At 41.9% G+C, this 230,686-nt stretch carries 232 protein-coding genes, 1 tRNA gene, 1 other RNA gene, 2 riboswitches and 1 other annotated feature (2 of these 237 cut by a window edge); of the genes, 184 read left to right on the top strand and 50 right to left on the bottom strand.

The features are described 5' to 3' along the window. The 13 genes from QRN39_RS12965 to QRN39_RS12905 form a co-directional block, all read left to right on the top strand. Positions 1-293, top strand: partial view of a DUF6470 family protein gene (locus QRN39_RS12965; RefSeq protein WP_003213106.1) — the 3' portion only. Its footprint begins 286 nt before the window's first position; the window shows 293 of its 579 coding nt (coding positions 287-579); the start codon falls outside the window, past its left edge; the stop codon is at positions 291-293. A gap of 28 nt (positions 294-321) precedes the next feature. Next, positions 322-756 carry a flagellar assembly protein FliW gene (fliW, locus tag QRN39_RS12960; RefSeq protein ID WP_044139341.1) on the top strand — a complete coding sequence of 145 codons (435 nt, stop codon included), beginning with the start codon at positions 322-324 and terminating at the stop codon, positions 754-756. Further along, positions 750-974 carry a carbon storage regulator CsrA gene (gene csrA, locus QRN39_RS12955; RefSeq protein ID WP_003212955.1) on the top strand — a complete coding sequence of 75 codons (225 nt, stop codon included), beginning with the start codon at positions 750-752 and terminating at the stop codon, positions 972-974. The genes fliW and csrA overlap by 7 nt, the downstream gene beginning before the upstream one ends. Before the next feature lie 153 nt (positions 975-1,127). Further along, complete coding sequence (flaG, locus tag QRN39_RS12950) at positions 1,128-1,469, top strand: flagellar protein FlaG (protein WP_003213002.1); 342 nt, start codon at positions 1,128-1,130, stop codon at positions 1,467-1,469. 20 nt (positions 1,470-1,489) lie between these two features. After that, positions 1,490-3,019, top strand: a complete 1,530-nt coding sequence (locus tag QRN39_RS12945) for a flagellar hook-associated protein 2 (protein WP_212045587.1) — start codon at positions 1,490-1,492, stop codon at positions 3,017-3,019. 17 nt (positions 3,020-3,036) lie between these two features. Next, a complete protein-coding gene (gene fliS, locus QRN39_RS12940; RefSeq protein WP_003212886.1) occupies positions 3,037-3,441 on the top strand; it encodes a flagellar export chaperone FliS in 405 nt (134 codons plus the stop codon). Then, a complete protein-coding gene (gene fliT / locus QRN39_RS12935) occupies positions 3,438-3,779 on the top strand; it encodes a flagella biosynthesis regulatory protein FliT (protein ID WP_003212921.1) in 342 nt (113 codons plus the stop codon). Before fliS ends, fliT begins: the two co-directional genes overlap by 4 nt. Before the next feature lie 13 nt (positions 3,780-3,792). Continuing rightward, the gene (locus tag QRN39_RS12930; protein WP_003213093.1) at positions 3,793-4,173 is read left to right on the top strand and encodes a DUF8042 domain-containing protein; all 381 of its coding nucleotides are present in this window, start codon (positions 3,793-3,795) and stop codon (positions 4,171-4,173) included. Between the two features lie 32 nt (positions 4,174-4,205). Then, entirely contained in the window at positions 4,206-5,891 is a 1,686-nt protein-coding gene (locus tag QRN39_RS12925; RefSeq protein ID WP_284907378.1) for a methyl-accepting chemotaxis protein, read from the top strand. 189 nt (positions 5,892-6,080) lie between these two features. Then, positions 6,081-6,644 (top strand): ribosome hibernation-promoting factor, HPF/YfiA family, encoded by a 564-nt coding sequence (gene hpf, locus QRN39_RS12920; protein ID WP_003213481.1) that lies wholly within the window; start codon positions 6,081-6,083, stop codon positions 6,642-6,644. Positions 6,645-6,830: 186 nt separating this feature from the next. Continuing rightward, on the top strand, positions 6,831-9,356 hold the full coding sequence (secA, locus tag QRN39_RS12915; RefSeq protein WP_106030064.1) for a preprotein translocase subunit SecA: 2,526 nt from the start codon (positions 6,831-6,833) through the stop codon (positions 9,354-9,356). A 64-nt stretch (positions 9,357-9,420) separates the two neighbouring features. After that, positions 9,421-10,522, top strand: a protein-coding gene (gene prfB / locus QRN39_RS12910) for a peptide chain release factor 2 (RefSeq protein ID WP_106030063.1) whose coding sequence is annotated in 2 segments (ribosomal slippage) — positions 9,421-9,492 and positions 9,494-10,522 — 1,101 coding nt in all. Because the reading frame shifts where the segments join, the coding sequence is not laid out codon by codon here. Positions 10,523-10,646: 124 nt separating this feature from the next. Then, complete coding sequence (locus QRN39_RS12905; RefSeq protein ID WP_284907377.1) at positions 10,647-12,440, top strand: M3 family oligoendopeptidase; 1,794 nt, start codon at positions 10,647-10,649, stop codon at positions 12,438-12,440. Between the two features lie 58 nt (positions 12,441-12,498). On the opposite strand, the gene QRN39_RS12900 is transcribed toward QRN39_RS12905, so the two are convergent. Further along, positions 12,499-13,254 (bottom strand): alpha/beta family hydrolase, encoded by a 756-nt coding sequence (locus tag QRN39_RS12900; protein ID WP_050944330.1) that lies wholly within the window; start codon positions 13,252-13,254, stop codon positions 12,499-12,501. A gap of 189 nt (positions 13,255-13,443) precedes the next feature. Here QRN39_RS12900 and QRN39_RS12895 point away from each other — a divergent pair, with 189 nt between their 5' ends. The 5 genes from QRN39_RS12895 (at position 13,444) to QRN39_RS12875 (ending at position 18,003) form a co-directional block, all read left to right on the top strand. Next, positions 13,444-14,292: a YitT family protein gene (locus QRN39_RS12895; protein WP_003212797.1), complete on the top strand. Its 849-nt coding sequence runs from the start codon at positions 13,444-13,446 to the stop codon at positions 14,290-14,292. A gap of 48 nt (positions 14,293-14,340) precedes the next feature. Further along, positions 14,341-14,676: a cytochrome c551 gene (gene cccB, locus QRN39_RS12890; RefSeq protein ID WP_003212771.1), complete on the top strand. Its 336-nt coding sequence runs from the start codon at positions 14,341-14,343 to the stop codon at positions 14,674-14,676. A gap of 380 nt (positions 14,677-15,056) precedes the next feature. Continuing rightward, positions 15,057-15,743, top strand: coding sequence for a cell division ATP-binding protein FtsE (ftsE, locus tag QRN39_RS12885; RefSeq protein WP_003213646.1), 687 nt, complete (start codon positions 15,057-15,059; stop codon positions 15,741-15,743). Next, positions 15,736-16,626, top strand: coding sequence for a permease-like cell division protein FtsX (gene ftsX / locus QRN39_RS12880; RefSeq protein ID WP_034620145.1), 891 nt, complete (start codon positions 15,736-15,738; stop codon positions 16,624-16,626). Before ftsE ends, ftsX begins: the two co-directional genes overlap by 8 nt. Positions 16,627-16,737: 111 nt before the next feature. Next, the gene (locus QRN39_RS12875; RefSeq protein ID WP_284907376.1) at positions 16,738-18,003 is read left to right on the top strand and encodes a murein hydrolase activator EnvC family protein; all 1,266 of its coding nucleotides are present in this window, start codon (positions 16,738-16,740) and stop codon (positions 18,001-18,003) included. Positions 18,004-18,053: 50 nt separating this feature from the next. Here the strand turns inward: QRN39_RS12875 and QRN39_RS12870 are convergent, their stop codons facing one another. Further along, positions 18,054-18,794 (bottom strand): sulfite exporter TauE/SafE family protein, encoded by a 741-nt coding sequence (locus QRN39_RS12870; RefSeq protein ID WP_003213751.1) that lies wholly within the window; start codon positions 18,792-18,794, stop codon positions 18,054-18,056. A gap of 153 nt (positions 18,795-18,947) precedes the next feature. On the opposite strand from QRN39_RS12870, the gene ctpB reads away from it, so the two are divergent. The 3 genes from ctpB (at position 18,948) to QRN39_RS12855 (ending at position 22,350) form a co-directional block, all read left to right on the top strand. Beyond that, a complete protein-coding gene (gene ctpB, locus QRN39_RS12865; protein ID WP_284907375.1) occupies positions 18,948-20,396 on the top strand; it encodes a carboxy-terminal processing protease CtpB in 1,449 nt (482 codons plus the stop codon). Positions 20,397-20,740: 344 nt separating this feature from the next. Continuing rightward, positions 20,741-21,094, top strand: a complete 354-nt coding sequence (locus QRN39_RS12860; protein ID WP_007500014.1) for a swarming motility protein SwrAA — start codon at positions 20,741-20,743, stop codon at positions 21,092-21,094. Between the two features lie 68 nt (positions 21,095-21,162). Next, on the top strand, positions 21,163-22,350 hold the full coding sequence (locus QRN39_RS12855) for a PDZ domain-containing protein (protein WP_284907374.1): 1,188 nt from the start codon (positions 21,163-21,165) through the stop codon (positions 22,348-22,350). A gap of 10 nt (positions 22,351-22,360) precedes the next feature. Here the strand turns inward: QRN39_RS12855 and QRN39_RS12850 are convergent, their stop codons facing one another. Continuing rightward, positions 22,361-22,726: a winged helix-turn-helix transcriptional regulator gene (locus QRN39_RS12850; RefSeq protein WP_050944318.1), complete on the bottom strand. Its 366-nt coding sequence runs from the start codon at positions 22,724-22,726 to the stop codon at positions 22,361-22,363. Positions 22,727-22,955: 229 nt separating this feature from the next. Here QRN39_RS12850 and QRN39_RS12845 point away from each other — a divergent pair, with 229 nt between their 5' ends. Then, a complete protein-coding gene (locus QRN39_RS12845) occupies positions 22,956-23,630 on the top strand; it encodes an NAD(P)H-dependent oxidoreductase (protein ID WP_106032160.1) in 675 nt (224 codons plus the stop codon). Between the two features lie 90 nt (positions 23,631-23,720). Continuing rightward, positions 23,721-23,945: a binding site (T-box leader), on the top strand. 75 nt (positions 23,946-24,020) lie between these two features. Further along, the gene (locus tag QRN39_RS12840; protein WP_050944314.1) at positions 24,021-25,370 is read left to right on the top strand and encodes an amino acid permease; all 1,350 of its coding nucleotides are present in this window, start codon (positions 24,021-24,023) and stop codon (positions 25,368-25,370) included. A gap of 211 nt (positions 25,371-25,581) precedes the next feature. Here QRN39_RS12840 and QRN39_RS12835 read toward each other — a convergent pair whose 3' ends face one another. From QRN39_RS12835 to QRN39_RS12810, 6 genes are all read right to left on the bottom strand, one after another. Continuing rightward, the gene (locus QRN39_RS12835) at positions 25,582-26,997 is read right to left on the bottom strand and encodes a HAMP domain-containing sensor histidine kinase (protein WP_106032161.1); all 1,416 of its coding nucleotides are present in this window, start codon (positions 26,995-26,997) and stop codon (positions 25,582-25,584) included. Next, the gene (locus tag QRN39_RS12830; protein WP_050944310.1) at positions 26,994-27,680 is read right to left on the bottom strand and encodes a response regulator transcription factor; all 687 of its coding nucleotides are present in this window, start codon (positions 27,678-27,680) and stop codon (positions 26,994-26,996) included. Before QRN39_RS12830 ends, QRN39_RS12835 begins: the two co-directional genes overlap by 4 nt. Then, positions 27,677-28,660: a YncE family protein gene (locus QRN39_RS12825; protein ID WP_284907373.1), complete on the bottom strand. Its 984-nt coding sequence runs from the start codon at positions 28,658-28,660 to the stop codon at positions 27,677-27,679. Before QRN39_RS12825 ends, QRN39_RS12830 begins: the two co-directional genes overlap by 4 nt. Before the next feature lie 276 nt (positions 28,661-28,936). Then, positions 28,937-30,271 carry an MFS transporter gene (locus tag QRN39_RS12820; RefSeq protein WP_284907372.1) on the bottom strand — a complete coding sequence of 445 codons (1,335 nt, stop codon included), beginning with the start codon at positions 30,269-30,271 and terminating at the stop codon, positions 28,937-28,939. A gap of 40 nt (positions 30,272-30,311) precedes the next feature. Continuing rightward, positions 30,312-30,884, bottom strand: coding sequence for a TetR/AcrR family transcriptional regulator (locus tag QRN39_RS12815; RefSeq protein ID WP_050944304.1), 573 nt, complete (start codon positions 30,882-30,884; stop codon positions 30,312-30,314). A gap of 90 nt (positions 30,885-30,974) precedes the next feature. Continuing rightward, positions 30,975-33,506, bottom strand: a complete 2,532-nt coding sequence (locus QRN39_RS12810) for a PEP/pyruvate-binding domain-containing protein (RefSeq protein WP_284907371.1) — start codon at positions 33,504-33,506, stop codon at positions 30,975-30,977. Positions 33,507-33,790: 284 nt separating this feature from the next. Here QRN39_RS12810 and QRN39_RS12805 point away from each other — a divergent pair, with 284 nt between their 5' ends. The 3 genes from QRN39_RS12805 (at position 33,791) to uvrA (ending at position 39,200) form a co-directional block, all read left to right on the top strand. Continuing rightward, positions 33,791-34,036 carry a CsbA family protein gene (locus QRN39_RS12805; protein WP_003212837.1) on the top strand — a complete coding sequence of 82 codons (246 nt, stop codon included), beginning with the start codon at positions 33,791-33,793 and terminating at the stop codon, positions 34,034-34,036. Positions 34,037-34,330: 294 nt separating this feature from the next. After that, positions 34,331-36,316 (top strand): excinuclease ABC subunit UvrB, encoded by a 1,986-nt coding sequence (uvrB, locus tag QRN39_RS12800; protein WP_050944300.1) that lies wholly within the window; start codon positions 34,331-34,333, stop codon positions 36,314-36,316. A gap of 7 nt (positions 36,317-36,323) precedes the next feature. After that, entirely contained in the window at positions 36,324-39,200 is a 2,877-nt protein-coding gene (gene uvrA, locus QRN39_RS12795; RefSeq protein WP_050944298.1) for an excinuclease ABC subunit UvrA, read from the top strand. Positions 39,201-39,229: 29 nt separating this feature from the next. On the opposite strand, the gene QRN39_RS12790 is transcribed toward uvrA, so the two are convergent. Further along, entirely contained in the window at positions 39,230-39,460 is a 231-nt protein-coding gene (locus tag QRN39_RS12790; RefSeq protein WP_003213489.1) for a hypothetical protein, read from the bottom strand. 197 nt (positions 39,461-39,657) lie between these two features. Here QRN39_RS12790 and QRN39_RS12785 point away from each other — a divergent pair, with 197 nt between their 5' ends. The 5 genes from QRN39_RS12785 to QRN39_RS12765 all read left to right on the top strand — a co-directional run bounded on the left by QRN39_RS12785 (position 39,658) and on the right by QRN39_RS12765 (position 45,639). Next, on the top strand, positions 39,658-39,993 hold the full coding sequence (locus QRN39_RS12785; protein WP_012011387.1) for a hypothetical protein: 336 nt from the start codon (positions 39,658-39,660) through the stop codon (positions 39,991-39,993). 12 nt (positions 39,994-40,005) lie between these two features. After that, a complete protein-coding gene (locus QRN39_RS12780) occupies positions 40,006-41,097 on the top strand; it encodes a DUF4097 family beta strand repeat-containing protein (protein ID WP_284907370.1) in 1,092 nt (363 codons plus the stop codon). Positions 41,098-41,103: 6 nt separating this feature from the next. Next, a complete protein-coding gene (locus QRN39_RS12775) occupies positions 41,104-41,298 on the top strand; it encodes a PspC domain-containing protein (protein ID WP_003213763.1) in 195 nt (64 codons plus the stop codon). Further along, a complete protein-coding gene (locus QRN39_RS12770) occupies positions 41,299-41,685 on the top strand; it encodes a phage holin family protein (RefSeq protein WP_003213568.1) in 387 nt (128 codons plus the stop codon). It begins immediately after the preceding gene. Between the two features lie 96 nt (positions 41,686-41,781). Further along, on the top strand, positions 41,782-45,639 hold the full coding sequence (locus tag QRN39_RS12765; RefSeq protein ID WP_284907369.1) for a lamin tail domain-containing metallophosphoesterase family protein: 3,858 nt from the start codon (positions 41,782-41,784) through the stop codon (positions 45,637-45,639). A 29-nt stretch (positions 45,640-45,668) separates the two neighbouring features. On the opposite strand, the gene QRN39_RS12760 is transcribed toward QRN39_RS12765, so the two are convergent. Genes QRN39_RS12760 through nagA form a run of 3 tightly spaced genes read right to left on the bottom strand, consistent with a single transcriptional unit; the run spans position 45,669 to position 48,334 of the window. Continuing rightward, a complete protein-coding gene (locus QRN39_RS12760; RefSeq protein WP_050944292.1) occupies positions 45,669-46,394 on the bottom strand; it encodes a GntR family transcriptional regulator in 726 nt (241 codons plus the stop codon). A 24-nt stretch (positions 46,395-46,418) separates the two neighbouring features. Further along, positions 46,419-47,144, bottom strand: coding sequence for a glucosamine-6-phosphate deaminase (nagB, locus tag QRN39_RS12755; protein WP_003213114.1), 726 nt, complete (start codon positions 47,142-47,144; stop codon positions 46,419-46,421). Then, entirely contained in the window at positions 47,144-48,334 is a 1,191-nt protein-coding gene (nagA, locus tag QRN39_RS12750; RefSeq protein WP_050944289.1) for an N-acetylglucosamine-6-phosphate deacetylase, read from the bottom strand. The genes nagB and nagA overlap by 1 nt, the downstream gene beginning before the upstream one ends. A gap of 177 nt (positions 48,335-48,511) precedes the next feature. Here nagA and hprK point away from each other — a divergent pair, with 177 nt between their 5' ends. From hprK to QRN39_RS12715, 7 genes are all read left to right on the top strand, one after another. After that, the gene (hprK, locus tag QRN39_RS12745) at positions 48,512-49,444 is read left to right on the top strand and encodes an HPr(Ser) kinase/phosphatase (protein ID WP_003212943.1); all 933 of its coding nucleotides are present in this window, start codon (positions 48,512-48,514) and stop codon (positions 49,442-49,444) included. 11 nt (positions 49,445-49,455) lie between these two features. Continuing rightward, positions 49,456-50,280, top strand: coding sequence for a prolipoprotein diacylglyceryl transferase (lgt, locus tag QRN39_RS12740; protein ID WP_050944287.1), 825 nt, complete (start codon positions 49,456-49,458; stop codon positions 50,278-50,280). Between the two features lie 19 nt (positions 50,281-50,299). Beyond that, positions 50,300-51,244, top strand: a complete 945-nt coding sequence (locus tag QRN39_RS12735) for a nucleoside recognition domain-containing protein (protein WP_003213258.1) — start codon at positions 50,300-50,302, stop codon at positions 51,242-51,244. Next, entirely contained in the window at positions 51,241-51,891 is a 651-nt protein-coding gene (gene ppaX / locus QRN39_RS12730) for a pyrophosphatase PpaX (RefSeq protein WP_284907368.1), read from the top strand. Before QRN39_RS12735 ends, ppaX begins: the two co-directional genes overlap by 4 nt. A 1-nt stretch (position 51,892) precedes the next feature. Beyond that, a complete protein-coding gene (locus tag QRN39_RS12725; RefSeq protein ID WP_284907367.1) occupies positions 51,893-52,411 on the top strand; it encodes an acyltransferase in 519 nt (172 codons plus the stop codon). 69 nt (positions 52,412-52,480) lie between these two features. Continuing rightward, positions 52,481-52,909 (top strand): Rrf2 family transcriptional regulator, encoded by a 429-nt coding sequence (locus QRN39_RS12720; protein WP_003213266.1) that lies wholly within the window; start codon positions 52,481-52,483, stop codon positions 52,907-52,909. Positions 52,910-52,995: 86 nt separating this feature from the next. Further along, on the top strand, positions 52,996-53,637 hold the full coding sequence (locus tag QRN39_RS12715; protein ID WP_284907366.1) for an NAD(P)-dependent oxidoreductase: 642 nt from the start codon (positions 52,996-52,998) through the stop codon (positions 53,635-53,637). 215 nt (positions 53,638-53,852) lie between these two features. Here the strand turns inward: QRN39_RS12715 and QRN39_RS12710 are convergent, their stop codons facing one another. Beyond that, entirely contained in the window at positions 53,853-54,647 is a 795-nt protein-coding gene (locus QRN39_RS12710; protein ID WP_284907365.1) for a C39 family peptidase, read from the bottom strand. A gap of 233 nt (positions 54,648-54,880) precedes the next feature. Here QRN39_RS12710 and QRN39_RS12705 point away from each other — a divergent pair, with 233 nt between their 5' ends. The 17 genes from QRN39_RS12705 to QRN39_RS12625 all read left to right on the top strand — a co-directional run bounded on the left by QRN39_RS12705 (position 54,881) and on the right by QRN39_RS12625 (position 70,579). After that, complete coding sequence (locus QRN39_RS12705) at positions 54,881-56,056, top strand: ATP phosphoribosyltransferase regulatory subunit (protein WP_106029371.1); 1,176 nt, start codon at positions 54,881-54,883, stop codon at positions 56,054-56,056. Beyond that, a complete protein-coding gene (hisG, locus tag QRN39_RS12700) occupies positions 56,049-56,690 on the top strand; it encodes an ATP phosphoribosyltransferase (protein ID WP_003213329.1) in 642 nt (213 codons plus the stop codon). The genes QRN39_RS12705 and hisG overlap by 8 nt, the downstream gene beginning before the upstream one ends. After that, a complete protein-coding gene (gene hisD, locus QRN39_RS12695; protein WP_284907364.1) occupies positions 56,687-57,976 on the top strand; it encodes a histidinol dehydrogenase in 1,290 nt (429 codons plus the stop codon). Before hisG ends, hisD begins: the two co-directional genes overlap by 4 nt. Then, positions 57,973-58,557, top strand: coding sequence for an imidazoleglycerol-phosphate dehydratase HisB (gene hisB, locus QRN39_RS12690; protein ID WP_113387401.1), 585 nt, complete (start codon positions 57,973-57,975; stop codon positions 58,555-58,557). The genes hisD and hisB overlap by 4 nt, the downstream gene beginning before the upstream one ends. Beyond that, complete coding sequence (hisH, locus tag QRN39_RS12685; protein WP_268459219.1) at positions 58,557-59,195, top strand: imidazole glycerol phosphate synthase subunit HisH; 639 nt, start codon at positions 58,557-58,559, stop codon at positions 59,193-59,195. The genes hisB and hisH overlap by 1 nt, the downstream gene beginning before the upstream one ends. Beyond that, on the top strand, positions 59,192-59,929 hold the full coding sequence (gene hisA, locus QRN39_RS12680; RefSeq protein ID WP_050944269.1) for a 1-(5-phosphoribosyl)-5-[(5-phosphoribosylamino)methylideneamino]imidazole-4-carboxamide isomerase: 738 nt from the start codon (positions 59,192-59,194) through the stop codon (positions 59,927-59,929). The genes hisH and hisA overlap by 4 nt, the downstream gene beginning before the upstream one ends. Then, a complete protein-coding gene (hisF, locus tag QRN39_RS12675; RefSeq protein WP_284907363.1) occupies positions 59,926-60,684 on the top strand; it encodes an imidazole glycerol phosphate synthase subunit HisF in 759 nt (252 codons plus the stop codon). The genes hisA and hisF overlap by 4 nt, the downstream gene beginning before the upstream one ends. Then, a complete protein-coding gene (gene hisIE / locus QRN39_RS12670) occupies positions 60,681-61,310 on the top strand; it encodes a bifunctional phosphoribosyl-AMP cyclohydrolase/phosphoribosyl-ATP diphosphatase HisIE (protein WP_284907362.1) in 630 nt (209 codons plus the stop codon). The genes hisF and hisIE overlap by 4 nt, the downstream gene beginning before the upstream one ends. Before the next feature lie 131 nt (positions 61,311-61,441). After that, positions 61,442-62,899, top strand: a complete 1,458-nt coding sequence (locus QRN39_RS12665) for a tetratricopeptide repeat protein (RefSeq protein WP_050944263.1) — start codon at positions 61,442-61,444, stop codon at positions 62,897-62,899. 363 nt (positions 62,900-63,262) lie between these two features. Further along, on the top strand, positions 63,263-64,651 hold the full coding sequence (locus QRN39_RS12660) for a C40 family peptidase (protein WP_106029364.1): 1,389 nt from the start codon (positions 63,263-63,265) through the stop codon (positions 64,649-64,651). 233 nt (positions 64,652-64,884) lie between these two features. Beyond that, positions 64,885-65,835, top strand: a complete 951-nt coding sequence (gene trxB / locus QRN39_RS12655) for a thioredoxin-disulfide reductase (RefSeq protein WP_034620189.1) — start codon at positions 64,885-64,887, stop codon at positions 65,833-65,835. Positions 65,836-66,192: 357 nt separating this feature from the next. Next, positions 66,193-66,657 (top strand): 8-oxo-dGTP diphosphatase, encoded by a 465-nt coding sequence (locus tag QRN39_RS12650; RefSeq protein ID WP_284907361.1) that lies wholly within the window; start codon positions 66,193-66,195, stop codon positions 66,655-66,657. 39 nt (positions 66,658-66,696) lie between these two features. After that, positions 66,697-67,584: an RNase adapter RapZ gene (gene rapZ, locus QRN39_RS12645; RefSeq protein ID WP_253622929.1), complete on the top strand. Its 888-nt coding sequence runs from the start codon at positions 66,697-66,699 to the stop codon at positions 67,582-67,584. Further along, complete coding sequence (locus QRN39_RS12640; protein WP_044139390.1) at positions 67,585-68,544, top strand: gluconeogenesis factor YvcK family protein; 960 nt, start codon at positions 67,585-67,587, stop codon at positions 68,542-68,544. Positions 68,545-68,561: 17 nt separating this feature from the next. Next, positions 68,562-69,512 carry a DNA-binding protein WhiA gene (whiA, locus tag QRN39_RS12635; protein WP_003213321.1) on the top strand — a complete coding sequence of 317 codons (951 nt, stop codon included), beginning with the start codon at positions 68,562-68,564 and terminating at the stop codon, positions 69,510-69,512. A gap of 26 nt (positions 69,513-69,538) precedes the next feature. Further along, positions 69,539-69,796 carry an HPr family phosphocarrier protein gene (locus QRN39_RS12630; protein WP_003212821.1) on the top strand — a complete coding sequence of 86 codons (258 nt, stop codon included), beginning with the start codon at positions 69,539-69,541 and terminating at the stop codon, positions 69,794-69,796. A 39-nt stretch (positions 69,797-69,835) separates the two neighbouring features. Beyond that, a complete protein-coding gene (locus QRN39_RS12625; protein WP_284907360.1) occupies positions 69,836-70,579 on the top strand; it encodes an arylamine N-acetyltransferase family protein in 744 nt (247 codons plus the stop codon). 49 nt (positions 70,580-70,628) lie between these two features. On the opposite strand, the gene QRN39_RS12620 is transcribed toward QRN39_RS12625, so the two are convergent. Next, positions 70,629-71,069 carry a ribonuclease gene (locus QRN39_RS12620; protein ID WP_373466164.1) on the bottom strand — a complete coding sequence of 147 codons (441 nt, stop codon included), beginning with the start codon at positions 71,067-71,069 and terminating at the stop codon, positions 70,629-70,631. A 232-nt stretch (positions 71,070-71,301) separates the two neighbouring features. Then, entirely contained in the window at positions 71,302-72,279 is a 978-nt protein-coding gene (locus QRN39_RS12615) for a 2-hydroxyacid dehydrogenase (RefSeq protein ID WP_212045565.1), read from the bottom strand. 553 nt (positions 72,280-72,832) lie between these two features. Here QRN39_RS12615 and QRN39_RS12610 point away from each other — a divergent pair. Both QRN39_RS12610 and QRN39_RS12605 read left to right on the top strand, forming a co-directional pair. Next, complete coding sequence (locus tag QRN39_RS12610) at positions 72,833-73,414, top strand: beta-class carbonic anhydrase (RefSeq protein WP_003213318.1); 582 nt, start codon at positions 72,833-72,835, stop codon at positions 73,412-73,414. A 37-nt stretch (positions 73,415-73,451) separates the two neighbouring features. Then, positions 73,452-75,074, top strand: coding sequence for a SulP family inorganic anion transporter (locus QRN39_RS12605; protein WP_284907359.1), 1,623 nt, complete (start codon positions 73,452-73,454; stop codon positions 75,072-75,074). Positions 75,075-75,102: 28 nt separating this feature from the next. Here QRN39_RS12605 and QRN39_RS12600 read toward each other — a convergent pair whose 3' ends face one another. Continuing rightward, positions 75,103-75,432, bottom strand: a complete 330-nt coding sequence (locus tag QRN39_RS12600; protein WP_003213115.1) for a MazG nucleotide pyrophosphohydrolase domain-containing protein — start codon at positions 75,430-75,432, stop codon at positions 75,103-75,105. Positions 75,433-75,568: 136 nt separating this feature from the next. Here QRN39_RS12600 and QRN39_RS12595 point away from each other — a divergent pair, with 136 nt between their 5' ends. Beyond that, positions 75,569-76,147, top strand: a complete 579-nt coding sequence (locus tag QRN39_RS12595) for an LOG family protein (protein ID WP_034620142.1) — start codon at positions 75,569-75,571, stop codon at positions 76,145-76,147. Between the two features lie 64 nt (positions 76,148-76,211). Here the strand turns inward: QRN39_RS12595 and clpP are convergent, their stop codons facing one another. Further along, on the bottom strand, positions 76,212-76,808 hold the full coding sequence (gene clpP / locus QRN39_RS12590) for an ATP-dependent Clp endopeptidase proteolytic subunit ClpP (protein WP_024719872.1): 597 nt from the start codon (positions 76,806-76,808) through the stop codon (positions 76,212-76,214). A 228-nt stretch (positions 76,809-77,036) separates the two neighbouring features. Here clpP and QRN39_RS12585 point away from each other — a divergent pair, with 228 nt between their 5' ends. The 5 genes from QRN39_RS12585 to abc-f all read left to right on the top strand — a co-directional run bounded on the left by QRN39_RS12585 (position 77,037) and on the right by abc-f (position 81,801). Beyond that, complete coding sequence (locus tag QRN39_RS12585) at positions 77,037-77,342, top strand: TM2 domain-containing protein (RefSeq protein ID WP_050944247.1); 306 nt, start codon at positions 77,037-77,039, stop codon at positions 77,340-77,342. A 117-nt stretch (positions 77,343-77,459) separates the two neighbouring features. Continuing rightward, positions 77,460-77,535, top strand: a tRNA-Arg gene (locus QRN39_RS12580). Positions 77,536-77,851: 316 nt separating this feature from the next. After that, entirely contained in the window at positions 77,852-78,316 is a 465-nt protein-coding gene (locus QRN39_RS12575; RefSeq protein ID WP_050944245.1) for a DinB family protein, read from the top strand. Positions 78,317-78,580: 264 nt separating this feature from the next. Then, the gene (locus tag QRN39_RS12570; RefSeq protein WP_284907358.1) at positions 78,581-79,750 is read left to right on the top strand and encodes a macrolide family glycosyltransferase; all 1,170 of its coding nucleotides are present in this window, start codon (positions 78,581-78,583) and stop codon (positions 79,748-79,750) included. A 491-nt stretch (positions 79,751-80,241) separates the two neighbouring features. Next, positions 80,242-81,801 carry a ribosomal protection-like ABC-F family protein gene (gene abc-f / locus QRN39_RS12565; RefSeq protein WP_284907579.1) on the top strand — a complete coding sequence of 520 codons (1,560 nt, stop codon included), beginning with the start codon at positions 80,242-80,244 and terminating at the stop codon, positions 81,799-81,801. A gap of 15 nt (positions 81,802-81,816) precedes the next feature. Here abc-f and QRN39_RS12560 read toward each other — a convergent pair whose 3' ends face one another. Beyond that, complete coding sequence (locus tag QRN39_RS12560) at positions 81,817-83,226, bottom strand: polysaccharide deacetylase family protein (RefSeq protein ID WP_284907357.1); 1,410 nt, start codon at positions 83,224-83,226, stop codon at positions 81,817-81,819. Positions 83,227-83,547: 321 nt separating this feature from the next. Here QRN39_RS12560 and QRN39_RS12555 point away from each other — a divergent pair, with 321 nt between their 5' ends. The 4 genes from QRN39_RS12555 to QRN39_RS12540 all read left to right on the top strand — a co-directional run bounded on the left by QRN39_RS12555 (position 83,548) and on the right by QRN39_RS12540 (position 86,861). Further along, on the top strand, positions 83,548-84,576 hold the full coding sequence (locus QRN39_RS12555; RefSeq protein ID WP_199852786.1) for a FecCD family ABC transporter permease: 1,029 nt from the start codon (positions 83,548-83,550) through the stop codon (positions 84,574-84,576). Further along, positions 84,573-85,574: a FecCD family ABC transporter permease gene (locus tag QRN39_RS12550; protein ID WP_050944240.1), complete on the top strand. Its 1,002-nt coding sequence runs from the start codon at positions 84,573-84,575 to the stop codon at positions 85,572-85,574. Before QRN39_RS12555 ends, QRN39_RS12550 begins: the two co-directional genes overlap by 4 nt. A 17-nt stretch (positions 85,575-85,591) precedes the next feature. Further along, complete coding sequence (locus tag QRN39_RS12545) at positions 85,592-86,497, top strand: iron-hydroxamate ABC transporter substrate-binding protein (RefSeq protein WP_284907578.1); 906 nt, start codon at positions 85,592-85,594, stop codon at positions 86,495-86,497. 139 nt (positions 86,498-86,636) lie between these two features. After that, the gene (locus QRN39_RS12540; RefSeq protein WP_003212682.1) at positions 86,637-86,861 is read left to right on the top strand and encodes a phage holin; all 225 of its coding nucleotides are present in this window, start codon (positions 86,637-86,639) and stop codon (positions 86,859-86,861) included. A gap of 88 nt (positions 86,862-86,949) precedes the next feature. On the opposite strand, the gene slrR is transcribed toward QRN39_RS12540, so the two are convergent. Next, complete coding sequence (slrR, locus tag QRN39_RS12535; protein WP_050944236.1) at positions 86,950-87,420, bottom strand: HTH-type transcriptional regulator SlrR; 471 nt, start codon at positions 87,418-87,420, stop codon at positions 86,950-86,952. A 251-nt stretch (positions 87,421-87,671) separates the two neighbouring features. Between slrR and QRN39_RS12530 the strand changes: the two genes are divergently transcribed. From QRN39_RS12530 to QRN39_RS12440, 19 genes are all read left to right on the top strand, one after another. Next, the gene (locus tag QRN39_RS12530; protein ID WP_044138999.1) at positions 87,672-88,403 is read left to right on the top strand and encodes a YveK family protein; all 732 of its coding nucleotides are present in this window, start codon (positions 87,672-87,674) and stop codon (positions 88,401-88,403) included. Beyond that, entirely contained in the window at positions 88,393-89,076 is a 684-nt protein-coding gene (locus tag QRN39_RS12525; RefSeq protein ID WP_003212774.1) for a CpsD/CapB family tyrosine-protein kinase, read from the top strand. Before QRN39_RS12530 ends, QRN39_RS12525 begins: the two co-directional genes overlap by 11 nt. A 165-nt stretch (positions 89,077-89,241) precedes the next feature. Continuing rightward, positions 89,242-91,116 (top strand): polysaccharide biosynthesis protein, encoded by a 1,875-nt coding sequence (locus tag QRN39_RS12520; RefSeq protein ID WP_284907356.1) that lies wholly within the window; start codon positions 89,242-89,244, stop codon positions 91,114-91,116. Next, on the top strand, positions 91,082-92,221 hold the full coding sequence (locus QRN39_RS12515) for a glycosyltransferase family 4 protein (RefSeq protein ID WP_284907355.1): 1,140 nt from the start codon (positions 91,082-91,084) through the stop codon (positions 92,219-92,221). The genes QRN39_RS12520 and QRN39_RS12515 overlap by 35 nt, the downstream gene beginning before the upstream one ends. 2 nt (positions 92,222-92,223) lie before the next feature. Beyond that, positions 92,224-93,063: a glycosyltransferase EpsE gene (gene epsE / locus QRN39_RS12510; protein ID WP_284907354.1), complete on the top strand. Its 840-nt coding sequence runs from the start codon at positions 92,224-92,226 to the stop codon at positions 93,061-93,063. Continuing rightward, positions 93,056-94,186: a glycosyltransferase family 1 protein gene (locus tag QRN39_RS12505; protein WP_268459233.1), complete on the top strand. Its 1,131-nt coding sequence runs from the start codon at positions 93,056-93,058 to the stop codon at positions 94,184-94,186. The genes epsE and QRN39_RS12505 overlap by 8 nt, the downstream gene beginning before the upstream one ends. Before the next feature lie 14 nt (positions 94,187-94,200). Continuing rightward, positions 94,201-95,304 carry an EpsG family protein gene (locus QRN39_RS12500; protein WP_003213102.1) on the top strand — a complete coding sequence of 368 codons (1,104 nt, stop codon included), beginning with the start codon at positions 94,201-94,203 and terminating at the stop codon, positions 95,302-95,304. A gap of 27 nt (positions 95,305-95,331) precedes the next feature. Beyond that, complete coding sequence (locus QRN39_RS12495) at positions 95,332-96,354, top strand: glycosyltransferase family 2 protein (protein ID WP_106029347.1); 1,023 nt, start codon at positions 95,332-95,334, stop codon at positions 96,352-96,354. Between the two features lie 5 nt (positions 96,355-96,359). Next, positions 96,360-97,388 carry a polysaccharide pyruvyl transferase family protein gene (locus QRN39_RS12490; protein WP_284907353.1) on the top strand — a complete coding sequence of 343 codons (1,029 nt, stop codon included), beginning with the start codon at positions 96,360-96,362 and terminating at the stop codon, positions 97,386-97,388. A 28-nt stretch (positions 97,389-97,416) separates the two neighbouring features. Beyond that, positions 97,417-98,931, top strand: coding sequence for an MATE family efflux transporter (locus tag QRN39_RS12485; protein WP_284907352.1), 1,515 nt, complete (start codon positions 97,417-97,419; stop codon positions 98,929-98,931). Between the two features lie 20 nt (positions 98,932-98,951). Further along, complete coding sequence (locus QRN39_RS12480; RefSeq protein WP_284907351.1) at positions 98,952-99,545, top strand: sugar transferase; 594 nt, start codon at positions 98,952-98,954, stop codon at positions 99,543-99,545. Continuing rightward, positions 99,508-100,194 carry an acetyltransferase gene (locus tag QRN39_RS12475; RefSeq protein WP_050944219.1) on the top strand — a complete coding sequence of 229 codons (687 nt, stop codon included), beginning with the start codon at positions 99,508-99,510 and terminating at the stop codon, positions 100,192-100,194. The genes QRN39_RS12480 and QRN39_RS12475 overlap by 38 nt, the downstream gene beginning before the upstream one ends. After that, positions 100,194-101,372: an aminotransferase class I/II-fold pyridoxal phosphate-dependent enzyme gene (locus QRN39_RS12470; RefSeq protein ID WP_226805374.1), complete on the top strand. Its 1,179-nt coding sequence runs from the start codon at positions 100,194-100,196 to the stop codon at positions 101,370-101,372. The genes QRN39_RS12475 and QRN39_RS12470 overlap by 1 nt, the downstream gene beginning before the upstream one ends. Positions 101,373-101,521: 149 nt before the next feature. Continuing rightward, on the top strand, positions 101,522-103,144 hold the full coding sequence (nikA, locus tag QRN39_RS12465; RefSeq protein WP_050944217.1) for a nickel ABC transporter substrate-binding protein: 1,623 nt from the start codon (positions 101,522-101,524) through the stop codon (positions 103,142-103,144). Between the two features lie 18 nt (positions 103,145-103,162). Continuing rightward, positions 103,163-104,107 (top strand): nickel ABC transporter permease subunit NikB, encoded by a 945-nt coding sequence (gene nikB / locus QRN39_RS12460; protein WP_050944215.1) that lies wholly within the window; start codon positions 103,163-103,165, stop codon positions 104,105-104,107. Further along, entirely contained in the window at positions 104,104-104,937 is an 834-nt protein-coding gene (nikC, locus tag QRN39_RS12455) for a nickel ABC transporter permease subunit NikC (RefSeq protein WP_216888895.1), read from the top strand. Before nikB ends, nikC begins: the two co-directional genes overlap by 4 nt. A 4-nt stretch (positions 104,938-104,941) precedes the next feature. Then, on the top strand, positions 104,942-105,757 hold the full coding sequence (locus QRN39_RS12450; protein ID WP_199852785.1) for an ABC transporter ATP-binding protein: 816 nt from the start codon (positions 104,942-104,944) through the stop codon (positions 105,755-105,757). Positions 105,758-105,770: 13 nt separating this feature from the next. Further along, positions 105,771-106,586 (top strand): ABC transporter ATP-binding protein, encoded by an 816-nt coding sequence (locus tag QRN39_RS12445; RefSeq protein WP_284907350.1) that lies wholly within the window; start codon positions 105,771-105,773, stop codon positions 106,584-106,586. Between the two features lie 61 nt (positions 106,587-106,647). Beyond that, entirely contained in the window at positions 106,648-107,973 is a 1,326-nt protein-coding gene (locus QRN39_RS12440) for an MATE family efflux transporter (protein WP_284907349.1), read from the top strand. 20 nt (positions 107,974-107,993) lie between these two features. Here QRN39_RS12440 and yvfG read toward each other — a convergent pair whose 3' ends face one another. Further along, complete coding sequence (yvfG, locus tag QRN39_RS12435; RefSeq protein ID WP_003213121.1) at positions 107,994-108,209, bottom strand: protein YvfG; 216 nt, start codon at positions 108,207-108,209, stop codon at positions 107,994-107,996. A 70-nt stretch (positions 108,210-108,279) separates the two neighbouring features. On the opposite strand from yvfG, the gene rpoN reads away from it, so the two are divergent. Together rpoN and QRN39_RS12425 are read left to right on the top strand one after the other, a co-directional pair. Beyond that, complete coding sequence (gene rpoN / locus QRN39_RS12430) at positions 108,280-109,578, top strand: RNA polymerase factor sigma-54 (protein ID WP_113387377.1); 1,299 nt, start codon at positions 108,280-108,282, stop codon at positions 109,576-109,578. Between the two features lie 170 nt (positions 109,579-109,748). Further along, entirely contained in the window at positions 109,749-110,486 is a 738-nt protein-coding gene (locus QRN39_RS12425; RefSeq protein WP_003213412.1) for a FadR/GntR family transcriptional regulator, read from the top strand. Between the two features lie 27 nt (positions 110,487-110,513). On the opposite strand, the gene QRN39_RS12420 is transcribed toward QRN39_RS12425, so the two are convergent. After that, a complete protein-coding gene (locus QRN39_RS12420) occupies positions 110,514-111,956 on the bottom strand; it encodes a sigma-54 interaction domain-containing protein (protein WP_284907347.1) in 1,443 nt (480 codons plus the stop codon). Positions 111,957-112,161: 205 nt separating this feature from the next. On the opposite strand from QRN39_RS12420, the gene QRN39_RS12415 reads away from it, so the two are divergent. The 13 genes from QRN39_RS12415 to QRN39_RS12355 all read left to right on the top strand — a co-directional run bounded on the left by QRN39_RS12415 (position 112,162) and on the right by QRN39_RS12355 (position 125,678). Further along, a complete protein-coding gene (locus QRN39_RS12415; protein ID WP_373466125.1) occupies positions 112,162-113,361 on the top strand; it encodes an ornithine--oxo-acid transaminase in 1,200 nt (399 codons plus the stop codon). A gap of 106 nt (positions 113,362-113,467) precedes the next feature. Then, positions 113,468-114,883 carry an amino acid permease gene (locus tag QRN39_RS12410; protein ID WP_212045553.1) on the top strand — a complete coding sequence of 472 codons (1,416 nt, stop codon included), beginning with the start codon at positions 113,468-113,470 and terminating at the stop codon, positions 114,881-114,883. 314 nt (positions 114,884-115,197) lie between these two features. Continuing rightward, positions 115,198-116,235 (top strand): sugar-binding transcriptional regulator, encoded by a 1,038-nt coding sequence (locus QRN39_RS12405; RefSeq protein ID WP_284907346.1) that lies wholly within the window; start codon positions 115,198-115,200, stop codon positions 116,233-116,235. A gap of 31 nt (positions 116,236-116,266) precedes the next feature. Further along, a complete protein-coding gene (gene gap, locus QRN39_RS12400) occupies positions 116,267-117,274 on the top strand; it encodes a type I glyceraldehyde-3-phosphate dehydrogenase (RefSeq protein ID WP_003212811.1) in 1,008 nt (335 codons plus the stop codon). A gap of 213 nt (positions 117,275-117,487) precedes the next feature. Then, the gene (locus QRN39_RS12395) at positions 117,488-118,672 is read left to right on the top strand and encodes a phosphoglycerate kinase (protein WP_003213359.1); all 1,185 of its coding nucleotides are present in this window, start codon (positions 117,488-117,490) and stop codon (positions 118,670-118,672) included. Positions 118,673-118,702: 30 nt separating this feature from the next. Next, positions 118,703-119,464, top strand: coding sequence for a triose-phosphate isomerase (gene tpiA, locus QRN39_RS12390; protein ID WP_106029339.1), 762 nt, complete (start codon positions 118,703-118,705; stop codon positions 119,462-119,464). Beyond that, on the top strand, positions 119,457-120,992 hold the full coding sequence (gene gpmI, locus QRN39_RS12385; RefSeq protein WP_284907344.1) for a 2,3-bisphosphoglycerate-independent phosphoglycerate mutase: 1,536 nt from the start codon (positions 119,457-119,459) through the stop codon (positions 120,990-120,992). The genes tpiA and gpmI overlap by 8 nt, the downstream gene beginning before the upstream one ends. Before the next feature lie 29 nt (positions 120,993-121,021). Continuing rightward, complete coding sequence (gene eno / locus QRN39_RS12380; RefSeq protein ID WP_003212752.1) at positions 121,022-122,314, top strand: phosphopyruvate hydratase; 1,293 nt, start codon at positions 121,022-121,024, stop codon at positions 122,312-122,314. 256 nt (positions 122,315-122,570) lie between these two features. After that, positions 122,571-122,840, top strand: a complete 270-nt coding sequence (locus QRN39_RS12375; protein ID WP_034620133.1) for a hypothetical protein — start codon at positions 122,571-122,573, stop codon at positions 122,838-122,840. A 58-nt stretch (positions 122,841-122,898) separates the two neighbouring features. Then, positions 122,899-123,666 (top strand): ATP-binding cassette domain-containing protein, encoded by a 768-nt coding sequence (locus tag QRN39_RS12370; RefSeq protein WP_034620132.1) that lies wholly within the window; start codon positions 122,899-122,901, stop codon positions 123,664-123,666. Next, entirely contained in the window at positions 123,638-125,035 is a 1,398-nt protein-coding gene (locus QRN39_RS12365; protein WP_284907343.1) for a hypothetical protein, read from the top strand. Before QRN39_RS12370 ends, QRN39_RS12365 begins: the two co-directional genes overlap by 29 nt. Then, the gene (locus QRN39_RS12360; RefSeq protein ID WP_003213453.1) at positions 125,032-125,400 is read left to right on the top strand and encodes a zinc metalloprotease; all 369 of its coding nucleotides are present in this window, start codon (positions 125,032-125,034) and stop codon (positions 125,398-125,400) included. The genes QRN39_RS12365 and QRN39_RS12360 overlap by 4 nt, the downstream gene beginning before the upstream one ends. After that, entirely contained in the window at positions 125,397-125,678 is a 282-nt protein-coding gene (locus tag QRN39_RS12355; RefSeq protein ID WP_003213050.1) for a hypothetical protein, read from the top strand. The genes QRN39_RS12360 and QRN39_RS12355 overlap by 4 nt, the downstream gene beginning before the upstream one ends. Positions 125,679-125,700: 22 nt before the next feature. Here QRN39_RS12355 and QRN39_RS12350 read toward each other — a convergent pair whose 3' ends face one another. Beyond that, complete coding sequence (locus QRN39_RS12350; RefSeq protein WP_284907342.1) at positions 125,701-126,165, bottom strand: GNAT family N-acetyltransferase; 465 nt, start codon at positions 126,163-126,165, stop codon at positions 125,701-125,703. A gap of 242 nt (positions 126,166-126,407) precedes the next feature. On the opposite strand from QRN39_RS12350, the gene QRN39_RS12345 reads away from it, so the two are divergent. Further along, entirely contained in the window at positions 126,408-127,040 is a 633-nt protein-coding gene (locus tag QRN39_RS12345; protein ID WP_212045550.1) for a MarC family protein, read from the top strand. A 55-nt stretch (positions 127,041-127,095) separates the two neighbouring features. Here QRN39_RS12345 and QRN39_RS12340 read toward each other — a convergent pair whose 3' ends face one another. Continuing rightward, positions 127,096-127,632, bottom strand: coding sequence for a GbsR/MarR family transcriptional regulator (locus tag QRN39_RS12340; protein ID WP_012011291.1), 537 nt, complete (start codon positions 127,630-127,632; stop codon positions 127,096-127,098). 269 nt (positions 127,633-127,901) lie between these two features. Between QRN39_RS12340 and QRN39_RS12335 the strand changes: the two genes are divergently transcribed. From QRN39_RS12335 to QRN39_RS12320, 4 genes are read left to right on the top strand one after another with little or no spacing between them, the layout of a single operon-like run. Continuing rightward, positions 127,902-129,050, top strand: coding sequence for a betaine/proline/choline family ABC transporter ATP-binding protein (locus QRN39_RS12335; protein WP_003212926.1), 1,149 nt, complete (start codon positions 127,902-127,904; stop codon positions 129,048-129,050). A 13-nt stretch (positions 129,051-129,063) separates the two neighbouring features. Beyond that, positions 129,064-129,717 (top strand): ABC transporter permease, encoded by a 654-nt coding sequence (locus QRN39_RS12330; protein WP_284907341.1) that lies wholly within the window; start codon positions 129,064-129,066, stop codon positions 129,715-129,717. Positions 129,718-129,730: 13 nt separating this feature from the next. Next, on the top strand, positions 129,731-130,648 hold the full coding sequence (locus QRN39_RS12325) for an osmoprotectant ABC transporter substrate-binding protein (RefSeq protein WP_284907340.1): 918 nt from the start codon (positions 129,731-129,733) through the stop codon (positions 130,646-130,648). 21 nt (positions 130,649-130,669) lie between these two features. After that, positions 130,670-131,359, top strand: coding sequence for an ABC transporter permease (locus QRN39_RS12320; RefSeq protein WP_003213726.1), 690 nt, complete (start codon positions 130,670-130,672; stop codon positions 131,357-131,359). An 86-nt stretch (positions 131,360-131,445) separates the two neighbouring features. Here the strand turns inward: QRN39_RS12320 and QRN39_RS12315 are convergent, their stop codons facing one another. The 3 genes from QRN39_RS12315 to QRN39_RS12305 all read right to left on the bottom strand — a co-directional run bounded on the left by QRN39_RS12315 (position 131,446) and on the right by QRN39_RS12305 (position 132,779). Beyond that, positions 131,446-131,760, bottom strand: coding sequence for a winged helix-turn-helix transcriptional regulator (locus QRN39_RS12315; protein WP_284907339.1), 315 nt, complete (start codon positions 131,758-131,760; stop codon positions 131,446-131,448). 82 nt (positions 131,761-131,842) lie between these two features. Continuing rightward, complete coding sequence (locus QRN39_RS12310; RefSeq protein ID WP_003213015.1) at positions 131,843-132,244, bottom strand: helix-turn-helix domain-containing protein; 402 nt, start codon at positions 132,242-132,244, stop codon at positions 131,843-131,845. 130 nt (positions 132,245-132,374) lie between these two features. After that, positions 132,375-132,779 carry a helix-turn-helix domain-containing protein gene (locus QRN39_RS12305; RefSeq protein WP_003213200.1) on the bottom strand — a complete coding sequence of 135 codons (405 nt, stop codon included), beginning with the start codon at positions 132,777-132,779 and terminating at the stop codon, positions 132,375-132,377. Between the two features lie 153 nt (positions 132,780-132,932). Between QRN39_RS12305 and QRN39_RS12300 the strand changes: the two genes are divergently transcribed. The 8 genes from QRN39_RS12300 to QRN39_RS12265 all read left to right on the top strand — a co-directional run bounded on the left by QRN39_RS12300 (position 132,933) and on the right by QRN39_RS12265 (position 139,460). After that, a complete protein-coding gene (locus QRN39_RS12300) occupies positions 132,933-133,166 on the top strand; it encodes a helix-turn-helix domain-containing protein (protein WP_003213379.1) in 234 nt (77 codons plus the stop codon). 26 nt (positions 133,167-133,192) lie between these two features. Further along, positions 133,193-133,483, top strand: coding sequence for an AbrB/MazE/SpoVT family DNA-binding domain-containing protein (locus QRN39_RS12295; protein WP_003213714.1), 291 nt, complete (start codon positions 133,193-133,195; stop codon positions 133,481-133,483). A 186-nt stretch (positions 133,484-133,669) separates the two neighbouring features. Beyond that, positions 133,670-133,903 carry a preprotein translocase subunit SecG gene (secG, locus tag QRN39_RS12290; RefSeq protein ID WP_003212746.1) on the top strand — a complete coding sequence of 78 codons (234 nt, stop codon included), beginning with the start codon at positions 133,670-133,672 and terminating at the stop codon, positions 133,901-133,903. 124 nt (positions 133,904-134,027) lie between these two features. Next, positions 134,028-134,774: an alpha/beta hydrolase gene (locus QRN39_RS12285; RefSeq protein WP_284907338.1), complete on the top strand. Its 747-nt coding sequence runs from the start codon at positions 134,028-134,030 to the stop codon at positions 134,772-134,774. A gap of 19 nt (positions 134,775-134,793) precedes the next feature. Continuing rightward, positions 134,794-137,136 carry a ribonuclease R gene (rnr, locus tag QRN39_RS12280; protein ID WP_212045547.1) on the top strand — a complete coding sequence of 781 codons (2,343 nt, stop codon included), beginning with the start codon at positions 134,794-134,796 and terminating at the stop codon, positions 137,134-137,136. Between the two features lie 139 nt (positions 137,137-137,275). Next, positions 137,276-137,746 carry an SsrA-binding protein SmpB gene (smpB, locus tag QRN39_RS12275; protein WP_003213153.1) on the top strand — a complete coding sequence of 157 codons (471 nt, stop codon included), beginning with the start codon at positions 137,276-137,278 and terminating at the stop codon, positions 137,744-137,746. Positions 137,747-137,922: 176 nt separating this feature from the next. Then, positions 137,923-138,284, top strand: a transfer-messenger RNA (tmRNA) gene (gene ssrA, locus QRN39_RS12270). Between the two features lie 342 nt (positions 138,285-138,626). Beyond that, the gene (locus tag QRN39_RS12265; RefSeq protein ID WP_106032204.1) at positions 138,627-139,460 is read left to right on the top strand and encodes a hypothetical protein; all 834 of its coding nucleotides are present in this window, start codon (positions 138,627-138,629) and stop codon (positions 139,458-139,460) included. A gap of 312 nt (positions 139,461-139,772) precedes the next feature. Here the strand turns inward: QRN39_RS12265 and QRN39_RS12260 are convergent, their stop codons facing one another. Continuing rightward, complete coding sequence (locus QRN39_RS12260) at positions 139,773-140,012, bottom strand: hypothetical protein (protein WP_050944161.1); 240 nt, start codon at positions 140,010-140,012, stop codon at positions 139,773-139,775. A 239-nt stretch (positions 140,013-140,251) separates the two neighbouring features. Here QRN39_RS12260 and QRN39_RS12255 point away from each other — a divergent pair, with 239 nt between their 5' ends. From QRN39_RS12255 to QRN39_RS12215, 9 genes are all read left to right on the top strand, one after another. Beyond that, positions 140,252-141,841 (top strand): histidine kinase N-terminal 7TM domain-containing diguanylate cyclase, encoded by a 1,590-nt coding sequence (locus QRN39_RS12255; RefSeq protein WP_284907337.1) that lies wholly within the window; start codon positions 140,252-140,254, stop codon positions 141,839-141,841. A gap of 278 nt (positions 141,842-142,119) precedes the next feature. Beyond that, positions 142,120-142,575, top strand: coding sequence for a DUF6376 family protein (locus tag QRN39_RS12250; RefSeq protein ID WP_284907336.1), 456 nt, complete (start codon positions 142,120-142,122; stop codon positions 142,573-142,575). 101 nt (positions 142,576-142,676) lie between these two features. Next, positions 142,677-142,982, top strand: a complete 306-nt coding sequence (locus QRN39_RS12245; RefSeq protein ID WP_012011272.1) for a metal-sensing transcriptional repressor — start codon at positions 142,677-142,679, stop codon at positions 142,980-142,982. Between the two features lie 72 nt (positions 142,983-143,054). Beyond that, positions 143,055-143,261: a copper chaperone CopZ gene (copZ, locus tag QRN39_RS12240; protein WP_012011271.1), complete on the top strand. Its 207-nt coding sequence runs from the start codon at positions 143,055-143,057 to the stop codon at positions 143,259-143,261. Positions 143,262-143,341: 80 nt separating this feature from the next. Continuing rightward, positions 143,342-145,777 carry a heavy metal translocating P-type ATPase gene (locus QRN39_RS12235; RefSeq protein WP_284907335.1) on the top strand — a complete coding sequence of 812 codons (2,436 nt, stop codon included), beginning with the start codon at positions 143,342-143,344 and terminating at the stop codon, positions 145,775-145,777. Positions 145,778-146,084: 307 nt separating this feature from the next. Next, positions 146,085-147,362 (top strand): cation:dicarboxylate symporter family transporter, encoded by a 1,278-nt coding sequence (locus QRN39_RS12230; RefSeq protein ID WP_003213370.1) that lies wholly within the window; start codon positions 146,085-146,087, stop codon positions 147,360-147,362. Positions 147,363-147,378: 16 nt separating this feature from the next. Further along, on the top strand, positions 147,379-148,824 hold the full coding sequence (gene aspA, locus QRN39_RS12225; protein WP_050944151.1) for an aspartate ammonia-lyase: 1,446 nt from the start codon (positions 147,379-147,381) through the stop codon (positions 148,822-148,824). 116 nt (positions 148,825-148,940) lie between these two features. Beyond that, complete coding sequence (locus QRN39_RS12220; protein WP_003213283.1) at positions 148,941-150,257, top strand: sensor histidine kinase; 1,317 nt, start codon at positions 148,941-148,943, stop codon at positions 150,255-150,257. Beyond that, complete coding sequence (locus QRN39_RS12215) at positions 150,254-151,186, top strand: response regulator (RefSeq protein WP_003212842.1); 933 nt, start codon at positions 150,254-150,256, stop codon at positions 151,184-151,186. Before QRN39_RS12220 ends, QRN39_RS12215 begins: the two co-directional genes overlap by 4 nt. Before the next feature lie 16 nt (positions 151,187-151,202). On the opposite strand, the gene QRN39_RS12210 is transcribed toward QRN39_RS12215, so the two are convergent. After that, positions 151,203-151,811 (bottom strand): TetR/AcrR family transcriptional regulator, encoded by a 609-nt coding sequence (locus tag QRN39_RS12210; RefSeq protein ID WP_003212981.1) that lies wholly within the window; start codon positions 151,809-151,811, stop codon positions 151,203-151,205. Positions 151,812-151,900: 89 nt separating this feature from the next. On the opposite strand from QRN39_RS12210, the gene QRN39_RS12205 reads away from it, so the two are divergent. Continuing rightward, entirely contained in the window at positions 151,901-152,449 is a 549-nt protein-coding gene (locus QRN39_RS12205) for a hypothetical protein (protein WP_003213116.1), read from the top strand. Positions 152,450-152,486: 37 nt separating this feature from the next. On the opposite strand, the gene QRN39_RS12200 is transcribed toward QRN39_RS12205, so the two are convergent. From QRN39_RS12200 to QRN39_RS12190, 3 genes are read right to left on the bottom strand one after another with little or no spacing between them, the layout of a single operon-like run. Then, positions 152,487-153,425, bottom strand: a complete 939-nt coding sequence (locus QRN39_RS12200) for a metal ABC transporter substrate-binding protein (protein ID WP_137054401.1) — start codon at positions 153,423-153,425, stop codon at positions 152,487-152,489. A 13-nt stretch (positions 153,426-153,438) separates the two neighbouring features. Beyond that, complete coding sequence (locus tag QRN39_RS12195) at positions 153,439-154,311, bottom strand: metal ABC transporter permease (protein ID WP_003212785.1); 873 nt, start codon at positions 154,309-154,311, stop codon at positions 153,439-153,441. Continuing rightward, the gene (locus tag QRN39_RS12190; RefSeq protein WP_012011260.1) at positions 154,311-155,054 is read right to left on the bottom strand and encodes a metal ABC transporter ATP-binding protein; all 744 of its coding nucleotides are present in this window, start codon (positions 155,052-155,054) and stop codon (positions 154,311-154,313) included. The genes QRN39_RS12195 and QRN39_RS12190 overlap by 1 nt, the downstream gene beginning before the upstream one ends. Before the next feature lie 431 nt (positions 155,055-155,485). Here QRN39_RS12190 and QRN39_RS12185 point away from each other — a divergent pair, with 431 nt between their 5' ends. The 7 genes from QRN39_RS12185 (at position 155,486) to QRN39_RS12155 (ending at position 163,769) form a co-directional block, all read left to right on the top strand. Continuing rightward, the gene (locus tag QRN39_RS12185) at positions 155,486-157,585 is read left to right on the top strand and encodes a heavy metal translocating P-type ATPase (RefSeq protein WP_284907333.1); all 2,100 of its coding nucleotides are present in this window, start codon (positions 155,486-155,488) and stop codon (positions 157,583-157,585) included. A 144-nt stretch (positions 157,586-157,729) separates the two neighbouring features. Next, complete coding sequence (locus QRN39_RS12180) at positions 157,730-158,416, top strand: DsbA family protein (protein ID WP_050944130.1); 687 nt, start codon at positions 157,730-157,732, stop codon at positions 158,414-158,416. Continuing rightward, entirely contained in the window at positions 158,413-158,826 is a 414-nt protein-coding gene (locus QRN39_RS12175; protein ID WP_284907332.1) for a disulfide oxidoreductase, read from the top strand. The genes QRN39_RS12180 and QRN39_RS12175 overlap by 4 nt, the downstream gene beginning before the upstream one ends. Before the next feature lie 146 nt (positions 158,827-158,972). Then, entirely contained in the window at positions 158,973-159,584 is a 612-nt protein-coding gene (locus QRN39_RS12170) for a trimeric intracellular cation channel family protein (protein WP_003212961.1), read from the top strand. Positions 159,585-159,905: 321 nt separating this feature from the next. Continuing rightward, positions 159,906-161,921 (top strand): Na+/H+ antiporter, encoded by a 2,016-nt coding sequence (locus QRN39_RS12165; protein WP_284907331.1) that lies wholly within the window; start codon positions 159,906-159,908, stop codon positions 161,919-161,921. A 63-nt stretch (positions 161,922-161,984) separates the two neighbouring features. Further along, the gene (locus QRN39_RS12160) at positions 161,985-162,854 is read left to right on the top strand and encodes an ROK family protein (protein WP_284907330.1); all 870 of its coding nucleotides are present in this window, start codon (positions 161,985-161,987) and stop codon (positions 162,852-162,854) included. Positions 162,855-162,923: 69 nt separating this feature from the next. Beyond that, positions 162,924-163,769, top strand: a complete 846-nt coding sequence (locus QRN39_RS12155) for an aldo/keto reductase (protein WP_012011253.1) — start codon at positions 162,924-162,926, stop codon at positions 163,767-163,769. A gap of 40 nt (positions 163,770-163,809) precedes the next feature. Here QRN39_RS12155 and modB read toward each other — a convergent pair whose 3' ends face one another. The 4 genes from modB to QRN39_RS12135 all read right to left on the bottom strand — a co-directional run bounded on the left by modB (position 163,810) and on the right by QRN39_RS12135 (position 167,869). Then, entirely contained in the window at positions 163,810-164,475 is a 666-nt protein-coding gene (gene modB / locus QRN39_RS12150; protein WP_212045537.1) for a molybdate ABC transporter permease subunit, read from the bottom strand. Further along, positions 164,475-165,251, bottom strand: a complete 777-nt coding sequence (modA, locus tag QRN39_RS12145) for a molybdate ABC transporter substrate-binding protein (protein ID WP_034620123.1) — start codon at positions 165,249-165,251, stop codon at positions 164,475-164,477. The genes modB and modA overlap by 1 nt, the downstream gene beginning before the upstream one ends. Before the next feature lie 151 nt (positions 165,252-165,402). After that, on the bottom strand, positions 165,403-167,253 hold the full coding sequence (locus QRN39_RS12140) for an LTA synthase family protein (protein ID WP_284907329.1): 1,851 nt from the start codon (positions 167,251-167,253) through the stop codon (positions 165,403-165,405). A gap of 124 nt (positions 167,254-167,377) precedes the next feature. Next, a complete protein-coding gene (locus tag QRN39_RS12135; protein ID WP_050944121.1) occupies positions 167,378-167,869 on the bottom strand; it encodes a metal-dependent hydrolase in 492 nt (163 codons plus the stop codon). A 171-nt stretch (positions 167,870-168,040) separates the two neighbouring features. Here QRN39_RS12135 and QRN39_RS12130 point away from each other — a divergent pair, with 171 nt between their 5' ends. The 3 genes from QRN39_RS12130 to QRN39_RS12120 all read left to right on the top strand — a co-directional run bounded on the left by QRN39_RS12130 (position 168,041) and on the right by QRN39_RS12120 (position 170,595). Beyond that, positions 168,041-168,469, top strand: a complete 429-nt coding sequence (locus QRN39_RS12130) for a MarR family winged helix-turn-helix transcriptional regulator (protein ID WP_003213061.1) — start codon at positions 168,041-168,043, stop codon at positions 168,467-168,469. Positions 168,470-168,551: 82 nt separating this feature from the next. Continuing rightward, a complete protein-coding gene (sspJ, locus tag QRN39_RS12125; protein ID WP_003213383.1) occupies positions 168,552-168,695 on the top strand; it encodes a small acid-soluble spore protein SspJ in 144 nt (47 codons plus the stop codon). A 121-nt stretch (positions 168,696-168,816) separates the two neighbouring features. Continuing rightward, a riboswitch (Lysine riboswitch) is annotated at positions 168,817-168,995 on the top strand. Positions 168,996-169,188: 193 nt separating this feature from the next. Next, positions 169,189-170,595 (top strand): amino acid permease, encoded by a 1,407-nt coding sequence (locus QRN39_RS12120; RefSeq protein ID WP_050944120.1) that lies wholly within the window; start codon positions 169,189-169,191, stop codon positions 170,593-170,595. Between the two features lie 35 nt (positions 170,596-170,630). Here the strand turns inward: QRN39_RS12120 and QRN39_RS12115 are convergent, their stop codons facing one another. After that, on the bottom strand, positions 170,631-171,569 hold the full coding sequence (locus QRN39_RS12115) for an iron-hydroxamate ABC transporter substrate-binding protein (RefSeq protein WP_284907328.1): 939 nt from the start codon (positions 171,567-171,569) through the stop codon (positions 170,631-170,633). Between the two features lie 259 nt (positions 171,570-171,828). Here QRN39_RS12115 and QRN39_RS12110 point away from each other — a divergent pair, with 259 nt between their 5' ends. The 20 genes from QRN39_RS12110 (at position 171,829) to liaR (ending at position 193,294) form a co-directional block, all read left to right on the top strand. Then, a complete protein-coding gene (locus QRN39_RS12110) occupies positions 171,829-172,881 on the top strand; it encodes a FecCD family ABC transporter permease (protein WP_226804051.1) in 1,053 nt (350 codons plus the stop codon). Beyond that, positions 172,882-173,904 carry a FecCD family ABC transporter permease gene (locus QRN39_RS12105; RefSeq protein WP_065098030.1) on the top strand — a complete coding sequence of 341 codons (1,023 nt, stop codon included), beginning with the start codon at positions 172,882-172,884 and terminating at the stop codon, positions 173,902-173,904. Positions 173,905-173,925: 21 nt separating this feature from the next. After that, positions 173,926-174,741 (top strand): ABC transporter ATP-binding protein, encoded by an 816-nt coding sequence (locus QRN39_RS12100; protein WP_137054411.1) that lies wholly within the window; start codon positions 173,926-173,928, stop codon positions 174,739-174,741. A 176-nt stretch (positions 174,742-174,917) separates the two neighbouring features. Next, a complete protein-coding gene (locus QRN39_RS12095; RefSeq protein ID WP_050944115.1) occupies positions 174,918-175,640 on the top strand; it encodes a response regulator transcription factor in 723 nt (240 codons plus the stop codon). A gap of 3 nt (positions 175,641-175,643) precedes the next feature. Continuing rightward, complete coding sequence (locus QRN39_RS12090; RefSeq protein ID WP_050944114.1) at positions 175,644-177,398, top strand: HAMP domain-containing sensor histidine kinase; 1,755 nt, start codon at positions 175,644-175,646, stop codon at positions 177,396-177,398. 136 nt (positions 177,399-177,534) lie between these two features. Next, a complete protein-coding gene (gene uxaC / locus QRN39_RS12085; RefSeq protein ID WP_284907327.1) occupies positions 177,535-178,971 on the top strand; it encodes a glucuronate isomerase in 1,437 nt (478 codons plus the stop codon). A gap of 68 nt (positions 178,972-179,039) precedes the next feature. Beyond that, positions 179,040-180,050: a LacI family DNA-binding transcriptional regulator gene (locus QRN39_RS12080; RefSeq protein ID WP_003212963.1), complete on the top strand. Its 1,011-nt coding sequence runs from the start codon at positions 179,040-179,042 to the stop codon at positions 180,048-180,050. A 59-nt stretch (positions 180,051-180,109) separates the two neighbouring features. After that, positions 180,110-181,567 (top strand): tagaturonate reductase, encoded by a 1,458-nt coding sequence (locus QRN39_RS12075; protein ID WP_268459253.1) that lies wholly within the window; start codon positions 180,110-180,112, stop codon positions 181,565-181,567. Then, positions 181,564-183,057 carry a UxaA family hydrolase gene (locus QRN39_RS12070; protein WP_268459255.1) on the top strand — a complete coding sequence of 498 codons (1,494 nt, stop codon included), beginning with the start codon at positions 181,564-181,566 and terminating at the stop codon, positions 183,055-183,057. The genes QRN39_RS12075 and QRN39_RS12070 overlap by 4 nt, the downstream gene beginning before the upstream one ends. Positions 183,058-183,077: 20 nt before the next feature. Continuing rightward, complete coding sequence (locus QRN39_RS12065) at positions 183,078-184,469, top strand: glycoside hydrolase family 28 protein (protein ID WP_137054416.1); 1,392 nt, start codon at positions 183,078-183,080, stop codon at positions 184,467-184,469. A 172-nt stretch (positions 184,470-184,641) separates the two neighbouring features. Continuing rightward, positions 184,642-185,592: an ABC transporter substrate-binding protein gene (locus QRN39_RS12060; RefSeq protein WP_212045529.1), complete on the top strand. Its 951-nt coding sequence runs from the start codon at positions 184,642-184,644 to the stop codon at positions 185,590-185,592. After that, positions 185,558-186,616: a FecCD family ABC transporter permease gene (locus QRN39_RS12055; protein ID WP_003212738.1), complete on the top strand. Its 1,059-nt coding sequence runs from the start codon at positions 185,558-185,560 to the stop codon at positions 186,614-186,616. The genes QRN39_RS12060 and QRN39_RS12055 overlap by 35 nt, the downstream gene beginning before the upstream one ends. After that, positions 186,613-187,893: a heme ABC transporter ATP-binding protein gene (locus QRN39_RS12050; RefSeq protein ID WP_284907326.1), complete on the top strand. Its 1,281-nt coding sequence runs from the start codon at positions 186,613-186,615 to the stop codon at positions 187,891-187,893. Before QRN39_RS12055 ends, QRN39_RS12050 begins: the two co-directional genes overlap by 4 nt. A 122-nt stretch (positions 187,894-188,015) precedes the next feature. After that, positions 188,016-188,585, top strand: coding sequence for a cob(I)yrinic acid a,c-diamide adenosyltransferase (locus QRN39_RS12045; RefSeq protein ID WP_251190833.1), 570 nt, complete (start codon positions 188,016-188,018; stop codon positions 188,583-188,585). A 166-nt stretch (positions 188,586-188,751) separates the two neighbouring features. Next, entirely contained in the window at positions 188,752-189,144 is a 393-nt protein-coding gene (locus QRN39_RS12040; protein WP_050944105.1) for a hypothetical protein, read from the top strand. A gap of 15 nt (positions 189,145-189,159) precedes the next feature. Continuing rightward, entirely contained in the window at positions 189,160-189,825 is a 666-nt protein-coding gene (gene liaH / locus QRN39_RS12035; protein WP_003213665.1) for a stress responsive protein LiaH, read from the top strand. A 111-nt stretch (positions 189,826-189,936) separates the two neighbouring features. After that, the gene (gene liaG, locus QRN39_RS12030; RefSeq protein ID WP_284907325.1) at positions 189,937-190,806 is read left to right on the top strand and encodes a LiaG family protein; all 870 of its coding nucleotides are present in this window, start codon (positions 189,937-189,939) and stop codon (positions 190,804-190,806) included. A gap of 30 nt (positions 190,807-190,836) precedes the next feature. After that, positions 190,837-191,601, top strand: a complete 765-nt coding sequence (gene liaF, locus QRN39_RS12025) for a cell wall-active antibiotics response protein LiaF (protein WP_284907577.1) — start codon at positions 190,837-190,839, stop codon at positions 191,599-191,601. After that, complete coding sequence (gene liaS / locus QRN39_RS12020) at positions 191,598-192,662, top strand: two-component system sensor histidine kinase LiaS (RefSeq protein ID WP_003212649.1); 1,065 nt, start codon at positions 191,598-191,600, stop codon at positions 192,660-192,662. The genes liaF and liaS overlap by 4 nt, the downstream gene beginning before the upstream one ends. Beyond that, positions 192,659-193,294: a two-component system response regulator LiaR gene (gene liaR, locus QRN39_RS12015; RefSeq protein ID WP_003213157.1), complete on the top strand. Its 636-nt coding sequence runs from the start codon at positions 192,659-192,661 to the stop codon at positions 193,292-193,294. Before liaS ends, liaR begins: the two co-directional genes overlap by 4 nt. Before the next feature lie 47 nt (positions 193,295-193,341). Here liaR and QRN39_RS12010 read toward each other — a convergent pair whose 3' ends face one another. From QRN39_RS12010 to QRN39_RS11995, 4 genes are read right to left on the bottom strand one after another with little or no spacing between them, the layout of a single operon-like run. Beyond that, the gene (locus tag QRN39_RS12010) at positions 193,342-193,710 is read right to left on the bottom strand and encodes a hypothetical protein (protein ID WP_003212877.1); all 369 of its coding nucleotides are present in this window, start codon (positions 193,708-193,710) and stop codon (positions 193,342-193,344) included. Between the two features lie 37 nt (positions 193,711-193,747). Continuing rightward, complete coding sequence (locus QRN39_RS12005) at positions 193,748-194,869, bottom strand: Ger(x)C family spore germination protein (protein ID WP_050944103.1); 1,122 nt, start codon at positions 194,867-194,869, stop codon at positions 193,748-193,750. After that, positions 194,866-195,960 carry a GerAB/ArcD/ProY family transporter gene (locus QRN39_RS12000; RefSeq protein ID WP_050944102.1) on the bottom strand — a complete coding sequence of 365 codons (1,095 nt, stop codon included), beginning with the start codon at positions 195,958-195,960 and terminating at the stop codon, positions 194,866-194,868. The genes QRN39_RS12005 and QRN39_RS12000 overlap by 4 nt, the downstream gene beginning before the upstream one ends. Beyond that, positions 195,947-197,371 carry a spore germination protein gene (locus QRN39_RS11995; protein ID WP_226804022.1) on the bottom strand — a complete coding sequence of 475 codons (1,425 nt, stop codon included), beginning with the start codon at positions 197,369-197,371 and terminating at the stop codon, positions 195,947-195,949. Before QRN39_RS11995 ends, QRN39_RS12000 begins: the two co-directional genes overlap by 14 nt. Positions 197,372-197,485: 114 nt before the next feature. Between QRN39_RS11995 and QRN39_RS11990 the strand changes: the two genes are divergently transcribed. Both QRN39_RS11990 and fumC read left to right on the top strand, forming a co-directional pair. Then, positions 197,486-197,653: a YvzF family protein gene (locus QRN39_RS11990; RefSeq protein WP_003213147.1), complete on the top strand. Its 168-nt coding sequence runs from the start codon at positions 197,486-197,488 to the stop codon at positions 197,651-197,653. 88 nt (positions 197,654-197,741) lie between these two features. Then, positions 197,742-199,136, top strand: a complete 1,395-nt coding sequence (fumC, locus tag QRN39_RS11985) for a class II fumarate hydratase (protein ID WP_137054422.1) — start codon at positions 197,742-197,744, stop codon at positions 199,134-199,136. Positions 199,137-199,215: 79 nt separating this feature from the next. Here the strand turns inward: fumC and QRN39_RS11980 are convergent, their stop codons facing one another. Then, positions 199,216-200,094 (bottom strand): TetR/AcrR family transcriptional regulator, encoded by an 879-nt coding sequence (locus QRN39_RS11980; protein WP_251190838.1) that lies wholly within the window; start codon positions 200,092-200,094, stop codon positions 199,216-199,218. A gap of 192 nt (positions 200,095-200,286) precedes the next feature. Here QRN39_RS11980 and spxO point away from each other — a divergent pair, with 192 nt between their 5' ends. Further along, positions 200,287-200,451 carry an anti-adapter protein SpxO gene (gene spxO / locus QRN39_RS11975; RefSeq protein ID WP_003212782.1) on the top strand — a complete coding sequence of 55 codons (165 nt, stop codon included), beginning with the start codon at positions 200,287-200,289 and terminating at the stop codon, positions 200,449-200,451. A gap of 20 nt (positions 200,452-200,471) precedes the next feature. Here the strand turns inward: spxO and QRN39_RS11970 are convergent, their stop codons facing one another. Together QRN39_RS11970 and QRN39_RS11965 are read right to left on the bottom strand one after the other, a co-directional pair. Then, complete coding sequence (locus QRN39_RS11970; protein ID WP_106032222.1) at positions 200,472-201,803, bottom strand: sensor histidine kinase; 1,332 nt, start codon at positions 201,801-201,803, stop codon at positions 200,472-200,474. After that, positions 201,800-202,477, bottom strand: coding sequence for a response regulator transcription factor (locus tag QRN39_RS11965; protein ID WP_284907324.1), 678 nt, complete (start codon positions 202,475-202,477; stop codon positions 201,800-201,802). Before QRN39_RS11965 ends, QRN39_RS11970 begins: the two co-directional genes overlap by 4 nt. 336 nt (positions 202,478-202,813) lie before the next feature. Here QRN39_RS11965 and QRN39_RS11960 point away from each other — a divergent pair, with 336 nt between their 5' ends. Then, positions 202,814-204,184, top strand: coding sequence for a S1C family serine protease (locus tag QRN39_RS11960; RefSeq protein WP_226804020.1), 1,371 nt, complete (start codon positions 202,814-202,816; stop codon positions 204,182-204,184). A gap of 45 nt (positions 204,185-204,229) precedes the next feature. Here QRN39_RS11960 and QRN39_RS11955 read toward each other — a convergent pair whose 3' ends face one another. Continuing rightward, on the bottom strand, positions 204,230-205,075 hold the full coding sequence (locus tag QRN39_RS11955) for an oxidoreductase (protein ID WP_050944095.1): 846 nt from the start codon (positions 205,073-205,075) through the stop codon (positions 204,230-204,232). Positions 205,076-205,186: 111 nt separating this feature from the next. On the opposite strand from QRN39_RS11955, the gene QRN39_RS11950 reads away from it, so the two are divergent. The 3 genes from QRN39_RS11950 to QRN39_RS11940 all read left to right on the top strand — a co-directional run bounded on the left by QRN39_RS11950 (position 205,187) and on the right by QRN39_RS11940 (position 206,935). Then, positions 205,187-205,633: a YusW family protein gene (locus tag QRN39_RS11950; RefSeq protein ID WP_284907323.1), complete on the top strand. Its 447-nt coding sequence runs from the start codon at positions 205,187-205,189 to the stop codon at positions 205,631-205,633. A 148-nt stretch (positions 205,634-205,781) separates the two neighbouring features. Next, entirely contained in the window at positions 205,782-206,612 is an 831-nt protein-coding gene (locus QRN39_RS11945; RefSeq protein ID WP_003213584.1) for an ABC transporter ATP-binding protein, read from the top strand. Between the two features lie 71 nt (positions 206,613-206,683). Next, on the top strand, positions 206,684-206,935 hold the full coding sequence (locus QRN39_RS11940; RefSeq protein WP_003213733.1) for a YusU family protein: 252 nt from the start codon (positions 206,684-206,686) through the stop codon (positions 206,933-206,935). Positions 206,936-206,968: 33 nt separating this feature from the next. On the opposite strand, the gene QRN39_RS11935 is transcribed toward QRN39_RS11940, so the two are convergent. From QRN39_RS11935 to QRN39_RS11925, 3 genes are read right to left on the bottom strand one after another with little or no spacing between them, the layout of a single operon-like run. Then, entirely contained in the window at positions 206,969-207,316 is a 348-nt protein-coding gene (locus QRN39_RS11935) for a spore coat protein (RefSeq protein WP_058013724.1), read from the bottom strand. 11 nt (positions 207,317-207,327) lie between these two features. Then, positions 207,328-207,561, bottom strand: coding sequence for a hypothetical protein (locus QRN39_RS11930; RefSeq protein ID WP_223250686.1), 234 nt, complete (start codon positions 207,559-207,561; stop codon positions 207,328-207,330). Between the two features lie 44 nt (positions 207,562-207,605). Beyond that, on the bottom strand, positions 207,606-207,743 hold the full coding sequence (locus tag QRN39_RS11925; protein WP_003212904.1) for a YuzL family protein: 138 nt from the start codon (positions 207,741-207,743) through the stop codon (positions 207,606-207,608). A 199-nt stretch (positions 207,744-207,942) separates the two neighbouring features. On the opposite strand from QRN39_RS11925, the gene QRN39_RS11920 reads away from it, so the two are divergent. The 20 genes from QRN39_RS11920 to QRN39_RS11825 all read left to right on the top strand — a co-directional run bounded on the left by QRN39_RS11920 (position 207,943) and on the right by QRN39_RS11825 (position 225,644). After that, positions 207,943-210,330, top strand: a complete 2,388-nt coding sequence (locus QRN39_RS11920) for a 3-hydroxyacyl-CoA dehydrogenase/enoyl-CoA hydratase family protein (RefSeq protein ID WP_284907322.1) — start codon at positions 207,943-207,945, stop codon at positions 210,328-210,330. Positions 210,331-210,342: 12 nt separating this feature from the next. Then, entirely contained in the window at positions 210,343-211,518 is a 1,176-nt protein-coding gene (locus QRN39_RS11915) for an acetyl-CoA C-acetyltransferase (RefSeq protein ID WP_003213349.1), read from the top strand. 14 nt (positions 211,519-211,532) lie between these two features. Then, complete coding sequence (locus QRN39_RS11910) at positions 211,533-213,314, top strand: acyl-CoA dehydrogenase family protein (protein ID WP_003213312.1); 1,782 nt, start codon at positions 211,533-211,535, stop codon at positions 213,312-213,314. 110 nt (positions 213,315-213,424) lie between these two features. Beyond that, on the top strand, positions 213,425-213,781 hold the full coding sequence (locus QRN39_RS11905; RefSeq protein ID WP_003213086.1) for an arsenate reductase family protein: 357 nt from the start codon (positions 213,425-213,427) through the stop codon (positions 213,779-213,781). 66 nt (positions 213,782-213,847) lie between these two features. Beyond that, a complete protein-coding gene (gene gcvH, locus QRN39_RS11900) occupies positions 213,848-214,231 on the top strand; it encodes a glycine cleavage system protein GcvH (RefSeq protein ID WP_003213614.1) in 384 nt (127 codons plus the stop codon). A gap of 46 nt (positions 214,232-214,277) precedes the next feature. After that, positions 214,278-214,514: a YusG family protein gene (locus QRN39_RS11895; protein WP_003212882.1), complete on the top strand. Its 237-nt coding sequence runs from the start codon at positions 214,278-214,280 to the stop codon at positions 214,512-214,514. A 128-nt stretch (positions 214,515-214,642) separates the two neighbouring features. Further along, the gene (locus QRN39_RS11890) at positions 214,643-214,987 is read left to right on the top strand and encodes a toprim domain-containing protein (RefSeq protein ID WP_003213068.1); all 345 of its coding nucleotides are present in this window, start codon (positions 214,643-214,645) and stop codon (positions 214,985-214,987) included. A gap of 12 nt (positions 214,988-214,999) precedes the next feature. After that, a complete protein-coding gene (locus QRN39_RS11885) occupies positions 215,000-215,302 on the top strand; it encodes a thioredoxin family protein (RefSeq protein WP_003213095.1) in 303 nt (100 codons plus the stop codon). Positions 215,303-215,422: 120 nt separating this feature from the next. Further along, positions 215,423-215,764, top strand: coding sequence for an SCP2 sterol-binding domain-containing protein (locus QRN39_RS11880; protein WP_003212918.1), 342 nt, complete (start codon positions 215,423-215,425; stop codon positions 215,762-215,764). Between the two features lie 102 nt (positions 215,765-215,866). Further along, positions 215,867-215,975, top strand: a riboswitch (SAM riboswitch). 154 nt (positions 215,976-216,129) lie between these two features. Then, complete coding sequence (locus tag QRN39_RS11875) at positions 216,130-217,155, top strand: methionine ABC transporter ATP-binding protein (protein ID WP_226804007.1); 1,026 nt, start codon at positions 216,130-216,132, stop codon at positions 217,153-217,155. Then, positions 217,148-217,816, top strand: coding sequence for a methionine ABC transporter permease (locus QRN39_RS11870; RefSeq protein ID WP_024423401.1), 669 nt, complete (start codon positions 217,148-217,150; stop codon positions 217,814-217,816). The genes QRN39_RS11875 and QRN39_RS11870 overlap by 8 nt, the downstream gene beginning before the upstream one ends. Before the next feature lie 14 nt (positions 217,817-217,830). Then, positions 217,831-218,652, top strand: coding sequence for a methionine ABC transporter substrate-binding lipoprotein MetQ (gene metQ / locus QRN39_RS11865; RefSeq protein ID WP_003212678.1), 822 nt, complete (start codon positions 217,831-217,833; stop codon positions 218,650-218,652). A 104-nt stretch (positions 218,653-218,756) separates the two neighbouring features. After that, the gene (locus QRN39_RS11860; RefSeq protein ID WP_003212803.1) at positions 218,757-219,125 is read left to right on the top strand and encodes a carboxymuconolactone decarboxylase family protein; all 369 of its coding nucleotides are present in this window, start codon (positions 218,757-218,759) and stop codon (positions 219,123-219,125) included. 215 nt (positions 219,126-219,340) lie between these two features. Then, a complete protein-coding gene (locus tag QRN39_RS11855) occupies positions 219,341-219,478 on the top strand; it encodes a YuzK family famiily protein (RefSeq protein ID WP_162839378.1) in 138 nt (45 codons plus the stop codon). A 211-nt stretch (positions 219,479-219,689) separates the two neighbouring features. Continuing rightward, on the top strand, positions 219,690-220,475 hold the full coding sequence (gene sufC / locus QRN39_RS11850) for a Fe-S cluster assembly ATPase SufC (protein WP_003213654.1): 786 nt from the start codon (positions 219,690-219,692) through the stop codon (positions 220,473-220,475). An 18-nt stretch (positions 220,476-220,493) separates the two neighbouring features. Next, positions 220,494-221,807 carry a Fe-S cluster assembly protein SufD gene (sufD, locus tag QRN39_RS11845; protein WP_050944088.1) on the top strand — a complete coding sequence of 438 codons (1,314 nt, stop codon included), beginning with the start codon at positions 220,494-220,496 and terminating at the stop codon, positions 221,805-221,807. Next, the gene (locus QRN39_RS11840) at positions 221,807-223,027 is read left to right on the top strand and encodes a cysteine desulfurase (RefSeq protein ID WP_137054427.1); all 1,221 of its coding nucleotides are present in this window, start codon (positions 221,807-221,809) and stop codon (positions 223,025-223,027) included. The genes sufD and QRN39_RS11840 overlap by 1 nt, the downstream gene beginning before the upstream one ends. Then, a complete protein-coding gene (gene sufU, locus QRN39_RS11835) occupies positions 223,017-223,463 on the top strand; it encodes a Fe-S cluster assembly sulfur transfer protein SufU (RefSeq protein WP_003212941.1) in 447 nt (148 codons plus the stop codon). The genes QRN39_RS11840 and sufU overlap by 11 nt, the downstream gene beginning before the upstream one ends. 17 nt (positions 223,464-223,480) lie before the next feature. Next, entirely contained in the window at positions 223,481-224,878 is a 1,398-nt protein-coding gene (gene sufB, locus QRN39_RS11830) for a Fe-S cluster assembly protein SufB (protein WP_003213112.1), read from the top strand. Between the two features lie 163 nt (positions 224,879-225,041). Further along, on the top strand, positions 225,042-225,644 hold the full coding sequence (locus tag QRN39_RS11825) for a DUF3885 domain-containing protein (RefSeq protein WP_050944086.1): 603 nt from the start codon (positions 225,042-225,044) through the stop codon (positions 225,642-225,644). Between the two features lie 653 nt (positions 225,645-226,297). Here QRN39_RS11825 and QRN39_RS11820 read toward each other — a convergent pair. Further along, positions 226,298-226,948: an FMN-dependent NADH-azoreductase gene (locus QRN39_RS11820; RefSeq protein WP_284907320.1), complete on the bottom strand. Its 651-nt coding sequence runs from the start codon at positions 226,946-226,948 to the stop codon at positions 226,298-226,300. A gap of 83 nt (positions 226,949-227,031) precedes the next feature. On the opposite strand from QRN39_RS11820, the gene QRN39_RS11815 reads away from it, so the two are divergent. Beyond that, positions 227,032-227,964 carry a helix-turn-helix transcriptional regulator gene (locus QRN39_RS11815; RefSeq protein WP_284907319.1) on the top strand — a complete coding sequence of 311 codons (933 nt, stop codon included), beginning with the start codon at positions 227,032-227,034 and terminating at the stop codon, positions 227,962-227,964. Positions 227,965-228,040: 76 nt separating this feature from the next. Here the strand turns inward: QRN39_RS11815 and QRN39_RS11810 are convergent, their stop codons facing one another. Then, positions 228,041-229,240 (bottom strand): DUF418 domain-containing protein, encoded by a 1,200-nt coding sequence (locus QRN39_RS11810; protein WP_251191398.1) that lies wholly within the window; start codon positions 229,238-229,240, stop codon positions 228,041-228,043. A 252-nt stretch (positions 229,241-229,492) separates the two neighbouring features. Here QRN39_RS11810 and QRN39_RS11805 point away from each other — a divergent pair, with 252 nt between their 5' ends. Both QRN39_RS11805 and QRN39_RS11800 read left to right on the top strand, forming a co-directional pair. Then, the gene (locus QRN39_RS11805) at positions 229,493-230,188 is read left to right on the top strand and encodes a response regulator transcription factor (protein WP_284907318.1); all 696 of its coding nucleotides are present in this window, start codon (positions 229,493-229,495) and stop codon (positions 230,186-230,188) included. Beyond that, positions 230,175-230,686, top strand: partial view of a HAMP domain-containing sensor histidine kinase gene (locus QRN39_RS11800; RefSeq protein WP_284907317.1) — the beginning only. Its footprint extends 796 nt past the window's final position; 512 of the gene's 1,308 nt are visible here — the first part of the coding sequence; the start codon lies at positions 230,175-230,177; its stop codon lies beyond the right edge, outside the window. Before QRN39_RS11805 ends, QRN39_RS11800 begins: the two co-directional genes overlap by 14 nt.

Raw genomic sequence — 230,686 nt, 5'->3', positions numbered from 1 at the left:
TCATCAAGATCGAGAATGGTGGGAATGCAATTGCCGAGTTTGCCAAAATCAATGGCACTCCTCCAGCCAAACAATTCAATATTGGTGTGATCCCTTCATTCTTTAGTGTGAAAATTCACTATCAGCCATCTGAGCTTCAAATTGAAGTGGAGCCTCAAAAAGCTATTATAGAGGCAACGCCTCATAAACCAATCGTTAACTACCAGCCAGGTAAGGTCAATATTGATATGTTACAATACCCAGATTTAAAAATAGAAGTTGACGAAACGGGCCAAAATGGTGATAAGGTATAGTTAAGAAAAATGAAAAAGGTCGTGAATTATGATCATTCAAACAAAATACCATGGTGAAGTGACAATCAAAGAGGAGCAAATCATCAACTTCTCTAATGGAATACCAGGATTTCTGGATCAAAAACAGTTTGTCATTTTACCTTTATCAGAAGAGTCTCCATTTTTAGTTCTTCAATCATTGAAAAACGCAGAGTTAGGCTTTATTGTCAGCAGTCCGTTTTTATTCTTCAATCAATATGAATTCGATCTAGACGAAACGGTCGTAGATATTCTAGAAGTAGAAGATGCCAATGATGTGGAAGTTATGGTGATTTTAACAATGGAATCTTCTATTGAAAAAACGACAGCCAATTTAAGAGCGCCTATTATTGTGAACCGGAAAAACATGAAAGCCAAGCAGGTGATTTTGCATGATTCAGCCTATCATACAAAACATTTGTTAGAGGTGGCATCCTCATGTTAGTTCTCTCGCGTAAATTAAACCAGTCGATTCAAATTGGCGATGATATTGAAGTCAAGATTATTTCGATCGAAGGCGATCAAGTGAAAATCGGGATTGAAGCTCCTAAGCACATTGATATTCACAGGAAAGAAGTGTACCTGTCTATTCAAGAAGAGAACAGTCGTGCTGCGAGTTTATCCGTAGATCTCCTCTCTCAATTATCCTCACAAAAAAAGTGAGGATTTTTTTATCTGATTCAGCTATCCATCTCCACGTTTCTGTGTGGATGTTCACCATCTATATGAAACTTTAACAAATCGGTCCATCTATATTTAATTTGAAAATTCCAAGCCGATATAAAAGGTAGATTAAAGCACAGGAGCTGAATAACTATGTCTGTTGGTAAGTTGACATCGCTAGAGCCAATTATCGATGCATTTCAAACCCGTGTTTCTAATAACCAGAATGACAATGCAAACTCTGATTTACAAGCAAATGGCAAGGTCGTTTCAAAAGAAGAAATTGAAAAAACGCTTCAAGGAGCAAACAAGCTCATTGAACCCACTCAATTTCATCTGCAATTTGAATTACATGAAAAACTCAATGAATATTATGTCAAAGTCGTAGATAACCAAACAGAAGAAGTCATTAGAGAGATTCCTTCCAAGGAATGGCTTGATTTCTATGCGGCAATGACAGAAATTGTCGGTTTATTTGTAGATAAAAGAATGTAAGTGAAGGGAGAACATAAAAAATGGTCAATCGAATTACTGGATTTTCAAATGTGTTTGATATTGATGAAATCGTATCAAAACTCATGAAAACTGAGCAAGCACCACTTGATAAAATGACACGCCAGAAACAAACACTTGAATGGCAAAGAGACAGCTATCGCGAGGTCAATTCGAAGATTAAAGAATTAGATGATTTGATCAATAGTTTAAACTTAACGCGTCCGACTACATATGGCGCCAAAAAAGTGACAAGCTCAAATGAATCTGCTGTCACAGCAACTGGATCAACAAATGCTGCCTCTGGCTCAATCAATGTCACCCAACTAGCGACAGCTTCTGTCTTCAAATCGTCTGGTACTTCTGGTTTTACACCTGCAAATGGCACGTTTACATTCGAGGTGACGACACCAGATTCGACAAAACCGAAAACGGTGACGATCAATACTGCTGATACCGATACAATTGATGACATCGTGAAAAAGCTGAACAACTCGCAATTAGGTGTGACAGCTTACAAAGGACAGATCTTTGATGGAACGAACTACGTGGATACAATCGCTCTTACTTCTCGGACAACAGGTGAAGGTGTCAGCATTAAAGCAGCTGATGGTAATTCAGCTTCATTCTTCACTCAATTAGGCTTCCAAGTGGATGGAGATAACAAATTAGTTGCGACCACTCAAGGACAAAAAGCGCAATACGAGATTAATGGCCTAAAAATGGAAAATAACAACAATATATTTGAGCAGGCTGGTATTACGTACGAGCTTAAAGGGACAACCGATAAGCCTGTCAGCTTAAACGTTTCAACAGATGTGGATGCAATCTTTGATAAAATTAAACAATTTGTTGATAAATACAATGAGCTCGTTGAGCAAATTAATGGTAAAGTCAATGAAAAGAAAAACAGAGACTATCAACCATTAACGGCTGAAGAGAAAAAAGGGATGTCTGAAAAAGAAATAGAGCTATGGGAAACGACCGCGAAGTCTGGCTTGCTGAGAAGTGATTCCATTTTACGATCTGGTGCCTCTAAAATAAGAAGTGATTTATATGCTAATATTACGACAAGTGATGCGAATAAAATTCAGCTCACACAAATTGGTATTGAGACATCATCCAAGTATAAAGATGGTGGAAAGCTGGAATTTAGTAAGGATCTTAATGGAGTAGAGAAATTAAGAAAAGCCATTGAAGAAGACCCGGAGAAAGTCAGACAAATGTTCATCTCGGGTAGTTTAAATGTGGATTCAAAAGATAAAGACAAAGCACAGCAGCAATATCAAGAACAAGGAATCATTTATCGTGTCAAAAATTCCTTAACTGCCTTCACGAAGAGCATTCAAACAAAGGCGGGAAGCACAACGATGGAATTAAAGGAATACGGACTTGGTAAGGACCTTGATTCTTTAACAAAACGAATGGATACATTCCAAGATCGTTTAAAAATGGTGGAAACCCGCTACTACAAAAAGTTTAGCGCCATGGATAGCGCGATTCAAAAGCTAAACAACCAATCTGGCTATCTTTCTCAACTGCTTGGACAATAATTGGAGGTTTATAACATATGGCAATTCAGAACCCTTATGCCGCCTATCAAAAAAATTCTATTGAGACTGCAACACCTGCCGAGTTGACGCTTATGCTTTATGAAGGCTGCTTAAAGTTCATTAGACTCGCGAAGTATGCCATTCAAAAAGAGGATGCAGAAACGAGAAATGTGAACCTGAAAAAGGCTCAAAACATCATTCAAGAATTAAATGTCACCTTAAATCGTTCTTATGACGTATCAAATAGTATGGCAAGTATGTATGATTACATTTATCGCAGACTGATTGAAGCCAATCTTCAAAATGACGAAGAGATGTTGAATGAAGTAGAGCAATACGTAACTGATTTTCGTGATGCGTGGAAGGAAGTTATTCAAACCGATCGAAAAGGGCGTCACCACTCTATCGGGGGATCTCTATGAGTATTGTGGACCAGCTGCATGACCAAACATTAAAAATGGCAGCCGAAATAACGGCAAATCCGCAAAGTGACACCTTGGTTGAAGACTTTGATGCCTTTTTAATTGAGAGAGACGAATTAATGAGAGATATTCAGCATGAGCTGACGGATCAAGAAAAAGAAAAAATCAAAGAAATCATCCAAACAGATCAACAGATGGCGAAGCAATTAACTGTGATCCAAAATGGGATCAAAGCAGATATTCAAGCCATTCAAAAAAAGAAAACGAAACAGCTGAATTATCAAAATCCATACCAGCCTATGACGAGTGACGGCGTATATTACGATAAACGGAAATAATTAGGTGAGACCTGTGGCGTATCGTTCAGATGACTATATTTTATTAACCACATATTATGAACTTCTATTTACGATAGAAGAGAGTCTAAAATATTTAGATGAAATTGAGAAGGATTTTGCTAAAACAGAAGGGGATCGGATCTTTAATGATCTGATCCATGCCTTCTTTCATTTAGAGACAACACATCCCCTTCTGCTTTCAATTATAGAAAATGAGCACTTTGCCAAAACGATTCGTTCGTTTGATCAAATTTTTTTAAGTTTTGATATACTAGCTTTCTATACATTCCCTTCAATACACTTCCAATCATTCCTTAAAGCATATTTTATACCTGAATATAGAAAGTGGATGGATGAAATACATGCCTGTATGAGGCCGTATGTCATTCATTAATTTTTGTTCAATTCAGACTTTCGGAGGAAATTATGAGACTAAAAAATCAATTTTTGTTTGGGCTTATTGTCATATGTGTATTGTTTGTCAGTATTTTAGGATTCTCAAGCTTTATCTATTACAAAACAGATCAATCCTACAAGACGCTTCTTAGCAAAGAAGTAAAGCTTTATCAAACCTCACTGGAATTAGAGGCGCTTTTGCAAAAACAGGAAGCACAAATTAAAACATATGTTGTCATGCGAGACAGGGAAATATCGCAAAAAATTGAAGAAACCTATGTTGATATCAATAAAACAACAGGGGAAGCTTTAAAACTTAGTACAGTCAAAAAGGCTGAACAGTTATTAACAAAAATATCTCAAAAGAATGAACTCTACTATGAATCTACAAAAAGGTTATTTATCTCATTAAATACTAACAATCAAAAAGAATTCAACACACGCCTCAATCAAGAATTACAACCTATCGAACAAGAAATACATACCTTTACAAAAGAATTTGCTCAAACCCAGTTGAAGCAACGTGACCAAAAAATCAATCAGCTCAACCAAGACAGTAATCAATTACTATTCACTCTCATTCTAGTTAGTGCGGTCATTATTGTTGGCTTTTTGTTGATTGGGACAAGATTCGTTTATCGTATGACAAAGCCGATTGTGTCTGTCACAAATGCTGCGAGAAGGATGGCAGATGGAGACCTTACACTTGAAGAGATTGAAGTGACCTCTAAAAATGAGATTGGTCAACTCGGTACTGCTTTTAATCAAATGACAAAGCATTTGCGTCAGCTCATTTTACAGGTGCAACATGGATCAAGACAATTAGCTGATTCTGCTGCTCAGTTTGAGGAAACGATTCATCAAACCATATCGGCCAGTGAGCAGACATCTAGCTCGATTGAACAGGTCAGTGAAGCTTCACGTGAACAATCAAACGCGGTCGGAAAAGTAGCTTCTGCCATTCAAGAAGTCTCGACTGGTATGCAAAATGCAGCTGAACACACATCCGATGTTTCGGGTCACTCAATTTCAGTGACTGAAAAGGCTGAAGAGGGTGCAGCGCTTATTCAGCAATTCGTAAAACAAATGAGCTCTATCAAAGCGTCTGTGAATGAGCACCATTCCACAATGGCTCATGTACAAGCCCAGTTTACTGGCATTGAAGATTTGTTAGGTCATATCCATGCCATCGCTGATCAAACGAATTTGCTTGCTTTAAATGCTGCTATTGAAGCGGCAAGAGCAGGAGAGCATGGGAGAGGATTTGCGGTGGTAGCAGATGAAGTGAGGAAACTGGCGGAAGAATCTAGTCAGCTGACAGATCAAATTAGTCAATTGCTCGCGAACGTGAACAAAGATACTGAAAAATCATCACATACGATGAAAAAGGTTGAGCAGGATGTAGCAGAAGGTGTGAAAGTATCGCAATTGTCAGAACAGAGCTTTCATGAAATCCTGGAATCTATTCGTGATATTTCGATGAAAGCAGAGGAACTTTCAGCTACTGCAGAGGAGATTTCAGCTAGTACAGAGGAAATATCTCAGACGGTTGGAGTCATTGAAGAAGGAGCCAAACGCAATTCAGAAGAGACGGAGTACATGTCTGCGGCTGTTGAAGAATCATTGGCAGCAAATGAAGAAATGAAAGTAGCGGCGGAGGACTTAAAAACCTTATCTCAATCGCTGAAAACATCAATATCATCTTTCACCATTTAAATGTGCGCTGGTCTTTTTCAAGAATGAGCCGAATATATATTCATCACCTATCAAGTAACAATTGATGCACCGCAAAATTCGACAAATTTCAATAAAAATTCACATTTTTTTTACGTTTGAGCAGGAGAAAAGGAGGGAAAAGTAGAAATAGGTTTACATATCCTTAATTTTAAAGGAGGCGTTCTTTACATGAATTACAATGTCAGAGGAGAAAACATCGACGTAACACCTGCACTAAGAGATCATGTCGAGAAAAAAATTGGAAAGCTGGAGCGTTATTTTGAGACAGACGTAGATGCTTCAGTCAACGTGAACTTGAAGTTTTACAATGATCAAGAATCTAAAGTTGAGGTTACCATTCCAATGACTGATCTAGCACTTCGAGCTGAGGTGCATAATGAAGATATGTACAATGCAGTAGACCTAGCAGCCAGTAAATTAGAACGTCAAATTCGAAAACACAAAACAAAAGTAAACCGTAAATTCCGCGAACAAGGTGCCAAAAAGCACTTATTTGCTGGAGGAAATGGGACGGCTGACGTAGCTGTTCAAGATGACGAAGAAATTGATGAAACAGAAATCGTCAGACAAAAACGTTTCAATTTAAAACCGATGGATAGCGAAGAGGCCATCCTTCAAATGAACATGTTAGGTCATAGTTTCTTCGTCTTCACAAATGCTGAGACAAATTTGACCAATGTGGTCTATCGCCGAAATGATGGAAAATATGGACTGATTGAGCCGAACGCTTAATCTGATCTAAAAACAACCTAAAAAAAGTAAACCCGTTCCCTCCATGAGGGGCGGGTTTTTTGTGCGAAATCATTGCAAATTCTTTGGAAATGAAGGAAGGTATGGTATGATAAATGCAGGTAAATATGGACCTGTCAATCTTTTGGACATGCCGAAAAATTGCATGAAATAGAGGAGCGTTATTATATGCTTGGAATCTTAAACAAAGTGTTTGATCCTACGAAACGTACGATCAGCAAATATGAAAAAAAGGCAAATGAAATTGAAGCTCTTGCTCAAGATTTTGAGAAATTATCTGACGAGGCTTTACGAAATAAAACGAACGAATTTAAAGAAAAACTTGAAAAAGGACAATCCGTGGATGACCTGTTGGTTGAAGCATTTGCAACGGTTCGCGAGGCATCACGCCGCGTGACAGGAATGTTCCCATTTAAGGTGCAGCTCATGGGGGGGATCGCGCTTCATGAAGGCAACATCTCTGAGATGAAAACAGGTGAAGGTAAAACGTTGACTTCAACAATGCCTGTTTATTTAAATGCTCTTTCTGGAAAAGGCGTCCACATTGTGACAGTCAACGAATATTTGGCAAGCCGTGATGCAGAGGAAATGGGCAAAATTTTTGAGTTTCTTGGCTTAACGGTTGGCTTAAACTTAAACAGCTTAGACAAAGATGAAAAAAGAGAAGCATATGCTGCTGATATTACGTATTCTACAAACAATGAACTTGGCTTTGACTATTTACGAGATAACATGGTGCTTTACAAAGAGCAAATGGTTCAAAGACCGCTTCATTATGCCGTGATTGATGAGGTTGACTCCATCTTAGTTGATGAAGCGAGAACACCTCTTATTATTTCTGGACAAGCTGCGAAATCTACAAAGCTTTACGTACAAGCCAATGCATTTGTTCGTACATTAAAAATAGAAGATGATTTCACATACGATATTAAAACAAAAAGTGTACAGCTGACAGAAAGTGGAATGACGAAGGCGGAAAAAGCATTCGGCATCGAAAACTTATTTGATGTCAAACATGTCGCACTGAACCATCACATCGCCCAGGCGCTAAAGGCACATGTTGCGATGCAAAAAGATGTGGATTATGTCGTTGAAGAAGGTCAAGTCGTTATTGTTGACTCGTTCACAGGACGTCTAATGAAAGGACGCCGTTATAGTGAAGGTCTGCATCAAGCCATTGAGGCAAAAGAAGGTCTCGAAGTGCAGAACGAAAGTATGACCCTTGCAACGATTACATTCCAGAACTACTTCCGCATGTATGAAAAGCTTTCTGGTATGACGGGTACAGCGAAAACGGAAGAAGAAGAATTCCGTAACATTTACAACATGCAGGTTGTGACAATCCCGACCAATCAACCAGTGGTTCGTGATGACAGACCTGATTTAATTTACCGCACAATGGAAGGTAAATTTAAAGCAGTGGCTGAAGATGTTGCGCAGCGCTATATGACAGGGCAGCCAGTGCTTGTCGGAACAGTAGCGGTTGAGACGTCTGAGCTTATTTCTAAGCTGCTTAAAAATAAAGGGATTCCTCATCAAGTGTTAAATGCGAAAAACCATGAGCGTGAGGCACAAATTATTGAAGAGGCTGGTCAAAAGGGTGCCGTCACCATTGCGACCAACATGGCAGGACGTGGTACGGACATCAAGCTTGGCGAAGGCGTCAAAGAGCTTGGCGGTCTAGCTGTAATTGGGACAGAGCGTCATGAATCACGACGTATTGATAACCAGCTGCGTGGACGTTCTGGTCGTCAAGGAGACCCAGGGATTACCCAATTCTATCTCTCCATGGAAGATGAATTGATGCGCCGATTTGGTGCAGAGCGTACGATGGCCATGCTTGACCGCTTTGGCATGGATGACACTACGCCTATCCAAAGTAAAATGGTGTCTAAAGCCGTTGAATCATCTCAAAAACGCGTTGAGGGGAACAACTTTGATTCCCGTAAACAGCTTCTGCAATATGACGATGTGCTTCGTCAGCAGCGTGAAGTGATTTACAAGCAGCGCTTTGAAGTCATTGATTCTGATAACTTAAAATCGATTGTGATCAATATGATTCAGTCTTCAATTGAGCGCGCTGTTGGTTCTTATACGCCGAAAGAAGAGCTTCCAGAAGAGTGGAAACTAGATGGTCTTGTTGAATTAATCAACACGAACTATTTAGATGAAGGAGCCATTTCGGTCAAGGATATTTACGGTAAAGAAGCAGATGAAATCACCTCCTTCATTATGGATCGTATTAAAGAAAAATACGATGCAAAAGAAGAAACATATGGCGACGAACAAATGCGAGAATTTGAAAAAGTCATCGTTCTTCGTGCGGTGGATTCAAAGTGGATGGATCATATCGATGCAATGGATCAACTGCGTCAAGGGATTCATTTACGTGCGTATGCACAAACAAATCCGCTTCGTGAGTATCAAATGGAAGGATTTGCGATGTTTGAGCACATGGTCGCTTCAATCGAAGATGATGTGGCCAAATATGTTTTGAAATCAGAAATCCAAAACAACTTAGAACGTGAAGAAGTCGTTCAAGGTCAAACAACAGCTCATCAGCCTCAAGAGGGTGATGAGGAGAAGACAGTGAAAAAGAAGCCGGTACGTAAAGTCGTAGACATTGGTCGAAACTCACCATGTCACTGCGGAAGCGGCAAGAAATATAAAAATTGTCATGGGAAGACAGAATAAGTAATGGAAAGAGGTGAAAACCTCTTTCTATTCATGTCAGCCCTACATCTATGAGGTGAAGGATATGGAATTAGTAGAAATTAGACAAGAGCTTGAAAATATGGCTAGCAGGCTAGCTGATTTTAGGGGGTCTCTTTGACCTCGAAACAAAAGAAGCCAAAATTGCAGAACTCGAAGCGACCATGTCAGAGGCTGATTTTTGGAATGATCAGCAAAAGGCACAAGGCGTCATCAATGAAGCCAATGCACTAAAGGATAATGTGAATTCATACCATGAGCTCAGTGAATCTCATGAAGAGCTGCAAATGACACATGACCTGTTAAAGGAAGATTATGACGAGGAGCTTCATGTAGAGCTTGAGAAAGAGCTGAAGAACTTAACTAAGCAATTTAACGACTTTGAACTGCAGCTTCTCTTAAGTGAACCGTATGATAAAAACAATGCCATCCTTGAGCTTCACCCAGGCGCAGGCGGTACTGAATCACAGGACTGGGGTTCTATGCTTCTGAGAATGTATACTCGCTGGGCAGAGCGCAGAGGCTTTAAGGTTGAAACGCTTGATTACCTTCCTGGTGATGAAGCAGGAATTAAGTCTGTGACATTGCTCATCAAAGGGCATAACGCATATGGATACTTAAAGGCAGAAAAAGGGGTCCATCGTTTGGTTCGTATTTCTCCTTTTGATTCATCTGGCCGTAGACATACGTCGTTCGTTTCCTGTGATGTCATGCCTGAGTTCAATGAAGAAATCGATATTGATATTCGAACAGAAGATATCAAAGTGGATACGTATCGAGCAAGCGGTGCAGGTGGACAGCACGTCAATACGACTGACTCTGCCGTTCGTATCACACACATTCCAACCAATGTCGTGGTGACATGCCAAACAGAAAGATCACAAATCAAAAACAGAGAACGTGCGATGAAAATGCTGAAATCGAAACTTTATCAAAGACGGATCGAAGAACAGCAGGCTGAATTGGATGAAATTAGAGGAGAGCAGAAAGAAATTGGCTGGGGAAGCCAAATTCGCTCTTATGTATTCCATCCGTATTCTCTTGTGAAAGACCATCGAACCAATACGGAGATGGGAAATGTTCAAGCGGTCATGGATGGAGATTTAGATTCATTTATCGATGCTTACTTACGTTCGAAATTATCATAAAAACTCGGCTTCTTGCCGGGTTTTTTTTATTGTGAGAAAATATAATGAATATAAAGGAATACATACGCCATACTGACTCTATATCCTTTGTATGATGAAATTAGCAAATAAAGGGGGAAATATTTTGGGATTAACAACATTACAAGAGACGTGGGATTTAGATGCCTTTTTTAAAGGAGGCAGCGCTTCACTAGAATTTAAAACATACTTGCAACACATTCAGCAGCTATTAGATGAATTACGACAAAAGGTCGATGCCTTTTCAAAAGAAAATACACACATTGAGAATAGGTTAACGTCTGTCCTTGACACGTATGAAACCACATATAAAAAACTGTCTCAAGCAGGTTCATTTGTTTCCTGTCTTCAATCTCAAAATACAAAGGATATGAAGGCTAGCAGTCTTCGAGGTACGATTGCTAAGCTGGAAGCTGATTTAGGTACCATTCTTGCGCTGTTTGATCAGGCGCTTGCTGCCATCTCTCCTGGAAAATGGGAGGATCTCATGAATTCAGAGGCCTTTTCAGATGTTCGCTACATATTAAATGAACGCAGAGAACGCGTGAAGGATCAATTGCCTGTTGAACAAGAAACATTGATTCAAAAGCTAGCCGTAGATGGCTACCATGCATGGGATGAGCTTTATTCTAGCTTAGTGAATAAGATTACGATTCCATTTGAACAACATGGTGAAACGCAGATGATCTCTGTCGGCCAAGCGGAAAATGCGATGGATGATTCAGACCGTGAAGTCAGAAAGGCTGTTTATCATAACCTAGAGCATGCATGGACGCAGGACGAACATCTATTTGCAAGCACGCTCAATCATTTGGCAGGTTTTCGTTTGCAAGTATATGAAGCAAGAGGCTGGGATCATATCTTAAAAGAGCCGCTTGATATTTGCCGGATGAAACAAGAAACCCTTGATGCCATGTGGTCTGTGATTGATGAACATAAGCAGCCATTCATTGATTATTTACATCGAAAGGCTGACATGCTTGGAGTGAATAAGCTAAGCTGGTTTGATGTTGGGGCTCCTATTGGCAGTGAGACCAAGATCTATCCGTATCAGGAAGCAGCTGCTTTTATTGTGAAGCATTTCGCTGGATTTGGAGAAGAGCTTGCTGCTTTTACAGAAAAGGCCTTTAATGAGCGTTGGGTAGAAGCGGAGGATCGCCCGAACAAACGAGTAGGCGGTTTTTGTACAAATTTCCCTGACAGCGGAGAGTCCCGCATTTTTATGACCTTCTCAGGAAGTCCATCCAATGTGGCGACACTTGCGCATGAGCTTGGTCATTCGTTCCATCAAGAAGTGATGCAGGATGTTCGCATTCTTAATCGCAAATATGCGATGAATGTAGCTGAAACGGCGTCGACATTCGCAGAAATGATTGTGGCTGATGCTTCATTGAAAGAAGCGGCAAATGAAGAGGAGCGCCTCAGCTTGTTAGAGGATAAGCTGCAGCGGAGTGTAGCATTTTTCATGAACATTCAATCTCGTTTCTTATTTGAACAGCGTTTTTATGAAGAGCGTAAACAAGGAGAAGTGCCGGCGGATCGGTTGAATGAGCTGATGGTAGAAGCGCAGAAAGAAGCCTTTGGCGACTCACTAGATGAATACCATCCGCATTTCTGGGCGTCTAAGCTGCATTTCCATATCACAGGTGTACCGTTTTATAATTTCCCGTACACATTTGGCTACATGTTCTCACTAGGAATTTATGCAAAGGCCTTGCAGGCTGGTACTTCGTTTGAAGAAAAGTACATTGCATTATTAAAGGACACAGCTTCAATGACAGTAGAAGATTTGGCCTTTAAGCACTTAGGTGTCGATCTTACCCAAAAAGACTTTTGGGAGGAAGCCATTAGCCTCGCTGTAGAAGACGCTGAAGAGTTTTTAGAAGCGACGAAAAAGTGAAAATGAAAAACCCCCATTACGGAAGCTTTAGATTGTTGACAAAGGGTTAAAATGATCTTTATTTTAGCCCTTTGTCTTCTTTATGGAGCTTTTTTGCTGGTTTTAGCCATCCAAGCATCGTCTGAACGATATCCTTTTGCTGTGTGAGGGCTTGAATGTCCGCTGGCTGATCACCTTTTTGTTTACCATACATGCCAAACTGAGCATGGTTCCCGCCTTTTATTTCATGATAAACGGTTTGAGACGGCAAATTTGTTTTCGATTGCTTGATTTTCTCTTGTGTCGCAAGTCCATCCTTTTCACCTGATATAGAGAGGACGTTCAAGGAGGATGATTTCAGCTCATCTGATGCTGGATAAGACGCAAGGAAAAAAAGACCGTCGAGCTGGCGCTGGTTTTTTTCTGCAAACATAGCGGCGGCTGTTCCGCCTAGTGAATGACCGCCAATATACCAGTGTTTGATCGTTTGATGATCTTTTATGATATCTTGTGCTTTATTTGTATTAAAAATCGCAAACGAAAATGGCATGTCAGGGATAAAGACAGAATAGCCTTTTTTCATCAATTCATTCCCAATATAGGCGTACGAAAGTGGTTCTACCTTTGCTCCTGGATAGAGAATGATGCCCGTATCGCTTTTAGTTGATGCAAATGTATATACGTCGTTTTTATGTTCCACTTGCTCGATGTTCACTTGCTTTTTTAAAGCGGCAGATGGTCCGTATGTAAAGCGGCTCCATGTATAGAAAGCACCAAAAGCCAAAATGATCAGTGCAAGTAATGTAATGCCTGTGATCTTCAGTATTTTCTTCATCGCATGTCCCTTCTTTCTCATGTACATATTAAATATACCATCATTTGCTCCTATGCCAAACGGCAAGCACGCTGATCCGTTTGTGTGATAAAGTATTAATCCATTAGCACTGCATTTGGCTGTTATTTACATTCGTAATTGGAGGGCTTAAAATAGGTGTGCATTCAGAAGTAACGGAGGAAGACAGACATGAAGCAGGGACATTCACAATTATGGATTGAAGCGAAAAATTACTTGTTCATTTTAATTGGATCAGCCATTGTGGCGATTGGATTTAATACGTTATTATTACCGAATCAGATTGCCGCAGGTGGTGTGAGCGGGATTAGTACGATTATGCAGTCATTCGGCTTTGAGGCGGCATATGTGCAGTGGGGGCTCAACATTCCGCTGTTTATCGCGGGCTTTTATTTATTAGGCGGTACATTTGGCGTGAAAACGCTCGTTGGCTCTATTTTCTTACCTTTGATGGTGTTTGTCACAAGGCATATTGCACCTGTGACACATGAAGCACTCTTAGCAGCTATTTTTGGCGGAGTGGTGATTGGGATCGGCATAGGGCTCGTGTTCCTTGGAAATGGGTCAACAGGTGGAACGGCGCTCGCTGCCAAAATCATCAATAAATATACAGGCCTCACGCTTGGTACCTGTTTAGCAATGATGGATGGCCTAATCGTTCTGGCTGCGATGACTGTTTTTGGGATTGAAGAGGGACTGTACGCTGTCATTGGTGTGTTTATTTCAAGTAAAACGATTGATGTCGTACAGGCCGGCTTCAGTCATTCGAAAATGGCGATGATCATTACAGGGCATGAGGATGAAGTCAGACAGGCAGTTTTTGATCAAATTGACCGTGGTGTCACAAAAATCTCAGCAGTTGGAGGATATACCGATCATGACCGTCCAATTCTAATGTGTGTCGTTGGACAGTCACAATTCACAAAGTTGAAACAAGTGGTGAAAGCAATCGATGCATCAGCATTTGTCATCGTAATGGATGCAAAAGAGGTGCTTGGTGAGGGTTTTAAAAGGGCGTAAACAAGGATATAATAGCGTTGACCAAATGATTGTAAGGGAGGGAAATTGATGCAAAAGAGTGGATTAATGATGCTGTTTGCAGCGATGATTCTTGTTCTTGCGGCTTGTGGAGGAAATTCAAGCAGCAGTGACAGTGACAAAGAAGGCAGCAAAAGTGCTTCAACTGTGAGCAGTGGTGAGGAAATTTATCAGCAAAACTGTATTGGCTGTCATGGGAAAGACCTATCTGGCGGAGGCGGACCAAGCCTGAAAGAAGTAGGAAAGAAATATAATGAAAGCCAAATTGCAGATATTGCACAGAATGGTAAAGGCTCTATGCCAAGCGGAATGGTAGATGAGAAGCAAGCAAAAGAAGTAGCAAAATGGCTTGCAGAGAAAAAATAAAACCTTTGTCTAATCGACAAGGTTTTTTTGTTTTTATATGTAGAAAAAGACTTTTGGATAGTATGAAAACGTATTATATTAAGTTTTATTTAAAAAATAAGGGTAAAAAGACATGTTTCTCGGTTTTAAATGTTGTTTTTACCTTTTAACGATAAGTTTTGAAATATAAATGTAATACCATTGCGTCGATTCATGACGTATAATTGGAGTTGTTGAAATTTAGACGATTCAATTTTTTCATCTTTTTGGATGAAAAGGACATAAATTGCTTGTACGTATCGAAGGGTATGTGCGTGACCATACATAACGTTTTTTGACGATAAGTGTCAAAACATCATGATAAGCTGTTAGTCAGCAATAAGAAAAGATTAGGTGATTACATGATTGAAATGAAGGAAGTCTACAAGATCTATTCTAACGGTGTAAAGGCGATCAATGGAATCAATGTCTCTATCCACCCAGGAGAGTTTGTGTATGTTGTTGGTCCCAGTGGTGCTGGTAAATCCACTTTCATCAAAATGATGTATCGTGAAGAGAAGCCAACCAAAGGGAAAATCTTAATTAATAGCAAAGATTTAGGCTCGATTAAGGAAAAAGAAATCCCTTACTTAAGAAGAGAAATTGGCGTAGTATTCCAAGATTTCAAACTGCTCCCAACCCTCACAGTGTTTGAGAACGTGGCATTTGCTCTTGAAGTCATTGGGGAACAGCCTCATATCATTAAGAAAAAAGTGCTGGATGTACTTGATTTGGTACAGCTCAAGCACAAAGCACGACAATTTCCTGACCAGCTGTCTGGCGGTGAGCAGCAGCGTGTATCTATCGCTCGTTCGATCGTGAATAGTCCTGAGGTAGTCATTGCAGACGAGCCGACAGGAAACCTTGATCCAGACACATCTTGGGAAATCATGAAGACACTCGAAGAGATTAATAACCGAGGAACAACAGTCGTCATGGCGACACATAACAAAGAGATTGTAAACAGCATGAAGAAACGCGTCATCGCAATCGAAGATGGAATGATTGTGCGTGACGAAGCAAGAGGGGAGTACGGCATTTATGATTAAAACTCTCTCGCGGCATTTACGTGAGAGCTTCCGTTCACTTGGAAGAAACACGTGGATGACATTTGCATCAATTAGTGCGGTCACTGTCACATTGATTTTAGTTGGGGTTTTTCTTGTGATTATGCTCAACTTGAACAACATGGCATCGAACGCTGAAAAAGAAGTAGAAGTAAAAGTGTTAATCGAATTAACGGCGAATCAAAAGCAGCAGGATGAATTAAAAGCAGAAATTGATAAGATTCCTGAAATCAGTGATGTCAAGTACTCATCTAAAGATGACGAACTAAAAGCGCTGATTAAAAGCTTTGGTGAAAATGGACAATCCATGGGACTTGTTGATCAAGAAAACCCATTAAACGATGCGTTTATTGTGAAAACATCAGATCCACACGATACACCAAAAGTAGCGAAGAAATTAGAAAACCTAAAAGGTACGTATAAAGTAACCTACGGAAAAGAAGAAGTCAGCCGACTCTTTAATGTGGTTGGAGTGGCGCGGAATGTAGGGATTGCGCTCATTATTGGGCTTTTATTTACAGCCATGTTCTTGATCTCTAATACGATCAAAATTACGATTTTTGCTAGACGTAAAGAAATCGAGATTATGAAGCTCGTAGGTGCAACGAACTGGTTTATCCGCTGGCCATTCTTCATTGAAGGATTACTGCTTGGTGTATTTGGTTCCATTATACCGATTGCTCTACTGCTTGGCACATATCAATATGCAGTGGGCTGGGTGGCACCGAGAGTACAAGGCTCATTTATTTCCATGCTTCCATATAACCCGTTTGTCTATCAAGTTTCACTGGTCCTTCTTTTGATCGGTGCAATCATTGGTGTATGGGGAAGCTTGACGTCCATCCGTAAATTCTTAAAAGTATAAATCTATTTTTGATGGCAGCACTCGAGAGTTTGATAGAAGGTGTGACCGGTTGAACCGATTCATCCGGTCGACTCTTCATGCAGGCAGTTGTCATAGGAGGGGAATATCGTTTTGAAAAGAAAGCTGATGATGGCTGGAATGGCAGCGTTTATTGGAACAACGTGGCTATATATTCCAGGGAACGAGAATCGTGCATTCGCATACGAAGACCTAGATCAAAAACGTCAACAAATCGAAGAGAAAACATCAAAGACTGAATCAACTTTGAAGAAAAAGAAATCAGAGCTGGCTAAGCTTGAAAAGAAAGAATCCAAGCTCAAAAAAGAAATTGAAAAGATTGACCACAAGGTAAGTGCTGCAACTGAAAAAGTCGCAGAAAAAGAAAAAGAAGTCAAACAAACGAAGCAAGAGATCAAGAAACTAAAAAAAGACATTCAAGTCATCAATGATCGAATTGAAAAAAGAAAAGCTATTTTCAAAGATCGAATTCGTTCGATGCAAAAAAGCGGCGGTACGATCAACTATTTAGATGTGCTGCTGGGTGCTCGCAGCTTTAGTGATTTTGTCGGTCGTGTTGGAGCTGTTACAACCATTGTCGAAGCAGACAAAGACATGATTACAGAACATGAAAATGATTTAAAGCTGGTGGAGCAAAAAGAAGCAGAGCTAAATAATCAGCTAAGTGGACTTGAAACATCTCTGAAAGAGCTAGAAGAGTTGAAAAAGGATTTCTCTAAACAGCAAAAAGAAAAAGAAAAAATCTTAGGGAATGTAACAGATAAAAAGAACCATGCCCATGATGAATTAGGCAAACTTGAAAATGAACAAGAAATTTTAGCGAACCAAAAAGCGGCTGTGAAGTCTGAGGAAGCACGCCGCCAAAAGGAAGAAGCAAAGAAAGCAGAACAAGCAGCTGCTGAAAAAAGTGCACCTACACCTCAAAGTGGCGGTTCAGATCAAATATCTGATACACCAGCAAGCAGCTCAGGCTTTATTAAACCAGCTGCTGGCCGATTCTCATCTGGCTTTGGCGGACGTTCTGGCGGAAACCACTTCGGATTAGATATTGCAGCAAAAGGCACAGTATCTGTCGTCGCAGCTGCATCTGGAACAGTCACGAACTCAAGCTACTCATCGAGCTACGGGAATGTGATATTCATTACGCATAATATCAATGGACAGACCTATCAAACGGTATATGCCCACCTATCTACAAGAAGTGTGTCCACAGGGCAGAGAGTCGAGCAAGGACAATTCCTTGGATATATGGGTAATACAGGCCAGTCACATGGTCAGCATCTCCATTTTGAAATTCATAAAGGATTATGGAATGGCGCAAAATCAAATGCAGTCAATCCAGCGCAATATATTCGCTAATCAAAAAGCCGATAACATCATGTTATCGGCTTTTCTTATTCTAAATAAAATTAAAATAACAGCAGTAAACCGGCAATAATAGGTGTTAACAGTACAGCCGATTTCAATAAAAGCTTCGGTGCAAGGCGTGTAAATTTTGCGCCAATATATGCACCTAATACTGTTCCGATTAAAATTTGAATGAGCAAGATAAAATCAACATAGCCCTCTGTAATATATCCAATTCCACCACCGATGGAAATTGGAATAATGACAAGCATCGTCGTACCAACTGCCTGTCGAATGGAAAGTCTCAGTAAAATCAAAAGTCCTACTTGGATAAATGGTGCGGACCCGATACCAAACATACCTGATAGCAATCCGGATACAAGTCCTAAAATAATACCCCTTATGAGCAGCTGACGTGAAGAAAGCGGCTGCTGCTCAGCTTCTTCCTTCAGAACAAATAATTTGATCATCATAAACACAGCGGATAAAAAGAGCATGCCAGCTGTTAAATAGTGCAGATTTCCTTCTGGAATAAAAGGAGCAATCTTAGCTCCTGCAAAGGAAGCCACACAAGCCAAAGCTCCGACAATCAAACCAGATTTCAGCTGAATATTCCCTTCCCTGTAGTGGCTGTATGCACCTGATAACGTCGTAAATGCCATTGCGGCTAAAGATGTCCCAAGTGCGGTATGGATAGGGATATCAAAAATTAACGTAAGCAATGCGATGACAAAACCAGCACCGCCTGCTCCTACAAATCCTAATAAAATTCCTAATAATAGCATCGTCAATATAATATACATAGCGAAGACTCCTTCTCGATCATAACAAAATAAAAATTACACCTAATAAAATAATTAGTCAAGCCTTCGCAGCAGAATGTCTTTACATGAAATCCCTTCTTCTGGCATATAATAACTCAGGTCATCAGGAAGAGTTGAAGAAGGAGGCCAAATATGAAAAAACAAATCGCATCTATTATGGCGAGTGTCATTCTATTAATCAGTGCAGGGGTGATGACGCATAAAGAGGGAACTCATGCGGAGTCACCGCAAGCAGCTGCTGCAATGGCTGGACAAGCTCAATCAAGTGATAAGGCGAAAGAGAATGGGATGGAGAAAATTGAGAAAGCCTATGACCTTATTTCGAATGAATATGTAGAGGAAGTGGATCGCCAAAAGCTGCTTGAAGGCGCCATTCAAGGAATGCTTTCAAGTTTAAATGATCCGTATTCAGTATACATGGACAAGCAAACCGCCAAGCAATTTTCTGATTCGCTTGATTCTTCTTTTGAGGGAATTGGGGCAGAGGTGGGGATGGATGAAGGAAAAATCATTATCGTCTCTGCTTTTAAAAAATCCCCTGCAGCAAAAGCAGGTCTAAAGCCGAAAGATGAAATCATCAGCATTGATGGTGAGTCGATGAAAGAAAAAAGCTTAAACGATGCTGTACTGAAAATAAGAGGGAAAAAAGGAACATCCGTCGCTCTGAAAATCAGACGAAATGGGATTGAAAAAGAGTTAACATTCCATATCAAACGAGAAGAAATCCCACTTGAAACCGTGACTTCCTCTGTGAAAGAGGTAAATGGTCATAAAACAGGCTATATCGCGATCTCAAGCTTTTCAGAAGATACTGCGAAGGATTTCACATCAAGCCTGAAACAGCTCGAGAAAAAGGGCATAGAAGGTCTTGTGCTTGATGTGAGAGGAAACCCTGGCGGCTATCTGCAAAGTGTAGAAGACATTTTGAAGCATTTTATTACAAAAGATCAGCCTTATATTCAAATTGCAGAACGGAACGGCGACAGGAAACGCTATTTTTCAAAGCGGAAAGAACAGAAGCCTTACCCAGTTAATGTCTTAATTGATAAAGGCAGTGCATCCGCTTCTGAAATACTCGCTGGTGCTATGAAAGAAGCCGGAAAATATGAAGTCGTCGGTGATGTCTCCTTTGGGAAAGGCACTGTGCAGCAGGCGGTTCCAATGGGTGACGGCAGTAACATTAAATTAACGCTGTATAAATGGCTCACGCCAAAAGGAAATTGGATTCACAAAAAAGGTGTCGTACCGACGATTGCGATTCATCAGCCAGATTACTTTACTGTAGGACCGCTTCAGCTGAAAGAACCACTCCAGCTTGATATGAACAATGAAGAAGTGAGACAAGCACAGACGCTATTAAAGGGCTTGTCATTCGACCCCGGCAGAGTAGACGGCTACTTTGATGAAGAAACGAAAAAAGCGGTATTAGCCTTCCAAAGCACATACAATCTCAACAAATCAGGTGTAATTGATCTGAAGACAGCGAAAATGATGAACAAAATGGTGGATGAAGTGAAATCCTATGAAAAAAATGATCTTCAACTGCAGACTGCACTAAAAGCACTATATCTTAAAAAATAAAGAGGCGAATAAATGCCTCTTTTTTTTGGTTCATAAGTGTCACAAACATGTAATAGTTTATTCTTAAAAATAAATTATATCGAGAAATATATTCATTTATTTTACAAAAAACATAACATTCCTTCGATTTTACCCGATAACATATTTATATAAGAGACTTTCTGTTGATTTAAACATGTCATGAAAATGAAACTTTTGAAAGTTGTATGTTACATAAATAATTCTTACAATATAAAGTAGCACTCATTTTAAATATTTTATTTTTTGCGGATATTCAGCTTGAGCATTAAGCTGTACCGAGGTTTGCGCTTTTCTTAAAAGAACTAGTAAATGGGGGTACACAATTGAAAAGGGCAAGTATTGTGAGAGAGAAAAAATATTACGAGTTGGTAGAGGAGCTTAAGAGTCGTACGAAAGATGTGACGTTTTCCGCTACAAAGGCATTAAGTCTGCTCATGCTGTTAAGCAGGTACTTGGTCAATTACACAACGGTAGAATCAGTCGACGAAATCGATGAAGACTGTGCTGAGATATACTTCAATTATTTAATGGATAATCATAAGAGACTTGGTATAAACTTAACCGACATCAAGAGGTCGATGCAGCTGCTCGGCGGCATACTAGATGTAGATGTCAATCACTACTTAAAAGATTTTTCACTGTCGAATGTCACACTTTGGATGAATCAGGAGAAATAAACCTGGTGTCAAGCATCGATTTATTTGATAGAATAAGAGAAAATGCTTGACTTGGGCGGTGAACGATAATGAGCTCGGAGTGGATGGGAGCTGGATTAAAAGCGGTCGGTCTGTTTTTAATCCACCCTCTTTTTTATTTCATGATATTAATCAGCCTGTTACATGGCTACATCCGCGTAAAGCGGGAGAGAAAAGCGTTTCAAACAAGAATAGAAGATGTATACGATGAACTTAAATTTACATATTCAAAGGGATGGATTCTAGGGATTTGCCTATCCGTCATTTCAGTAGGCTTAGGGATTGCCCTCCCGCCTGAATTCATCGTGCTGATTGCAGCGATGACCATTGTTTGCTCTTTATTCTTTAAGGCGAGTGCGCTTTCGTCTGCATACACACTCGGTTTCAGCTTTATTGCGGCACTTGGACTGATGTATTTCCAAGTGAGCCATTCATGGCTGCCGCAGCTCTCAATGATGAATACATCAGCCGTTGTTATTCTGCTAGGTCTTTTATTAATGACCGAGGGGATTCTAGCCTATCGAACGGCGCATTTACGAACATCGCCTGCAATGGTGATGAGTGCGAGAGGACTTTTGATTGGACAGCAGCGGGCAAACCGTCTGTGGCTTTTACCGCTTGTTTTGCTGATGCCGGCAGGCGAATTTACTTCTTCTCTGCCATGGTGGCCGGTGCTTCAAGTACACGATCAAAGCTTTTCATTTATTTTGATTCCATACATCATCGGTTTCGGGCAGCGGATTCAAGGATCGCTGCCAATTGTCAGCATTCAAATTACGGCACGGCGTATTCTCATGCTTGGACTCGCTGTTGCTTTACTAGGTGCTGCAAGTATTTGGTTTGAGCCGATTGCATGGGGAGCTGTATTGATAGCGATTGCCGGAAGAGCATTCCTCTCATGGAAACAGAGAGTCAACGACAATGCAGCTCCATTCTACTTCTCTAAGCGTAATCAAGGGCTAATGGTGCTGGGAATCATTCCGAATACACCTGCAGCTGATTTAAAGCTTGAGATCGGAGAAGTCATTACAAAGGTGAATGGAATTGAAGTCAAAACCGTTTCGGAATTTTACGAAGCCCTTCAAACCAATCGTGCTCTGACAAAGCTTGAGATCATTGGCTTGAATGGTCAGACAAGGTTTGAGAAACGCGCTTCTTACGAAGGGGAGCATCATCAGCTTGGCATCCTGTTTGTGAAGGATGATCCTCAGCAAGAATCAACGGCGATTTCATCATAAAAAAAAGCTGCTAGAGATGGCAGCTTTTTTCTTTTGGACGCGCTTCTTTTCCATAGGATTCGCCCCATTCACGCATAGCGAAGATGATAGGCTTTAACGTATCTCCTAAAGAAGTGAGTGAATATTCGACACGAGGAGGGACCTCCTCATAGACTTCTCTGTGAACAACGCCGTCTTGTTCTAGCTCGCGCAATTGCAGCGTAAGAACACGCTGAGAAATCCTTGGCAGAAGCCGGCGTAATTCGTTGTATCGTTTTGGACCGCAAGTCAAATGATAAAGGATCACTCCTTTCCATTTTCCTCCTATTACACTCGTTGTGGTGGAAACGGGACAGCCATGATTGACAATACTGACTGGATTGGATGGTGCACTCATCTTTACACTCCTTTCTAAGGCGAAATGGGTGATAAACGAACATGATTGTACCTAACGAACAAAAATGTGCGTACTTGAATCAAAGGAAGTTTTTCTTTTACCATAGAGGTATCACATCACACATTCGGGTTGTTTGTTTTCTTATCATAACAATTTCTATATGGGAATGGAAAGAAATTGGATTGGTGAAACTTCACACCCTAATCGTTCACTAGAAAGGATGAATACCATGCGAGACAAAGAGCAATTAAAAAAAGAAATCATTGAGGCGTATGAATTCCGTCATGCGACAAAAGAGTTTGACCCGGCGAAAAAGATTCCAGAAGATGACTTTGCGTTCATTTTAGAGACAGGAAGACTTTCGCCAAGCTCTGTCGGATTTGAGCCTTGGAAGTTCCTCGTCGTTCAAAATGAAGCATTTAGAGAGAAATTAAAAGAATATACATGGGGTGCGCAAAAGCAGCTTCCAACTGCCAGCCATTTTGTGATCATTTTGGCAAGAACAGACGCCCGGTACGATTCAGCATATGCAGAATACATCAACAAGGAAATCAAAGGAATGACAGACGAAACGTTTGAGATGGTAAAAGAACGCTACAAACAATTCCAAGAGAATGATCTTCATTTGATGGAAACTAACCGCACGCTCTTCGATTGGGCTTCCAAACAAACGTATATTGCCCTTGGAAATATGATGACAGCCGCAGCACAAATCGGCATCGATTCATGCCCTGTTGAGGGATTCAGCTACGATGAAATTCATCGTATGCTTGAGGAAGAAGGATTACTTGAAGATGGTCAGTACGACATCTCTGTCATGGCTGCCTTTGGGTATCGAGTCATTGAGCCAAAGCGCGGCAAAACGCGTCGTCCAATGGATGAAGTAGCCATTTGGATTCGTTAAAAGAAAATGTCTGAAAAAGGCTGTTGACAATTGTGTGGTTAGTCAGTATATTTAAAAAATAAAATCTTTGATAAATAGACAAATTGACTATAAAACGCTTTGACTTGAGAATAGTAAATGAATATCCGTTTTCTAAGAGAGCTGCGGGTTGGTGCAACGCAGTAAAACGAATCATTGAACTCGCTCAAGGAGCGGCAAGACTGAATGAATAGTAAGTCTTTACGTGTGACCTCCGTTATCGGGTTTCAAGTTGGATTCAGCTATGTCTGAGTCAATAAGAGTGGTAACGCGGTTGCAAGGTCAGTCGTCTCTTCAAGGAGATGACTGGCCTTTTTATATGCTTTTATCTTATATTTGTCTGAAGATTCAAATTTAAAGGAGCTATAGAAAATGGAAAAGGAACATGTGCAATTAAAACGAACAATGACGTCAAGGCATATCATGATGCTCGCACTTGGCGGTGCCATCGGTGCTGGTCTGTTTAAAGGAAGCAGTTCTGCCATTGATATCGCGGGTCCTGCTGTCATTTTGGCATATATGATTGGTGGTCTTATTTTATTATTTATTATGCAAGGACTTGCCGAAATGACAGTTGCACGACCTGGCGCTAGAACATTCCGTGATTTAATTGAACCTGTGTTAGGCAAATACCCCGCCTATTTCTTAGACTGGATCTATTGGAAAATGTGGGTGTTGAACATTGCAGCAGAAGCGATCGTGTCTGCAATCTTTATTCAGTACTGGTTCCCACAAGTACCGATTTGGACACTTGTGTTAATCATTTCACTTGTTGTGACATTGATCAATGTTTGTTCAGTCAAAATGTTTGCTGAAACAGAGTACTGGTTAGCTTCTATTAAAATTGCTGTCATTCTTTTATTTATTATCATTGGGTTAACGATGCTGTTTGTCTCATTCGGACAGCATGCAGCACCGGGATTATCCAACTTAACCGAACACGGAGGATTTTTTCCGAATGGAACAGGCGGCTTAATTGCGGCAATGCTGGTGGTCGTGTATTCATATGGCGGAACTGAAATGATTGGGGTTACATTAGCAGAAACGAAAAACCCTGAAAAAGTCATCCCAAAAGCCATTCAAAGTACATTTGTACGAATCATCGGTTTTTATGTACTTCCGTTCTTCATCATCGTCAGCTTAATTCCTTGGAATCAAGTAAACAATGAACAAGTGAGCCCATTCGTCACGGTGTTTGCAACGATTGGTGTGCCATATGCAAGTGATATCATGAACGGGATTATTCTATTAGCAATCTTGTCTTCTATGAACTCTGGTCTGTATGCTTCTTCAAGGGTACTATTTACACAGGCAATGGATGGCCGTATATGGAAGGGCTTTTCGAAGCTGTCGAAACAGCAGGTGCCAGTCAGAGCGATTCTAGTATGTACATCTACTTTGTATGTAGCCGTATTAATCTCTCTTTTTGTAGGAAGTCAAACCTTTAATTATTTAATGGGATCTTTAAGCTACACGGTCTTATTCATCTGGTTTATTATTGCTGTCGGGCATCTAAAGTCTCGAAGCGTAGCAGCACCAGGAGGATATCGCGTCAAGCTGTATCCTTTCACAACATGGTTTTCTGTCATTGCGATCATTGCCATTTTTATCGGTGTTGTATCAACAACTCCGATTGTCCAAACCTTGGTCACAATGGGTATCTATCTCATCATTACGCTTTCTTTCTTCATCAATAGAAAGCGGTTTGAAACAGCTGTTTAATTTAAAAGCGTGCAGGACTCTTGAAGAAGGTCTCGCACGCTTTTTTAATGTAGTTTTATTGTTTGAACGAAAGCAATCGACTATCCTTTTGAAAGGAATTGATGCATAAAAGTAGATGATCAAAAAGATGCCGAAAATAGCTGTTCAAATTTAGGCGACTGATGCGTATATTTGGATTAAACGAATAACCTTACCTAAAAAATCTAATTGGTTATATCGTTGGCAGGTTTTCAACGACTGGAGTATTTGGCAGCTGGATGATGGCTGTCGTACCGCATCCTGGCTCAGATTGAATATCGAACGTGCCATGATGTTTTTTCATGATTTGATAGACAATAGCTAGTCCAAGACCTGAGCCGCCATCTTTTCTCGTACGTGCCTTATTTACTCGATAAAATCGCTCAGAAACATGTGGAAGGTCTTCTTTTGGAATGCCGTTGCCCTCATCTGTCACTCTCAATTCAGCTTTATGTTGGTGAACTAGTAATTCAATCGAGACCGATTTTCCAGAGGGAGTGTAATGAATGGCATTGTCCAGTAAATTACGAACCACTTGTTGCAGCCGATCGCTATCGCCATACACAATACAATCCTCATCAAGTGTCCGTTTCAGATAAATGCCCTTTTGATTAGCGATAAATGCCATTTGATCAAGAACGTCATGAATCAGCTGAGCAAAGACGATTGGCTCCATCGTTAGTGGATAAGAATCTCCTTCTAGCTGCGCAAGGTCTAAAAGATCATGCACAAGTCGGCTTAAACGTGCGGCCTCATCCTGGATGATGTGCATTCCTTTTTTTTGATCAATGATCCCTTCTTCAATACCTTCAGCATATCCTTTCATATAACTTAGCGGAGTCCGAAGTTCGTGGGAGACATTCGCAAGAAATTCCCTGCGGTGCTGCTCAACTTTTTCAAGGGTAGAAGACAGTTTGTTAAAAGAGCGGCTCAGCTGGTTTAATTCATCTCCGTTTTTGGTCACAGCCATCCGTTTTGAAAAATCGCCAGATTCCATTTCCATCGCAATTTCTTTCATTTGATTAATTGTCCGAACGACTTTATTGGAGCTCTTATATCCGATAAAGAAAATCAGGAGCAGAATTAACAAAATGGATATGCCAAGTGTCAATCTGATTTGGACAAAGGGTTCATATACATCCGATAAGGGCATGGATAGAAAAATTGTCCCTGATAGCTCATCTTTGCTTGAGAAAACAGGGATGGCGATGCCAAGAATATCTTGATGAAACTGTGAGTGTTCTCTAATCAACACGACGGTTTCCCCTTGAAGGAGTTTTTGGCGTTCCTTGAACGTGATGAGGTTATCATTTGTGTTCGTATCAAAAGGAAGACCACTTGAAAGCTCCATTGGGTCATCTGTAAAAATAATGTTCGCCTGACTCGAGTCGTTAGCCCATTTTACTCTATCGGTAAAATACGTATCTTTCCCGTGTTGATGATAAATTTGTGCCAGCTTTTTACCTTGTAAACTTAAGGAATCAATCTGCTTATCAACATACAAGTGCTGGTATAAGTAATAGGTGAGGGCAAGAGCTGAGGCAGCAACGATTCCGGTCACTACAAGGATTAAGAAGAGCACTTTCTTTTTAATCGATAAAGGCTTCATTCTTCCTCCTCAAACTTATAGCCGACACCCCAAACGGTTTTTATATGCCGTTCCGCTCCCTTTAATTTCAGTCTCAGCGTTTTGATATGTGTATCGACTGTTCGTAAAGAGCCGCTCGTAGAATGTGATTCCCACAATTTTTGATAGAGCTGTTCTCGTGAAAACACTTGGCCTTGATTGAGTAAAAGAAACATGAGCAAATCGAATTCTCTTCTAGTTAAATTGATGGGCTCCTGATGGATATAGACTTGTCTACCATCCTGATCAATCTCCATGTCACCAAACTGTATGCGGCTGCGCTTTAGCGAAAGACCTCTAATTCGTCTCAAAGTTGTTTCAATTCTTGCTGCAAGCTCACGTAGACTGAAAGGCTTCATGATGTAGTCATCCGCACCAATTTCTAGGCCTCTAATTCGATCCTCCTCATAACTTCTAGCTGTTAAGAATAAGATGGGGATTTGAGATGTTTGCCTGATACGCTGGCAGACTTCAAATCCATCCATATCAGGCATCATGATATCTAGTACTACAAGGTCAACGGGTTCCTTTTCAAGCTGACGTAAGGCATCCATTCCATTACTAGCTGTGATGATGTGAAAGCCTTGTCTTTTTAAGAAGGATCCGATTAACTCAAGCATATCGAACTCATCGTCTACAATTAAAATATGCATTTGTTCTTTCATTTCTTTTCCTCCAACACGATAGCATAAGGTCCTGATGGGACATTCAGTCGATTTTTCATCATGAATGTATGTTTATCGATAATTGATACTGAATTGTCATCTAAGTTACTCACATATATTGATGTGGTATCAGCGGTGATATAATTCGGATTTTGACCAGTTTCAACAGAAGCAAGCTGCTTATTCGTCTCTGTATCTACTTTGTATAGCGTATGATCTCCATGACAAAGTACATATAAAGTAGAAGAATTTTTCTCTGAAAAGAATGCAACAGGCATAACGCCTAGTTTTATTTCTCGCTGCTTTTTACCTGTTTGAGGGTCGTAAGCAAAAATGCTCTTATTTAAGGTGCCTGGTTTACCGTGACCACCGATCCAAATGGATTGTCCATCAAAATGAATACCAGATGGTCGTTCAAGTACAGAGAACGTACGTATATGTTTTTCCTTCTCAATATCTATAACAGAGACAGTATGACTTTCTGCATTTAAAACAAATAAAGTACCTGACGGAGAAAGTGTCATAGAAGAAGGTAACTTTCCGGTCTTCACAGTTGCTTTTATTTTTTTACGCTGCGTATCAATAAAATAAACGACGTTTTTCTGCGAATCTGCTGCAATTAAGGTGTGAGAAGCTGCATCATATGTAAGGGAAGTCAGCCCTTTATTCACATCCATATAATCTGTTGCTGTACCTTTTTTTAAATTAATTTCGATAAGCGATTCTCCTTCTTTACTAGTTGCGATGATGACGTCTTTGTTGATTTGGATAAGATCAGTGAGCGGATGTTTTAAATCAACGGAAGAGATCATTTTATTCTTTTGTAAATCAACTATTGAAAAGGAGGCTTTTTTTAATTGAGAGATGACCGCGATCGATTGAGAGCTGCCAGGTGGAGTAAATTGCTGGTCTTTTCCACAGCCTGACAGGAATAACAATAGAGCTGATAAATAGATCACAACATATTTTACACGTTCCATTCTTCCGCTCCTTTGCGTCCTCTATTTTCAAAAAGCATACCACAAAAATTGTGAAAAAAAATCGAAGTTATCAATGCTGAAAGAGATGAAAAACAGATTTTAGGTAGATGAATGAGGACAATTCGATTTAAAGTTCCTTTTTTGTCTAGTCATGTGGCATTTTTTCATCTTTAAAAAAGGATTTTCAATATTTGATTCCTGTGCCAGCTATAGCTTACAGTGATAAAAATAATGAAAACTCCCCCGCTCTAAATTGCCATAGAGCGCAGGGAGTGATTAGGCAGAATGTCCAGATGATGGAGAGGTAGATTTCGTTTTGACGCGTTGGGATAAAAGGAAGCCAAGGATTCCTGCGCCCATTAATACAATAAATAAAGATTGGAAACCACTCATGATACCAATCAATGTCGACGAAATGATACTGCCAAAATATCGAAAGGTTGAGAAAATACCAGATGCCGAACCAGATAAGCTTTGATCAACAGCTGTTAAAGAAGCCATCTGCATACTGGTCATACCAATCCCTGATGAAATTCCACCTGCGACTAGTGTCACGATAAGCAGTGGTAAGGTTGGGTACTGACTCAGTGTAATTAACATGATGCCTGATAAAGTAAGGCAGAGAAATGAAAAGCGAATCATTTTTTTCGCGCCTTTTTTTGGATGGAGTCTTGCGCCTAATAAACCGCTAAGAGACATACAAAGAGAAAATATCGATAGAATCATACCGCTTTTTGTATGAGAAAGCGCAAGTTGTTGTTCCATAAACAGCGGCATAATGAGAAGGATGGCATACATCACAAAATTACTTAGCATGATCGACAGATTCGCATTTGTAAATGAACTGTTTTTAAATAGGGATAAATCGATAATGGGATTCTTTACTTTGCGTACATGTTTAAAGAATAAAGGAATGACAATCAATGCTAGAATGCCATAAATTAAATATTCATTTAGTAGCTGGCTTTTTGAGCATAGAATGATTGTGGCAATTCCGATGGTTAAATACAATGAACCGATCATATCTACCCTTGCATGTATGCGTGTATGCTTTATGTTTGGAATGAGCAAGACGCCGGTGACTAGTGTAAGAAACAGAAATGGAATATTTACTAAGAATATGGAATGCCAATCAAAACTCTGAATGAGAATCGATCCAATAAATGGCCCAAGTGCGGCACCAATACCAGCACCAAATCCAAAGTAACCCATTGTTTTAGATAGCTTTTCGGGTGAGACTGTTGCACGAATCAAAGCAATGCTATTCGGTGTTAAAATAGCCCCGCCAGCTGCTTGAATGGAGCGAAAGATGATGAGAAATGCTAGATTAGGTGCTAAAGCACAGCCAATCGAGCCGATTAAAAAGAGTGTCACTCCGGTTAAATACATGCGGCGGTGTCCATATATATCTCCTAACTTACCAGCGATAGGCTGTGTGACCGCCATGACAATAAGATAAATCGTGACAACCCAAGTAATGTTTGAAATGGATTGATCATAATAAGTTGATATGGATGATAAAGCGACTGCGATCATCGTTGAGTTGACCGGAACTAGTATAGCTCCAAGTAACAAAGAATAGATGATCAAATTCTCTTTTTGCAATTTCAATGTGTATACCACCTTTTGTAAAAAAGAAGAATTCCACCCTTTAAGCGGGAGAAATTCCTCTCATGAAAATGTGTGTGTATGTCTCAATAAAATCATCTTTTTGTGTTAATACGAGCTGGAAGTCTTGCTCAAGCTGCTGAATAAAAAAACCGAAATACGTACTAATGAAAATGTCTGCATAAATGTCTTCTTTTCCTTTTAAGACATGATGCAAAGCACTCATCTTTTTGAAGTATTGTATCAGCATTTCCCTTAGTTCTTGAGGATAAATTTTTTCATGACTGGTCAGATCTTTAAACATAGCCGGTTCTCGCATGCTGATATAAATGAATTCTTTTTTTGAAGTTAAATGTTCAAGGATATAGGAACCGAGAAACTTTAAATCGGTGTATAAATCCCCTTTAAATTCTGCTTCTAAGGTTTTCGTCGGCGTTGATTTCATTTTCATAATGGCAGCAATAACGCCGCGTTTGTTTTTAAAGTTGCGGAAAATTGTTGCTTCACTGACATTCGCTTTTGTGGCTATTTCTTTTGTTGTGGTTTTTTGATAGCCCTTTTCAGTCAATAAATCCATTGTTGCACGAATGATTCGTTGATTTGTAGATTTTAACAAGCATACTCACCTCAGGTTATGAATGTGTTTGCAACAAAGTAAGTATACCGATAAAACCTATGACCGCCAATATGATCCAAAACGATAAAGTTAGACACGTGCATGCTGTTTTAATATCTGAATGCGTCCATTGCTTCCATCTACTGTCACAAGGTCACCTGATTGAAGTGTTTCAGTCGCTATTCGGGTTCCTAGGACAGCTGGCATCATATACTCTCTAGCGATAATAGCTGAATGAGACAAAATGCCTCCAGCATCGGTGATGACTGCTTTTGCATCTCTAAATAAGCTCGTCCATAAAGGTGTGGTTGTTTTGCAAACTAAAATATCATCCTTTTGAAATTGTGAGAATTCCTCAGCACATGTAATGACTTTTACTCTTCCAGAAACAATGCCGCTAGATGCGCCAATTCCATAGATCATATCGCTTGTATTGTTTTCATTTTCTCTTAATGAACCGAGCATTCTTTCTACTTGCTGCAATTCAGCTTCAGTTGGGGTACCCATATAAGCTGGTGGTTGGATGGCTTCATTATCTTTCATGTCAATTTTTCTTTGTGCGATGACCGTATCAAATGATGTAGAGGTTGTGAGCGCTGTGTGTACCTCCTCATCGTAGAGGTACCATAGATCTTCTGGATGAGGGATCGCTCCTTTTTGTACAAGAAGTTCACCAATCTTTAATAGATATACCCTGGCTTTAGCATCTAACATGGCATCAATATAGAAGTGGTGATCGTCACGGATATTAGCGGCCTGTAGGGCGAATTGGTAAAGAGTCTCAAATTTCGTTTTAAACGCTTCATCCTTCACTTGGCTCATAAAATGTTCATATGTCTCTTGTCTTTTGATGACGGCTTGTGCAAATTCTTCATCAAAATCACTTTGGTGTTGAATATTGTTTCTGATGATATCTAGTATAAACTCAGGGTTTTCCACCCATGTCTCTTCCGTAAGGTCATGACTTTTAACAGATCGCCAGCCATAGACTTGAAGAAATTCTTCTAATGTCGAAATGAAGTGTCTGCCTTTTTCCGATTGAGTGAGTACATCAAGCAGTGCTGGATTCTTTTCATGGTTCATAAATGCTTGATGAAGTTCAGTATCTTGATGGACACTCTTTGCAAAATCAGATAGCTTCTTGTCTGTTTCAAGAGATTTGTTCATCACGCCTATCATCATCTCATGCAGCAGGATCACTTGTGATTGATCACCAGTATACGTCACAAGCATGTCTTCAATCATAGCCGATAAAATGACTTGAGGTATGACAATATCAAAATGATCATCGTATGCTTGTATATAAAAAGTCTTTAATTCTTCGAAGCCGACGATGGCGTCTTCAATGGTCATCGGTTCCTTCATTTTATGATCGAGTTTTTCGTAAAAGGGAAAGAAATTTTTCTCTAAAATCTCATACATACGTTCACTTAAATGCGGAAATAACTCAAATATGCTCTCATCAAAAACTGGTGCAGCTTCTGCACTTGCTTCAGGCAGTGACGGTGATGAATACAGGTGACCTCTATAAAGCTTGATATCTTTAATATTCAGATCAGGCACTTGATATTTTTCACCATTTTTCTTCATACCGCTTTTTAATGCTGGGATGATCAGGCTTGAAAAGAGAGGACTTGTTGGGCCCGGCAGATGATCGTCCATTGAGATCCAGAAATCCTGCAGCTCGTCTGGCTGCATTTGAAAAGAAGCGCCCGCTGTCTCATCCGCTGCTTTTGAGAGGGCTGCGGTAATCGGCCTGGCTTGAAGTAAATAAAATGTGCCATTTGCTATTCCAAATTCGATATCGACGCTATGACCATAAAGTGCTTCTACTTGTTTGGTGATTTGCGTGATTTCTTCTAATTGGTCATCATATAGACAAAACTGACCAGCCATTTCTTCCGTTACTGCTTGTTCAATGACACCTTCTTGATAAGGGATAATTTGCAGCTCTTTCGTTCCAAGTGATTTTTCAATAAAAAGTGTCTCTTTGTCTATAACAAATGTGTCAGGCGTCACAAGCCCGGAGACGATTGCTTCTCCTAGTCCGTAGCTTGCTGTGAGCATCATTTCATTTGTTTTTCCTGTTACGGGATTCTCACTAAAGATGACACCGGAGACGTCAGAATGGATCAATCCTTGAACGACAACAGCCATGAGCGGCATCTCTTCCTCGTTTTCATCCATCTCTTCCTTATATTCTGTCACTCTTGCTCCAAAATAAGAAGACCAGCATTCTTTGACAGCCTGTAAGAATTCTTCATTTGTTTTGATATTTAAATAGGTCTCGTACTGTCCTGCAAATGAGGCGCCTTCGAGATCTTCAGCAACAGAAGAGGATCGAACTGCAACTGAGGGATAAGTCTTCCGCAATGATTGAAAGGACGAAAGGAGTTCTGCTTCCATTTGAGAAGGAAACGATGCTTTTTTGATTTTGTCAGCAAGGTTTTGTTCAGTTGGATGCAGGTTGTGATATGAAAGAAAGCTTGAAAAGCTGTTGGTTTTGATAATAAATCCATCTGGGACTGGCAGGCCGTGATTGTTTAATTTGATTAAATTCAGGCCTTTTGCCCCTGCGAGTGCTGCGGATTCTTCAGCCGCATGAAATAAAACTGAATACATGGGAATGCCCCCTTATCCAAATAGCCAATGGTTTGTCTGTCTCTCTATCGTTTCTAAAATGATAGTGCGCACTATCATTTTAATCATAGGATTTATTGGATGTTACTGTCAAAGACGGAAAGACCTATCTTTACAAAGGGGACATTCTCACTAATTTCCTTCTATATCTATAACAAAAGTCTCCGAACAGAAAGAAAAATAGGTGAAATTGAAAACTGTGAATTGTTCAATATGCCAATCTTTACTATAATCAAGGGAGTAGACCAAGAAGAGGGAGGGTTTTTGTGATTACAAAAGCCATATTTGCACTTGTTTTTCCTTTCCTGCTCGTTATTTTATTTTCAAAGGTTACTTATAATCATTATGTGGGCATTGCATTAACAGCAGCGCTTTTATTTGCCTCGTACATGAAGGGCTATACAGAAACCTACTTTATTGTGGGATTAGATATCATTTCTTTAGTAGCTGGGGCATTATATATGGCTAAAAAAGAAATTGAAAAGAGAGAAAAGGCTGAAAAAAATCATTGATATCATCATCAAGAGCGTGTTAGGCAGAAAGATGACGTTTTATAAGCTGTGCTTACGAATTCTAGTGAGTGCAGCTTTCTTTTGTTCTCTTTTTCTGCTCATCGAATATCTCTCACCAAAATGTTCCATACTGAAAGGAAGGTTTTCGCAAGAGGGTTATTTGGTATTGAAGAGAGGGTATGACTGTATTGGAAATAAAAATCAAGTAAGAGCCGAACTTTAGTTCGTATTTTTGTGTTCTTTTATGATAATATATTCATTAGATAAATTTCGTAACGAAACGGAGGCTTTGATGTGAGTGACCGCTTTGAATTAGTTTCTAACTATCAGCCCCAAGGAGATCAGCCGAAGGCAATTGAAAAGCTTGTTGAGGGGATCCATCAGGGGAAACAGCATCAAACGCTGTTAGGTGCTACAGGTACGGGAAAGACCTTTACTGTATCCAACCTGATCAAAGAAGTGAACAAACCGACACTTGTCATTGCGCATAACAAGACACTTGCCGGTCAGCTATACAGCGAGTTCAAGGAATTTTTTCCGAATAATGCTGTCGAATATTTTGTGAGTTACTATGATTATTACCAACCAGAGGCGTATGTGCCTCAGACTGATACATTTATTGAAAAGGATGCTAGCATCAATGATGAGATTGATAAGCTGAGACACTCCGCTACGTCCTCGTTATTTGAGCGGAGAGATGTCATCATCATTGCCAGTGTCTCCTGTATTTATGGCTTAGGTTCGCCAGAGGAATACCGAGAGCTTGTGCTGTCTTTACGTACTGAAATGGAGATTGAACGCAATCAGCTTCTTCGTAAGCTGGTGGACATTCAGTATTCTCGTAATGATATAGATTTTCAGCGCGGAACCTTCCGAGTACGAGGAGACGTCGTTGAAATTTTTCCTGCTTCACGTGATGAACATTGTATCAGAGTGGAGTTTTTCGGTGATGAAATTGAACGTATTCGTGAAGTGGATGCACTCACTGGAGAAATACTCGGTGATCGTGAGCATGTGGCTATTTTCCCAGCATCTCACTTCGTCACAAGAGAAGAAAAAATGGAAAAAGCGATTATTAATATTGAACAAGAGCTTGAAGAGCAGCTCGAAAAACTTCGAGATAATGGAAAATTGCTAGAAGCGCAGCGCCTTGAGCAGCGGACAAGATATGACCTTGAGATGATGAGAGAAATGGGCTTTTGTTCAGGAATCGAGAACTACTCAAGGCACCTGACCTTGCGTCCTCCTGGTTCAACACCTTACACATTGCTTGATTATTTCCCGGATGATTTTATGATTGTTGTTGATGAGTCACATGTGACGATCCCGCAAATCCGTGCGATGTACAACGGGGACCAAGCAAGAAAGCAAGTGTTGGTTGATCACGGATTCCGTCTGCCTTCAGCACTTGATAACAGACCGCTCACCTTTGATGAGTTTGAAAAGCATATCAACCATATTGTGCATGTATCTGCCACTCCTGGTCCTTATGAGCTTGAGAAAACCCCAGAGGTTGTGGAACAAATTATTCGTCCAACAGGTTTACTTGATCCAATCATTGAAGTGCGTCCGATTGAAGGGCAAATTGATGACTTAATTGGAGAAATTCATGCGCGGGTTGAGAAAAATGAACGTGTGCTTGTGACGACGCTGACGAAGAAAATGTCTGAGGATCTTACAGATTACTTAAAAGAGATCGGAATCAAGGTCAATTATCTGCATTCAGAAATTAAGACCCTTGAGCGGATTGAGATTATTCGCGATTTGCGTCTTGGAAAATATGATGTGCTTGTGGGAATCAACCTTCTTCGTGAAGGACTGGATATTCCAGAGGTCTCGCTCGTGACGATTTTAGATGCAGATAAAGAAGGCTTCTTACGCTCTGAAAGATCCCTCATCCAGACGATAGGCCGTGCCGCGAGAAATTCGGAAGGCCGGGTCATTATGTATGCAGATAAAATGACCAAATCAATGGATATTGCGATTCAAGAAACGAAGCGAAGACGAGAGCAGCAAGAGGCGTATAATGAGAAATATGGAATTACTCCGCAAACCATCCATAAGAAAATTAGAGATGCCATTAAAGCAACAAAGATACATGAAGAATCGGAAGAATATGAAACAAATGCAGCACCAAAGCTGTCAAAAATGAGCAAAAAAGAACGAGAAAAAGTGATCGAAAAGGTCGAGATGGAAATGAAAGATGCAGCAAAAGCGCTTGATTTTGAAAAAGCAGCAGAATTAAGAGATCTATTGCTAGAGTTAAAAGCGGAAGGATGATTGCCTGATGGCTATGGAACGAATAGAGGTGAAAGGTGCTAGAGCCCACAACCTTAAAAATATTGATGTGAATATCCCGCGTGATCAGTTAGTGGTCATCACGGGTTTATCTGGTTCAGGAAAATCGTCGCTTGCCTTTGATACCATTTATGCAGAGGGTCAGCGCAGGTACGTTGAATCTCTTTCAGCGTATGCGCGCCAATTTCTCGGTCAAATGGATAAACCGGATGTAGATGCCATTGAAGGTCTTTCTCCGGCAATTAGTATTGATCAGAAGACGACGAGCCGGAACCCTAGATCAACAGTTGGAACCGTTACTGAAATCTATGATTATTTACGACTCTTGTATGCTCGAGTTGGGAAACCTATTTGTCCGATACATGGGATTGAAATTACGTCCCAAACGATTGAGCAGATGACAGATCGTATTTTAGAATATCCAGAAAGAACGAAATTGCAAGTGCTTGCGCCGGTCGTATCTGGCCGCAAGGGAACACATGTTAAAGTACTTGATCAAATTCGAAAGCAAGGCTATGTGCGAGTAAGAGTCGATGGAGAGATGGAAGATCTATCAGAAGAGATCGAGCTTGAAAAGAACAAGAAGCATTCCATTGAAGTCGTGATTGACCGAATCGTGGTGAAGGAAGGCGTTGCGGCTCGGCTGTCTGACTCCCTTGAAACGGCGCTTCGACTAGGTGAAGGCCGTGTGATGATTGACGTGATTGGACAAGAAGAGCTGTTATTCAGTGAACATCATGCCTGTCCGCACTGCGGATTTTCTATTGGTGAGCTTGAGCCGAGAATGTTTTCATTTAATAGTCCTTTTGGTGCCTGTCCGAGCTGTGATGGGCTTGGCTCTAAACTAGAAGTTGACCCTGAGCTTGTCATTCCTAATAAGGATTTGACGTTACGACAGCATGCCATTGCCCCTTGGGAGCCGCAGAGCTCACAATACTATCCTCAGCTTCTTGAGGCAGTATGCACACATTACGGCATCGACATGGACATTCCAGTGAAAGATATACCGTCGCATTTATTCGATAAAATTTTATATGGCAGCGGCTCTGAACGGATTTATTTCAAATATGAAAATGATTTTGGTCAGGTACGTGAAAATGAAATTGAATTTGAAGGTGTTCTTCGTAATATTGAACGACGCTATAAAGAAACCAGCTCTGATTATATTCGTGAGCAAATGGAGAAATATATGGCGAACCAGCCATGTCCGACATGTAAAGGATATCGTCTGAAAAAAGAGACGCTTGCGGTTCTGATCAATGGCAAACATATTGGAGAAATCACTGATTTGTCTGTCTCTGATGCCCTTGATTTATATGGTGAAATCGAGTTGTCTGAGAAAGATTTACAGATTGCTCAGCTCATTTTACGTGAAATCAAAGAGCGCTTGTCCTTCTTAAATAATGTGGGATTAGATTACCTCACATTGAGCCGCTCGGCTGGCACACTATCCGGAGGAGAGGCGCAGCGGATTCGTCTGGCGACTCAAATCGGGTCAAGGCTGACAGGTGTTCTTTATATATTAGATGAACCATCTATTGGTCTGCATCAGCGTGATAATGACCGATTGATCGGGACATTGAAAAACATGCGCGATATCGGGAATACCCTCATTGTCGTAGAGCATGATGAAGATACGATGCTAGCCGCTGATTATTTGATTGATATTGGACCTGGAGCAGGAGTTCATGGAGGAGAAGTGATTTCAGCTGGAACGCCGGAAGAAGTCATGAAGGACAAGAAATCTTTAACAGGACAATATTTATCTGGAGAGAAATTTATCCCGCTGCCGATCGAAAGAAGAAAGCCTGACGGCCGCTATATTGAGATCAAAGGTGCAAAAGAAAACAACCTGAAAAACGTCAATGCGAAGTTCCCTCTAGGCGTCTTTACAGCTGTGACTGGGGTGTCTGGTTCAGGGAAAAGTACGCTTGTGAATGAAATTCTATTAAAATCACTTGCGCAAAAACTGCACAGAGCGAAGGCGAAGCCAGGACAGCACAAAGAAATCAAAGGAATGGATCATTTAGATAAGGTGATTGATATTGATCAATCTCCAATCGGCCGTACGCCAAGATCCAACCCTGCCACGTATACAGGTGTATTTGACGATGTGCGGGATGTGTTTGCACAAACCAATGAAGCAAAGGTACGAGGGTATAAAAAAGGGAGATTCAGCTTTAACGTCAAAGGTGGACGCTGTGAGGCATGTCGCGGAGATGGCATCATTAAAATCGAAATGCACTTTTTACCTGATGTGTATGTGCCTTGTGAGGTGTGCCACGGGAAACGGTATAACCGCGAGACACTTGAGGTCACATATAAAGGGAAGAACATTGCTGATGTGCTTGAAATGACCGTGGAGGACGCACTCCAATTTTTCGAGAACATCCCGAAAATTAAGCGGAAGCTTCAAACGATTTTTGATGTTGGACTAGGGTACATTACACTTGGACAGCCTGCGACGACATTGTCCGGGGGAGAGGCCCAGCGTGTGAAATTGGCATCTGAGCTTCACCGCCGTTCAAACGGAAGGTCTCTTTATATTTTAGACGAGCCGACAACAGGTCTGCATGTGGATGATATTGCCCGTTTATTAAAAGTGCTTCAGCGTTTGGTCGAAAACGGAGATACGGTGCTAGTGATTGAGCATAACCTTGATATTATCAAGGCTGCTGATTACCTCGTTGATCTCGGACCAGAGGGCGGTGCTGGCGGCGGAACGATCATTGCCTCTGGGACTCCTGAGCAAATTGCAAAAGAAAAAGCTTCTTACACTGGTCGATACTTAAAGCCTATTTTAGAGCGTGACCGTAAACGAATGAAACAGTTGGTCAAAGAAACAGAAAGTGTGACTTCATCATAAAAAAACCCCTCGTTAAGAGGGGTTTTCTTTTATTGCGCATCTTCCTTTGGCATTAAATGACTGAGCTGCGTTAAATCCTTTAAAATATGCGTGCTGCTGCTGTCGAGCAGTACTTTTAAATAACGGATATCACCATACTGTGGATGAGACGGATGAATGGTCTCAAGCTCCCTGATCATATCGCTGTTCATGCTTTTTTGTTTCTGTATAAGGTCTAAAAGCGTTTGAGCCGTGTGGTTAGTATTATGATGATCTGTCAAAATAATTACCCCCTATAATGATAATCACCATCTTTTCAACATATTTTAAAGGGTAATCCGTGAAGAATCTACACTTAGGTGCAAAAAGATGTAATTTATGTCTAAGGTCATATGTAAATCGAATGATTTTGAAACTTTTGATACGCAATAAACGTATGAGTTAGAAAGGAATTTTCATCATGAAGGAGCGAATATATATGAATAGAGATCAGTCGATCATTGCATCAATTTGTTATTTCAGTGTATTTTTTATGCCGTTTATTGTACCGATCGTGGCATATTTTGTAGTCGACCAAAAGGAACCGAAACGGCACGCGTTGCGAGCATTATGGTCACATGTTTTGCCAGTCGCAGCGTGCGTGTTGCTGGTTTTTGGGTCTATCCCATTTTTATTGTCGACACAGGCAAGTGACTCACTTATGCCAGTGATCACGATGCTCATCTTGTCCTTTTTAGTCGCTATTGGATTTTTGATCTCTGTCATTTGGAATATCATTCAAGGTATTAAAGTACTTCAATCCATCAAATCGTAGGAGGGGCTTTGTATGAATGAAAAAGAACGCATTTTAAAATTAGTAGAAGACGGGACATTATCTGCAAAAGAAGCGATTACGCTGCTTGAAAAATTGGAGGAAAATCCGTCTGTTTCATTAGAAAAATCAACGGTTGATCACACCTTTCATGAAGAAAAAGCAGGCACGGAGAGCAAAGGAACTGGTACAGAAAATCTTGGTGCAAAGCTGTTTGGCTGGTTAGATTCTGCGGTGAAAAAGGTGAAAGACGTAGATCTTGATTTGAACTTTGGACAGTCGGTCGACGTTGAGCACATTTTTCAGTTCAAAGACGCCTCGCTCTCTCATTTAGATATTCAATTGGCGAACGGCAGTCTCAATGTGATGCCTTGGGACGATGGTGATATTCGAGCAGAATGCTATGCGAAAATCTACCGTGCAGAAGACGGAGAGCAGGCAAGACAGCAATTTCTCAATCAATTGGACTGCGGCCTCGAAGGGGATAAATTTTTTATCCGGACCGAAAAGAAGACAATGAAAGTCAATGTCACTTTATATGTGCCACGTATCCAATACGATAAAATCAAGGTTAAGCTGTTTAATGGTCCGATCCGCGGGGAAAAGCTAAAGACAAAAGAACTTACTGCGAAAACCACCAATGGTGTTGTCTCTTTTGCCTCTTTACAGGCGGAAAAGGTTGGAATTGAAACAGCAAATGGACAAATTAAACTGGCGGATCACGAGTGTGGTATGATTGAAGTAGAAACCATTAATGGGCTTATTGACCTGCGCGGGAAAAGTGAGTCAATTGATGCCCAAAGCTTTAACGGAAACATTGCTGTTCAGCTGTCGGATGAGAAGTGCCGTTCCATTTATGCGAAAACGACAACAGGCAGTGTGGACGTCCAGATCCCGCGTGCTTGTGCAGTGACCGCTGAGCTGAAAAGCAATCTTGGGTCTATTTCTCACGATTTGCTTGATGCAGAGATGATTAAAGAGAAAAATGAGACATTACAAAAAGAGAAAATGATCAAAGCCAACCAACAGGCAGTGAACAGTATATCCATTTTTGCAGAAACAAAAACAGGTTCAATACAAGTAAAGCACCAATCAGACAAGGAGTGATTCTACATGAAGAAGCTTTATCGTTCAGCAACAGATAAAAAAATAGCGGGTGTTGTTGGTGGACTTGCCGAATACTTAAGGGTCGATGCATCTCTGCTTCGCATATTAACGGTCATCATCGGATTTATGACAGCATTTATGCCAATTTTCTTGGTCTACTTCATCTGGTATTTTGTTGTTCCGGAAGAAGGCACTAACTAAATGCTTAGATGGATCGTCAGTATTTTAGTCAATGCATTACTTTTAATCGTCATTGCTGGATATTTTGATTCAGGCATTCTGCCAGGGCTTGGGAGCGTATATATTGAAGGGTTTGGCGCAGCCATTGTGGCAAGTATCATTTTATCCTTGCTCAATATTTTAGTGAAGCCGTTTTTGATCATTTTAACGCTTCCAGTAACCGTTCTTACACTAGGATTGTTCTTATTTGTGATTAATGCCATCACACTTATGATGACATCAAGTTTTATGGGCGATAGTTTTAATATTGATGGGTTTGGAACGGCCATTTGGATGGCTGTCATCTTATCCATTTTCCATCTGTTGATACAAAAAGGAATTGTGGAGCCGTTAGCGAAAAAAAGCTAACGGTTTTTTTTTGACCCATTTTGTATCGTTTCTCCGTTTCATCTGACATAAAAACTTCCTTCAGGAGACACAATATCCGAAGGGAGGCGGTGCACGATGGTGAACGTGAGCAGACAAATCATGCTTTTATGTTTTTTTATCATTCTTTTTTGTTTCAATCAGCCTGCTTCAGCAGGGCCTTTTATTCAAACACAAGTCAATATACCGGACAAGCCTTTTTCTCCTTTTATCTTTGATCCCTTTCATGTGGATGTCCGTCCAGTTCTAGGGGAAAAAAGCCGTGATCTCCAGTTTCGTGCGTCGATTACGGATCCGGAACAAATTTTGTCTGCGAACTTGTATTATAAACAAAGTGATGAGCTAGGGTACCGTTTGATCCCAATGGAACGGCTGCCAGGTATGAAGCCAGAATTTACAGCGAAAATTCCGCCAGATCAATTATGGAATTCAACCGTTCGTTACTATACAGAGTTTCTTACGCAAAAGTCCGTGATCAAAACGGCAGAACAATCTGTCCACTTAAATGGATTTGAAGAGGATCTTTCGCGCATTCCGGACTTAGTCATCACAGAAATTGTTGTCAATTCAAAAAATCGCAAAGGCAAAGATGCATTTGAATTTATTGAGGTATATAACACAACACATGAGCCTATCTCTCTTAAACATTATCAGCTTCGCTACCGCAATCCTGCACAAGGAACCGAAATGGATGATGTGTATTCCTTTCACACAAATCCAGTCACTCTTTCACCTGGAAAACCGTATGTTTTCTGGCTGAGGAAAAAAGGACAGGAGCATTTAACTGTAGCGGACTTCAATGCCATGTACAAAAGTCAATTAAAAGAGGGAGAGCATGTATCTGTCATCGAAAGCAAAGGGCTGTCCAACTCTAAATCTCGTCTTGTTTCCATTACAACGAATATAGGGGAGGAGATTTCTTCAGCAGCATTTCGCTTAAAGCCATCATGGTTTAGTGAGCATAAATCTTTGCTGTTCAAATATCCAATGGACGGTACTTCGCAAATGAAGCTGATCTCGAAAATTGAAGAAGAGCCTACGCCTGGCAAAGTGCTAAAAGCACAAATTCCATCTGAGAAAAAAGAAATTTCTCAAGATATCCATAAACCTGTGATTGAAGATATGACAGTGAGGAAACCAGTGAAACCAACTGAAAGCATAGAGGTTAAAGCAGATGTACAGGATGATCAGGTCGTCAAAACCGTCAAGCTTCGCTATCGAACAAATCGGAAAGATGATTTTAAGGAAATACTGCTTCAAAAAGATCATAACGACCGATTATTTCATCATATTATTTACTCACCTGAGTTGATTGGTAAAGAACAATTGGAATATCAGCTTGAAGCGTCAGACGGTGAAAATACAGCAATGACGATGAAAAAAATGATTGATGTAGAGCAAGTTAGCAAAGCTCATGGCCTTCGATTCAATGTAGAAGAAGGAGATACGGTTTTAGGATTATTTCCATTAAAAGCAACGTCTGATCAGAAAAAAAGCATTGAATTATTGATAGATGGAAAGCGGAATCAGCAAGTGTTTTCTGCCCTTGAAGCAGATCCATATATTGCATTTGATGTCAAAGGGACAAATTTATATTTTAAAAATGGTGTGTCCATAGGTAAGCACTTACTTTCTATTTTTGATGATTCGACAAAAGTGTATCGTACCTATACAATGCCAATACCAGAAGCAGAGATGAAAAAAGCAGGTCTCCAATCGATCTCCTTCCATGCAGGAACAAAATCTTCTCCAGTTGATCGGTTGCCTGGTGAGAATCACGATGATTTTGAACTAAAAAACGTTCGGATGATTTTATCGAATGGAACTCAAATTCCTCCAATCAATGCAAAGCCGGAAAAAGAATGGAGAATGGGAGACAGCGGTAACGCCAAAAAGGTCAGAACATTTCAATTTGAAATACCAAAAGAAGCTTATGTTTCAACGTTTATGAAGTGGGATACAAGAAGGTTGAAAGAGGGGCCGCACCTGATTGAGGCCAAAACCTCAGACGAGCATGCATCTGTACATGTGATGGTCGATAATACGGGTCCAAAAATTAAAACCAACGTCCAAACAAAGGATGCATATAAAGGAGCCTTTACGTTAAAAGCAAAGGTAACGGATCGTTGGAGTGACATAGAAGAGATGAAAGCATATGTAGATGGCAAGCCAATTTCCTTGCCATACCAGACGTCCTCTAGCGAATTATACCCGGGGGAGCACACGTTAACAATTAAAGCAAAAGATGCCGCAGGAAACATGTCAACGTTGAAAAAGGAATTCAAGACGGTACATGAACACCCTGAGCCACCAGAACGTGTAGCAGATAAGACGAAAATGAAATCGTCAAAGCAAACTGTGCTCACCAAGGACCCAACGAATGATAAGCTGGATTATTCCTTTTACCGTGCGTATCAATATACATCGTTGCATCCATCAATGAACATTTTGAAATATGCAGCGGAGACAGAACCGCCAAAGAGCTTTAACGAAAAAGGAGAAATGATCTTTTCTCATGAAGAAAGGAATCGCATTGCATTTGCTGATGGTAAGTCAGTTGAAACGAAGGATTTACATCGTTTTCCCTATCATCGTTTTCAAATCAAGGTTCATCAAGATGTACGTGAAAAGGATGTCGTCGAAGCGATATGGAAAGGGAGTTCATTGACAGGGAGAAAGGTGACCATGTATGCATGGAATCATCAGCAAGAAAAGTGGGATAAAATTACTCATCATTTTGCTAAGGATCAAAAGGAATTTTACCTGAAAGGACTGCTGTCCGTCAGACAGTACATGAAGAATCATAAGTTTGATTTGCTTGTACAGGATGAAATCAGTAAAGCGCAAAAGCCATATAAGATGGTTTGGATGTCTGACACACAATATTATGCAAAGAGCTATCCTCATATCTTTAAACAAATGGTCGAGTGGATCAGAGACCAGAGAGAAAAGTTAAACATTCAATATGTGTTCCATACAGGTGACATTGTGGATGATTCAAAAGATAAACAATGGCAACGAGCCGATACGTTTATGCGCGTGTTAGATGAGCATCAGATTCCTTATGGTGTTTTAGCAGGAAATCATGATGTTCGACATAAGGACGGTTTTTATGCGGAATATGGGAAATATTTCGGTGAGAAACGCTTTGCAAATAAACCGTACTATGGTGAATCCTATCAAAACAATCGAGGTCATTATGATCTCATCTCTGCCGGTGGCAATGATTATATGATGGTATACATGGGCTGGGGGATTAAGCAAGATGAAATTGATTGGTTGAACCGTGTGATTTCTGAGCATCCAGACCGTATCGTCATTTTAAATTTCCATGAGTATTTGTTGGTCAGTGGCAACCGCAGTCCGATTGGCGACCTCATCTTCCACCAGGTAGTGAAACGCCATCCCAATATAGTGGCGGTATTTAGCGGTCACTATCACGGAGCGAGCAGGAAAGTAGATGAGCTTGACGATGACAAGGATGGTAAAGTAGACCGGAAAGTATATCAAATACTCGCCGATTATCAGTCAGGGCCTGAAGGTGGACAAGGGTTTATGCGATTGATAACAGCCGATCAAGAAAAAAACCAGCTTCATTTTACGACATACTCACCTTACATGAATCAAGAGCATTTCTACGATCCTAAAACGTATGGAGATCAGGATGATTTTTCAATCGATGTGGATTTGACGCCGAAAATGAAATCTGTCAAAACCAACTATTTTGAACTCAATGTGTACACAAATGTTTTGTTAGGAGAGGCGCGCGGCGTAAAAAGCGGCAAAAAAGCAAGCTTTGAGTGGAAAGGCTTAAAGCCAAACGAAGACTATTATTGGTACACCGTAGCAAAAGATCGTTTTCAAGGAAAAGCGATTTCACCGATATGGAAAATTCATACAAAAAATGATCGTGAAGAAACATTTCTTAGGAAATAAGAACAGTGCTCCTTTTATAAGGGCACTGTTTATCTTTCCATTGTATGAATGAGCTTGTAACGATCTCCTCTATAAACGGAAAGAACATATTCAAACGGAATATCATTCTGAAAATAAGTCGTTCTTGCGATTGAGAGCACGGGATCGCCTGTTGAAATAGACAGCACGTGTGCTTCTTCATTTGAAGCCACATTCGCTTCAAGCTCTTGTTTTGCATGAGCAATTGTAAGGCCTGTTTGAGTCTCTATATATTCATATATAGAGCCAGTTAAATGTTCCCTTGTTAAATCTCCTGCAAATGCTTCAGGGATATAGCTCGTTTCAATCGCCATCGGTTCATCATTTGCGAGGCGTATCCGTTTGAGTTCAAATATAGCATCGCCATTTGACAGTTGTAAGACAGGCAGCAAGTGATCTGGACAGACGGTTTTTGTGAAATCAATCAGCTGGCTTGAAGCTTTAAGACCACGCTGACGCATATCCTCTGTAAAGCTTGTTAAGCCTTGAAGCGGCTGTTCAAATTTTTTTCGGCTCACAAAGGTGCCTTTTCCTTTTTGTCGATACAAATATCCTTCATTCACAAGGTTCGATAAGGCTTGTCTGACAGTCATTCGACTTATACCAAAGCGTTCGGCATATTCTCTTTCAGAAGGAATGAGTGTATCAGGTGCTAATGTTCCATCCTCAATCTGTTTTTTCAAGTTCTCCATAATCTGATGGTACATCGGAATAGGTGACTGCTTATCAATAAACATGTGAAAATCCTCTCGTGTTTAGCTTTAGCGTAGTGACCCAGCTTCTCGATCAATCAAAATCGTCACATCTTCATGAAGTTTCAGAGCAGATGCTGGGAAGTCTGGGTGTATCTCAGTCTGTTCTAAATATTGTATCACTTTCGCTTTTGATTTTCCTGATGCAAGAAGGAGAATCTTTTTACTAGAAAGAATGCTTGCAATGCCCATGGTGATGGCATGTGTAGGCACTTCATCAATAGAAGAAAAGTATCTTGCATTGGCCTGCCGTGTGTTTTCATCTAGTTGCACGACATGAGTCTTTGAGTTAAATGGGGTACCGGGCTCGTTAAACCCAATATGTCCATTTTGACCGATTCCAAGAAGCTGAAGGTCGATGCCGCCTATATCCTGAATGAGCTGATCATATCTTAAGCATTCCTTTTCTAAATCAGGTGCAGCGCCATTTGGAAGAAAATACTGATCCTGTGGAAGATCAATATGATCAAATAAATGACGTTTCATATAGGTCATATAACTATTTTCATGATCTGGATCAAGGCCTGCATATTCATCTAAATTGACTGTTTTTGTTTGTTTGAAAGACAATTGTTGTGATTGATGAAGGTGAATTAACTCTTGATACGTATCAAGAGGTGTACCGCCCGTTGCCAGGCCGAGTACGGCATCTGGTTTAGAAGCGATTGTGCGCGCGATCAGGGCTGCTGCTTCTTTTCCTAATTGTTCTTTATCTTCAAATTCAATGATGTTCATTAGTGGTTGGCCTCCTTTTTCTCAAAGACGATTTGTCCATGGCAGATCGTCATCATTAGTTCACCAGACTCATCCCAGATCACAAGGTCTGCTTGTTTTCCAACTTCAATCGAACCAAGCTGCTGATCAAGTCCTAGCTGAATGGCTGCATTAGTTGAGGTCATCTTTGCGATCTCTGTCCATTCGCAATGTGTGATCTGTTTCATCCGTTTGACGCCATCTTTCATTCGCAGAATAGATCCTGCAAGTGTACCATCTGCCAGTAAAGCTTGTTCGCCGCTCACTGTGACTGTTTGACCCCCAAATTCATACGTGCCATTTCCAAGTCCTTTTGCGCGCATCGAGTCTGTGATCATCATTAAACGATCACTTCCTTTTGCCAAATACGCAAGCTTGATGGAAAGTGGGTGGGAGTGTATCCCATCCGTAATCAGCTCAGTATGGAGATCGTCGTTTGTAAGAGCAGCTCCTACAGCGTTTGGTTCACGATGCTGAAACGAACTCAGTGCATTATAAAGATGCGTGACATGGCGTGCACCATGCTTTGCTGCTAATTCAATCATGTCATGATGGGCATTCGTATGTCCAATAGAAGGAATAATGTTTTTTTCTTGCAACAAGGAAAGAAAAGCAAAATCAGGGTCTTCCTCAGGTGCGAACGTGACAATTCGAATAAGCCGTTCAGAAGCATCCAACCATTTTTCAAAAAGAGGGCGATCGGGCTGCTGTATCCATTGAACAGGCTGTGCCCCTGCTTTATCTTTAGAAATAAAAGGACCTTCAAGATGGATACCTAAACATTGTGCCTGAACGCCTGCTTGTTCTTCATTGTATTGTTTCCACTTGGCGACATTTTTAAGTGCTTGCTCTATCTCATGATGGTTTTGAGTGATGGTTGTGGCTAAAAAACTTGTCGTTCCTTCTGACGGTAAGTTGTCAGCGAGTGTATTCATGGCTTCTGATGTCGCATCCATCATATCTGCTCCATATCCGCCATGGATGTGAATATCAATCATTCCGGGAAGTAGATAAAAGTTTTCCCGGGAAATATATACTTTTTCATAATTTCCTGTCGGTGGTGTTGTTGAAATATAGTCAATCTTGCCGTCGCGTAAACCGACAAAACCGTTTGCAATCATTTCAGTCTTTGTCACAATATGAATATTGGAGAGCAATAAAGAGCTGCTCATGGTTGTGCCCCCTTATTCGTTGTCTTTGAATTTAGTTTACCCTTTTTAAGTATAGTTGTCTATACCAGCAAATGAACTGAAACAGGATCAGGATAAAATACTGTTTTGGGATCATCATTGAAAGTGATAAAATAGAGCTGTATTTCTGAATCGCCTGTGATAAAAGGAGGAAGAAGCGTGCCGAAAGTTCGTACGAAGGACATAATGGAACAATTTCATCTTGAACTGGTAAGTGGGGAAGAAGGGATTAATCGTCCCATTACAATCAGTGATCTTTCCAGACCAGGTATTGAAATGGCTGGTTATTTTACATATTACCCAAAAGAAAGAGTTCAACTTTTAGGGAAAACAGAGCTTTCTTTTTTTGAACAGCTCCCAGAACGCGAACGAAAGCAGAGAATGATGTCTCTTTGTACTGATATTACCCCTGCAATTATTTTGTCACGAGATCGTGAAGTGCCAAAGGAATTAATTGAAGCTTCAAATGAAAATGGCGTACCTGTGTTACGTTCAAGTCTAAAAACGACAAGACTTTCGAGTCGTTTGACCAACTTTTTAGAAAGCAAGCTTGCACCTACGACCGCGATTCATGGCGTACTTGTTGATGTATATGGTGTAGGTGTATTGTTAATTGGAAAAAGCGGAGTAGGAAAAAGTGAAACAGCCTTAGAATTAGTGAAGAGAGGACACAGGCTGGTCGCAGATGATTGCGTGGAAATCCGTCAAGAGGATCAGGATACGCTAGTCGGAAGCGCACCAGAGCTGATTGAACATCTTTTAGAAATCCGCGGGTTAGGCATCATTAATGTGATGACCTTATTTGGAGCTGGGGCTGTCAGAAGCTATAAGAGAATTACGATTGTCATGAACCTTGAGCTTTGGGAACAAGGCAAACAGTACGATCGTTTAGGACTTGAAGAAGAGAAGATGCGAATCATCGATACAGATGTACCGAAGCTGACCATTCCTGTCCGCCCTGGTCGAAACTTAGCGGTTATCATTGAGGTGGCTGCGATGAACTTCAGGTTAAAACGCATGGGACATAATGCGGCGGAACAATTTACAAGTAAACTAGCCGATGTCATTGAAGACAATGGCCAAGATGAATAGGAGTTGTCTATATGAACGAAGCGATTCAGCCAATTGATCCGATTGCTTTTCAGCTCGGACCTCTTTCGGTTCATTGGTATGGTGTGATCATTGGGGTCGGAGCCTTACTAGGACTCTGGCTCGCACTGAGAGAATGTGAGAAAAGAGGAATCAATAAAGATACGTTTATTGATTTAATCTTATTTGCCATTCCAATAGCGATTATTTGTGCACGAATTTATTATGTATCCTTCGAATGGGATTACTATCAGCAGCACCCAAATGAAATCATTAAGATTTGGCATGGCGGAATTGCCATTCATGGCGGGCTGATAGGTGCTGTGCTGACAGCGATCGTCTTCACAAAAGTGAAAAAGGTGTCCTTCTGGAAAATAGCCGATGTAGCAGCACCTAGTATTTTACTAGCGCAGGCCATTGGACGCTGGGGGAACTTTATTAATCAGGAAGCGCATGGTGAGGCTGTTTCAAGAGCCTTTTTAGAGAATTTGCATTTGCCTGAGTTTATCATTAATCAAATGTATATTGATGGGACGTATTATCACCCAACGTTCTTATACGAATCATTATGGAATCTTGCCGGTGTTGTGATCTTGATTTTATTACGTAGAACAGCGATGCGCAGAGGCGAAATCTTCTTGTCTTATTTAATTTGGTATTCAATCGGTCGTTTCTTCATAGAAGGTATGAGAACGGACAGTTTGATGCTGACAGAACATCTTCGAATCGCTCAAATGATTTCGATTGCCATTTTTGTAGTGGCTGTTCTGCTGCTGATCTTTAGAAGAATAAAAGGTCACGCATCGATCCCGTATAAAGAGAACAACTCATCGAATTAAAGCAGGGGGGATCAGAAAGATGCAGGAGACATGGAAAAACGGCTTAAAAGCAGGGCTATCGACAACTTGGACACTTGGAAAAGTCATCTTTCCGGTTACCATTCTCGTCAGTATCTTGCAGCATACGCCTGTTATGGATTGGATCATTCAATTCATACGGCCATTTATGGGATTGTTTGGTCTTTCAGGAGAAGCAGCCATTCCGCTTGTGTTAGGAAATGTGCTGAACTTGTATGCGGGCATAGCGGCCATTTTGACTCTAGATCTTCCTGTGAAGGAAGTGTTTATTTTGGCCGTGATGCTGTCCTTTTGTCACAACCTGATCATCGAATCGACTGTGGCAGCAAAGGTTGGACTGAGAGTGTCTGTCATTTTGCTGGTCAGAATCAGTCTTGCTGTTGTTTCGGCTATTGTCATTCATCTCGTTTGGCAGGGAGGCCAGGAGCCGGCACAATATGGACTGCTGACAGCAGCCCAAACGGCTGATGTGCCTTCCAGCTGGTACATGATCGTCCTTGTCGCTTTACAAAAAGCCGTACTCGGTGTGCTCCAGCTCGCCTGTATCGTCATCCCTCTCATGATCATCATTCAATTCATGAGAGATTTAGGATGGCTCCATACGCTGTCTAAGTGGCTGTCTCCATTTACGAGAATGCTTGGAATGAAAGAAAATACGTCGATGACGATGGTCGCTGGGTTAACCATTGGTCTAGCATACGGAGCTGGCGTGATGATGAAGGCAGTGGAAGAGGACGGCGTGAGTAAAAAGGATTTAACCCTTGCTTTCATTTTCCTTGTTGCCTGCCATGCAGTAGTCGAAGACACGCTGATATTTATTCCACTTGGGATTCCTGTGTGGCCGCTTCTTGTCATCCGTCTGATATCTGCTATTTTATTAACAGCTGCCATTAGCTATATTTGGCGAAAGCGCGAGCTCGCAGTTGTTAGAAAGGAAGCCATATGAACGAATCAACTGTTAACACCGTGCTATTTGATTTAGATGGCACATTAATCAATACGAATGAATTAATTATTGCTTCATTTCAACATACGCTTGATCATTATTACCCTGGTCAGTACAGCCGTGAAGAGATCCTCCATTTCATTGGTCCGTCATTATTTGATACATTCTCTGCGATGGACCCTAATCTAACGGATGACATGATTCAGATGTACCGTACGTTTAATCATGAACAGCATGATCTGCTCGTGACTGAATATGAGACTGTTATAGATACATTGAAAGTCTTGCAGGATCGAGGATTTAAGCTTGGAATTGTCACAACAAAGATACGTGACACAGTGTTAATGGGATTGAAGCTGACCGGTTTAGAGCCATTCTTTGAAGTGATTGTGACGCTCGATGATGTCCAAAATGAGAAGCCGCATCCGGAGCCAGTCCAGCTGGCATTATCCAAGCTTGGCAGTGATCCACATGAAGCGGTGATGGTCGGCGATAATTATCACGATATTTTGTCTGGTCAAGTGGCAGGGACAAAAACAGCAGGTGTTGCTTGGTCAATTAAGGGAGAAGAGGCCCTTTTAAAGCATCGCCCTGATTTTATGCTAAAGAAAATGAGTGATCTTCTGGCGATTGTTGGAGCTGATTGAGTTGAGAAAAACAGATCGATATCCTGTAAAAGGGGTCAATTCGTTACGACAAGTCTATCGGACGGTCCCCTTTTTCAAAGTGGTGAAAAACTTTATTTTCATTCAAATCGCACGGTACACGCCTTTTATGGGAATGAAAAATTGGATATACCGAACCTTTCTTCGTATGAAGGTTGGCGAAGATACAGCGTTTGCCTTAATGGTCATGGTGGATCTCATGTTTCCTGAGAAAATCACGGTCGGTCGAAATTCGGTGATTGGCTATAACACAACCATTTTGACCCATGAGTATTTGATTAAAGAATACAGACTTGGGGAAGTCTATATTGGGGATGAAGTCTTAATTGGAGCCAATTCCACCATTTTACCTGGTGTGACCATTGGGGATGGGGCGATCGTGTCGGCTGGTACACTTGTTCATAAGGATGTTCCAGCAGGCTCATTTGTTGGAGGAAATCCAATGCGCATGATTTATATGAAAGAAGAAATGAATGCACGTCAATCTACGTCTGCTGAGTAGCTCGGCAGACTTTTTTGTTGACAATATGTTATGGTGTAACTATAATGATTACAACAGAGGTGAGAAAACATGAAAATCAGCAGCAGATTTACTGTCGCTGTCCATATTCTGGCCTTGCTATCACTTGAAAAAGGATCATTACAGACATCGGAGGATATCGCGGGAAGTGTAAATACAAACCCAGTGGTCATCCGCCGTATTATGAGTAAATTAAAAAAAGCAGGCCTAATCTCAACGAGTCTTGGCAAAGGCGGTTCTCAGCTGAACCGCAGTGAAGACGATATCACGCTGCTTGATGTGTATAAAGCGGTTGAGGTGGTGGATGAGGGAGAATTGTTTCAAATCCATGAAAGCCCAAATCCTGACTGTCCGATCGGTGCAAATATCCAGGCTGTGCTTGAGTTAATCTTGTGCCGCGCTCAAAGTGCGATGGAGCAAGTGCTTGCTGAGATCAAATTAAGTGAACTAACGCAGGTGTTAATCAAAAAAATTGGATGATCTATTCAATTTTTTTTACCTCTGTTGTAACTAAGGTGGTTACACCTTTGTTTATTAAATAAAATCATTTTACAGGAGGAATTCATATGAAAATCGGCATTATTGGCGCTACAGGTAAAGCAGGACAGGAAATTGTAAAAGAGGCTCAATCAAGAGGACATGAGGTAACAGCCATCGTTCGAGATGCGAAAAAAGTGACAGATTCATCCGTAGCTGTTTATGAGAAGGATGTGTTTCATTTACAAGCAGAAGACATCAAAGGCTTTGATGTCATCGTCAATGCATTTGGCGCACCTGCTGGACAAGAGCACCTTCACGTAGAGGCAGGGAAAAAGCTGATTGATATTTTGAAAGAGGTACCCGGTACCCGTTTAATCGTTGTGGGCGGAGCGGGCAGCCTTTTTGTTGATGAAGCCAAAACAACAAGACTTGTTGATACACCGGAATTTCCAAAGGAGTATGTGCCTACTGCTTCACAGCAAGGTGAAAACCTAAAAGACCTTCAACAAACCGTAGGATTAAAATGGACTTTCCTCAGCCCTGCTGCATTCTTTGATCCAGCTGGCAAACGCACAGGTTCTTATGTGAAAGGGAAAGACCAACTGATTGTCAATTCTAAAGGTGACAGCTATGTGAGCTATGCCGACTACGCCATTGCGCTTGTCGATGAAATTGAGCAGGCTGCCCATGTTGGAGAACGTTTTACCGTTGTATCTGAAGCAGAATAAGCGATTCGTTGCCGCTAAAAACGATGAGTGGGGAGTTTAACGATCAAGAATTATCTCTCATTTTTATTAAAAAAGGTTGAATGCTTCAGTGTAGGCGGAGGAGTAATGACAGCTGAAAAGCTTGAGAACAGTCTGAAGGAAATACTATCATCATGAAAAACCCATCCTCTATTCGGATAGAGGATGGGTTTTCATGTTTTCAAAGAGAAATTGTTCTATGCTTTAATGATAATCGCCTGCCTGCCCATCTGTTCCCAAGAATCTTCAAACTGATCGCGATCGACTTTTTGATTCTTTTCTCCGTATGGGTTATTTAAGTAGACATGCTCCTTGTCATAGCCTGTGATGACCACGCTATGCATATTAAAGCTTACATCTATTTTGCCATTTGGTGTATTCCATGTTTCGATGTTATCTATTTTGTCAAAGGTGGATGTGGTAATCACCCAAACAGGATACCCTTTTTCAAGTGATTGATAGATGGCCTTTTTGACAGGTTTTCCGCTTAAGTCGACGACTTGAGCGCCCGCATATTTTTTCGCAAGCTGATAAATAGGTTCATGGTATACACCAAGACCTGGTCCATTCTCCATATCGCCTACAAACCCGTCATGTGGGTCTCCTTTTAAGCCATTTTCATAATTGAGTGGAACACGTTTAATTTCATTTGCCAATGTGTCTTTCGTCACTTGCTCGTAGCCGGTGTAATGAAGAAGCATCGCTAAGCTTGTGACTTCGCATCCATTATAAAGCTTTGGGGCATCCATTTGATTGTAAAGGATGACGTCCATGGCTTTTTTGCTTCCTTTTAAGGAAGAGTAGGTGGTGTCTGTTTTTTTCGTTGATCGTGTTTCTTCAGCTGCGAGTGCTGTATCGTTTTCTTTTTCTTTGGCTGCTTCGTGTGGTGAAGCTGTCTTTTTGACTTGGTCGATTTGTGTCACGTATATAAAGCCGAAATAAACAAGGCATGCGCACAACAAAGTTAAGATTAATGTCTGGATGAACTTCACTGTAATCTCCTGTGTTAATCAATATTTTTAAGTATTATAGCACGTTCTTTTATCAAACATGTAGAAAAGAGATAGGTGTCACTTGAATGTAATAATTCCACAAATTTTTCATGAAAATAGAGAGAAAATAAAAATGATTGATTTAATCACTTTATTTTGTTAGCATATTATCATATTAGCGAACTAAAGGATTCGGAATTTTTTGTTTTAATGTGTTGGAGGTGCAGAAGAACATGTTTATGTTTGAGAAACCATATGGTATGCGGGATTCATTACCAGGATTGTATGAGACGAAGAAAAAAGTGAGACATTCCTTAACAGAGGTTATGAATGGTTGGGGTTACCGGTTGATGGAGACACCAACGCTTGAATTTTACGATACAGTCGGTGTTCAATCGGCGATTACAGATACACAGCTCTTTAAGCTTTTAGATCAGAACGGGCAAACCCTTGTACTCAGACCTGATATGACGGGACCTATTGCGAGAGTGGCAGCATCAAAGCTTCATGAACAGGCGTATCCGCTTCGCGTTGGGTATGCGGCCAATGTGTTCCGGGCACAGGAAAGAGAAGGCGGAAGACCATCAGAATTTGAGCAGGTCGGAATTGAGTTAATTGGAGACGGTTCGATTAGTGCAGATGCTGAAGTGATCGCGCTTGTCGTATTCGCATTAAAAAATGCTGGGCTCAAATCCTTCAAAATCGCGATTGGGCATGTCGCTTTAGCAGAGACGTTATTTGTAGATGTACTGGGAAATACAGAGCGTGCAAACGTTCTTCGCCGATTCTTATATGAAAAGAATTATGTAGGGTACCGTCAGCATGTGAAGCAATTGCCACTTTCCTCCATCGATAAAACGAGGCTGTTACAGCTTTTAGAATTAAGAGGTGGCCAGGAAGTCACAGAGCGGGCAGAGGAAATCGTCGTTTCACAAGAAGGAAAAGAGGTGCTTACGCAGTTAAAGTCGCTTTGGGAGACACTTGAAGATTACGGCTGTACAGAATATATCCGTCTAGATTTAAGCATGGTGAGTCATATGAGCTACTACACGGGTATTTTGTTTGAAGTATTTGCAGATCATGTTGGGTCAGTCATCGGAAGTGGCGGCAGATATGACCAATTGCTTGCTCATTTTGATGCACCTGCACCAGCTACAGGATTCGGACTTCGATTAGACCGTCTGCTTGAAGCGCTTGATGCAAAAGAAATCAATGAGCCGCAGGAGGCAGTGATTTTTAGTAAAGAACAACGGCTGGAGGCTTTTGCTTTTGCAGAAAAGGAGCGGTCAAAAGGGAAAAAGATCGTCTTGCAAGACTTAGCAGGGATTGAAAATATTGACGCGATGACCAAGGCATTTGAGCAGGTGACTTATTTTATCGGCGCTAGAAAGGGAGAACAAAATGGGTAAAGTGTTGACGATGGCGATGCCAAAGGGCCGAATATTTGAAGAAGCCGCAGGGCTGTTAAGGCAGGCAGGATATCAACTGCCAGAGGAATTCGAGGATTCAAGAAAGTTAATCATCGATGTACCGGAAGAAAACCTCCGCTTTATTTTAGCGAAGCCAATGGATGTGACGACTTATGTAGAGCACGGTGTAGCAGATGTTGGCATTGCAGGAAAGGATGTCATGCTCGAAGAAGCTCGTGATGTGTACGAGGTGCTTGATTTAAACATCAGTAAATGCCATTTAGCGGTTGCCGGATTGCCGGGAGCTAGCTGGGGCGGTGTCGCACCGCGTGTGGCAACAAAGTACCCAAATGTTGCATCTTCCTATTTTAGAGAGCAAGGGGAGCAGGTGGAGATCATTAAGCTGAATGGTTCCATTGAATTAGCACCGCTCATCGGACTCGCCGATCGTATTGTAGACATTGTCTCTACAGGTCAAACACTCAAGGAAAACGGACTTGTTGAAACGGAGCATATTTGTGATATTACGTCACGGTTTATTGTCAATCCTGTGAGCTATCGGATGAAGGATGCGGTGATCGATGAAATGGCGCAGCGCCTTGCAAGAATCATTGAAGGGGAGGAAACATCATGAACATCACCTATATACAAGAAGGTGAGACAGAGACACTCTCGCTCAAACGGACTTTAGATACAGGCACGGAAGAACAGCGCCTGGCTGTTCAGCGGATTATACAAGAAGTGAGGCTAAATGGTGATCAAGCGGTACAGTCTTTTACAAAGCAATTTGATGGGGTGCTGCTTGAAGATCCGCTTGTGACAGATGAGGAAATGACAAAAGCCTCCGAACGTTTGGACCCAGCCATGATTCAGGTGATCCAAATGGCTATCCATCATATTCGCACATACCATGAGCGTCAGCTGACATCCTCTTGGTTTTATCACCAGCAGGATGGCTCGATGCTCGGACAAAAGGTGACACCACTTGAGGCAGTTGGTGTGTATGTCCCCGGCGGAACAGCTGCTTATCCATCATCTGTTTTAATGAATGTGATTCCGGCGCTTGTCGCTGGTGTTCAGCGAATTGTCCTTGTGACACCCCCAGGGAAAAGCGGCTACCTCTCTGACGCTGTACTCGTTGCTGCGAAGGAGCTCGGCATTACAGAGATGTATAAAATGGGCGGTGCACAGGCGATTGCGGCACTTGCCTATGGAACAGAAAGCATCCAGCCTGTTGATAAAATCACAGGTCCAGGCAACATCTATGTCGCACTGGCAAAGCGGGAAGTATTTGGTCAGGTAGACATTGATATGATTGCCGGTCCAAGTGAAATTGCGGTTCTAGCAGATGACACGGCCATAGCACATGAGGTGGCGGCCGATTTACTCTCTCAGGCAGAGCATGATGCGCTGGCATCTAGTATTTTGGTGACCCCGTCTAAGACACTTGCGGAAAATGTGCGAGCTGAGGTGCAAGCGCAGCTGGACACCTTGCCAAGAAAATCAATCGCTGCACAATCCATACAACATCATGGCCGTATATACGTGACAGATTCCATGGATCGTGCAGTAGACGTTGTCAATCAGTTAGCGCCAGAGCATTTAGAGGTGCTGACAGCATATCCAGAATCATTTCTTGGTCAAATCAAGCATGCAGGGGCGATTTTTTTAGGGCGTTATAGCCCTGAGCCGGTGGGAGATTATTTTGCAGGACCGAATCACGTGCTGCCAACCAACGGAACAGCCAGATTTTCTAGCCCGCTTGGTGTGACCGATTTTCAAAAGAAAACAAGCATTATTTCATATAGTCAAGAAGCCTTTGAGACACACAGGGATAGCATTGCGGCTTTTGCTAGGTTAGAGGGGCTCGAAGCACATGCAAGGTCGATTGAATCGAGAAAGCGGGGGGAATCGTCATGAGACAGGCGGAAACAGCGAGACAAACAAATGAAACGAATATTTCGTTATCGTTAGAGATTGATGGGGAAGGAAAAGCGGATATTCAAACAGATGTCCCTTTTATGACACACATGCTCGATCTATTTACGAAGCATGGACACTTTAATTTGACCGTCGATGCGAAAGGAGATACAGATGTTGATGATCACCACACAACAGAAGATATCGGCATCGTGCTTGGGCAAATGTTTAAGGAAGCGTTAGGTGATAAAAAGGGAATCAAGCGATATGGCTCCAGTTTTGTTCCAATGGATGAAACGCTTGCTCAGGTCGTGGTCGATTTAAGCAATCGTCCTCATTTAGAAATGAGAGCGGCCTTTCCAAGTCAAAAGGTCGGTACCTTTGATACAGAGCTCGTACATGAGTTTCTTTGGAAGTTTGCGTTAGAAGCTCGTATAAATCTTCATGTAATTGTTCACTATGGAACCAATACACACCATATAATTGAAGCTATTTTTAAAGCGATGGCACGTGCTTTAGATGAAGCAACAACCATTGATCCACGTGTGAAAGGGATTCCTTCAACAAAGGGGATGCTCTAATGATCGGAGTCATTGATTACGGAATGGGAAATTTGTTCAGCGTATCAAAAGCACTGGAACGAGCAGGTGCCCGTTATATCGTCTCCTCTGATGTGGAGGAGCTCAAAAAGGCAGATGCTTATATTTTGCCTGGGGTCGGTTCGTTTCGAGATGCGATGCAGCTGTTAAAACAGACAGGGCTCGAGGCGTTTATCCACCAAGTAGTGCAGGAAGGAAAACTGCTATTTGGCATTTGTCTTGGGATGCAGCTGTTATTTGAAGAAAGTGAAGAGGCAGGGCGTACGAAAGGTTTGGGGCTGCTAAAAGGTCGTGTCGTTCTTTTAAAGGATCGTGACCAGAATGGGCAAAGGCTTAAGGTGCCTCATATGGGGTGGAATGAGCTCACATTTCATCAGCCCTCCCCATTGTTTGACGGGGTACCGGAAGGATTTGCGTACTTTGTTCACTCTTATTATGTGAGGGATATGAATCCAGAAGAGCAATTAGCAAGCGCAGACTATGGCGTTCAAGTACCAGCAGTTGTTGGTAAGGGAAATGTGCTAGGCGCACAGTTTCACCCTGAAAAAAGCAGTACAACGGGCATGGCGCTGCTCAAACAATTTATTCAATTAGCAAACGAACAGAGGGTGAACAAATGAGTGAATTTACATTGTATCCAGCAATTGATATGAGAAATGGCAAATGTGTACGGCTCGTGCAAGGAGATTATGATCAAGAAACCATTTATGGAGATTCGCCGCTCGATATGGCGACGCGATTTGCAAATGAAGGAGCAAAGTGGATTCATCTCGTTGACCTAGATGGTGCGAAAGCGGGGAATCGCGTGAATCATGAGCATGTGCTGGCGATTGCTTCATCCTTAGATGTAAATGTACAAATTGGCGGCGGCATTCGGACAGAAGAAGACGTTGCCTTTTATATAAACAATGGTGTAGCTAGAGTCATTCTTGGCAGCTCGGCTGTTTCTAACCCTGCCTTTGTGAAAAAAATGCTTGCGCAATATGGGGAGAAAATAGCGATTGGCATCGATGCGCGAAATGGCTTTGTATCGACTGAGGGGTGGCTTGAAACGTCGAAAGTGAAGGCGGAGGATCTCGGCAAAGAATTGGCAAAGGAAGGCGCGGAGGTCTTTATTTTCACAGATATTCAAATGGACGGCATGCTGGCTGGTCCCAATGTGGAAAGTACAGTTCGCTTAGCAGAAGCTACTGGCAAACAAGTTATTGCCTCAGGCGGTATCAGTTCGGTAGCCGATCTCCAAAAGCTGTCATCACAAAAACAGTCAGGCGTTTCTGGTGCGATCATTGGAAAGGCACTTTATACGGAGCGGTTTACTTTAGCTGAAGCAATTGAAGGGCTTGACCGCGTATGATGACAAAACGAATCATCCCATGTCTCGATGTGAAGGAAGGTCGTGTGGTTAAAGGGGTGCAATTTCTCGGCTTAAAGGATGCTGGTGATCCGGTAGAATTAGCGCAGATATATGATGAGGAAGGGGCGGATGAACTCGTCTTTCTTGATATTTCTGCCTCTCATGAAGGCCGGAAAACGATGGTGGATGTGGTCAAGCAAGTGGCGTCCACTCTTGCCATCCCTTTTACGGTAGGCGGCGGAATTAATCACCTTGATGACATGAAGCGCATATTAAGAGCGGGTGCAGACAAAATATCTGTAAATACAGCGGCAGTTTTAAGACCAGAACTCATTTCAGAAGGTGCCGATTTTTTTGGTTCCCAGTGCATCGTCGTCGCAATAGATGCAAAGTACGATGAAGAGAAAAAAGCGTACATGGTTTATACACACGGAGGGCGTCGTCAAACGGATATAGAGGTTAGCGATTGGGCAAAAGAAGCCGTGCTGAGGGGGGCAGGAGAGATTTTGCTGACAAGTATGGATGCCGACGGTGAGAAAAAGGGCTTTGATCATCAATTAACAAAGCTTGTGTCAGAAGCTGTCACCGTACCTGTCATTGCTTCAGGAGGCGCTGGCAATGCTCAGCATATTTTGGAGGCATTTACAAAAGGAGAAGCGGATGCAGCTTTAGCAGCTTCCATTTTTCATTATAAAGAGACTTCAATTCAAGAGGTAAAGACATACTTGAGAGAACACGGGGTGAAGGTCAGATGAAACAGGCAAACGAATTATCCTTTAATGAGGCAGGCCTGATACCTGCGATTGTACAGGATGCTCAAAGTAAGGAAGTATTGACATTGGCGTATATGAATCAAGAATCCTATGAAAAAACACTAGAAACAGGAGAAACATGGTTTTACAGCCGGTCAAGAAACGAGCTTTGGCACAAAGGCGCCACATCTGGACATACTCAGCGAGTCACATCCATTCGATATGACTGTGACAAAGATGCTCTGCTTGTTCTTGTCACACCAAGTGGACCAGCTTGCCACACTGGCAGCTATAGCTGCTTTTCGGAAGAAGGCGTGAAGCGTCAAACGGAAGAGCAGGATCGTTTTGCCATTTTAAATGAACTTGAACAGGTGATTGCGAAACGTCAGGCAGAAATGCCAGAAGGCGCTTATACAACCTATCTATTTGAAAAAGGGGTCGATAAAATCCTGAAAAAGGTAGGGGAAGAAGCGTCAGAGGTCATCATTGCGGCGAAAAACCAGGATCAAGAAGAATTGAAATGGGAAACAGCTGATCTTCTGTATCACCTGCTTGTGTTATTACGTGAACAGCAATTGCCGCTTGATGATGTATTAAAAGTATTAAAAAAACGTCATCAAAGTGAGTGAAAAGCCGGGGGCACCTCCGGCTTTTTATTTCCCAAGTGAAAAACAAATCCTTCCTTTTCTTTTGTTCTATGTGACGACTCTTGAAGTATGTTATACTACACACGGTACACTGTTCGAAATGGAGGGTATCAGTGAGTAAATACACTTCTCAAAATAATCACACACAAGTCGTCCAGCTATTCCAAGATGGGCATTACTTTTTTCATAAAGGTCTAAAAGCTTATAGAGAAAGAAATCTATCTAAAGCGAGTAAGCTCATACAGCGGGCTATCGTACTTGAGCCTGAAAATGTAGAAATGCTGTCACAGCTTGCTATTATTTATACTGAAATGGGTCATTTCCAACAATCAAATGAACTGCTTGATTTCATCCTTGAACATATTGATGAAAATATGTCTGAGTGTCACTATTTTAAAGCCAATAATTATGCGAATCTAGGACTCTTTCAAGAGGCATATAAGTCAGCGACTGCCTATGCTTCATTAGAAGAGAACGGGGAATTTGCAGATGAAAATGATGACCTTCTCGACCTGCTCGATATGAGTGACGAAGAGGACGAAGATTTTCCTTACGATCAGGATGACCTGATTGTGAAGCAGGATCAAGCAAATCACTTACTGGAAAGCGGCAGGCTTGATGAAGCCATTGAGATGCTGGAACAGATGATTGTTGAGTATCCAGAATTTTGGTCAGCGTATAATAATCTCGCATTGGCCTATTTTTATTCTGGTCAAATCCATCAGGCAAAAGAGATGCTGAACCGGGTTCTACATGAAAATCCGGGTAATCTGCATGCCCTTTGCAACCAGCTAGTCTTCTATCATTATGAAAAAGAAGAAGAGAAGGTCAATACGTTAGCAAAGCAATTAACGCACGTGTATCCAATATTAAGTGAACAGCGTTATAAGCTTGGCGCAACATTTGCCCTAGTTGGAGAATTTGAATGGGCCTTTAAATGGCTTTATTCTTTGTACAAAACAGGCTTTCAAGGAGATAGTACATTTTTATACTGGCTCGCAAGCGCAGCTTATTATACAGGTCACAAAACGCTTGCACAGACGGTTTGGGATAAGATGGTCGAAGAAGATATCGATGCAGATGAAATCAAGCCGTGGCAGGATAAACCTGAGGAGACTGAGCCAATGGTCTCCATTGAGGAGCGGCTGACGGCGTACTATGTAAGCAAACAAAAAGGGGAACGTGACGTTCTTCAATCTGTCCTTGATGCACGCGCAGCGAAAACAGCTTTTGAACAGCAATTCATTGAACTGCTCTTATACGAGGATGAAATGGAAGAACGGTCTTTTTCAGAAGATGCGGTTTTCGCAAAACAGGCGGCATCCAGCTTGGAAGAAGCTGTTCAGCCTGACAGCCATATGCCTTATTTTTGGTTATTCCATATTATTCAGCAGGCACGTGCTTCTGGCGTGGATAAGAAAAATGCGCCTGCATGGGCAGCAGCATCCTATTATTTATGGATGCAGGAGCAAGAAGAATCTATGAGCAAAAAAGAGATTGCAGCCTCTTTTCAAATCAGTGTTCAAACACTGTCTAAATATGAACAAGTCATTTGTACATTAATTGATTAAATAGGTAAATAGATTTAGAAGATTGCAGCATGGCCGAAAAGGTCATGCTTTTTTCTTGGATAAAAAGGTGGGATTTGCAAGGATTTGGCGAAGTATGACAATCACGACATGTTTTTGAAACATAAATGTAATAAAAATATTAGCTCATTTTGTCGATGTCTCATGTATAATGAAAATCGTGGATTAAAACAAAGACATATATTTAGATATTTTACTATACATAATGAAACACCTAGTGATAGAAACAATCTGGTCAACATCTGACTGATCAATCAGGAAGAAAGACATAGATAGCACAGATTGGTCGCAGAGAATTTGCTGCTTTCTCATGTCGCTTGGAAATTGTCAAAGGAGGAACTATTCGTGAAAAAGTTTATTACTTTCGGTTTAGCTTCGGTCATCGGAGCGAGCAGTTTATTTATCCCATTTACTCATGAAGCAAACGCACAGAACTTTGAACAAAAGAAACAAGAGCTGGACAGTAAGCAATCTGAGGTCAACAAAAACCTTCAAAAGAAAAAAGATGAGCTTTCAAAGCTTGAAGCAAAACAAGAGGCACTTGCACTAAAGCTAAAAGAAATTGACGAGAAAGCTTTAAAAACAAGTGATCAAATCGAAGAAAAACAAAAAGAAAATGAACAAACGAAAAAAGAAATCAATGCACTGAAAAAAGACATTGCTGATACTGAAAAACGTATTGAAGATCGAAACAAATTCTTGAAAAAGCGTGTACGTGCGCTTCAAGAAAGCGGCGGTTCTACGAAATACATAGATGTATTACTAGGAGCGAAAAGCTTTAGCGATTTCATCAGCCGTGCAGGTGCAGTATCTACACTCATCAACGCAGACAGCGAAATCATTAAAGAGCAAGAAAAAGACAAAGCTGAGCTCCAAAAGTCTGAAAACGAATTAAACACAAAGCTTGAAGATGTTCAAAAGACACTTACAAAGCTTGAAACACTTCAAACAGACTTGAATAAACAGCTTGATGAAAAAGACAAGCTATTCAAGCAAGTGAAAAAGCAAAAAGGAAGTGCTTCTTCTCAAATTAGCGAGTTAAACAGTGAGGCTAACAGCATTGCATCTGAAAAAGACGCAACAATCACTGCTCAAAAACAAGCTGAAAAGGAAGCAAGAGAAGCAGCTCAAAAAGCAAAAGAAGAAAAAGTACAAAGACAACAGCAGCGTCAAGCTAGTGTTCAAGCAGAAGACAACAGCTCAACGAACGACAGCAGCTCGTCTTCAAATAACAGTAACAGTGGATCTTCAAACAACAACGATAATAACAACAGCAGTTCACCAAGCAAGAAGCCATCTACTGGCGGTGGATCACCTGTCAGCAGTAACGTAGGCGGAATCGAAGGTGCAATCAGCACAGGTTCTTCCATTGTTGGACAATCTCCATATAAATGGGCTGGTGGCAGATCACAAGCTGATATTGACGCACGTCGTTTTGACTGTTCTTCATTCGTTCGCTGGGCATTTGCATCAGCAGGCATCAACCTTGGACCAGTTGGCGGTACAACAACAGATACGCTTGTAGGTAAAGGAAGAGCTGTAAGTGCATCTGACATGAAACGCGGAGACCTTGTGTTCTTTGATACGTATAAAGTAAATGGACACGTTGGTATTTACTTAGGAAACGGTACATTCTTGAACGATAACAGCTCTCGCGGTGTTTCAGTTGACTCTATGAGCAATGTTTACTGGAAAAAAGCATTCAATGGCGTTGTAAGAAGAGTCGTTGAATAAATCATTACTTACTATATAACCGTAAACAGGCTTCCTTAAACAGCAGTTTAAGGAAGCTTTTTCTTTTTTTGAACATATGAGCAAATGATTCGCTTATTATCCGCAGATTTAATAGGATATGGGTAAGGAATAAAAATAAGAGTGGAATGGATGCTTTCTGTCATGAATGGAAGCATCACCCAAGGGCATTCTAATAAGAAATGCTAGCAGCAATTGAAGAGGGAGTGACAGTTGTGTCAGAAGAAAAAATCTACGATACGATCATCATTGGAGCGGGACCTGCCGGAATGACAGCCGCTGTTTATACATCTCGTGGAAATCTTTCAACATTGATGATTGAAAGAGGGATTCCAGGCGGTCAAATGGCTAATACGGAAGATGTCGAGAACTATCCTGGCTTTGAAAGCATTTTAGGGCCAGAACTTTCAAATAAAATGTTTGACCATGCGAAGAAATTCGGTGCTGAGTATGCATATGGCGATATCAAAGAAATCGTAGACGGTGAAGAGTACAAAATCGTCAAAGCCGGTTCAAAAGAATACAAAGGACGCTCTGTCATTATTGCAGCAGGTGCGGAATACAAAAAAATCGGTGCACCAGGTGAAAAAGAACTTGGCGGCCGAGGCGTCTCTTACTGTGCAGTATGTGACGGTGCTTTCTTTAAAAACAAAGAGCTCGTCGTCATTGGTGGAGGAGACTCTGCGGTAGAAGAGGGTGTGTACCTCACACGCTTTGCGTCAAAAGTAACGATCGTTCATAGACGCGACAAGCTTCGTGCCCAAAGCATTTTACAAGCACGTGCTTTTGATAATGAAAAAATCGACTTCATGTGGAACAAAACCGTTAAACAAATTAATGAAGAAAACGGTAAAGTCGGCAGTGTGACTTTGATTGATACGGTGACTGGTGAAGAAGAAGACTTTAAAACAGATGGCGCCTTTATCTATATCGGAATGCTGCCACTGTCTAAACCATTTGAAAATCTCGGCATTACAAATAAAGAAGGCTACATCGAAACAAACGAAAGAATGGAAACGAGAGTGGAAGGCATTTTCGCCGCTGGTGACATTCGTGAAAAAACACTCCGTCAAATTGTGACAGCAACAGGTGACGGAAGTATTGCCGCACAAAGCGCACAGCATTATGTAGAAGAGCTTGCTGAAAAACTCAAAGCAACGAAATAAAAGGCTGTCGTAAATCCTTAATATAGCGTCATGGGCTTTTAACTGGAATGTAACACGGGTGAAACAATTTTCCGTTATGATAAAACTAGTAATTGACCCCCTTTTATAAGGAATACATGTTTGGCACGGATGAGAATCCGTGTCCTTTTTTTTGCTTAAAATCAGAAATTCATGAGATGTTCACAAATGACGCATGGAGAACCATTGATTGCTGTAAAATAAAGAGTAGAGAAAATGCCCGCCACTTCTTTCAGACGAAATTCGGTCTGTTTTCGGTGAAGAAGGGGCATGTTCATTGTGGGAGTCAGGATGAACCTGTATAATAAGTTAAAGACATAAAAGAGTAGGTGACAGCTGATGCAACGAGTAACCAATTGTGTGCTGCATCACGAAGATCAAGTTCTCTTGCTGCAAAAGCCAAGACGAGGCTGGTGGGTAGCGCCGGGCGGAAAAATGGAAAGCGGAGAATCGGTCAAGGATTCAGTCGTTCGAGAGTATAGAGAAGAAACAGGAATTTATATTTTAAATCCACAGTTAAAAGGTGTTTTTACCTTTATCATAAAAGAAGGCGATCAAATCGTTCAAGAGTGGATGATGTTCACCTTTATGGCAGATTCATTTACTGGAAAAAACGTGGCAGAGTCAGAGGAAGGCATTTTAAAGTGGCATGAAGTAAAGGATGTGCCGCATTTACCGATGGCACCAGGGGATTCCCATATTCTTGATTTCATGCTAAAGGGAAAAGGACTTCTTCACGGTACTTTTACGTATACACCTGATTTTGAATTGATTGCTTATCGGTTAGATCCTCAAGGAGACTAATACATGAACCGTTTTTATAAAGAAGGAGAGGAAGCAGGCATGAATACGCACAAACAAGAAGATATTCAGCTTGTGATTATTACAGGAATGTCAGGTGCGGGGAAAACCGTTGCCATTCAAAGCTTTGAAGATTTAGGTTACTTCTGTGTAGATAACTTGCCGCCATCACTTTTACCAAAGTTTCTAGAACTCATGAAGGATTCGAATTCGAAGATGAGCAAGGTCGCCCTTGTGATGGATTTACGCGGACGAGAATTCTTTGACAGCTTAGTTGCAGCCTTAGATGAAATGAGTGATCTTGGCTGGATCACACCAAGAATATTATTTCTAGATGCAAACGATAAGGTGCTTGTCTCAAGATACAAAGAAACGAGACGTTCGCATCCTCTTGCGACTACAGGTTTGCCGCTCGAAGGAATCGCAATGGAACGCGATCTGTTAGAAGAGTTAAAAGGTCGGGCTCAAATGATTTTTGATACATCGGATTTAAAACCAAAACAGCTTCGAGAAAAAATTGTCGCGCACTTTGCCACGACCCAAGGGCAGGTGTTTACAGTGAATGTGATGTCTTTCGGTTTTAAATACGGTCTGCCGATTGATGCTGATCTTGTATTTGATGTGAGATTTCTGCCGAATCCTTACTATATTGAGAGCATGCGTCCACAGACTGGAAACGATGAAGAAGTGCGCTCCTATGTAATGAAATGGAGCGAGACACAAAAATTCACAGAGAAATTAATTGACCTTCTCAGCTTTATGCTTCCGTCCTATAAACGAGAAGGAAAAAGCCAGCTTGTGATCGCTATTGGCTGTACAGGCGGACAGCACCGATCAGTGACGCTAGCGAACTACTTATCGGAGTATTTTAAAAATGACTACTACACTCATGTCACTCACCGGGACATTGAAAAGAGAAGCAGAAAATAGATGACGACACTTCCAAAGGTGGTCATTCTTGGCGGGGGCACTGGCTTATCTGTTTTGCTCAGAGGGCTAAAAACAAAGCCAGTGGACATTACCGCTATTGTAACGGTTGCTGATGACGGAGGCAGCTCAGGCAGACTGCGGCATGATTTGAATATTCCGCCTCCAGGCGATATTCGAAATGTCCTTGCAGCTCTCTCTGATGTTGAACCGCTTGTAGAAGACTTATTTCAGCACCGTTTTAACAAAGGGAATGACTTAACAGGCCACTCTCTTGGCAACCTCATTCTTGCGGCCATGACAAATATAACCGGTGATTTTTTTCATGCCGTCACAGAAATGAGCAAGGTCTTAAATGTGAGAGGAAAAGTCTTGCCAGCAGCGAATTCAAGTGTTGTTCTACATGCTGAATTAGAAAATGGGCAAGTGGTAACAGGAGAATCAAAAATCCCAACCTATGGTGAGCGAATTAAACGAGTGTTCCTCACACCCAATACGATTGAGCCGCTCCCAGAATCGATTCAAGTCATTCGTGAAGCTGATTTGATCGTCATTGGACCTGGCAGCTTGTATACAAGTATCTTGCCAAACTTGCTTGTACCGCATATTGGCGAAGAAGTGATTCGTTCTAAGGCGAAAAAAGTGTATATTTGCAATGTCATGACGCAGCCAGGGGAAACGCTTTCCTACAGTGCAGCTGATCATGTGCAGGCATTAAACGATCATATGGTTCGTCCATTTATTGATACCATTTTTGTAAACAATAAAGAAATTCCAGAAGAGATCAAAGCAAAATATGCAGAAGAACAGGCACAGCCTGTACAGTTCGACACAGATGTACTCAAGGCAATGGGACTGGAAGTCATCCCTGGGGAAATCATTACATACGACCAGCATGTGATTCGTCACGACACGCTGAAAGTAGCCGCGCTGCTTGTCGACCTGCTGCATAAGAAAAAATAGGAATGGGGGTGGCAAGGATGTCATTTGCATCCGAAACAAAAAAAGAGCTGACTAATCTGGACGTGAAGGACTGCTGCACAAAAGCAGAGCTTTCTGCCCTCATCCGTATGAACGGTTCATTATCTTTCTCTAATCGAAAATTAATTCTAGATATACAAACAGAGAACGCAGCTATCGCAAGACGGATTTATACGCTGCTAAAAAAGAAATATGATGTCACAGTCGAGCTGCTCGTTCGTAAGAAAATGAGATTAAAAAAGAATAATGTGTATATTGTCAGACTGGTAGAACGAGCGAAAACCATTTTAGAGGATTTGAAAATATTAGGTGAGCAATTTGTATTTGAGCGTAATATTTCAGAAGAGCTTGTAAAGAAAAGATGCTGTAAGCGCTCCTATATGAGAGGTGCTTTTTTAGCAGGCGGTTCTGTAAATAATCCAGAAACGTCTTCCTATCACCTTGAGATTTTTTCACTATATAAAGAACACAATGATGCCCTTTGTGAGCTGATGAACCAATTTCATCTCAACAGTAAAACACTTGAGCGTAAAAAAGGCTACATCACATATATGAAAGAAGCCGAAAAAATCACCGAATTCTTAAGTGTTGTAGGTGCGCATAATTCACTTCTTCGCTTTGAAGACGTTCGGATCGTCCGTGATATGCGGAATTCCGTGAACCGGCTCGTCAATTGTGAAACAGCAAACTTGAATAAAACGATTGGTGCATCCCTGCGCCAGGTCGAGAACATTCAATTCATTGATGAAAAAATTGGACTTGATGCCCTGCCAGATAAGCTGCGAGAAATTGCAAAGCTGCGAGTCGACTATCAAGAGGTCACGCTAAAGGAATTGGGAGAAATGGTGGAAAGCGGCAAGATCAGCAAATCAGGCATTAATCACCGCTTAAGAAAGCTAGATCAAATTGCAGAACAATTACGAAACGGACAAGCTGTTACACTTAAATAGGAGAATGAAAAAGGGAGGCAGATCATATGGTGGAAAAAACGGTCACCATCCAGTTGAAAACAGGCTTGCAGGCACGTCCCGCTGCTTTGTTCGTACAGGAAGCGAATCGCTTTGGGGCTGAAATTTTTCTAGAGAAGGACGGAAAAAGAGTCAATGCGAAGAGCATTATGGGTCTCATGAGCCTTGCGATCAGCTCTGGGATCACTGTCAAACTGATAGCAGATGGTGCGGATGAACAAGAAGCCATTGATGCGTTAACGGATTTTATCAATCAAGAAAACTGAGTCTCTTCACAGACTCAGTTTTTTTAGAAGGGAATGAACATGATGCAATCAGCATTTTTACAAAAGATCGGATACGAAGGCCAGTCCATCACCTTTGATGACCTGCCTGCATTATTAAAAAAGATGGCCTACACCTTTCCATTTGAAAATAGATCTGTGCTGAACAAACAATCCTATGCCTTGAATCAAGAAGGATTGAAAGAGCATCTTCTTGAAGGAGGCAGAGGAGGTCTTTGTTACGATCTCAATCCTCTTTTATATTATGTGTTAAAAGAGGCAGGACTCGCTGTACAGCTCGTTCAAGGGACCGTGTATAACAAGGAAGCGGGCACATGGGCAATTGATGGTACGCACGTAGCCATGACGTTGAATCATCACAACGAACGGTATCTGATTGATGCGGGTTTTGGTGTGAATTTACCTCTACAGCCTGTACCCTTTACTGAAGAATGGGTGGAAGGAGCGTCTATTCGGTTTCGAGTCAAAGAAGAGAAAACCGAAAAAGGTACGCATCTTGTCCAATTAGATAGAGGAGAAGGCGCTGAAACAGGCTATGCATTTACATTGGAAGAGGTGAGAGAGTCTACATTGGTCCAAATGAGAGAGGAGATTTATGAAAATGAAGCCTCTCCTTTTAACAAAAGACCGCTTGCTTCAAAGCTCACACCAACAGGACGTGTAATCGTCACCGAGAATCATGTCACTATACATGAACATGAAGAAGTGTCGAAAAAACCGCTGTCTCTGCCTTTTGAGGAATACGTGAAAACCCTGCTGCCATAAGTGGCATCAAAAAACAGCCCTGCGTCAAATGGGGCTGTTTTTTGATTGATTATCGAATCCGTGTGAATGTCGCGTAATGGTCTGTTGTTTTGTAAATGAGCCAGTCACTTGAATACACGAGGCGGTCAGCATTGCGGAAGCCTGAGACGTAGTTGATATCTGCCTCACGCCATGTGCGGCCGCTTGCTGAAGGAAGACGTCCCTCCCGGTTAGAGAAAACATCTCCACCGATGCTTTTGCCTGGGGCAACCTCTGCTAGATTTCCCTTTGATGCCACCCATCCAAGAGCACTTGCTTGTGATTTTGTGATGTAGTTATCAGGCAGTCGTTTGTAGCGAATCAAATAATCGGCTACACCATCAAACGTATTAATGACGGCAAGGGTATGAACATCTGATGTCAGTTGAACAGAAGCTGTTTCATTTGTGGCGGTCGGTGTAAGTGGTGTTTCGGCATAGGCTTGCTGCGGAATAAAACCAGAAAACAGAATAGCAGCGATCAGAGCAAACATAGTAAAAACCGAACTGATTTTTTTCATCTTCATCCTCCTATTAAGGAAATCGGAAGCTGTCCTCTTGATGCTTGTCTACCTCATATTATAGCACCCGAATATGAAGGAAATGTAAAGAAACAGGATCTTTGCTAAAATGAGGCTTTTCTCCTGATATTCTTCTGATGAAATTAATAAAAAGACGCAGCTCTGAATCCTGCGTCTTTTCCGATTAAGATGAAGCAAGCTCCTTCACAATATCTACAGGGGCTTTGCCATCAATTCCATGAATCACATTATGAATGGCTCGTTTCAGCATAAGATCCCGTGTTGTTTCAGTAGCGGAACCGATGTGGGGAACAAGGGTGACATTGTTCATTTCTTTGAAAGGATGATTCTCCTGAAGCGGTTCCTGTTCAAACACATCAAGACCTGCGCCTTTGATCCATCCCTCTTGAAGCGCTTGAATGAGGCTTTTTTCGTCCACTGTTTTCCCGCGGGAGATGTTTACAAATAAAGCCGTTTGCTTCATTAACTTCAATTCTCGTTCGCCAATCATATGATACGTTTCATCGGTCAGCGGTGTAATCAACACAATGATATCAGCTTGCTTTAGCAGGTCATCAAGTGTGCAATATAAAGCGCCATATGCTGATTCAGCCTTTTCATTCCGGCTGCGGTTATGATACAGAACATTCATATCAAAACCATGTGCAGCTCGTTTGGCAACTTGCTCTCCGATTCGTCCCATGCCAATAATGCCAAGCGTTTGATGATGGACATCGATGCCAAAGATATCCTCTTCCTGTACAAATTTCGTCCATTTCCCCTCACGGATAAAACGATCAAGCTCGGCAATTCTTCGTGCAGAGGAAAGAATGAGTGAAAATGCAAGGTCAGCCACAGTGTGGTCGAGTGTATGAGGCGTGTGTGTACCAATTACGCCTCTTTGGCTCATCAATTCTATATCGAAATTGTCATAGCCGACAGAGTTATTGCTCACTACTTTGAGTTTTGGTGCGTGATCTAATAGCTCTTGATCGATTTTCGTCCCAGACGTTAAAAGACCATCAGCATGCTGCAGTTTTTGAAACAAAATATCTTTTGGAATGGGGTCCTTGGATTGCCACACCTCATATGTACAATGTTCCTTTAGTATTTCCTCAAATGAAGCAGGTAATGGTTTGGCGACAAAAATGTGTGGTTTCATTGTCAACTCGCTCCTTTCACATGATCATCTTGCTCCTTTTATTATAAAGCAACCATTTCGGCTGAACACGTTTGAAGGTTATCTGCTCAATATTTAATATACTAAAATAACGGAAAAGAGAGACATTTTCTTAGTGAAAAAGGGTATTCATATGCCATCTGATGCATTTTTTACTTAGATGAAAATCAGCTAATAGGAGTTGTGACATATGAAAAAGCCGGTTTTTCTGAGAGATTATCTGACAAACTGGAAAATAGATCGAGATTTTTTGATAGAAAAATGATTATATTTGAAACATATTAAACGGGAAGGTCGTTTTCTACTAAACCATTTCATCGTCTTTTGGCGAGTAGAGAACGATAGATTGAAAGGAAGACCGCGTCCCCCTTGCGATGAAGCGTAAATGAGAGAAAATGATCACATTTCTTCTCATCGTTTTCTCATTTTTTTCTTTTTTTTCTATCATTTTTCATCTTTATGCTTGAGAACACACGAAAGAAAAGGAGGACAGGCAGGAGCTTACGTGACTTATAAAAAGATGGGAGATGGCAGGATGGGATCAAAATTAGAACAGATTCTTCAGCACAATTCAAAGTTCGTACAAGAGAGACATTATGAGCCTTACAAAGCGGGGAAATTTCCTGAAAAGAAACTCGTCATATTAACTTGTATGGATACACGTCTTTTGGAATTATTGCCGCAATCCATGGGGCTACGTAACGGTGATGCGAAGATCATTAAAAATGCGGGCGCCATCGTAACACATCCTTTTGGCAGTGTGATGCGGAGTATTCTGCTAGCAATCTATGAGCTAAAGGCAGAAGAGGTATGCATTGTAGGACATCATGAATGCGGAATGGCAGGTCTTGCGGCAGATCCTTTACTTGAAAAGGCGAAAGCGCGTGGCATTGAAGAGAAATGTTTGAGCATTGTGAAAAACTCAGGAGTTGATTTAAAGGGATGGCTGACAGGCTTTGATTCGGTTGAAGAGAGCGTGTCCCAAAGTGTGAAATTGGTTAAAGAGCATCCATTGATGCCAAGTGATGTGGCTGTTCATGGACTTGTCATTCATCCAGCAACGGGAAAGCTGGATGTCGTTGTGAAAGATAATCAGATTGATGCGCAGTATACCTAAATCATCTACACATACTTGAAGGAGGCCAACACATACCATGCGTTTTTATGGAAGATTTGAAGGATATAATTCATCAAAATTTAGACGTGATTTAATCGCTGGGCTTGTCGTGGGCGTTGTGGCAATTCCTTTAGGCATGGCTTTTGCCATTGCATCTGGTGTCGGACCAGAATATGGATTATACACAGTCATCGTTGCCGGCATTTTGATTTCATTGTTTGGTGGTTCAAAGTATCAGATCGGCGGGCCGACTGGGGCGTTTGTTCCGATTTTATTTGGTATCGTCAGCCAATACGGTATCGAAAACTTACTCATTGCCGGTTTTATGGCAGGGTGTATGCTTGTATTATTCGGGATATTCAAACTAGGGAAGCTCATGAAATTTATTCCTCGTCCGGTTATCATCGGCTTTACTGCTGGCATTGCTGTCATTATTTTTTCAGGACAGATTGCCAATTTCCTCGGATTAAAGGGTGTTGAAAAGCATGAAAGCTTTTTCCTCAATATGAGAGAAATTGTGGTCCATCTCGGTACCGCAAACAGTCTTGCCATCATCACAGCTGTTATTGCGCTTATTGTGATTTTGGTGGCACAAAAATACATTCCCAAAATACCTGGTGCTCTATTAGGTCTATTGGCTTCAACGTTTCTAGCTGTTCTCTTTTTCCAAGGACAAGTTGAAACGATCGGCTCGGCATATGGGGAAATTCCTCGTCAGCTGCCAAGCTTTGCTTTTCCTGAATTAACGATTGAAAAAATGATCTACCTCCTCCCTCCAGCGATTGTCATTGCGCTTTTAGGCGGAGTAGAATCGATCTTGTCCGCAATGGTTGCTGATAATATGAAAGGCTCTAAGCATGATAGCAACAAGGAGCTTGTCGGACAAGGGATCGCCAATATGGCGGCACCGCTGTTCGGAGGAATTCCGGCGACTGGGGCGATTGCCCGTACGGCAACAAACATCAAAAATGGCGGAGCAAGCCCGATTTCAGGTGTTGTGCATGGCGTCGTCGTGCTGCTCATCTTAATGCTCTTTGCGCCATATGCGTCGATGATTCCACTTGCTGCGATGGCACCGATTTTAATGTTTGTGGCTTGGAATATGAGTGAGAAAAAAGAGTTTATCAATATTGTAAAAGTGAAAAATGCGGATTCCCTTGTACTTGTTGTGACCTTCCTGCTGACGGTCATCGGTGATTTGATTATTGGCGTCACCGCAGGTCTCATTTTAGCCTTTATCGCTTTCATCAAAAAAATGAGCCAGACGACCAGCATTCATCCAAACGTTGCGGTTCCCCAGATGGAAACAGCAGCTGCTTTAGAAAAACAGACAGACCAGCAAGGCATCAGTATGTACGCCATTGAAGGGCCGCTGTTTTTCGGAACAACAGATTCACTCGAAAATTCGATTCTTGACCATGTTCAGACAAAGCCGAAAACGCTCATTCTGCTCATGAATAAAGTCAACTATATGGACACATCAGCAGAAGCGGTGCTGATGAATATCTCCAATCGGTTAAAGCATCATAATGGCAAGCTGATGATTGTCGGACTTCAATCACAGCCGAAAGAGCTTTTGCACAGAACAGGTCTTTTCCATCATATTGGAAAACAGCATTTCTTTGAACGAACAGATGATATCTCACCACAGCAGCTATAAAGGTGGAAAAAAGCACGTGACGATGTGGTCACGTGCTTTTCAGTTCTGAAAAACGCTTTGTGAGTTTCTGTTGATGAGAGGAGAAAATCTCTTCTACTGTGACATCATAGAGATCGGCTAAAATAAGTAGATTCGCTAACACATCTCCCATTTCTTCAACGAGTTCTTTCTTCAACTCAGATGATTTTTGTTTTTGCTCGTCAGGCCGGTCACGTCCGATCTCGATGGCTCTAACAGCGCGAGCGAGTTCTCCTGTTTCTTCCATCAGGAACCCTAACCGGATAAACGGTCCGTATTCTGTCCAATTTCTCTTTTTGTAAAAATCCTTGATCCATTTCTCCATCTCATTTGTTTGCATTCTCTTTATACAGCTCCTTATATGGTGTGCACCTTTTGATTTTACACTATATATAGATGAAGCGGCTGTTTTTTTAAAAACAATTATAGTAGAATGAGTGGGTGAAGAAATCATAGAGAGAGATGGAGCTGTTTTGATGAAAACGATTTGTGTGTTTGCTGGTTCGAATCCAGGCGTGAAGGACGTGTACAAAGAAAAGGCTGTAGAGCTGGGGACTTATATGGCAGAGCATGACATCCGTCTTGTATACGGCGGTTCACGAATTGGATTGATGGGTGCCATTGCAGATGAGGTCTTAAGACATGGCGGGCAAGTCATTGGAGTTATGCCTAAGGGGCTTTTTAGAGGAGAAGTTGTACATCAAGAGCTGACAGAGTTAATTGAGGTAACGGGAATGCATGAACGAAAAGCGAAAATGAGTGAGCTGGCTGATGGATTTATTGCGATGCCAGGCGGCTTTGGTACATATGAAGAATTATTTGAGGTGCTATGCTGGGCACAAATCGGCATTCACCAAAAGCCAATCGGCTTGTATCAAGTGAATGACTATTTCAATCCGCTCATTGACATGGTGAAGTTTAGTGTACAGGAAGGTTTCTCGAATGAATCACACCTCCAATTGTTACATGCCTCCAGCGAACCGGAGGAATTAATCACGCAGATGGCTTCTTATCAAACACCATCTCTTCAGCAGAAATGGACGGAGCTGTCTTAAAGTAAAGCGTATTTCAACCACAAAAAACCGTCTGTTCAAGGAGCAGACGGTTTGTTTTGTTATATTATTTTTGTTCTTCTGAATTACGGGTCAAGACTTTGTCAATGAGTCCGTATTGAAGTGCTTCTTCTGCTGTTTTGAAGTTGTCACGATCTGTATCGCGCTCAATGACTTCGATTGGCTGACCAGTCCGTTCAGCAAGTACTTGGTTCAGTTTATCGCGTAAAGAAAGGATTCGTTTTGCCGCAATTTCAATTTCTGTTGCTTGACCTTGGGCACCACCTAGTGGTTGGTGAATCATGACTTCACTGTTTGGAAGAGCATAACGCTTACCTTTTTCACCAGCAGCAAGCAGGAACGCACCCATAGATGCAGCCATACCAATACAAATGGTTGATACCTTTGGTTTAATAAATTGCATCGTATCGTAAATGGCCATACCAGCTGTGATTGAACCGCCAGGGCTGTTAATGTAGATAGAAATATCTTTTTCTGGATCTTCAGCTTCTAAGAAAAGCAGCTGTGACACGATGGAGTTGGCAACATTGTCATCGATCGCAGAACCAAGCATGATAATACGGTCTTTTAAAAGACGAGAATAAATGTCGTAAGCTCTTTCCCCACGATTTGTTTGTTCAATGACTGTAGGTATTAAATTCATAATGTTCCTCCTTCACCTTTTAGGTAAGTATGTAATTCAATGATACATTTTTGGTCAATAAAGGTCAAACAAAACGCAATCAAAAAATTCGACAGCCACATGTTATTTTTCCCAAAATTTATTTTTCTTAAACCATGGAAAAGTTTTAAAAAAATATGGTAAAACTTTCTGTTATGAGGTAATATTACCTATGTTATTATTATATATAGTCAGAAAGAAGGAAGAATAGTGGATAATCTTTTGGAGAAAAGTAGTTTGACTGATCAACAGCGTATTGTTGTATCAACTGAACTTCAAGCCAAAAAAAAGTCGAAATTAGTTGTATTTATTTTGTGGTGGTTCCTTGGAGCTATTGCTGTTCATCGTTTTTATCTTGATGAAAAGAAAGGCTATGCAGTGACCATGCTTCTACTAGGATGGTTGACATTGTTCATTTGGCCATTTATTGATGGGATCATTTGTCTTGTCAAAACAGTGGATGAAGTAAATGAAAACATGGAACGAAAAATTATTGCATCTGTTAAAAGTGCATAAGTCGACATGTCTGCATCTTTTCGGTGCAGGCTTCTTCTTTGAAGTCATCAGAATATCATTGCTTTCTTGCAGCATTTCCCTTATAATTTGATATGCTGACGTTCAAAAACATATCGTGCGCTCGTAGCTCAGTTGGATAGAGCGGTGGTTTCCGGTACCACGTCTGCCGGGGGTTCGAATCCCTCCGAGCGCGTCTATAGTATCCGATAGGATTCGATTTATCATTTATGAAAAAGCTGAAAACCCTTTGAAATAAAGGGTTTTTTGTTTTTTTATGAGTGGTATTGTGTGAGTAAATTGAGAGGAACTTCACTATTTATCATCGTTTAAGTGAAGTAGTTCATTTTGTACCAAAAAGCACGGAGTAAAATTGTTAAAAAGACAAATTTTTTTTATGATAGTGATTAAGTAAAGTTAATCTATAATTGGAGTCTAAAATCATTGAATCAACAATATTCTCAAAGCTTGTTCAACTAAAAGGGCAGAATCCTTTAATAAGGAGGGCACTCATGAATTGTGAAAGTGTTTTACATCAAATTGAAGTAGCTGTTAAAACATTAATAGAAATAGTAAGTCAATTAGAAGAAGATGATTTACAAAAAAAACCAACACCTCATAAGCAGTCTATCGGAGAGTTGCTGGAACACATTGCGATCATTTGTGAAGCGGACTGGCGTATTGCTAATGAGGCTACCCAAGAAGAGATGGAAAAGTTTTATGCTAATGTATCATATAGAACTTTAAAGTCGATAGAAAATGGCTTAATGACTAACTTTCATTCATTAAAAAATAATTATATGAAATTATCGGACACAGAATTACTGTCTCGTACCACTTCATATTGGGGTGTGACATATACAAGGTATGAATGGTTGTTAGAAATATTAGCACATGTATATCATCATAGGGGACAATTACATGCTATGCTTGTTCACTGTTACAATAAAGACCTCAAAATTTTAATGTTTGAATAATGTTCTTCAACTTCAATCAATGAATTTATCTATGCAGATCCGATCTCAATTGAAAAACAGTCTGCTGCGTTTAAACAAATGCTGCTCAAAAAATAATAGAAAAGGGACAAAGCACTTAACTTGGGGCTTTGTCTTTTTTCTTCTAGTCATCTCTTAAAATACTAGCCATAAGACTCATTTCTTCCCTTTACAGGCGTATTTGTTGAGCCTGCTGGCTGTATATGATTAACATGGAAGAGAATTGACAATGAGGAGGGATTTCTTGTGGCGAAGATTTTATTGATTACATTTCCCGCTGAAGGGCATGTGAATCCTATGTTAGGGATCATCAAAGCTTGGGCGGATCGTGGAGATGAAGTGCATGCGGTCACAACTGTACATTATGAGGAACGAATCAAACGCTTAGGCGCTCACGTACATAAACATCCAGACTATATTCGGACATTACACGTGGATGAAGGAAATCTCGATTCCATGCAGCCATTCTTTCATGCCATGCTGCAAACATCATTTGATATTTTAGAGGTGGTGGAAATACTTTCTCAGCAGCATTCATTTGATTTTGTCTATTTTGATATGTTTGGGGCAGGGGAGCTTGTTCGAGATTATTTACAAATTCCAGGGATCGGTTCAAACCCATCCTTTGTGCTGCAAGAGGCGCATTTTGATACACCGCTATACAGAAAAGATGAGAAAGCCGATCATCTGTTAGAAAGCATACAAGAGCGTTTTGGCGTTCAGCCAACGCGTTTGATGCAATTCATGAAAAATCGCGGAGAACTGAATATCGTGTATACAAGTGAGTATTTTCAGCCGTCTGTCGATGCAGTGAACGATTCATTTGTTTTCATTGGACCGAGCTTTCTAAAAAGGGCAGATCAGCATGATTTCCCGCTGGAAGCACTTGAGCAAGATAAAGTCGTCTTTATTTCGATGGGCACCGTTCTTGGGGATACAGATGCATTTTTTAATATGTGTATTGATGCCTTTGCCGATTTTGATGGAAAAGTGGTGCTCGCAACAGGTGAAAAAGTGGATCGGTCTCTCTTGAAAGAAGCACCTTCTCATTTTCTGATTGAGCCTTATGTGCCGCAGCTTGAAGTGCTTGAGCTGACAGATGTGTTTGTGACGCATGGCGGAATGAACAGTGTCAATGAAGGCATTCATTATCACGTTCCGATGGTTGTCATTCCTGTCGACAAAGATCAGCCGATGGTCGCACAAAGACTGACCGAGCTATCTGCTGCCCGTGCACTTGATAAAGAACAGCTGACAGCAAAGCAGCTAAGAGAAACCGTGGAATCTGTTCTGGGAAGTAACACGTACCGTGCTGGAATCGAAAAAATTGAAGAAAGCTTCCAAACAGCAGGAGGAACAGATAAAGCATTGCGGGCGATTGATCAATGGATGCAGACGAAACAGACTCAATCATGAGTCTGTTAGCGTGTAGGTAAACCCACGCATTTGGTGTCTGACGTGCGTGAAAGTGGAATTCGCTCCGCTTCGGTACCAGTCCTTCCAAGACTTCAAAGGTTTTCTATTACGCTGAATTGAATGGACTCACCTGTGCCATTTCCGCTTGACAAAAAATAACCAATCTTTTATTGTAAACGTAACAAACGACGGAAGGGTGACCCAATGCAATGAAGTACTAATCCTATGACCTGTAAGCAAAATGAAAAAACGAAGGCAGTGAGCAAACGATTGGTTTGCCATGTTTGCTGCGTTTTCATTTTTTAGCTTCGGAATAGGATGGTACAGCTTGGGAATCAAAGAATGAGAAGATTGATACGGGGGATGTGTGTGTTCAGATAGGAACGGCACGTCATCTGGAATTGATCCGCTTATTTTTGTACACCATTTTGCCTCCTATTCTGAGAATGGGAGGCTTTTTCATGTCTCCTGATACGAAAGGAGAGGGTTGGATGTTAGTAAAAGCCAATCAGTTAAAGGTTTTTCGAAAAGATCGATTGTTATTTGATATCGAGGAGCTTGCCATCCATCAAAGTGACCGCATTGGACTTGTCGGGGCAAATGGAAGCGGGAAAACGACGTTATTGCATGTGCTCGCGGGGCAAGAGACACCAGACAGTGGCACGTTTGCCGCCACAACGACCTGCACACTGCTTCCTCAGCTAAAACAAGCGGATGGCACACGGAGTGGTGGTGAGATGACCCAGACGTATATTGAAAGCGCGTTAAACCGTCCTTCTGCCCTTTTATTAGCAGATGAACCAACGACTCATTTAGATACAGAGCACATTGAGTGGCTGGAAGAGAAGCTGAACAATTATCAAGGAGCCCTCATTGTCGTTTCACATGATCGTGCTTTTTTAGATGCGGTATGTACGGAGATTTGGGAGCTGGATCATGGACAGCTCAATCAATACAAAGGCAACTACACGCAATTTGCACAGCAAAAAGAGCTGGCGCATCGTCAGCAGGTGGAAGCGTACGAAGCTTATACTCAAAAGAAAAAACAGTTAGAGCATGCGCTAGAAAAGAAAAAGAAAAAAGCCGACAAAGCGACAAAGCCATCCCAAAAGCTGAAATCCTCAGGGCCAAAAATTGCAAAGCCCTACTATGCAAATAAGCAAAAAAAGCTGCAAAAAACAGCCAAATCGATTGAAACAAGGATGGAGAAATTAGAAAAGGTTGAGAAAGTAAAAGACATTCAGCCCATTCAAATGACGCAGCACACAATGAAGGAAGTAGCGAGCCGTACCATTTTGCGAGTGAAAAATGTAGATGGCAAGGCGGGCGATCAATTGCTTTGGAAGCAGGCGAATGTGGAAGTGAGAGGCGGGGACAAGGTCGCCATCATTGGCAAGAATGGGAGCGGGAAAACGACATTTCTCCGAATGCTGGTAAATGGACATCCCGGAGTTTCTCGCTCAGACGCTGTCAAGCTCGGCTATTTTCGTCAGGATCTTTCAGGCTTAAAGGTAGATGAATCGATTTTACAAAATGCGCTGAAAGAGGCAGTTCAAGATGAGACAGTGGTACGAACGGTTTTAGCGAGACTTGGGTTTCGAGGGGATGACGTGTATAAACCTGTCGGGGTGTTAAGCGGAGGAGAACGGGTGAAGACCATGCTGGCGTCCTTGCTTGTCAGCGATGCCAATGTTCTCATGCTGGATGAACCGACGAACTTTCTAGATCTGGCGGCAGTTGAAGCGCTTGAAGGTCTATTGAAGGATTACCCGGGTACGGTTGTGTTCGTTTCCCATGATCGCAGACTGATTGAGAATGTGGCGACTCGCATTTTCCATGTTCATGAAAAGCGTATTGAAGCTTTTTGTGGAACATATGAAGCGTATAAACAAAAAGGCGACAAACCAGCTGTGACCCAAAGAGAAGAGGAGCTTCTGTTAATTGATTTACAGCTGTCTGAAGTGCTCAGCCGGTTAAGTATTGAGCCGTCTCAGGAGCTGGAGGAGACATTTCAAGCATTATTGAAACAAAAGAAATCTTTGGAGTCATAAAGAAAACCCCTGTGTTTATTGCACAGGGGCTTGTTCATGTCGTTCTTTTTTTAATTGATCAAGCTCACTGACGGTGACGAGCTGATAGCCTTGTTTGGTGAGTTCATGAATGATCTTCACTGCTGCTTGAGCTGAGCTGTCATAAATATCGTGCATTAACACCGTTCTGCCATCTGCTGCATGTGAAAGAACGTGGTTTGTGATCTGCTGGCTGTTGCGAATTTTCCAATCCTCAGGATCAACATCCCATAAAGAGACCTTCATCCCAACCGCTTGATTGATGTCTTGATTTGTTCCACCATATGGCGGTCTAAAGTGCGTAGGTGTATACCCGCTCGCTTTCTCAATCAGCTTCTGAGTGTCCTTCACTTGTTTTACCGCCTCCTTTAAAGGCAGTCTTGTTAATAAAGGATGACTGTAAGAATGGTTTCCGATTTCATTCCCGCCTTTTAGAATATCGGCAAGCATACTAGGATAATACTGCACCCTGCTGCCTAATACGAAAAAGGTCGCATGTCCTTTATTTTCCTTCAGTGCTTCTAAAATCTTTGAGGTGGTCGCTGGGTTCGGACCATCATCAAATGTGAGGGCGATGGCTTTTTTATTTGGATCAAGCTTTGATTTTTGCGGCAGCTTGACGGCTTTTCTTTTCGGATTTGATTCTTTCATTTCATTTTGATTTTTGGTTTTATTCATATATTCTGGCTTCATTATATCTTTCAGCAGCGTCTTTTTAATCGCAAGTGTTTGGGGACCAAGATCCTCGCCGGCTACTTGAGATGCTGGGAAATAAAATTCTACATATTTCTCTTTCAAGGCAAATTGACTGAAGTTTTGGGCAGTAGGGGCTGTTCCTTTCTGAAGGAGCGTCTGATCCTTAGATAAGGTTTTGTCCTTTTGAAGCTCTGAATATGTAATGTAGGATAATTTCTTTAAAAAGTTGGTTTTAGGTAGAAATAAATCTTTTGTGTCAAGAAAGGTTTTTTTCTGAAAATCATAGTTGATTGTGAGATGATTGGTGGTCCCATTTTGCTGACCTGTATAGGTATAAGTCGTAAAGCGAATAGCAGCCGACTGCTTCGCATAATGCACCATATCATAATCAATATTCAGTTCAAAGCGTTTGTTTTCATCGACGTCCTTGGCTTCACTAAACGTCTTTTTGAAATGCTCTAAAGCTGAATTTGCGTAGCTTTGAATCTTGTCATCTAGCTCTTTTTGATGAAAAAGAGGATAGTTGACTGCATATCTCATAAATTTCCCGTCATTTACGAGAGTAACGATTTCGACGTTTTTATAGTTCGTATCCTGCTTTACATTTTTCTTCTCGGTCCCACTTGCTTGTTGATTCTGAAAGAAAGCAACGACTCCAATGACGATCGCAAGTGCAAATAGGCCGATACTCCATTTTCCCTTTAATGACACAACGTTCAAATCTCCTCTCAAGACGGGTCATTCTTTATCAGTTTGACATCTGTTTGTAATATTTTTATAACATTTGACTTACTTTTGTCATTTTAGAGGATATTCAGGCGGAATGTCAACTATTTTCCTATTAAACTATGAGAAAAAATGATAGGCCATTTCAAACGAGCAAAGACACTGTATGACACTGTCACCTGCATACCTTCATTAATTAAAAAATGAGGTGTACATTGATTTTTGAGAGGCAGGCAGATATAATTTTGATGATTATGATTCTCATTTTCAAACAGACTTTTAATGAAGAAAAGGATGACACCGATTTTGCAGGATAAGCGAACACCTCAACAAAAACGATCATCATATATTCTGTTCTTTTTGATATTTTTTCTCGCCGTCCTTAGTTTGGCTGTTGCTATGTTTTTGGCTGTGTCATATGGTGCCAAAACATTGTCTCTGCAAACGGTTTGGACAGCTGTATTTGACTATCAGTCAGATGTCACAGAGCAGCAGATCATCCATGAGTTAAGACTTCCTCGTGTTTTAGGAGCAGCTCTTGTTGGAGCGGCATTTGCCGTAGCGGGTGCGCTCATGCAGGGGATTACAAGAAACCCGCTGGCCGATGCGGGAATTTTGGGCATCAATGGCGGTGCGATGTTTGTGGTCGCTCTTTGTTTTGCTTTTTTCCCAGGCATCCCTTATTCGGCACTTATGTTGTCTTCCTTTTTTGGTGCAGTGCTCAGTACGCTGCTGATCTTTGCGATTGGTGCGGCAGGCGGCGTTTTGACACCGCTGCGCTTAACTGTAGCAGGAGCCGTTGTGGCTGCATTGCTTCATGCACTTAGCTCTGGAATCGCGATTTATTTTGACTTAAGTCAGGATCTTGCGTTTTGGTATGCAGGCGGCGTGGCTGGTGTGAAATGGCCGCAGCTGACAATTCTTGCTCCGGTCATTCTCATAGTGATCGTATGGGCGATGCTATTAGGACGGTCATTGTCGCTACTGTCGCTTGGTGAAGATGTAGCGGCAAATTTAGGGGTGAAAACGCGACAAGTGCGAATACTAGGAATGGTAGCTGCTGTATTATTAGCAGGGGTTTCTGTGTCAGCAGTCGGCTCCATTGGGTTTGTCGGTCTTGTCATCCCGCATATCGCACGAAAGCTGGTTGGTATAAACTATCGTTTCGTCATTCCGATGTCAGCGATATTAGGCGCGGTGCTGCTTGTCTTTGCTGACCTTGCCAGCCGCACCGTTAATCCGCCGCGAGAGCTTGCCATTGGCGTGATGGTGGCACTTGTCGGTGTTCCTTTCTTCTTGTATATTGCCAGAAAAGAAGGGAGGAACCTGTCATGAGAGAGAAACAGCGGGCTCTTGTTGTGACAGTCGTTTTGCTTTGTTTAAGTGTGGCTGTTGTGCTGTATAGCTTAAATACCGGTACGCTAAAACTAAATCCTCTTGTAGTCGTCAAAACGTTATTCGGCTTTGGAGATTTTCAAAGTGAAACGGTGCTGTTTGACTATCGTCTGCCTCGAATCGTGGTAACGATGCTAGCGGGAATTGGTCTTGGTATGGCGGGAGGCATTTTGCAAAGTTTATCTCGTAACCCGCTGGCCGATCCAGGGATTATTGGACTGAATGCAGGCGCCGCATTTGGCTTAATCGTGTTTGTGACGTATTTCCACGCACTAGAAGGCAATCCCTCTCTTCTTATTCCGCTCTTTACATTTGGCGGAGGGTTACTTGCGGCAGCGGTCATTGTGCTTTTGGCGTATGACCGGCAGGAAGGGCTCGTTCCCATCCGGCTGATCCTAGTAGGAATTGCAGTTGCAGCGGGATTCAGTGCTTTGACATTATTTTTGTCATTGAAGCTAGATGAAGATACTTACACATTTGCTTCAAGATGGCTTGTCGGAAATGTCTGGGGGAGAGATTGGATTCATGTGTTAGCGCTTCTGCCTTGGATTGTATGCCTTGTGCCGCTTACGCTGATGCAGTCAAGCACGCTCAATGCGTTGACATTAGGAGATGCTGTCGCCTCAAGTGTAGGTGTACGTGTTCAGCGTCAGCGTCTCCTTTTGCTGACCTTAGCTGTTGGTTTGGCGAGTGCAAGTGTTTCGATGACAGGCGGTATTGGTTTTATTGGACTTGTCGCCCCGCATTTGGCAAGGCGACTTGTCGGCTCGCTTCATCAATACTTTTTACCGGTTAGTGCGCTGCTTGGCTTGTTGATTTTGGTCAGTGCCGATACAATTGGACGTTCCATCTTTGCCCCAAATGCCATACCAGCGGGTGTCGTTGTGGCTTTTATCGGCGCTCCTTATTTTCTCTATTTATTAACAAAAACGAAATAAACAAGAAAGAGGAACTCATCATGAAAAAATTACTTGTGCTTGGTTTAACGCTCTGTTTTATTTTGCTTGCCGCTTGTGGTCAACAGGAAACAAAGAATAAAGCAACTCAAAATGATCATGGAACACCGAAAATTGCTTCCTTGTCTATTCATTTAACGAATGACTTATTAGCTCTCGGTATCAAGCCAGCAGGCTCTGTTGTAGGAGGGGATTTAAAAGATTTTCTTCCACATGCCAAAAAGCAGCTGAGTGGTACGAAGAAGCTGGGCATCGCAGCCGATCCTGATATGGAGTCGCTGCTTGCATTAAAACCAGATGTTATTTATGTCGATGAAGAACTAGCTGGACAAGACTTATCGAAATATAAAAAAATTGCCAAAACAGAAGTGTTTAATTTAAATAACGGCACTTGGCGCGATCATTTGAAAAAAATCGGCAAGCTCGTCAATAAAGAGAAAGAAGCCGATCAATATATTCAGGATTACAATCAAGAAGCAAAAGAAGTCAAATCGCTCATCAAACAAAAGATTGGAAACGGAAAAGTAATGGCGATCCGTGTGACGGCAAAGGAGCTTCGAGTATTTAGCATGAAGCGCCCAATGGGTCCAATTTTGTATGAGGATTTAGGCCTCACACCTGTCGATGGGGTGAAGAAACTGGACAGCAAGCGGCCATTTGAAGTGATTTCTCAAGAGGTTCTTCCTGACTATGATGCAGATGCTATCTTTGTCGTTGTGAACCGTGATGATAAAGCGCAGCAGGCATTCAAGCAATTAGAAAAGACGCCGATTTGGAAGGGTCTAAAAGCTGTGAAGAACAATCAAGTCTATCCGATTGCCGATCAGCCATGGCTCGATTACTCAGCACTAGGCAATAAAATGGCATTGGATGAAGCGAAAGAGATGTTTTCTACATCAAAATAAGATGAAATCAGGCATCATTCCTTATATAGGCATGATGTCTCTTTTTTTGATCCGGTCTTCTATTCTTTCGGTTTTTGCATACATATGAGAGAGAACGAGCCGTACCGCCCGTGAAGGGGAAGAAAGGGAGGGGTTACAGTTGGAAGTTCAAAAAATTAGTGCAGGTACAATCGCAAGGCTTGTGCTGCTTTTGCTCGCGCTTGTCAACAGTGCGCTAACCGCTGCGGGAAAAAGCCCAATACCTATTGATGAAGAAGGTATTCAGCAATTCATCACGTTAGTCTTTCTTGGAATTACATCTCTCTGGGCCTATTGGAAAAACAATGATATAACGAAAAAAGCACGAACAAAAAAAGCAGAATAAGAGGAAAAAGAGCCTTTTCATGATAAAAGGCTCTTTTTCAGCGAAGCGTCAAACGCCTCTCCCCGCAATTTGACTCTTCCTGAAAGGCTTACGCCCGTCGTTCTCCCATGTTGGCGAGGAATGCTTTTACTTCCTCAATGCTTAAGCCGATAGCTTTCGCCTCACTCATCAGACGCTTCCACTCTGTTATATTCGAATCCGTCAACTTTCTATGAGTGACATGTAACGTCTTTTCTTCCTGCTCCTTTCGGTACGTTTGGAGCAGCTGATAGAGTTCTTCTTTTGGCATGCCGGATTGGACGGCATTGACGATATGCTCCCGCCATTCGTGTTCACCACTCTCAGACTCATGAAACATCAACGTCTCTGCATCAAATAGCTCTTGTAAATCAATCTCTAGCGAAGAGGATACCTTTTTTAAAAACTGGACAGATGGATTTCTGTGGACACCACGCTCTATCTTACTCAAATACGATTTAGAAACATGGGCATCTTCAGCCAGCTGCTGAATGGAGTATCCCTTCCTCTTTCGGTAAATGCGTATCACCTTTCCTATCATTCGATCATCCCTTCTTCCTGGCGAATCGTACTGCGACCTTTTCGTTCATTATAAGAAATAAATTGTTCTTTATAAAATTCAAAAACGTAAGAATTAGGAAGTAAACAAAAGAAAACGAACGATTTCGTTCTTTAAAAAGAACTATAAGACCTATTATGACATTTTTCTTTGCGGGTATTATCTTTTATAATCCAATCATTAACAAAAAGAAACCATATATAACCTTTTTATGATGAAATCGGGAGGTATCTATGAATGAGAATATAGGTTTTAAGCAGCTGTTTTCTGTCATTAAAGAGAAAATGGCCCTTCTGATCCTGATTGTCCTGATCGTAACGGGCATTTCAGCCTACTATCAGTTCTATGTCTCGACTCCTGTATATCAGGCAACCACTCAAATTCTTGTTCATAAACGCAGCAATGACGCACAAGCGAACTTAAACGATATTCAGATGAACCTTCAATATACACGTACCTTTCAAGTTTTATTAAAAAGTCCGATCGTCATTGAAAAAGTAAAAGAAACACTCAATCTCACAGAATCAGCTGAAGGATTAAAACACAAAATTGCCACAAGTACAGAAAATGAGTCTGAGGTCATCAATATTTCTGTGCAAGATGAGGATCGCGCAAAGGCAGTTGCCATCGCGAATACTGCAACAGAGGTGCTGCAAGAAGAAATCAAAAAAACCATGAATATGGATCGCATTAATGTTTTGTCTGAAGCCAAGCTGTCCAATACGATTCTCATGAATTCAAGAAAATTCGTTCATATCGTACTGGCACTAGGCGCCTCTTTATTAGGGGGGATAACACTCATTTTCTTAATGAACCTACTCGATGATACTGTAAAACGAACACATCAAATAAGAGAAGAGATCGGATTGCCGTCGCTCGGTAGCGTCTATCAGATGCAGGCAGACAGGAGGGCAAAAAAAGACAAGCAGTCCGTCATAACGGGAGGACAGAACATTGATCTTTAAGAGAAAGAAAAGAGAAAAGAGAGATTTATCCTGTATTTCTGTATTAGATCCTCACTCTGTCATAGCAGAACAATTTCGTACGATCCGAACGAACATCGAATTCACATCAATCCAAACAAGGCTGAAATCCATATTGGTGACATCCTCCTTGCCGAAGGAAGGGAAATCATTTACGGCTGCAAATCTAGCAGCTGTTTTTGCACAGCAGAAAAAGCGGGTGCTGCTAATGGATGCTGATTTGCGAAAGCCGGCTGTTCATGAATATTTTGACCTGAGTCATCACACGGGCTTGACCAATGTGCTATTAAATAATTGCAGCTTGGAGGAAGCTATTTTACCCACACCTATTGAACATTTAGAGCTGCTTCCGAGTGGAACCATTCCGCCGAATCCAGCTGAGCTGCTCTCCTCTTCTGTCATGAAGCAGCTGTTTTATGAAATTGAACAGCAATATGACATGGTGATTGTTGATTCTGCGCCGCTTCTGCCAGTAGCCGATGCAAAGATCCTGGCGAACCGGACAGATGGAAGCATTCTTGTTGTCTTAAGCGGCAAAACCAAGATAGCTGCGGTCAAGAAATCAAAAGAAGTGTTAGACGGGACAACAGGTAAACTGCTTGGGGCTATGCTAAATGGCAAGAAAGAGAAAAAGGGAAGGCTGTATATGTATTAACAAGATTGATAGGTGATGTCTCCTAATCTTTAACAATGGAGGCACTCGATCCTGCTGTGGGCATGACCAATGCCTTAGATGCTCGTCATCAATAGTGGGATGTGAGGACGGGTTTGATGCCCATTTTACGTAAGAATAGTGATGTTTTAAAAAGGGGGAGGAGCGTTGACTTACGCCCAAAGATTATCAATCATCGTGGCACTAGATTCATATCTCATCTTAGTGGCTGTCTTTTTTGGTTTTCAATTTGTCCAAGAAGCGGCGTTAACTGTTTATACATTTGAAATGCTCGTCATTTCTTCGCTCAGTCTACTCATTGGGCACCATTTGTTTTCGTATATTTTTCACGTGTACAAGCAAGTATGGGCTTATACAGGGGTAAGAGAGCTATTTTCTTTAATGAAGACCTTTGTATGTTCTTTTTTATTTTCAATGGCAATGCTGTACCTTTTCGTGCAGACATGGCCCTTCCGTTTTTTATTCATCGTGTGGCTTTTTCACGTATTATTCATCGGTGCATCTCGAATGGCGTCCCGGCTATTACATGATGGGGCAAAGCGGCTGCAGGTAGAAAAGGAGCGGGCCTTAATCATTGGCGCCGGATCAGCTGGAACCATCATCGTTCGTCAGCTTCAGCAATCGAGTGATGTACATATTGAGCCAGTCGCCTTCATAGATGATGACAAGACGAAGCATAGGCTTGAAATCATGGGACTGCCTGTTCTAGGTGGAAAAGAACAGATTCAAACAGCTGTTGTGATGATGGATATTCAAAAGATCATCATCGCCATTCCGTCCAAAAGCAGCCATACGTTAAAAGGACTGTATAAGGAATGCGTAGCGACTGGGATCAAGACACAGATCATGCCGGAGATGGAGCAGATTTTAAAAGGAACCCATGCGCTGAATCAATTACGAGATGTACAGCCAGAGGATTTATTAGGTAGAGAACCGATTCAATTAGATTCGAGCCGTCTATCTGTCCATTTAAAGGGGAAAACCATCATGGTCACAGGGGCAGGCGGATCGATTGGGTCAGAAATCTGTCGTCAAATTTGTGTGTTTGCTCCTCAAGCGATTGTGCTTGTGGGACATGGAGAATTTAGCATTCATTCTATTTTACTAGAGCTGAAAGAAATCTATGGGGACACCATCAGTCTCTATCCGCAAATTGCGGATATCCAAGATAAACAGAAAATGAGTGAAATCGTTGGTCAGTTTCAGCCGGATATGATTTATCATACTGCGGCACATAAGCACGTCCCGCTCATGGAGATCAGTCCAAAAGAAGCAGTGAAAAACAATATTATCGGGACAAAAAATGTCGCAGAAGCTGCACATGAGCATGGCATTGAAACATTCGTCCTCATTTCCTCTGACAAAGCGGTCAATCCTGCCAATGTGATGGGCGCCACAAAGCGATTTGCTGAAATGCTGATCATGCAAATGGGGGCAAGCAGTGACACAAAATTTGTCGCGGTTCGGTTTGGAAATGTACTCGGAAGCAGGGGAAGCGTCATTCCAATTTTTAAGAAACAGATCGAACAAGGCGGGCCGGTCACGGTCACGCACCCAGCCATGACAAGATATTTTATGACCATTCCAGAAGCATCGAGACTTGTCATTCAGGCGGGTGCCTTGGCAGAAGGAAGACAGATTTTTGTATTAGATATGGGGGAGCCAGTGAAAATTGTTGACCTCGCAGAAAACCTCATTCACCTCTCAGGCTACACCACAGACCAGATTCCGATTACGTTCACAGGCATTCGCCCTGGGGAGAAAATGTATGAGGAACTACTCAACCAGCATGAAAAAGCACAGGAACAAATTTTCCCGAAAATTCATATCGGCCATGCGCTGGATGGGGATCCATATGTGCTGAACCGCTTTATCCATGAATTTGACATGATGAGTGAAGAGCAAATGAGAGAAGCATTGTTTGCTGCCATCGAATCGCATGATTTGTTGTCTGAACAGATGACAAGAGAGGGGGAAGCGCTTGCCGATGAAGAAAAAAGTCTTGTTTTGCGCAACGGTTGACTATCATTTTAAGGCATTTCACCTTCCGTATTTCCGGTGGTTTCAGGAACAAGGATGGGAAGTGCATACAGCGGCAAATGGTCAGCTGGAGCTTCCCTATGTGGATCAAGCGCACTCAATTCCGATTCAGCGCTCTCCTTTTCATGTGCACAACCGGTTTGCGTATGTGGAGCTGAAGAAGCTGTTAGCGAAAGAGCACTACGACTTCATCCATTGCCACACACCAATGGGAAGTGTAATTGGCAGACTTGCAGCCAAAAGCGCGCGCAAAAAAGGGACGAAGGTTCTTTACACAGCACATGGCTTTCACTTTTGGCAAGGAGCGCCGCTTCAAAACTGGCTGCTCTATTATCCGATTGAGCGATGGCTCGCCCGCCATACAGACGCTTTGATCACCATTAATGGAGAGGATTTTAAAAGAGCAGATCGTCTATCAAAAGAACGGGCATCTGTCTACTATGTTCCTGGTATGGGTGTGGATATGAAACGATTTGCACCAGTTACTGCAAAAGAGAAGCAGCGTCTTCGTGCAGTCCATGGCTTTTCTTCAGAAGATTTTATTGTGCTGTGCGCTGGCGAATTAAATGCGAATAAAAACCAAGGGATGCTCATCAAAGCATGTGCCCAGCTATATAGGAAAATACCAAATGTGAAGGTCGTGTTTGCCGGTGAAGGGGCAATGCGACCGATGTATGAAAAGCTGGTTCACGAGCTCCATCTTGAAAAGCATGTCCACTTTGCTGGTTTTTGCAAACAAATTGAGGAATGGATGCATTTGAGTGATGTATGTGTGTCGACTAGTTTGAGAGAAGGGCTCGGCATGAATCTGCTTGAAGCGATGTCTGCGGAAAAGCCGGTCATTGCAACAGAGAATAGAGGACACTGTGAGTTGATCAGACATGGCGTGAATGGTTTTTTAGTCAAACCGCATGATGTGAATGACTTGGCTGAATATTTGCACCAGCTTTATCACAAAAGAGATCAGCTGCCCCTCATGGGAAAAGCGGGGCGCTCCTTAGCCCATGCATTTGCACAGGAGCAGACGGTGAGTGCTATGGAAGAAATTTATACAACCTTTATGGATCAAGCAGAGAAGGTGATGTGAGCATGCATAAGCCAAAGGTGTCTATCATCATGGGCGTCTACAATTGCCAAGACACAGTAGAAGAAAGTATTGAATCCATTCTTCATCAAACATATGATAATTGGGAGTTCATCATATGTGATGACGCATCAACAGACGGCACCTATGAAAAAGTGCTGTCCTATACAAAACGAGAACCTGAAAGAATTCGCCTTATCCGCAATGAGCATAATCAAAGGCTCGCTGCCAGTCTGAATCGCTGTCTAGCTGAAGCGAGGGGAGACTTGATTGCAAGGCAGGATGGCGACGATATATCAGTACCTGATCGTTTAGAAAAACAGGTGCATTTCCTTGAATCACATCCTGAATATGATGTGGTCGGGACGGCGATGACCGTGTTTGATGAATCGGGTACAAAAGGTGTACGTGCACTGATTTCAGAGCCTGATCGAAAAGTGCTGGCAAGAGGGACGCCTTTTTGTCATGGAACCATTATGATGAGGGCTGCTGCGTACAAGGCTTTAAATGGATATCGCTCTGTGAAAACAACGAGGCGGATGGAAGATATTGATCTGTGGATCCGTTTTTTTGTTACGGGGAGAAAAGGCTTTAATTTACAAGAGCCGTTATACCTTGTGAGAGAGGATGAAGCGGCTTTTCAGCGTCGTAAGTTTCAATATTCGATAGACAATGCTTGGCTCGTTTTGAAAGCATGCTGGTTATTAAAATTGTCGCCGGTTCATTATTTGTTTGCGCTAAAGCCGGTGATCCGCGCCTGTTTATCACCGAAGATCATGAAATTTTATCACCAGCGGAAGCTGGAGGCGCCTTTGTTGAAAAGGAGGACGATTCGGGATGAGTGAGCCAAAGCGTGTACTTCATATTGTGGGCGGGATGAACCGCGGCGGAGCTGAAACGATGATCATGAACATCTATCGTGCACTCGATAGAAATGTCCTCCAATTTGACTTTATTACCCACCGGAAGGATGTCTGTGATTATGATGAGGAAATTCAGAGGCTCGGAGGACGTATCTTTTACGTCCCGAGTATTGGGGCATCCTCTCCTTTGGCATTTGTCAGAACATTGACAAAGACGATCAAACGAACAGGACCGTATCAAGCAGTGCATGCACATACAGATTTTCAAACAGGCTTCTCTGCCCTTGCTGCGAAATTGGCGGGTGTAAAGGTGCGGATTTGTCATTCGCATAATACAGCTTGGAAACAGTCGCCAAATTGGGTAGACCATTTGATGCTCAAAGGGTTTCGCCGGCTGATTTTTGCATTTTCTACAAAGCTTGTTGCATGCGGTGAGGATGCCGGCTCCTTTTTATTTGGGCAGAAAAAAATGAAGAATGGACAGGTTGAGGTGCTGCCGAATGGGATTGATTTATCCCTTTTCTTTCAGCCTGATCCAGAAGAAAAGGTGAAGATCAAAAAGCAGCTTGGTCTTCAGGAAAAGAGTATGGTGATAGGTCATATTGGTCGTTTTCATGAACAAAAAAATCACGTTTTTTTTATGGAATTGGCACAGACCTTAAAGAAGCAGGGGGTCTCATTTCAGCTTGTCCTTGTAGGGGATGGACCGCTGAGGCAGGTGGTTGAATCATATGCGGAAAAGGCCGGTTTGTTAGACAACATTGTCTTTACAGGCGTTGTATCGGACGTTCCAGACTATATGAAAGCATTTGATGTATTTGTGATGCCTTCCTTGTTTGAAGGCCTTCCACTCGTTTTAGTGGAAGCACAGGCATCTGGATTGCCTTGTGTGATTTCAGATCATATTACAGAGGAAGTAGATTTAGGCTGCGGTCTTGTGAAAAGAATGTCGCTGCGGGATTCCGCGCATGAATGGATGAAGGCGGTACTTGAAGCGTATCATGCAGAGCCTCCTCTTCAAGAGACCATTACGTACCAGCTTGAACAAAGAGGATTTGATGTCAAACAGAACATCACACGTGTGATGAAAGGATATGGACTGTAAGGAAGGAATGGCAGATGGCGGTATATTTGGTGAACATGATCATGGTCTATTTATGGTCGAGCTTTGCCGCATTTTACGGCAGGCGTGATGATACCATTCAAAGCGGATGGCGGCCTAACAAGATTCTCGTGTTATTTCCGTTTTTGTTTCTTTGTATTGTCGCTGGTATTCGGTACAAAGTAGGAACCGATTTTGTCACATATGGACAGATGTATGAGTTCTCCATCAATTATGAAAAACCTTGGCACATATTCGGATTTGGTGTGGACAAGGCGGCCACTGACCCAGGATTTACGTTTATTTTATGGATGCTCAATCAACTGTCCCATGATCCGCAAATCATGTATATCTCGGTTGGGGCGATCACTTATTTTTTTATCATCAAGACGCTCATTCAATATGGTCGTCCCTTTGAGCTGAGTATGCTGCTTTTTCTCGGCACCTTTCATTATTACGCTTCGTTTAATGGCATGCGTCAGTATATGGTGGCGGCGGTTCTTTTTTATGCCATCCGTCTTGTGATCAATGGTCAGTGGAAATTGTATTTTCCGCTCGTCCTCGTATGTTCATTGTTTCATTCATCGGCTCTCATCATGATTCCTGTGTATTTTATCGTGAGAACAAAATCGTGGTCTTGGATGATGCTGGTCTTATGCATGATTTTCTTAGGGTTAACCGCTCTTTATGACCGCTTTATTTCTGTGTTTGTCGTAATGCTGCAAGGCAGTTCATATGGGCATTACGAGGAATGGCTCACAACGAATACAAATGGAATGAATGTGACAAAAATCGGTGTATTGATTTTGCCGCTTTTGCTTGCGTTCTTTTATCGAAAACGGCTTCGTGAGCTGACGCCTGAGAGTGATTACGTTGTGAACTTTTGTTTGCTCGGTTTCTTGTTTGGCATCCTTGCCACCAAGGATGTCATTTATGCAAGATTTCATATTTATTTTGGCTTGTATCAGCTTATTTTACTGCCGTATTTCACACGTATTTTTGATCAGCGGTCTAATGTTTTTATCTATGTAGGGATTGCTGTTTGCTATATTCTGTACAGCATCATGCTGATGCCGTTCGATTCATCTGTGTTACCGTACAGGACGATATTTACAAAGTAGATTTTGAGAAAGGTGGGGCATGTTGTAATGCCAGCTATCAGTCTATTGGTCGCAGTCTACAATACGAGTCAGTATGTGGAGCAATGCCTTCAATCAATTGCAGATCAAAGTTTTTCAGATATAGAGGTTATTCTCGTGAATGATGGATCTACAGATCACAGCGGAGAATATCTTGAAGCATTTGCTGCGCAAGATCAGCGGTTTCGGGTCATTCATCAAACCAATCAAGGGCTAGGCGCTGTGAGAAACCGGGGTATCGAAGAAGCAAAGGGCACGTATATTGCCTTTATTGATTCAGATGATATTCTCGCGCCTCATTACTGCGAAGCCTTGCATGAAAAAGCTGAAATGACCGGCGCAGATTTAGTGATCAGTGAGTACTGGATTCAATTTGAACAGTCAAAGCGAACCATACCAACGACGCTGTTAGCCGAGCGGTCGGCGGAAAAAACGATTTTAATTGAAGCGTTATTGCACGGAGACATTACGGGGTTCTCATGGAATAAGCTGTATCGGCGTGCCTTTATCGAAGAACACGACATTCGATTTCCGTTGCGGGGAGAACTTGAGAACATAGAAGATCAATATGTGACGCTGCGCTGTTTTTCTTTATCACGCAGTATTGCCTTTGTTCATGAACCACTTTATTACTACCGTGTTCATCTATCTTCTATTGTGCAGCGATATCAGAAGCAGTATTTTCATCATGGACTAACCTTTTATCATGCACAGCGCTTGTTTTTGACAGAATATGATGACATCTCTCTGTATGAGAAGGCACTTGATTTTTTTATTGTCAATCACACCCTTCATTGTATGCTCAACGAATGGAAGAGCCAAAATGCACTCTCTCTTCGGGAAAAGCTTGATCATATGCGGGAAATGGTGACACACGAGGCTTTTCAGCATGCCGTCAAACAAGTGGAACCATCGAAGCTCACCGCGCGAAAGCGAATGATTTTATTCCTTGCGAAGTGCCGGCTGGTCTATCCGCTTTCTGCCGCCGCTTCTAGCTATCAAAAATGGATCGAATATCAAACAAGGAAATAGGGGTGATGAGATTGACATTGCAGCAATTGAAGGCGCACGCCGCAGAGTGGCTGCTCTTAAAGGTTAAATATCCGCTTGAATATCGACTGAGCCGCCAAAGCCTGCCAGAGCGGAGTCATCAGAAGAAAATCATTCTCACGCTGCTGCCAGGACATGATAATTTGGGGGATCATGCGATTGCCTATGCGAGTTATTGTTTTTTAAAAGAGCACTTTCCCGCCTATGACATCATGGAAGTGGACATGAAAGAGATCTATCGCCTCGCCCGTCCGTTAAAGCGTATGCGGCACCCGGAAGACATCGTCTGTATCATCGGTGGGGGCAATATGGGGGACTTATACCGTTATGAAGAATGGACGAGACAATTTATCATGAAAACCTTCAAGTCCTATCCGGTGATTCAACTGCCGGCCACTGCCCATTTTACAGAAACAAAGAGAGGAAAAAGAGAGGAACGCCGCGCTATTCAAACATACAAACACCATCCGAGGCTGCTTCTCATGGCAAGAGATCAAACAACCTACACTTGGATGAAGCAGCACTTCCCTGATCAAGATGTGTGGAAACAGCCTGATATGGTGCTGACATTAGATGAATCAACCAAGGAACAAAAACGTGAAGGGGTTTTACTTTGTTTGCGAGAGGATAAGGAAGCGTACCTCACCGAAAAGGAGCGGCGGCAGCTAAAGCAGCAAATTCAAGAGACGTATGATCAAGTCGATTTGATCACAACGACAATTGGCAAACGAGTGGATCGAACGACTCGCTTAGATGAATTATCTGCCTTATGGACAGAGTTAAGTAAGGCGCAGGTGGTCGTGACAGACCGGCTTCACGGTATGATTTTTTGTGCGATTACGCAAACACCGTGTGTTGTCCTCAGGTCGTTTGATCATAAGGTGATGGAAGGGTATGAATGGGTGGCTCATCTTCCGTTTTTGATGCTATTGAAAGAACCGAATGGGGCGTCTGTGAAAGAGGCGATTCATCAGCTGATGAAAACGAGCGGACAAAAGGGAGAGGAAGCTGGATGAAGGCTTTTACACGCTGCGTGAAATCAAAATGAATCGAGCGTTTCTTTACAATGCCAGTGCAAACATCATGACGTTTGTCTTGATGATGCTTATGTCTGTTTGTTTAACACCGTACATCGTTCATACACTTGGAGTCGAAGCATTCGGCTTAATCCATCTGACGCAAAATATGATCAACTATTTATCGGTTATTACGGCGTCATTAAGTGCTGTGGTGGTGCGCTTTTTTTCTGTGGCGGCTCATAAAGGGGAAATGGAGAAGGCGCAGCGCTATCTCTCATCTTATTTCGTCAGTTCCATTTTTTTATCGATTAGCCTTTTTCTGTTTTGTCTATTCATGTCCCGCCAGCTGGTAGAGTGGCTTCATGTGCCTATTTATCTCGCAAAAGACACACAGACCGCCTTTATATTAGGGGGTCTTTTATTTATGCTCAATTTTGTCATGTCCGGCATTGGGGCTGCGCCGTTTTATGCGAATAAGCTATATGTATCAAGTATTGGTCAGGCCATTCAAATGTTTTTGAGGGCAATGATGATTGTGCTGCTGTTTACATGGACGGCACCCGCCATCTGGCATATTCCACTTGCGGCTGTGATAGGAAGCTTGGCGGCTATGGGAATTGGTATCTATTATTTTAAAAAGCTTATTCCTTGGTTTTCGTTTAAGTGGCGGCACGTTTCACTATCTTCTAGTCTCACACTTGTTCGATCAGGGGTCTGGCATTCTTTTGAGCAAATGGGGATTTTGCTATTCTTACAGATTGATTTATTGATGACCAATCTGCTCATTGGAGCGGAAGCGACGGGACAGTATGCGGCGATATTACAATTTCCATTATTATTACGCACACTCGCAGGGACATTGGCAGTTGTGTTTGCCCCAACGATTACGAAATTTTACTCGAATCAAGATGAAGACGGTCTCATCCAATATGCAGCCAGTGCCATTAAGTGGAGCGGATTATTTGTCACGTTTCCGGCCGCTCTGCTAGGAGGACTTGCCGGTCCGCTCATGCTTTTATGGCTTGGACCTGCCTTTGAAGAGCTGAAATGGCTTCTCATGATTCATGCTGCTTATTTATGCTTGACCTTGATGTTTTTACCGCTGACATATGTGCCGACCGCTTTTAATCGATTGAAGGTTCCAGCGGTGGTCACGCTCATATTAGGTGTATCCAATGTACTTTTTGCCTATGGATTGACTCATACGCTTCAGCTTGGTTTATACGGCATTGCATCAGCGGGAGCGATTGTTTTATTGATCAAAAATATCGTGTTTCTGCCATTTTATACGGCCCGCATCACGAATCAGAAACGCACCATCTTTTACAAACATACGATGGTTCCACTTGCAGGAGCGCTCATGGTTTGGGGCGTCTGTGCAGGAATTCAAGCGATTTATGACGTGACGTCCTGGTGGGAGCTGTTTTGTATTGGCGGTCTATGTTTCTTTCTCTATATGGGCTACTTGTATCAATTTGCAGGAACAAAACGAGAGCGGCAGCAGCTGGTGCACAAGGTAAAACAAGCTGTTTCCCGCTAGTGAGATAAGGAGATTTCATGATGAAAAGAATGTTAGATGTGATGGTGGCATTGACGCTGCTCATCGCAGGCAGTCTTCTTTTTCCTCTGCTTTATGGACTGATTCGGTGGAAAATTGGGACGCCTGTGTTGTTTCGGCAGAAGCGGCCTGGTCTGTATGGCCGGCCATTTATGCTATATAAATTTCGGACGATGACCGATGAACGTGACGAGCAAGGGGTGCTCCTGCCAGATCATCTACGATTAACTAAAACGGGCGCATTGATTCGCAAGCTCAGTCTTGATGAATTGCCGCAGCTAGTCAATGTCCTAAAAGGAGAGCTCAGTCTCGTTGGACCAAGGCCGCTTCTGATGGAGTATTTGCCGATGTATACAGAGGAGCAAGCAAGGCGCCATCTTGTCAAGCCTGGCATTACTGGATGGGCACAGGTGAATGGAAGGAACACGATCTCCTGGGAGGAGAAATTCACCTATGACCTCTGGTACGTCGAGCATCAATCATTTTGGCTTGATATGAAAATTTTATGGATGACCTTGCTGAAAGTCATCAAAACAGAGGGGGTGCAGCAGCCGCATCATGCCACAGCTGAAAAATTCAAAGGAACTGATATATAAAGAGCAACCGATTGGTTTAATTGGGGATGGCGGGCATAGCAAAGTCATTCAAGAAATGATTGCTGCCCATCCCGATTACTCATTATGTGCCGTATTAGATGATCAATTTGAAGAGACGACGACTCAAAGCAGTATCTTGTATGGACCGATCTCCATGAGTCAACAGCTGAGAGAGACAATGCCACATATGAAATGGCTGATTGCGATCGGACAAAATGAGAGCAGACAGTTAGTAAAGGAACGCCTCTCCTTTGAAAACACGGCATTTGCCACACTCATCCATCCACAGGCGGTCGTAAGTCCATCAGCAGTCATTGGAAGAGGAGCTGTCGTTATGGCAAGGGCAGTAGTTCAAGCAGATGCAGCAATCGGTGAACATGCGATTATCAACACAGGATCTATCGTAGAGCATGACTGTATACTGGAATCGTTTGTCCATCTGTCACCGGGAGCAGTGTTAACTGGCTGTGTGTCTGTACGAATGGGTACACATATTGGAGCAGGTGCTGTTGTGATACCCGGGACATCGATCGGAAGCTGGACACTCATTGGCGCAGGAGCCGCAGTAACAAGAGATATACACGATCAGAAAGTCGCTGTAGGCATTCCTGCAATAGAAATCAAAGATCGGCGAGAGGGTGGGAAATGATGCAAGAAAGGAAACGAATTTACTTATCACCACCGCATATGAGCGGAAAAGAGTATTTGAAAATAGAGGAAGCTTTTAAGAGTAACTGGATTGCACCGCTTGGACCTCTTGTGAATGAATTTGAGCAGGCAGTTGCGCGCTATGCAGGAGTGGATGCAGGAGCGGCTTTATCTTCTGGAACAGCAGCAATTCACCTCGCCTTAAAGCTTATTGGCGTTCAAAAAGGGGACATTGTCTTTTGTTCCACCCTCACATTTGTTGCAACTGCAAATCCGATTTTATATGAACAAGCGACACCCGTTTTTATTGATTCTGAAAGGGATACATGGAATATGTGCCCGATTGCTTTAGAAAAGGCATTTGTGGAATCAAAACGACTTGGAAAAAGACCCCGTGCTGTCATTGTCGTGCATTTATATGGACAAAGCGCAAAAATGGACGAGATTCTGGCGTTGTGTGAAGCATATGATGTACCAGTCATTGAGGATGCGGCTGAATCGTTAGGCTCTCTATATAAAGGAAAAAAAAGCGGCTCAATGGGCAGGTTCGGTGTCTATTCGTTTAATGGAAATAAAATTATTACAACATCAGGCGGCGGAATGCTTGTGAGTGATGATGAAGCAGCGATCGAACGCTGCCGCTTTCTCGCTTCACAGGCTAGAGAACGCGCGATGCATTATGAGCATCAAGAGATAGGATACAACTATCGCATGAGCAACCTGCTAGCAGGCGTCGGGATTGCTCAGATGGAAATATTGGACGAGCGTGTTGAACAAAAGCGCCGCATTTTCAGGCGTTATCAGGAGGCGTTATCTAAAGTAGAGGGTCTTTATTTCATGCCTGAATATCAAGACACCAAGTCCAACCGCTGGCTGACGACATTGACTATTGATCGCGATAAAAATACCTCTCCAGTGGACATTATTGCTGCACTAGAAGAAGAACAGATTGAAGCAAGACGTGTATGGAAGCCGCTGCACGAGCAGCCGCTCTTTCGTGATTGTCCCTTTTATTCAGCGGCGAAAGGCACTCCCGTATCTGAATTGTTATTTGAAACAGGGCTTTGTCTCCCCTCTGGAACAAGTATGACAGACGTTGAACAGGATCGTATCATTGACACACTTCGTCATGCCCTGCGAGAAAAAAACTTCACCTCTTCACAGGCTGCTCACTTGTAAGCAGCCTGCCTCTCTTTTTATCAAATTCATCAACTAATGGAATAATTAGGATTTTTTGTTGTCATATCGTTTTAAATATGTTATTGACAACGGGGTTGTTCCTCCTTAAAATGAAAATGATTATCAGCATCAATTAGGAGGAACATCTTATGTCTATTTGGAGCCAATTTTTTCCGAAAATTAAAATAAATACTGTGTTTACATTTTTACTTATCTTTTTATTAGTAGGCTGCTCTCAAGCAAACAATGGAGCAGATGGAAACAAGGATCATCCTGACATGATCACGATGGCTTGGCCGAGAGATATTGGCGAAATGAATCCGCACGTATACAACCCATCACAATTGTTCGCGCAATCAATGATTTATGAGCCATTGGTCAGCTATCAAAAGAATGGAAAGCTAAAACCTGAATTAGCGAAATCATGGGATGTGTCAAAGGATGGAAAGGTGTACACGTTCCATTTAAGAGACAAAGTGACATTTTCAGATGGATCTGAGTTTAATGCAAACATTGTGAAAAAGAACTTTGATTCCATCTTAAAAAACAAGGATATACATAGCTGGTTAGGTGTGATAAAAAAAATCAAAAAGACAGAAGCAGTAGACAAGAAAACGTTTAAACTCACATTAACAGAGCCATATTATCCAACTGTTCAAGAATTAGCCGTTGTCCGCCCAGTTCGTTTCTTAGGCGAAGCAGGCTTCCCTAAAAACGGAGATACGTCAAAAGGAATTGAAAAACCAGTGGGGACAGGCCCTTGGGTATTAAAAACATATCAAAAAGATGACTATGCCATTTTCGAACGAAATGATCATTATTGGGGAGAAAAACCAAAGGTCAAAGAAATCAAAGTCAAGGTCATCCCAGATGCGGAAACGAGAGTCATGGCATTTGAAAAAGGTGATGTAGACGTCCTTTACGGAGAAGGAACCATTAGCCTTGATGCCTACAAACAGCTAGAGGCGAGCGGTAAGTACGAAACGAAAATGTCAGAGCCAGTTGCAACGAGACAGCTTGTCATGAACACAAAAGTGGATCAGCTGTCAGATGAGAAAGTGCGCCATGCCCTTCAATATGCTATGAATAAGAAATCAATGGTCGAAGGTGTCACCTCTGGCTTAGAGGATGAAGCAGATCACATATTGCCGACCAACATGCCTTACACTTCTGATATTAAGGTGAAGTCGTTCCAATATGATGTAGACAAAGCGAAAGCATTGCTGGATGAAGCAGGCTGGACACTACCAAAAGGAAAAACCGTTCGTGAAAAAGATGGAAAAACGCTTGAATTTAGTATGATGTATGATTCAGCAGAATCGATTCAAAAAGCGATGGCTGAGACCCTTCAAGCAGAATGGGGTGCCATTGGCGTTGGTGTCAAACTTGAAGGTGTGGAGCTGGCAACGCAGGTGCAGCGCTTTAAAGCCAACAAGTTTGATATGAACTTCTTTAGCAACTACGGAGCGCCATATGATCCGCATACATTTATGAACGTCGTCTCATCAGATGGTTTTGGATTCAAAGAAGCCATTTCAGCCTATCCAAATAAGGACAAGCTGATCAAAGAAATGAGCGAAATTCCATCAACAACCAATGAAAACAAACGAAAAGCACTTTATTCGTCTGTCTTATCTTCATTACAGGATCAAGGGGCAATTGTGCCAATCTCTTATTTTAAAAAGACAGCCGTTTATCAAAAAAATGTGAAGGACTTTGAGTTCCCAGCAAATCGCGACGAACATCCATTCACAGGTATTAAGCTGAAGTAATAGAAGGAAGGTTAGGAAATGGGCCGCTATATCGTCAAACGCATGCTATCAATCATCCCTGTATTTTTATTAGCCACTCTTTTCACGACTGGTATGATTCACCTTTCGCCAGTCGACCCGGCTGAGGCATATTTAGCAGCGGCTCATATCCAGCCAACGGATGAAATATTAGCGCAAAAACGAAGTGAATTTGGTTTAGACCAACCGTTTTATATGCAGTATCTTCACACCATTGAAAAAGTCATTCATCTTGATTTTGGCAAGTCATATATGTCCAACCAGCCTGTGCTCAATGAGGTGATCTATAGAATACCAGCGACGATTCAATTGGCGCTGACTAGTCTACTGATTGCAATTTGTGTCAGCATTCCACTCGGTTTTTTCAGCGGCATGAGGAAAAATGGCATCGTTGATCATGTGAGCCGGCTCATTTCTTTCTTAGGAGCATCTATCCCGACATTTGTCTTGGGGTATTTGCTCATCTTCTTTTTTTCGGTGAAGCTCGATCTTCTACCGGTTGAAGGGGTGGGAACATGGGAGCATCTCATTCTGCCGTCGGTCACACTGGCCGTCCCTTTAATTGCGATGTATACAAGGCTATTACGATCAAGTGTGAGTGAGGCGCTTCAAGAGCCGTTTGTTCAATATGCGAGAATCAGAGGATTAAAGGAACGGTCGATCATGTTCAAGCATGTATTGAGAATCGCGATATCGCCAATGCTGACAGGGCTTGGGGTGAATCTTGGCAAGCTGCTGACAGGAACCATTATCGTAGAGGCGGTTTTTTCATGGCCAGGGTTTGGGCGTTTCTTTATTGAAGCGATCTTTAACCGGGATCTGCCGGTCATTCAATTCTATGTCCTCATGGCAGCATGTATCTTTATCTTGAGCAGCTTGATTGTGGACTTACTTCAGCTGATCATTGACCCCCGTATTTCCAGAAAGGAAGGCCGCCAGTCATGATGACAAAAGGAAAATATCTCTTCTCTCATCAAAAGATGATCTCGATCTGCGTGGTGCTCCTTGGTCTATTGCTGATTGTGACAATATGTGCGCCGTGGATCGCTCCACATGATCCGGCGGCTGTCAATCTAGCGATGAAGCTAAAGGGGTCTTCGTGGGAGTATCCTCTTGGGACAGATCAATTAGGCCGATGCAATTTATCTCGAATTTTATATGGTGCACGTGTTTCACTAGGCTGTGCGTTATTAATCTTTCTCTCTTCTTTATTGATTGGGTTAATCGTTGGTTTGTTGTCAGGTTACAAAGGCGGCTGGATCGATCACGTCTTAATGAGAATCTGCGACGGGATCATGGCATTCCCGAACCTGGTGCTGATCCTCGGATTAGTCGGCATCTTCGGTCCTGGACTTTCTCAAGTAGTGCTTGCCTTGATGCTTGTGCAGTGGGTATACTATGCTCGCGTCTTCCGAGGAATGGTGCTGAGTTTAAAAGAACAGAACTTTATTGCCGCTGCGAAAATCAGCGGGACATCCCACTGGAACATCATGAGAAAGCATATGATTCCAAATGTCCTGCCGCCACTCGCGGTCATTGGCACACTTGAAATGGGCTGGGCGATTATGGACATTTCAGCGATGTCCTTTCTCGGATTAGGCGTTCAGCCTCCTATGCCTGAATGGGGAGCGATGATCCATGAAGGGAAATCGTATATTCAAACAAATCCTCAGTTGATGCTGTATCCAGGTCTTGTCATCATGGCTGTCGTCGTCCTCTTTAATTTACTAGGAGAAGCCCTTTCAGAGAAATATGGTATCAAACGCCGTGTGTAAAGGAATGATCAATGTGCAAGAGTCCATTTTACAAATAGAGAACCTGCATGTGCAGACGAAAACGCCTTATGGAACAACCTCTCTTATTCAGGACGTATCGTTTGAAGTAGGGCGAGGTCAAATCGTTGGATTAATAGGTGAGAGCGGCTGCGGGAAAACGGTGACAAGTATGTCGATCTTACATATGCTTGATCGAAAAACAACCGATGTCACTGGTAGCATCACACTTCAAGGACGAGAATTGATCGGTCTGAGTGAAAGGGATATGCGTTCTATTCGGGGCAAGGACATCTCATATATCATGCAAAATCCAATGAACAGCTTTACGCCAGTATGGACGATCGGTCATCAGCTGATTGAAACCATCCGCCGGCATACCGCTGTCAGTAAAAGGCAGGCAAAAGCGAAGGCAGTCGATGCGTTAGCGCAGATGAATCTGCCGCAGCCAGACAAGCTGTTAAACAAGTATCCCTTTGAACTAAGCGGCGGCATGCTGCAGCGTGTCATGATTGCCATGGCTGCCTGTATGCACCCGCCTCTCCTCATAGCAGATGAACCAACAACTGCTTTAGATGTACACACGCAGAAGCTGGTGCTGGAGCATCTGAACCAAATTCGTCATGACTATGGAACTGCCATCTTGCTCATTACTCACGATCTTGGCGTCATTGCAGAAATGGCAGATCAGGTTGTTGTCATGAGACAGGGAGAAATGGTTGAAAAAGCAGAAGTGCTTGAGCTTTTTGAAAACCCCAAGCATGATTATACAAAGAAACTATTAGCAGCTCGTCCATCCATCCCAGCTGTTTGCCCGATTTGAGGTGAGAAGGCCCTTGCATTTATTAGAAGTGAAAGCAGTTAGTCATTCATACAACAGCCGGTCGTTTCTGATGAGAAGAAAAGGCGCAGATCAAGTCTTAAACGGCGTCAATTTAATCATTGAAGAAGGCACGTGCGTCGGATTGCTGGGGCAAAGCGGTGCAGGGAAAAGCACGCTAGGCCGTATCATACTTGGTCTAGAGAAGCCAAAAGCCGGTCAGGTCCTTTTTGAAGGGCAGGATATATATTGTGCAGATCAAAGAACACGCAAACATTATCGCCGGCATGTGCAAGCGGTGTTTCAAGATTCGTACTCGGCGGTAAATCCAAGGTGGACAGTCGAACAAATTTTATCCGAGCCGCTTGAAAACTATGAAACCATGAGCCGAAAAGAACGCAAAAGCGTGCTGATCCATTGGCTGGAAAGAGTCGGGCTCAGTGAAAAGGACTTGTCTAAATATCCGCATCAATTCAGCGGCGGCCAGCTGCAAAGAATCAACATTGCAAGAGCCTTATTGCTGCAGCCAAAGCTCGTCGTACTGGATGAATCCGTCAGCAGCTTAGACATGGTCACACAGGGTGTCATTTTAGATTTATTAGTAGAATTAAAGAAGGAACTAGGTGTCGCTTACTTATTTATTACGCATGATATGACGGCAGCCTATCACTTAAGTGATCAATTGGCGATATTAGATCAAGGTGAACTTGTTGCTCAATTTCAATCAAAGGATGATTTCTTTTCATCAGAAGAGAAAGCGGTGCAAAAGATGAGAGATGCAATGCTCGCAGACCATCCTTTGTCTCGAACAATTGGCAGACCGGTTCGATAAATCTTCATTTCATCAATGCCTCTTTTAGAGAGGCTATTTTTCATGAAAGGCAGGTGGCATCGTGAACCATCGAGCGTATTTAGCTTTAGCCATTCCTTTAACCATCTCAACGATGACCACTCCATTACTTGGAGCTGTTGATACAGCAGTTGTCGGTCAGCTTGCCAATCCCGCGTATATTGGAGGCGTCGCAGTTGGCAGTCTCATTTTCAGTACACTCTATTGGCTCTTTGGTTTTTTGCGGGTGAGTACATCTGCTTTTGCCGCTCAAGCAAACGGGGCGCAAAGTGAAGAGCAGGGTGTACTTGCTTTTCTGAGACCCTTTTTAATCGCCATCATTGTCGGCCTTTGTTTTATTGCCCTGCAATGGCCCATTATTCAATCTGCTTTTCTAGTGATCTCTCCCTCTGCGGATGTTCGGCAATTTGCAGCAGATTATTTTCATATTCGGATTTGGGGTGCGCCGTTTACCTTGATGAATTATGTGATATTAGGCTGGCTGATGGGAATGGCAAAAATGAAAGAAGCCCTCTCTTTACAAATCTTGATCAATGTCATGAATATGGTCCTTGCCCTTCTGCTTGTTCATGTGTTTTCGTTTGCAGTCAAAGGGGTGGCGGCTGCGACATTGATATCTGAATTAACCGCCTTTGTATTAGGCGCATGGATCATCATGAAGCATTCAAAAAACGGGTTCCAGATGCCTTCTATTAAGAAAATCATGGATACACAGGCAGTGCAGAAAATGTTTCATGTGAATAAAGATTTGTTTATTCGGACGATTTGTCTCCTTGTCGTGATTAACATGTTTACAGCAAAAGGTGCTTCTTTTGGAACAGAAATGCTTGCGGCCAATGCCATCTTATTTCAAATTCACTACATCATGGCTTATTTGTTCGATGGTTTTGCCAATGCATCCAGCATCCTTGTGGGCAGATCAGTTGGTGCAAATGACCGCACCCTTTATGAGAGAACCTTAACCCTTTCAAGGCAGTGGTCACTTGTCATGGCATGCGTCATTGCGTCGGTTTATTTCCTCTTAAAAGAGCCGATCTTGGGCTTGTTTACAAATCTTCCCCGGCTTCTTGATGTGACATTAGGCTATGCAGACTGGCTCGTTCTCTATCCGTTTGCCGCTTGTTTCGGTTTGGTCATATACGGCGTATTTACAGGTGCGACAGAAATTGCCCCTGTCAGAAATTCGATGCTGTTTGCGATGATCTTGTTTATCGTTGTTCAAGCAGCAATTACGCCTATTTGGCACAATCACGGATTATGGTTTGCTTTTATCATCTATACTGTAGGACGTTCTGGCTTTTTGATGATGTACAAATCAAGGCTGGATCGGAAGCTTTTTGCAAATGAAAAACACCCTTTGCCATCGTGACAAAGGGTGTTCTTTTTCGTTCATTCGCTTTCTTTTTTCACCTTTTGATACGCCTCATCAAGGTGCTGAATTCGCTTCAAAACCACAGCATTTTTGGTCAGCTGGTCTTGTACAAGCGTTGACACCACTGAGCGGTAATAGGCATTCATGGCATGAATCTTGTCTTCATTTTGATTCATGGCGATGTGTTGTTTCAAGTTGTCAACAAAGTATGGAACGGAAAAAAGTTCAGACATGGGAATCACTCCTATTTCGTATATACGGTCCGTCAATCTTCATGTAAAATGATGAGAGGGAGGGGAGACAATGAGCCTTAATCTGCAACAAGAACAGGTATTAAAGCAGGTGCTCACACCAGAACTCAGGCAGGCCATTACATTGCTCCAGCTGAATAGCACTGAGCTTGGCGAGTATCTTGACCAGTTAGCGCTTGAGAACCCTCTGATTGAGCGGAAAGACACGGACAGCTATCAACCAGTTTATCATAAAAAATCTCAAGATCGAATGACAGAGCCGTATCGAACGCATCAAAAAGAAAGCCTGCAAATGTATTTAAAGAAGCAAGCCATTGATTTAAATCTAAGTGAAAAGAATCAAAGGATCTTTCACTTTATGATTGAGTCCATTGATTCTAATGGCTATTTAAATGAACCGGTTGACGAGATGGCAGCTGTCTTAAAGGTGTCAGCTGAAGAAGTAGAAGCCGTCCTTCATCAGCTTCAATCGCTAGAGCCTGCCGGTATTGGCGCAAGATCTTTACAAGAATGCATCCTGCTTCAGCTGAGAAGAAAAAAGGAGCGCTGGTATGAAGCCGAGCTGATCATTGATGAGCACTTCTTTCTCTTTGCAAGAAAGGCTTGGAAGGAAATCGCGGCGAAAACAGGCATTTCCATGAAAACACTTCAAGCGGTACAAGATGAGGTGTCGCAGCTTGAACCAAGACCCGGCATCCATTTCTCATACGAAGAAGACCATGTGTATATAGAGCCGGATGTGACGATTACTGTCGTGCAGGACCACATCACATTTGAGCTGAATCAGCGCGCTTTCCCAGACGTTGAAATGAATGAAGGATACTTCGCCATGATTCAAGACCGAAAGCGGCATGAAGCATATGCGTATCTAAAGGAAAAAGAGCAGCAGTACAATTGGCTTGTCCAAGCGCTGAAGCAAAGAAAACAAACGATGACCCATGTCGTTCGTGAGATTATCTTACACCAGACAGATTTTTTCCTTACAGGGAAACATAAAATGAAACCGCTTACGATGAAGCGGATCGCAGATATATTGCAAGTGCATGAGTCAACAGTCAGTCGAACGGTGAAAGGGAAAATGGTGCAAACCCCTTATGGCCTCATGGAAATGAAGCAATTTTTCCAAGCAAAGCTAGAAGGACCCTCGCTGGAAGAGGCGTCCAGCTACACAGTCAAGACGTACATCGCAGAGCTGATCCAAACGGAAAATAAGAAAAAACCGTATTCAGATCAGCAAATGATGACGCAGCTACAGCAAACCTTTGGCATCCGAGTGTCGCGCAGAACCATTGCGAAATATCGTGAACAAATGAATCTTCCATCATCTACACTGCGGAAGCGCTATGATTAAAAAGAAGTACTTGCCAGAAACATGGCAGGTGCTTTTTTAGTTGAAAGCGAGGCATACAGAAGATTTTTTGAAAATTAAATCGGGGAGACGTGTGAACGGAAATTTTGGGGTAAAGTATAAGATAGGGCATGAGCCGAAAAGGGTAGACAACAGTGATGAGGTGAGACCAATTGAAATATAAACAAATCAAAACCAAAAAAATATATGAAGAAATTGCGGATGCATTAATCGAATCGATTCGCACTGGTGAGCTTCTTCCGGGAGAAAAATTAGATTCGGTTCAATCGCTCTCAGAAAGCTTTCAAGTCAGCCGTTCCGCTGTGAGAGAGGCGCTGTCTGCTCTCAAAGCGATCGGATTAATAGAGATGAAACAAGGGGAAGGCACATATGTGAAGCAGTTCGATCCTGAACAGCTCGCATTTTCTTTATCTCCTGCATTTTTAATGAAGCAGCATGATGTCAGGCAGCTCCTTGAAGTGAGAACCATTATTGAAACAGGTGCTGTCAAAAAGGCGGCGCTGCTTCGGACGGACGATGACCTACATCAGCTGCGTGATGCACTCGAACAAATGAAGCTGGCAGAAGCCCATGAAGAAATTGGTGAAGAGGCAGATCTTACCTTCCATCTCGCCTTAGCCAAAGCCTCGAAGAATGATGTATTAAAGGTGTTAATGAATCAAGTCTCATCCTTGTTAGTAGAAACGATGCGGGAAACGAGAAAAGTCGTGTTATTCTCAACGAAAGCCTCCATTCGGAAGCTTTACGAAGAACATGAACAAATTTACAAAGCCATCGTTGCAAGGCAGCCAGAAGAAGCAGAGAAAGCGATGCTTACGCATTTGAAAAATGTAGAAAATCTGCTCGGTGATGTGCTGCAAAAACCAGCAGAACAGTCAGATACACAATAAGCTGTGCCGGATGATGGCACAGCTCTATTATTGAAGAGAAATATGTAGCTTTTTCATTCGATATTGCAGACTTTGCCTGCTCATGCCCAATAACTTTGCAGTCTGTGAAATATTATCGTCCATTTTTTCTAAGTAATGGACGATGTATTGCTTTTCGAACCGCTCCATTTGGGTTTGGAAATCAGTCGTCTGTTCAGGGCTTGTATACACAAAGGTGTCAGCAGCTGCGGTTTGCTGCAAAGAATTTGTTTGCAATTGCGCCTTAGGACGGGCTTCCCCGTGCTTAAATCTAAAATGATAGGGAAGGTGATGCATGCTTAAGTCGTCTTCACCCATCATCATATTCATCCCCGCCTCAATCACATGCTCAAGTTCTCTTACATTGCCTGGCCAATGATACGCCTTAAAAAGGGCAAGTACCTCTTCATCAGCCGTCTTCACCTTCATTTGAAACAGCTCATTATATTTTTGAATAAAATGATTCACAAACGTAGGAATGTCCTCTTTTCGTTCAGAAAGCGGCGGAATAAATAAGGTGACAATACCGAGACGATAAAATAAATCCTTGCGCATGCGTCCACCTGCGATTGCATCCACAGGGTCCTCATTCATATTGGCAATCACTCTTACATCAACAGCAATTTCCTTTGTGCTTCCTAGCCTTCTCACACGTTTCTCCTGTAAGACGCGCAATAGTTTTGCTTGAAGATGAGGATTTAGTGAGTTGATCTCATCTAAAAGCAAGGTTCCTCCTTGCGCCTGCTCAAATAAGCCAGGCTGATCAGCTGCTCCCGTAAAAGCCCCTTTTTGTGTACCAAAGAGCAGGCTTTCAATCAAATTATCAGGCAGTGCCGCACAATTTTGAGTAATAAAAGGTCCAGATGACCGGCTGCTGCCGTTATGAATGCTTTGAGCAAACAGCTCTTTCCCAGTCCCAGTTTCGCCAACAATGAGCACATAGGAAGAGGTGCGTGTCGCTCGTTTCGCATGCTCAATCACCTCTAAAAAGGCAGGGCTTTGTCCAATAATAGAATCGAAGGTAAAGCGGGTGCTTCCTTTTTTCTTCATATTGTGATGAATCAGCCGTTCCAGCTTGGTCACATCATTCGAAATTTCAACTGCCCCTTGAATGAGACCATCTCGAACGAGTGGGTATGTATGGTTAATCGTTGTGATTTCTTTTCCGTTGTAATTATGATACGTCTGCTTGGCATGTACGGTTTGTTTCCCGGTACGCAGCGCTTGGACAAGTGTACTGTGCATCTCATCTTGAAAGGCGAAGAAATCGAGTACATTTTTATGGAGAACATCTGAGCGTTTTAAAGACTCGATCTCCATCATTTTTTTATTATAAACAACCGTATGTCCATTCTCATCAATAGCATGAACACCGACATCAATTAAATCGAGCATTTGTTTATATAAATCAATCTCATTTTCAAGCTTTGCGGCATGCAGATCTTTTTTCAATTGCGCCACCTCCTGACGTTACCTCTATTTTACATGAAAAATTTTGCGGTTTCCTCTAAAAAATTTGGCGTATGCAAAGAAACTTTGCGTAATTAATGAAGTAGACCCCATGATCAAGCGGTCAGAAAGTTGGCACGATCCTTGCATAACATATGGATGAAGATGAACCCAATTGAAAGAAGCTACCTTACAGAAGGAGGAATAGATGATGACGACACAGACAAATGAATTGATTCAACAAACAGAGCAATATGGAGCGGCAAACTATCATCCGCTGCCAATTGTCATTTCAGAGGCTGAGGGAGTGTGGGTGACAGACCCTGAAGGCAATCGATATATGGATATGCTGAGTGCGTATTCCGCAGTGAACCAAGGACATCGCCATCCCCGCATTATTGAAGCGCTCAAAAAACAGGCAGACCGCGTGACGCTCACCTCGAGAGCCTTTCATAATGATCAGCTTGGTCCTTGGTATGAAAAAATTTGCAAACTGACGAATAAAGACATGGCACTGCCAATGAATACAGGTGCTGAGGCTGTAGAAACCGCTGTAAAAGCAGCGAGACGCTGGGGCTATGATGTGAAAGGAATCGAAGAGAATCGTGCAGAAATCATTGCGTGTGTTGGCAATTTCCATGGGAGGACGATGACGGCTGTATCTCTTTCCTCAGAAGCAGAATACCAAAGAGGTTTCGGCCCAATGCTTCCTGGAATTAAGCTAATTCCTTACGGAGATATTGAAGCGTTACGTGAAGCGATCACACCACAGACAGCGGCTTTCCTCATTGAGCCGATTCAAGGAGAAGCTGGGATTGTCATGCCGCCAGAAGGCTTCTTGAAAGAAGCCAAAACGCTTTGTGAGCAAGAAAATGTGCTGTTCATTGCGGATGAGATTCAAGTGGGGTTAGCACGAACAGGTAAGATGTTTGCGTGTGATTGGGAAGACATTGAGCCAGATATGCTGATTCTTGGGAAAGCTTTAGGCGGCGGAGTATTCCCAATCTCGTGTGTTGTAGCAAACCGCGATATTTTAGGCGTGTTTAACCCTGGTTCTCATGGGTCTACCTTTGGAGGAAATCCTCTTGCGTGTGCAGTGTCGCTTGCTGCACTGGATGTTTTAATCGACGAAAAGCTTGCAGCACGCTCTATGGAGCTTGGTGAATACTTCAAAGACAAATTGGCACACATTCAAAGTCCTGTGATTAAAGAAGTGCGCGGCCGCGGACTATTTATAGGAATGGAGCTGACAGAGGCAGCTAGACCTTATTGTGAAAAGCTGAAGCAAGCAGGTTTGTTATGTAAGGAAACTCATGAAACAGTCATCCGTTTTGCACCACCACTGACCATTTCAAAAGCAGATTTAGACTGGGCGATTGGTCATATTGAAGCACTGTTTCAAGCTTAAATGGCAAAGGGGGAGGAAGCTTCACTTTCTCCCTTTCTTTTTCAACGAACAGCGAATTTTGTCAAAGGATGCTGAATAGAAGAGGGAAAGTGGGGAAGTGGATTTGATGCAAGAACAGCATAATGAACTAGAGCGTTCCATGAAAAGCAGACATCTCTTTATGATTGCCTTAGGCGGCGTCATCGGTACAGGGCTTTTCCTTGGGTCAGGGTTGATTATCCATCAGGCAGGACCGGGGGGAGCCATTCTATCGTTTATCATTGGCGGATTTTTAATGTATTTGGTCATGCTCTGTCTTGGAGAATTAGCAGTGGCGATGCCAACAGCCGGTTCCTTTCAGGAATATGCAACCAAATATATAGGCCCGTCCACAGGCTTTATGATCGGCTGGCTGTATTGGTTTAGCTGGGCGTGTACGATTGGTCTGGAGTTTACATCAGCAGGCATATTGCTCCAAAGGTGGTTTCCAGATATTCCGGTTTGGCTCTGGTGTCTAGCATTTAGCGTGATATTATTTGCCGTGAATGCCATCTCTGCTCGCAGCTTCGCTGAAACGGAGTTTTGGTTTTCAGCCATCAAGGTTGCGGCCATCCTATTGTTTATTATCATCGGAATTGGCGCAATTTTCGGAATGATTCATTTAAAAGGCGGAGAACCAGCCCCTTTATTTCGTCATTTGACGGATCATGGCGGACTATTTCCTAATGGTGTTTTTGCTATTTTATTAACCATGGTCACGGTCAATTTCTCCTTCCAAGGAACAGAACTTGTAGGGATCGCAGCAGGTGAGAGTGAAAGCCCTGAAAAAACATTGCCTCGATCAATACGGAATATTATTTGGAGAACGATGGTCTTTTTCGTTTTATCAATTGCGGTTCTAGCCGCACTTCTTCCATGGCAGACAGCAGGCGCTGTCGACAGTCCGTTTGTGGTCGTGCTGGACAAGGTCGGCATCCCATATGCTGCAGATATCATGAATTTTATTATCATCACAGCTGTCTTGTCTGTAGCAAACTCTGGATTATATGCATCATCACGTATGCTCTGGTCGCTTTCAAAGGACGGGAAAGGACCTGCCTTTACGAAAAAGCTGTCCAAGCGTAAAATCCCGATCAATGCATTATTGATGACAATGGGTGTATCCGCTCTATCTCTGCTCACAAGTATTGTGGCACCAAAAACGGTGTATGTGTGGCTTATTTCGATTTCTGGAATGGTTCTTGTTGTGGTGTGGATGTCCATTTGTTTGTCTCAATATTTCTTTAGAAAACAATTCATAAAAGACGGGGGAGATGTAAAGGATCTCGTCTTCCGTACACCGCTCTATCCATTTGTCCCACTAGCAGGCTTCATCGCATTTGGCATCGTGCTCATTAGCTTATTTTTTATCGAGGATCAGCGGATCGGTCTTTATTGCGGAATCCCGTTCATGGCTGCCTGCTACATCATTTATTATCTCAAAATCAAACCGAAGGAAGAGGCAAAGCGTTTCGCCGAAGAGGAAGGAATCCCAAAAACATAAAAGACGACTATATCAAAAAAGTGTGTATGCAGACCTCTTACGCATGCACACTTTCATTGATGAATTCATTCAATATAGAAGAAAATAAAATATTTCGAAAAGAAAAATCATAGCAAGAACCTAGATGACAAGCAGGCTATGGGTGAAAATGTGTCTATTTTTTGTCTAAATGTGTTTGTAATAGTTGAAAATGCAAGATGATCCTGTTAAAATAATTAAAGAAAGCAGGGATTGATTTTTTTTGGCTGTGGCGGGACGTTTTTTGTCACAGTGGGACGTTTTTAGTCCAACGTGAAAAGAAAGGGTCGTTAGCCATGAATCGTTTATTGGAAGCTCAAAAAAAATTATTGCCAGATCTTCTCATCGTTATGCAAAAACGCTACGACATTTTGCAGTACATCAGATTAGCTGAACCAATCGGCCGCAGAAGTCTTGCGACGAGTCTTGGTCTCAGTGAGCGCATCTTAAGAGCTGAAGTTCAGTTTTTAAAAGAACAAAATCTGCTGGATGTCAAAACGAGCGGCATGATGCTGACGAGTGAAGGCCACGCTTTGCTTGAAATGCTTGAAGGAATGATGAAAGACGTTTTAGGTTTAACCTTTTTGGAAAATACATTGAAGAGGAAGTTAGGCCTAGAAGAAGTCGTGATCGTTTCTGGTGACAGTGACGAATTCCCGTGGGTGAAGCAAGAGATGGGAAGAGCTGCTGTCCAATGTATGAAAAAAAGGTTTACTGGAAATAATATCGTCGCCGTCACTGGCGGAACGACGATGGAAGCCGTTGCCGAAATGATGACCCCTGATGCCAAAAACAGAGACATGATGTTTGTCCCTGCGAGAGGCGGTCTTGGGGAGAATGTAAAAAATCAGGCAAACACCATTTGTGCCCACATGGCTGAAAAAGCTTCCGGTACTTACAAACTGCTGTTTGTTCCAGGACAGCTGTCAGAAGGTGCTTACTCTTCCATTATTGAAGAGCCGTCAGTCAAAGAAGTGCTTCAAACGATCAAATCTTCCACGATGCTCATTCATGGAATCGGTGAAGCAAAAACAATGGCGATGAGACGAAACACACCAGCTGAAGATTTAAAAAAGATTGATGAGCATGACGCAGTGACAGAGGCCTTTGGCTATTACTTTAATCGTGATGGTGAGGTCGTCCACAAAGTGCACTCCGTCGGCATGCAGCTAGATGATTTAGAAAGCATTCCACACATCATTGCTGTTGCAGGTGGATCATCAAAGGCAGGGGCCATTGAAGCTTATTTCAAAAAACCCCGCCGAACGGTTCTCGTCACAGACGAAGGAGCCGCAAAAGAGTTATTAAGGGAGTCAATTGATCCCTCAATATAAAACATTGTGACCTATAAAAGGAGGAAACATCATGGCAGTAAAAGTCGGTATTAACGGATTTGGACGTATTGGACGTAACGTATTTCGTGCAGCATTAAACAATCCTGAAGTTGAGGTAGTAGCGGTTAACGATCTAACAGACGCTAACATGCTTGCACACCTTTTACAATATGACTCTGTTCACGGAAAACTAGATGCAGAGGTTTCTGTAGACGGTACGAACTTAGTAGTGAACGGTAAAACAATCGAAGTATCAGCTGAGCGTGACCCTGCGAAATTAAGCTGGGGTAAACAAGGCGTAGAAATCGTTGTTGAATCTACTGGATTCTTCACAAAACGTGCAGACGCTGCAAAACACTTAGAAGCTGGTGCTAAAAAAGTCATCATCTCTGCTCCTGCTAACGAAGAAGATATCACAATCGTTATGGGTGTAAACGAAGACAAATACGATGCAGCTAGCCACGATGTCATCTCTAATGCATCTTGTACAACAAACTGCTTAGCTCCATTTGCAAAAGTACTTAACGATAAATTTGGTATCAAACGCGGAATGATGACAACTGTTCACTCATACACAAATGACCAACAAATTCTTGATCTTCCGCACAAAGACTACCGTCGTGCTCGTGCAGCTGCGGAAAATATCATCCCAACTTCTACAGGTGCTGCGAAAGCTGTTTCACTTGTATTGCCTGAACTTAAAGGTAAATTAAACGGTGGCGCTATGCGTGTTCCAACACCTAACGTTTCTTTAGTTGACCTTGTGGCTGAATTAAACCAAGATGTAACTGTTGAAGATGTAAATGCAGCACTTAAAGAAGCAGCTGAAGGAGAACTTAATGGAATCCTTGGCTACAGCGAAGAGCCATTAGTATCTGGTGACTACAATGGTAATGCAAACTCTTCAACAATTGATGCTCTTTCTACAATGGTAATGGAAGGCAGCATGGTGAAAGTCATTTCTTGGTACGATAACGAGAGTGGATATTCTCACCGCGTTGTTGACCTTGCAGCTTACATTGCAAAACAAGGTCTTTAATTTGTCACACTGAAGGAACTCACTTGGTTCTTTCCTATAGACACGATATAATGAAGACGGACAAGGGAAGGGGAAGCATCCCTTTCCCTTTTTCTCTGTTTTTATCCGTTCTGCACGATTTCTCGTTTTGATGAGGGCAAAATGGGAAAAGGATAAAGAGAGACTTGTCCAATGCGTAAGGAAACCAGAATAAAGGAGGATCTCCTGACGAGCATGAATAAGAAATCAGTAAAAGACATTGACGTAAAAGGTAAAGTTGTGTTCTGCCGCGTAGATTTTAACGTTCCAATGAAAGACGGAAAAGTGACGGATGATACTCGTATTCGCGCAGCATTACCAACGATTGAGTATTTAACAGGACAAGGCGCAAAGGTACTACTAGCTAGTCATTTGGGTCGTCCGAAGGGTCAAGTTACTGAAGAACTGCGTCTGACACCTGTAGCGAAACGTCTTCAAGAGCTTCTTGGACAAGAAGTGAAAAAAGCGGATGAAGCTTACGGCGACAACGTGAAAAAGCAAATCTCTGACTTAAAAGAAGGAGATGTGCTAGTGCTTGAAAACGTTCGTTTCTATCCTGGTGAAGAAAAGAACGATCCTGAACTATCAAAAGCATTTGCTGATTTAGCCGATGTGTATGTCAATGATGCATTCGGTGCTGCACACCGTGCACATGCATCCACTGCTGGTATTGCAGCATATCTTCCGGCTGTTTCTGGCTTCCTCATGCAAAAAGAGCTTGAGGTTCTAGGAAAAGCCATTTCAAACCCTGATCGCCCATTTACAGCGATTATCGGTGGCGCAAAAGTAAAGGATAAAATCGGTGTGATTGAAAGTCTTCTTGATAAAGTGGACAACCTCATCATCGGCGGCGGACTTGCTTACACATTTGTGAAAGCACTAGGCCACGAAGTAGGAAAATCTTTATTAGAAGAAGACAAAGTCGATTTAGCGAAATCCTTTATGGACCGTGCAAAAGAAAAAGGCGTGAACTTCCTGATTCCAACAGATGTTCTGGTAGCCGACGACTTTTCAAATGATGCGAATACAAGCATTGTGCCAATCTCTGAAATTCCAAGTGATCTAGAAGCACTTGATATTGGAACAGAGACAATAGGCAAGTACGCTGATGTTATTAAAAACAGCAAGCTTGTTGTTTGGAACGGACCAATGGGTGTATTTGAAATCGACGCATTCGCTAAAGGAACAAAAGCAATCGCAGAAGCACTGGCAGAAGCAAAAGATACATATTCTGTCATTGGCGGTGGAGATTCAGCAGCAGCTGTTGAGAAATTTGGTCTGGCTGATCAGATGAGCCATATTTCTACAGGCGGCGGCGCTTCACTTGAATTTATGGAAGGCAAAGAGCTTCCAGGTGTTACTGCATTAAACGATAAATAAGACCAAAACTGCTATAAGGAAGTGTCAATCATGAGAAAACCAATTATAGCTGGGAACTGGAAAATGAACAAAACACTTGGCGAAGCGGTTAGCTTCGTTGAAGAAGTCAAGTCATCCATTCCATCTCCTGACAAAGTGGAAGCAATTGTCTGTGCGCCAGCTCTTTTCCTTGAAAAGCTAAACAGCCTTTCTAACGGAACAGACCTTAAAATTGGTGCACAAAACATGCACTTTGAAGAAAATGGTGCATTCACTGGTGAAATCAGTCCTGCTGCGCTAAAAGATCTTGGCATTGGCTACTCAGTGATCGGTCATTCAGAGCGCCGTGAATTCTTCGCTGAAACAGATGAAACAGTGAACAAAAAAGCACATGCTGCATTCAAGCATGGCATCGTTCCAATTATCTGTGTAGGTGAAACGCTTGAAGAGCGTGAAGCTGGCAAAACAAATGAACTTGTCGCTGATCAAGTGAAGAAAGCACTAGCTGGTTTAACAACTCAGCAAGTTTCTGAATCTGTTATTGCATATGAGCCAATCTGGGCGATCGGTACAGGGAAATCTTCTACAGCGAAAGATGCAAACGACGTTTGTGCGCATATCCGTCAAACGGTTGCAAGCGAATATGGTCAAGAAGCGGCAGACAGCCTTCGCATTCAATATGGCGGAAGCGTGAAACCTGCGAATATTAAAGAATATATGGCAGAATCCGATATTGACGGTGCTTTGGTAGGCGGCGCAAGCTTAGAACCTCAGTCTTTCGTTCAATTATTGGAGGAAGGTCAATATGAGTAAGAAACCAGCTGCATTAATCATCTTAGATGGATTCGGTTTAAGAGGCGAAACAGTTGGTAACGCTGTTGCCCAAGCAAAGAAACCGAACTTCGACCGCTACTGGAACGAATTCCCGCATCAAACCTTAACGGCTTCAGGTGAGGCAGTAGGCCTCCCACAAGGTCAAATGGGGAACTCTGAAGTTGGGCATTTGAACATCGGTGCAGGACGCATTGTGTATCAAAGCTTAACAAGAGTGAATGTTGCCATTCGTGATGGGGAATTTGAGAAAAACGAAACGTTCCTAGAGGCAATGACTTATGCAAAAGAGAATGACAAGGCCCTTCATTTATTCGGTCTCCTGTCAGACGGCGGTGTGCACAGCCACATCCAGCATCTTTTTGCCTTGCTGAAACTAGCGAAAAAAGAAGGCTTAACAAAAGTATACATTCATGGCTTCTTGGACGGACGTGATGTTGGTCAAAAGACAGCCAAAGTGTACTTAAAACAGCTTGAAGAACAAATCAAAGAAATCGGTGTCGGAGAAGTGGCAACACTTTCTGGACGCTATTACTCAATGGACCGTGACAAACGCTGGGATCGTGTGGAGAAAGCATATCGCGCGATGGCGTATGGTGAAGGCCCAAGTTATCAAAACATCTATGATGTCGTTGATGACTCCTATGAAAATGGAATCTACGATGAATTCGTTATTCCATCTGTCATCACGAGAGAAAATGGTGAGCCAGTTGCAAAAGTAAACGCCGGCGATTCTGTGATTTTCTATAACTTCCGCCCAGACCGTGCAATCCAAATTTCGAACACCTTCACAAATGAAGATTTCCGCTCGTTTGATCGCGGAGAAGCACATCCGAAGCATTTACACTTCGTCTGCTTCACACACTTCAGTGAAACGGTTGATGGCTATGTTGCCTTCAAACCAGTGAATTTGGATAACACAGTAGGAGAAGTGCTAGCGCAAAATGGATTGAAACAGCTGCGGATTGCTGAAACAGAGAAATATCCTCACGTGACGTTCTTTATGAGCGGTGGACGTGAAGAAGAATTTCCTGGTGAAGACCGCATCTTGATCAATTCGCCAGATGTGGCAACCTATGACCTCAAGCCAGAAATGAGCGCTTATGAGGTAAAGGATGCACTTGTTGCAGACATCAATGCTGACAAGCATGATGCGATCATCCTGAACTTTGCTAACCCGGATATGGTTGGTCATTCAGGTATGCTTGAGCCAACAATCAAAGCCATTGAAGCAGTAGATGAATGCTTAGGAGCTGTTGTCGACGCAATCCTAGCAAAAGGCGGACATGCCATCATCACGGCAGACCACGGTAACGCAGACGTGCTGATTACTGAAGAAGGAAAGCCGCATACTGCACATACGACAAACCCTGTTCCAGTCATCGTAACGAAAAAAGGTGCAACGCTTAGAGAAGGCGGCATTCTAGCCGATCTATCTCCAACGCTTTTAGACTTACTTGGTCTTGAAAAACCAAAAGAGATGACAGGAACATCATTGATTCAGAAATAACAAATTGATTCAAAAGGAGAGAAATAACGATGCCATACATTGTTGACGTATATGCACGCGAAGTATTAGACTCCCGCGGTAACCCAACAGTTGAAGTAGAAGTTTACACAGAATCTGGCGGCTTTGGCCGTGCACTAGTACCAAGTGGTGCCTCTACTGGTGAATATGAAGCAGTAGAACTACGTGACGGAGACAAAGACCGTTACCTTGGAAAAGGTGTTCTGACAGCTGTAAACAACGTAAACGAAATCATTGCACCAGAGCTTTTAGGCTTTGATGTAACTGAACAAGTAGCAATTGACAAAATGTTAATCGAACTTGACGGAACAGAAAACAAAGGGAAATTAGGCGCAAACGCAATCCTTGGCGTATCTATCGCTGTAGCACGTGCTGCTGCTGATTTCTTACAAATTCCACTTTACCAATACCTTGGTGGATTCAACTCCAAAACGCTTCCAGTGCCAATGATGAACATCGTCAACGGCGGAGAGCATGCGGATAACAACGTAGACATTCAAGAATTCATGATTATGCCTGTAGGTGCACCTAACTTCCGTGAAGCACTTCGCATGGGCGCACAAATCTTCCATAGCCTGAAATCTGTATTAAGTGCAAAAGGCTTAAACACAGCTGTAGGTGACGAAGGTGGATTCGCTCCAAACCTTGGTTCTAACGAAGAAGCACTTCAAACAATCGTTGAAGCGATTGAAAAAGCTGGTTTCAAACCAGGTGAAGAAGTGAAACTTGCAATGGATGCTGCATCTTCTGAGTTCTACAACAAAGAAGACGGTAAATATCATTTATCAGGCGAAGGTGTTGTGAAAACATCTGCTGAAATGGTTGACTGGTATGAAGATATGGTATCGAAATACCCAATCATCTCGATCGAAGACGGCCTTGATGAAAACGACTGGGAAGGTCACAAACTATTAACTGAGCGTCTTGGCAGCAAGGTTCAGCTAGTAGGAGATGACTTGTTTGTGACAAACACGAAGAAGCTTTCTGAAGGAATCAAAAACGGCGTTGGTAACTCAATCCTAATCAAAGTAAACCAAATCGGTACATTAACTGAAACATTTGATGCAATCGAAATGGCAAAACGCGCTGGATACACAGCTGTTATCTCTCACCGCTCTGGTGAAACAGAAGACAGCACAATTGCAGACATCGCTGTTGCAACAAACGCTGGACAAATCAAAACAGGTGCTCCGTCTCGTACGGACCGTGTGGCGAAATACAACCAATTACTTCGCATCGAAGATCAATTGGCTGAAACAGCACAATATCATGGCATTGCAACATTCTATAACTTGAATAAATAATGCCAGCAACGCGCTGCGTTCCGCTCTTATAAAAGAGTGGGCGCAGCGTTTTTTTGTGTTGAATGAGATCCCGCAGCTGTTTCAATAGTCACATCCTATTTTTGTAAAAAGTCATCCTTCAGTCAGAGGGAAAGTGAGAAGATCCACCATTTATAAGCAATAGATCATGAAAAAACGACTAAAAATATGATCTGAAATGAACTTATGCTTTCTGTAAGGGGGTGGTATCATTTTACATATATTAGGGGGTGATGAGATGCTGAATCCTTTTAGCCTTCGTTTTCCAGTAGGTGTGTATATGTATATTCTCCACCTACTGGCGGCATATGATGAAAGGAAGCAACGAATTCTAACTTCTAAGAATGTACAGAAAAACGCATTTTGGATTTATGTCCTTGCCGCTATATTGGGCATTATTTCACTTGGAGCATTGATTTGGGCATGTAAGACCTTTGGACAGGGCTCCAAATTTTTAGGAGAGTTCAAATTATTAGGCATGTACGTTAAAATCCAATGCGGGTTCTAACAGGGATGAGAACAGATGCAAGGTCATCTGTTCCATCTGAAACAAACGGAGGGATATGATGCTGACATTACAATTACAAGAAAAAACGTATAGCCGCACCTTCTCTCTCCGCCATATACAAATGAACGTGGAGAAAGGCCAGATGATGCTTCTTTTAGGGCATAATGGTGCAGGAAAGACAACGATGATTCAAGCTATGTTTGGGCTGACGCCATTTACTGGCTACGTTTCCTTACATGGTGAACAGCTGAACCTTCAATCCTCAGCACATATTTCCCTGTTGAAAAAACATGTTTCCTATATTCCTGACGATCATGCGTTGTTCGATTATTTAACACCGAGGGAATACTTTCAATTACTTCAGCTGCCACATGAGCAAGATGTCACACGTGAAGAGACCTTCACCGATTTGTTTGAGCTGAGTCCGTATATGGATCAGCCAATCGCTCAGCTGTCCCATGGCAATCAAAAGAAAACACAGATCATTTCGCAGCTCCTCAGACCATGTGATTATTATGTGTTCGACGAGCCAACGAACGGACTTGATCCAGATATGATGATCATCTTAAAAAAGGTGCTCATGAAGCTGAGAGATCAAGGCGCTGGCATCCTGATTTCAACTCATCATTTGAGTTTTGGTGATACATTATATGATCATCTCATGATCTTAAGAAATGGTGACGTCAAGCTGAATATGTCCCGCCAAGAAACGAATGAGACATTTCCTCATCAGGCACTTGAAGAGATTTATAAAGAAGTAAATCGAGATTACTATATGCAGGTGGAGAGGTTACTCAATGATTTGGACACGACACGTTCTTCATAAAATAGAGTGGGGCATGCTGACAACGAAAGGAAAGCAGCTTGGAAAAAAGTATCCTTTGCAGCTGCTCGCAGCCGCCGTTTTTCTCTTGCTAATCTATGCGATATACGTTGTCATCAGCCTGCGCTTTTACATGCAGGCAGGTGAAAGTGAGCCAGCTGCGCTATATCTCCAATTTGTCAAAATGTCGCTCTTACTATTAGGAGCAGGGATTGTGTTATCCCGCAATAAACTGAAGCGCCAAGAATATCAATTCTACTTTTTGAACAGTGCCATACAAAGTGTACCCTTTGTCCTTTGTGCGTATTTCTTTCCAGTGCTTTTTTGCTTCCTCATGGCTGGACTGCTTTTTTTACCGATTGTATTAGGTCTTTTTATCACAGGTGTCACCCCATCTCTGTATTGGATCATCGTTGTCTGCATCACATGCGGCATATTGGCACTTTATACGCTCTCTTCATGGATGCTAATGAGGATCGGTGTAAGTTATTTCGTATCAAAAACAAAGGAGCATTTACTGCTACAAACAATCGGCTTTGCGGCACTTCAAGTACTCATATATCTTCTTTTTCAAAAAGCAGTGGAGATGATCCATGTATGGCCGGCTGTCTATCTGACGTTGCTGGTAATTCTTCTAAGCTCTGGCTGGCTATGGGGAAAGGGCTTAGCAGCTTGCTATGTTCATCAAATGTTTTTGCAGCTGAAAACAGAGGTAAAGTCATTTTCTTACCAGAAAATTAGGACGTACTCTTCCTTTCTGACGCATGTGCGGCAGGAAATGGTCTATTTCATCCGATCAACTGTTTTTAAAGAACAAGGCATTTTGTTCCTCTTTCTCGTTTGTTTGACGATTGGGCTGCCATTTGTTTTTACAACGGAAGAAACTGGCTGGCTGTATGCCTTTATTGTGCAGTTTGCGTTAAAGGAAATATTGATCATGCTTCCGCTGATGATTGGCAGAGAATATCATATCAATCAACGGGCCATCTTTATGTTAAATACATCAAAGGGTGCGTATATATTGCCAAGAATTTTATTTTATTACACAATCAATTTACTCATTTATTTTGTGTATATTGGCCTTGCTTATTTGGTGATCGGTATTGAAAGTGAAGGTCATGGCTTGGCGAGTTTGTCCATTTTATTCATGACCGTCATGGCAGCCTGTACGGGGTTTGTCGTGAAAATCAGTGATTTTAATAAACTGTTTGTCATCGTGATGATGATTGCTGTATTCAGCTTCATCGATATGCTTTTATTAGAGTGGCTGTCAGCTCATATGTTTCTTCTTGCCACCGCTTATCTGCTTGGGTCACTTGCCTTTTTCAGTTGTATATATGCTGTGATGTTAAAAAGGCCGATATTGCGATGATGGGGCTTGTCATTAGTTTACTAGCGGTTGTGCTCATTCATGAACTCGGTCATATGCTGATGATCATGGTGTGTAACAAAGTCGAAAAAAGGCCGCTCTTTGATTTTGTGGTAACGATTGATTGGAAGCATGTGGCGATTATTCATGAGACATTTGCCCGGCCGAGCTTTAATCTGATGGTGGCACTTGCAGGTCCGCTGTTTCCGGTACTCTGCTCAATTGTGCTTTTATTAACGTGGAAGCATTCGGTGAGTCATCAACTGCTGTTTTTTTCTTTACTGAACACTGTGATGCTGCATCCAGCTTGCCCAGACGGGAAAAATATCACAGTCAGTTTAAAAGAGATGAAGGAGAGAAAGAGATGATCAAAGTATTTCATTCGTTTTCTAGCGGCTTAACACTTGCGATGCTGTATATATTTGCTGTGTTTATGACCCCTGTCTTTTTACTACTGCTAGAGGTCAATCATATCGAATCAAGTCCAACGCTGTTTGGTATGCCATTTTATATTATGAAAATTGAAGAGTATCAATTCAGCTCTGAGGCGACGCTTTTTGGATGCGTTGTCTGCTTTTTAGCCGGCGCTGTGCTTTACTTTTTCATTCAATATGTGATTCATGCTATGAAGAAACGAAGAGCATAAAAAAAGCAGGCTGAACAAATAGTCAGTCTGCTTGAAATGTGAGAGACAGCCGTACCATATCCATACACTGAATCCCGTTTTCATAAATTGGTTCATCATAATGCTTAAGGAAGAAATCGCGATCGATCGACGTTAGACGGAAGCCGCATTTTTGATAAAGTGCGAGCTGCTGAATACTCGAGTTGCCTGTGCCGATTTCAATCGTATGAAAACCAGTGGCTTTCGCTTCAGCGATCGCATGGCGGATCAGCTGCTTCCCAATTCCCCTTCCTTGCCATGACTCCATCACAGCAACATTCATGATTTCCACTGAATGCTGAGAGAGCGATGATAGCACATAGACACCAATCACTTCCTGTTCATGAAAGGCGGCATAACAAGAGCCGGATTGTACATAAGCAAGAACCTTTTCCTTTGAAGGATCAGCTAATAGTAAAAGATCCATAGGGAGAGATTGATCATGAGATAATGGCCGAATCTGTATCACATTTTTTCATCCTTTCTATTCTTTAATATACCCTTGTTTCACGCCCCAATCGTATTGGTCCTGTACCCACTGTGAGGGAGGGTGATGAGTAACATTCGGGTCTTTTTTTACAGTTGGTTTACCCTGAGCGGTCTGCTTATTTGCTTTGCTTATTATCATCGGTTAAAGATATACAGGTTTTAACATCACAAGGGAATATTCACATCAGAATGGCAGACACTATGAAAAAAGGAGGGTGTCTGTTGATTTCCTTTATGATTCATGTTGTCGTCTCATTATTTGCTGTATCAAACCCCATAGGAAACGTACCTCTTTTCATCACCTTAACAGAGGGCTATACAGAGAAAGAGCGCTCCCAGACAGCCAAAAAAGCCATCGTGGTCTCTTTTATTATTTTGATTGCCTTTCTATTGGCAGGCAGGCTCATTTTCAAACTGTTTGGAATTGATATTCATGCACTCCGCATCGCTGGCGGTATTTTTATTTTTGGTATCGCTTACAATTTGCTGAATGCAAAAGAATCACACGTCCAAAATCCTCATTCGGAGGAAAAGGCAGAAAGCAAAGAGAAGTCAGATATCTCCGTTACGCCGCTCGCCATTCCGATCATCGCTGGTCCCGGTACAATCGCTACAGTGATGAGTTTAACCCCGGGAAGTCAAGGGATGCTCCACATGTTTGCGATTCTAATCGGCATTGTCATCGTTCTTGCCATGACGTATTATGCCTTTCATTATTCAAGTTTTATTATGCGAAAAATGGGGAAAACAGAGATGAATGTCGTGACGCGTTTGATGGGATTAATTCTGGCTGTAGTGGCAGTTGAAATGATCGGCGCAGGCTTAAAAGGGATGTTTCCGATGTTTATGTCATAAGTGTATATAAAAAAGCTGTTTTTTTCTACAATGATGTAAAATAAAACAGCTTTTTTTAAGGTTTCGGCACATGCTTAAATACTTCTTCACTTTCAAAGAACTCAATTAAGCGGCTAATCCAATCATAGTAATCAAGACTTTCCTTGATTTCTGAAAGAAGCAGATTGATTTTATCCTCTGTTTCTTCTGGTAAATCTTCCTGTTCAAGCAGCTCTTGCAATTCCTTGCACGTTTTCTTATGTGCTTTACGGTTTTTACTGACAACACGTGTCCAATTGGCTGCAAACAATGAAATAAACGTTTGGTATTGATCTTGCTCAACGTCATAAAGATCTTTACGTATTCCTTTTTCATAAACCTTTTCCGCAATATTTAAATCGAGCATTTCTCGAACGACTTGACTCATCCTCGTTTTGCTCATGCCGGTCGCCTCTGATAGCTCTTCCAGCGTCATTGGTTTACGGTTCATGTGAATGATACCAAGCACTCTACCCACTGTAGAAGAAAGACCAAAGGCATTCATGTTCTCTGCAGCTTTTTCAATATAATGATCCTGTGCTTTTTGAATGGCGCCTAGCGCTTGCTTGTCCACTCCCCGCTTCATCCCTTCACGACTGACAATTTGTAACACAATATATCATATACCTGTTTGTTGATGAAAACAATAAATATTGAGTAATTGCTAGTAATTTGGAGGAAAAAGGAGAGATATCTAGATATTACGGCGTTAACTGAAAATTTTATATAAATGTTATGCAATACAAACACATCATAAACTTTTTATTTTATAAAGTTTGCACTATAATTAATAAGGTGTAAATTTTCTGAATATATAGATCCAACTAATTGGAGGTGTCTCATTTGCTGAAACTAGAGAATGTATCTAAGACGTATAAAGGCGGAAAAAAAGCTGTCAAAAATATTGATTTAGACATAGCAAAAGGAGAATTTATTTGTTTTATTGGACCGAGTGGCTGTGGTAAGACCACAACCATGAAAATGATCAACCGACTCATCGAACCTTCCTCAGGAAACATTTTTATCGAGGGAGAAAATATCATGAAAAAAGATCCAGTTCAATTAAGAAGAGAAATCGGTTATGTGATTCAGCAAATTGGACTGTTCCCCCATATGACCATCGCGCAAAACATCTCACTTGTGCCGAAGCTGTTAAAATGGCCGGAAGAAAAACGGAAGGAACGAGCACGTGAACTGCTGAAGCTCGTCGACATGGGCCCGGAATTTTTAGAGCGCTATCCTCATGAACTTAGTGGAGGACAGCAGCAGCGTATTGGAGTTCTTCGCGCACTAGCAGCAGAACCCCCTCTGATCCTCATGGACGAACCATTTGGTGCACTTGATCCAATTACACGAGATACATTGCAGGAAGAATTTAAGAAGCTGCAAAAAACGTTAAATAAAACCATCGTATTCGTCACACATGACATGGATGAAGCAATTAAACTGGCTGACCGAATTGTGATTTTAAAAGATGGAGAGATTGTTCAAGTAGGCACACCAGAAGATATTTTACGTAACCCAGCCAACGAGTTCGTAGAAGAATTCATCGGAAAAGAACGCCTGCTTCAATCAAATCCGAATATGGAACGTGTAGAACAAATGATGAACACGTCACCAGTCACCATTACAGTCGAACAAACGTTGACTGATGCCATCTACATCATGAGAGAAAAGCGGGTCGATTCCTTGCTTGTAGTAGATGAACATGATGTGTTAAAAGGCTATATCGATATTGAAACTATTGATGCGAACCGCAGAAAAGCGGCTTTCGTTGGTGAGATCTTAAATACAGAGTTCTATACTGTACAAGAAGGCGCACTTCTCAGAGACACCGTTCGGAAAATCTTAATACGCGGTATTAAATATGTACCGGTTGTCGATGCCAAAGGGCATTTAAAAGGCATTGTGACACGGGCAAGTCTTGTAGATGTTGTGTACGACTCCATTTGGGGAGACGATACGCCAGCGTCTGCCATTGAAATGAACTAAGGGAGGTGGACACATGGATCAAATCATCGATTTTCTAGAGAAAAATGGTGGGGAACTCCTCACAAAAATGTGGGAGCATTTATATATTTCCCTAATTGCTGTCGTGCTAGGAATTATCGTTGCCGTTCCTTTAGGCGTCGTTCTCACGCGAATGAAACGAGGCGCAGGCTTTGTCATCGGTGTCGTGAATATCTTTCAAACACTCCCTAGTTTAGCGATTCTTGCATTTTTTATTCCTATTTTGGGGGTTGGGAAAATACCTGCAATCGTTGCTCTCTTTTTCTATTCGGTATTGCCTATTTTGAGAAATACGTATGCCGGCGTCCAAGGTGTGAACAAAAATCTGCTTGAATCCGGTAAAGGGATCGGCATGACCACATGGGAACAAATTCGTCTCGTGGAACTTCCGCTTGCTGTACCGATCATTATGGCAGGTGTCCGAACGTCAACGATTTATTTAATTGGCTGGACAACACTTGCTGCTTTTATCGGTGGAGGCGGTCTTGGTGACTACATTTTGATTGGACTTCAGCTATACCAGCCGGAATACATTATTTCAGGTGCCATCCCAGTCACCATTTTAGCGGTCATCATTGACTTTACATTGATGAAGCTGGAGAAAAAAGTAACACCAGAAGGCTTAAAAGGATTGAAGGAAGTTTCATAAGGAGTTGGCTTATGTGAAGAATCGAAAAACAAAATGGATCAGCGCACTGCTTGCTGGATGCTTGCTATTGATAAGCGGCTGTTCACTTCCTGGACTAGCCGGCTCCTCAGGCAATACGCTGCGGGTGGGAGCACAAAACTTTACCGAATCAGAAATCATGGCCTATATGGTTAGCGAGATCATCGAACATTACACAGATAAAAAGACAACCATTGTGAAAAACCTAGGCTCTAATACCGTACAGCAGAAAGCAATGGAAAATGGGGATATCGACATTTCTGCGACAAGATATACAGGGACAGATTTGACGAGTACGCTTGGAATGGATGCGGAAAAAGACCCGGAGCGTGCAATGGAAATCGTCCAAAAAGAATTTAAGAAACGCTATGATTACAAATGGTTTGATTCCTATGGCTTTGACAATACGTATGCCTTTGCCGTGACGCAAAAGATGGCGAAGGAAAACAAGTTAGAAACGGTCTCTGCCTTGAAAAAGAATGCGAAGAATTACCGGTTCGGTGTCGATAATATATGGCTCAAAAAGAAAGGCGACGGTTATGAAGGATTCGTGAAAACATACGGAATTGAATTTGGAAGCACGTATCCAATGCAGATTGGTTTAGTGTACGATGCATTAAAAAATGAAAAAATGGATATTGTGCTTGCCTATTCAACAGATGGACGAATCAAAGCCTATGACCTCAAAATTTTAAAAGATGATAAGCGGTTTTTCCCGCCATATGATGCATCGCCCGTTGTCCCGGAAAAAGTTTTAAAAGAGAACCCAGGGCTTGATAAGGTGATCAACAGACTGATCGGAAAAATTAATACAGAACAAATGCAAGAGCTGAACTATCAAGTCGACGGAGAGCTTCAAGAACCAGCCACCGTTGCGAAGAATTTCCTGAAAAAGCACAATTACTTTGAGTAAGATGGGGAGGTGTCACGGCTGATGGACACACTGCAGCAATTATGGACGTATTATCAGCAGAACGGTTCATATGTGTTAGAAGAATTTTATCGGCATTTTCTCATGTCAGCGTATGGGGTGCTGTTTGCGGCAATAGTCGGAATTCCAGTAGGCATCTTTGTGGCGCATTACCGTAAGCTAAGCAATTGGATCTTCGCCATTACCAACGTCATTCAAACCATACCGGCGTTGGCAATGCTTTCCGTGTTGATGCTCGTGTTAGGACTTGGCGCAAATACAGTCATCATATCACTCTTTCTGTATTCGCTGTTGCCGATCATCCGCAACACGTATACAGGGATTGTCAGCATTGAACATGCTTATTTAGAATCGGGTAAAGCGATGGGCATGACGAAATGGCAAGTGCTGAGAATGGTTGAATTACCGCTTGCTTTATCGGTTATTATGGCTGGTTTAAGAACTGCACTGGTCATCGCTATCGGCATTACAGCGATTGGGACATTTGTTGGCGCGGGAGGTCTAGGTGATATCATCATCAGAGGATCAAACGCCACAAACGGAACAGCCATCATTTTAGCAGGTGCTATTCCAACTGCACTCATGGCCATTATCGCTGACCTAGTCATGGGCTGGCTCGAACGCTATTTAAGCCCAACGAACAAGAAAAAAGAAAGAAAAGCATTAGCTGAAAAAAACATGACATCTGCTTAAGCGGTTGAAAAGACAAAACCTCCCTTACATCTGTAAGGGAGGTAGTTTTATGATGATCAGGCAGTTCACATGCGGGTATTTTATGATTAAAGCGTGATCCATTCAGTAGACCACTTCGAAATTTCCTCAAAAACGGGTGCAAGGGAACGCCCCATATCAGTTAAAGAATACTCAATACGCACGGGTGTTTCAGCAAAAACCTCCCGTTTTACAATGCCTGCTGCTTCCAGCTCTTTTAATCTCTCAGATAATACTCTTCCGCTTAAATTTGTCAGAGCGGCCTCAATTTCACCAAAGCGCTGCGGACTTGAGAGAAGCTGAAAAACAATCAGTGCAACCCAGCGTTTACTCAATAACTCAACTGCTTTTTCAAACCGCGGGCACATGTCAGATTGATTCATCTTTCTTCACTCCAATCTGAACCCATTATACCGTAAATTTGTCATAAATCAGCTCAAAAAGCTTGTTAATGATCAAAACATTCTATGATGACGAACGGCTGTTTAATATAAATAACAGATAGCGGTTAAGATCTTCTATTTCTTTTTTCGAAAGAGTTGACCAAATGTCTCCATCAAATAGCTCGAGATCACCAAGTTCATATTGCGCTGCGGCTTCCTTTATTTTGGATAATGCCGTTTCCTCTTCCTTCAGCTGATGGACAGAAGAGGCTTCCTCAATATAGCCCGCAGCCTGCATCATTTCCTCATAAGGAACCTTTAATGCACCGGCTAGTTTTTTTATCGTAGGAGGCTTCGGAATGCCGCGTTTCCCATTTTCAATACGAGAAATACCAGCAGCACTGACTTCTGAATACATCGCTAATTGGTTCACTGACAGCTTCTTTTCCTCACGTAATGCTCTTAAGTATGCACCAAAGTTCATCAAGGCAAAACCTCACATGGTTATAGATTAGATATATCTATTTTACTTGATTTGTTGACTATTGGCAACAAGTATACCATGAAAATATTGACATTAGTTAATAGTGAATGTATCTTAGGGTTATGCCCCGCTATTTGTTCGTCTTTTTTTGGTTGATGAGCGTGAGAAAGTATTCATTCAGCTGGCTGATGTCTTGTGCGGATAGCCTTTCCCATAGGTCTCCGTCAAAAATGGGAAGATGTTCTACATCCTTTTGAAGCGCCGTTTGGTAGATTTTCAACATGGATTCATATTTTGGTTTCATTTCATGAACTTGTTCCTGTTCAATATGACCGGCAAGCAGCATTAAATCCTCATAAGGCACCTTCAAGGCGTGTGCTAATTTTTTTATGGTTAAAGGCTTCGGCACACCACGCTTTCCATTTTCGATACGAGAAATACCAGCAGCGCTTACACCTGAATACATGGCGAGTTGATTGACAGACATTTTTCTATTTTCTCTTAAAATGCGTAATTGTTCACCAAAGTGATTCATGACATCGAACCTCACATTTCAGTATATGACTTATTTTAGTATGATCATTGACCAAAGGAAATAGCAGAGGGGTAAAAGTGTTGACTTAAGTTAATGAATCTGTTTCATGTGAGCACCTACACGTTGTACATATTGATTCCATAGGAGGTTGTAATGATGGTCGAAAAGATTCAGATCAGACGGACTTATGTCATGCAGTATATGATCGAAAACGATATGTCTTTAAATCAGCTCGCTGATGAAATTGGCATTTCTCCTGCCACACTCAGCAGGGTATTAAATGGTCATCGGAAACCAGGCCAGCTTGTCATTGGCAAAATGATTCATTACTTTGATAAAAAATTTGAAGATCTATTTTACTATGAAAATGTTGACAAAAGTCAATGAATGAAATGATCAAGGAGGCAATGTCGTTGAAAAGAACTGGGATGGTCAGACATATTGATTCACTAGGCAGAATTGTTCTGCCTTCAGAAATGCGCAAGGTACTCAATATTAAAGAAGAGCAGCTTTTAGAAATTTTCATTGAAGATCAAACTATTATGCTGAAAAAATATGATGCAGATAAGAGCTGCCTGTTAACTGGACAAGTGACGAAGTATAACAAAAGCTATGGAAATGGGAAAGTGATGCTGAGTCCTGAAGGAGCTGAACGTTTGTTAGTAGAATTAAAACAGCTATTGAAAGAAGAAGCAACCCGTTAAAAACATGTTTTTAAACGAAAATTGCATATAAAAAATGCTGCATACTACTCTTTGGAATGAAATTGAATCAAAATAACGAGTAAAGTCGAGAATATAGAGGGAATCTTTATTTTGATGTTTCGTGACATGCACCTTGTTTTCATGTAAAATAAAGTTATGTGTACCAGTTTGTCTGGAGGTGTTTTCATGCACGCATTTGTTATCACATTACTCGTAATTGTCAGTATCGCACTTATCATCGTTGTATTGTTACAATCTAGTAAAAGTGCTGGACTGTCAGGCGCTATTTCAGGTGGAGCCGAGCAGCTTTTCGGTAAGCAAAAAGCGAGAGGTCTTGACTTGATACTTCACCGTTTAACGGTTATTTTGTCAGTGCTTTTCTTCATCTTAACACTTGCATTGGCATATTTAGGCGTATAAAGCGCGAGTAACAGAAGGTCTGATCTTTTTTCAGACCTTTTTTTATTATCAGCACTCTTTTGTGTTTGTTTCATACATACAAGTGGAAAATATAAACCATATCGGAAGGAAAGGAAGTCACATCATGAAAGTTGTTACACCAAAACCATTTACGTTTAAAGGTGGAGAAAAGGCGGTGCTTCTTCTTCACGGTTTTACTGGGAATACAGCCGATGTTCGAATGCTAGGCCGTTATTTGAACGAAAGAGGGTATACGTGTCATGCACCACAATATAAAGGACACGGCGTGCCGCCAGAAGAGCTTGTCCATTTTGGACCGGATGACTGGTGGAAGGATGTACAAGAAGCCTATCAATTCTTAAAGGATGAAGGCTATGAGGAAATTGCGGTTTGCGGCCTATCCCTCGGAGGAGTTTTTTCATTGAAATTAGGTTACACTGTACCTGTAAAGGGAATTGTACCTATGTGTGCACCTATGTACATAAAAAGTGAAGAAGTCATGTACCAGGGTGTACTAGAATATGCCCGTAACTATAAGAAATTCGAGGGTAAGTCAGAGGAGCAAATTGAACAGGAAATGGAAGAGTTCAAGAAAACGCCAATGGATACACTGAGAAGCCTGCAAGAACTGATTGCAGATGTTAGAAATAATGTCGACATGATTTATTCACCTACTTTTGTTGTTCAGGCACGTCACGATCATATGATTAATACAGACAGTGCGAATATCATTTACAACGAAGTAGAGACAGATCAAAAGCATTTGAAATGGTATGAAGAATCAGGCCATGCGATCACGCTTGATAAAGAGCGCGAGAAGGTTCATCAGGATGTATATGCATTCTTAGAATCACTTCATTGGTCAGTTTAAATATATAGGGGGTTAGAGTGTGCAAAAAGAAGAATTTATGAATGAATTACTCGCTTTTATGAAAGATGAAGCGTATAAACCGTTAACCGTTCAAGAGCTGGAAGTGATGATGGAGATTACCAATCCAGATGATTATAAAGAGCTCGTCAAAGCACTTGTGATGCTGGAAGATCAAGGACTCATCGTTCGCACGCGCAGCGATCGCTACGGTGTACCGGAAAAAATGAACTTGGTAAAAGGAAAGCTGTCTGCTCATGCAAAAGGCTTTGCATTTGTGACACCAGAAGAGTTTGGACAGGATGATATTTTCATTCCGCCTAATGAGCTAGGCACAGCGATGAATGGTGATACGGTCATGGTTCGTGTCAGCCACAAATCAAACGGCACAAAAAAAGAAGGGACTGTCATCCGAATTCTGGAGCGTAATACTCAGACGGTTGTCGGTACCTATACAGAAACGAAAAGCTTTGGCTTTGTCATTCCTGATGATAAAAAAATCACAACCGATATCTTCATCCCGAAATCCGCTAAAAATGGAGCGGTCGAAGGGCATAAAGTGGTCGTGACGCTGACTAGCTACCCAGAAGGAAGAATGAGTGCAGAGGGCGAAGTCACTGAAATCCTTGGTCATAAAAATGACCCTGGCATTGATATACTATCAATCATTCATAAACACGGCCTGCCAGGTGAGTTCCCAGAAGAAGCGCTCCAGCAGGCAGTAGACACACCTGAAACGATTGATGAAAAAGACCTAGAAGGCAGACGTGACTTACGCAATGAAACGATTGTAACCATTGACGGAGCAGATGCGAAGGACTTAGATGATGCCGTTACGGTGCAAAAGCTGGATGATGGCAAATATAAGCTAGGGGTGCATATTGCAGATGTCTCTCATTATGTCACAGAGAACTCTCCGATTGATCAGGAAGCTTATGAGCGTGGAACGAGTGTATATCTCGTAGACCGCGTCATTCCGATGATCCCGCACCGCCTGTCAAACGGTATTTGCTCGTTGAATCCGAAGGTCGATCGTCTCACGCTGTCTTGTGAAATGGTCATTGATCGAAATGGGAAGGTCGTCAAACACGAGATTTTCCAAAGTGTGATCAAAACGACGGAAAGAATGACCTATACTGATGTGAATAAGATTTTAGTCGATCAAGACGAAGAGCTTATAGACAAATACGAGCCGCTTGTGCCAATGTTCCAAGAAATGGAGAAGCTTGCAGAGATCCTTCGCGACAAACGGATGGAGCGCGGGGCAGTAGACTTTGACTTCAAGGAAGCAAAAGTGCTTGTAGATGATGAAGGAGCGGCGAAAGACGTTGTCGTTCGTGAGCGTTCTGTCGCAGAGAAATTAATTGAAGAATTCATGCTTGTTGCAAACGAAACGGTTGCAGAGCATTTCCACTGGTTGAATGTACCTTTCATTTATCGAATTCACGAAGAACCAAATCCTGAGAAGCTTCAGCGCTTTTTAGAGTTCGTGACAACGTTTGGTTACATTGTGAAAGGAACGTCGACAAACATCCATCCACGTGCACTTCAAAGTGTACTTGATGCTGTGAGGGATCAACCAGAAGAAGTTGTGATTCAAACTGTCATGCTTCGTTCGATGAAACAGGCGAAATATGATCCAGAAAGCATCGGCCATTTTGGATTATCAACGGAATTCTATACACATTTCACATCACCGATCCGCCGTTATCCGGATTTAATCGTGCATAGACTAATTAGAACCTATTTGATTCAGAAAAAGACAGACGAAGCAACTCTAGAAAAGTGGGGTCAGCTGCTTCCTGAAATTGCAGATCATGCGTCTACAATGGAGCGCCGCTCAGTCGATGCAGAGCGTGAAACAGATGATCTCAAGAAGGCAGAATTTATGCTTGATAAAATCGGTGAAGAGTTTGATGGCATGATTAGTTCCGTGACGAACTTCGGACTATTTGTTGAACTGCCGAATACAATTGAAGGTCTTGTTCATGTCAGCTACATGACAGACGACTACTATCGCTTTGATGAGCAGCACTTTGCCATGATCGGTGAACGCACAGGAAATGTCTACCGTATCGGTGATGAAATCACAGTCAAAGTGGTGAATGTCAATAAAGATGAGCACTCGATTGATTTTGAAATCGTCGGCATGAAAGGCACCCGCCGTAAATCGCCGAAAGATTTTAAGTTTAAAAAACGAACAGATTCACCAGCGAAAAAAGGGCACGGAGGCCAAAATGCCTCTGGGGATAAAGCCAAAGAGGATAAAGGCGGAAGTGACTGGTTCACAGGCCGTAAGAAGAAGAAAAAGAAAAAACGCGTATTTGATAACGCACCAAAACAAAAACGTAAAAAGAAAAAGTAACGTGACAAAAAGCAAATAGAGCATCACGCTCTATTTGCTTTTTGACCACATAGCGTCAGCGTTGTCGAAAGCTGGATTGTTTGATAAAATAATCCGTACGATTTGGACCGTGTTTGTGTCAAAAGGAGGGTGTACGCCAATGCCAAAGGGAGAGGGAAAGGTTGTTTCCCAAAACAAAAAAGCAAATCATGACTATTTTATAGAAGAAACGTATGAAGCCGGCCTTGTGTTACAAGGAACTGAAATCAAATCGATTCGTGCAGGAAAAGTGAATTTAAAAGATTCCTTTGCCAAAATTGAGCGAGGAGAAGTGTTTCTTCACAACATGCACGTGAGCCCATACGAGCAGGGGAACCGTTATAACCATGACCCGCTGAGAACGAGAAAGCTGCTGCTTCATCGCAAGCAAATTAGTAAATTGATTGGTGCGACAAAGGAAGAAGGCTACTCACTCGTGCCTCTGAAACTCTATTTAAAAAATGGCTTTGCCAAAGTGTTGATCGGAATTGGTAAAGGGAAAAAGAAATACGATAAACGTGAAGATCTGAAGAAAAAAGATGCAAAACGCGAAATCGACCGTGCCTTCCGTGATCGACAAAAGCAATTCTAGCCTGATGCAGATGGCTTGCTGAGAGCGGAAGCATTATGCTACAATATGTTATGCAGTAAACAATCACCGCTTTTCTTACAGAAACCACCAGTTGTTTCAAGCGATAAGATTGTTATAATAGTTATATACGGAAGCAGTTAAGCTGAACGTTTCCATCCCGTATATCCCTTTTACAAGGGGACGTTACGGATTCGACAGGGGCGGTTCGAGCTTGAGCTGCGAGCCGAGAGGCGATCTCGTTAACACGCACTAAATGTAACTGGCAAAACTAAAAGTTTTAACCAAAACTTAGCACTAGCTGCCTAATAAGTGCAGCGAGCTCTTCCTGACATCGCCTATGTGTCTGTGAGGAGCCCAATGAAGTAGGCTACGCTTACGTTTTCGTCTGAGGACGTAAGAAGAGATCCATCAGACTAGCTCTCCAAGCGCCCGTCAGCAGGCATGAGGATGAGTGAACATCAAATATGTTGACTACGCTCGTAGACGCTTAAGTAATCGATGTCTCTGGACGTGGGTTCGACTCCCACCGTCTCCATCAAAACTTTTAGAATGCAGTCGTATCAAGGGTTTGAAAGCCCTTGATTCGGGGGCTGGCAACATTTTGGCAACATGGTGTTCTAAATGATTGGTTAACACAAAAGGATTTTATTAAAAACTTTAAGAATAAAAAAGACGCTATTTTAAGCGTCTTTTTTTTATTCCGTAGTATTATAACCTAAATTATTATTCGGCGTTTTTGCAGGTATTAAGAATTGGAAATTCGATTATATTTATTAATTATTTACCTATCTAGAGAATATTATACTATTTTTTTATGATTTTTATGTTAAAATAGACTTTATGTGTTTTAATTTAACTTTTATAGGAGGTATTTGTAAAGGTGTCGATGAATGTATTTTTTAAGAGAGTATCAATTTTGACAGTAATTATCTTTACGATTAGTTCATTATCTACTCTAACTAGTTTTGCAGAGTCAGATAATGAGGAACAACCTGTGTTAGAGGGGGTTCTAGTAGGTGAAACAGTAGAGGGTATAAATTCAAATGATGTTAAATTGAGTAGGGAAGTTTTATCTGAAGAGTTCGATCTTGAAGAAGAGGTTAGAAATATGCCTTCGATAGATGAAATGACGAAAGATGAGAGGCAACTTTTTGATAAAATAGTAGAAGAACAAACAGAGCTTGCAAATGTTAGTGAGAAGGAAATATTTAAAAAAGAATTAACAAATTTCTTCGATAAAGAATCTGATACATATAATGATTTGTCAGCAGCACAAGAAGAGTTAGTGGAAGAAATAAATGATTCAACTCTATTTGAAAATGAGAATTTAGCATTTGCTAAAGAGGTATTTGCTTCTTCATTTGGGGTTAAAGAAGTTGAAGCTGCTAAAAAGAAAAAATCATCTGGTATAAAGGTTGGTGTATCTGTGAGGTTTGCAGGTGCAGTTTTCAATGCTGTGATTGGTTTTGCTGTTGGGGGTGGCGTTGGTGTTATACAATCATTTATTATTAAAAAAGGCAAAGCAGAAGCTAAAAGAATATTCACTAAAACCGTAACAAGTAGATTAAAGGCGTGGGGAGCTAAAAAATTAGCGGTTTCTATTGGTGTTGCTGTCGCAATTGCTCTAAATTATTTGGATATTGGAACCCAAATTGCTAAACAATTAGATAAAAGGGATAAACGCCCTAATAATGGCTGGGTGGATATTTATTAGGAGGAATTTTGTGAAAAGTATAATGAAGTATGCTGTTATGATTCTCTTTATCAGTGTATTTTTCTATTATTACAATATGTTTGTACCTAAAAACTTTTTGTACATTATCATTGCACTTCCTATTTGTCTTATTGCTATTAACATTATTGATAAGTTATTTACTAATAAGTGATTATGAAAAATAAGCAAGCTTCTGCTTGCTTATTTTTTGTAAGGTAATTCAATTGACCATTTACACTAGTTAGTTGTCTATTTAACTAATAATTAAACTTGCAAAATAAGTACTAACATAGTCTCATTTTTGTATAGTTTTCAAGAACGTGTCTTCTGAGAAGACACCACCAACCGAACAAACAAAGGAAAAACGACAACCACCGCAATCATCATCAAAAATCCATCCGGCACAAGTTCCACAAACGTTGTTTGGATCACATAAATCGCAATCAGCAGTAAATAACTGATCAAAAATAACAATCCAGAACTTCTCTTTTCAAACGGTTTCTTCAAAAGAATCAGTATAAACAGCCCTGTCATGATCATCCAAAAAGTCATATTTCTTTTGAGTCTCCTCTCCATTCATCCCCACATTGTACAGATATTTCTCCGAGCGCAACATACTTCTATCTTAAATTAAGCAAAAAGTAGTGAAAATATAAGAGATCACGAACAGATAACGCCTGAAATGTTACAAAAAACCTCCACCCAAATCAAAATCACACCTTCCCATTTGAGACGTCCTCATATATAGTTATATTAGACTAGTTCTAAATAACTGAAATTGGGGCGTTTACATGGATTCGATTGTTTTACATTTTATTGTGATCATGAGTGTTTCTGGCATTCTGTCCGTGATATTATCAATCATTGCTCATGCGAACCGCCACCGGTATATTGGCTGTCAATTGTTTATGTACATGTCTGGAGCAACTGCGATTTATATCTTTGGGCACACATTTGAATTATTGGCAAGTACACCTGGGGAGATTATGTTCTGGGTTTGTTTTCAATACATAGGTCTTCCGTTCATTGCGCCATTCAGTCTGATGATTGTGCTGCAATTTACGGGATTCCATCAATATTTTACAAAGCGCCGCGTGCTTCTCATCTTACTGATTCCAACTCTCACCACCATTATGGTGTTCACCAACTCTTTTCATTCACTCTTTTATCGAAGCATCACGATGAATCCAGTAGACGGATTTTTATTGGCTGACTTTACGATTGGCTATTGGTATATCATTCATGGCGTCTATACATTTGGCTGTTCGATGCTCGCTATTTTTATGCTGGTTTGGTTTTTGCGTGTTACAAAAAAAGAGTATTTAAAGCAGATCCTTATTTTGCTAGTGGGCATGTTACTGCCAATCACGACATCTTTTATCTATTTATTAGGGGTGACACCTCTTCATATTGACCCGGTCCCTGTGGTGATGTTTTTAACCAATGCGCTCTACTTATGGGCGATTATGTCGTTCCAGCTCTTTAAGCTCTCTCCCATTGCGATGGAGCGTGTGTTTGAGCATATGTCTGAAGGGGTTCTCATTTTAGATCGATACCGGACACTCATAGATTACAACCCCGCTGCTGCATCGATCATTCCAGCACTTTCTAATAAAAAGGGGATTGGCTTTAAAATTGACGATATTTTCTCAGGTATCATCAAAGATACCGCGTTCTTTCAGTGGCTGCGTTCTCCGCAGGATCATTCGCAATATGATTTAATGTGGAAAAAGGAAGAAGATCAGTCCAGCTATTATCTTCTGACCGCTTCATCGTTATTTAATAGAAGAGGAGAGATTGAGGGCAGGCAAATTGTGATCAGTGATGTAACAGAGCAGCGTTTGCTACAGGAAGAGCTGGAGCGTCGTGCGTATATTGATGGATTGACGAATATCTTCAATCGGTCTTCATTTATTGAACGAACGCAGATGATCCTGGAAGAGGATGCGCAGGATACGGCTGTTATGCTGTTTGATATTGATTTCTTTAAACAAATCAATGACACACATGGACATCATATTGGAGACGAGGCACTACGTCATGTTGTCACCATTTGTCAGCAGCATTTACAAATGGACGATTTATTCGGACGATATGGCGGAGAAGAGTTTGCTATTTGTCTGCCGCATCATTCTTTCGAAGAGACATGTCATATTGCGGAGCAAATTAGACATTCATTTGAGATGAGTTTCTTTGAGAATGATGAGGAAAAAGTGCGAGTGACAGCGAGCTTTGGAATTGCTCACACAGCTTATGATCCCAATGTATTAGAAACTCTTCTATTTGAAGCGGACCAGGCCTTGTATATGTCAAAACGCCAAGGACGGAACCGGATTTATGCGTCCACTGGAGCGGACTATATGCTTTATGAAGAGAATTGACCTACCGCTTGCTTCTCATTGACGGTTGTCCTGACATTCGATATGATAAACATAACATTTGAACGGTTTCCTAAAGGGGAGTAGCTTTTACGGTTTGGTCGTCATTACAGAAGCAGCGATTGCTTCTCGGCCATTCCGGCATGAACAATGTTAGCCAGACCTTTGCCTATCACACATGAGGCAAAGGTCTGGCTATTTTTAAGGTCTTTTTAAGTCTGTGTGATAGGGAAGCTGAACAAATGATGCTTTTAATCCCACAGATGAAAGGATGATCGATCTTGAAAAAATATGTGATAGCTTTCCTATTTTCCGGAACGCTTGTATTAAGCGGGTGCTCCAGCTTACTTGATCAAGTCAACGATACAACGACATATGTCACTGAGACAAATGACTATGTCACAGACATTCAGCAATTTACAGAGGACTTTCCAAAGCTTGCTGAAGAAGCTGTCCAAAACGCCGCCAAAAAGGCAGAATTAACGCAGCAGCTTGAATCATTGAAGGCAGACATTCAAGATTTTAATGAGGTCACAGCGCCAAAAATGGCAGAAGACCTGCATGCGCAAATCATTGAAAAAAATAAAGTGCTGTCAGAGGAAATTCAGACGTATTTACAGCAATTGAAAGCAGACAACATCGACGTTGCCGCCATGCATGAGGACCAGCAAGGATTGATTAAGCAGTTTCAGCAATCCGTCAATCTATTGCAGGACATTGAACAATTAACAAACTAAAGCAAACACTATAGAGTGTATTCAGCATATCTTTGCCTTTTCCGGTGGAGATATGCTTTAATTTAGGTAAAGACAAGTCATAATGGAAAAAAGGTGATCACATGACAGAACATGAAGAAAGACATATGGCTTCGCCTAGAGCCGAGAAGGAAAAAGATCAATTGATCAATCGGTTGAAACGAGTGGAAGGACAAGTGCGCGGGATTCAGCAAATGATTGAAAACGATCGTTACTGTATTGATGTTGTCAATCAAATCTCCGCAGTCAATGCGGCTTTGAAAAAGGTCAGTCTTCATTTAATGGAAAAGCATACACATCATTGCGTAGCGGATGCGATCAAGAGCGGCAATGGGGATGAAGCCATTGAAGAGTTAATGACGGTCTTTACGAAACTGACAAAATCATAGCATTTATGTTTACATTTATACCCTACTAGGGTATAGTAAATTGTAGAAAATGATTGATGGAGGCGATGAGAAGTGGAACAAGCAACACTTCAAGTGCAGGGCATGTCTTGCGGACATTGTGTGAAAGCAGTCGAAGGAAATGTAGGAGAACTAGCAGGTGTTGAATCTGTGAAAGTCCATTTAGACAAAGGAGAGGTGGAAGTTTCATTTCACCCAGATCAAGTCACGTTGCACCGTATCTCTGATGTAATTGAAGAACAGGGATATGATGTCGTATAAATGAACATACGTGCTGCATAACAGCACGTATTTTTTTCAAAATATAATACCCCCATGGTGTATATGGAGAGGTGAGGTCAATGAAGAAGGAAATCGACTTTCAAATTACGGGGATGACCTGTGCTGCCTGTGCAGGGCGCATCGAAAAGGGATTGAACAGGCTGGAAGGTGTAGAGGATGCCAATGTGAATTTGGCGCTGGAAACATCTCATATTGTGTATGAAGCAGAACAACTCACACCAGATGATCTCAAGCAAAAAATTCAATCTCTCGGCTACGATGTGGTGATGGAGCAAGCAGAATTTGATATAGAAGGAATGACGTGTGCAGCGTGTGCCAACCGAATCGAGAAAAAAATTAACCGGATGGATGGTGTCGATCACGGATCTGTGAACTTTGCGCTGGAGACCCTTCAGGTCACGTATCACCCAGGCCAAACGTCTACAAGTGATATAAAGCAAGCGGTTCAGTCCATTGGGTATTCTTTAATTGAACCAGCTGCAGATGAAGCAGAGGAAGGAAAAAAAGATCATCGCCAAGCAGCAATAGAGAAGCAGACGGCACGCTTTCTATTCTCAATGATCCTGTCACTGCCACTTCTTTGGGCAATGGTCAGTCATTTTTCTTTCACGTCTTTTATTTGGCTGCCTGAAGCGTTCATGAATCCTTGGGTTCAGCTGGCGTTAGCAGCGCCCGTTCAGTTCATTGTCGGCTGGCCCTTCTATGTAGGTGCGTATAAAGCGTTACGTAATAAAAGTGCCAACATGGATGTTCTTGTCGCACTTGGGACATCAGCTGCGTTTTTCTATAGTTTATATGAAAGCATTCAGTCAGCGGTTCAAGGCACACATGAGGCAGCCCTCTATTATGAAACAAGTGCTGTACTCATTACGTTGATCGTACTCGGAAAATTAATGGAAGCAAGAGCAAAAGGGAGATCATCAGAAGCGATTCAAAAGCTGATGGGTCTACAAGCGAAAGAAGCGGTCATCGAGCGAGAGGGGAAAGAGATGACCGTGCCAATTTCCGAAGTGAAAGTGAATGATCTTGTGTTTATCAAACCGGGAGAGAAAGTGCCGGTAGATGGAGAGATCGTGGAGGGAACAACCGCAATTGATGAGTCCATGATTACGGGCGAAAGTTTGCCTGTTGATAAAACGGCTGGTGATGCGGTCATCGGGGCAACCATTAATAAAAATGGGTTTGTGAAAGTGAAAGCGACAAAGGTTGGGAAAGAGACCGCCCTTTCACAGATTATTAAAGTCGTAGAACAAGCACAGGGCTCAAAAGCACCGATTCAAAGGATGGCAGATCAAATATCAGGGATATTCGTTCCCATCGTTGTAGGAATTGCCATGCTTACCTTCCTGATTTGGTTTTTCTTTGTTGATCCAGGAAATGTGACGTCAGCCCTTGAAACGTTTATCGCAGTCATCGTCATCGCATGTCCGTGTGCGCTCGGCCTTGCCACACCAACCTCGATTATGGCTGGGAGCGGTCGTGCAGCTGAATCAGGCATTCTGTTTAAAGGCGGAGAGCATTTAGAGGTGACTCAATCACTCGACACGGTGGTTTTAGATAAAACAGGAACTGTGACAAAAGGGGAGCCGAGTCTGACAGATGTGCTGGCATATGCCAATTGGACAGAAGATGCGCTGCTACAGCTAGCAGGATCAGCTGAACAGCAGTCGGAACACCCGCTGGCTAGAGCCATCACAGACGGAATGAAGGAACAAGGTCTTGAAGCGGTCGAGATTGAAGCCTTCCAAGCTGACCCAGGTCATGGAATTGAAGCAACGGCAGCAGGGCGCAGGCTTTTGATTGGAACGCGTAAGCTATTACAGAAACATCATATCCCATATGATCAAGTCGAAGCATCCGTCACCACGCTGGAGCAGCAAGGTAAAACGGCTATGCTTGTCGCGATTGACGGCGAAGTCGCTGGCATTGTCGCGGTCGCAGATACAATCAAATCATCTTCACCTCAAGCGATCAAGCGTCTGAAAAAGCAAGGGATTCATGTCGTGATGATGACAGGTGATAACAAGATGACAGCAGAGGCGATTGCGAAACAGGCGGGCATTGATCATGTCATTGCTGAAGTCCTGCCTGAGGAAAAGGCGGCTCACATCGCGGTGCTTCAGGAACAAGGAAAGAAAGTCGCCATGGTCGGAGATGGTATTAATGATGCCCCGGCCCTTGCGACAGCGAATATTGGGATGGCAGTTGGAACTGGGACAGATGTCGCCATGGAAGCAGCAGATATCACACTCATGACAGGAGACCTCCATGCCATTGCTGATGCGCTTGAATTTAGTCAAAAAACGATGAGAAACATCAAGCAAAATCTATTTTGGGCGCTTGCTTATAATTGTATTGGGATACCGATAGCTGCTTTAGGACTTCTTGCGCCATGGCTTGCAGGAGCAGCAATGGCCTTTAGCTCCGTGTCGGTTGTATTGAATGCGCTCAGATTGCAGCGATTGAAACCGGTTAGAGAGGGAGTGGCACAATGAAGCTGAATGTCAAATGGATTTGGACGATTAGTGCATTGTTCTACGTTGCTCTTGTCCTTATTGGATATGCGATATACGATAGATTTTATCCACAACAAGATACACCAAGTGAACAAATGCAAAATCATTGGGACTTCGCCCAAAAGCGAAGTCTTTTTTTAACAATTTTGTGGAAAAACCCACCTTTTAAAAGATTTTTCATAAAAAATTCACTTCTTTTTGTTCCTTTTTGTCGTTTTTTGTAGGTTCATCGTTAAGATGCGATTAAGCAACAAAGAAAGCGTTATCAAAAAAAGGGGGTTCACGTATGAAAAAGTTAGGGTTAGCTTCACAAATACTCATTGCACTTGTTCTGGGTGTTATCGTGGGAGCGCTGTTTTATCAAAATGAAACCGTTATTAATGTGTTAACGCCGATTGGCGATATATTCATCCATTTAATTAAAATGATCGTTCTTCCAATTGTTATTGCTGCGTTGATTGTAGCAGTAGCTGGTGTAGGGGATATGAAAACCATCGGAAGACTCGGTGGGAAAACGATTCTTTACTTCGAAATTGTGACAACGATTGCATTAGCAGTAGGACTGCTTGCAGCAAACGTCTTCCATCCTGGTACAGGAATTGACATGAGCAACATGGAAAAAGGCGATATCTCTAAATATGAAGAGACATCGAAAGCTTCTTCCGAAAAAGCAAGTTTCTCTGAAACGATTGTGCATCTAGTGCCAACAAACGTTTTCCAATCCATTGCAGAAGGTGATCTATTACCAACGATCTTCTTTACCGTCTTATTCGGATTAGGAATTGCCGCAGTAGGAGACAAAGGGAAACCAGTGTTAGGGTTCTTTGAGGGTATACTCGAAGCCATGTTCTGGGTGACCAATAAAGTGATGAAGTTTGCACCATTTGGTGTATTCGCGCTCATCAGTGTGACGGTGATCAAATTCGGGGTCGGAGCGCTTCTCCCGCTAGGTAAGCTGGTACTTGTCGTTTACGGCACAATGGCATTCTTCGTGATTGTCGTACTTGGCATTATCGCAAAATTAGCTGGAACAAGCGTCTTTACACTATTTAGAGTGCTAAAAGAAGAAATCATTCTTGCATTCTCAACAGCAAGTTCAGAAGCTGTACTGCCTAGACTAATGGATAAAATGGAGAAGTTCGGCTGCCCGAAAGCGATCACGTCGTTCGTTATCCCAACAGGCTACACCTTTAACTTAGATGGAAGTGCCATCTATCAATCCATTGCCGCCATATTTGTTGCACAAATGTACGGCATGCCACTTTCCATCTATGAGCAAATTACGTTACTATTAATCTTGATGCTGACATCTAAAGGAATGGCTGGTGTACCAGGTGCATCAATCGTTGTTGTCATCACAACACTTGGTGCAATGGGACTGCCGCTTGAAGGACTTGCCTTCATCGTTGGGATCGACCGTATTCTTGACATGGTTCGTACAACTGTTAACGTATTTGGTAACTCACTTGCAGCCATTGTCATGTCTAAGTGGGAAAAAGTTTTTGATCAAGAGAAATCGAAGAAGTATATTGAGGAATTAAAACAACAAACAAAAGCAGCGTAAAAGGAGATCTTTTCAAATGACGAAGCTACAGGACAAGCAAGTTCGAATCGAACGAGACTTTCTAGGTGAAAAGGAAGTAGACACTCAAGCGTATTATGGAATTCAAACATTACGTGCAGTAGAGAACTTTCCAATTACTGGCTACCATGTTCATGAGGAACTCATCAAAGCATTAGGGATTGTCAAAAAGGCAGCCGCACTTGCAAATATGGATACAAAGCGACTATATTCTGGTCTTGGAGAAAAAATTGTTCAAGCCGCAGATGAGGTTATTGAAGGAAAGTGGAACAATCAATTTATTGTCGATCCAATTCAAGGCGGGGCTGGCACTTCAATGAATATGAATGCCAATGAAGTCATTGCAAACAGAGCGCTTGAACTACTAGGAAAGGAAAAAGGCGCTTATACTGAGCTAAGTCCAAACACGCATGTGAACATGTCGCAGTCAACAAACGACGTTTTCCCAACAGCGATTCATATTTCAACATTGAATATGATTGAAAAACTACTTTATACGATGGAAAACATGCATCAAGTTATGACAGAAAAAGCGCAAGAATTCGATCATGTCATCAAAATGGGACGTACGCATCTTCAGGACGCTGTTCCAATCAGACTTGGTCAAGAGTTTAGTGCTTATGCAAAGGTTCTTGCTCGTGATATTAAACGTATCAAGCAGTCTAAACAGCATTTATATGAAGTCAATATGGGTGCAACAGCAGTCGGAACTGGCTTGAATGCTGATCCTAAATATATTCGCCAGGTGGTTGGCTATCTATCTGACATTAGCGGATTACCGTTAGTTGGAGCTGAAGACTTAGTCGATGCCACGCAAAATACGGATGCTTATACAGAAGTATCAGCTGCACTGAAAGTATGTATGATGAATATGTCTAAAATGGCGAACGATATTCGCTTGATGGCATCAGGTCCAAGAGCAGGCTTTGGTGAGCTTCACTTGCCGCCGAGACAGCCAGGTTCATCCATCATGCCAGGGAAAGTCAACCCAGTGATGCCAGAGGTCATGAACCAAGTAGCATTCCAAGTCATCGGAAATGACCACACGATCTGTCTTGCATCAGAGGCTGGTCAGCTTGAGCTGAACGTGATGGAACCAGTCCTTGTGTTCAACTTGCTTCAATCTCTCAGCATCATGAAAAATGTCTTTGAGTCCTTCGTAGACAACTGCTTGCGTGACCTAAAAGCAGATGAATCTAGATTAAAAGAATATGTAGAAAAAAGTGCTGGTGTCATGACAGCGGTGAATCCGCATATTGGTTATGAAGCTGCTGCACGAATTGCCAGAGAAGCGATTCTTACAGGCGTATCTGTACGTGAGCTTTGTCTGCAAAATGATGTTTTATCAGAGGAAGAGCTTGATGTCATCTTGAATCCTTTTGAAATGACTAAACCAGGTATTGCTGGCGCATCACTTTTAGAAAAGGATCGTTTAGAAGATTAAGCAGCATCATGAGAAGCGCACACCGACAAAGTTCCGGTGTGCGCTTTTTTATGGATGTTTGTTTTTCTCAAGCCCACATAGTATACTATCGTCAATTATTAGGGATGTGACTGCGTTTGAATCTACTGAAAAAATGGCTAAATACAGAGCCTTATTTAATTGTGATGCTCATTGTACTGACACCGATTGGCGGAGAGTTTAAATTTTATCCATTTGAGGACAGCTTTCGGGTCAGCTTTGGAACCGTTGTCTTTTTCTTTATCCTACTCCAAATGAAAAAATTCCCAGCATGGGCAAGCGGTATCATTGCAGGGGTTTCTGTTTTTGCGTTTCGCGTGCTTCTTGATACAGCCGTCACAGGTCATCTTCCGCTGGAAGAGGCGATTTCTTTAAGATTTCCTTCCCTGCTTTATTACGTCGTCTACGGCACGCTCTTTTATTTATTAAAGGTCAGACGTTTCCGCGATCAGCCTTGGCTGATTGGAGCGACAGGTATCATCATGGAGCTATGCGCGAGCGTTGTTGAAATGATTGCACTTCGTGGCACCATCGATGAAATTTTAACAATGCGGACGCTGTTTCAACTTTTCGTGTTGGCGATTTTCAGAAGCTTTTTCGTGTTGGCTTGTTATACAATGATTCGATTATATGAAGAGCAGGCGAGAGAGCGTCAGATGAAAAAGGAAAAGGAACATCTGCTCATGCTCCTGTCTAATCTTTACACGGAATCTACATACTTTCATAAAACACTTGCACATGCTGAGCACATTACAGCGACATCCTATCAATTGTATCAATCCCTGCATCACGCAAAGGATGCAGAGTCATTGGATTTGAAAAAGCTCGGAAAAACAGCCCTGCAAATCGCAGGAGAGGTGCATGAGATCAAAAAGGATAACCAGCGGATTTTTTCTGCATTATCAAAGCTGATTCATGAAGAAAATTTTCAGGCGTATGCAAGTCCTGCGCATATTGCTGGGCTCGTGATTCGTATTCATGAAAATTACGCAGAATCTCTTAAAAAAAACATTGTCTTTCATTATGATGAAGATGGGCAGCATCCCGTCTATCACGTGTATACCATTCTATCTTTGTTAAATAATATCGTTTCCAATGCTGTCGAAGCCATTCCGGTGGATGGAGAGGTGTCACTCTCTATTTCCCAGAAAGAGAGCCATGTGATCTTTCAAATTAGTGACAACGGGCCTGGCATTAAAGAGCGTAATCATCATGTGATTTTTAAACCCGGTTTTACTTTAAAATACGATCAGGCTGGGAATCCATCAAGCGGTATCGGTCTTTCCTATGTAAAGGATACAGCGGAGAAGCTTGGCGGAAGTGTTGAGATGAAGAGTATCCCAAATAAACAAACGACTTTCACGTTAACGATACCAATGGATCAGGTTAGTAGAAAAGAGGGGATTGGGAGATGAGATTTTTTATTGTGGATGATGATGAAGCCGTGCGTTCTTCACTCGCTCAGCTCATTGAAGATGAAGAGCTTGGCTTCGTCGCGGGAGAAGCAGAGGATGGCGCAGAGTTAACGGCAAGCTACTTAAATGATTTGCACATTGATATCTTATGTATTGATCTATTGATGCCGGAACGAGACGGACTTGAAACGATTCGAGCCATTAAGGATGAGTTTCATGGCAAATACTTAATGCTGTCACAGGTAGAAACAAAGGAATTAATCGGCCAGGCGTATACGCTTGGTGTCGAGTATTATGTGACAAAGCCAATCAATCGTGTAGAGGTCTTAAGTGTGCTCCACCTCATGATTGAGCGGCTTCATTTAGAGCATTCAATTGAAAATATTCAGCACTCACTCAAATCCGTCATGCAGTTTCAGCAGCGCGGTCAGACGAAAACGAAGCAGCGTGGGAAAAGTCTTGCAGAGGCAGGCCAGTTCTTGCTTGCAGAGCTTGGAATTGTGGGTGAAAAGGGATCTAAAGATTTATTAGATATGATCCTCTTCACAGATCAGTATTTGGCGCTACATACCGAACATCATGATTCATTTCCTTCTTTAAAGGTCATTTTCACGGGTGTCACCGAGGATAAATTAAATGAGCCTTACACATCGGCAGACATTGCAAGAGAAGCGAAGGCAGCGGAACAGCGGGTGAGGCGTGCGATCAACCAATCCTTGAAACACATCGCTTCACTTGGGTTAACTGATTTTTCTCATCCGACCTTTGAAAATTACGCTTCTAAATTCTTTGATTTCACCATCGTGCGAAAGAAAATGAGTGAATTAACAAAAGAGACGAGCGGTAGAGAAGAACATACCCGTATCAATGTGAAGAAATTTGTACAGGTGCTCTACTACGAAGCAAAACGTATTTTTATGGAAGATTAAAAAAAGACATGCTCCCTCATGAGGGAGACATGTCTTTTTTGGTGATGGATTGCAGGTGCATCTGCAGTACGGAGCGTATGAGCTGAGGCGGTAAGCGATGAGGCTGCAAGATTCCATTCAATGCAAGCCCATTGATGACCGCATAAAGCCGCTCAGTTTCGACTAAAAGATCGATATGATCAAGCAAGAGCCCATCCTCTTTTAATTTCATTAAACAATATTGGGTCATTTGGAAAAGCTCGTCATACATCTTTGCATTGAGCGGCTGTAAATCAGGTTCAGTCATCGACTTGACTGTAAAAGCCTGCCACACCTCCATTTCAAATCTTCGTTCTTCATCAAGTGGGAGAACCTGCTCCAATAACGCGAAGACATTTTCTTCCGTTGAACCGTTCAACTGAAGTCCTGTCATCCGCTCTTTGACTCTTTCCTGAATCAATGTCATAGAGAAAAGAAATAGCTCCTGCTGTGTGGAGAAATAATGACGCATAGAGCCCGCTGAAATGCCAGCTTCTACCGCTACTTTTCGTACAGAAGCGTTTTCCAATCCATCCTGTTTAATCACTCTCATGGCAGCTTGAGCGACTTTTTGTTTTTGTTTATAGTGATCGACGATTTTTGGCATACATTGATTTTAGCACAGCTATTGTTTTTTTAACACAGTTGTGTTATTTTTTATTTAATACAATCGTATTAAAAAGGATGTGGTGAATATTGATCGGGTTATTGATTGTGGCATGTGAAATTGGCTTTTGGCTGTTTATTCTGGTGGGGTTAACACTTCGTTATGTGTTTAGACAGAAAAAGTGGGGCGCCTTCTTCCTCATTTGTACACCGATTTTGGATCTCATACTTCTTGCAGCGACTTATATGGATTTAAGAGAGGGGGCTGTGGCAAGTGTCATTCACGGGCTCGCAGCTGTTTATATTGGGGTGAGTCTCGCTTTTGGACATCAAATGGTGAAATGGGCAGATGTCCGGTTTGCTTATCGATTTGCAGGAGGCCCTAAGCCGAAGGGAAGACCAAAGTACGGGAAGGAACGGTCTGTATATGAAATAGTCGGCTGGACGCGGCATCTCGTCTCTTATGTCATCGGAGCCGGTCTACTATTTGGGTTATCTTATCTCATCCAAGCACCAGAACGAACGGAAGCACTGATGCAGCTAGCGAGAGTATGGGGAATGGTCTTAGCCATTGATTTCGTCATTAGCATCAGCTATGTGATCTGGCCGAAAAAACACCCGCAAAATATAGCCAGCTAATAAAAAAGACAGGCGAACTCACTCCGCCTGTCTTTTCTTATGATGAAAGCCCTTTGTAAATGGTGTCAATATTCCATTTCATCATCTTATAGTAGCTGTCCCCATCTTCACCTTTCTTTCCAATGGAGTCAGTAAATACTTTTCCTTTAATCGGAACACCAGTTTCTTCAGATAGGCTTTCAAGGCTGCGTGGATCGACACTTGTTTCAAGAAAGAGCGCAGGCACTTGATGATCTTTGACGAAATGAATGATGCGCTTCATTTGTCCAGGTGTTCCTTCATTCTCTGTGTTGATCTCCCAAATGTAGCCTGCCTTTAGTCCATAGGCATCTGCAAAATACTTGAAGGCTCCCTCACTTGTCACAAGACGCTTTTTGTCTTTCGGCAGCTGGTCGAACTTATCTTTTGCTTCATCATGAAGCGCTTGAAGCTTTTTGATATAGTCTTCTGCATTTTTTTCGTAATCCTCTTGATGCTCAGGGTCCGCTTTAATAAGTGCATCTCTGGCATTTTTAGCATACAGAATCCCATTTTCGACATTTAGCCAGGCATGGGGGTCCTGCTGGCTTTCGAGGCCTTTTGAAGATAAATGTTTTACTTTGACGCCTTTACTCATTTCGGCTACAGGTGCATCATCCCCGTCCTTGCCACTCGATTCGAGCAGCTTTTGAAACCAGCCATTCCCTGTTTCAAGGTTTAAGCCATTATATAGAACAAGGTCTGCATCCGTTGTATGCTGAACATCCTTTGGCAGTGGGTCAAATTCATGTGGGTCTGTACCAATGGGAACAATGCTGTGAATAGAGACATGCTCTCCGCCTACTTCCTTCACAATGTCATAAAGAATGGAGTAGGTCGTGACGACTTTTAATGTGCCGTCATCTTTGCCGGAATTATTTTGTTTTGTAGAACAGCCTGTGATGACCATAAGGGCAATGAATACTGCGGTCAAACGGATTGCAAATACCTTCTTCATATATGTCCTCCTTTTACATAGACGCTTCCTTTTTTAGCTGCGTTCGTTTTCGTTTAGATCTTAATGATCTCCATAGAATTCCTTGCTTTGGTGAAAGGATAAAGGCACTCCCGAATAAAATGGTCGCAACTAGCACGATAGAAGCGCCAGACGACAAGTTATACGTAAAACTAAGCCCAAGACCGGCAACGGCAGAAACGGCCCCGAAAAATGCAGATAAATAAATCATAATCCATAGCCGGTCTGTTAAGAGATACGCAGTGGCTGCCGGCGTAATAAGCATGGCAACGACAAGAATAATCCCAACAGTTTGTAGTGAAGCAACGGTCACAAGGGTCAACAAGGTCATGAGAAAATAATGGATCATTCGATTCGGTAAACCGTAAACCGAAGAAATCACCGGATCAAATGAACTAATGAGCAATTCTTTGTAGAAAATGATGACGGCCAGCAGGATAAAAATGCCGATGCCAAGCGTAATCCACATATCAGATGAACGAACAGCTAGAACGTTTCCAAACAAGATATGATATAAATCACTGGAACTTTTCAAAAATGTGATCAAAATAATTCCGATTGAGAAAAAAGCGGTGAAGACAATACCGATGGCAGAGTCATTTTTAATGCGGCTGTTTTGACTCACATATCCGATCCCAATCGCTGTTAATACGCCAGTTAAGACGGCTCCGAAGAAAAAGTTAATTCCCAGCATATAAGAGATGGCGACACCTGGCAGCACAGCATGCGATATGGCGTCTCCCATCAAGGCCATGCCCCGTAAAATGATAAAGCAGCCAATGACCCCGCAAATAATGCCTACCATCACGGATGTAAATAATGCTTTTTGTAAAAACGCATATTCAAAGAGTCCAGTTAAAAATTCCATTACACGTCTCCTCCTGCTGATTTTAAGAATGGTAGCTGCGTTTCATATGCCTCCAGCATGACCTCTGGGCGAAGGATATCGTGTACAGGTCCAGCTTTGATGAGTTTTTTATTTAACAGAACGAGATGGCTGAAGTAATCATCGGCTTTACTTAAATCATGATGGACCACCAAAATGGTTTTTCCTTCATCACGTAATTCCTTCAAAATGCGAACCATTGTTTCTTCACTTGCCATATCAATTCCAACAAATGGTTCATCCAAACAGAAGAGCTGTGCGTTTTGCGCAAGTGCTCTTGCAAGGAAGACACGCTGCTGCTGACCGCCGGATAACTCACCAATTTGTCTTTTGGCAAAGTCCTGCATGCCGACTTTTTCTAAACAGTGGTACGCATATGCCCGGTCTTCTTTTTTCGGACGTTTGATCAGGCCAAGCTTCGGATATGTTCCAAGTAGGACGGTATCCAGCACATGAATAGGAAACGTCCAGTCTAGATCATTTCTCTGAGGTACATAGGCGATCTGTTTTCTAACTTGTTTAAAGGGCTGTTCAAAAAAGCGAATATCCCCTTGATCTTTTTCAATTAAATCCAAGCATGCCTTGAGTAAAGTCGATTTACCGGCACCATTTGGACCTATGATTCCTGTCATCGTTCCTTCCTGTATGGAAAGAGAGATGTTCTCTAAAGCATCCTGCCCGTGATATGACACATGAAGACGGTCGATTGTTAAAGCATTTGGCATCTCTTGCGGCCCCTTTCGATCATCATTGCACTTCCTAAAGATATATGCATACATTAAATAATTTTGACTAAAGGATGAAATGATTCTCTAACGCTAATTTGTTTCCTTGAGGAAACTTTTATTTCATTCTAAGCGTCTGTCCTTCTTTTGTAAAGAGAAAAAACTGCACTTATTCTGTTAGAGATCAAACGATCGTTTTTATGTTATGCGGTGAGCGGAGGGCATGAGCTTGGTTTATTGAAAATCCGTGTGACAGAATGGGACACAAAAAACCAATTATTTCTTCATAAATGATTGACAGAAGATAAGAAATCCTCATATAATAAGGGTAATCCAATATATGAATATATGCTCATATATAAAGTTTTTAATTTTTAATAGGTTGAATCGATCCAGGGAACGTTACTTATCATATAGAAAAAGGTGAGAACATGAAAAAGATGAAGGATGAATACGTATTAAGCGGTCTTGATTGCGGCAACTGTGCACGTAAAATAGAAACAGGTGTCAGCAAAATGGATGGAGTGGAAGCTTGCTCTGTTAACTTTGCGACAGGCACCTTGACTGTGACGCATGCAGATAAGCAAGAAACGATGACAAAGCGTATTGAAAAAACTGTTCAGTCCATTGAACCTCATGTGAGTGTATCACCGAAAGAAGAAGGACATCATCACGATCATGATCATGGGACAAAAAATTTAAAAACGATTGTGCTGAAATTAATTGGCGGTGCAGTCATTGGAACAGCCGCTTTCTTTATACCTGAAGATGGTGTATTAAAGTTCCTTATGTTCTTCGCAGCATATTTACTAGTCGGCGGTGATGTGGTTTTTAAGGCGCTGAAAAATATCGTGCGAGGCCAAGTATTTGATGAGAACTTTTTAATGACCATTGCAACAGTTGGCGCTTTTGTGATTCAGCAATATCCAGAGGCACTGGCAGTGATGCTCTTTTACCAAATTGGAGAGCTCTTCCAAGGGGCGGCAGTGAATCGTTCAAGACGTTCAATTAGTGAATTAATGAATATACGTCCAGAATACGCGAATCTAAAAGTCGGAAATGAAACGAAAAAAGTGAATCCAGAAGAAGTAAAAGCCGGTGACCGTATTGTCGTGAAGCCTGGTGAAAAAATTCCGCTGGATGGGCTCGTTATTGAGGGCTTCTCGCTTGTTGATACATCCGCATTAACAGGGGAATCGGTGCCGCGGGATGTAGAAGCGGGAAAAGAAGTTCTTGCAGGATTTGTGAATCAAAACGGTATACTTGAAATTGAAGTCCAAAAAGAGTTAAGCGAATCGGCAGTGACGAAAATTTTAGATTTGGTTGAGAATGCAAGCAGCCGAAAAGCACAGACAGAAAATTTCATCACAAAGTTTGCAAAATATTATACACCGGCTGTCGTCGTGCTCGCCTTATTGCTTGCCTTTGTGCCGCCGCTTCTTATTCCATCAGCACAATTGTCTGACTGGGTGTACCGGGCGCTTGTCTTTCTCGTGATCTCTTGTCCTTGTGCTCTTGTTGTATCCATTCCATTAGGGTTTTTCGGGGGAATTGGGGCAGCGTCTAAACGAGGCATCCTTGTCAAAGGCAGTAACTATTTAGAAGCATTGAATTCTGTGAAATATGCGGTATTTGATAAGACGGGCACGCTTACAAAAGGAAACTTTACAGTGACCAATATTGCCACAGTCAGTGACAGGTGGTCAGAAGAAGAGCTGCTTTCTTTTGCAGCACTAGCAGAAGCCCATTCCTCTCACCCTATTGCAGAATCGATTAAAGCGGCATATAGCTCACCGCTTGATGAAAGCCAGATCGAAGCATATGAGGATATCGCGGGACATGGAATTAAAGCGACCATCAGCGGATCTCACGTCTTAGCGGGAAATCATCGCTTGATGGAGCGAGAAGACATTGCGTATGAAAAAGAAAAAAGAAGCGGAACCGTTGTGTACATGGCAATTAACGGTGAGTTTGCCGGATCAATCTTGATCGCAGATGAATTAAAGGACGATGCAATCGAAGCCGTTTCTGCTCTAAAGGCGTCTGGTATTCAAACCGTCATGCTCACTGGTGATGCTAAGCAAGTCGGAACGGCGGTCGCTAAGCAAATTGGCATTGATGAAGTACATGCAGAATTATTACCGCAGGACAAAGTAACGAAATTAGAAGAAATTGATCAGAAAAAAGCGCCTCAAGAAAAGCTATTATTTGTTGGGGACGGCATTAATGATACACCGGTATTAGCAAGAGCGGACATAGGAATTGCAATGGGCGGGCTTGGTTCAGATGCAGCTGTCGAAGCGGCTGATATCGTCATCATGACGGACCAGCCATCAAAGGTAGCAGAAGCCATCGCTGTCGCAAAACGAACAAGAAGGATTGTCTGGCAGAATATCGCATTCGCCCTTGGTGTCAAAGGCGTTTTCCTATTACTCGGAGCATTCGGAATTGCGACGATGTGGGAAGCCGTCTTCTCGGATGTCGGTGTCACCGTACTCGCTGTTTTAAATGCGATGAGGGTCATGAAATAAAATTGTAAGGAAAATTTCATGAATACCATCTTTCATAATGGACCCCCTCTTGTTAAAATAGAAGAAGTTGGATAATGGCATTTTTCTAAGCTATTATCCTTTTTCTTTTTTAAAAGGAATGAAAAAGATAAGGTAGGTGCTTATGTGAGTAAGAAAAATAATCAATCTTCATCCATTAAATTTGCTGTCATTTTAACCATCATCGCAGCTCTTCTCATCGGTATATTTGTTGTGATTGGAAACAAGAACAGCCAAGAAGCACAAACAGTTGACAGTAAGCCTTCGATTAAAGGACAGCCTGTCATAGGAGACAAAGATGCAGCGGTGCAAATTGTCGAGTTTGGGGACTACAAATGTCCGTCATGTAAATCATTCGAAACAGACATTTTCCCAAAACTGAAAGCAGACTACATAGATAAAGGCGATGTATCATTTTCATTTATTAACTTGCCACTGCCTGTTCATGGAGATGGCGCAGTGTTAGCAGCACTAGCTTCTGAAGAAGTATGGAAAGAAGATCCAAAAAACTTCTGGGCATTCCATGAAGCTGTCTATCAAGCACAGCCAGATAGTGAAGCAGAATGGGTTACGCCTGCTAAGCTGACTGAATTAGCGAAAAAGACAACAAAAATTGATACGGACAAACTCAAAGATAACCTATCAAAGAAAACGTATCAGCCGCAGCTGAACACAGACGATCAGCTTGTGAACAAATACAAAGTGAATTCAACACCAACGATTTTCATTAACAATAAACAAGTCCAAAACTTCTATGACTATGATGAAATCAAAGAATTAATTGATCAAGAGCTTAAAGGGAAGAAATCATGAAGAATAAGCTTATTTACTTGTACAGTGCTTGGATTGTCTCGATCGTTGCGACGATGAGCAGCCTGTATTTAAGTGAAATCAAAAAGTTTATTCCATGCGATATGTGCTGGTTCCAGCGTATTTTCATGTACCCGCTCGTGCTTTTACTTGGAATTGCTACGTTCCGGGGTGATGTCAAAGTGAAGTATTACGTACTGCCTTTAGCTGTAATCGGTGCTGGCTTTTCCATCTATCATTATATGGAACAAAAGATCCCAGGCTTTGCGTCGATTCGCCCTTGCCTCAGCGGCATTCCTTGTTCTGTTGATTATTTGAACTGGTTTGGTTTTATCACCATTCCGCTATTAGCACTTATTGCATTTATTCTGATTATCATCAGTATGCTGCTGTTAAATGCAAGAGAAGATTGAGAGATAGCCTGCTTTTTAGCGGGCTATTTTTTATTTTTGCAAAAAGATAAAATTTAAAGAAAATTTGTATTGCTTTTCGCTTATGTCAGATATACATTAAGGGAGTAGTGTTAGATGATCAGATCATGTAAGGAGATAAGCGGAAAATGGCATGGGAAGTCTTAAGTATCATTGGTATTATCGCATTCGCGATTAGTGGTGCGATAGTGGCAATGGAGGAAGAGTACGATATTCTTGGTGTGTACATTTTAGGGATTGTGACAGCATTTGGCGGTGGAGCGATTCGGAATCTATTAATCGGTCTTCCGGTGTCTGCTTTATGGTCACAGGGCAAGATGTTTACCATTGCTCTTGTATCCATTACGATTGTGTTTCTTTTTCCAAAGCTTTTGCTCAAGCACTGGAGCACATGGGGGAATTTCTCGGATGCGATTGGCTTAGCAGCGTTTGCGATTCAAGGTGCATTATTTGCTGTGCAAAGAGAGCTTCCGCTCAGTGCGGTCATTGTGGCAGCCATTCTGACTGGAAGCGGTGGCGGAATTGTGCGTGATTTATTGGCAGGGCGAAAGCCACTTGTGCTAAAAGCGGAGATTTACGCAGTCTGGGCAGCACTTGGCGGCTTACTCGTAGGACTCGGTTTAGCACAAGGAGAGATTGCTTTGTATTTGCTGTTTCTCATCCTCGTCGTATGCAGGGTTTGTTCCTACCTATTCAAATGGCGGCTTCCCGCTAGGTCTTATTTTTTAAATAAAGGGTAAAACGAGAAAAGAGCGATTTCGCTCTTTTTTTGTGTTTGAAACGAGCTGGATGTCAGCAGGTAATGGAGTTTTCGTGTAAAATAAAAGCAGGGTCTTTTTGTTCATCATTGGAACAATACATATGATGAAAATTTTGTCAGCTGGCTGAATATCTGGATTCAGCCTTTTTTTGCCTAGATGGATTGTTATGTGTTGGTTTCACATTTTGCGGAATACTAAAGAAGCTTCTATGATCGGACGGATGAATCAACTCGAAATGAACACATCTTTGCATGTAAGCAAAACTTGACGAAAAAATTAAAATAGGAGGGACACGTACTAGTGGAGATTTTTTTGGCAGTGCTCGTACTACTTGCACTCATTGCATCATCTAATATTATCAATCGTTTTGTCCCCTTTATTCCAGTCCCGTTAATTCAAGTGGGCTTAGGAATACTGGTGGCAGCTTTTCCTTCAGGTTTACATATTTCTTTAAATCCTGAACTATTCTTCGTTTTATTCATTGCGCCGCTGTTATTTAATGACGGGAAGCGTACCCCAAGGGACGAGCTGTGGAAATTAAGAGCGCCGATTCTTCTGTTAGCCCTAGGGTTAGTCTTTGCGACAGTCATTGTCGCAGGATATACCATCCATTGGATGATCCCAAGCATACCACTTCCAGCCGCATTTGCGCTTGCAGCGATTTTATCACCGACAGATGTGGTAGCAGTCAGTGCTCTTTCCAGCCGTGTGAACATGCCAAAGGGCATCATGAGACTGCTGGAAGGCGAGGGATTGATGAACGATGCATCAGGACTTGTCGCCTTTAAATTTGCCATTGCAGCAACAGTAACTGGCGCTTTTTCAATTGCTGAGGCATCCTTTAGCTTTGTCCTGATTGCCGCAGGTGGTCTATTGACTGGATTTATTCTATCCTTTTTTATCATTCGTTTTCGCTATTTTCTCCGCCGTTTAGGAATGGACGATGTCACGATGCATATCATTCTGCAAATCCTTACACCATTTGTCATCTATTTAGCAGCTGAAGAAATTGGTGTATCCGGCATTTTAGCCGTTGTTGCTGGCGGTGTGACACATGCCATTGAGCAGGATCGAATGGAAGCAAATTTAGCCAAACTGCAAATTGCTTCATCAAACACATGGAATATTATTTTATTTATATTAAACGGACTTGTTTTCGTTATTCTTGGATTGCAGATTCCTGATGTATCGACAGTGATTTTCCAGGATGAAGCATTTAATAATATGCAGGTCATCAGTTACATCTTAATCATCACGCTATGTCTCATGATCCTGAGATTCTTATGGGTATGGCTCTTCTGGGCAGGTAACTGGAGTGTAACGAAAAAGCAGAATGTGAAAAAACCGAAGCTGCGTGCTTCGATGCTGATGACATTCTCTGGTGTTCGTGGTGCTGTCACTTTAGCTGGTGCCTTCTCAATCCCATTTACGCTTGCGGACGGATCACCATTCCCCGAGCGGCATTTGATTATTTTCCTCGCAGCAGGCGTCATTTTATGTACACTCATTTTAGCTAGTGTATTATTGCCTCTTTTATCTGAGAAAAAAGACAAACAAATCGCCGTGGATTTGGATACAAAGGTTCAGCATGCGAAACGGAAGCTGCTGAGAAGTGCCATTAAAACCTTAAGAGAAGGAATGAATGAAGACAACAGGGAAGTGTCTATAGCACTCATTAATGATTACCGAATGAAGCTGCGTAATATCCAGCGTGAGCCGTACCAATTCGGGATGAGAAGACAGGAACGAAAAATTAGATTGCATGGAATTAAAGCAGAACAAATGAAGCTTCAGCAATTAATTGATGAAGAGAAATTAGATAAAGAAGAAGCCTATGAGCTACAGGAGAGATTTCATGAGCTGGAAATGCTGTATTCAAACTCCTTCAAAATTCGTTTTTCAAAAGTGAAGTTCCTGCGCTTGCTTCAGTGGCTTCAATTATGGCGACCGAATCAGCTCGTTTCCAGCGGTATTTTAGAAAACGAAGACTCGTACAAGCAAATCCGTAAGAAAACGGCAGAGGCTGCTGTGGACTCGATCAAACAGCATATGACCGATGAAAATAAACAAACGTGTCACCAAGTGATTGGCTTTTACAACCAAGTCATTTATCGATGTGAACACGGTCCAAGCTTCTTTCAGCAAAAAGACCGTTCGTTTGACCGGAAGAAAAAAGAGCTTAACTTCCAAGCTGTACAGACGATTCGAAATGAAATTCAAACTTTGTATGAAAATGGTGAAATCAATCGTGATATTGCCCATCATCTAAGGGAGTATATCAATGATATGGAAGCTGTTCTTCTGACCAATACGTAATGTTGTGATCTTCTCCCCTATGTTTTATGATGAAGAAAGAGAACAAGCAGGGGGAGATCAATGATGGCGTATTATGGAGCAATTGAAGCTGGCGGTACAAAGTTTTGTTGTGCAATTGGCAATGAGCACGGGGACATTCTCGAAGAAATGACAATTCCTACAGAGCACCCAGAAAAAACATTACAAAAGCTCATCCCATTTTTCGAGCAGCATGACATTGAAGCATTAGGGGTCGGCTCCTTTGGACCGATTTGTGTCCAAAAGGACGACCCTTCTTACGGTTATATCATGAACACGCCGAAAGTAGAGTGGAAGCATTACCCGTTCATTCCAGAGCTAGAGAAGCAATTAGAAGTCCCAGTATCTTTTACAACAGATGTAAATGCGGCAGCCTTAGGTGAATTAACAAAAGGAGCAGCCAAAGGGCTGAATAGTTGTTTGTATATCACGGTCGGTACGGGTATCGGTGCTGGCGCTGTTGTAAAAAACGAGCTTCTTCACGGTCATTCGCATCCAGAAATGGGGCACATCCTTGTCAGGCAGCATGAATCAGACGTATTTGAAGGAGTCTGCCCAGCGCATGGGACGTGTTTAGAAGGACTGGCAGCTGGACCAGCGATTGAGAAAAGATGGGGGAAATCTGCTAAAGAGCTTACGGAGGAAGAATCAGTTTGGGCACTTGAAGCTGACTATTTGGCGCAGGCGCTGATGCAGTACTCGCTTATTTTAAGCCCAGAGCGCATCATTATGGGCGGGGGTGTCATGAAGCAAAAACAACTGTTTCCACTAATTCGAGAGAAGCTTGCTGCTTATCTCAATGATTATGTAGACCTGCCGCCGCTTGATTCATATATTGTCTCTCCTGGACTTGAAGACAAGGCCGGCATGACAGGTGCTTTGCTGTTAGCCATCGAAGCGAAGAAAAAAGCCTGATAATAGAGTTTTAATGGACAACGTGAGATAATGAAAAAGATGGAATCTATGAAAAAGGTGGTTGTTAAAATGGTTAAAAGCTTGAATGATACCGTAACACTGAATAACGGAGTGGAAATGCCTTGGTTTGGTTTAGGTGTATTCAAAGTGGAGGACGGCAATCAAGTGGTAGATGCCGTAAAAGCAGCCATACGCAACGGATACCGCAGTATTGATACGGCTGCCGTTTATAAAAATGAGACAGGCGTAGGCAAAGCAATTAAAGAATCTGGCGTGAAACGAGAAGATTTGTTCATTACGTCTAAAGTATGGAATACGGATCAAGGCTATGACAAAGCGCTGGCTGCATTTGACGCAAGCTTGAATCGATTAGGTCTTGATTACTTAGATCTCTATTTGATTCATTGGCCTGGCCCAAATGCAGAAACATTTAAAGACACATGGCGTGCGCTTGAGAAGCTTTACAAGGATGGGAAAGTGAGAGCCATTGGCGTCAGCAACTTCTACATTCAGCATTTAGAAGAGCTATTAAAAGATGCTGAGGTTGTTCCAGCCGTGAACCAAGTTGAATTTCATCCGAAACTGACACTTGTCGAACTACGTCAATACGCAAAAGAAAAAGGCATTCAAATTGAAGCGTGGTCTCCGCTCATGCAAGGAAAGCTATTAGATCATGACGTATTAAAGGACATGGCTGCACGCTACAACAAATCTGTTGCTCAGGTCATCTTGCGCTGGGATCTGCAAAGCGGTGTCGTGACGATTCCAAAATCAATCAACGAAGAACGCATTAAACAAAATGCAGATATTTTTGATTTCGAATTATCAAAGGAAGACATGGAAAAAATCGATGCATTAAACAATAACGAGCGTGTCGGCTCGAATCCAGAGACGATGACGGTTGGGTTTGAATAAATGAAAAAATCCTCTTTCTCACGTGAGAAAGGGGATTTTTTTACGTACTACTTCTACGCACAGCCAAAAGCATAATAAAAGATAAGATCACAATACAGATCGTCCATGCCCAAGCAAGCTCCATGCGTCCAGAATCAATCGCCACATAGATAGCGGTTGGGAGTGTTTGGGTTTTTCCTGGGATGTTGCCGGCAAACATTAAGGTCGCCCCGAATTCTCCAAGGGCTCTTGCAAAGCTAAGGATGCTGCCTGACAAGAGGGAAGGCAGGGCAAGTGGTACGGTGATATAGGCAAAGACTTGGAAGGAATGAGCACCATCTACTTTTGCAGCCCCTTCAATATCTGACTCAATTGTAGAAAAGCCCGCCTTTGCTGATTGATACATGAGCGGGAATGCCACGACTGTCGAAGCAATAACCGCCGCCCACCATGTGAAAATGACCGGCTGATGGAAGATCCATTCAATCGCGCCCCCTATTACACTATGCTTTCCGAATACGACGAGCAATAAAAAGCCAACGACTGTTGGCGGGAGAACGAGCGGCATCATCAGGAGCGTTTCCACAATCATTTTCCCTTTAAAAGTTGTTCGCGCCATCCAGAAGCCAATCGTTGTGCCAAAGACAGTGGCCAACAGCCCGCTGACGATAGCCACTTGCACGGACAGCCAAATGGGTGATAGAAAGTCTTCAGTCAGCATAGGCATTACGACACTTGAAAGCCGTATTTCTTAAAAATGGATGTGGCTTTATCAGATTGAAGAAATTGAAAAAAGGCTTTGGCTTCCGTAAGATGATTTGTCCCTTTGACAATCCCTACTGGATATATAACCGGGGAGTGCATGTCCGAATTTGCTTCAGCTGCAATCTTTACTTTTTTAGAAACGAGGGCGTCTGTTTTATACACAACACCTGCTTCGACATTTCCAGTTTCAACGTAGCTTAAAACTTGCCGTACATCTTTGGCATAGACAGCATTCTTTTTCACTTGATCCCATATATTCAGTTTTGTGAAAATCTCTTTGCCATATGTACCAGCAGGAACCGATTCAGGTGTGCCAAGAGCGATCTTTCCTTTTACGTGCTGGACGTCTTGAAAGCTTTTAATAGAGGAAGAGCCATCTTTTGGCACAATAAGGACTAGCTCATTTTGTATGGCGTCCTTGATATATTCTCGGTCAATGTCTCCAGATTGAACAAGTTCATCGAAGGGCTCTTCAGCTGCTGAGAAAAAGAGATCCGCTTTTGCTCCTTGAGCGATTTGCTGCTTCAATGCGCCGGATGATCCGAAGTTATTCGTTAATGTCACATGTGGATGCTGTTTGTGAAAGGAGGCTTCAATTTCCTTTAGTGCATCCTGAAGACTTGCCGCTGCTGAAATTACAAGCTCTGTTTTTTTATTCGAATTAGATGGCTTCATCTCTGTTTGGCATCCACTCAGAAGCAAACATATGGAGATGAAGGCTAAGAATATATACTTCATGTTCACACCTCTTATCATTCAATATCATGTAGTTCCCTTTATTATAAGCAAACTTATTTGAGCATTCATAGGCTTTCAATAAAAAGAGAAAAGAAAAAGCCGCCAAATGGCGACTTTCAGCGTGACGACTAAGGAGATCGTTTTATCCTGTTTACTGCTGATAAAAACGCAGCAAATTCCCATTGATCACCTTGTCTGATAAGGAGAGCTCTTTATTGGCTTTTTCGATATAAGGCTGACATACCTCATCCTGCTTCACGGGTTCTTTTGTTTTTTGATCATAGCAGGTGTTCTTTGTATAGAGATAATCATCTGTAATAAAGTTACCGTTTCTCAATACAGCGAAAGGCGTCCGTTCATTTGAAAATAAATCATTGCCGAATTGAATGGAATCCTTCGTTTCAATCCCTAGTAAGTGAAGAAGTGTCGGCTTGACGTCCATTTGACCAGCTGTTTCAGAAATCGTCTGCGGTGCTTGGTCCGTGACACCAGGAATGTAAATCAAAAACGGAACACGCTGCAGTTTGACCGCATCAAACGGTGTGATTTCCTCTTGATCGAGCAGCTGTGCCATTGCCTCATGATGTGCCTCAGAGATGCCATAATGGTCACCCATGAGCACAAACATCGTATTGTCATACAATCCTTCTTCTTTCATACGGTCAAAAAACAACTTAATCGCTTCATCTTGATAGCGGACGGTCGTCACATAGCGGTTTAAAATGGTACTGGACGAATCATATTCATCAATAAACTGATCCTTCGGGTCAATTTCAAATGGAAAATGATTGGTCAAAGTAATGAACGTACTGTAATAAGGCTGCTTCAACTTTTTTAAATAATCAATGGATTGATCAAAGAAGTCGATATCCTTTAAGCCCCAGCCAGTGGAATTCCGTTCATTGACATGATATGAATCGACATCATAAAAACGATCAATTCCTAGAGATTTATACATTACATCACGATTCCAAAACGTTTTATTATTCGCATGAAATTGGACGGATTGATAGTTTTCCTTTTTCAACTGCTTGTATAACGTATCATATTCATTATCACTCGCTGTGAAAAAGACAGCGCCGCTGCTAGAAGGGTATAGGGAATTCGCGACAATAAACTCTGAATCGGACGTCTTCCCCTGTTCTGTCTGCTGATAAAATTCATCAAAATAAAAACTCTTTTTAGCCAATTGATTTAAAAAGGGAGTGATATATTGTCCATTTACCTTTTGATTCATGACAAATTGCTGCGTCGATTCAAGTGAAATGAACACAACGTTCTTGCCTTTAGCAAGTCCGAAGTACTCTTCGTTTGGTGCGCTGTAATCAGCCTTTGTGTAGTTTGCTACAGTAGAAAGCGTATCTTCATCTGCAAAAGCCTTTTGTCCAATGCGTGCCGTTTGGGCAGCACCGTCGTAAAGATGGAATTGGAACAGCCCGAGGTTTCTGACAATGACTTCACGATCATAAGAGCTTGTCAGAAATCGAGGGTGATCCATCATAGCTGAGCTGACATGAAACAATAGGAAGCTGCAGCAGATCGCATAATATGTTTTGATCGTCTTGTATGACGCTTTTGGGGCTAATGGTTTGCGCTTGAGCAGCCAAGCAAGTACGACAAAATCAACGAGCATCAGCACAAAGAGCGGGTGGAATAATTCCGTCATACTGCTGCCCATATCTCCCATGTTCTTCGCTTGGAATAGCACGGGAATGGTAATGAAATCAATGTAAAAACCATAAAAGATCGTATTCGATATAAGAATCGCCGTAAGAATAAAATTTGCAGTCAATAAAAAAACCTTTTGTTTGGTTTCATTTAAAAAAAGAGCTATCCCAAACAAAGGGAGTAGAAAGCTAAGTGGATTGATCAAAAGCAGCCATTCATGAAACAGATTGGCCGTTCGTATGTGAAAACCTAGTTGATAAATGATGTATGTTTTCATCCACATGAAGAGGATGGAATACACTAAAAACCAGTGATTTTTGAAAAACGCTTTCATTTATGTATCTCCTCATCATTCTGTATTCAGCTGCAAGGCAAAAACACTTATCTTAAACCTACTAAAAAAATGAGGAATGATCAATTCATATCTTATCTTTTTCGCAAAACTCTTTTTTATTCTGTTAGAACTGGATGGGGATAGATATGCCGCAGATGACGGCGATGTAATAGCAGGTGACGACAGTGAGAGCAGCTAGTACGACTTGTTCTCCTGTGCTGCCTGTTTTGACATAGAAGGGGAGACGCACTTTAATGGAAGCTGGAAATAAAAATTTAATGCCGTTCACTGTTCCAGCATCAAGGATAAGGTGGCTCGCCATTCCAACTAGTAAACCGATACTTAGGCTGTCATTTGGAATGTATGTTGTCGCAAGAAAATAAATGATCAGCAGAAATAATAAACTGTGAGTGAACGTGCGATGACCGAATACGCTGCTGATCAGTGCCGAGAGCAGCGGAAATTTTCTACCGATTTTACTTTTTGTATGGCAAAGATCGGGGATCAAAGCACCTGCTGATCCAGCTGCAGCCATGATGACTGGGTCGAATCCGTAGTAGTAGGCGACGGCTGTTGAGGCGGCGATTCCGCCCATAATGTGTGTTTTTCCTGTCATGATGCGTACTCCTGTTCTGTTTTTTGTTCAAGTCCTCACTATATCAAGGGTGAATTCATTCAGCAAGACTTATTTCTAAAGAAAAAGAGGGCAAAAGGGTTGGCTGATTGGAAAAACATTCTATAATAAGGGGGAAGTCATGTTGATACTAACGATAAGGATGCGATTCGGATGGGTAATGCAGACATTTTAAAAGAAATTGTTCTTGTACATTATGAAGTCAGCCGTAAATTAAACCGCAAGTTACTTGAGTTAGAAAAAGACATCACGCCTCCGCAGATATATGCTCTTTCTATTTTGATACAAGGCAAAGTATCACATGCCGAAGAGCTGAAACAAAGACTCTCTTTAAACCCAGGTGCAGCCTCCATTGCACTCAATAAATTATGTGAGCAGGGCTATATTCAGAGAGAACGGGACAAAGACGACCCCTCGCTCGTCCGATTAGAAGCCACCGAAAAAGGGCAGGTGATTTATGAAAAGCACACACGTCTTTTCGGAAAGGTGATTCAGCATATGATGTCAGACTTCACAAAGGAAGACTTAAAGACCTATTTGACGTATCTGCAAAAAATGAGACAGACCTTTCATGATGATTGAGCCTTTCCACTTTGTATAATGCGGCGCACTGTAGCACAAATTAAACAGGCAACCGCATTTTATGAAAAGGGAGGAAACAGCGATGTCATTTTTCCAAAAGGATAAAAAGGCGAAAAGCGAGAAAGACCACAAGCAAGTAGATCAGCTGTTAGAAGAAGCAAGCAAAGAGCTAGCAGGCGATCCGCTTCAGGAAGCTGTACAAAAGAAGAAAAACAACGATCAATAAACAGGTATAGGGCAGAGAAAAGGATCTCTGCCCTTTTTCTATGTTTTTCCCTTTGACAGAAGTGAGAATGTTTGATAACCTTCGTGTAGTAAAAATGAATAGAAATCCTCACGCTATGTCTCAGTGAGGTAGAGGTTGCGCGGATGATGAGTCACTCATGGGAGAGATGGAATCGAAGAACATGAGAAAAAAGGCATCAGCGCCGAAGTGTAGAGAGAGCTCCAACTTTCTTTATGCTGGGTCTGCATTGAATAAATGCAGGACTGCCACGTCTTTGAAGCGTGGAGGGCTATCCGGAGATCAAGGTGTATGTTTTGAAAAGCATGGACTGTTGTTCAGGCTTTTTTTTATGTTCTGAGTACCGAAGATAAGGGTATGCTGTTAAGAAAGTGGACCCATGAGGAACATAAAGAATACAAGTCATTGCTTCACAAATATATCAATGAAGATACTGCCGGGTCTGGTCCGAAGTGAATATAACGGAGGTACGGAAATGGAACAGACAAAAAAATGGGGTTTTTGGTTATTGACGGCTTTTGTCGTCGGAAATATGGTAGGTTCAGGCATCTTTATGCTGCCAAGTACGCTTGCCCAGCATGCGAGTCCTTTAGGTGTGACGATGGCATGGCTTGTCACAGGTGGCGGTGTGCTGATGATTGCACTTGTTTTTGGGCATTTGTCCATTCATAAGCCGCAGCTAACGGCAGGACCACAAAGTTATGCAAGAGCACTTTTTAACGATCCGAAAAAGGGGAAAGCGGCCGGTTTTACAATGGTTTGGGGATATTGGGTAGCAAGCTGGATTAGTAATGTCGCGATTATTACGAGTCTTGCCGGTTATTTAACGACATTTTTCCCAATTCTCACAGTGAAGACGGAGATTTTCACCTTTGGTAAAGAAGCGATCACACTTGGTCAGCTGACAACGTTTATTGTATGTACCATTCTTCTTTGGGGAACACATACGATCTTAATTACAAGCTTAAGTGCTGCAAGTAAATTAAACTTTATTACGACCTTTTCAAAGGTACTTGGATTCGTCCTTTTTATTGTTGCGGGATTATTTGCATTCCAAACGGCATTATTTGAACATTATTACTTCCCAGTTGCAGCAGAAGGCGAAGGAATGCTCGGACTTGGAGGCCAAATTCATCATGCGGCCATTTCCACTCTATGGGCATTTATTGGCATCGAATCTGCTGTCATTTTATCAGGAAGAGCGTCCTCGCAGCGCGATGTGAAACGTGCAACGATTACAGGTCTTTTAATTGCACTTTCTATCTACATGATTATTACTTTGATTACAATGGGCGTCCTGCCACACGATCAGTTGCAAGGCTCAGATAAACCATTCGTTGACGTGCTTCAGCTTATTATTGGACCGGCTGGTGGAATTGTGATGGCATTGCTTGCGATTATTTGTTTATTTGGCTCGATGCTTGGCTGGATCTTACTTGGTTCAGAAGTACCATACCAAGCAGCAAAGGCTGGCGATTTCCCGGCAGTATTTGCAAAAACAAACAAAAAAGGCAGTCCTGTTTTTGCTTTAACGGTTACAAATATCATGTCACAGCTGTTTATTTTCTCAGTGATGTCTCGTACGATTAATGAAGCTTTTACCTTTTTAACGACATCAGCGACACTTGCGTATCTCATTCCGTATATTGTGTCTTCGATCTATAGCTTTAAAGTCATCATGCAAGGTGACACGTATGATCTTCAAAAAGGGAAGCGAACAAGAGACGGAATCATTGCGCTTGTTGCGATGGGGTATTCCGCTTGGGTCATTATTTCAGGAACAGCTGATTTGAAAACATTTGGACTTGGCATCGGTCTGTTCTTAGTAGGTATTTTGCTTTATCCATTCATGTCAAAAGGATTTGCCAAAGGAACGGAATAAGGGAAACGTTTCTCCACATATGGAGAAACGTTTTTTTATGATGCAGATGTTAATCGGTCCACAATAAACTCAAGCTGTCCTTCTAATGAAACTGGGTCATTAAAGAAGTAACCGACAGGGTCGATTTCAAATACGTGTTTATTTTGTACAGCAGGAAGTGATGCCCAAATGCTGCTTTCATACACATGGTCTCCTTTACTTTTTGACCCGCTCCATGGACTAGTGAAAATATAGTCGCCTGCGTATTCTGGCAGCTTTTCAAGGGAAATGTTTGCATAGCCGACGCCGCTGTCGATGGCATCTTTTTTAACTGCCTTTGGCGCACGTAATTTCAGCTCATCATAAATAATTTCGCCTCCGCGTGCAAAGGTGTTTCCAAAGATATAGATCCCTTTATCAAAAGGTGACACGATTGAAACGGTTTTACTGCCGACCGCTTTTGTTACTTTAGGCTTTACCTCAGCTATTTTGGTATCCCATTTTGCGATCCATTCTGCTGCTTTTTTCGGTGTACCTGTCATTTTACCGAATTCTTTTAGTTGATCTTTAAAGGAATATTGATTGTATTTAATGGCAACGGTTGGCGCAATTTTTTTGTATTGATCAAATTTCTCGTCTTCTCCCCAAGCAATAATCATATCTGGATTCAAAGCGGCGACCTTTTCGACAGAAGGGGTTGTTCCAAGGTTTTTGACACCATCCGTTTTGCCTTTATAGAAAGGGTTTTTAAAGATGGGTGCCGTTGCAGCAATTGGCGTCTTGCCAAGTGTCACGAGGTCACCGTAGTAGCTTTCTGCCAGAAGCACAATTCGTTTTGGATCTTTAGGGAGTTTGACTTCACCTTTTACATCCTGATAGGTGATTGTGTCATCCTGGTTGGCACCAGATTTTTTATTTGAAGTGCTGCCGCAAGCAGCTGTAAAAAGCATGAGAATGGCTAAGGATATCAAAAGAAATCCAGATCGGTTTTTCACAAAGATTCTCTCCTATTCACTCATATATGATAATGATTATCAATTTCAATTATATCGTAACATGATGGAATGAAAAATGCATCGGCTATTTTAGGGCCTAAAGAAAAATGGTGAATTTCTCCCGGTTTTTTGATGAAAATAAAGAAAATGTTCAGAACAATGATTTCAAAAAGAAAAGAAAGTGATATACTAGACTTCGAGATTGATAATCATTATCACTAATGAGGAATAGATTTGAACGGAAAGGAAGAGACTGGTTTTGGGCTCACAATCGAATAAACAGCTGCCGGCCAAAGACGATGCAATGGATATTGTCACGAAACCCTTTGGAACAGCAGTTGTTGTCATCATAGGAATTATCGCTTTAGCATTTGGTCTTTTTTTATCGGTATCATTAGGAGCAGCAAATATTCATCTTCACACGGTATGGGAAGCCATTTTTCAATTTGATCATGAGCAAACTTCACATCAAATCATCCGGGAATTGAGGCTGCCGCGTACAGTTGGGGCTGCACTCGTCGGTGCCTTTTTAGCCGTATCGGGGGCTATTATGCAAGGCATGACAAGAAATGCGCTTGCGTCTCCTGAAATTATGGGTGTGACAAATGGCTCTGCATTTGCGATTGCCATTGCGTTTGCTTTTTTCCCAGGACAATCTTCTTTTACATTAATTCTTTGGTCATTTGTTGGTGCGGCACTCGCTGCCTCTATTGTGTTTGGTGTCGGTACTCTTTCAAAAGGTGGATTGACCCCAGTGAAGCTCGCACTAGCTGGTACGGCTGTTGGGGCACTTTTAAGCTCCATCTCCTCAGCAATTGCCATCCGGTTTGACGTCGCTCAAGACATGAGCTTTTGGTATGCTGGCGGCGTGGCTGGTGTGAATTGGAGCAATATTAAGATCATCATTCCAGTTGCGGTTGCGGGGCTGATCATCGCAATGATTCTTGCCCGCTCGATCACTGTTCTCAGCTTAGGTGATGAATTGGCAAAAGGGCTTGGACAGTACACGAAAACTGTCAAGGTACTTGGAATATTGGTCGTCATTCTTCTAACAGGTGCTGCTGTCTCAGTGGCCGGTACTATTGGCTTTATCGGGCTTGTGATTCCTCATGTCACTCGTTTCTTGGTCGGAGTTGACTATCGATGGATTATCCCATGCTCAGCTATTTTAGGGGCGGTTCTGTTAATTTATGCAGACATTGCTGCAAGGCTGGTCAATGCCCCATTTGAAACGCCAGTCGGTGCCATTACTGCAATTATAGGCGTTCCTTTCTTCTTATATTTAGCTAGACGTGAAAGGAGCGGGATTTAGATGGAAATGGTGCAGCAGGCAAAGAAAAAGAAATACAAACGAACGATGCTCATGATCTTTTTGGCGATCGTGGCTGTGTTCCTTATTAGTTTAAATACCGGAGAAATTCGCATTTCTCCGATGGATACATTGAAAACATTTTTTGGATTCGGAAGTGAAATGGATGAGCTTGTATTATTCGAGTTCAGACTTCCAAGAATGGTCATCGCTTTACTTGTTGGCGCTTCTATCGCTGTATCAGGAGCGATTTGGCAAGGTGTTTCTCAAAACGGTTTAGCCGATCCAGGCATTCTTGGTGTCAATGCGGGCGCAGGCTTTGCAGTGGTTTTGTTTATTTTTGCTTTCCAAGGTACGATGTCAAACCTAGGTGATTTTACGATCTTTGTACTGCCGCTCTTCGCTTTTGTAGGTGCAGGCTTTGCTGCATTTCTTATCTATGTGTTAGCGTGGAAAAAAGGCATCACACCTGTTCGATTGATTTTAACGGGTATTGGCGTGAATGCTGCGTTTTCAGCAGCAATTGTGGTTATTCAATTAAAAATGAGCCCAAATGATTTTAACCAAGCCATCGTGTGGTTATCAGGAAGCATTTGGGGCTCAAGCTGGACGTATGTCCTGGCTGTCCTGCCATGGATGCTGATTTTCCTTGTATTAGCGGTTGTAAGAGCACGCTACTTAAATATCATGAATTTGGGTGACCAGCTTTCCTACGGCTTAGGGATCTCGGTTCATAAAGAAAGAAGCTTTTTTATGCTGATTGCTGTTGCATTAGCAGGTGCTAGTGTCGCTGTTGCAGGTAGTATCTCGTTCTTAGGGTTAGCCGCACCGCACTTGGCGAGAAAGCTTGTTGGACCAAAGCATCAAGGAATGATACCAGCCTCCGCGTTGATTGGCGCATTGTTATTATTACTGGCAGATACACTTGGCCGCGTCATACTTGCACCATCAGAGGTGCCAGTTGGTCTTGTCGTTTCGGCTTTAGGCGCACCTTACTTCATTTACTTATTGATGAAAACGAACTAAGAAGGAAGGAGAGTACAACATATGAAATCGCTCGAAACAGAAAAGCTTTGTATTGGCTATAATGACCGTTTGATTGTAGACGATTTAAATATCAGTATCCCAAAAGGCAAGGTGACGACATTGATTGGACCGAATGGGTGCGGAAAATCAACGATTTTAAAAACAATGTCCCGTATCATGAAGTCCAATCAAGGCGTTGTTTACTTAAATGGTCAGGCTATTCATCAAACGCCTACAAAAGAAATTTCAAAACAAATGGCGATCTTACCGCAAACGCCCGAAGCACCAAGTGGACTGACAGTGTATGAGCTGGTGTCATATGGACGTTTCCCACATCAAAATGGATTTGGGCGCTTATCAAATGAAGATAAACGAATCATCAGATGGGCACTTGAGGAAACGGGCATGATTGCTTTTCATGATCGGCCAATTGAAGCACTTTCTGGTGGACAGCGTCAGCGTGTATGGATTGCAATGGCACTTGCCCAGGAAACAGAACTGCTTCTATTGGATGAGCCGACGACGTATTTGGACCTGGCACATCAGCTCGAGATTCTTCAGCTGTTAGAACGGTTAAACAGAGAGCAGGGACGAACTGTGTTGATGGTCATTCATGATTTGAATCATGCGGCACGTTTTTCTCATTACATGATTGCCCTCAATCAAGGAAAAGTCATCAAAGATGGGACGCCTCATGAGGTCATGACCAAAGAAGTGCTTGGTCAGGTATTCCACATTGATGCAGAAATCGTACTTGACCCTAGAACGAATAAGCCGATCTGTTTAACATATGACTTAATGAATCATGAAAGAAAGCTAGAAGCTGTGAATGGATAATAGAAGTAAAAGGAACTCGGTGGAATAGCCGAGTTTTTTTGCGTCTCTGAAACTTCCTAGTGCTGCCATTTTCTCCAGTTGATATTTTTTCGCTTTTATGCAGAAAAGAGGTACTTTTTTACTTTAGACAATGGTAATATACGGTTAGAGATCATAGCTAGAAAGGAAAGAGATGCGTGGAAACAGCAAAAATATTGATTGCAGATGACGAAGAAGCAATTGTAAAAATGGTTGAACGCGTATTAAAAAAAGAAGGATTCAAGCATATTTATAAAGCCTACCATGCAGATGAAGCATTAGATGTTGTCAAAAACGAGGACATCCACCTTTTACTTCTAGATGTGATGATGCCCGGTAAGTCTGGTTTTGATGTTCTTCCTGAAATGAGAAAATATACGAAAGCGCCCATTTTCTATTTAACCGCAAGAACGTCTGATGTAGATAAACTGACCGGCTTTGCTCAAGGAGCAGATGATTACATCACAAAGCCATTTAACCCGCTAGAGCTAGTGGCTAGAATTAAGGCTCACTTAAACCGAACATATATCTCTTTAAAGGAAGACCATGATGAGGCTCAAAGTCAATACGAATATGCCCATTTCTCTTATCATCCTCATTCAGCCGAATTGAAAGTAAGAGGAGAGGTGACTGCATGCTCAGCTCAGCTGCTTTCCTTGCTGAAGTACTTTTGTGATCATCCGAATGTGGTTCTTTCAAAAGATCAAATCTATGAGAAAGTATGGGGCGTCCCATCATATGGTGATAACAACACCGTGATGGTTCATATCCGAAAGCTGAGAGAAAAGATCGAGCTAGATCCGAGTCAGCCAGAATATATTGTGACGATCCGTGGTATGGGCTATAAATTTATACCGCACCCAGCAAAGGTTCTTAAATAATTTATGAATCTACGAGCAAAACTCTTCTTTCACTTTGTCGGACAAATGTTTATTGTGATTGCCATTTTGATCATCGGAAATACGTTCTCTGATAATTTATATTTAAAAAAATACTACGAGAACATGGCTGAAACCGGTTTAACAAAAGCTGATGGAGATACACTCATGAGCTGGCTTTATTTTAATGAGGATGGAAAAATGGAAGCCGATGATCAGCTGAAACAAGCAGTGAGAAAACGAGACGGATGGCTGCAAGTCATTGATTCAAAAAAGGATAACGTCTATAGCTATCACCGCCCTAAGTCCATTCCAACTTCCTATCAAAAGGATGAAATGATCAAGATCTTTGAAAAAAGGCAATATAAAGATTACAAGATGTACTTCTGGCCCATTGAGATTGATCAAAAAAGCTTTATCGTGCTATACGGGTTCAAAACGAACAGCACAAAGGTCGCCAACTATCTGAAGCAACACGAGAAAGACTTGGCTGCATTATCTCAATATTCGGTTGAAACGAAAGAATTCTTGAAGAGAATGAATGGATCGGTGCATCTGTTCAATGATGAAGGGAAATATTTACAAGGTATTCGAGCCAATACCAATTTGAAACATGAGGTAACAGATGTTGAACTGCTCAAGTATCAATCAAAGCCTTGGGAGTTTAGAAGTGATCTGTCTTATATCAGAGTGAATAAAAACCTGTATATCATTATTTCTGTACCAAATAAAGTATACAGCCCAGATGGATTATACGATAAAGAAACAGACGCTTTAAATCAATATACGACCATCTTAATTGCAGGTCTTGCGATTACGATTATTATCGTCATGACATTATGGTACTCGTATCGCTATGGACTGCCGATCTATCACATTATCCGCTGGCTGATTTTCTTATCTAGAAATAAATTGCAGGAACCAACAAATAGAAAAGGAATTCCAATCAGTAAAAATAAAAAAGGTCGTATTAAGCGGGAATACCGATTATTTGAGGATATCCTAAAAACAATGGATCAGCTCACGCTTACATTAAAAGAGAATGAAGCAAACCGAAGAAAAATTCAAACCACAAGGGAAGAATGGATTGCAGGATTGTCTCATGATTTGAAAACACCCCTTAGTACGATTTACGGCTACGGGCTCATGCTTGAATCTGATCAATATCAATGGTCCAAGGAAGAAGTCATGGAAATGGGACAGGTGATTCGTGAGAAATCAGAATACATGTCGACCTTGATTGAAGATTTAAACCTCACGTATCGACTAAAAAATGGCGCATTGCCTATTAATCGAAAGCCGATCGAGCTTGGTGAATTCTTAGCATCCATTATGGACGAGTTTTCAAGGAGCTCATTTTCAGAAGATTTCCCATCCTCCTTCGAAGATCAAACTGATGGTGTCATGTTTGAGATCGACAAAGCCTGGTTCAGACGAGTGATTGAGAACCTGCTAGCGAATGCAGTCAAGCATAACCAAAAAGGAACTCATATTACAGCTACCTTATCTGAAACAAATGAAGAAGTTCGGATCGAAATGAAAGACAACGGATGCGGAATGGCACAAGAAACGGTCGATCACTTATTTAACCGCTACTATAGAGGGACAAATACAAATGACCCAACGAATGGAACAGGACTCGGGCTGGCGATTGCAAAAGAGCTTGTCTTGCTGCATGACGGTGATATTCAAGTGGAAAGTGAACAAGGTGCTGGAACAACTATTGCGATTATCCTAAAAAAATCACCTCCTGTAAAATAGCCAAAAAACGATTTTCCTTTCAAAAGGAGATCGTTTTTTCCTGTTTTAGGATTGAAATCAACTTTGTAAACGATTACAATTAAATTGTTAACGTGAACAAAACAATTTCATACGATAAGAGGGATGGGGGAATTTGATGAAAGCCTTTTTAGATGAGCAGTTTTTACTAAACAGTCCAACGGCGGAAAAGTTATACCATGAGTTTGCAAAGGACCTTCCAATCATAGATTACCATTGTCATTTAAGCCCTAAAGACATCTATGAAAATAAAACCTTCCGAAATATCACCGAGGCATGGCTTTATGGAGATCATTACAAATGGCGTGCCATGAGAGCAAACGGCATCCCTGAAACGCACGTCACGGGGGATGCATCTGATGATGATAAATTTTTGGCGTGGGCAAAGACCGTCCCTATGACCATAGGAAATCCGCTCTATCACTGGACTCATCTAGAGCTGAGAAGATATTTCGGAGTCGAAGACCTATTAAATGAAAAAAATGCAGACATCATTTGGCAGAAAGTCAATGAAAAGCTGCAAGGAGAGGGATTTGGGGCGAGAGACTTCATCATGAAATCAAACGTTGAAACCGTTGTCACAACAGATGATCCGGTCGATTCTCTTCAATATCATCAAAAACTGCGGGAAGAGGGATTCTCTGTACAAGTGCTTCCAGGGTTTCGACCTGATAAAGCACTCGATATAGCGAATGATCTGTTTGAAAAATATGTTCATGAGCTGGCAGAGGCTTCAGCTATCCCAATACAATCCTACCAAGACTTTTTACATGCCCTCCGTGCGAGAATTGATTTTTTTCATGATCACGGCTGCTTGATCTCAGATCATGCCATTAATGAAATGACATATGAAGAAACGACACAAGAAGAAGTGGAGACCATCTTTCATAAAAGAATGTCTGGTCATCCATTGACGGAAAAAGAGAAGATCAAATTTAAAACAGAGACATTCATTATGCTAGGTCAGGCTTACTGTGAGCGTGGCTGGGCAATGCAGCTTCATATCAATGCATTTAGAAACAACAATACGAAAATGTTTGAGAGGCTCGGACCAGATACGGGGTACGATGCGATGAATGACGAAGACATTGCAAAGCCGCTTTGCCGAATATTAGATCGTTTAGAACAAGAAGATGCATTGCCAAACACGATTCTTTATTCCTTGAATCCAAGGGACAATGTAGTGATATCAACATTGGCTGGAAGCTTTCAAGACGGGAAGACACCTGGGAAGATGCAGCACGGAACAGCCTGGTGGTTTAATGATACGAAGCAAGGAATGACAGAGCAGATGATGGCTCTTTCCAGTATCGGACTGATCAGCCGTTTTATCGGGATGCTGACAGATTCACGAAGCTTTTTGTCCTATACAAGGCATGAATATTTCCGAAGACTGCTTTGTGATATCATCGGGGATTGGGTAGAAAAAGGAGAAGTCCCCTATGACCTTGAGCTGTTAGGGGGCATTGTGAAAGGTATCAGCTATGAAAATGCCAAGCAATATTTTCAATTTGACCGAGCAAAGCAGCTCCATCATCAAAGTAAAATCACATGAGGAAAAAGGTGAGAAAATGAAAGCGGTTTTATGATAAGATGGAAAAAAATCATAAAAGGCGGAATAGCATGACAGTCACAATTAAAGACATAGCAAAATTGGCAAATGTCTCTCATACCACAGTATCAAGGGCTTTGAATAACAGTCCTTTTATTAAAGAGAAGACAAAACAAAAGATTTTGTCGATTGCAAAACAGCTGAACTATTCACCAAATGTCCATGCCAGAGGCCTTGTATCACAAAAATCGTTTACAATCGGTCTGTTTTTCACGAGTTTAACAGAAGGCACATCCTCAAGCTTCTTTGTGGATGCGTTAAAAGGCGTCAATAGCGTCATGACAGAGCATTACAATCTGTTTGTTAGGGGTATTGACGATTTTCACGATTACACAACCATTCATAAACAGCGCTACGATGGCATTTTGCTGATGAGCCAAAGCGAGCACGATGAAGCGTTTATCCATCATGTCAAGAAACAGGGCATTCCAATCATTGTGCTGAATCGCCGTGTAGAAAGTAATGAAGTGATGAATATATTAGCAGATGATAGTCAAGGAGCATATCAGGCAGCGCACTATTTCATTCAGCAAGGCCATCAACAAATCGCCATCATTGAAGGAAAAGAAGGCTTTAAATCGACTCAGGAGAGAAAAGCTGGCTTTCTCCAAGCGTTAATTGATCACCATATTCCTATGAAAAAAGAATATATGATCACGGGTGACTACCATATGAAAAGCGGCTATGAATCAATGGAATCTCTGCTGACCCTTGATCATCCGCCAACAGCGCTTTTTTGCTCTAACGATGACATGGCCATTGGTGCGATGAATGCTTTATATGCAAAGGGCAAGACGTGTCCAGGCGATATCTCTATTATTGGTTTTGATGATATTGCATTTTCATCCTATACCACGCCTGCACTAACAACGGTGAAAAAGCCAATCGAAAAAATGTGTGCACTTGGAGCAGAAGCCATCCTATCCGTCATAAACGGTGAAGAGCAGGAAAAAGATCATATGGAAAAAATGTATGTCCACACAGAGCTGATGATCAGAGATTCAGTCAAAAAGGTGCAGTAATCAGCATCTTTTATAGAAGAATGTTCACGTGTGCATAAATTACAGAGAGGGGAATCCATTTGAAACGTTTATCAAAAGCCCTATACCCGGTGCCTGAGTATCCGGAAACGATTTTGCAGATTGGTGAAGGGAATTTTATGCGAGGCTTTATTAATTGGCACATCCAAAAGCTGAACGACTGCACAGATTTTAAAGGAAGAGCTGTTGTTGTTCCTCCGAGAAAAGGATCTGTTGCAGCTTTAAATGAACAAGATGGCTTATACACATTATGTATACAGGGCTATCATGACCAGCAAGAAATGAATGAGCGGATGGTCATTCAATCGATCAGCAGAGGAATCAGTACGTATACGGATTATGATGTTTTTTTACAAGTAGCTGAAAACCCCGATCTCCGCTTTGTCTTCTCCAACACGACAGAGGCAGGGCTTATGTTCAGAAAGGCGGATCGCTTGGAGGATCGACCGCAAGCGAGTTTTCCAGGAAAGCTGACGGCGTTCCTATATCACAGGTTTAAAGCATTTGCTGGAGATGAACAAAAAGGGCTGATCATCCTTCCATGTGAGCTGGTCGAACATAACGGTGATCGCTTGAAGGAATATGTGATAGACATGGCAGCTGAGTGGGATCTGCCGCTTGCGTTTATCACATGGATCAAGGAAGCCAATACGTTTTGTAATACGCTTGTGGATCGGATTGTTCCTGGGTTTTCTAAGGAAGCAGCTGAAATTGTTCAAAAGGAAGAGGGGTATATCGACGAGTTGCTTGTCACGGCAGAATACTATCACCTCTTTGTTATTGAAGCACCTGTCTTCGTACAAAAAGAGCTTCCCTTTCAAGAAGCAGGTTTAAATGTCCTTTTTGTAGAGGATATTGCGCCTTATCGCATGAGCAAGGTACGGATTTTAAACGGTGCCCATACAGCGATGGTGCCAATCGCTTACTCATGCGGGGTAGAAACTGTAAAAGAAGCTGTGGATGATGAGGATGTTGGTACGTTCATCCGGCGGATGCTGGAGGAGGAAGTGCTGCCAGGGCTTGAGCTCTCTCGAGATGAGCTTCTTCTTTATACACAATCGGTTTGGGATCGCTTTTGCAATCCATTTGTGAAGCATCAATTGCTGGATATTGCGCTCAATGGTGTATCTAAGTTTCGAACCCGTATTCTCCCGTCATTGTTTGATTATGTTGAGCAAAAGAAACAGCTGCCAATGAAACTCGTGTTTTCACTCAGCAGCCTCATTTATTTTTACAGAGCACAGGCAGAAAAGATAAAGGATGATGAGACTGTACTGGTATTCATGAAGGAAGCCTTTGAAGGAGAGAACCAATCTAATGAAGCGATCGCAGCTAAGATTCTATCATGTGAGTCATTATGGGGGAAAAATTTAACGGATATAAATGATTTGGTTCATGCTGTAGCTGATCAGCTTACCCTCATACAGGAGCAAGGAATGAGAGCGGCTGTTCAACGAATGCTGCAACATCAATATGAAAGTCAGGGGGAGAAGGCATGAAAGATTTTATTGTGATTCACCCTTCAGATAATGTCGGTATTGCTTTAAAAGTACTTGAACAAGGGGAGGAACTGCATTATCAAGATCATTCCGTTATTTTAAAAGAGACCATCGCCAAAGGTCATAAGTTTGCATTGGCTGATATCAAGCAAAGAGAGAATATCATGAAATACGGTTACCCCATCGGTCATGCAACGACTGCCATTTCTGCTGGAGAATGGGTGCATACACATAACATCAAAACCAATTTATCAGGCAAGCTCGATTATGAATACGAGCCTTCATTTACAAATAACCCCTATGAAAAAACGAATCTTACATTTAAAGGATATAAACGAAAAAATGGGGAAAGCGGGATTCGCAATGAGCTTTGGATTGTCCCAACCGTTGGATGCGTAAATGGCATTGCCGATCAAATCATTCAAATTTTTACCGCTGAAATGGGCGGAAGCATCCATCCGTTTGAAACAGCTCTTGTATTAAAGCACAATTATGGATGCTCACAGCTTGGGGACGATCATGAGAATACAAAAATCATTTTACAAAATGCCGTGAAGCATCCCAATGCTGGAGGAGTGCTCGTCCTCGGACTTGGTTGTGAAAATAACGACATTGAAGATTTTCAGTCTACATTAGGTGAATATGACCATGAGAGAGTGAAATTTTTAAGAAGCCAAGAAGTAGGAGATGAGATTGAGGCGGGAGTCGCTTTACTCAAGGAAATTTATGAGGCAGCGAAAGAAGATCACCGTGAAGAAATCCCGTTATCTGAGCTGAAAATCGGCTTGAAGTGCGGGGGATCAGATGGATTCTCCGGCATTACCGCAAATCCGCTTTTAGGAAGGCTGTCCGATTTTATTGTTGCTCAAGGCGGCACGACAGTGTTAACAGAAGTGCCCGAAATGTTTGGAGCAGAAACGATTTTAATGGAGAGAGCGGAATCAGAAGCGACTTTCGACAATATTGTGCAAATGATCAATGACTTTAAACAATACTTCATGGATCATCGACAGCCAGTATATGAAAATCCTTCCCCGGGAAATAAAGCAGGTGGAATTTCGACATTAGAGGATAAATCTCTCGGCTGTACACAAAAAGCAGGAACTTCTGACATTCAAGATGTATTGAAATATGGGGAATTGCTGAAGCGAAAGGGCCTAAATTTATTAAGTGCACCGGGAAATGATTTGGTTGCTTCATCTGCTCTTGCCGCTTCTGGCTGTCAGTTGGTTCTTTTTACTACAGGCAGAGGGACACCATTCGGCACGTTTGTCCCAACAATGAAGGTCTCGACGAATACAGCCTTATATGAAACAAAAAAGCACTGGATTGACTTTAATGCGGGAGAACTGCTTGAAGATGTACCAGAAGATATTGTGTTAGAAAAATTTATTTCAACTGTCATTGATGTGGCGAGCGGGAAGCTATTAAATCATGAAAAAAACAATTTTAGAGAGCTGGCTATTTTCAAAACAGGTGTCACACTTTAAGGCGACTGGGGGTTGAGAATGTGTCTAGAAAACGGGATTTGATGTATATCACAGCAGGAACGGTACTCACAGGAATCGGACTCACTCGTTTAGCAAGGCAAGGGAAGAAAGACAAAGAAGCAAACGGAATCGATCAGGTGTTAAAGCAGATAAAAGCACCGCTGTTCCCTGATCGTGAATTTAATGTGGTTCATTATGGGGCAGATGCAAAAGGAACCGAGCTTTCAACAGATGCTATCCAGTCTGCCATTAATGATGCGCACCGTTTGAAAGGGGGACGTGTGCTGATTCCAGAAGGGACGTTTGTGACAGGTGCGCTAGAATTGAAGAGTCATGTAGAGCTGCATTTGCATGAGAAAGCGTATGTGGCATTCAGCCAAAACCCAAAGGATTATCTGCCGCTTGTACTGACAAGATATGAAGGGGTTGAGCTTTATAATTATTCACCTCTCATTTATGCACACCATGCAGAAAACATCGCCATTACAGGAGCTGGAACGCTTGATGGCAGAGGAGATGAGCATCATTGGTGGCCTTGGAAATATGGCACGAATGGCCAGCCTTCTCAAGATCGGGATCGTCAGCTTCTATTTGACATGGCTGAAAAGAGAATACCAGTAGAAGAAAGAGTGTTTGGAGAAGGGCATTATTTAAGATCAAGCTTTATCCAGCCCTACCAATGTCAGCAAGTTCTTATTGAGGGAGTGACAGTGAAGGATTCACCGATGTGGCAAATTCACCCTGTACTAAGTGAACATGTGATTGTCCGTGGAGTTCATATTATCGGGCATGGACCAAACACAGATGGTGTCAATCCGGAGTCTTGCCGGAATGTGCTCATTGAAGATTGTTATTTTGATAATGGCGACGATTGTATTGCCATCAAATCTGGAAGGAACGAGGACGGACGGAGAATAGGGATTCCATCTGAAAACATTGTTATTCGTAGAAATGAGATGCGTGATGGACACGGCGGAGTGACGATTGGGAGTGAAATCTCTGGCGGGGTAAGGTATATCTATGCAGAGAATAATGTCATGGATAGTCCGAACCTTGACCGGGCACTGCGGATTAAAACCAACTCTGTCAGAGGCGGTACCATTGAACATATTTACTTTAAAAACAACACAGTCAAAAGCTTAAAGCATGAAGTGGTCTGTATCGACATGATGTATGAGGAAGGGGATGCGGGTCCACATCGTCCTGTTGTACGTCATATTCAAGTGGAAGGACTGAAAAGCAGCGGCGGACGATATGGTGTGAAAATAGCTGCCTACTCACATTCCCCCGTGACAAACTTCAACATGAAAAATTGTGTCATAGACCATGTGACGTATCCACTTTCTTTGGAGCATGCAGTAGCGCCTTCTTTTCAGAAAGTTGTCATCAATGGGGAACAAATTAATAAATAGATGGGCGTAAAACAGTCTTATTAGAGGCTGTTTTTCTTTTATCAGAACGAAAAAGACGCTTTTAGAAATCACATATACAACCTAACTGCACTGTAGTATAATATTCCCGAAATTAGAAAAGAATTGACGGAAGAGCTTTCGTCAAGCAGTACATAAATCAGGGGGTTCATTCATGAAAAAGTTAACGGCCATTTGGCTATCGCTATTGCTTGTGATGGGTGTTTTAGCAGGATGTGCAGGTGCTGAAACAGACCATAAAGCAAAGAGTTCACAAAATAACGAAACAGCGGCTGCGGCATTTCCTGTCTCGATTAAAGATGCAGCTGGTAAAACAGTCGAAATCAAAGAACAGCCTAAACGTATTGTCTCATTAATTCCAAGTAATACAGAGGTTGCCTATGCGCTTGGTCTTGGAGATAAAATGGTTGGACGATCTGATTTTGACAATTATCCAAAGGAAGTTGAAAAGGTAGAGAAGATTGGCGGACTTGAATTCAATGTCGAGAAGGTGATTTCCTTAAAGCCTGATCTTGTACTAGCTCATGCCTCGCAAATGGGATCAAAAGAGGGATTTAAACAGCTAGAGGATGCAGGAATTCAAGTACTGACTGTAAATGATGCCACTTCCTTTAAGGATGTGTACAAATCGATCAATACGATCGGTGAAGCAACAGGTGCAAAAGAAGCATCAACAAAGCTTGTAGACGAGATGAAAGCAAAATTGAATCACATCAAGAAACAAGCAGAGGCGATCTCCAAAGACAAACAAAAAACAGTCTTTGTTGAAGTTTCAGGTACGCCTGAAATTTATACAACAGGTACTCATACATTTATGGATGAAATGCTTTCTGTTATCCATGCGAAAAATGCTGCTAGTGATCAAACTGGCTGGGTGCAAATGACAGAAGAATCGATTATCAAACGAAACCCTGACGTAATCGTCACAATTGATGGTTCCAGCTTAGCTGATCTGAAAAAGAGAGACGGCTGGAATACGATCAAAGCAGTGAAGGGAAAACAAGTCTTTCAATTGAATACGGATCTCGCATCAAGACCGGGGCCGCGATTGGTTGAAGGAGTCGAGGCTCTTGCGAAAAGCATCTATCCTGACACGTTCAAATAAATTCATCATCGCATACACACTAAGTGCTTTACTTCTTGTGGTAAGCATTGGAATGGGAATCTCCTTTGGAAGCTTAGGGATTCCCATTCCTTCTATTCTCCGTATATTTGTTCATGAACTATTCGGTGTGCAGATAGGCACAATAGATTCAATTGATCGCAATATTATGATGAATATCCGGCTGCCGAGAGTGATATTAGCGGCATTAGTCGGAGCAGCGCTGGCGTTATCTGGTGCAGCCTTTCAAGGTTTATTAAAAAATCCTCTTGCTGACCCATATACACTGGGTGTATCTCAAGGGGCATCAGTTGGAGCCGTCGCGACCCTATTTTTCAGTTTGCAGCTCCCTTTGCTCGGCAGTTTCACACTGCCTTTTTTCAGTATGACAACAGCGCTTGTGACCCTATGTCTCGTCCTCTTTTTTGCGCGTCTTGTCCATCGGGGGATGAGCATCTCCTCTTTAATTTTAACAGGGGTGATTTTCAGTTCTTTTTTGGGCGCGCTTATATCATTGATGATTGCCTTAACGGGTGATGATTTAAAAGAGATTATTCATTGGCTTCTTGGCAGTGTGTCCATGAGGGGCTGGCGCTATATTGTGCTTTTCCTTCCTTTCTTTCTGATTGGGACCTTTGCATTAATGCTGATGGGGCGAGATTTGAATGTCATGACGTATGGCGAGGAGAAGGCAAAGCTATTAGGTGTACATGTGAAAAGGAGCAAATATATCGTGCTGCTTGCTGGATCGATTCTGACTGGTAGTGCAGTAGCAGTGTCAGGGACGATTGGGTTTGTGGGACTTGTGATTCCTCATTTTATTCGCCTCTTAGCGATCACAGACCACCGGCACCTCCTGCCTTTGTCTATGCTGAATGGCGCTTCCTTTCTCGTTTTAGCAGACGTGTTATCACGTACGATCATTGAGCCGACTGAATTACCGATCGGCATCATCACAGCGTTAATTGGTGCCCCTGTATTCGGCATCATCCTCATTCGTAAATACAGAGGAGGGACGCATCTATGATTCAAGTGAAGGAAATCAAAGGTGGATATGGAGAGAAAGAGGTCATACGTGGCATCAGTTTTGAGGTAAATCAAGGGGGATTTCTCGGTATACTTGGTCCAAATGGAAGCGGGAAGTCGACCTTGCTTAAAATGATCTCTGGGTTGCTGGAACCTGATAGTGGTGAAGTACGCCTGAGCGGTCAACTGATTCAATCCTATCGTCCAAAGGCACTTGCGCAAAAAATGGCTGTTCTACCGCAGAAAACGGACCAAGCCTTCTCATTTACAGTGGAAGAAACGGTTCAATTCGGTCGTTATCCATATCAAAAAGGATGGCTGCAATCTGTTACACGAGAAGATATGCAGATCATCAACAAAGTAATGGAACAAACGGATGTTGCACAATTTAAGGATCAATCTATTCATGAGCTAAGCGGGGGAGAACAGCAGCGTGTGTACTTGGCACAGGCATTAGCCCAGCAGCCTGAATATTTATTGCTGGATGAACCAACCAGTTTTCTTGATTTGGCCTATCAAAAGGATTTGCTTGATTTAATTAAAGAAGAGACCACTTCCTCTAGGCTAACGGTGATCGGTGTGTTTCATGATGTGAACATCGCCAGTTTGTATTGTGACCGGCTGCTGCTGCTTGATGAAGGAAAGACGGAAATAGTAGGGCTGCCGCATCACGTCTTGACGCCTGAGCGAATCAACCGTGTATATGAAACAGATGTAACACCGCTCCAACACCCGCGAAGGGCAAATCCTCAGCTGATCATTGAACCTGCCGGGGCTTCTGTAGCATCAAATGCAAAGTTAGCGGACGGGTGGAAAACGTATGGAGGAGAAGGAATGACGTTTTCCCTCGAACAGCCGCTCCGCATCCTTTCCTCACATCAGAAAAGGGGCGGCTTCTTTTGGAAAAGGTCTCTCGGAACGGGAAGTGACATGCTTCGTGACGAGTTGGATGATCGTGAGGGACTATTGTTTTATAACCTAACGAGTGGACCAAAACAATTTGCTGCTGAAGACACAGACGACGACATGGTGCTTTACGGTATGCGTCATCAAGAAGAGCTGACCATTTGGCTTGTATTGAAAGAGTCTATATCAGACGGATCGTCTGTTCAGCTTATGGGGCAGCTTGTCCACATGATAAAACAGGAGACGAGCATGTCCATTCATCATCTTTGTATCGCTGCTGCGGGTATGCAGGAAACAGAAGGTGATGAGCATTTACACGAAAGATTAAAGCAGAAAGTGCACCTTCTTCTTTATTCATTGAATGCCATTTAAAAGTGAACCAAATGGTTCGCTTTTTGTTTATGATGCGATCACAGTACTTTAGTTAAACAAATACATCCTTTTCACTTCAGGTTATACTAAAAGGACAAAGCAAAAGAAAAGGAGGAACACCAATGAAACTTTATACAAAAACAGGGGATCAAGGTCAAACAGGCTTGATCGGCGGGAGAGCCGATAAGGATGATGTGAGAGTAGAGGCGTACGGCACGTTAGATGAGGCGAATAGCTTCATTGGACTCGCACATGCACATTTACGTCAGCATGGCGAATTGTTTCAAGACATTTTGTCAGAGCTGATTGTGATACAGCACGAGCTGTTTGACTGCGGCGGTGATTTGGCAGCAGTCAAACCACCGAAAGAAGGTAAATTAACTGAAGCGTCTGTAGCAGTCCTTGAGCAAAGAATGGATGACTATGTAGAAGAAGCCGCGCCTCTCACGAAGTTTATTTTACCGGGCGGCCAGGAAGGCGCAGCTCTCTTACATGTGGCGCGGACAGTCGTCAGAAGAGCAGAGCGGCATATGGTGACGCTTACGAAGCAGGAGGAGATTCCAGCAGTTGCGCTCACATATGTAAACCGGCTCTCTGACTATTTATTTGCAGCCGCCCGAATCGTGAATCATCGGCTCGGTGAAGCGGATGTTGAATATGAACGAAGTGCAAACGTATTTCGGTCTAAATAAAGGAAAGCACTCTTCAAATGAGAAGAGTGCTTTTTTATTGGGTTCTACCGCTCAGTCTGAGCGAAGTTACGACTCTGGTCGCAATGAAAGATCAATCTGCGACACGTTTTGCCAGCTTTCTTTTTTGACTATAGTAAAAGCAAGGAGCAAGAAAGGAGGCATGAAGATGAAAATAACAAGTAAAACCATCATCGGTTCGATTTTAATGTTTGTCGGTCTATCCATCTTCTTCGGTGGCTCACTAGGAGGGCTGATCCCAATTCTGATTGGGGCGTGGCTCATCTATGTAGGTGTAAAGAAATATGAAAAAGGCAGTAAAACCTTCGGCGTCATTCTAGCAGTCATTGGTGTCATGATCGTTGTGCAAGCTCTTCCATTTATCCTTGGAATCGCACTAGCTGGGTGGCTTCTCTACTTCGGCTGGACGATGATCAATGGTAAACAGGCAAAAGAATCATCAAGTAGATCATATATGGAGCCAAACACGTCACCGAAAATGGAAGAACCTATGCACACGTCATTTGATCAAGAATGGGAAGACTTTTTAAAGAAAAAATAAGAGGAGGAAATTCAAATGGTATTCAGAAGAATGAGAGATATGTTTGTTGCAACGGTCAATGAGGGCTTAGATAAAATGGAGAATCCACGTGTCATGCTGAATCAGTACGTTCGTGATATGGAGGACGATATTGCCAAAGCGAAACATGCGATCATCAAACAGCAAACGATTCAACAAGGCTTCCTGCGCAAAGCAGAAGAGACGGAAGCATTTGCTGATAAAAGAAAGAAGCAGGCTGAGCTGGCATTTCATGCAGGAGAAGAAGAATTAGCACGAAAAGCGCTCACAGAAATGAAGTATTTTGAAGAAAAGCATCAGGAATATCAGGAAGCTTATCAGCAATCTGTGAAACAATTAAAAGAGCTGAAAGAGCAATTGCAACAGTTAGAAACGAAGCTGCGTGATATTAAAGACAAGAAGCAGGCACTCATAGCAAGAGCAAATGCCGCACAGGCAAAGCAGCATATGAACGAATCTATGAATAAAGTAGATAGTGAAAGTGCATATAAAGAATTTCTTCGAATGGAGAACCGTATCGAAGAAATGGAGACAAAAGCGGGCAGCTATACACAATTTGAGGATCAAGGAGCATATGCTCATCTAGACTATGCTGATGAGGTTGAAAAAGAATGGCAGAAGCTCAAGCTGGAGAAGAAGCCTGAGCAGCAGCAAGCAAACTAAGAAATCAATGGCAGATCGGAAGAAAAGCAGGATTTTTCTTCCGATATTTGATTTCTTTCTGTTTCGCTTTTCCTTATAATGAAAAGGTCAGAAGATAAAGGGATGGTATGAATGAAGCGATTAATTGGTCTAATTTGTATACTCGTAGGTGTCTTTTTAATGATTGGGATGCTTTTCAAAAACGAAAATCTCTTTCATTTGAGTTTCTCCCGTGAAAAACCAGTCACAACAGCTTCAGCGAAAAAAAATGAAATTGATCAATTAGATATTTCTCTTTCTGGATTTCGCGTGAAGGTAAAACCTGAAAATCGTTCCGATATTTCCGTGATGGTCGTAGGTGGAAAAGGGAAAATGTATGCGGAACAAACAGGCAGTACATTTAAAATCCGTGCTGAAAATAAAGGATTCTTGTTTTTCACTTCATTTGAAAAAGGAGAACTCTTAGTCAAAATGCCAACAGATTATCATAAAAATGTGAAGATTACGGGTGGAAGCGGGGTCAGTGAGATGGACGGCGAAGGGAAGCTGGCACTTGAAGATGTGATCCTCAAATCAACAAGCGGAAACCTCAATGCCGAGAATTTCTCAGCAAACAATGTCGAAATCAAAGCGACATCTGGCAGACTCTCTGTGTCTCACATCGATGCGGAAAATAGCGATATTGGAGCAACCTCAGGCCGTGCCGATATTAAAGATGTCAAAGGCGAAATGCAGCTAGAAATGACGAGTGGTAGATTGACGGCGAGCTTTGATACCATTGAATCACCTGTCTCCTTTCACATGACATCAGGCAGCGCAAAATTTAACCTGCCGGATGAAGGAGATTTTAACGTCCAAGTGAAAAAAACAAGTGGAAGTGTCGATCACACCTATCACTTTGATCAAGCAGATAGTGAAGGTCGAGGCTTTACAGGTACGCAGGGAAAAGGGACACACTTAGTCGATATTGAAATGACAAGTGGGAACTTAAAGCTGCGGTAATGAACGGAAGAAAGGAAGGAGGCGAGTCAACTGCGTTTTTCAAGGAATCAAATTTTAGGCATCATTGTCGTGATTTTTGGTATTAATCTATTTCTCAAAATTATTGGGATCGGAGCCGATTTGTTTTGGCCTGTGTTTTTTGCGCTTGCGGGCTATTGGCTGCACTCAAGATCCAAACGTTGGCTCGGTTCAGTTTCCTATATTTTTGCCGGCTTTCTCTTTTTAAAATTCCTGCTCAATATTACATTTAGTCTCACAGGATATTTATTTGCGGCCTTTTTGATATATGCCGGCTATCGCTTATTGAAAAACAAACCTGTTTTTGATGTCGATAAAAAGGAAGCACCGCAGAGCGATAAGCCTTCATTGAAAGTCAATCTTGAAAAAGAGGGCGAGCAAAAGAAAACAAAGAGCCAGACAAAGCCGCGCAAGGAGCATGACTTTTTTATCGGTGAAGTCAGGCTGATGAAAAAGCCGTTTCAATTAAGTGATTTGACGATTTCAGGGTTTATCGGGGATGTCAAAATCGACTTATCAAAGGCCATCATCGCAGAAGAAGAGAGCACGATCGTGATAAGCGGGCTCATCGGAGATGTGGATATTTTCGTACCGCAGGATATTGAAGTATGTGTGAGTGCTTCAGCTGCCATTGGTGATATGAAAATTATTGATGAAAAAAGAAGCGGATTCGGCAGTAAAGTGTATGTGATGACAGACAATTACGATGAGAGCAAACGAAAAGTGAAAATCTCCATCTCTTTACTGATCGGAGATGTGGATGTGAGATACTTATGAGGAAACTCCATCTAGGTATCCAGTGGCAATCTATTCGTCTTGGAGTAGGGATCTCGCTTGGTGTTGTCATCATGACGATGCTGCCCATGTTTTTTTATTATCAGCTTGATCCGATGATTCTCCTCTCTACCCGCTGGTTTGGCATCCCGTTTTTTTGTATTTTACTGATCATTAGTCTTGCCATTGGGTTTTCTGCCTCACATGTATTTGGCTATCAGCATAAAAAGCGTCTTGATCAGCTTGTAGAGTCGATTTTAAAGTTTGAAAATGGGAACTTTGCATACAGACTGCCGTCTCTTGGCGACGATGAAATTGGCTTAGCGGCTGATCAATTAAATGAAATGGCGAAACGAGTGGAAGGTCAAGTAGCCTCTTTGCAAAAGCTCTCGAATGAGCGGGCAGAATGGCAGGTGCAAATGAAAAAGTCGGTCGTCTCAGAAGAACGTCAGCGTTTAGCACGAGAACTGCATGATGCGGTTAGCCAGCAGTTATTTGCGATCTCGATGATGACCTCTGCGATTCTTGAAGTCATGAAGGAAAAGGATGAAAAGATTTTAAAGCAAATGCGCCTAGTCGAACGAATGGCTGGCGATGCACAAAATGAAATGCGTGCGCTTTTGCTTCACCTCAGACCGATCACCCTTGAAGGAAAAGACTTGAAAAAGGGCTTGATTGAGCTCCTAAATGAATTTCAAGCAAAACAGCCCATTGATATTGATTGGGAAATAGAAGATGATGTTCCGCTCTCAAAAGGAGTAGAGGATCACCTCTTCCGAATTGTACAGGAAGCCCTGTCAAATGTATTCAGGCATGCAAAGGCGACAAAGGTGACGGTTCGTCTGCTCATTCGAAATCGGCAGGTGCAGCTGAAGATTATCGACAATGGGATCGGCTTTCAAACCGATCATGTGAAGACGGCCTCCTACGGACTGGAATCAATTCGTGAAAGAACAAGTGAAGTAGGCGGTGTCGCAGAGATTATGTCATTTGAGGGAAAAGGAACACAAATTGATGTGAAGGTTCCCATTTTTGATGAAGGAAAAGGAGAGAACGTTCGATGATTCGAGTGCTTTTAATCGACGATCACGAAATGGTGAGAATGGGGCTTGCTGCTTTTTTAGAGGCACAGGCTGATATTGAAGTCATTGGTGAAGCGTCAGATGGACAAAAAGGTGTAGAGCTCGCAGTTGAATTAAGGCCAGATGTCATTTTAATGGATCTTGTCATGGAAGGCATGGATGGCATCGAAGCAACGAAAAGAATTTGTCAGGAAATTGAAGATGCTCGAATTATCGTTCTGACGAGCTTTATTGACGATGATAAAGTTTATCCAGTGATTGAAGCAGGTGCTTTAAGTTATTTATTAAAAACATCCAAGGCAGGAGAAATTGCAGATGCCATTCGGTCTGCAAGTATCGGCGAACCAAGACTAGAATCAAAAGTAGCTGGAAAGGTGATGAATAAACTTCGTCATTCCTCAAATGGATCGATCCTTCATGATGCATTAACAGCAAGGGAAATGGAAATCTTGAAGCTGATTGCCGATGGGAAATCGAATAAGGTCATTGCTGAGGAACTATTTATTACAATTAAAACAGTGAAGACACATATTACGAACATTCTTTCCAAACTCGATGTAGAAGATCGGACGCAAGCGGCTGTGTATGCGCATCGTCATAAGCTGATTCAATAAAATAAAAAAACAGCTTTCAAAAGAAAGCTGCTAGAACATGCGTAAGTTTAGTCCTTCTGTCCTGTGATCGGACGTTCGGATAGTTGATGGAGCTCAGGAACTGGAAAAGCCTCCTGCTCCTCGGCCGATTTGTCTTCTAGGGCTTTCTTCATCTCGGATAATAGCTTTACGCTCTCCTTTGCCAATGCTGCCTTTTTCTCTTGCAAACCAATGATCTGTGAAAGTCCGACGAATATACCGCCTCCAACAAGAAGGAGCGCAGGGGTTTGTCCATAATAAATCACGATCAAAAATGTGCTCGAAAAGCTGTCGGCTTCAATGAAGAAATCTTCTTTTGATTGCATGAATACAACGACTAACAGGAGTATTCCTAGAATCAAAAATAGAATGCCGGCCGAAAGTAAAGCTCGTTTCATGATTGACACCCTTTTTTTCTTACCATTTTAACATACTCTATAAGGATTGTGTTGCGCCCTTAGTCCCGAAGTCACGGATTTTCACATTTGCTTTGTAACGAATATCTGATTCACTAAAAATTTCATCCCAATGTTTTGCTTCTTTTCGAAAATCCTTCGGGTAGGCAATACTCGCCTTTTGATAGAATCCGCAAATATCTGCTTTGATCTCGTGCTGTAATTCACCGATGAAATCTTTAACGCTTGTCTCTATTCGACGCTTGACAACGCCTTCAATTTCTCTGAGATACTTTTCATTAAAAGCGTTTTCACGTTCATTCCAATCCTCAGACAATCGTCCATCAAGTTCCACTGACACATCAAATTGATATTTTCCGCTGGCTGATTTATTGGTTTTAATATGGTGCTTGAGTTTGAAAATCTCAAAAGAGTAGATGCTGTGTTCATATTCAAATTCAATGACTCCACCCAGTCCGTCTCCAGTTAACAGATTGTATGACTGTACTGCTAACGGAGAGATATTGGTGAGAAATCGCTTATTCTTAATAATAGAGGCTCCATCGATCATTAATTTTCCTTGATCGACGCTGACTTTCGGAATAGCGAAAGATACATTGTTTTGCATGGCAGAAGAAATATCTCCTAATGAGCTAGTCTTAAACATGCGAATGGTCGATTTTCTATTCTCAGAAAGATCGTATAAGGTCGTAGAGGCTGGCTGTCCGTCGTCATTGATTTTCAGCATGTCTCCAGGATTCTTAGAGGTCATAAAGACGAGGCCTCCTCTCCTCGTTTCATTGTCTCGAATGAATTGATTAATGACGAGGTCGAAATCATTCTCATTGATGAGTTCCTCAGAAAACAAAAACACCCGTAGCTGCTGTGCGAAAATGCGATGGCTTTTCAGCGCCGTCGTACGGAATATTTGATGCACAGAATCCCCGTTTGTTTCAATGATTTTCGTAGGGTCTTTGATGTTTGATTCCTGAGAGATCTTTTGAGGAACGAGGACTTGCATAGATACCTTTAATTTATTCCCTTGGTCCCCTTTGTCTACTGCAAATCCAATCGCCATGTTAAGCTCCTCAATATTTGTGCTATCCCAGCAACCACTTAATAGAACCAGCGTCAAAAGAGCAACAGCTGCTTTTTTTTTCATGTTGTGTTCCGCCTCCTTTTGAAAAACACGATGATAAATAAGAGAAACGGGAGAATGCCGAACAGCAGGAAAAAGAGGTTGTTCACATAGGTTAAATAATTTCGCACTGTATCGACATCCTTTGGAAAAATCGCTGCAAAGTAAATGACAATTCCCATTAAAACAAGGACCACTTTTTTAGGAAACTTGGTCAGTTTAGACACCCCGATTGCAGCAAAAAATGTATATCCGACAAAGCTTGTATAAAGCTGAATCAGCCAAACGATAAGCAAAAAGGAGTCAATTCGTTCAATAAAAATCCCCTGAATATCAAATGATTGAAATAAGGCAATGGTCGGCCAAGTCAAAGTCGCCGTTTCTTTAACAGTCAGCGCACCAATCACCATCATATAAGTGAAAATATAAATAATCGCAGGAATCAAAAAGCCGACTGTCCCATAAGCAAAGGTGTGTTTTTGTGTGTTCAGATAAGCAGGCATAAACAGTATCATTTCAATGCCGACAAACGATATGGCAGATGCATTCAAGGAATTGAAGACAGGGGAGAACCCCTCTCCTAAAACGGGACGGAGGTTATCTAACTTAAATTCTTGGAGACTAAGTCCATAAGCGACAAATAAGATGATGAGCGTCACAATCAGTATAAAAGGGAAAAGCCGGGCTAAATCACCAATTCCGCCAATCACCAGATAAAACCCAACTACAATAAAGCTGATCATTGTCACGGCTACTGGCGTGTTTTGAAGCAGAAAGAATTTGACCATTTCCGACATCGCGCGTACTTCATAGCTGGCGACGCCAAGAAAATAAATAATAATCATGAGATTGGCAAGAGCGCCCAGCCATTTCCCAAGCCCTTCGTTCGTATAATCATAATAAGAGGAGAAGGGGACTTTTTTCATCATCAGGACATTTGCAAAAATAAACACTATGTAAATGACACTCATAAGTAAGAGTGCAATCCAGCCGTCAGGTGTAGCCGCAGCCTGAGCCATCGATCTTGGCAGAATCATCATACTTGCGCCTAGTGTTGTATTTGCAATAATGGCACTTGCCTGATAGCTTGATATCGACTCTTTATGATTGACCATCTCGTTCTCCTTTCTGTTGATTTTTTAAGGGCAATCGAATAATGGAATTGTCCTCGTTTTTATAGCTGAACACAAAATCTGGTGAGAAATACGGTGTGCCAAAACTTTTTTGCCGTGTGAGATGAGTAAGGAGTACGAGCATAAACAGCACAATCCCGTATAAACCAAAGGTAGCCGCAGCAAACATGGACACAAAGCGGAGCACACGAAAGGACATGCCCATCCCGTATTGAGGAACAGTAAAGGACGCAAGGGCCATCACGCTGACGATAATCACCATGATCGAGCTCACAATATGAGCCTGAACGGCTGCCTGGCCAATAACAACCCCGCCAACAAGTCCGATCGTTTGACCGAGCGGGTTTGGCAGCCTTAAGCCGGCTTCCCGCAGGAGCTCAATCGTCATCTCCATGATGAGTGCCTCCACAATAGGCGGAAAGGGGACATTTTCTCTTGTACTTGAGATCGAAATAGCCAGAGTTGTTGGTAAAAGTCCTTGATGGAACGACACAAGCGCAATATAAATGGCTGATAAAAATAATGTCAGAAAGATCGAGGTAAACCGCAGCATACGAATGAGAGAGGCGGCGATCCATCTTTCATAATAATCATCAGGTGATTGCATAATCGTCGCGAGCGAAGCAGGTACAATTAACACAAAAGGTGAATGATCGACAAAAATGGCGACCCGGCCATTATTTAAAGCAGACGCGACTTTATCCGGCCGTTCTGTGTTTTGAATTTGTGGGAAAGGAGAGTACACATTGTCTTCAATGAGCTCCTCAAGAACACCAGAGTCCTGTATATCATCAATGGTGACTTGCTTGAGCCGTTTTTTTACCTCTTTTAAAACAGAGGTTTCAACGATACCGTCAATGTACATGATGGTCACTTGGGTGTATTTCTTTTCCCCGATCTTCATGTTTACTGTTTTGAGGTCAGGGTTTTTCAAGCGCTGTCGCACGAGAGCTAAGTTCGTGTTTAAATCTTCAATGAAGCCAACTTTCGGCCCTCTTACGACTGTTTCAGATGTAGAATCCCCTAAACTGCGTTTTTTCGTTCCATGCGTTTCTAAAATATACGCATGCTGAAATCCATTAATCAGCACCACGCAATGCCCTTCAAAAATCGCATCGACCAATTCTTCAGAGGTCTTCACCGAACGTGTCGTCATCATGGATAAATTAGCTTCCAACTTCTCTTTTGTAAGAGAGGTATGATCTTGGAGAAGCAGCTTTAAAAAGGTTTGAATCTCCATCTTTTCGTTCATTTCTTTTATGTATAAATAGTAAACAACCTGCCCGTGAGGCAGCGTTTTTTTCTCATGGACCAAATCATCCATTTCCTTTAATTGCGGGAGAATGACGGAGAGATTATCGTATAAGTGTTCTTTCAATGGAGTCTGATTCAAAAGGATCACCCGCCTCAAATAACTTTTTCTTAGCATTACCTGCTTGAAAAAACAATATTCTGTGTTACATTATTTTGTGGTAAAAGAAAGAATGAGGGTTTTGGAGGAAACAAGATGGCACAAATTCGTTTAGCAGGAACAAAAGAGGAGATTGACCGTATTCTACAGTCGTTTGACAAGCATTATGAAGTGACATATACATCAAAGGATTACGGAAAAACGAACCCAAAATACAAATATTCGAAAGATGTCCGCGTTTATATTGAACTAAAATTAAAATAAAGATAAAATTTTAATTGAAAACGCTTAAAGGATTTTCGTTTTTTGTATAGAATAGAGTTGAGTGTATAAAGCTATGGAGGGATACATAATGACAGAATTTAGAATCGAAAAAGATACAATGGGCGAAATCAAGGTGCCAAAGGACAAGTTCTGGGGTGCACAAACACAACGAAGCAAAGAAAATTTCAAAATCGGTTCTGAGAAAATGCCAAAGGAAGTTGTGAATGCGTTTGCAATTTTGAAACGTAGCACAGCGATTGCCAACGAACGTCTTGGCAACCTTGAGAGCGAAAAAGCAGAAGCAATTGCTGCTGTATGTGATGACATCATCAGCGGAAAGTATGACGAGCATTTCCCGCTTGTTGTATGGCAGACAGGTAGCGGGACACAAAGTAACATGAATATGAACGAAGTCGTTGCAAATAGAGCAACTGCTTACTTGAAAGATAAAAATAGTGAGTTCAGCATTCATCCGAATGATGACGTCAACCGCAGCCAAAGCTCAAATGACACATTCCCAACTGCTATGCACGTGGCAGCTGTTTTAGCTGTGTACAAAAAATTATTGCCTGCGATTGATCAATTAAGAGCGACTCTTGATGAGAAGGCAAAAGCATATCAAGAGATTGTTAAAATCGGTCGTACGCATTTGCAAGACGCAACTCCACTGACAGTAGGTCAAGAAATTAGCGGCTGGGTGTACATGCTGGACCGTTCAAAAGAAATGATTCTAGAATCAACTGAAAAAATGAGAGAGCTTGCGATTGGCGGAACAGCTGTTGGTACAGGAATTAACGCACATCCTGAGTTTGGCCAATATGTCGCTGAGGAAATCAGCAAGCTGACAGGTCAAAATTTCAATTCTTCACCAAACAAATTCCATGCGCTGACAAGCCATGATGAAATTACGTATGCACACGGTGCCCTAAAAGCACTTGCAGCTGATTTAATGAAAATTGCCAACGATGTGAGATGGCTGGCAAGTGGTCCTCGCTGCGGAATTGGTGAATTGATCATTCCTGAAAATGAGCCAGGAAGCTCCATTATGCCAGGTAAAGTCAACCCAACTCAAAGTGAAGCTTTAACAATGATTGCAGCACAAATCATGGGGAATGACGCAACAATCGGTTTTGCCGCGAGCCAAGGAAACTTTGAGCTGAACGTATTTAAGCCGGTCATCATCTATAACTTCTTGCAATCAGTTGAATTACTTGCTGACGGCATGAACTCATTCCATGACAAGTGTGCAGTTGGAATCGAACCAAACCTAGAAACAATCGAGAAAAACTTGAACGATTCATTGATGCTTGTGACGGCACTTAACCCGCACATCGGATATGAAAATGCAGCGAAAATTGCAAAGCTTGCTCACAAAGAAGGATTAACGTTAAAAGAAGCAGCACTTCAATTAGAGCTGTTAACAGAAGAGCAGTTTGAAGAGTTTGTGAAACCAGAAGAAATGGTGACACCGAAAGCAAAATAAAAACCAGGGGCGGCTGCCCTTGGTTTTTTTCATTGAACGTGATGTGGACAAAAATGAAACCCAGGTTCTGCCTTGGGTTCTACAAATGATCCTCTTTCAAAATACGCAAAAGTGACTCAGATACGGATTGGAGCGGTGCGAACAATTTCAGTTGATGCAGCATACCTTTCACGATGACTTGTCTAGGTTTTTGTTTGTTTAATTCATTTTCTAGAATGCCGAGTGCTTCAAATAAATCAGGCTCGTCTTTCACTTCATAGTGTGCTTCAGCCTGCTCTCTTAATTCTTTTAAAAGAGATTCTGTCAGCGGGTCGAATGACCGTTCATAAATAGGACCAAACCAATCGCTCGCTTGATCTACAGAGATGAGCGGAAGATCATGTCGCGCCATCATACCGCCCATCAAATCATCGATACGGTGAATCATCGTTGCGGCTAGCTCCTCAGCCTCCAGCTGAAAATCATATAAAATCGCAAGCTCGAAATAAACGTGGCTCATGCCCTCAATTGTCAAACAAAGATCAGCCATATAAGGAATCGCTGCATCTCTATATACCTGCTTAATGTTATCAATGTGAAGCTGAATGGTGGCAAGTCTGATTTGTTTTGCGAGCTGCTGCGTTTCTTCATTCATTGGCAGTGCTCGATCGCTCAGCTGCATTTTAATAAAATCCTTTTGCTGCAAAATATTATCGTAGTAGACAGTAAGCTGCTTGCGGTAGGCTTCCTTTGGTGTGCCGCCCTCTGTTTGAACCTCGTGGATCCGGGTAAATACCTTATCGTAATAGTAATGTAAGATTGAAATGAGCAGTGCTTCCTTTGATTTAAAATAAAGATAAAAAGCACCCTTTGACATGTGGCATTCATCCGCAATTTCCTGAACAGACGTTGTATTGTAGCCTTTACTGGCAAACAATTTCATGCCAGCCTCAATGATCATTTTCTCTTTCTTTTTCAATATGAATGTCATCCTTTCTTACCGAGAGACAAATGTCTTAGGAAACGTGCGCAAAGAGATGTGACTTATCGGTCATAAACGACGAAAGTTTTCAAAAATTAATCAGATTGTAACTTGTTTTTTACAGTGTAATTCTTTATATTATAAAGTAAGGTGACCAACTGGTCAAAAAATGTGAAAGGATGATGTTCCATGAGAGAAATCGATGATATGATAAGACGCTTGCGAACAAAAGGAATTCAAGTAGAAAAAGTCAAAATGCCGAAAGAGACAACCATTGAAAAGAAATGGATGTATCAAGCTGGCAAGAAAATCAAAGCCACATACCGTGATTTCAATGGGTATTCATTCATCTAAAAAAGACTGCGGTCAAAAACCTACAGTCTCTTCTTCGGTACCGTGATCGTATAACGTACACCTAGATCATCATTTTCAATTGATATAGACGCTTGATGCATGGAGAGAATTTTTTTGACAATGCTTAATCCAATACCGAATTCGCCCTTTTTTCCCTTACTAAAAGGTTCGTATAGGCTGGATAGCATATGTTCTTCAATTGGAGGACCGTCATTACGAATGACAATGCGTATTTGATCCTCTTCCTGTTTCATTTGAATATCAATTTTCCTTTTTGCGTAGCGAAGTTGATTTTCTAGGACATTTTCAAATAATTTGCTCCATTGTTCTGGATCGCCTTCAAGAGCAGCCTCATCATCTAAGTCCACGTTCCACTGTAATTCATTTTTCGACCAGCGTATTCGGTCGACCACTTCCAGCATCGTATTACTGAGTAGGAAGGAAGCATGTGCAGGGTGTTGATTTGATAAATAATCAAGCTTTGTTAAGTACAGCAAATCCTTGATTTTCTTCTCAAGCTTTTCCGCTTCACCTTCAATGACTTCCACTGTTTGTTCAAGATCTCCCTTAGGAAAAATACCATCTTTAATCGACTGCGTATAGCCGCGGATGACCATGACAGGTGTCTTTAAGTCATGTGATATATTTTGCAAAAGAGTCCGTTCTGTTTCATCCTTTTGAATGAGTTTTTGTCTCATTTCTTCAATGGTATGACCAAGCTTTCCAATTTCATCTTGCCGGTCAACGATGACAGGATCGTCCCAGTCCTCTTGTGCAATCCGCTTCACGTGTTTTTCAAACGCAACGATTGGACGGGATAAGTAGCGGGCAAGCCAAATCGATGGAATCCAGCTTAATAAAATAACGGTGCCCAGGATAAAGATCAGCTGTTTAAACAGCGTAAAGGACAGGTCATCTCGATAAGAGTCTGGCGCATAAGACAAAAGAATATATTGTGTATTGCCTGTTGATACTTTTTTGATGACAAAAAAGATGTGCTGGCCATTCACCTCTTCAGAATAGCGTTTCGTTGCGCTTTTTTGTTTTTTCACAAAGGCTTGGATTTTCTCAATAAAGGCGTGTGGGAAAAACTGCCCCATTTGGTTTAATTCATCTGACGGAATCAGAATGTGCTGCACCGAGCGGTTTTCCGGTGTCGACTTTGGCGAGCCGTCTCGGTTCAACGGATATTCTGTGAGCACCTGCTGTTCATTTTCGATATTTTTATAAATTTCATTCGTGAAAAAATTTCGTAATGTATTGGAAAATAGGATGATCAGAACAATTGAGATGGTGAGCAAAATACCAGAGATGACGATCCAAATTTGAAAAGCGAGTGGTTTGTTCTTCATCCTTTTAGCATCCTATAGCCAAATCCATAGATGGTCTCGACCTTTAAGTCGGGCATTTTTTTGCGCAATCGTCTGACAAGGTCATCCACCACACGATCTGTCCCGAAGTAATCGTGTCCCCAAATTTTGATGAGGATATCTTCACGAGAAAAAGCATGTCCTTGATGATGTGTAAATAAAAGCAGCAAGTCAAATTCCTTAGAAGTTAAGTTAATCAGCTGATCTCCTTCATACACCTCTCTTATATCCTCATGAATGACATATGAGGAGACGGGTGTGACACTTTGCTGCTGCGGAGTATCGCTGTTTTTGTACACAAGCTCAAGCAGCTTTTGCACCCGAATGATCAGCTCGCGCGGAAGAAATGGCTTCGCAATATAGTCACTGCTTCCTAGCTCTAAACCGATGACACGATCGATATCTGCGTCGCGTGCTGAAATGAAAATGACCGGTACGTCAGGTGATGCGGCTTTGATTTCTTTAATCAGTGTGTAGCCATCTGTATCAGGCAGCATGATATCTAAAATCCATAGATGCGGCGGCTTATTCATTGCTTCGCGTGCCGCTTCTCCGGTTAAAAAAGAGGAGACATTCCAATTTTCACTTTCTAAATATTTGGTTAAAAGTTCGTTTAAGTTTTGTTCATCTTCCACTAAATAAATGGTGTACGACAAAGTCTTCCACATCCTCTCAACGTCATTATAACGGGATACAAAGGCGGCATGTCAACAATCACATGCTTTTTTCACAATTTCACATATTCTTCTCATTATTATCCCATAATGTTTGTTTATGATAAGCTCAAGGGAAAAAAGGGCATAGACAAAAGGCAGATCAATAGGTGCTTTTCACGAATGTGCGCACCTTGCTTTTTTTCTATGAATAAGTATTATATAATTTGACATATTGTCATGTAGTATTTTCAATGATGTTGCCATTAAGAGGACATGAGTCCGATCTACACATATGAATCAAGCAAGTCATGAACATGATGTAAAGGAGTGTAAGCGATGGATTTCCGAAGAGAAGATGAAGAGAAGAAGTTGAATCAACAAGAAGATGTACATCAAGAGAATGAGAAACAAATAGACGAACCTGAAAAAGAAAAGGAACTCGTTTTTCAACCTCATGAAAACGAAGCTTCTGCCACTCAGGAGAGTGTGACAAACCATTCTCCTCAAATGGGGGATGACCGTGTGTCGAAAAAGGAGAAAAAGCGGAAAGCAGCATGGCTCAGTCCGATCCTTGGAGGAATTATTGGCGGAGGCCTTGTGCTTGGCATTACACCGCTTTTGCCGCAGTCACAGGACACAGCAGCAAACACTCAAACGCAAACAGCGTCAAGTGAACCGGCAGCCTCTGAAAATTTCTCAACAAAACAAATCACCAATGCCACGAATGTTTCTGATATGGTAGAAGATTTAGAGCCAACCATTGTGGGAGTCTCAAACTATCAATCTACCCAAAATTCGTTTGGCCTTAGCGGTGATTCAACAGAAGCTGAAGCTGGAACGGGTTCTGGTGTCATCTTTAAAAAAGATGGCAAAAAAGCGTACATTATTACAAATAACCACGTAGTCGAGGGTGCCAATAAATTGAAGGTCACACTTTATGACGGAAAAACAAAAGACGCGAAGCTTGTCGGCAGTGACGTGATGACAGATTTAGCTGTTGTCGAAATCAATGCAGACGGCATTGATAAAGTGGCGAGCTTTGGTGATTCTTCTAAGCTCCGTGCTGGAGACAAAGTGATTGCAATTGGGAACCCGCTTGGTGCCCAGTTCTCTGGTACTGTGACAGAAGGGATTATTAGTGGTCTTGATCGTACAGTTGAAGCGAACACATCATCTGGTACGGTGGAAATGAATGTACTGCAAACAGATGCAGCGATCAATCCAGGAAACAGCGGTGGACCGCTTATCAATACAGATGGTCAAGTCATTGGTATCAATAGCTTAAAAATTAGCGAAAGCGGTGTGGAATCACTCGGCTTTGCGATTCCAAGTAACGATGTCAAACCGATTGTAGATGAGCTGTTGAAAAACGGAAAGGTTGAACGTCCTTATCTTGGCGTACAAATGATTGACCTTGAGCAAGTGCCTGAAACGTATCAAGAAAATACGCTCGGCCTATTTGATAAACAAATCGGCAAAGGGATTTACGTAAAGGATGTATCAAAAGGATCACCTGCACAAAAAGCAGGCTTGAAGTCTGGAGATGTCATCATCAAGTTTAAAGGGAAAAACGTAGCGAATAGCTCTCAGCTGAAAGAAATTTTGTACAAAGAAACAAAAGTCGGCGATAAAACGACAATGACTGTTATTCGTGAAGGGAAAAACAAAAATCTAGACATTACCCTTGGACAGTCTGAAACAGAATAAATGAAAAAACAGGTGGACGTTAAAGGTCTACCTGTTTTTTTATGCTTATTTTTTTGAAGAGAGTGTACGTAATATGATCTTTTCCCACATGCTCCAAGGCAGGAGTTGCTTTGCTGTGAATGAAAGCCGCACTCCTTTCCCAATCGGATATCTCAGCTTTTTCAGCCGCTTCTTCTCGGCTAATCGAATCACAAGCTCTGCGACTTCACGCGGGTCCCCGTAGTTTGATTTCTGGGCATTGATATGAGCCATCATTTTTTGATAGAGGTGTATGTATTTTGATCCTTCTTCTGGCTGTAACATGTGCTCGTTCATAGACGTGTTCCAAATATTCGTTTGGAAAGAGCCTGGCTCGATCAAGGCTGCCTGTATACCGAACGATGCCAGTTCAATGCGCAAGCTCTCTGTGTAGCCCTCTAAAGCAAACTTGGAGGATACATAAGGAGAAAGTGCGGGCATTCCCATTAATCCGCTGATGCTGCTCATATTGAATATCTTTGCACCATTTGTCATCAGCGGAAGGACGGCTTGTGTCACTTCCATGACTCCGAAAACATTGACATCAAATTGCTGGCGGTACGTGTCAACAGGAACCTCTTCAGCAAAACCCGCATAGGCTGTTCCAGCATTGTTGACAAGCAAGGTAATGGGGGCGTAAGTATGCAACTTTTTCTGAAATGCTTGAATTGACTGCGTGTCTGTCACATCTAATGCTTCAATATGTATCGCTTCGGCTAACGAGGCTTGCTCGATTTCTTCAGCAAGCTTTTTCGCATTTGCTTCCTGCCTGACACCTGCAATCACTGTATAGCCTTGCTTGGCGAGCCCTATCGTGATGAGCTTGCCAAAGCCGCTATTGGCACCAGTTACAATGGCTGTCCTTTTCATCATCTCGTACCTCCTTTTTGTTTCAATTTACCATAGCCCGCTCTTTTATTGAATAACGAAAAGAAGGATGGAGAAGAATAAAAAGCGATGATAAGAAATAGGAGGAAGCGCATGATGTGTTGGAAGAAGGCGGGACAAATAGGAGTGCTGCTTTTTATGCTGTCTGGCTGCCAATCGATTGAGCCGCTCCAGCAAACAAAGGAAGCGGAAGCAGAGAGTCTCTCAGCGGTTCAAATGAAGGAACTTCCATTTGAGCATCTCCACCTGCATGTTCAATACGGGCAGAAAAGCGAATTATACGAAGCCACCTATCGTCAGGCGAAAGGAAAAGAAGAAGCACTGATTCGTGATCATATGAACGGTGTCCACTATGAAGGTGAAGAAGCTTTACGCGAGATGAAGATGAAGCTAAATGATATGTCGATTCCTAGTGCGAAGATCAATGAAACGTATGTCAATGAGCTATTAGCTGCTTTTAATTTAGACGATGATTATCAGCGAATTCAGGTCGATATGAAGCTTGAAGATGGGACCAAACGTACATTCCAAAAGAAGAAGTAAAACGGAACTTTCTCATTTTTTAATTGAAAATGATTTTCAAAATCACTTAAATCTGATACACTAAATTGAGATAAGTGATCTTTTGCGTCTATATATAGACGATATTTCATATAAAAAATTTGCATGAGAAAAGGAGCGTTTGAGCGGAATGAGTGCCATTTCTACTGAAGGTTTAAGCTTAGGCTACGGAGAAACAATGATCATAGATGAACTAAATGTATCGATCCCTAAGGGTGAAATCACAGTATTTATTGGCAGCAATGGATGCGGTAAATCCACGCTACTTCGCTCTTTGGCCCGTCTCATGAAGCCAATGGGTGGGTCTGTCCTGCTTGAAGGTCATTCCATTGCCAAATTACCAACAAAGGAAGTAGCGAAACAGCTCGCTATTCTTCCGCAAGGACCAGAAGCGCCAGAAGGATTAACCGTGCATCAGCTAGTGAAGCAAGGCAGATATCCTTATCAAAATTGGCTGAAGCAGTGGTCAAAGCAAGACGAAGAAGCAGTGAATCGTGCACTGAAGTCAACAAAGATGGAAGACCTCGCTGATCGAACGGTCGATTCATTATCAGGTGGACAAAGGCAGCGTGCATGGATTGCGATGACGTTAGCGCAGGAGACGGATATCATTTTGTTAGATGAGCCGACGACGTATTTAGATATGACGCATCAAATTGAAATTCTCGACCTTCTGTTTGACTTAAATGAAAAAGAGCAGCGCACGATTGTCATGGTTCTTCATGACCTGAATCTCGCATGTAGATATGCTCATCACCTTGTAGCGATTAAAGACAAGACGATTTATGCAGAAGGAAGACCAGAAACGGTCATTAATTGTGATCTTGTGAAAAATGTTTTCGATATGAACTGCCAAGTGACAACAGATCCTTTATTCGGAACTCCATTATGTATTCCGCACGGCAGAGGACGCTGTATTGTGCAGCAAGCGCAAGCGGAGACATTTCTCGCTGCAAGATAATTGTATGTCAAAAGCCTGACATCTGTTACGTACAGAGTCAGGCTTTTTTCTGAAAAAGGAGCGGAAGATCAATGGGAAATGAACTAGATGAAAAGCTGGAAGGCTTGCTTGAGAAATATACTGAGCTACTCCTTGGCGAATCAACAGACGCACTGAAACAAGATGTGAAACAATGGGTGATCTACTCTCATATCGCAAAAAGCATGCCGCCTCTAGCAAAGCATTTTAATGAATCGTATCCAGAGGCTAAGGAAGAAATCAAAGAAACCATTCAGCGAATCAAACAAATGAACGAAGCTCATCGAGCGAATCAAGATCGTTAAAAAAACTGCCAGTTCCATACTGGCAGTTTTTCTTTATGACATCTGTGATGGTCCGTATGGAGATTGTTCTGTCAGTGTTTGCTGAAATTTCTGGTGCGCCTGCTGGAGCTTTTGCTGTTCAGCGGCTTCAACAGAATACCAGCCATATCGGAACATGACATCATATAAATGTCTTTGTGTTTTCTGAGTTTCTAGCGCAATTCGCTGAATATCCTGATAAAGAGATTCATGACTGAATTCATTGAGCGCTGTGTTGTATCCGCTTGTCATATATTTTTCAGTCGACAAGAGATCTGTGACAAAATCACGATCATTCATGTTTGTTGTCGTGGGAACCGGAGTTTGAGGATTCCCGATTTTTTGTTGGTTTTGTTGTTCCATGTTTTTTCCTCCTATTGCATAAAGCCAGTAGACTGGCCTTGCCCTGAGCTGCCTAAATGCTGAAGAATTTGTGTGTAATGCTGATGGTGCATTTGGCCCACTTGATTTAATTCTTGTTTCAATGTTTGATCCTGGCAATGCTCGGCCATAAAGTGAGCCTTTTTCATAGCGATCAAGTTCCAATTCAGCATATCCTCTAAGTACAAGGAATCCTTCACTGAAATGACTTGCGGGGGCATATTCATTTGCTGATTGTTCAAGGTGTGTTCCTCCTTACAATTTTGTTTCCTTACTGATTTTTTTTATATTGTTGATTTTGACTAGTCTTTTTGCCGCCTAGGTCTGCTTCCTGTGATGGACCTGCGTTTCCTTTTACACTTGCAGCACTTACGCCTGCTTTCGATGGGTTTTTCTTCAAACGAGACATGTGGACATCACCTCCATTCTTACAATGCCCTCTCATCTTTAATTCATACGCCGCAAAGTAAGGCACATGAGAATGTGTAAATTTTTGAAATCCGCTCTTGAACTGTTTCGGAAAATCTTTTAAGATAAAGAAAGAGGCATTGCTTTTTTTTGGACAAAAAATGAATGACTGTTCATTCAAAATGTTTAGGGGGATATTTATGGGCAAACATATTCGCAAGGCGGCTGTCATTGGTTCAGGTGTCATGGGCTCAGGCATTGCTGCGCATCTAGCCAATATCGGGGTACCAGTAACATTGCTAGATATTGTGCCAAACGAACTGACAAAGGAAGAAACGGCAAAAAAGCGAACGCTTGATCACCCTAGTGTTCGGAATAGATTAAGTCAAGAAGCGATGAAAAAATTGTTAAAGCAAAAGCCAGCACCTCTTACTTCAGCAAAAAACCTATCATACATCACACCGGGAAATCTCACAGATCACCTTTCCTTATTACATGATGCTGACTGGATCATTGAAGTCGTCACTGAAAAGCTCAGCATCAAACAACATGTATTCTCTCTCATCGACGAACACCGCAAAGAAGGCAGTATCGTATCAAGTAACACATCTGGAATTTCGGTTGAAAAAATGGCAGAAGGCCGATCAGAGGATTTTAAACGCCACTTTTTAGGTACACATTTTTTTAACCCAGCTCGTTATTTAAAGCTTTTAGAAATCATTCCTATTCAAGAAACAGATCCAGAAGTACTCCAATTTATGAAAACGTTTGGCGAGGATGTACTTGGTAAAGGCGTAGTTGAAGCGAAAGATACGCCGAATTTTATTGCCAATCGTATTGGTACTTATGGACTCCTTGTGACAGTGCGTGAAATGCTTGAAAACAAATACACCATCGGAGAGGTGGATTCGGTCACAGGACCCCTCATTGGAAGACCGAAAAGTGCGACCTTCCGTACACTTGATGTCGTAGGGATCGACACGTTTTTCCATGTAGCCCGCAACGTATATGACCAAGTAGAAGGAAAGGAAAAAGATATTTTCCAGCTGCCTGAGTTTATTGAAAGAATGCTTGAAAAGGGATGGATTGGCAGCAAGGCAGGGCAAGGATTTTATCAAAAAAATGGGAAGACCATTTTAGAACTTGACCCTGTGACGCTCACATACGGAGAACGAACGAAGCTGAAAGATCCAGGCATTGAGATGGCGAAGCAGCAAAAGGGAATGAAAGCGAAATTGAAAGCGCTTATTTATCAAGATGGTCGTGCAGGACAATTGCTCTGGAACATGACGGCACCTGTGCTCCTTTACTCAGCTCAGTTAACAGGCGAAATTGCGGATGATATTCAGTCCATCGATAACGCAATGAAGTGGGGATTTGGCTGGCAGCACGGTCCATTTGAGCTCTGGGATGCAATTGGTGTGAAAAAAGCAGTCGAGCGCATGGAAGCAGAAGGTCACAGCATCCCGCAGTGGGTGCAAGACATGCTGTCAGAAGGACACGACACATTCTATCAAGAAAATGCTGATGGAGAGCGTGCATTTTATCACAATGGGGCTTACGAACAGGAAAAAGGAAACGACAAGAATATTTCCTTAGCGAAATTGAAAAAGAAGAACGACGTGATTTTCAAAAATGCTGGTGCGAGCTTGATTGATATCGGTGATGATGTCGCCTTGCTCGAATTTCACTCCAAAAGCAATGCCATTGGACTAGATGTCATTGACATGATCAATCGCGCTGTCCATGAGGTGGAACAGAATTATAGAGGGCTTGTCATCGGAAACCAAGGGAAGAACTTCTGTGTTGGTGCCAACCTTGCTCTCATTTTAATGGAGGCTCAGGACGATAATTTCTTTGAAATTGACTTTGTGATCCGCCGCTTCCAGCAGGCAATGATGAAGGTGAAATATAGCGACCGTCCAGTCGTTGCTGCGCCGTTTGGTATGACACTCGGAGGTGGAACAGAGGTTTGTCTGCCGGCAGCAGCTATTCAGGCGTCGAGTGAAGCATACATGGGTCTTGTCGAAGCGGGAGTTGGACTGATTCCAGGCGGCGGTGGAAACAAAGAATTATACCTTCGCCACCTGCAGGGATCAGCTAAGCCGTCACAGACCGCTATACAAGATGCCACGATGAAAACATTTGAAACGATTGCAATGGCTAAAGTATCCACTTCTGCTGAAGAAGCGCGGGATATGAACATGCTCCGCATGAGTGACCGAATCAGCATGAACGGTGATCACCTGATCTATGATGCGAAACAACTTGTGCTCTCTCTTGATGAAGCAGGTTATCGTGCGCCGCTCAAGCAAAAGGTACCCGTCATGGGAGAAACAGGCTATGCAGCGATGATATTGGCGGCTGAAAATATGAGATTATCTGGATACATTTCAGAGCATGACATGACCATTGTTAAAAAATTAGCTCATGTTATTTCCGGCGGAAAACTGCCATTTGGAACAGAGGTAGAGGAGCAATACTTATTAGAGCTTGAAAGAGAAGCCTTTTTAAGTCTTGTAGGAGAAGTGAAATCACAAGCACGCATGCAGCACATGCTCGTCAAAGGAAAACCTTTACGTAACTAAGGGGGAGTCAAAATGAGAGAAGCAGTCATTGTCGCTGGTGCGAGAACACCAGTAGGGAAGGCGAAAAAAGGATCGTTAAAACATGTTCGGCCTGATGATATGGGCGCATTGTGTGTAAAAGAAACATTAAAGCGTGCCGGTGATTACGACGGACAGATAGATGATTTGATCATCGGATGTGCAACACCAGAAGCAGAGCAGGGGTTAAATGTGGCTCGGAATATTGGAGCATTAGCAGGGCTTCCGTATACAGTCCCTGCCATCACCATTAACCGCTACTGCTCATCTGGTCTTCAGTCCATTGCTTATGCGGGTGAGCGGATTATGCTCGGTCAGGCAGAAACGATCTTAGCTGGAGGAGTCGAATCGATGTCACAGGTGCCGATGATGGGTCATTCCATTCGTCCGAATGCTCAATTGGCAGAACAAGCGCCTGAATACTATATGAGCATGGGGCACACGGCAGAGCAGGTGGCGCAAAAGTATCAGGTCACACGTCAAGATCAGGACGCCTTTGCGGTAAGAAGTCATCAAAAGGCAGCCAAAGCATTACAGGAAGGAAAATTTTCAGATGAAATTGTCTCCGTTGATGTAACAGAGCGGCGGGTAGGGGAGCAATATCAATTAGAAGAACATCAATTTAAGTTTTCACAGGATGAAGGCGTGAGAGCAGGGACAACGGAAGAGATTCTTTCTACTTTGCGTCCGGCTTTCTCGACAAAAGGCACGGTGACCGCAGGAAACTCTTCACAAACAAGTGACGGTGCTGCGTGTGTGATGATGATGGATCGTGAGAAAGCATCCTCACTTTCCCTTCAGCCGCTCGCCAAGTTCCGGGCGTTTGCTGTTGGCGGTGTACCGCCTGAGGTGATGGGAATCGGTCCAATTGAAGCCATTCCGCGTGCGCTGAAAATCGCTGGACTTGAGCTGAAGGATATCGGGCTGTTTGAATTAAACGAAGCGTTTGCCTCTCAGGCCATTCAAGTTATTCGTCATTTAGGGATTGATGAAGAGAAAGTGAATGTCAATGGCGGGGCAATCGCGCTAGGACATCCGCTCGGCTGTACAGGAACGAAACTGACACTGTCACTCATTCATGAAATGAAGCGGCGAAACGAGCAATTTGGCATCGTCACAATGTGTATCGGCGGGGGCATGGGAGCAGCAGGAATTTTTGAATTGATCTAAAGGGGGAAAACAGAATGAAAGCAATGGAAGAGGTAAAAAAGGGTGGAAGCTTCTTAATTGATGAGACGAATTATGAGCATATCTTTACACCAGAGGATTTCTCTGATGAGCATCAAATGATTGGAAAGACAACAGAGGATTATATTTTACAAGACGTTGTTCCATATATAGATCAAATTGAAAACCATGAATTTGAGCATTCCGTCAGGCTTCTCAAAAAGGCTGGAGAGCTTGGGCTGCTAGGAGCTGACGTGCCTGAAGAATTCGGCGGGCTCGGATTAGATAAAATCAGTTCAGCCATTATTACCGAGAAATTTTCCAGAGCAGGGAGCTTCTCGCTTTCCTATGGCGCCCATGTCGGCATTGGGTCTCTGCCAATCGTGCTGTTTGGAAATCAAGCGCAAAAGGAAACATATCTTCCTGGACTCGCTTCTGGAGAAACAATTGCAGCGTACGCCCTCACTGAGCCAGGATCAGGCTCTGACGCCCTTGGAGCAAAGACAACTGCGGTCTTAAATGAAGCCGGAACTCATTATGTGCTGAATGGGGAAAAACAGTGGATCACAAACTCCGCATTTGCCGACGTCTTTGTCGTATATGCAAAAATTGATGGTGAACACTTCTCTGCTTTTATCGTAGAAAAGGATTTTCCAGGTGTCAAAACGGGACCTGAAGAGAAAAAGATGGGCATAAAAGGTTCATCGACAAGAACGTTAATTCTCGAAGATGCTCAAGTGCCGAAGGAGAATTTACTAGGTGAGGCTGGCAGAGGTCATGTCATTGCCTTTAACATTTTGAATATCGGACGCTACAAGCTGGCTGTCGGAACAGTTGGTGCGTCAAAACGTGTCATTCAATTATCGGCAGAATATGCAAACCAACGTAAGCAATTCCAAACGCCAATTTCTCGATTTAGCTTAATTGGTGAAAAAGTAGCCAACATGTCGGCAAAGCTCTATGCGATGGAAAGTGCTGTTTACCGCACAGTCGGATTATTTGAACAGCGCATGGGTCTATTAAGTGAAGAAGAGCAAAAGGATGGCAAACAAATTGCCCAGTCAATTGCAGAATATGCGATTGAATGCTCTCTTTGTAAAGTACTTGGCTCTGAAACTTTAGACTATATAGCGGATGAGGGCGTGCAGATTCACGGCGGATATGGATTCATGCAAGAATACGAGGTCGAAAGAGCCTATCGTGACTCGCGGATTAACCGTATTTTTGAAGGGACTAACGAAATCAACCGTCTGCTTGTACCAGGCACATTCTTGAAGAAAGCGATGAAGGGAGAGCTTCCGCTGCTTCAAAAGGCGCAAACCTTACAGGAAGAGCTCATGATGATGATGCCGGAAGAGCCAGGTGATCAGCCGCTCGATCAAGAAAAATACTTGCTCGCCCATGCGAAAAAGATCGCCTTAATGGTATCTGGAATGGCGGCGATGAAGTATGGAAAAGCATTAGACAAAGAGCAAGAGATTCTTGTGAACATAGCGGATATCGTCAATGAAATTTTTGCTGCTGAATCGGCGATTCTGCGTACTGAAAAGGCAATCGCTGCATCAGGGCTAGATAAGAATACTCAAAAGCTTGCTTACACACAAATTTTCACGCAGGAAGCCTTCTTAAAAATTGAAGCTCATGCAAAAGAATCCTTGATCGCAATGGAAGAAGGAGATGCACTCCGCATGAGTCTGTCAGCTCTTCGCAAACTGACAAGATTCACCCCGATCAATGTCATCGCCAAAAAGCGCGAAGTGGCGAAACGAATCTTTGAAGCAGAGAAATATATCGTATAAGACGGCTGAAAAGGTGCGGATATCACTCCGCACCTTTTTGTAAGCATACATTTAGGTTTTTAAAATATTTTGTGATAAAATGTTCTCACTACTTGCAGGAGGTGAAAAAAGTGGCTTTAGATTTTTATGAATACCCATCTTGCGGTACATGCCGAAAAGCAAAAAAATGGCTGGAAGAACACAATAAAGACATCAACAGCATACATATCGTCGAAGAGACGCCTGATAAAGAAACATTAAAAGCGCTTTACGAAAAAAGTGGCTTAGAGCTGAAGAAGTTCTTTAATACAAGCGGACAGAAATACCGAGAGCTACAGCTGAAAGATCAACTTCCTGCAATGTCAGAAGGCGAGCAGCTAGAATTACTCGCATCTAACGGAATGCTGATCAAGCGCCCGATTACAACAGACGGTAAACGAGTCACAGTTGGATTTAATGAAGATACATTTAAAAGCGTCTGGAAATGATGTAACTTTCATTCAGATTGTGGTATCTTCAATATAGATTGAAAGAAAAGACTGGAGGGGTATTGAATGAGCACACCAAAAGATTTACGTTATTCAGAAGAACATGAATGGGTCAAAGTAGAAGGAGATAAGGTGCGTATCGGTATTACGCATTTTGCTCAATCTGAGCTAGGCGATATCGTGTTCGTTGAGCTTCCTGAAGTAGGAGACAAAATTACAGCGGACGAGCCTTTCGGAAGTGTAGAATCAGTGAAAACAGTTTCTGAGCTTTACGCACCGATCAACGGTACAATCGTCGAAGTGAACGATGAGCTGGATGACAGCCCTGAATTCGTCAACGACTCTCCATACGAAAAAGCATGGATGATCGTGGTAGAGCCAGCTGATACATCTGAAATTGAGAACTTGATGACTGCTGAGCAATATGAAGAAATGACAAAAGAAGACTAATTCACGTGAAATTGGACACTCTACCTTTATGGGGGGGGTGTCCAATTTGTCTTTTCAAAAAGAACATGTGGATATAACAGATCATGTCACTGGACGATTCAAAGAAAGCGGCATGGTGCTGTATCATCAAAATGAAGAGATTGGCACGATGATTAGTGAAAACCAATATGAGTTAAAATCAGGTTATTCCTATGAGCAAAATCGTTTTTATCGTCTGACGGATACATTGACCCACGGGACAGAAAAATATGTAGACTGTGATGATGAAAATGGCTGGTGCTAATCACAGATGAGGCTGCAGTGAGCATAAGCTGCAGTCTTTTTAGTGCAAGCGCCCAATCTTTACAACCTGAATGAAAAATTGTAATCTAAGGGAGAAGTGAACAACGTCAAAAGGGCCGGGTGATCGTGATGAATGTAGAGGTAGAAAAGGTCATCATTGTAGAAGGTAAAACAGACAAACAAAAGCTAAAAGAAGTCATAAGTGAACCTGTTACCATCATTTGCACCAATGGCACGATCAGTACATCGAAGCTGGATCAGCTCGTAGACGAATTATTGGGGAAAGACGTTTACATATTAGCAGACAGTGACGATGCAGGCGACAAACTGCGGAAGCAATTTCGAAAAGAATTCCCTGAAGCATTTCATCTTTTTGTCGACAGAACGTACCGCGAAGTGGCCGCTTCACCGTCAGCCCACATTGCATCTATCCTATTAGCTGCAAACATTGATGTTCATTCGAAATATTTATGAGGGTGGACGTATATGAAAGAGATTGAAGAACACGAATTCAAGGAGATAAAGGACGATTTATTTCTTTTATACTTATATACACCGTTTTGCGGAACATGTCAGCTGGCAAAGAAAATGCTGGCTGTCGTAGACACCATGCAGCCGGATGTACCTTTTTATGAAAATAACTTAAACTACTCACCAGGCTTTGCGAAGGCTTTTGAGATCGAAAGCGTTCCTTGCTTTCTACTGTTTAAAAAAGGTGAGCTGGTGCAAAAAGGCTATGCTTTTCACTCCGTACCATATCTTCATGAAATGATTGAAACCGCTAAATAAAGCGGTTTTTTGTCATATTTCAAGCAATTCATCTGAAAATTTGTCGAGTTATTTATAAAGGACAAGCGAATGTTTGTAGAGAAATGTTATGTATAACCAAATGACAGGGAGGTTATACATGTGGAAAAAGTGAAAACCCATGGAAACACAGGGCAGCGATTATTGCTAAAACCGCTGCTCTCATCATCATCCTTGAAGATTACATTTGAGGCGGAAACAGACTCTTGTACATTGATTGTGGATGAGCGTGGTGAAGTGAAGAAACTACCTGCAATTGAGTTATCGGATCTCATCTTTTATGGTGAGAGAAAAGAAATACTTCAATTATTAGATGGAGATATGTCCTTACAGCAGTTAATTAGCAGGGGACAAGTGAAAGTAAAAGGGTCATTCCGTGCGCTCCTAAGACTAGAGGCGGTACTTTGGCTGACGAACGGTTTTTTTCGAAAAATGATAACTTAGTCGTTTACTTGGAAATTAGCGATTTACAGCGTTGACATATCTCGGGTAGCATGATATTCTACGTTAGTAAAAACATGAACATCACATAAAACAACATATTTTCTCTTATTAAGAGAGGTGGAGGGACGTGCCCTATGAAACCCGGCAACCGTCAGCATAGCTGAAATTGGTGCCAATTCACTCAAAGCCGCAATGCTTTGAAAGATGAGAGAAAGGCGTATTGAACATAAAAGGCCTTTCTGCTTGCATTGCAGTTAGGTCTTTTTTACTGACCTCACGTCAGGCACGAGGCATGGCAGCAGGAAGAATAAATAACGTATGTGATGGCAACCTATAGATTCAGCAAGAAAGCAGGTGAACAGACTGTGATCCATTTACAGAATGTATCAAAAACGTACCACTCAAAAAGCGGAAATGTTGATGCCGTGAAAGACGTCAACTTGGATATTGATAAAGGTGAAATATTCGGAATTATCGGGTATAGCGGTGCCGGAAAAAGCTCGCTTATTCGCCTATTAAACGGTCTGGAGCTGCCAACAGCAGGAATTGTTGAAGTGGCAGGCAACCGGATCAATGAAGTATCGAATGCGAAACTTCGGAAAGCAAGACAAGAAATCAGCATGATTTTCCAGCACTTTAACCTACTTTGGTCAAGAACAGTGAGACAAAATATTATGTTCCCGCTTGAGATCGCAGGTGTACCTACATCGAAACGGAGAGAGCGTGCGAATGAACTGATTAAATTAGTCGGTTTAGAAGGAAAAGAAAATGCGTATCCGTCTCAGCTTAGCGGCGGACAAAAGCAGCGTGTGGGGATTGCGAGAGCATTAGCAAATGATCCAAAGGTTCTTCTTTGTGACGAAGCAACGTCAGCGCTTGATCCGCAAACAACGGATTCTATCCTTGATCTTTTAGCAGATATCAATAAACGTTTAGGGCTGACAATTGTGCTGATTACACACGAAATGCATGTCATTCGCAAAATTTGTCATCGGGTGGCAGTGATGGAGAATGGACGCATAGTCGAAGAAGGCGAAGTATTACGCGTCTTCAGACAGCCGAAGGAAGAAATGACGAAACGATTTGTCCAGCAGCTGGCTGAACCAGAGGAAGCGAAAGAAACAATCGAGCACGTCTTAGAGCGAGTAAAAGAAGGTCAGGTCGTACGGTTGTCCTTTATCGGAGATTCTGCCGAGCAGCCGCTGATCACTGAAATCATTCGATCCTTCAAGGTCGATGTAAACATCCTTCAAGGAAAGATTTCTCAAACGCAGGAAGGCGCGTTTGGAACACTCTTTATCCATATAAATGGAGAAGAGACCGAGGTAGAAAAAGCCATCGCCTATATCCAAAGCAAACAGGTTGAAATTGAGGTGATGACACATGTTTGAGAAATGGTTTCCGAACGTTGATCTAGACGTCATCTGGAGTGCAACAGGTGAAACAGTGTATATGACACTCATTTCATTGGCATTTGCTTTTGCAATCGGGATTATCCTAGGACTCCTGCTCTTCCTTACAGGAAAAGGCGGTCTTTGGGAAAATAAACCGATCAATGCTGTCATCGGTGCAGTCGTCAACATTTTCAGATCGATTCCTTTTATCATTTTAATTATTCTTTTATTAGGGTTCACGAAATTCTTAATGCATACAATTCTAGGTCCAAATGCAGCACTCCCTGCCCTTGTCATTGGGTCAGCTCCATTCTATGCACGTCTTGTCGAAATTGCACTGCGTGAGGTAGACAAAGGAGTCATTGAAGCAGCACGGTCAATGGGAGCGAAAACGTCGACCATCATTTTCAAAGTATTGCTGCCAGAATCATTGCCAGCCCTCATTTCAGGTATTACCGTAACAGCGATTGCTTTAATTGGCTCAACTGCGATTGCAGGTGCAATTGGAGCAGGCGGACTTGGTGACCTTGCTTATGTGGAAGGATACCAATCTGGTAATACAGATGTTACACTTGTTGCCACTGTGTTTATTCTCATCATCGTCTTTATTATTCAAATAATCGGTGATTTGATTACAAATAAAATTGATAAACGTTAAGGGAGGATTTATTCATGAAGAAATTGATTTTAAGTGCACTATTTCTAGCATTTGCAGGCATCTTAGCTGCATGCGGTTCATCTAATAACGCAAGTGATAGCAAAACCATTACGGTTGCCGCTTCAAAAACACCCCATGCCGAGATTCTTGAAGAAGCAAAACCACTTCTAAAAGAAAAAGGCTACGATCTAAAAGTGAAAGTACTTAGTGATTATAAAATGTACAACAAAGCGTTAGCTGAAAAAGAAGTGGATGCAAACTTTTTCCAACATATCCCTTACTTAAATGAAGAAAATAAATCAAACAAAGATTACAACCTAGTTAGTGCTGGTGCGGTTCACCTTGAGCCTTTCGGTATCTACTCTAAGAAATACAAATCAGTAAAAGATATTCCAAACGGCGGGACGATCATCATGACAAACAACGTAGCTGAACAAGGCCGTATGCTTGCACTATTGCAAAATGCTGGTGTCATTAAGATTGATCCTAAAGTTGATACAATCAACGCAACAGTAAAGAACATCAAAGAAAACCCGAAGAACCTAAAGTTCAAAAAAATCGCTCCTGAACTAACAGCGAAAGCTTATGAAAACAGTGAAGGTGATGCCGTGTTTATTAACGTCAACTATGCGATTCAAAATAAATTGAATCCGAAAAAAGATTCAATTGAACTTGAGCAAACAAAGAACAACCCATATGCAAACATCGTGGCGGTTCGCAAAGGTGAAGAAAAATCAGATAAGATCAAGACATTAATGGAAGTTCTTCACTCTGATAAAATCAAAGAATTCATCGACAAAAAATATGACGGTGCTGTACTACCGGTATCTGAATAACAATGTGTTAACCTCGCTTTCATCAAAGCGAGGTTTTTTTGTGTATTTTTTCAAATCTCGCTCATAATAAAAATGTACAAATGACCTGAAGGGATGGAATGAAGATGAATGAACAGCATATGAGCGGATCCATGCAGCAATCACTGACTGATTATAAAACGGCAATGGGTGAATTTCAGAAGAAAATGCCGGTGTTTGGGAAGAAATTCAATGAATTCACGGAGCAGTGCTTTCAGAGCGATTCATTAACGCAAAAGGAAAAACAAATGATTGCCCTTGGCATCAGTATTCATGCACAGGATGAATACTGCATGATTTATCATACAAAGGGAGCGCTCGACCAAGGCGCGACAGAAGAGAATTTGCTAGAGGTCGTCAGTGTGGCGGCAGCGTTCGGCGGCGGTGCTGCACTAAGTCAAGGCATCACAGTTGTTCAGCAATGTATTGACGAATTTGGAGGACAGACGCATTAAGGGAAGGATAAGATGGCATTTATCCATATCAGGGAGTTGAGTCCTTCTCAGCCGATTGTGTGAGAAAATATGCCAGCATAGCGCGTCATATCCCTTTTGAGTGAAGCCACATGTCTTTGATACAATGAAGCTACACTCAAAGAAGGGAATGGTTTATTATTTGTTCGGACCATAGTACACTGGGATTGGATTATACCGCCGAGATGGAAAAGGCCATGCATAAGGCTCATGGCATGAGCTATGCAGAGTACGAAAGAGACCATGACTTACGGATGAAAGTGGAATATAAACGAGAGCAGTCCTATCGAGATGAGAAAAGACAGCTCGCAAAAATGAATATACGAGGCTATTAAATAGCTAAGGGGCGGGGAGAACAGATTCCCGTCCTTTCTTTATGAAAACAGTCTTTTCGACATAAATCCTTTTATCTACCGGCTTTTTTTGTTAGAATTTTGAGAGCATCCTCTCACGCATATCGTGAATGTGTTGTATTCAGTTTTAATTTGTTATAAAATTAGAATGAGAATAAATTGAGAATAATGATTATTTTGGAGGTATCGATATATGACTGCTTCGACATTAACAATTAAGGACTTGCACGTTGAGATTGAAGGGAAAGAAATCTTAAAGGGTGTAAACCTCGAGATAAAAGGTGGAGAATTCCACGCAGTAATGGGACCAAACGGTACAGGTAAATCAACTTTATCTGCTGCCATTATGGGTCACCCTAAATATGAAGTAACAAAAGGTAGCATTTTGCTTGATGGCGAAGATGTACTTGAAATGGAAGTAGATGAGCGCGCTCAAGCAGGTCTTTTCCTTGCGATGCAATACCCATCTGAAATTAGTGGTGTGACAAATGCGGACTTCCTTCGTTCTGCTATTAACGCTCGCAGAGAAGAAGGCGATGAAATCTCTCTAATGAAATTCATCCGCAAAATGGACGAAAACATGGAGTTCCTTGAAATGGACCCAGACATGGCGCAACGCTACCTAAACGAAGGTTTCTCAGGCGGAGAGAAAAAACGCAATGAAATTCTTCAATTAATGATGATTGAACCTAAAATTGCGATCCTTGATGAAATCGATTCTGGTCTTGATATCGATGCGTTGAAAGTGGTTTCTAAAGGAATTAACAGAATGCGCGGCGAAAGCTTCGGCTGCTTAATGATCACTCACTATCAGCGTCTACTGAACTACATCACACCAGATCACGTTCATGTCATGATGCAAGGACGTATCGTGAAATCTGGCGGACCAGAGCTTGCACAACGTCTAGAAGCAGAAGGCTATGACTGGATTAAAAAAGAGTTAGGAATTGAAGACGAAACTGTTGGTCAAGAAGCGTAAGCGTTAGGAGGATTATTGATGACATTAGAAACGAAATTATCAGTAGATCAAGATTATGTCAAAAGCTTCTCCGAGAAGCATCAGGAACCGGCATGGATGAGTTCCCTTCGCTTACAGGCTCTTGAAAAAGCAGAAGACCTTCCAATGCCAAAGCCTGACAAAACGAATATTTCTAAATGGAATTTAACCAATTTCAAACAGCATACAGTCGAAAGTGCGCCATTTGGATCATTAGAAGAGCTTCCTGAAGAAGTGAAATCTCTCATTGATTTAGAGGACACGGATAAGACAGTCTACATTCAGCGTGATCAAACGCCAGCATACTTGTCTCTTTCAACGGAAGCGAAAGACAAAGGCGTGATCTTCACTGATCTTCATACAGCGCTTCGCGAACATGGTGATCTAGTGAAGAAATACTTCATGACGGATGCAGTGAAAGTAGATGAGCATAAACTAACAGCTTTACATGCTGCCTTAGTGAATGGCGGAGCTTTCCTCTATGTACCAAAAAATGTAGAACTTGAAGCGCCAATTCAAGCCGTCTACCTGCATGAAAATGACGACACGACTTTGTTCAACCATGTCATCGTCGTAGCAGACGATCATAGTGCAGTGACATATGTAGAAAACTACATTAGTACAGCAAAACCTGAAGAAGCAATCTTCAATATCGTGTCCGAAGTGTTCACGGGAGCTAATGCCCGCGTCACATACGGCGCAGTAGATAACCTTTCAGAAGGTGTCACAGTCTATGTGAACAGACGCGGTATGGCAAATGGCCGTGACAGTAAAATCGAATGGGCGCTTGGCCTTATGAATGATGGAGACGTCGTGTCTGAAAACATCACAAAGCTTATGGGCGACGGGACATTCGGTGATACAAAATCAGTTGTTGTCGGCCGCGGGAATCAAACGGAAAACTTTACAACAAGCATCATCCACTTCGGTAAAAACTCTGAAGGGTATATCTTGAAGCATGGTGTGATGAAGGATCAAGCATCCTCTATCTTTAACGGAATTGGTAAAATCGAGCATGGCGCAACGAAGTCAAATGCCGAGCAGGAATCACGTGTTCTCATGCTGAGTGAGAAAGCACGGGGTGATGCAAACCCAATTCTATTAATTGATGAAGATGATGTAACAGCAGGGCATGCTGCTTCTGTTGGACGTGTCGATCCAATTCAACTCTATTACCTCATGAGCCGCGGGATTTCCAAAGAAGATGCAGAAAGACTTGTGATTTATGGCTTCTTAAATCCAGTCGTCAAAGAACTGCCGATTGAAGGAGTTAAAAAGCAGCTCGTTTCTGTGATTGAAAGGAAAGTAAAATAATGAATATCAAAGACGTTCGTGAGCAATTTCCAATCCTTCATCAGCAAGTGAACGGACATGATTTGGTGTATTTGGACAGTGCAGCGACTTCTCAAAAACCAAGAGTGGTCATTGATGCAATGAATGAGTATTACCGGTCTTACAACTCGAACGTCCACCGGGGTGTTCATACCCTTGGCACAAAAGCAACGGACGCATACGAGGGTGCGAGAGAGAAAGTTCGTGCATTCATCCGTGCTTCATCTGTCCAAGAAATTATTTTTACTAGAGGTACAACAACTGCACTAAACACAGTGGCGATCAGCTATGCTAGAGCAAACCTCAAAGAAGGCGATGAGATTGTCATTACGCACATGGAGCACCATGCAAATATCATCCCTTGGCAGCAAGCAGCAAAAGCAACTGGCGCCACATTGAAATATATTCCGTTACAGGAAGACGGCACGCTATCGCTGGAAGATGTGAAGCAAACAATCACACATCAAACGAAAATCGTCGCTGTCACACATGTTTCAAACGTATTAGGAACCATCAACCCGATTAAAGAAATCGCCAAAATAGCCCATGATCATGGGGCAATCATTGTCGTCGATGGTGCACAAAGCACGCCGCATATGCAAATTGATGTTCAGGATCTAGATTGTGACTTTTTCGCATTCTCCGGGCATAAAATGTGTGGACCGACTGGCATCGGTGTGCTTTACGGGAAGAAGGACCTTTTGAATAATATGGAGCCTGCTGAGTTTGGCGGTGAAATGATCGACTTTGTGGATCTGTATGATTCTACTTGGAAAGAGCTCCCGTGGAAATTTGAAGCGGGTACACCGATTATTGCCGGAGCAGTTGGACTAGGAAAAGCGATTGATTTCTTAAATGACATTGGTATGGAGGAAGTCAGCCGTTACGAGCATCAGCTTGCCACTTATGCGCTTGAGCGCTTCAAGGAGCTTGAAGGTGCGACTGTTTATGGACCGCAGCACCGAGCTGGGCTTGTGACGTTTAATTTAGATGACGTCCATCCGCATGATGCGTCGACTGTTCTGGATACGGAAGGTGTCGCCATTCGTGCTGGACATCACTGTGCACAGCCGCTCATGAAATGGCTTGGTGTATCAGCGACTGCAAGAGCAAGCTTCTATCTGTACAATACAGAAGAAGAGATTGACAAACTCATTGCAGCGCTCCGTAAGACAAAGGAGTATTTTACGAATGTCTTTTAATGTAAACTTAGACACACTGTATAGACAAGTGATTATGGATCATTATAAAAATCCGAGAAACAAAGGTGTGTTAAACGACAGCATTGTCGTCGATATGAACAACCCAACGTGTGGTGACCGCATTCGTCTCACGATGAAAATCGAAGACGAAAAAGTCATGGATGCGAAATTTGAAGGAGAAGGATGCTCCATTTCGATGGCATCTGCCTCTATGATGACGCAGGCGATTAAAGGGAAAGATATTGAAACAGCTTTGAAAATGTCTCAGATTTTCTCCGATATGATGCTAGGAAAAGAATACGACGATTCCATTGATCTTGGTGACATTGAGGCGCTGCAGGGAGTGGCAAAATTCCCTGCCCGCATCAAATGTGCAACATTATCCTGGAAGGCGCTTGAAAAAGGCGCATCTGCCGAAGATAACGGCAAATCATAAGATTGGAGTGAAAATGGATGGCTAAAAAAATGCCAGATGTTGGTGAATATAAATACGGCTTTTCTGATAAAGACGTTTCCATTTTCCGTTCAGAGCGCGGACTGACAAAAGAGATCGTTGAAGAAATTTCTCGTATGAAAGAAGAGCCTCAGTGGATGCTCGACTTCCGTTTGAAATCTCTTGAGCTCTTTTACAATATGCCGATGCCACAATGGGGCGGAGATTTAAATGCATTAAACTTTGATGAAATTACGTACTACGTAAAGCCATCAGAGCGCTCTGAGCGTTCTTGGGATGAAGTACCAGAAGAAATCAAAGAAACCTTTGATAAGCTTGGTATCCCTGAAGCAGAGCAAAAGTACTTAGCAGGTGTATCTGCTCAGTATGAATCTGAAGTTGTGTATCACAACATGAAGCAAGACCTTGAAGATCTAGGCATTGTGTTTAAAGATACAGACAGCGCATTAAAAGAGAACGAAGACATCTTCCGTGAGCACTGGGCAAAAGTCATTCCTCCGACTGACAACAAATTTGCTGCGCTTAACTCGGCTGTATGGTCTGGTGGTTCATTTATCTACGTACCAAAGGGCGTCAAAGTAGATACACCACTTCAAGCATACTTCCGTATCAACTCTGAAAACATGGGTCAGTTCGAGCGTACACTCATCATCGTTGATGAAGGCGCACATGTGCATTACGTAGAAGGCTGTACAGCACCAGTTTACACAACAAACTCACTTCACAGTGCGGTTGTTGAAATTGTCGTGAAAAAAGGCGGCTACTGCCGTTATACAACGATTCAGAACTGGGCAAACAACGTCTTCAACCTTGTCACAAAACGTACGGTATGTGAAGAGAATGCGACAATGGAATGGATTGATGGAAACATCGGTTCTAAGCTGACAATGAAATACCCAGCGGTCATCTTAAAAGGTGAGGGCGCACGTGGTATGACATTAAGTATTGCCCTAGCAGGTAAAGGTCAGCACCAAGATGCAGGTGCGAAAATGATTCACCTTGCACCAAACACATCTTCAACGATCGTATCGAAATCGATTTCCAAACAAGGCGGTAAAGTCACATACCGCGGAATCGTTCACTTCGGACGTAAAGCAGAGGGTGCACGCTCAAACATCGAGTGTGACACACTCATCATGGATAACAAATCAACATCTGATACGATTCCTTACAATGAAATCTTAAACGACAACATTTCATTAGAGCACGAAGCGAAGGTATCAAAAGTATCAGAAGAGCAGCTATTCTACTTGATGAGCCGCGGAATTTCTGAAGAAGAAGCAACAGAAATGATCGTCATGGGCTTCATCGAGCCATTCACAAAAGAACTACCAATGGAATACGCCGTTGAAATGAACCGTTTGATTAAGTTTGAAATGGAAGGTTCTATTGGTTAATACAGAGGATTGAAAATGATTGATATAAGAGGTTGATGAAGCGTGCCGAATTTGTGCCGATCAAGATGACTTTTAGTGTAGGAGACGAACTTTTTAAGTTCGTCTTTTTCTATTTCATTGGTTCTGAAAAATTGTACATAAAAGAACGAAAGGAGAATGAGATATGGTTCACCTAGATTATTTACAAAGTGAATTCAATATTGATTTAATGAATGATTCCTTTAACGAGTTACCTCTAAGCCTTCATATTCAACTCGAAAAAGAAATGTATCAGTTTAATGATCAAGGCAATTTAAATCCTCAATATTTTAATAAGGTTTATAATGTTGCAATAAGTATATTTGATGAACTTTTTGGGGAGAACGATTTATTGTTCGTCGTCACAATTGTTCGAAGCGAGCATTCATTACGGAGGCCGATAGGAGTATATAGTAAGTATTCAAAAAAAATTAATAAATATAGACTCAATGTAAAAAATTCTAAAGATGAGAATGGAAAAGTAATTCAGTATTCTTTAGAAACAAAAAAACAGCATATAGAGTACAAGAAAATAATCAAGGCAATATGTAATCAAGATTTTAAAAGTATGGCTCCGAGGTTCAATGACAAATATAGTAGTTATCCTGAAATATTCTTTATAAATAAAGATTTTATTTATCATATTTATGATGACAGAGGGGCATTCTTATTATTTAAGGATGAGAGAAAGTATGAAAAATTTAAAACAAAGTATAGTACTTTAATGGTAGGAGAAGATTATAATTAAAAGAAACTCTCTTATTGTTAGTTTCCTCTCACTATTAATAATTCATCTTGTTGGATGCTGACTTCTTTTGCAACAGCCTTTATAACCGGAGCAGTAGCTAAAGGAATGTTAAATGAAAAGATTGAGCGATCAAAAAACTCTTTTGATGAAAGCTTATCTTATCTAGAAGAGACCGGGCTTAAATAAAACCGAATACAGACTGACAAAGGTTAATTTTAAACAGAATTCCGGAAGAGTCTGTTTTAAACCTGATGAGAAAAGCTCATCAGGTTTTTAATGATTGTGTGTAGATATTAAGGTTAATATTGGAAAAGTTATAATTGAAGTTGTTAATTCAATTTTTAACTTTTGATTACGTACATTCTACCTTTTGAAGTGAAATAATAATACTCTTTATTTCTAACCAATTTCGTTTCCACAATCCATCCAGTGCATATTTAAGTATTTAAAATAGATGTAATACTTTAATATATCTATGCTACTCAAAATCCTGGTTAATTTACGGTGTACCGATTGAATTATATACATTTTGAAAGCTTGTATACAAAAATCGCTCCTAGGATTCCAGATAGTTTTGATACACTCTAAAATCCTAGATTAATCAAGTTCGAAATGGAAGGTTCTATTGGTCTTTTGTTTTTGAAAAACACAGCTTACATCCCGCTAGGCGAGTAAAACGCATCAAAGGCTTTAGACAAATCGTCAGCTGCAGATGACAAGATCGTTTCTTCTTCTAAAATCGCTGTTCCTTGTGCTCGGACAATATGAAATTGTTGAAAGCCCATTAAGTTTTGGAATATTTCTTTTAGGTAATCATGTGAAAATTCCAGAGGTGTGTATCGATCGTTATTTGTGAAAATTGAGCCACTTGCTTGAAGCAAAAGTACACGATAATCGTCAGTCATCAGACCAACTGAACCATTTTCTGTATATTTAAACGTTTCTCTAGCAATAAAAATATTATCTATATAATCTTTCATACGTGATGTCACATTAAAATTATGAACAGGTGATACAATCACGATTCGATGATGTGCTTTGAATTGAGCCAATAAAGCAGATGAAGCAGCAGCGATTTTTTCTTCGGTAGCTGTTAATGTTTGTTCAGATGCTTGCTTATCCCAAATACGTAGCAGCTGGTCTTTTTCGATACGAGGAATTTCTGTTTCATGTAAAGGTAAAATTGTTGGTTCTTCATGAGGGAATCTTTCTTTAAACTGTTCTAAAAATAGTGTTTGCAGTTTGTTTGAATAACTTTCTCGATGAGTGAAATCAGGGTGCGCATTAATGATTAATGTTTGCATATACATGCTCCTTTTCTTTTGATAAACTGAGTATAAAATATAAAGGTGACAAAACATGTCACCTTTTTTAAAAGGAAATTCATATGAAAAAATCAGAACGATTAAACCAAGAGCTTATTTTTTTAAGTGATAAACACTCTTTTCAGTTAAAGGATTTACAATCCGAATTTGGCATTTCTAAACGTACGGCTTTGAGAGATATGGAAGAGCTAGAGTCCATGGGTTTAGCTTTTTACGTTGAACCTGGCAGACATGGAGGATATCGACTGGTGAAACAATCTCCAATGGTCCCTATTTATTTCAATACCGATGAAGTTCAAGCTATTTTTTTCGCGCTTAAAGCGCTAGACCTGGTGTCAGCAACACCATTTAAAAAGTCCTACTCACAAATTCGGCAAAAGCTGTTTGCCACAATGTCTGATGAGAGAAAACGAATGATCACGGAGACTTTGGATGTGATTCATTACTATAATGTCGCACCAGTTAGTGAACAAAATCATTTGGAATTGATTTTACAGGCGATGATGGAAGATCAAATCGTGAAGATGACGTACACGCAATATGAAAATAAAAGGATCAGGCTGCAATTTCTTGAGTTGTTTTATCGAAATGGGATTTGGTTCACCAAAGCATATGATGTTCAAAACAAAAAGTGGGGCATCTATAGATGTGACTTTATGAAGGACTTGATCATTGAAGAAGAAGGCAGAGGCACCTTTACTAAGGAAGAATTAAAAACACTGCAGCTCGAGTACGAAAAAACTTATCATGATATCTCATTTAAATGTCGATTAACGGAACAAGGAAAAGAAAAGTTTTTGAAGAATCATTACCCGAATATGAGATTGGAGATCATTGATGATACTCCATATATTATGGGTGGGTACAACCAAGAAGAATTATCGTATATGACCCACTATTTGATCTCATTTGGGAAGCATGTGAAAATTGAATACCCAGATGAATTAAAAGAGAGTTATTTGACTCAATTACAAGAAATGATTGAGCAGTATTGAAAGTGAACGGATTGTCTCTGAATCACAAACTTAACATATTAAAAAAGGCGAACTGTAGCCATTCGCCTTTTTTCTTTTACTTCGCCGCATGAAATGTATTGGTTTTCGATCTGTCATTGACCTTCCCATACGTCAGCTGACGCCAAATAAATTCCATCGGTCCATACTTAAACCGCTTTAACCAAAACGTACTGAAAAGCACAAGGAAGACATACACGCCAATAGCCATGAAGAACGTACCAGCCGGCTGAAGATGATCGACAAGCCCCGCTCCATATTTTAGAAATAGCATGGTTCCAATGATCGAGTGAAGCAAATAACAGGTCAGGGACATCCGTCCGACTTTGGTAAAGACCATCAAAGCACCTCGCAGCTGAGGAACGTGCAGAAACAGCATCGCAAGTGTACTCATATAGAACATACTGCCAGTTAATCCCCCGTTTTGTTCCAGAGCAGTGGCCATGTTCACCCAGAGTGTATGTTCAAAAGGATTGACCGCTGCTATAATCGTACTGCTTTGTGTGATGAGAAAAGCGATGGTACAAATGATCCAAATGCGATTCCAAATCGTTTTTTTCGCTTCCATGTTTTTGAAAAACGCCATTTTCACAAAATAAACACCAAGCAAAAACATGAAGAACATGGAATAGACGATTGAAAATGAGCTGGAAGCCATCGTCACCATATCTGTCCATCGGTCACCAATAGATGCTAAATAAGTCAGACTGTTGTGGCTGGTCAAATCAAAATCGGCAAAGTCCGGCTTGCCCGATGAGCCTGTACTGATGGTATGAAGCAGCATTGTGAAAAAGGGTGTGAGCAATTGAATCATAAAGAGTGTGATCAGCCAGTATCGGATGGTTTTGGCTGTACGTTTGTAAAAGAAAAGCAATAAAAAGCCAGCGACTGCATAATACGCTAAAATATCACCAATCCAAACAAAGGTGACATGCAGAAGGCCAAACCCTAAGAGAATGGTTAATCTGCGGGCAAACAGCTTGTTCGGACTGTCCACCTTCTGAGCAGCGCGGTCCATAAAAATCATAAAACCAACCCCGAATAGGAAGGAGAACAACGTAATAAATTTCCCTGAGGCGAACCAATTCACCAAGTTGTGAAAGACATCATTTGCTTCCATATCGAACCCCTTCGCCGAATCCACGATCAAAAAGTAATTCACCAGAATAATTCCCATTAAGGCAAATCCCCGTACGATGTCTAAGAAATGAACCCGATCCTTCAAACTCATCGCGTGTTCTACTTTGTTTGCATTCATATCCATGCTCCTTTTCTTGTTATGATAAATGTCATTCGGATCAATCCATCGATCCTTACAATGAATCAATATACGTCCCAATTCTTAACAATTTATGAAGATCCAATTTTTTGAAAATAAATGTGACAAATTGATGGAAGATGGTCAAATTCATAAACTGTTAAGATTTCTGCTGTATCTTTTCACATAGCTAGATGATATATAGTAAAGACATAAAAGAAAGTACATCACGTATCATGAGGTGAGAGAAACATGACGCATCGAATATTAGTCGTAGAAGATGATCAGGATATTGGAGACCTTTTGCAGGAATCCCTTACACGTGCTGGATATGAGGTGCAAAGAGCGATGAATGGCGAGCAAGCATTGAAGTTTGCGGACGATTCGCTCGATTTGGTGATTTTGGATGTGATGATGCCAGGCATATCAGGCATCGAAACGTGCCGGCAAATGAGAGCCTCTTCTAACGTCCCGATTCTATTTCTAACAGCTAAATCAAGTACATTCGATAAAACCGAAGGCTTACTTGCCGGCGGGGATGATTATATGACAAAACCCTTTTCACAAGAGGAGCTTCATGCTAGAGTCATTGCACAATTACGCAGGTACACCGTCTATCAGGAAAAGAAGGAACAGGAAGAAACGTTTCTTGCTGGGGGCAAGCTAAGGGTGAGCGAAGAATTTAATGAAGTGTGGAAAGAAAATCAACAAATCAAGCTTTCTGATTTAGAATATCGTATGTTGAAGCTGCTCATGAGCAGGCGAAACAAAATCTTTTCAGCCCAAAATATTTATGAGAGTGTATGGGGACAGCCTTATTTCTATTGTTCCAACAATACGGTGATGGTGCATATTCGAAAGCTGCGTGCCAAAATTGAAGATGATCCTGCACGTCCTGTATATATCAAAACAGAATGGGGAAGAGGATACCGATTTGGCACATCGTAAATATACACTAGCCAAAAAGCTAGCACTATTGATTTTGACAGCTACGGTCGTGAGTGGACTTGTCTTTTTGACGCTGCAAAAGATCACCGATGACCTCATTGACGGATATTTGAGTTCGGACGAGTATTACGAGGCGGAGTCAGCCAGATATATTCAAAAATTCAGCCGCTATGTGTCTGAGAATGAGCTGTCTTCTACAGATCGACAAGCGTTTGGTGAGTGGGTGAAAAAAGAGAATTACATTAATTTGACCATCTTCAAGGATGAAGTGCTGCAATATGACTCCATCTATTCGTCTGCTGATGAATCGGCGTATGGAAAAGAAAAGGTGACCCAGTACGCTGAGCATCATTCGTATCCAGTTCAGTTTAGCGATGGTGAAGGCCGGGTTATGGTGGATGGTTTCTATTCGTCTCGTTACCACGATCTCGCCTTTACACTCGAGCTGCTTGGGGCGACGCTTATTTTTCTCCTCATTGTTCTGCTTGGTATTCGCAA

The sequence above is a fragment of the Bacillus sp. lyk4-R2A-2 genome (assembly GCF_030209735.1).
In the GTDB taxonomy this organism is placed as follows: Bacteria; Bacillota; Bacilli; order Bacillales; family Bacillaceae; genus Bacillus; species Bacillus pumilus.
The sequence above is the reverse complement of the archived record's forward strand: the minus strand, read 5'-3'. Positions and strand labels throughout refer to the sequence as shown.

Bases quoted from the DNA above. Each gene is read 5' to 3' on its own strand.
- fliW (WP_044139341.1), top strand. From the start codon at position 322: ATGATCATTCAAACAAAATACCATGGTGAAGTGACAATCAAAGAGGAG.
- csrA (WP_003212955.1), top strand. From the start codon at position 750: ATGTTAGTTCTCTCGCGTAAATTAAACCAGTCGATTCAAATTGGCGAT.
- flaG (WP_003213002.1), top strand. From the start codon at position 1,128: ATGTCTGTTGGTAAGTTGACATCGCTAGAGCCAATTATCGATGCATTT.
- QRN39_RS12945 (WP_212045587.1), top strand. From the start codon at position 1,490: ATGGTCAATCGAATTACTGGATTTTCAAATGTGTTTGATATTGATGAA.
- fliS (WP_003212886.1), top strand. From the start codon at position 3,037: ATGGCAATTCAGAACCCTTATGCCGCCTATCAAAAAAATTCTATTGAG.
- fliT (WP_003212921.1), top strand. From the start codon at position 3,438: ATGAGTATTGTGGACCAGCTGCATGACCAAACATTAAAAATGGCAGCC.
- QRN39_RS12925 (WP_284907378.1), top strand. From the start codon at position 4,206: ATGAGACTAAAAAATCAATTTTTGTTTGGGCTTATTGTCATATGTGTA.
- hpf (WP_003213481.1), top strand. From the start codon at position 6,081: ATGAATTACAATGTCAGAGGAGAAAACATCGACGTAACACCTGCACTA.
- secA (WP_106030064.1), top strand. From the start codon at position 6,831: ATGCTTGGAATCTTAAACAAAGTGTTTGATCCTACGAAACGTACGATC.
- QRN39_RS12900 (WP_050944330.1), bottom strand. From the start codon at position 13,254: ATGAAGAAAATACTGAAGATCACAGGCATTACATTACTTGCACTGATC.
- QRN39_RS12895 (WP_003212797.1), top strand. From the start codon at position 13,444: ATGAAGCAGGGACATTCACAATTATGGATTGAAGCGAAAAATTACTTG.
- cccB (WP_003212771.1), top strand. From the start codon at position 14,341: ATGCAAAAGAGTGGATTAATGATGCTGTTTGCAGCGATGATTCTTGTT.
- ftsE (WP_003213646.1), top strand. From the start codon at position 15,057: ATGATTGAAATGAAGGAAGTCTACAAGATCTATTCTAACGGTGTAAAG.
- ftsX (WP_034620145.1), top strand. From the start codon at position 15,736: ATGATTAAAACTCTCTCGCGGCATTTACGTGAGAGCTTCCGTTCACTT.
- QRN39_RS12870 (WP_003213751.1), bottom strand. From the start codon at position 18,794: ATGTATATTATATTGACGATGCTATTATTAGGAATTTTATTAGGATTT.
- ctpB (WP_284907375.1), top strand. From the start codon at position 18,948: ATGAAAAAACAAATCGCATCTATTATGGCGAGTGTCATTCTATTAATC.
- QRN39_RS12855 (WP_284907374.1), top strand. From the start codon at position 21,163: ATGAGCTCGGAGTGGATGGGAGCTGGATTAAAAGCGGTCGGTCTGTTT.
- QRN39_RS12850 (WP_050944318.1), bottom strand. From the start codon at position 22,726: ATGAGTGCACCATCCAATCCAGTCAGTATTGTCAATCATGGCTGTCCC.
- QRN39_RS12845 (WP_106032160.1), top strand. From the start codon at position 22,956: ATGCGAGACAAAGAGCAATTAAAAAAAGAAATCATTGAGGCGTATGAA.
- QRN39_RS12840 (WP_050944314.1), top strand. From the start codon at position 24,021: ATGGAAAAGGAACATGTGCAATTAAAACGAACAATGACGTCAAGGCAT.
- QRN39_RS12835 (WP_106032161.1), bottom strand. From the start codon at position 26,997: ATGAAGCCTTTATCGATTAAAAAGAAAGTGCTCTTCTTAATCCTTGTA.
- QRN39_RS12830 (WP_050944310.1), bottom strand. From the start codon at position 27,680: ATGAAAGAACAAATGCATATTTTAATTGTAGACGATGAGTTCGATATG.
- QRN39_RS12825 (WP_284907373.1), bottom strand. From the start codon at position 28,660: ATGGAACGTGTAAAATATGTTGTGATCTATTTATCAGCTCTATTGTTA.
- QRN39_RS12810 (WP_284907371.1), bottom strand. From the start codon at position 33,506: ATGTATTCAGTTTTATTTCATGCGGCTGAAGAATCCGCAGCACTCGCA.
- uvrA (WP_050944298.1), top strand. From the start codon at position 36,324: ATGGCTATGGAACGAATAGAGGTGAAAGGTGCTAGAGCCCACAACCTT.
- QRN39_RS12785 (WP_012011387.1), top strand. From the start codon at position 39,658: ATGAATAGAGATCAGTCGATCATTGCATCAATTTGTTATTTCAGTGTA.
- QRN39_RS12780 (WP_284907370.1), top strand. From the start codon at position 40,006: ATGAATGAAAAAGAACGCATTTTAAAATTAGTAGAAGACGGGACATTA.
- QRN39_RS12775 (WP_003213763.1), top strand. From the start codon at position 41,104: ATGAAGAAGCTTTATCGTTCAGCAACAGATAAAAAAATAGCGGGTGTT.
- QRN39_RS12770 (WP_003213568.1), top strand. From the start codon at position 41,299: ATGCTTAGATGGATCGTCAGTATTTTAGTCAATGCATTACTTTTAATC.
- QRN39_RS12765 (WP_284907369.1), top strand. From the start codon at position 41,782: ATGGTGAACGTGAGCAGACAAATCATGCTTTTATGTTTTTTTATCATT.
- QRN39_RS12760 (WP_050944292.1), bottom strand. From the start codon at position 46,394: ATGTTTATTGATAAGCAGTCACCTATTCCGATGTACCATCAGATTATG.
- nagB (WP_003213114.1), bottom strand. From the start codon at position 47,144: ATGAACATCATTGAATTTGAAGATAAAGAACAATTAGGAAAAGAAGCA.
- nagA (WP_050944289.1), bottom strand. From the start codon at position 48,334: ATGAGCAGCTCTTTATTGCTCTCCAATATTCATATTGTGACAAAGACT.
- lgt (WP_050944287.1), top strand. From the start codon at position 49,456: ATGAACGAAGCGATTCAGCCAATTGATCCGATTGCTTTTCAGCTCGGA.
- QRN39_RS12735 (WP_003213258.1), top strand. From the start codon at position 50,300: ATGCAGGAGACATGGAAAAACGGCTTAAAAGCAGGGCTATCGACAACT.
- ppaX (WP_284907368.1), top strand. From the start codon at position 51,241: ATGAACGAATCAACTGTTAACACCGTGCTATTTGATTTAGATGGCACA.
- QRN39_RS12720 (WP_003213266.1), top strand. From the start codon at position 52,481: ATGAAAATCAGCAGCAGATTTACTGTCGCTGTCCATATTCTGGCCTTG.
- QRN39_RS12715 (WP_284907366.1), top strand. From the start codon at position 52,996: ATGAAAATCGGCATTATTGGCGCTACAGGTAAAGCAGGACAGGAAATT.
- QRN39_RS12705 (WP_106029371.1), top strand. From the start codon at position 54,881: ATGTTTATGTTTGAGAAACCATATGGTATGCGGGATTCATTACCAGGA.
- hisG (WP_003213329.1), top strand. From the start codon at position 56,049: ATGGGTAAAGTGTTGACGATGGCGATGCCAAAGGGCCGAATATTTGAA.
- hisD (WP_284907364.1), top strand. From the start codon at position 56,687: ATGAACATCACCTATATACAAGAAGGTGAGACAGAGACACTCTCGCTC.
- hisB (WP_113387401.1), top strand. From the start codon at position 57,973: ATGAGACAGGCGGAAACAGCGAGACAAACAAATGAAACGAATATTTCG.
- hisH (WP_268459219.1), top strand. From the start codon at position 58,557: ATGATCGGAGTCATTGATTACGGAATGGGAAATTTGTTCAGCGTATCA.
- hisA (WP_050944269.1), top strand. From the start codon at position 59,192: ATGAGTGAATTTACATTGTATCCAGCAATTGATATGAGAAATGGCAAA.
- hisF (WP_284907363.1), top strand. From the start codon at position 59,926: ATGATGACAAAACGAATCATCCCATGTCTCGATGTGAAGGAAGGTCGT.
- hisIE (WP_284907362.1), top strand. From the start codon at position 60,681: ATGAAACAGGCAAACGAATTATCCTTTAATGAGGCAGGCCTGATACCT.
- QRN39_RS12650 (WP_284907361.1), top strand. From the start codon at position 66,193: ATGCAACGAGTAACCAATTGTGTGCTGCATCACGAAGATCAAGTTCTC.
- rapZ (WP_253622929.1), top strand. From the start codon at position 66,697: ATGAATACGCACAAACAAGAAGATATTCAGCTTGTGATTATTACAGGA.
- QRN39_RS12640 (WP_044139390.1), top strand. From the start codon at position 67,585: ATGACGACACTTCCAAAGGTGGTCATTCTTGGCGGGGGCACTGGCTTA.
- whiA (WP_003213321.1), top strand. From the start codon at position 68,562: ATGTCATTTGCATCCGAAACAAAAAAAGAGCTGACTAATCTGGACGTG.
- QRN39_RS12630 (WP_003212821.1), top strand. From the start codon at position 69,539: ATGGTGGAAAAAACGGTCACCATCCAGTTGAAAACAGGCTTGCAGGCA.
- QRN39_RS12625 (WP_284907360.1), top strand. From the start codon at position 69,836: ATGATGCAATCAGCATTTTTACAAAAGATCGGATACGAAGGCCAGTCC.
- QRN39_RS12615 (WP_212045565.1), bottom strand. From the start codon at position 72,279: ATGAAACCACACATTTTTGTCGCCAAACCATTACCTGCTTCATTTGAG.
- QRN39_RS12610 (WP_003213318.1), top strand. From the start codon at position 72,833: ATGGGATCAAAATTAGAACAGATTCTTCAGCACAATTCAAAGTTCGTA.
- QRN39_RS12605 (WP_284907359.1), top strand. From the start codon at position 73,452: ATGCGTTTTTATGGAAGATTTGAAGGATATAATTCATCAAAATTTAGA.
- QRN39_RS12600 (WP_003213115.1), bottom strand. From the start codon at position 75,432: ATGCAAACAAATGAGATGGAGAAATGGATCAAGGATTTTTACAAAAAG.
- QRN39_RS12595 (WP_034620142.1), top strand. From the start codon at position 75,569: ATGAAAACGATTTGTGTGTTTGCTGGTTCGAATCCAGGCGTGAAGGAC.
- clpP (WP_024719872.1), bottom strand. From the start codon at position 76,808: ATGAATTTAATACCTACAGTCATTGAACAAACAAATCGTGGGGAAAGA.
- QRN39_RS12575 (WP_050944245.1), top strand. From the start codon at position 77,852: ATGAATTGTGAAAGTGTTTTACATCAAATTGAAGTAGCTGTTAAAACA.
- abc-f (WP_284907579.1), top strand. From the start codon at position 80,242: ATGTTAGTAAAAGCCAATCAGTTAAAGGTTTTTCGAAAAGATCGATTG.
- QRN39_RS12550 (WP_050944240.1), top strand. From the start codon at position 84,573: ATGAGAGAGAAACAGCGGGCTCTTGTTGTGACAGTCGTTTTGCTTTGT.
- slrR (WP_050944236.1), bottom strand. From the start codon at position 87,420: ATGATAGGAAAGGTGATACGCATTTACCGAAAGAGGAAGGGATACTCC.
- QRN39_RS12530 (WP_044138999.1), top strand. From the start codon at position 87,672: ATGAATGAGAATATAGGTTTTAAGCAGCTGTTTTCTGTCATTAAAGAG.
- QRN39_RS12515 (WP_284907355.1), top strand. From the start codon at position 91,082: ATGAAGAAAAAAGTCTTGTTTTGCGCAACGGTTGACTATCATTTTAAG.
- epsE (WP_284907354.1), top strand. From the start codon at position 92,224: ATGCATAAGCCAAAGGTGTCTATCATCATGGGCGTCTACAATTGCCAA.
- QRN39_RS12505 (WP_268459233.1), top strand. From the start codon at position 93,056: ATGAGTGAGCCAAAGCGTGTACTTCATATTGTGGGCGGGATGAACCGC.
- QRN39_RS12500 (WP_003213102.1), top strand. From the start codon at position 94,201: ATGGCGGTATATTTGGTGAACATGATCATGGTCTATTTATGGTCGAGC.
- QRN39_RS12495 (WP_106029347.1), top strand. From the start codon at position 95,332: ATGCCAGCTATCAGTCTATTGGTCGCAGTCTACAATACGAGTCAGTAT.
- QRN39_RS12490 (WP_284907353.1), top strand. From the start codon at position 96,360: ATGAGATTGACATTGCAGCAATTGAAGGCGCACGCCGCAGAGTGGCTG.
- QRN39_RS12485 (WP_284907352.1), top strand. From the start codon at position 97,417: ATGAATCGAGCGTTTCTTTACAATGCCAGTGCAAACATCATGACGTTT.
- QRN39_RS12480 (WP_284907351.1), top strand. From the start codon at position 98,952: ATGAAAAGAATGTTAGATGTGATGGTGGCATTGACGCTGCTCATCGCA.
- QRN39_RS12475 (WP_050944219.1), top strand. From the start codon at position 99,508: ATGCCACAGCTGAAAAATTCAAAGGAACTGATATATAAAGAGCAACCG.
- QRN39_RS12470 (WP_226805374.1), top strand. From the start codon at position 100,194: ATGCAAGAAAGGAAACGAATTTACTTATCACCACCGCATATGAGCGGA.
- nikA (WP_050944217.1), top strand. From the start codon at position 101,522: ATGTCTATTTGGAGCCAATTTTTTCCGAAAATTAAAATAAATACTGTG.
- nikB (WP_050944215.1), top strand. From the start codon at position 103,163: ATGGGCCGCTATATCGTCAAACGCATGCTATCAATCATCCCTGTATTT.
- nikC (WP_216888895.1), top strand. From the start codon at position 104,104: ATGATGACAAAAGGAAAATATCTCTTCTCTCATCAAAAGATGATCTCG.
- QRN39_RS12450 (WP_199852785.1), top strand. From the start codon at position 104,942: ATGATCAATGTGCAAGAGTCCATTTTACAAATAGAGAACCTGCATGTG.
- yvfG (WP_003213121.1), bottom strand. From the start codon at position 108,209: ATGTCTGAACTTTTTTCCGTTCCATACTTTGTTGACAACTTGAAACAA.
- rpoN (WP_113387377.1), top strand. From the start codon at position 108,280: ATGAGCCTTAATCTGCAACAAGAACAGGTATTAAAGCAGGTGCTCACA.
- QRN39_RS12415 (WP_373466125.1), top strand. From the start codon at position 112,162: ATGATGACGACACAGACAAATGAATTGATTCAACAAACAGAGCAATAT.
- QRN39_RS12410 (WP_212045553.1), top strand. From the start codon at position 113,468: ATGCAAGAACAGCATAATGAACTAGAGCGTTCCATGAAAAGCAGACAT.
- QRN39_RS12405 (WP_284907346.1), top strand. From the start codon at position 115,198: ATGAATCGTTTATTGGAAGCTCAAAAAAAATTATTGCCAGATCTTCTC.
- gap (WP_003212811.1), top strand. From the start codon at position 116,267: ATGGCAGTAAAAGTCGGTATTAACGGATTTGGACGTATTGGACGTAAC.
- QRN39_RS12395 (WP_003213359.1), top strand. From the start codon at position 117,488: ATGAATAAGAAATCAGTAAAAGACATTGACGTAAAAGGTAAAGTTGTG.
- tpiA (WP_106029339.1), top strand. From the start codon at position 118,703: ATGAGAAAACCAATTATAGCTGGGAACTGGAAAATGAACAAAACACTT.
- gpmI (WP_284907344.1), top strand. From the start codon at position 119,457: ATGAGTAAGAAACCAGCTGCATTAATCATCTTAGATGGATTCGGTTTA.
- eno (WP_003212752.1), top strand. From the start codon at position 121,022: ATGCCATACATTGTTGACGTATATGCACGCGAAGTATTAGACTCCCGC.
- QRN39_RS12375 (WP_034620133.1), top strand. From the start codon at position 122,571: ATGCTGAATCCTTTTAGCCTTCGTTTTCCAGTAGGTGTGTATATGTAT.
- QRN39_RS12370 (WP_034620132.1), top strand. From the start codon at position 122,899: ATGCTGACATTACAATTACAAGAAAAAACGTATAGCCGCACCTTCTCT.
- QRN39_RS12365 (WP_284907343.1), top strand. From the start codon at position 123,638: ATGATTTGGACACGACACGTTCTTCATAAAATAGAGTGGGGCATGCTG.
- QRN39_RS12360 (WP_003213453.1), top strand. From the start codon at position 125,032: ATGATGGGGCTTGTCATTAGTTTACTAGCGGTTGTGCTCATTCATGAA.
- QRN39_RS12355 (WP_003213050.1), top strand. From the start codon at position 125,397: ATGATCAAAGTATTTCATTCGTTTTCTAGCGGCTTAACACTTGCGATG.
- QRN39_RS12330 (WP_284907341.1), top strand. From the start codon at position 129,064: ATGGATCAAATCATCGATTTTCTAGAGAAAAATGGTGGGGAACTCCTC.
- QRN39_RS12320 (WP_003213726.1), top strand. From the start codon at position 130,670: ATGGACACACTGCAGCAATTATGGACGTATTATCAGCAGAACGGTTCA.
- QRN39_RS12315 (WP_284907339.1), bottom strand. From the start codon at position 131,760: ATGAATCAATCTGACATGTGCCCGCGGTTTGAAAAAGCAGTTGAGTTA.
- QRN39_RS12310 (WP_003213015.1), bottom strand. From the start codon at position 132,244: ATGAACTTTGGTGCATACTTAAGAGCATTACGTGAGGAAAAGAAGCTG.
- QRN39_RS12305 (WP_003213200.1), bottom strand. From the start codon at position 132,779: ATGAATCACTTTGGTGAACAATTACGCATTTTAAGAGAAAATAGAAAA.
- QRN39_RS12300 (WP_003213379.1), top strand. From the start codon at position 132,933: ATGATGGTCGAAAAGATTCAGATCAGACGGACTTATGTCATGCAGTAT.
- secG (WP_003212746.1), top strand. From the start codon at position 133,670: ATGCACGCATTTGTTATCACATTACTCGTAATTGTCAGTATCGCACTT.
- QRN39_RS12285 (WP_284907338.1), top strand. From the start codon at position 134,028: ATGAAAGTTGTTACACCAAAACCATTTACGTTTAAAGGTGGAGAAAAG.
- smpB (WP_003213153.1), top strand. From the start codon at position 137,276: ATGCCAAAGGGAGAGGGAAAGGTTGTTTCCCAAAACAAAAAAGCAAAT.
- QRN39_RS12260 (WP_050944161.1), bottom strand. From the start codon at position 140,012: ATGACTTTTTGGATGATCATGACAGGGCTGTTTATACTGATTCTTTTG.
- QRN39_RS12255 (WP_284907337.1), top strand. From the start codon at position 140,252: ATGGATTCGATTGTTTTACATTTTATTGTGATCATGAGTGTTTCTGGC.
- QRN39_RS12245 (WP_012011272.1), top strand. From the start codon at position 142,677: ATGACAGAACATGAAGAAAGACATATGGCTTCGCCTAGAGCCGAGAAG.
- QRN39_RS12235 (WP_284907335.1), top strand. From the start codon at position 143,342: ATGAAGAAGGAAATCGACTTTCAAATTACGGGGATGACCTGTGCTGCC.
- QRN39_RS12230 (WP_003213370.1), top strand. From the start codon at position 146,085: ATGAAAAAGTTAGGGTTAGCTTCACAAATACTCATTGCACTTGTTCTG.
- aspA (WP_050944151.1), top strand. From the start codon at position 147,379: ATGACGAAGCTACAGGACAAGCAAGTTCGAATCGAACGAGACTTTCTA.
- QRN39_RS12215 (WP_003212842.1), top strand. From the start codon at position 150,254: ATGAGATTTTTTATTGTGGATGATGATGAAGCCGTGCGTTCTTCACTC.
- QRN39_RS12210 (WP_003212981.1), bottom strand. From the start codon at position 151,811: ATGCCAAAAATCGTCGATCACTATAAACAAAAACAAAAAGTCGCTCAA.
- QRN39_RS12200 (WP_137054401.1), bottom strand. From the start codon at position 153,425: ATGAAGAAGGTATTTGCAATCCGTTTGACCGCAGTATTCATTGCCCTT.
- QRN39_RS12195 (WP_003212785.1), bottom strand. From the start codon at position 154,311: ATGGAATTTTTAACTGGACTCTTTGAATATGCGTTTTTACAAAAAGCA.
- QRN39_RS12190 (WP_012011260.1), bottom strand. From the start codon at position 155,054: ATGCCAAATGCTTTAACAATCGACCGTCTTCATGTGTCATATCACGGG.
- QRN39_RS12185 (WP_284907333.1), top strand. From the start codon at position 155,486: ATGAAAAAGATGAAGGATGAATACGTATTAAGCGGTCTTGATTGCGGC.
- QRN39_RS12175 (WP_284907332.1), top strand. From the start codon at position 158,413: ATGAAGAATAAGCTTATTTACTTGTACAGTGCTTGGATTGTCTCGATC.
- QRN39_RS12170 (WP_003212961.1), top strand. From the start codon at position 158,973: ATGGCATGGGAAGTCTTAAGTATCATTGGTATTATCGCATTCGCGATT.
- QRN39_RS12160 (WP_284907330.1), top strand. From the start codon at position 161,985: ATGGCGTATTATGGAGCAATTGAAGCTGGCGGTACAAAGTTTTGTTGT.
- QRN39_RS12155 (WP_012011253.1), top strand. From the start codon at position 162,924: ATGGTTAAAAGCTTGAATGATACCGTAACACTGAATAACGGAGTGGAA.
- modB (WP_212045537.1), bottom strand. From the start codon at position 164,475: ATGCCTATGCTGACTGAAGACTTTCTATCACCCATTTGGCTGTCCGTG.
- modA (WP_034620123.1), bottom strand. From the start codon at position 165,251: ATGAAGTATATATTCTTAGCCTTCATCTCCATATGTTTGCTTCTGAGT.
- QRN39_RS12140 (WP_284907329.1), bottom strand. From the start codon at position 167,253: ATGAAAGCGTTTTTCAAAAATCACTGGTTTTTAGTGTATTCCATCCTC.
- QRN39_RS12135 (WP_050944121.1), bottom strand. From the start codon at position 167,869: ATGACAGGAAAAACACACATTATGGGCGGAATCGCCGCCTCAACAGCC.
- QRN39_RS12130 (WP_003213061.1), top strand. From the start codon at position 168,041: ATGGGTAATGCAGACATTTTAAAAGAAATTGTTCTTGTACATTATGAA.
- sspJ (WP_003213383.1), top strand. From the start codon at position 168,552: ATGTCATTTTTCCAAAAGGATAAAAAGGCGAAAAGCGAGAAAGACCAC.
- QRN39_RS12120 (WP_050944120.1), top strand. From the start codon at position 169,189: ATGGAACAGACAAAAAAATGGGGTTTTTGGTTATTGACGGCTTTTGTC.
- QRN39_RS12105 (WP_065098030.1), top strand. From the start codon at position 172,882: ATGGAAATGGTGCAGCAGGCAAAGAAAAAGAAATACAAACGAACGATG.
- QRN39_RS12100 (WP_137054411.1), top strand. From the start codon at position 173,926: ATGAAATCGCTCGAAACAGAAAAGCTTTGTATTGGCTATAATGACCGT.
- QRN39_RS12090 (WP_050944114.1), top strand. From the start codon at position 175,644: ATGAATCTACGAGCAAAACTCTTCTTTCACTTTGTCGGACAAATGTTT.
- uxaC (WP_284907327.1), top strand. From the start codon at position 177,535: ATGAAAGCCTTTTTAGATGAGCAGTTTTTACTAAACAGTCCAACGGCG.
- QRN39_RS12080 (WP_003212963.1), top strand. From the start codon at position 179,040: ATGACAGTCACAATTAAAGACATAGCAAAATTGGCAAATGTCTCTCAT.
- QRN39_RS12070 (WP_268459255.1), top strand. From the start codon at position 181,564: ATGAAAGATTTTATTGTGATTCACCCTTCAGATAATGTCGGTATTGCT.
- QRN39_RS12060 (WP_212045529.1), top strand. From the start codon at position 184,642: ATGAAAAAGTTAACGGCCATTTGGCTATCGCTATTGCTTGTGATGGGT.
- QRN39_RS12050 (WP_284907326.1), top strand. From the start codon at position 186,613: ATGATTCAAGTGAAGGAAATCAAAGGTGGATATGGAGAGAAAGAGGTC.
- QRN39_RS12045 (WP_251190833.1), top strand. From the start codon at position 188,016: ATGAAACTTTATACAAAAACAGGGGATCAAGGTCAAACAGGCTTGATC.
- QRN39_RS12040 (WP_050944105.1), top strand. From the start codon at position 188,752: ATGAAAATAACAAGTAAAACCATCATCGGTTCGATTTTAATGTTTGTC.
- liaH (WP_003213665.1), top strand. From the start codon at position 189,160: ATGGTATTCAGAAGAATGAGAGATATGTTTGTTGCAACGGTCAATGAG.
- liaG (WP_284907325.1), top strand. From the start codon at position 189,937: ATGAAGCGATTAATTGGTCTAATTTGTATACTCGTAGGTGTCTTTTTA.
- liaS (WP_003212649.1), top strand. From the start codon at position 191,598: ATGAGGAAACTCCATCTAGGTATCCAGTGGCAATCTATTCGTCTTGGA.
- liaR (WP_003213157.1), top strand. From the start codon at position 192,659: ATGATTCGAGTGCTTTTAATCGACGATCACGAAATGGTGAGAATGGGG.
- QRN39_RS12010 (WP_003212877.1), bottom strand. From the start codon at position 193,710: ATGAAACGAGCTTTACTTTCGGCCGGCATTCTATTTTTGATTCTAGGA.
- QRN39_RS12005 (WP_050944103.1), bottom strand. From the start codon at position 194,869: ATGAAAAAAAAAGCAGCTGTTGCTCTTTTGACGCTGGTTCTATTAAGT.
- QRN39_RS12000 (WP_050944102.1), bottom strand. From the start codon at position 195,960: ATGGTCAATCATAAAGAGTCGATATCAAGCTATCAGGCAAGTGCCATT.
- QRN39_RS11990 (WP_003213147.1), top strand. From the start codon at position 197,486: ATGGCACAAATTCGTTTAGCAGGAACAAAAGAGGAGATTGACCGTATT.
- fumC (WP_137054422.1), top strand. From the start codon at position 197,742: ATGACAGAATTTAGAATCGAAAAAGATACAATGGGCGAAATCAAGGTG.
- spxO (WP_003212782.1), top strand. From the start codon at position 200,287: ATGAGAGAAATCGATGATATGATAAGACGCTTGCGAACAAAAGGAATT.
- QRN39_RS11970 (WP_106032222.1), bottom strand. From the start codon at position 201,803: ATGAAGAACAAACCACTCGCTTTTCAAATTTGGATCGTCATCTCTGGT.
- QRN39_RS11960 (WP_226804020.1), top strand. From the start codon at position 202,814: ATGGATTTCCGAAGAGAAGATGAAGAGAAGAAGTTGAATCAACAAGAA.
- QRN39_RS11955 (WP_050944095.1), bottom strand. From the start codon at position 205,075: ATGATGAAAAGGACAGCCATTGTAACTGGTGCCAATAGCGGCTTTGGC.
- QRN39_RS11950 (WP_284907323.1), top strand. From the start codon at position 205,187: ATGTGTTGGAAGAAGGCGGGACAAATAGGAGTGCTGCTTTTTATGCTG.
- QRN39_RS11945 (WP_003213584.1), top strand. From the start codon at position 205,782: ATGAGTGCCATTTCTACTGAAGGTTTAAGCTTAGGCTACGGAGAAACA.
- QRN39_RS11940 (WP_003213733.1), top strand. From the start codon at position 206,684: ATGGGAAATGAACTAGATGAAAAGCTGGAAGGCTTGCTTGAGAAATAT.
- QRN39_RS11935 (WP_058013724.1), bottom strand. From the start codon at position 207,316: ATGGAACAACAAAACCAACAAAAAATCGGGAATCCTCAAACTCCGGTT.
- QRN39_RS11930 (WP_223250686.1), bottom strand. From the start codon at position 207,561: ATGAATATGCCCCCGCAAGTCATTTCAGTGAAGGATTCCTTGTACTTA.
- QRN39_RS11925 (WP_003212904.1), bottom strand. From the start codon at position 207,743: ATGTCTCGTTTGAAGAAAAACCCATCGAAAGCAGGCGTAAGTGCTGCA.
- QRN39_RS11920 (WP_284907322.1), top strand. From the start codon at position 207,943: ATGGGCAAACATATTCGCAAGGCGGCTGTCATTGGTTCAGGTGTCATG.
- QRN39_RS11915 (WP_003213349.1), top strand. From the start codon at position 210,343: ATGAGAGAAGCAGTCATTGTCGCTGGTGCGAGAACACCAGTAGGGAAG.
- QRN39_RS11910 (WP_003213312.1), top strand. From the start codon at position 211,533: ATGAAAGCAATGGAAGAGGTAAAAAAGGGTGGAAGCTTCTTAATTGAT.
- gcvH (WP_003213614.1), top strand. From the start codon at position 213,848: ATGAGCACACCAAAAGATTTACGTTATTCAGAAGAACATGAATGGGTC.
- QRN39_RS11890 (WP_003213068.1), top strand. From the start codon at position 214,643: ATGAATGTAGAGGTAGAAAAGGTCATCATTGTAGAAGGTAAAACAGAC.
- QRN39_RS11885 (WP_003213095.1), top strand. From the start codon at position 215,000: ATGAAAGAGATTGAAGAACACGAATTCAAGGAGATAAAGGACGATTTA.
- QRN39_RS11870 (WP_024423401.1), top strand. From the start codon at position 217,148: ATGTTTGAGAAATGGTTTCCGAACGTTGATCTAGACGTCATCTGGAGT.
- metQ (WP_003212678.1), top strand. From the start codon at position 217,831: ATGAAGAAATTGATTTTAAGTGCACTATTTCTAGCATTTGCAGGCATC.
- QRN39_RS11860 (WP_003212803.1), top strand. From the start codon at position 218,757: ATGAATGAACAGCATATGAGCGGATCCATGCAGCAATCACTGACTGAT.
- QRN39_RS11855 (WP_162839378.1), top strand. From the start codon at position 219,341: ATGCATAAGGCTCATGGCATGAGCTATGCAGAGTACGAAAGAGACCAT.
- sufC (WP_003213654.1), top strand. From the start codon at position 219,690: ATGACTGCTTCGACATTAACAATTAAGGACTTGCACGTTGAGATTGAA.
- sufD (WP_050944088.1), top strand. From the start codon at position 220,494: ATGACATTAGAAACGAAATTATCAGTAGATCAAGATTATGTCAAAAGC.
- QRN39_RS11840 (WP_137054427.1), top strand. From the start codon at position 221,807: ATGAATATCAAAGACGTTCGTGAGCAATTTCCAATCCTTCATCAGCAA.
- sufU (WP_003212941.1), top strand. From the start codon at position 223,017: ATGTCTTTTAATGTAAACTTAGACACACTGTATAGACAAGTGATTATG.
- sufB (WP_003213112.1), top strand. From the start codon at position 223,481: ATGGCTAAAAAAATGCCAGATGTTGGTGAATATAAATACGGCTTTTCT.
- QRN39_RS11825 (WP_050944086.1), top strand. From the start codon at position 225,042: ATGGTTCACCTAGATTATTTACAAAGTGAATTCAATATTGATTTAATG.
- QRN39_RS11820 (WP_284907320.1), bottom strand. From the start codon at position 226,948: ATGCAAACATTAATCATTAATGCGCACCCTGATTTCACTCATCGAGAA.
- QRN39_RS11815 (WP_284907319.1), top strand. From the start codon at position 227,032: ATGAAAAAATCAGAACGATTAAACCAAGAGCTTATTTTTTTAAGTGAT.
- QRN39_RS11810 (WP_251191398.1), bottom strand. From the start codon at position 229,240: ATGAATGCAAACAAAGTAGAACACGCGATGAGTTTGAAGGATCGGGTT.
- QRN39_RS11805 (WP_284907318.1), top strand. From the start codon at position 229,493: ATGACGCATCGAATATTAGTCGTAGAAGATGATCAGGATATTGGAGAC.